Consider the following 230686-nt stretch of genomic DNA (forward strand, 5'->3'; position numbering starts at 1 on the left):
GGGCGAGGGTGGTCCCCCTTGGCGCTGCACTTTGACCTGTTCCGGCGTAATCGGCGGCGTATCGGCATGGCCGTACTGCTTGACCACGTAGTTGGCCAGCATGGCGATCTGGCCGTCATTCAGGTGGCCGGCAAAGCCGGGCATGAAAGTTTCTTCCCTGGCGCCGCGGCGTTGCACGCCATCCAGGATCACCATCAGCAGGTTGCCCGGATCGCGGGCGCCGACCACGCTGTTGTTGAACAGCGACGGGTAGTAGCCGTCGACCACCCCGCTGCCGCTGGCAGAATGGCAACTGGCGCAACTGCCGCTGAACAGTTCGGCGCCGCCGGAAGCATTGCTGCTAACCGACACCGTGGCAATCCCGCGGATCTCGGCATCGTCGTCGGCCGGCTGGCCCCAGGCATAGCGCGGCTTCTTGTCGGCTGCATCGTTGACTGCCGGCACGCTACGCAGATAGGTGACGATTGCCTTCAGGTCGTCATCGGTCAGATACTGCAAGCTATGCTCGATGGCTTCCGCCATGCCGCCGGCAGCCGAAGCCTTGCCTGGCGCTACCCCGGTTTTCAGGTACTGCACCAGTTCTTCGTCTTTCCAGCCGCCGACGCCGCTGACCGGATCGGGCGTGATGTTGAACGCGGTCCAGCCGCCCAGCTGGGCGCCGCCGAAGGAACGCTTGAGGTCCAGCCCCATGGTCAGATTGCGCGGCGTGTGGCATTCCTGGCAGTGCGCCAGGCCATTGACCAGATAATTGCCGCGGTTCCATTCCTGGCTCTTGGCGGCATCCGCCTTCAGTTCGCCCGGCGTGAAATTGAACAGGTTCCAGCCGGCCATCAGCCAGCGCTGGTTAAGCGGGAAGGGCAGTTTGTTTTCCGGCGTTTTTTGCTGTATCGGCGGCAAGCTGAACAGATAGGCCTTGATCGCCAGCACATCGTCGCGCGACAGCTTGGTGAAGGAGGCGTAAGGGAAGGCCGGGTAGAGGCGCTTGCCTTCATCGTCGACGCCTTCGTGCAGCGCGCGCACGAATTGCTCGTCGCTCCAGTCGCCGATGCCGGTTTCCTTGTCGGCCGTGATGTTCGGACCATAGATGGTGCCGAACGGGGTCGCCAGCGGATAGCCGCCGGCGAAGGGCTTGGCCGGATCGACCGTGTGGCAGGCGATGCAATCGGCGGCCTTGGCCAGGTATTCGCCGCGCTTGATCTGGTCGGCGTTCGGCGCAGCGGCGGCGCCTGCAGCGGCAAAAGCGCCATGCACCAGGCCGGCCGCCAGCGCCAGGCCGCCGCACCAGGCGGAAATTTGCGAGCGGGCCGTCATAGCACTGTCCTCAAGGTGTCGGCGATGCGCAGCGACAGGGCGGCGATCGTCAGCGTGCAGTTGACCGTGCCGGCGACCGGCATCACCGCGCTGCTGGCAATGAACAGGTTTTCGTGGTCATGCGAGCGGCAATGGGCGTCGACCACCGAATCGCGCGGATCGCCGCCCATGATGACGGCGCCCATGATGTGGTTGTTGGGCGCGAAATCGTCGTCGAACTTGACCTCGGTGCCGCCGAACATGGCGGCGATGCTGGCGTAGGTTTCATGCGTCAGCACGGCGCTCTTCTTCACATAATCGTCGATGGAATAAGTGATTTCCGGTTGCGGAATGCCGAGCGCATCGCGCTTCTCGCTGCTTGGCCGTATGCGATTTTCCGGATTCGGCAAGATGTCGTGGAAGCTGTTGATGTTGACCGTGCGCGCAGCGCGGCGGCGGATTTCCTGGTTCAGCTTGAGGCCGACCAGGCCGTCCTTCAGGGCGCTTTGGGCGGCGTGGTTGGTCTGCGCCATATTGTTCAGATGCAGTTTCTTGGCGGCGTATTCGGAACGGAAGGCGCCGTCGCGCATATCCACCATGGACGTCATTTCGATCGGTCCGCGTCCCGGCCACAAGTCTTCATTGGCGAGAAAGGTGACACCGGTGCCGGGATGGTCCATCAGGTTGCGGCCGACCTGGCCCGAACTGTTGCCGACGCCGTTCTTGTGCTTGTCGTCGGTCGAGATCAGCATCAGCTTGGGAATCTCGATGCCGTTCGCCGCCAGCACGAAATACTTGCCGGCGACCCGGTGCGTGACACCCTCCGGATCCTTGTAATGTACCGCGCTGATGCGCTCTTTGGCGTCCACTTCGATGCGATAGACCACGGCGTCGGGCAGCACCCTGGCGCCGGCTTTTTCTGCTTTCTCGACGTGGATGATGCCGCTGTACATGGCGGCGATCGGGCAGATCGGCATGCAGTTGTTGTTGCCGCAGCAGTTGGGCCGTTCGTCGTAAGCGCGGCTGTTGCGCGCCACCGGTTCCGACACCACCTTGTGGCCGTTGGCGTTGACCACGGCGCTGAAGCGCTGGTCGTTCCACGACAGCGGCAAATGATCCATCGGATAGGGCTGCTTGCGCGGCGAGCCGAGATCGGTGCCGTCGTTGGGGCCGGACACGCCGAGTTCGACTTCGGCGCGATAGTAATAAGGTTCCAGTTCGTCGTAGCTGATCGGCCAGTCGCGGCCGACGCCGTACAGCGTTTTCATGCGGAAGTCGTTGGGCAGAAAGCGCCAGGCGGCAGCGGCCCAGTGCCAGGTGGTGCCGCCGACGGCGCGGATGTATTGCGAGTTGTACTTGTGCGTGCCCTTGAGGATCAGGTAATTGTTTTCCGGCGTGTATTCGGGATGCGGCGCATATTTGGTGGACGGATAGGGCACCATGAAATCGTCTTTGCTGGGCGTATTGCGATAGTTTTCGACGATGCGCCAGCGCTCCAGCCGCGGCCCGGCTTCCAGCACCAGCACCGAAGCACCGGACGCTGCCAGCTGGTGCGCCACCAGGGCGCCGGCGACGCCGGAACCGACAACCACTACGTCTGCGGACAAGTTGTCAGCCATGGTCAAGCCCTCGCTTTCAATACTGCCGGCTGGGTCACCCAGTAGCCGGGAGCGGCACGGCAATAAGTCGGCACGACGACGGCATCGCGCACCTGGTCGAACATCAGCGCCTGCTCGAAAGCGATCACCTTGGCGCCGCCAGTCACTCCGCCATCGCCCACCACGCCCAGGTACCAGGCGCTGACGATCCGGTGCAGCACCAGCGACAACGCGCTATCGCTGCCGACTGCCGAAGCCAGGTTATCGACATCCTGGATCTTATGGTCCTGGCTGTATTGCCACAGCGCCGCCGCCTGCTTTTCAAATTCGATCGCCTGCGCGCTCAGCGCGCTGTAAATCCTGGCGCCGATGCGCGCGTTCAGTTTCGGCGTGGCGGTCAGCAATGCCGACAGGGCCATGAAATCGCTTTGCTGCTGGGTGTTGGCGCTGGCGGGAGGGGCGGCTGGAGTGCTACTCTGGGCTGAGGCTTGCTGCAGCCAGTGGGGGATGCTCATCATGGCGAAACTTGCACCGGCCAGCAACATGAGCTTGCGCCTGCCGGCGGTGAACCCGCCGGAAGCCTGGTCGATGGACTGCTTGCCTGATTGCTCGTCGGGTACTGGTGGACGTTGCTTCATATGGCTAGTCCTTTCTGCCTTGGGGTAGGCTGATTATACTCAGCTAAGCAAATCGATGTTGCGCCTTTCGGCTACCCTAGGAAAACGCGGCGCAGCGGCTACACTGGTAACATTTGATTTTTGCATGCGCGCTTTTTTTAAAGAATTTCAGATCATGAAACCCATCGCTCCCGGCACCGTCATTTTCCACCGCTTCCGCGGCTACGGCGTCATCACGTCGGTCAATCTGCTGACCGGCTGGGTCTCCGCGCGTTTCGGCAGCGAGATGCGGACCCTCGATCTGAACCTGTCGTCGGATGAATTGCAGCATGCGGATGGCGAAGCGATCCTGTTCCGCCACGCGCCGCCGGACCGCATGCCGCATGCGCGCCTGATGGCGCTGGTGCGCGAGCTGCATCGCGCCGGCTATCAGCGCCTGTACCTGTACAGCTGGCCCAAGCCGTCCGGCCTGCACTGGCGCTGGCATTTGTTTTGCGGCCGGCGCAGCTGGATGGAAAGGCCGCGGCGCGAAGGCTGGTACGGCTCCGGCGCCGACTACAACTTCAATCCGATCATGGGCTGGGGCGACCAGCCGGGCGCCAGCGTGCCCGAGCTGGCCAGCGCGCTGGCCCAGTTCGATCCGCACGGGCTGGCGCAGGCGCTCGGGCGCGACGAAGACCACAGCCACTGGTTTGCCAAGGTCTGCGACGCCTTGCTGCCCGATTACGCCTTCAGCCTGGGCTGGAGCGAGGGCCCGATGCCGAACAGCCTGCCGGTGATCCCGGTGCGCAAGAACCTGGCGGAATACAGCGGCCCGCCGCTGCCGTGGCCGCCCGGCTGGCAAGGCATGTGGCGCGACACCGCGCTGGCGATGCCGGCGGCCAGGCTGAACAAGCTGATCCTGCCTAACGGCGCCGACGACGACTAATCTGGCCGCAGCGCGTCCGGATTCAAGACATTCTTCGGCGTGCCCTTGGCGAACTCGACCACATTCTGGAACGCTGCGCGGAAGTACAGCTCATAGCTGTCCTTTTCCACATAGCCCAGATGCGGCGAAGCCAGCACGTTCTCCATCCGCAGCAGCGGCGAATCCGGCGCCAGCGGCTCGGTTTCATACACATCCAGCGCGGCATAGCCCGGCCGCCCTTGCTGCAAGGCGGGCAGCAGGGCGCCGTCCGTCACCAGTTCGGCGCGGCTGGTGTTGACGAAAATCGCGCTGGCTTTCATCTGCGCCAGGTCGGCGGCCTCGACGATGCCGCGGGTGGCGTCGTTCAGGCGCAGATGCAGCGTCAGTACATCCGCCTCGGCAAAGAATTGCTGTTTCGATTCCGCTGCCTGGTAACCATCCGCCAGCGCCGCGGCACGGCTGCCGTCGCGGCCCCAGACCAGCACCCGCATGCCGAAGGCCTTGCCGTAGCCGGCAACCATGCGGCCGATTTTTCCATAGCCCCAGACCGCAAGCGTGCGCCCCTTGAGCACGGTGCCGAGCACATTGTTTTGCGGCAGCGCCGAGACCGACTGCCATTGCCCTTCCTGCAAGTTGCTGACATAGCGCGGAATGCGGCGGCTGGCGGCCATGATCAGGGCCCAGGTCAGCTCGGCCGGCGCGGTCGGATCGCCGATGCCTTCGACGATCGCAATGCCGGCCGCGGTAGCGGCCTCGACATCGATATGGCCGCTGACCTTGCCGGTTTGCGAGATCAGTTTCAGCTTCGGCAATTTTTGCAGCAGGGCCTTGGAAAAACTGCTGCGTTCGCGTATCAATACCAGCGCCTCGAAATCGGCCAGGCGTATCGCCAGCTGGCCCAGGCCGCGGGCAGAATTGTTGAACACTTTGACCTCGTGGCCGTCCAACAGCTTGAAGCTGTCGAGATGGCGCACGCAATCCTGATAATCATCCAGTACGGCAATTTTCATAGCGGCTTTTCAATCAAAAACGGTGAAAAAACGGCTGCTGCGTAATAAAGCAACAGCATCCGGAAAATGGGAAATACCTTACTACAATAGTTGGTCATTTTCACTACAAATCGGGTGTACAATCGGCCGACTTTTCCGACCAAATGAACATAAAACAAACAACTTCAGCCTGCGGTGTGCGGCCTTTGCCAGCAGTAAAACCCGGTTGATGACGGTTGTCCAAGAGCTGACCATTATTTCATTTTTCGCCGCTCGCAGTGAGCGCAACAGCATTCCGCCAGCCGGCCATGTTCCGCGACTCCTTCCGCGACTCCCCCGGCGGGCAACAGCAGATTTCTTTATTGGTATTGGAGGTAAGTAGTCATGAATCAACCCCGTATGGGTGGCATCGCCACACTGAATGCGCCGGAGTATGTCAAACAGCAAAAGCTGATCAACTGGGTCGCTGAAATCGCGGCCCTGACCAAGCCGGAGCGCATCTACTGGTGCGACGGCTCGCAAGCCGAATACGACCGCCTGTGCAGCGAAATGGTGGCGGCCGGCACCATGAAAAAACTCAACCAGGAAAAACGTCCGAACAGCTACCTGGCGTGCTCCGATCCGTCCGACGTGGCGCGGGTGGAAGACCGCACCTTCATCTGCTCGGCGAACAAGGAAGACGCCGGCCCAACCAACAACTGGACCGATCCGGCGGAAATGCGCAACACCCTGCACGGCCTGTTCGACGGCTGCATGCAAGGCCGCACCATGTATGTGGTGCCGTTCTCGATGGGTCCGCTGGGTTCGCCGATTGCGCACATCGGCGTCGAACTATCCGACTCGCCTTACGTCGCGGTCAACATGCGCATCATGACGCGCATGGGCAAGGCGGTGTATGACGTGCTCGGCAGCGACGGCGACTTCGTGCCCTGCGTGCACAGCGTCGGCGCCCCGCTGGCGGCCGGCCAGAAAGACGTGGCCTGGCCATGCAACCCGACCAAGTACATCGTCCACTATCCGGAAACCCGCGAAATCTGGTCCTACGGTTCGGGCTACGGCGGCAACGCCCTGCTCGGCAAGAAGTGCTTCGCCTTGCGCATCGCTTCCACCATGGGCCGCGACCAGGGCTGGCTGGCGGAACACATGCTGATCCTCGGCGTTGAATCCCCCGCCGGCAAGAAGCATTACGTGGCGGCGGCTTTCCCGTCCGCCTGCGGCAAGACCAATTTCGCCATGCTGATTCCACCTGCCGGTTTCGAAGGCTGGAAAGTCACCACCATCGGCGACGACATCGCCTGGATCAAGCCGGGCGCCGACGGCCGCCTGTATGCGATCAATCCGGAAGCCGGCTATTTCGGCGTCGCTCCCGGCACCAACGACAAGACCAACCACAACTGCATGGCGTCGATGCGCGAAAACACCATCTTCACCAACGTCGCCCTGACCGACGACGGCGATGTCTGGTGGGAAGGCATGAGCAAGGAAGCGCCGGCGCATCTGATCGACTGGCAAGGCAAGGACTGGACGCCGGCGATCGCCAAGGAAACCGGCGCCAAGGCGGCCCATCCGAATGCCCGCTTTACCGTTGCCGCCATCCAGAATCCGGTGATCGACGCTGCCTGGGACGATCCTGCCGGCGTGCCGATCTCGGCCTTCATTTTCGGCGGCCGCCGCTCCACTACCGTGCCGCTGGTAACGGAGGCGCGCAACTGGGTCGAAGGCGTCTACATGGCTGCCACCATGGGTTCGGAAACCACCGCTGCTGCAGCGGGCCAGCAAGGCATCGTGCGGCGCGATCCGTTCGCCATGCTGCCGTTCATCGGCTACAACATGAGCGACTACTTCCAGCACTGGCTGACCCTGGGCGAGAAACTCGCAGCGCAAGACAAGGCCGAACTGCCTAAGATTTTCTGCGTCAACTGGTTCCGCACCGACGCCGATGGCAAGTTCGTCTGGCCTGGCTTCGGCGACAACATGCGCGTGCTGAAGTGGATGCTGGAACGGCTGGACGGCGCCAGTGCAGCCAGCGCCGGCGGCGTCGAACATCTGTTCGGCGTCACGCCGCGCTATGCCGACCTGAGCTGGGAAGGGCTGGACTTCAGCGAACAGCAGTTCAATACCATCACCGCGATCGACAAGGCTGCCTGGCAAGCCGAGACCGCGTTGCACACGGAACTGTTCGAGAAGCTGAAATACCATCTGCCGCAGCAGCTGGCCGATGTGAAGCAGGCGCTGGAAAAACGCCTGGCTGAATAAGACTGCCGTGCCGCAAAACAAAAACGCCCGCGATATGCGGGCGTTTTTTTATGCTTCATCCTGACTCGGTCGCGGCCAAAAAAATCCCCGCTGTCACATAGGCAGCAGGGCGAATCCTTCCATCGCAGGAAAGAGGAGACGTCAGAAAATCTAAAAACGGTACAGTACTGCCGGATGCGGCGTATTACAGGCCGTTCAGGCCCATCCAGGCCAGCACGCGGCTGACTTGTGCGCGCAGCCATTGCATGACTGCAAAAGTCGGGAAGCCGTCTTCGTCGTGGTAGATGTATTGGTGCATGGAAAACTCCTTATGGTTAATCGCGGCCAGCCAGCATGCGCAGTTCGGCGGCCAGGACAGGCTGGCTGACGGCCTGGTCGTTAGCCAGGCGGCGCATCAATTGCTGCCCTTTGAACTTACTGCGGGCTATCCGCTGTTCCAGCGATTTGCGCGGCTTGATCAATATCAAGGCGGCACGCAAGATCCCCATCCAAAGCGGTTTGAAAACCACCATCAAGGTCGCCAGTGCGCCCAATCCCAGCACCGGCCGGAGCGCGGCTGCAGCGGCTGCGAGCAGCGCCGAAGCATCGAACAGGGCCATTTCAGCGGGCAGAGCAAAAGCGAATAAAGACATACCGACTACTTTTCAATGATGTTGTTGCATTGCAGTATATTGATTGCGAGAGAAGCTTGCCAATTCTGATTTTGGATATCAGTTATGTGTTCGACGAATAATGGCCGGTTTCCAGAGAAAGCCTCTGCACCTTCATTGTCCGCCCGATGTGTGTAATATAAAGGCTGTGAAGGGAAATTCGATTTTTCTTAAATTTCCTCATGGCAACGATTTTATATATCAGACATAATCCAGCCTGATATGCAGCTTATGCGGCGATGCAATATTCTGGTGCATCTTAAATTCTGTCATTGCGCTTTCATATAACAGTTATAGAATCTGTGAATATTTCTTGCGGACCAAATAATTTCCGCGGCCCTGCCGGCCAAAAATTAACTAAAAACAATTAACCTTATATCCAGACATGAGTTTTTTAACGCTTGACTTGAACCTGCTGCGCGTCTTCGACGCTGTCATGACCGAGCAAAACCTGACGCGCGCGGCCAGCCGCCTGGCGATGACGCAGCCGGCGGTATCGAATGCCCTGAAGCGGCTGCGCGACACGCTCAACGATGAGCTGCTGATCCGCACCGCGCACGGCGTCAAGCCGACCCAGCACGCGGAGGAGCTATGGCCGGTGGTGCGGCGCGCCCTGACCGACCTGGAAACCGCGATCACGCCCGAAACCTTCGACGTTTCGCGCGCCCACACCACCTTCCAGATGGCGATGGCGGACGCCACCGCCGCGCTGTGGCTGCCCGCGCTGGTGCGCACCATCGAGCGCAATGCACCGCAAATGAACATCCGCATGGTGCCGCTGACCACCCGCGATCCGCGCCAGATGCTGCTGCGCGGCGATGTCGACCTGGCGGTCGGCTTTTTCCCCGGCGTAGCGGCGCAGCTGGCCGGCGGCCAGACCACCAGCGCTTCGCCGATACACCACGAGCGCCTGTACACCGGCGAATACGTGTGCGTGATGCACAAGAACCATCCGCTGGCGAGCCAGGTGCTGACGCTGGATAACTACTGCGCCTCGCATCACTTGCTGGTGAGTTTTTCCGGCCGCGCGCATGGCTTGATCGATGAAACCCTGGCGGCGATGGGGCGTGAGCGGCGCATCCTGCTGACCGTGAACCAGTTCTTCACCGCCGGCCGCGTGGTCGCCAGCTCCGATCTGCTGACCGTGCTGCCGCGCCACCTGATCGGCGCCACCGGCATGACCGACGTGCTGGTGGCGCGCGAGCTGCCGTTCCCGACGCCCGCCGTACACGTCGACATGCTGTGGCACGAACGCGATGCACGCAACCCGGCGCATAAATGGCTGCGCAGCCACCTGAGCGAAACCGCGCATGAGAAATTCAGCCTGATCGATCCCGAAGACGAAGATTAAGAAACAAGATGGTGGGCAGGTTTTTTGCCCACGCAGAACCATCGACGCGCATAGGTCGCGCGTGGGCACAAATGCCCACCCGGTTCAAGACGGCTTGACCGCCGTCTCGCGCTGGAACTGCGACAGTTGCCGGTACTGCTGCTCCAGCAGCTTCGGGATAGCGGCGTAGATCGGCCACAGGCGGCGATACAACGCCACGTTCTCCGGCTTGGGCAAATGCCGATGGGTAGCGCCCACCATGCCGCCGATCGCATCCAGCGTCTCGATTTTCCCAAGCGCATACAACCCCAGCACCGCCGCGCCGAGGCAGGACGATTCGACGCTTTCCGGCACCACCACTTCGCGCTCGAAAATATCCGCCATCATTTGCCGCCACAAGGCCGAACGGGCGAAGCCGCCGGTCGCCATCATGCGGGTGGTCGGCCCGATCAGGTCTTCCACCGCCGGCAGGATGCTGTACAGGCTGAAAATCACGCCTTCCAGCGCCGCCCGTATCATGTGCTCTTTTCCATGGTGCATCGCCAGCCCGATGTAGGAGCCGCGCGCATCGGCATTCCATAGCGGCGCCCGCTCGCCCGCCAGGTAGGGATGGAACAGCAAGCCCTCGGCGCCGGCCGGCACCGCCTCGGCGATCTTGGTGAGCGCCTCGTAGGCGTCGGTTCCGGCCTGCGTGGCGGCGGCCGACTCGGCAGTGGCCAGCTCATCGCGCACCCAGCGGAAAATGCTGCCGCCGTTATTGGTGGGGCCGCCCACCACCCAGTGCTTTGCCGTCAGCGCGTAGCAAAAGGTGCGGCCGGCCGGATCCGTCTTCGGCGAGTCGATCACGGTCCGCATCGCGCCCGAGGTGCCGATGGTGACCGCCACCTGGCCGGGACCGATGGCGTTGACGCCGAGATTGGACAAGACGCCATCGTTGGCGCCGATCACGAACGGCGTCGCCGGCGGCAGTCCCAGTTGCTGCGCCACCGCAGGCGCCAGGCCGCTCAGGTGGTGGGTAGTCGGCGCCAACGTCGACAACTGCGCCGGGCTGATGCCGAGCATGCTCAGCGCGCCTTGGTCCCAGTCCAGCTGCTGCAGGTTGAACATGCCGGTGGCCGAGGCGATCGAATGGTCGACCAGCCATGCGCCAAACAGGCGGTACAGCACGTATTCCTTCATGCCGACGAAACGCGCGGTGCGCGCAAACAATTCCGGCTGCTCGTGCCGCAGCCACATGATCTTGCACAGCGGCGACATCGGATGAATCGGCGTGCCGGTGCGCAGGTAGATCGCATGGCCGTCCAGCTCGTCGCGGATGCGGTTGGCCCAGGCGCCGGCGCGGTTGTCGGCCCAGGTGATGCTGTTGCTGAGCAGCTGGCCGTCCTGGTCCACTGCAATCACGCTGTGCATGGCGGCGCTGAAAGAGACCAGCGCGATCTGGCCGGGGTCGACGCGGCTGGCGCTGACAGCGTTGCGGATCGTGCTCAGCACCGCTTCATAGATCTGCAAGGGATCCTGCTCCGCCATGCCCGGCGTCGTGCACAGCAGCGGATATTCCACCGCGTGCTGCGCCACGATCTGCCCCTGGGTGGTGAACAGCACCGCCTTGGTGCTGGTGGTGCCGATATCTACGCCGAGCATGTATTCTGGCTGCTGCATGAACGTCCTCTTGATCGATGGATAGTGGCGGCGGAGCCGGCCTGACGCCGGCCTTCGCGCCCAATTGTAGTACTTGTGCGGCGCTGGCCGAAGGCAGCGATGATACATCATGTGTTAGCGCTAACATTGTCCCTCCGGGTAAATCCGCAAGAAGAGCGCCTGCGCGGGTAGTATCATTACTCCAAGGAAACGACAACAATGCATAACAATGTGACTCGGCTTGCGTGTAACATTGGACGCGCTGGTGAACAAACAAGATACACGGACAAGATCTGCGGACACCATTCGCAGGCCGGAGCCGTAGCCCGGCGCAGATCCAGCAGGCAGGCCCGCAGACAATAAACAAAAACCGCTGGCAATAAGCCAGGCGCACAGAGACCTTAACCTTCCCATCACCCATGAACAGCCCGGAATTCAAGCAACAACGCCATAGCCGCGCCAGCGGCAGAGTCACCATCGTGGACGTCGCGCGGCTGGCGCGCGTCAGTCCGATGACGGTATCGCGGGCGCTGAAGACGCCTGCCCTGGTGCAGCTGGAAGCGCGCGAACGGATTACTGCAGCGATCAAGCAGCTCGGCTACGTGCCGAACCAGGCGGCCAGCACGCTGGCCTCGGCCAAATCGCAGGTGATCGGCGTCATCGTGCCGTCGCTCAGCAACTCGGTATTCGTAGAGACCTTGACAGGGATTCGCGACAGCCTGAACCAGCACGGCTATAAATTCCTGATCGGCGAAAGCGGTTATTCCCCGGACAAGGAAAGCCAGCTGATCAGCACTTACCTGGCGCATGCGCCGGACGGCTTTTTGTTAAGCGGCATAGAACAGCAGGACGCGCTGCGCGAACAGCTGGCGGCGCACAATGTGCCGGCGGTGCGCATGTTCGACATCAACCCGCAAGGCAGCGAGATCGCGGTCGGCTTTTCGCATGAAGAAGCGGGCTACAGCATCGCCCGCCACCTGATCGAACGCGGCTACCGCCATCCCGGCTTCCTCGGCGCCCAGCTCGACCCGCGCATGATGAAACGGCGCCACGGCTATCGCCGCGCGCTGGCCGAAGCCGGCCTGGCAACCGATATCGAAGTACTGACGCCGGCGCCGTCGACGGTGGAACTCGGCACCAGGATGCTGGGCCAGATCCTGCAGCAGACGCCGGCATGCGACGCCGTATTCTGCTGCAACGACGACCTGGCGCTGGGCGTGCTGTTCGAATGCCAGCGCCGCGGCCTCTCGGTGCCCGGCCAGATGGCGATCGCCGGTTTCAACGATCTGCCCTGGTCGGCCCACGCCAATCCCGGCATCACCACCATCGTCACGCCGCGCTACGACATCGGCTTTACCGCGGCGCAGCTGCTGATCAAAATGCTCAAGCGCGAGCCGGTGGAAAAAGCCAGCGTCGATCTTGGTTTCAGGCTGGCGATACGCGCCAGTACCTGAAACCGAGGGCATTGCCGATCAATGCAAATCCGGCAAAGCCTTGGTGCGCTCAATCTGCACGGCCCGCAATTCCCTCGGATCGAGCGCCAGCAATGAGAGGATGGTCGGGGCAATCTGCGTAGTCTCGACATGATCGTCATTCGACTGGTGTGCGATGCCAGCGCCCCACACTACGATAGGCACATGCCTGTCCTGATGCGCGTTGCCGCCGGCCCAGACGACTCCTTGCTGGGCGATGCCGACCACATCGGGAACGCGTTCATCGCCGCGCTTGGTGCCGAATAGATCTTCAACCTCTTCACCCGCATAGATTTTTGTGACGCCGGCTTGCGTAAATGGTTTGGAGATGCTGTTGCCCAGCAAGCGATCACAACGCTTAATGCGATGGCGTATCGGCGCAGCACTTGCCAAGTGCCGGCTCAAGCCCATTAAACTTAATCCGCCACCTAGTGCCGCCTGAACCATTGTCGCCAGGCTATTGGCGCGTTTAGCATGGACCCCAGGGCATCCATCTTCCAGCAATTTCTGTATGATTCGTCTTGCATGCATGAGTCGCTTTTCTCTTTCGCAGTTTGGTCGCTACGTAGGAGAAAGCTAACAGCTCATGCATGCAACTGACAATCCAAAAATACTAGTTCTTTGATTTCTATCGATTATTTGTGGGGAAGGGTCAGTATCTGACCCTATTTACTCATTTATTCTTCAGCGATCTGCCCTGGTCGACCTAGGCCAATCCCGGCATCGCCATCATCGTCACGCCGCGTTACGACATCGGCTTAACCGCGCCGCACCCACCTCACCTTGCCCGCGGCAATCCCCAATGTACGGCGCTCTTCCCGGTAATCCATGGTGCCGGCAAACTGCTCGCCGTCGCGTTCGCCGATGCGCCAGACGCAGCCGGACAGCAGGGCCGTGGCTTCCTGTTCGGTCTTGCCGACCAGCGCATTGTCTTCCTGCTTGTCGGCAGCGCAGCCCGCTGCGGAGTCAGCTGCATGCGTTTCAGCTTGTGGCGATGCTTTCGGTTCATCCACGGCGGTACATCCTTGCAGGGCGGCGAAACATGCTGCCGCTAGTATCAGTCGGTTCATGGTCATTTTCAGCGTATCGGCAGCTTGGTGGTGTGCTTGACCTCTTCCATCACCGCATAGGTGTGCGTCTCGCGCACGCCCTTGAGCTGCAGCAGCGATTTGCCGAGGAATTCGCGGTAGGCGTTCATGTCCTTGACGCGCGCCTTGACCAGGTAATCGAAGCCGCCGGCCACCATATGGCACTCCAGCACCTCGGGAATGATCTGCACGCTCTGGCTGAAGGCTTCGAACACTTCCGGCGTGGTGCGGTCCAGCACGACTTCGATGAAGACCAGCAGGGCGACGTCCAGCAGCTGTGGATTGAGCTGGGCGGTGTAGTGCAGGATATAGCCGGCTTCCTGCAGTTTGCGCACGCGTTCCAGGCAGGCCGCGGGGGACAGGTTGACGCGGGCTGACAGGTCGACATTGCTGATGCGACCATCGTTTTGCAGTTCGGCCAGGATTTTCTTACTGATCTTGTCAAGCATGCACTATCTTCCGAAAAATTTTATTCGGTTAAATTTTCTCACCAATAACAAAATTTTGATAGCAGGCATTATTACCAGAATTAATCCATGCCGATGCCGCCTACAATCGAACAACTTGGCTTTCCTGGAAAGCTGACAGAGTCATTCAAAACAATGCTCCCCGGCAAACCGGGCGCAGGGCTGCGATGCCGGATTTCCCGTTCCCAGAAGCGCGGCGATCCCGCCATCGCGGCATGGCGCCGGCTTGCCCGCTGCCTGTTTGAAAACATAGCAAGTTGACAAAACAAATACCCTTACAGAGACAATCGCCATGCCGCCGCTACAGCCGTCATCCCAGCCGTCCAGCATTACCCCTTCCGCCATTCCCAGCACCGCCTTCGCCGCCTTCCACGCCGAGATGATGGCCGACGCCACGCCGTTGCGCGCCGCCATTACCGCCGCCTATCGCCGCGATGAAACGCTGGCCGTGCAGTGGCTGCTGGCCCAGGTGCAAACCAGCGCCGATTCCTATGCCGCCAGCCAGGCGCTGGCGCGCAAGCTGGTGCAGGCAGTGCGCGAAAAGCGTACGCGCGCCTCCGGCGTCGACGCCTTGATGCATGAATTTTCGTTGTCCTCGGAAGAGGGCGTGGCCCTGATGTGCCTGGCGGAAGCGCTGTTGCGCATTCCCGATCACCAGACTGCCGACCGCCTGATCGCCGACAAGATCAGCAAGGGCGACTGGCGCAGCCATCTGGGCGAATCGCCGTCGCTGTTCGTCAATGCCGCCACCTGGGGCTTGCTGATTACCGGCAAGCTGGTCAGCACCAGCAGCGAAAGCGGCCTCGGCTCGGCGCTGACCAAGCTGATCGGGCGCGGCGGCGAGCCGCTGATCCGCAAGGGTGTGGATGTCGCCATGCGCATGCTGGGCAACCAGTTCGTCACCGGCCAGACCATCGCCGAAGCCCTCAGCAACAGCCGCGACAATGAAAAGCGCGGCTACCGCTACTCTTACGACATGCTGGGCGAAGCGGCGCTGACCGAGGAAGACGCGGCTGCCTACTACCGTTCGTATGAAGATGCGATCCACGCCATCGGCAAGGCTTCGGCCGGACGCGGCATCAAGCAGGGTCCCGGCATTTCGGTGAAATTGTCGGCGCTGCATCCGCGCTATTCGCGCGCCCAGCGCCAGCGCACCATGCAGGAACTGCTGCCGCGCCTGAAGCAGCTGCTGGTGCTGGCCAAGCAATACGACATCGGCCTCAACATCGATGCGGAAGAAGCGGATCGCCTGGAACTGTCGCTGGACCTGATGGAAGCGCTCGCCTTCGATCCTGACCTGGCCGGTTTCGACGGCATCGGCTTCGTGGTGCAGGGCTACCAGAAGCGCTGTCCTTTCGTGATCGACTACCTGGTCGACCTGACGCGCCGCAGCGGCCGCAAATTCATGGTGCGATTGGTCAAGGGCGCCTATTGGGACTCCGAAATCAAGCGCGCCCAGGTCGACGGCTTGCCTGGCTTCCCGGTGTACACCCGCAAGGTTTATACGGACGTGTCCTACCTGGCCTGCGCACAAAAACTGCTGGCCGCAACCGACGTCATCTATCCGCAGTTTGCAACGCATAACGCGCACACGCTGGCCACCATCTACAGCTGGGCGAAGGAAAAGAACGTCACCGACTACGAATTCCAGTGCCTGCACGGCATGGGCGAAACGCTGTACGACCAGGTGGTCGGCAAGGACATGCTGGACAAGCCTTGCCGCATCTACGCACCGGTCGGTTCGCACCAGACCTTGCTGGCTTACCTGGTGCGGCGCTTGCTGGAAAACGGCGCCAACTCGTCCTTCGTCAACCAGATCGTCGATGAGAACGTCTCCATCGATTCGCTCATCGCCGATCCGCTGCAAGCCGCCCAGCAGCTGGGCGGCGAGCCGCACCCGCAGATTTCTTTGCCGCCGGCCATGTTCGGCGCCGAGCGCAAGAATTCGTCCGGCCTCGATCTCAGCAATGAAGAAGTGCTGCGCCAGATCGACAGCGCCTTCAAGATTTTCGGCCAGCAGCAATGGCATGCAACGCCGCTGCTGGGCGAGCTGCAAGCGTATAGCCAGGCCGCGCGTCCGGTGCTGAATCCGGCCAACCATCGCGATGTGGTCGGCAGCGTGATCGAAGCCAGCGTCGCCGATGTCGACAAGGCCCTGCATGCCGCCAGCGTCTACGCCATGGACTGGCAAACCCTGCCGCCGGCGGAACGCGCCGACAAGCTGGACCGCTCGGCGGCCCTGTTCGAAGAAAACCAGATGGAATTGATCGCGCTGGCCATCCGCGAGGCCGGTAAATCGCTGCCGAACGCGATCGCCGAAGTGCGCGAAGCGGTCGATTTCCTGCGCTACTATGCGGCGCAAATCCGCCATACCCAGAACACGCTGGCGCTCGGCCCGGTGGTCTGCATCAGCCCGTGGAATTTTCCGCTGGCGATTTTTGTCGGCGAAGTCAGCGCCGCGCTGGCGGCCGGCAATGTGGTGCTGGCCAAGCCGGCGGAACAGACGCCGCTGATCGCCGCGCGCGCAGTGCAGCTGATGCATGACGCCGGCGTGCCGCACGCGGCCTTGCAATTCCTGCCGGGGCAGGGCGACACCGTCGGCGCCACGCTGACCGCCGACCCGCGCGTCAAGGGCGTGATTTTCACCGGCTCGACCGAGGTCGCGCAGATCATCAACCGCACGCTGGCGAAGCGCTCGCTGGAAGAATCGGTCGACCTGCCGCTGATCGCCGAAACCGGCGGCCAGAATGCCTTGATCATGGACTCCAGCGCCTTGCCGGAGCAAGTAGTGCAAGACGTGCTGAACTCGGCCTTCGACAGCGCCGGCCAGCGCTGCTCGGCATTGCGCGTGCTGTGCCTGCAAAGCGATATCGCCGACCGCACCTTGCATATGCTGAAGGGCGCCATGCAGGAATTGCGGGTCGGCAGTCCGGACCGGCTGGTGACCGATATCGGCCCGGTGATCGATGCCGACGCCCAGGGTCAGTTGCTGGCGCATATTGAAAAGATGCGCGGCACGGCCAAGAATTTTTTCCAGCTGCCGCTGCCGCCGGAACAAGCCAACGGTACTTTCGTGGCGCCGACCCTGATCGAAATCGGCTCCATGTCGGAACTGAAACGCGAAGTGTTCGGACCGGTATTGCACGTGCTGCGCTACGCCCGCAATGAACTGCCGCAACTGATCGAAGCGATCAACGGCAGCGGCTACGGCCTGACGCTGGGGATCCATTCGCGCATCGACGAAACCATCGACTACATTGTCGGCCATGCGCATGTCGGCAATATCTATGTGAACCGCAATATCGTCGGCGCCGTGGTCGGCGTGCAGCCGTTTGGCGGCGAAGGAAAATCGGGCACCGGACCAAAAGCCGGCGGTCCCTTGTACCTGAAGCGGCTGCAACGCAATCCCGTGGTGTCGCTGGGTGCGCATACGATCCACGCGCCGAATGCCGACGCGGCGATCGATACGCCGGTGCTGCAAGCCTTGCTGGGCTGGGCCAAGACCCACGGCCATCAACGGATTGCCGCGCTGGGCGAGGAATACATGCACGCCAGCTGGCTCGGCACCTCGCTGGTGCTGCCAGGCCCGACCGGCGAACGCAACAGCCTGTCGTTTGCGCCGCGCGGCGCCATCCTGTGCAGCGCGGATAATGTCGGCGCCATGCTGAACCAGCTGGCGGCGGTATTCGCCACCGGCAACTCCCCGGTAGTGGAAGCGGCCGCGGCGGCGATGATTCCGGAAGGCTTGCCAAAAGCGGTGCACGCTGCCATCCGGGTAATCGACAAACTCGATGCCGACAGCAATAGCGCGCGCCTGCAGCTGGCGCTGGTGGATGGCGCCGGCACCTGGCGCCTGCGTCCCTTGCTGACGGCATTGAGCGAGAAATCCGGTGCGCTGGTGCCACTGCTGGAAACCTCCGAATATGCCTCGATTCCGCTATGGCGCCTGCTGGCTGAGCGCGCTGTTTGCGTCAATACCACTGCGGCGGGAGGCAATGCCAGCCTGATGACCTTGCAGGCTTGAATGATGTAATGCACGCCTGTCGCGTGGAATAAAAAAGCTGGCTGAACTTTTGTTCAGCCAGCTTTTTTTGGACGGCGGTTTCAGACGAGCTTATTTATGGTCGTCCGCGCGCTTGTCGGGGTGCAGATTGCCGCCGTCATGATGCGCCTCGTGGTTTTGCGGCGGCGGCGCCGGATGCGGCGCCTGCATCTGTGGTTGTGGCCGCGGTTCCGGTCTTGCCATCGGTTGTGGCTGCGGCTGTGGCTGAGGACGCGGTTCTGGCCGCGCCATCGGCTGCGGCTGCGGGCGCGGTTCCGGACGGTTGAATGCCGGCGCCGGAGCAGGAGCAGGGCGGTTCATTTCCTGATGCATCTGGCCGCCGTTAGGCCGGTTCTCGAACTGCTGAGGCGGCCGGTTTTGCACGTTTTGCGGCACAGGCACAGGCTGGGGCTGCGGCTTGGCCACTTCGGCCGGCCGGTTGAAATTCGGCCGCTGCGGATTGCCGCCGAAAGGATGCTGGTTCAGGTTCACGGGCGGCCTTTCGCCCTGAGGATTTTTCGGCATGACCGGCAGGTGATTCAAGGCATTTTGCTGCAGCTGGTTAGGCATCGGCCGACCGTTCTGTGCCGGCGGCTGGCCAAAGCCGGGACGCTGTGGCACTACGCCAGGCTGAACCTGATTCGGCGCCGGATGCACGAATCCAGGCTTTGCCAGCTGGTTGGCGCTGGCGGCAGCCGACGGTCCAGCTCCTGGCGGGACCTTGCCGAAATTCGGCTGCGTCATGTGGCTGAAATCCGGCTGTCCGTGGTTCGGCCTTGGCGCCGCAGCGAACGGCGCCGCATTCGGAGCAGGACGTGCTTGCTGCGGATTGCCCTGCGGGGCGAAATTCGGTCGGGCCGCGTCCGGTCGCGCCGCGTCAGGCCGGGCCGCGTCAGGCTGCACCACGTTAGGCTGCATTACATTAGGCCGCGCCGCACTGAAATTGGCAACGCCGCCCGGCTGGCCGGCCGGACCGCCATTGGGGAAACCCTGATTGTTCGCCTGGCCCGGACCGAAATTATTCCGGGTATTGTTGTTGATAACAGTGCTGTTGTTGTAGTTGTTGGTTACGCGGTTGATGATGGTAGTGGAGCGCGACACATAGGTATTGTTGTTGTACACCACCGCCGGCCGGTGCCAGTCGCCGTGATCGCGGTCGCCATCGCCGCGCCAGTTGCCCCCGCCGCCTTCGCCGCCCCAATGCACGCCCCAGGAATTCCAGCCCCAGTGCTGATGTTCGATCAGGGCGCCGACGGCAATCCCCACGCCGAAGGTCAGCACGCCGGCGGTGACGATTTCGCCGGGCGGATAGTAGGCCGGCGGCGGTTCATAGTAGTAGCCCGGATAAACCGGCAGCGGCTCGCCGTAGACCACGCCGGGATTGTAGGCCGGCACGTAAACCACGTCCGGCTCGGCCGGCTCGATCACGATGGTTTCCGGCGGTGGCGGAATCACTTCCGGTCCTTCATAGACAAGCGGTTCGTCGGGCGGCGGCGCATAGCCGCTAGGCGGCGCTGCCTGCACCCGCGGCGCCCTGGCGATCCGCTGCTGCTTGCTGTTTTTCAGATTGCCGCTGGCGGCGGCGCGCTGGCGCATCACCTGGATCGCGTTCATGACGTCGGTCGGATCGTTGACATAAGCGTCGCCGAGCGCCGAGGTCCAGGGAATATTGTGCGCCATCTGGTCCAGCACGCTCGGAAACTGCGTCAACCCCTTGACGCTGACGTCCCATGGCTGCTGGTTGGCGGCGTCCTGCAGCTGCGTGCCTTTCAGATTCTTGTTTTGCCCCAGCCAGTTGTCGGCGGCGGTGACTTGCTCAGGATAGCTGGATGCGGCCAGCACTTGCGCCACCAGCTTGTCCGGGAACAGGGCGATCGGCCCCACCAGCTGGTAAAGCTGATCGGCGGTCGGCGGCACATATGCTGGCGCGGCTGGCGCCTGCGGCGCGACCGGCGCGGCGACGGGTGCGCCGGCGTCCGTTTTTTTGTCGCAGCCGGCGAGCGACAGCAGCGCCACGCAGACAGAAGCGCCGAGCATTAACGACACCGGCTTGTTATTGTTAGTCATTTTTTACTCCAGACAACGGGAATGGGTTGTGTTTACAAGCTAGCACGTCGATTTGCATTAGCTACAGTGGATTACAAACTCTTGCATGTCTAACAAAGTGCACACCTGGACTTGCCAATGTCACAGGTTAACGCCTGCCGCGAGCATCCCGATGACAGCCGTCGCGCCAGGTGCACAATGACGGCTGTTGCCGGAAATTTTGCATTTGTTAAAGCACCGGCGGCGGGATCGGGTGGATACTTGTCGAATTAAACTTTTCAGCGGCGCCTAGCTCACACATCTATGACTACAACCAAATTTCGTCCGGCGAGACTTTTTTTATGGTCGTTGGCGGCGCTGGCGGGGCTGATTGCCGTATGCGCGGCGTTGCTGCTTACTTTCGACTGGAACCGCGCCAAGCCCTGGCTCAACCAGCGTGTCAGCGAGGCCGCCGGCCGGCCGTTTGCGATTCGCGGCGATCTGGCGCTGACCTGGCAAAAATCGCAGGGCGACCTGGATAGCTGGCGGCGCTGGGTGCCGTGGCCGCGCCTGAGCGCCAAAGACATTGTGCTGGATAATCCGGCGTGGGCCAAAACCGGGCCGCATATGGCGGAAATCGGCCAGCTGACGTTTTCGCTGAGTCCCTTGCCCTTGCTGGCGCACCGCATCGTGCTGCCGTCGCTGGAGCTGGACGCGCCGGTGCTGGCGCTGGAACGCAAGCCGGACGGCGACAACAACTGGACCTTCACATCAAGCGGACCGTCCGCCTGGCAGCTGGAATTGCAGAAGCTGGTGCTGGCCAAAGGCACTGTGCGTTTGCTGGATCCGGTCAGCAAGCTGGATATCAAGGCGGACATCGACAGCTTGCCCGCCACCAGCGCGGAAGGCTACGGCATCGGCTGGAAAGTCAGCGGCAGTTTCAACAAGGCGGCGGTCAGCGGCGACGGCAAGGCGGGCGCCGTGCTGTCTCTGCAAAACTCCAGCACGCCCTATCCGCTGCTGGCCAACGTTCGCGTCGGCAAGACAGCGATCGGCGTGCAAGGAACGCTGACCAAGCCTAGCGATCTGGCTGCGCTTGACCTGCGCCTGAAATTGTCGGGCGCGAGCATGTCCAACCTCTATCCGCTGACCGGCATCGTGCTGCCGGCGACGCCGCCGTTTTCCACCGAGGGCCGGCTGATCGGCAAGCTCAACAGCGCCGGCGGCGACTGGATTTACGACAAGTTCAGCGGCCGCGTCGGCTCCAGCGATTTGTCCGGCACGCTGGAATATATCGCGCAAAAGCCGCGCCCCCTGTTGAAAGGCACGCTGCTGTCCAACCAGCTCCGGCTGGCAGACCTGGCGCCGCTGATCGGCGCCGACTCCAACGCCAGCAAGGCCAACCGCGGCGATGGCGTGGCCCAGCCGGGCAACAAGGTGCTGCCGGTCGAGCAGTTCGATACCAGCCGCTGGGGCAGCATCGACGCCGACGTCAAGTTCACCGGGCGCAAGATCGTGCGCGACAAGGAATTGCCGATCCAGGACCTGGTCGCCGACCTGCGCCTGAAAGACAGCGTGCTGTCGCTGACGCCCCTGAATTTCGGCGTCGCCGGCGGCAATATGGTGTCCGACATCAAGCTGGACGGCAGCGGCAAGCTGATCAAGGCGGAAATGAAAATTTCTGCGCGCCACCTGAAGATCAAGCAGCTGTTTCCGACGTTTGAATCGGCCCAGGCCAGCCTCGGCGAGATCAACGGCGACGCTTCCCTGTCGGCGGTCGGCAATTCGGTCGCCAGCCTGCTGGGCAGTTCCAATGGTGAGCTCAAGACGCTGATCAATCAGGGCACCATCAGCAAATTCCTGCTGGAGGCCGCCGGCCTGAATATCGGCAATGTGGTCATCACCAAGCTGTTTGGCGACAAGCAGGTCAAGCTGAACTGCCTGGCCAGCGACTTTGCGGTGACCAAGGGCGTGATGGACGCGCGCACCTTTGTGATGGATACCGACGACGCGGTCATCAACGTCCAGGGCCAGATCAACCTGGCGCAGGAAACGCTGGCGCTGACGGTCAAGCCGGAAAGCAAGGGCATGCGGATTTTTTCGCTCAGGTCGCCTCTGCACGTCAATGGCAGCTTCAAGAACCCGGATGTCGGCGTGGACAAGGGAATCCTGGCGCTGAAGGCTGGCGGCGCGATTGCGCTCGGCGTGCTGGCGCCGGTGGCGGCGGTGATCCCTTTGATCAATGTCACCCCGGCGCAGGAGAACGATTGCGCCGCCTTGCTGGCACGGGCGAAACAAAAACCGGTGGCGCCGCCGCCGGGAAAAATTCTCAAGCAAGGCAAGACAAAGTAAGCCGGTCGCTTCGGGGATTCTGTAGGGTGGGCACATCGTGCCCACGCGTTACCTTGATAACTGATTCGCGCGACGCGAAAAGTGGATATGCGCGTGGAGTGAATCCACGCGTGGGCACGATGTGCCCACCCTACATCTGTATAGAACTGTAGATCTACAGAGCGATTCCCCGGTTTCAATCCAGGCCGTCGAACGCTGCGTCATCCGGTCCTACGTGGTGCGGCGAGCGCCAGCTGACGTCGCGCATCGAATGCTGCACCTGGTTCTCCACTCCCAATAAAGTTGCGAAGATCGCCATCCTGACTGGAATGCCATTGTCGGTCTGGCGGAATATCGCCAGGCGCGGGTCATGATTCAGATCGGTGCTGAGATCGTTGGCGCCGGGGCGGCCATCGCGCGGCAAGGGATGCATGACGATGGTGTCGGCGCCGCAGGCAGCGTTGATCAGGGCCTGGTTGATCTGGAAATCCGGCGTATAGCCCTCGATCGCCTCGTCGGCGAAACGTTCTTTCTGGATCCGGGTGGCGTACACGATGTCCGCGCCTCGCAAACCTTGCTGCAGCGAAGTCGATTGTTCCACCACGTGGCCGGCGCGGGCGATGCGCTCCAGGATGTGGGCCGGCATCTCCAGGGTCGGCGGCGCGATCAGGGTGAACCTGAGATTGCGGTACAGTGCCAGCAGCTTGATCAGCGAATGCACCGTGCGGCCGTACTTGAGATCGCCCGCCATGACGATATGGGCGCCGTCGATCAGTTTCCCCAGCCGCGAGAATTCGCGCTGGATCGTGTACAGGTCGAGAATCGCCTGGCTGGGATGCTCTCCCGGCCCGTCGCCGCCGTTGATCACCGGGATGTTGGTGGCGCGGGCGAATTCGTCGACTGCGCCCTGTTCGGGGTGCCGCACTACCAGGGCGTCGGCATAACCGCTGATGACGCGGCTGGTGTCGTAGATCGACTCGCCCTTGGTCATGGAAGAGAAGGTAAACCCGGTAGTGTCGCAAACCGATCCCCCCAGCCGGCAAAACGCCGCGCCAAAGCTGATACGCGTGCGCGTGCTGGCTTCAAAGAACAAATTGGCTAGTACGGCACCCTCGAGGATGCGCGAGACCTTCTGGCGCCTTGCAATGGGCTGCATGATGTCGGCAACGCGGAACAGCTCTTCCAGCGAATCGCGTGAAAACTGGTCCACCGATAGCAGCTGCGGCTTGCCGTTGTAGCCGATGCGTGTGTGTAGCGGGGCATTGGGATCAGGAATATATACGCTCTGCGTAAAGCCTTGGCTGGCTACGTTTCCGCCCAGGATTTCACTGACGAATTTCGTCACAATATCCGGCATCACCCTGTATTCACCGGATGTTTCCGGCAGGAGCCAGGTATCCAATGCACGCTTCCGGATGCCGATCCGCTCCGAAAAATTTTCCCGGGTGAGGTTCAGGCGGCGCATGGCGTCGCGCAAAAAAGTCTGCTGATCGAGCATTCGCTTCTCCAAATATACGCTTTGCGTACATTAATGCTTTCGATTCAGCTTGTCTAGAAAATTTTCTGAAAGCGATGCTGCCTGTCGTTTAAGCAGCCGGGAAATGCTGGGCAAACCGGCCCGGCCTTGCTCAAAAAGCATCGAAATCAGCGTATTTTTGCGATTTTGTGGATAAGGCTGTGGATATCCTGTTTTTGAATTGTGGATATCTGAACCGGTTTTCCACAGCGGCTTTTTTATCCAAGAATTATTCTGCCGCGATACACCGATTACCAAGCCTTTATCCAAGCTGTAAGTGCTTGAATGAATAGTCAAATTTTCGGTTATCCACAGAAAAGCATGGCGTTAACTACTACTACTATTTTTATATATAAACCTTTAAATATAAAACCGAAAAGCCTTTTCTTTTGAAGTTGCTTTTAAAAAATGAATTCACAAAATAAAGCTAGAAAAGCAACTTTTCTAAAAAAACTGCTTTTCTCGAGGTCTGCTTTTAATGGAAAAGGAAGAAAAAAATCTACACGGAAGGTAGAAATAGAAAGGATGAAAATTTGCAACTGTGGATAAGTCTTTGGATAACTACAGGAATCTAATGTGCATAAACGAAGCAGCTATTCACAACCCCATTTTTATCCAAGAAATGTTCTTTCCAGATACAAGGTTTACTCAGCGCTTATCCAAGTTGCAAGTGCTTGAATGAATAGTCAAATTTATAGTTATCCACAGAAAAGCAAGGCGTTAACTACTACTACTATTCATATATATAAACCTATAAATGTAAACACGAAGAGCGGTGAAATCCAAAAAAAGGGGATTTAACCCCTTTAAAAACAGCTTTCAGAAAGTCAGTTTCTCCAAATTGTTTCCAATATGGCAAACACAGCTGCAATCACCGGTTCGTCTTTACGTTTTTCCAGGGTAATAAACGATAGTTCAGTGGATAAATTGACCGTATCGGAAATCACCAGGCCATGCGCATGCGCTTCACGCAAGGCAATTGATTCTCTGACAAGAGAAAGTCCGACGCCTGATTTCACCAGATCCAGCATTGACGGTTCCTGGTCGACAAGAGCAACTTTATTCGGCGTAACTTTATATTGTGCAAACGTTTTGCTGAGTAAACGATGGTGTGCTGATTCCGGCGGCGTCCAGATCCAGGGCAATTTCGCCAGAGCCGGCCAATCTTTTCCGGAAACCCGGCTTTTCCACCCCGACGGTGCAAGCACGCAGTAAGTAAATTGTGTCAATGTGAGCCGGTGAAAACTCTTGTTCGGCGTACCGAGGTAGTAGCCGACATCGAGATGGCCGGACTTGATTTGCTGTAAAACATCGCCTGACATGCTGTGCTGCAACTGTGTAGAAAGCTGTGGATAACTTTCCACCAGGCGTTGCAGAAAGGCGCCGAGACGGATGAATTCCGGATCGAGAATCGTGCCGATCGCGAGTTTTCCACTGAGTATTTTTGAGTTGCCTGGATGCAAACTGGCGGCTTGCTGCCGCAGTTCAGACATGACGGCAATGGCACGTTCGGCAAAAGGCAGTAACTTGATGCCTTCGTCGGTCAACGCCATGCCACTGGGGATGCGGTTGAATAATTGCAGGTTCAAGCTGGCCTGCAGCGATTTGATTTGCAGGCTGACGGCCGGCTGGGTGACATGCAGCAATTCGGCTGCACGCGTCAGATTGCCTTCACGGGCGACCGTGACGAAGGCGCGAAGTTGGATGAGATCCATGTGCTTAAATTTTCATCATGAAGGTTTGGTTATTAGCGTTTCTTATAATGTTATTGATCATAACTCATTGGATTGTTGGCATGGCACACGATATTCTGGGCAAAAAATAATACAAAACAAATTCAACCTAGCCCCAATAAAAGGAATCCTTATGACTACCTCATCAAGCGCCAGCCCTTTGATCCAGCATTACATCAACGGCAAGGTGACGGAATCGTCCAGCGGCCGCCAGCAGGATGTGTTCAATCCTGCGACCGGCGCGGTTGCTGCAAAAGTCGTGCTGGGCAGCGTGGAAGAAGTTAACGCTGCGGTAGCGGCAGCGTCGGCGGCGGCGCCGGCCTGGGCGGAGACTGCGCCGCTGAAGCGCGCGCGGGTGATGTTCAAGTTCAAGGAGTTGATGGAGCAAAATCATGAGGCGCTGGCTGCAGCGATCACGCGCGAACACGGCAAGGTGCTGTCCGACGCCAGGGGAGAAGTCACGCGCGGCCTGGAGATTGTTGAATTCGCCTGCGGCGTTCCGCAGTTGCTGAAGACGCAGTTCACCGACAATATCGGCGGCGGCATCGATAACTGGAATCTGCGCCAGCCGCTTGGCGTGACCGCCGGCATCACGCCTTTCAATTTTCCGGTGATGGTGCCGCTGTGGATGGCGCCGATGGCGATTGCGACCGGCAATACCTTCATCCTGAAACCGTCGGAACGCGATCCTTCGCCGTCGCTGATGATGGCGGAGTTGTTCAAAAAGGCCGGCTTGCCGGATGGCGTGTTCAATGTGGTGCAGGGCGACAAGCTGGCGGTGGACACCTTGCTGCAGCATCCGGATGTAAAAGCGGTGTCGTTCGTCGGTTCGACGCCGATTGCAGAATATATCTATCAGGAAGGCGCCAAGCGCAAAGGCGCGTATCCATTGCGGGTGCAGGCGCTGGGCGGCGCCAAGAACCATCTGGTGGTGATGCCGGACGCGGATCTCGACCAGGCGGTAGATGCCTTGATGGGCGCGGCTTACGGTTCTGCCGGCGAGCGTTGCATGGCGATCTCGGTAGCGGTTGCGGTGGGCAATGTCGCCGACAAGCTGATCGAAGCGTTGATCCCGCGCGTGAAGGCTTTGAAGATCAAGAACGGCATGGAAGCCGATGCCGAAATGGGTCCGGTGGTCACGGCGGTGCACAAGGAAAAAATCGAGGGCTATATCGAGAGCGGCGTGGCTGCCGGCGCTAAGCTGCTGGTCGATGGCCGCGGCTTGAAAGTGGCTGGATTGGAAAGCGGATTCTTCCTCGGCGGATCCTTGTTCGACCAGGTGACGCCCGAGATGAAGATCTATCGGGAAGAAATTTTCGGACCGGTGTTGTGCATCGTGCGCGTGCCTGATTTCGCCGCCGCGGTGAATCTGATCAACGCCCATGAATTCGGCAACGGCGTGGCCTTGTTTACGTCGGACGGCAATACTGCGCGCGAGTTTTCGCGGCGCGTCGAGGTCGGCATGGTGGGCGTCAACGTGCCGATTCCGGTGCCGATGGCATGGCATTCCTTCGGCGGCTGGAAGCGTTCGCTGTTTGGCGATACGCATGCTTACGGCGAAGAAGGATTGCGATTCTATACGCGCTACAAATCGATCATGCAACGCTGGCCGCAAACGATTTCCAAGGGTGCGGAATTCACTATGCCGGTGGCGAAATAAATGGTGTAAATAATAATTTTTAATGAATCATATAAATAATATTATTGTTTATTTTGTGGCTGCAGACGGCGATGTTTTATCGCTGCCTGCAGCCATGACGGCATGAGCGGAAAAGATTTTTGCAACGATCAAAAAATAGAAAGAGACGCATGGAATCAGCAGGCAAGTACGACTACATCATCGTCGGTGCGGGGACCGCTGGCTGCGTGCTGGCGAATCGTTTGACACAGGATAGTTCGGTCAAGGTGCTGCTGATTGAAGCGGGTGCAAAAGACGATTACATCTGGATCCATATTCCAGTCGGCTATCTGTATTGCATCAATAATCCGCGCACCGACTGGCTGTACCGGACCGAGCCGGATGCCGGCCTGAATGGCCGCAGCCTGCTGTATCCGCGGGGGAAAGTGCTGGGCGGCAGCTCCTCCATCAACGGCATGATCTACATGCGCGGCCAGGCCCGCGATTATGACGAGTGGGCGCAGCTGAGCGGCGATGAATCGTGGCGCTGGGAGCATGTGCTGCCGCTGTTCAAGAAGAGCGAGGACCACTACAACGGCGCCAGCGAATTCCACGGCGCAGGCGGCGAATGGCGGGTGGAAAAGCAGCGCCTGTCATGGAAAATTCTGGATGCATTCCGCGATGCGGCGGCGGAAACCGGTATTCCTAAAACCGATGATTTCAACCGTGGCGATAATGAAGGTTGCGGCTATTTCGACGTCAATCAAAAGCGCGGCATCCGCTGGAATGCATCCAAGGCTTTCCTGCGTTCGGCGACCGCGCGCGGCAACCTGGAGATCATGACCGGTTGCCAGGTGAAGCGCTTGCTGCTTGAGCGCGGCGAGCAGGGACTGGTCTGCAAGGGCGTGGAATTTTCCGGCGGCGGCAAGCAGTGGAGCGCCGAGGCCGGCCGCGAAACCTTGCTGAGCGCGGGTGCTGTCGGTTCGCCGCAGATCTTGCAGATGTCCGGCATCGGCCCGGCCGCATTATTGCAGCAGCATCAGATCCCTGTGCTGCAGGATATGCCGGGCGTTGGCGAGAATCTGCAAGACCATTTGCAGATCCGCATGGCGTTCAAGGTCAGCGGCGTGCAGACCCTGAATACGATGAGCAGCAGCTGGCTTGGCAAGGCGAAGATCGGCATGCAATACCTGCTGACGCAAAGCGGTCCGATGTCGATGGCGCCTTCGCAGCTGGGGGCATTCGCCAAGTCCGACGCGGCGCAAGCTAGCGCCAATCTGGAGTATCACGTGCAGCCCTTGTCGCTGGAAAAATTCGGCGATCCTCTACACGATTTTCCAGCTTTTACAGCCAGTGTCTGCAACCTGCGGCCGAGCTCGCGCGGCCATGTGCGGATTGCTTCCGGCGATGCAGAAAGCGCGCCCAGGATCACCTTGAATTACCTGGCGACGGAAGAAGACCGCAAAGTTGCGGCGGCGTCGGTGCTGCTGACCCGCAAAATCGCCGCGGCGCCGGCTTTGCGGCCCTTTGCGCCTGAGGAATTCAAGCCCGGCTTGCAGTATCGTACCGAGGAGGATCTGATCAAGGCCGCCGGCGAAGTCGGCACCACGATCTTTCATCCGGTAGGAACCTGCAAAATGGGGCGTGCGGACGACCCGCTGGCGGTAGTCGACAGCAAGTTGCGGGTCAGGGGAGTGGGGGGCTTGCGCGTGGTCGACGCCTCCGTGATGCCGACCATTACTTCCGGCAATACCAATTCGCCGACCTTGATGATCGCCGAGATGGCGGCAAAATTCATCAGGGAAAGCCGCTCCTGATCTGTGGTTTATTGTGTGTTTTAAATTATTTTGTAAGACATAGCTGATTTTCTGCTCGGTTTTTGTATAGTATTTCTACGTATTGCCCCGTCAGAGCGGCACCGGTAGTATCCGTAAAAAAATATAAGGCTGATAAGGTGATTGCCATATCATCTATCAGCGCGGGATGTTCCGAATAAAGCAACATCAATGGGAGACCAGATGACCGACATCATCTTGGAGACAAAAAACCTGACCAAGGAGTTCAGGGGGTTTACGGCCGTCAATGGCGTCAACCTGCAGGTGGAACGTGGCCATATCCATGCCTTGATCGGCCCTAACGGCGCCGGCAAGACGACCTGCTTCAATCTGCTGACCAAATTCCTGATTCCTACTTCCGGCCAGATCCTTTTCAATGGCCGCGACATCACCCCCGATGCGCCGGCCCAGATCGCGCGCCAGGGCATTATCCGTTCCTTCCAAATATCGGCAGTGTTTCCGCACCTGAGCGTGATGGAGAACGTCCGTATCGGCCTGCAGCGCACGCTCGGCACCTCCTACCACTTCTGGAAAAGCGGCAAGTCGCTGGCGCAGCTGAACCAGCGCGCCATGGAGCTGCTAGCGGAAGTCGACCTGGCCGAGTTCGCCGATACCCTCACTGTCGACCTGCCATACGGCCGCAAGCGGGCGCTGGAAATCGCCACCACGCTGGGCATGGAGCCGGAGCTGATGCTGCTGGATGAACCGACCCAGGGCATGGGCCACGAAGACGTCGATCGCGTCACGGCGCTGATCAAGAAGGTGTCTGCCGGCCGCACTATCCTGATGGTGGAGCACAACATGAATGTGGTGTCCGGCATCTGCGACAAGATCAGCGTGCTGCAGCGCGGCGCCATGCTGGCCGAAGGCCGCTATGAAGAGGTATCGAAGAATCCGCTGGTGATGGAAGCCTATATGGGCACCACCACCGACGCACTGGTGGGAGCGCATTGATGTCTGCTGTTCATTCCTCATCGCCGGCCGCAGCGCCAGCCGCGCAGGGCGCCATCGCGCTCAGTATCGAGAACCTGCAAGCCTGGTACGGCGAATCGCACATCCTGCATAACGTCAACCTGAGCGTGCACAAGGGCGAGGTGGTGACGCTGCTGGGCCGCAACGGCGCCGGCCGCACTACCACCATGCGGGCGATCATGGGCCTCACCGGCGCGCGCAAGGGCTCGATCAAGATCGGCGGCGTCGAAACCATCGCGCTGCCGACCTACAAGATCGCCCACCATGGCGTTGGTTATTGCCCCGAAGAGCGGGGCATTTTTTCGTCCCTGTCGACGGAAGAAAACCTGCTGTTGCCGCCATCCTTGTCGAGCACGGAAAAGGGCATGTCGGTGGAAGAAATCTACGACATGTTCCCCAACCTGAAAGAGCGCAGGAACAGCCAGGGCACACGCCTCTCGGGCGGCGAGCAGCAGATGCTGGCGGTGGCGCGCATCCTGCGCACAGGCGCGCGGCTGCTGCTGCTGGACGAGATTTCCGAAGGCCTGGCGCCGGTGATCGTGCAGGCGCTGGCGCGCATGATCACGACCCTGAAAGCCAAGGGGTATACGATCGTGATGGTGGAGCAGAACTTCCGTTTCGCCGCGCCTTTAGCCGATCGTTTTTATGTGATGGAGCATGGCCAGATCGTCGAGTCTTTTGCCTCATCTCAGCTGGAAGAAAAAATGCCGGTGTTGAATGCTTTGCTAGGTGTGTAGGTCTGGGTAAGGGAGGTCCTGCGTGCAGCGTGCGGGATAACTGGTCGTTCAAAAATGGAGAAGAGACAATGAATATCAAATTAAAGACCTTGGCTGTTGCAGTGGGCGGCACAATCGCTTTCGGCGCGGCGCTGCCGGCGTCGGCGCAGATTTCAGGCGACGTGGTCAAGATCGGTTTCATCACCGACATGTCGAGCGTGTATTCGGACATCGACGGTCCTGGCGGCGCGGAAGCGATCAAGATGGCGATCGCCGACATGGGCGGCAGCATCAACGGCAAGAAGATCGAACTGATAGTGGCCGACCATCAGAACAAGGCGGACATTGCCTCGAGCAAGGCGCGCGAATGGTTCGACCAGCAAGGGCTGGACATGCTGATCGGCGGCACCAACTCCGGCACCGCGCTGGCGATGGCCAAGATTGCGGCGGAAAAGAAGAAGCCTTTCTTTGAAATCGGCGCCGGCAGCACCCGCCTGACCAATGAGGAATGCACGCCGTACACCGTGCACTATGCCTACGATACCTACGCGCTGGCGCACGGCACCGGATCGCAGGTGGTGAAACAGGGCGGCAAGAGCTGGTACTTCATCACCGCCGACTATGCCTTCGGCGCATCGCTGGAAAAAGACACCACCGCGGTGGTGAAGTCTTCCGGCGGCACGGTACTGGGCTCGGTCAAGCACCCGCTCAATGCCTCTGATTTCTCTTCGTTCATGCTGCAGGCGCAATCGTCCAAGGCCCAGATCATCGGCCTGGCCAACGCCGGCGGCGACCTGATCAATGCGGTCAAGGCGGCCAATGAATTCGGCGTCACCAAGAACGCCAAGCTGGCCGGCCTGCTGGTGTTCATCAACGATATCCATTCGCTGACCTTGAAGCAGACGCAGGGCATGTACCTGACCGACAGCTGGTACTGGGATCAGAATGCCGAATCGCGCGCCTGGGCCAAGCGTTATTTTGAAAAGATGAAAAAAGAACCTTCCAGCCTGCAGGCGGGGGACTACTCGGCGGCGATGCAATACCTGACTGCGGTCAAGGCGATCGGCAGCGACGACGGCGACAAGGTCATGGCGCAGCTGCGCAAGAGCAAGTTCAGCGACATGTATGCGAAGAACGGCTATCTGCGTCCCGACGGCCGCGTGGTGCACGACATGATGCTGTACCAGGTCAAGGCGCCGGCCGATTCGAAATATCCTTGGGACTATCTGAACAAGATCGAGACCATTCCGGGCGAGCAGGCTTTCACGCAGAAAGCCGAGAGCAAGTGCGCGTTGTGGAAGTGACGGCGCGCTGATTTTTTGAGCACTGTGCCTGGCCTAGCCAGTTCTATGCGCGCGTGGATCTTTGCGGAGATCCGCGCGCCCTTGCGCTGTTTGATTGTTCTTCACTCGCACGAGTGATTTTTAGATGATATTGCCATGGAAATTTTCGGCATTCCCTTGCAAGCCTTGATGAGCCAGCTGTTGCTGGGACTGGTCAACGGCTCCTTCTATGCGATGCTGTCGCTGGGCCTGGCGGTGATCTTCGGCCTGCTCAACGTGATCAACTTCGCGCACGGCGCGCTGTACATGATGGGCGCCTTCCTGGCCTGGATCGGGCTGACCTATTTCAACCTCAACTACTGGGTGATGCTGGCCCTGGCGCCGCTGCTGGTGGGCCTGTTCGGCGTCATCATCGAGAAGACCATGCTGCGCTGGCTGTACAAGCTGGATCACCTGTACGGCTTGCTGCTGACCTTCGGCATCACCTTGATGGTGGAGGGCATCTTCCGCTCGTTCTACGGCGTTTCAGGGCAGCCGTATTCGGTGCCTGATGCGCTGAGCGGCGCCACCGACCTCGGCTTCATGGTGCTGCCGAATTACCGCGCCTGGGTGGTGCTGGCCTCGCTGACGGTGTGCTTCGCCACCTGGTTCGTGATCGAGAAGACCAAGCTTGGCGCTTACCTGCGCGCCGGCACCGAGAACCCGAAACTGGTGGAAGCGTTCGGCGTCAACGTGCCGCTGATGGTGACCCTGACCTATGGCTTCGGCGTCGCTTTGGCGGCCTTTGCCGGGGTGCTGGCGGCGCCGGTGATCCAGGTCTCGCCACTGATGGGTTCCAACCTGATTATCGTCGTCTTCGCGGTTGTGGTGATCGGCGGCATGGGCTCCATCATGGGTTCCATCGTCACCGGCCTGGCGCTGGGCGTGATCGAGGGATTGACCCGGGTGTTCTATCCGGAAGCGTCGGCCACGGTGGTGTTTATCGTGATGGCGATCGTGCTGATGATCCGGCCTGCCGGCCTGTTCGGCAAAGAGAAATGAGAGACGGAGCACTCACAATGAATAAGAAAATTGGTTACGGCTTGCTGCTGGCCGCTGCGCTGGCGGCGCCGTTCGGCATCTATCCGGTGTTCCTGATGAAGGTCATCTGCTTCGCGCTGTTCGCCTGCGCCTTCAACCTGCTGATCGGCTTTACCGGATTGTTGTCGTTTGGACATGCCGCATTCTTCGGCGGCGCCGGCTATGTGACTGGCTACGCCTTGCAAACCTTGGGCTTGCCGACCGAGCTCGGACTGCTGGCCGGCACCGTCGCCGGTGCGCTGATCGGCCTGGTGATGGGCAGCCTGGCGATCCGGCGGCAGGGGATCTACTTCACCATGATCACCCTGGCGCTGGCGCAGATGCTGTATTTCGTGTGCCTGCAGATGCATTTCACCGGCGGCGAAGATGGCTTGCAGGGCGTGCCGCGCGGCCATTTGCTGGGCTTCATCGACCTCGGCAACGACCTCACCTTGTACTACGTGGTGCTGGCGATTGCGGTGGCCGGCTTCGCGCTGATCATGCGCACCGTCAGTTCTCCCTTCGGCCAGGTGCTGAAAGCGATCAAGGAAAACGAGCCGCGCGCCATTTCCCTGGGCTATGACGTCAGCCGCTACAAGCTGCTGGCCTTTGTGTTGTCGGCGGCATTGTCGGGCCTGGCCGGTTCCACCAAGACCCTGGTGCTGGGTTTTGAAACGCTGACCGATGTCCACTGGACCATGTCCGGACTGGTGGTGCTGATGACGTTGGTGGGCGGCCTGGGCACCATCATCGGGCCGATTGTCGGTGCGGTCATCATCATCATGCTGGAAAACAAGCTGGGCGATATCGGCAACTGGCTGGCCGGGGTGACGCATATCGAATGGTTTAGCGGACTGGGCGAATCGGTGACGATCGTCACCGGTTTCATCTTCGTCGTGTGCGTGCTGGCTTTCCGGCGCGGGATAGTCGGCGAGATTTCCGCGGCATTGGACAGGCGATCATCGTCCGGCAACGGTTGATTCTTATTGTTTAGTTTGCAGGTAGCGAACAGCCCGTACATAGCTTGTTTTGTGCGGGTTTTTCTTTGGGCAGCCGGCTTGATCCATTTGCCTAAATAATAGGCAGTCGATATCTTGTACGGCATGTTGCTTGTCTGAACTCATCTTGGCATGCCATGCGAGATGACGGAATTACTTGGATAGCTATGATGAAATAACATAGCCGTCGGGTAAGCCGGTGCAGCCGATGAGACGTAGAATTGCCTGTCTTTATTCCACCGGGCCATGTCCTCTGGCTGCTTTCCAATTTTTGCTTGTACATCCCATGCCTGAATTATTCCCTGATTTTCTTATCCTGGCGCTCGCCAGTTTCCTTGCCGGTTTGATTGATGCGGTAGTCGGAGGAGGGGGGCTGATCCAGATTCCCGCCTTGTTTGCGATGCTGCCGAATGCCGCACCTGCAACCATATTCGGCACCAACAAGTTGGCGGGTATCTTCGGTACTGGCGCCGCCGCCGCGAATTTTGCGCGGCGGGTGAAGATAGCTTGGAACTCCGCATTGCCGGCGGCGGGCGCAGCATTCCTGTTCGCTTTCCTTGGTGCTTATACGGTTACCCACATCCCGACCGAAGCGATCCGCAAGTCTTTGCCGTTTATCCTGCTGGCGGTCGCTATCTACACGGTGAAGAAGAAAGATTTCGGCAGCATTCACGCACCGCTGCATACAGGTTCCAAAGAAAAGCTGCTGGCGATGCTGATTGGCGGCGGTATCGGATTTTATGACGGTGTTTTCGGCCCTGGTACAGGTAGCTTCCTGATTTTCCTGTTTGTGCGATTTTTCGGCTTCGATTTCCTGGCGGCCTCTGCTGTGTCCAAGGTCATCAATGTTGCAACTAACCTGGCGGCCTTGCTGTGGTTTGGATACAGCGGACATATCATCTGGCAGCTTGGATTGATTATGGCTATCTGTAATGTGGGCGGTTCTTTGGTAGGCACCAGATTGGCGCTGAAACATGGAAGTGGTTTTGTCCGGAAGTTGTTCTTATTCGTGGTGTCGGTGTTGATTCTAAAAACTGGCTACGATGCTTTCCTAAAGTAAGACTGGGAATTTCTAATAAAGCGGCGATTGTTCCACGTGAAACAATCGCCGCTTTTGTTTTTACCGCGCAATATTCAAATGTTCCACGTGAAACATCTGTTGTATGTCCGGCATACGAATGTATGGCAGGGCTGCATGCTTTATAATCACCCCTCTGCTCACCGTTATTCATCGTCTCCAAGAGGCGCACTATGCTTTTTCCTACACATTTTGATGTAATTGTCGTTGGCGGCGGTCATGCCGGCACCGAAGCCGCGCTGGCGTCCGCCCGCATGGGCCAAAAAACGCTATTGTTGACACACAATATCGAGACACTGGGCCAGATGTCGTGTAACCCATCGATTGGTGGGATAGGCAAGGGCCATCTTGTGAAAGAAGTCGATGCCATGGGCGGTGCGATGGCAATCGCCACCGATGAAGCCGGTATCCAGTTCCGTATCCTGAATTCTTCCAAAGGTCCGGCGGTAAGGGCGACCCGGGCGCAAGCCGATCGTATCCTGTACAAGCAAGCCATCCGCTCGCGCCTGGAAAACCAGGAAAACCTTTGGCTGTTCCAGCAGGCTGTGGATGATCTGCTGGTGGAAGGCGACCGTGTGGTCGGCGCCGTGACCCAGGTCGGCATCCGGTTCCGCAGCCGGGCAGTGGTGCTGACCGCCGGTACTTTCCTGGACGGGAAGATCCACGTCGGGCTCAACAATTATTCCGCCGGCCGTGCCGGCGATCCGCCTGCGATTTCCCTGTCGGCGCGCCTGAAAGAATTGAAGCTGCCGCAAGGGCGTCTCAAGACCGGAACGCCGCCGCGCATCGACGGCCGCACCATTGACTTTTCAGTGATGGAGCAGCAACCGGGCGATCTCGATCCGGTGCCGGTGTTTTCGGTCATGGGCAATGCCGCCATGCATCCGCAGCAACTGTCATGCTGGATCACCCATACCAACCAGCAAACGCACGACATCATCCGTGCCGGTCTGGACCGCAGCCCGATGTACACCGGCGTCATCGAAGGAGTAGGGCCGCGTTACTGCCCGTCGATCGAAGACAAGATCCATCGTTTCGCCGGCAAGGATTCGCACCAGATCTTCCTGGAGCCGGAAGGCCTGACCACCAACGAGTTTTATCCCAATGGCATTTCGACAAGCCTGCCGTTCGACGTGCAGCTGGCGCTGGTGCACTCGATGCGGGGCCTGGAGAATGCGCACATCCTGCGTCCCGGCTACGCCATCGAATACGATTACTTCGATCCGCGCGGCCTGAAGGCTTCGCTGGAAACCAAGCAGATCCAGGGCTTGTACTTCGCCGGCCAGATCAACGGCACCACCGGTTACGAAGAAGCTGCTGCGCAGGGCATGCTGGCAGGCTTGAACGCTGCCTTGCAGACGCAGGAGCGCGATGCCTGGACGCCGCGTCGCGACGAAGCCTATCTGGGTGTGCTGGTCGATGACCTGATTACCCAGGGTGTGCAGGAACCGTATCGCATGTTCACCAGCCGCGCCGAATACCGCCTGAGCCTGCGCGAAGACAATGCCGACCTGCGCCTGACCGAAATCGGCCGCCAGCTTGGCTGTGTCGGCGATGTCCAATGGGCGCAGTTCGAGAAGAAGCGCGAAGCGGTCGCCGTCGAGATGGAGCGCCTGCGTTCCACGTGGGTAAATCCGCGCCTCGTCGCCGACGCCGAAGCCGAGCGCCTGCTGGGCAAGTCCATGGAGCGCGAATATGCGCTGGCCGACCTGCTGCGCCGGCCAAATGTTACTTATGATCAATTAATGACGCTGAAAGGCGTTGATGGCCAGGATCTTGGCGGTCCGGGCGTGCAGGACGACAGCGTCCGGGAACAGGTCGAAATCCAGGTCAAGTACGCCGGCTATATCGACCGCCAGGCGCGCGAAGTCGAGCGCCACGAGCACAACGAAAATCTGAAGCTGCCGGCCGACCTTGACTACATGGAAGTGCAAGCCCTGTCGATCGAAGTGCGTCAGAAGCTCAACCTGCACCGGCCGGAAACCTTCGGCCAGGCCTCGCGCATTTCCGGCGTCACGCCGGCGGCCTTGTCGCTGCTGCTGGTGCATCTGAAAAAAGGCATGAAGCGCCTGAATGCAGACGACCAGGCAGCCTGATAAAAACCGCATTGCATGAAAAACAACGACTGCCCAGGTAATTGCCGGGATAATCAAGGAGTGGCAGCATGAGTTCAACGCAGACCGCGTCGCTGGAAGCGAGCCTGCAGCAGGGTGCACAAACATTGGGCATTACGCTGGATCAGCAGCAGCAGCAGCAATTGCTGGCCTATCTGAATTTGCTGGCGAAATGGAACAAGGTCTATAACCTGACCTCGATCCGCGAACCGGCGCAGATGATGACCCATCATCTGCTGGATTCGCTGGCGGTGGTGCCGGCTTTTGCCGCGGCCGAAAATGTGCTGGATGTCGGCGCCGGCGGTGGTTTGCCGGGAATGATCCTGGCGATCTGGGCCGGCAAGGCCAAGCCGGCGATGCGGGTGTCGATGATCGACACCGTGCACAAGAAAACGGCATTCCTGACCCAGGTCAAAGCAGAATTGGGGCTGAACAACGTCAGCGTCCATACGGCCAGGGTAGAGCAACTGCAGGTAGCGCAGAAGTTCGACGTGATTACCTCGCGCGCTTTTGCTGAATTGGCCGATTTTATCAACTGGTCGGCGCATTTGCTGACAGATGACGGCCAATTCATCGCGCTCAAGGGCATCAAGCCGGATGAGGAAATCGCCCGCTTGCCGGCCGGCTGGCAAGTAACGGAAATCAGGCCGTTGGCGGTGCCGGGGCTGGATGCGGAACGGCATCTGATTTTTATCAAACGCAGCAAGTAACAACTGGAACGGATTTAATTGATATGAGCGCCTTTTTTCACATCCTCGGCATTACCGACGTCTGGCAGCTGATTGCAGCCACCGTGGTGTTTCTGGTCCTGCCCGGAGCAGGAACCTTTTGCATCCTGACCTGCGCCGGCAAGGCCGGCCTGCGCGGCGGCTTTGCCTCCGTGCTCGGCGTCATGCTGGGCGACGCGGTGCTGATGTTCCTGGCGGCAATCGGCGTGGCGGCATTGCTGACGGCCAACCCCTTGGTGTTCAAGGGCGTGCAGTATCTGGGCGCGGCCTACCTGGCTTTCCTCGGCTGCAAATTGCTGTTTGCCAGGCAGAAGGGCGGCGCCGGCACCGACAGCGATAGCGGCTTTGTCAGCGGCGGCAATTTCACCCGTGGTTTCCTGGTGACGCTGGTCAATCCGAAATCGATCATCTTTTACATGGCGTTCTTCCCCTTGTTCATCGATCCGGCGGCGCATCGCGGCAGCCTGACTTTCCTGGCCATGGCTGCAATCATTTCCAGTTGCACATTGATTTACGGTAGTCTGCTGGTACTGCTCGGGAATACTGCCGCCAAGCGCCTGGGACAAAATCGCCGTATCGCCGCATTCGCCTCCAGGGCCGCAGGGATGTTCCTGATCGGCTTTGGCATCAAGTTAACAACCAATTAAGACGACCAGACCACTACATGGCAAAAATATTTTGTGTCGCCAATCAAAAGGGCGGAGTCGGTAAAACCACCACCGCCGTGAACCTGGCCGCCGGCCTTGCGCAACTGAATCAGCGCGTACTGCTGGCCGATCTCGACCCGCAAGGCAACGCCACCATGGGCGCCGGGATCAACAAGGGCACATTGACGGCCTCGATTTATGAAGTGTTGCTGGGCATGTCGGATATCAAGTCGGTGCGCAAGACTTCGGAAACCGGCGGCTTCGATGTCTTGCCGGCGAATCGCGAACTGGCCGGCGCCGAAGTGGAAATGGTCGAGCTGGAGAATCGCGAGAAGCGCCTGAAGGATGCCTTCGCCACGGTTGCCGAGGAATACGACTTCATCCTGATCGACTGTCCGCCGGCCTTGTCGATGCTGACCCTGAACGGCCTGTGCGCGGCCAACGGCGTCATCATCCCGATGCAATGCGAGTACTACGCGCTGGAAGGCCTGTCGGACCTGGTCAACACCATCAAGAAGGTGCACGCCAACCTGAATCCCGACTTGAAGATCATCGGCCTGCTGCGCGTCATGTTCGATCCACGCATGACGCTATCGCAACAAGTGTCGGAAGAACTGGAAAAGCATTTTGGCGACAAGGTGTTCAAGACGGTGATCCCGCGCAACGTGCGGCTGGCGGAAGCGCCGTCGTACGGCATGCCGGGCGTGAGTTTCGATGCGGCTTCCAAGGGTGCGCAGGCGTATATCGCCTTTGGCGCCGAGATGGTGGAACGCATCAAGAGCATGTAGTTAGTTACAGCCAGTACATAGCTAATACAGCGGTAATACACGGTTAATACAGAAGTTATCCATGGGCTTAGTCACAGTTTATTCCCGGCTTGCCCACATAGTTGTCCACTGAGTTATCCACAGGCTGCCAGCGTGTAGTCAGTAATCTACGGTAGGAAAAGATGGTCACGAAAAAATCAAAGGGTCTGGGTCGCGGTCTCGAAGCCTTGCTGGGCGGATCGACAGATATCACTGAAGCGGTGCCGACAGTGGTCGGCGCGCCGTCGGTATTGGCGGTGACTGTCATGCAGGCCGGTAAATACCAGCCGCGTACCCGCATGGATGAAGGCGCATTGGCGGAGCTGGCGTCGTCGATCAAGGAGCAGGGCTTGCTGCAGCCGATCCTGGTGCGGCCGATCGCCTTGCACAACGGCGCCCAGCATTATGAAATCATCGCCGGCGAGCGCCGCTTCCGCGCTGCGCAAATGGCCGGCCTGATCGAGGTGCCGGTGCTGGTCAAGGATGTCGACGACCAGACCACGGCGGCGATGGCGCTGATCGAAAACATGCAGCGCGAAGACCTGAATCCGCTGGAAGAGGCGCAGGGCATCCATCGCCTCATCACCGATTTCAGTTTCACCCATGAGCAGGCGGCGGTGTCGGTAGGGCGCTCGCGCAGCGCGGTGTCCAACCTGCTGCGCCTGCTGAACCTGGCCAAGCCGGTGCAGACCATGCTGATGGCCGGCGATATCGACATGGGCCACGCGCGGGCGCTGCTGGCGGTCGATGCCGCCACCCAGATCACGCTGGCGAACCAGGTTGTGGCCAAGCGCATGTCGGTGCGCGATACCGAAAAGCTGGTGGTGCGCGCCACGACAGAAGCGGAAGCGGCGAACCGTCCAGCCAAGAACAAGGAAAAATCGCGCGACATCGCGCGGCTGGAAGAAGAGTTGTCGGATCTGCTGGCGACCCAGGTAACAATCAAGACGGCGGCAAAAAATCGCGGTCAGCTGATCATCGACTTTTCCGACCTGGATACGCTGGATGGTCTGATCACGCGTCTCAAAGGTGTGGAGTAAGTTACAAAGGAAGGCGGCGGTCGATAGCTGAGTAGCTGAGGGATTTTCTGGATTCACGAATTTGGTGCATCGTAGCAAATTCACGCAGCCGGCGGATGTCTGGATTGGTCCCAAAGACCCGTTACGCCGCAGCGATTGGATCCATCGCCGCCTGTTGTATAAGCTTATGATTCGGCAGCAAAAGTTTGACGAAAGCCGCGCCCAGCCTTTATAATCCTCGGGCTTCTAAATCAGCCGTGCACTGGCAATTGCGTGGTCGTTGCGTATAACCGCGCTGCATCATCACACTGCAACCGCGTTCTGTTAAGCGAGTCTTTTTCGCACATTATTGGGTCAGTATGCTGCGCATCGTGCTTATGCAATTTGTTACTACGGCCGTGCTGGCATGTATAGCAGGTTTACTAGCCGGCGTACCCGGATTCTGTTCCGCGCTTTTAGGTGGTGTGTGCTGCGCGGTTCCCAATGGACTGTTTGCTCTCCGTCTTTACATCAGCGCGCGCAAACCAGGTGGCGCCAACCCGATGTCTTTTTTCATCGGCGAGTTTGTCAAAATTGCTACAACGATTGCGCTGATTGGCGCGGTCGTATGGTTGTATCACGGTTTGAATTGGCCGGCATTTATCGTCAGCTTCATCGTGGTACTTAAAAGTTACATAATCTTACTTTTTAGACATCGATCATGACCGTAGCTCCAAGCGAAGCACTCACCCCCTCAGAATATATCGTCCATCACCTTGGACATTTCTCAACCGGCCATCAAACCAAGATCGTCGATTTTTCGATCATCAATATCGACACGATTTTCTGGTCGCTGTTCGCCGGCGTGATCGGCTGCCTGCTGATGTACGTCGCCGCGCGCAAAGCGACCGCCGGCGTGCCGGGCCGTTTCCAGGCTTTCGTTGAAATGGTGGTCGAGATGGTCGACGACCAGGCCAAGGGCATCGTCCACGGCGACCGCAGCTTCATCGCGCCGCTGGCGCTGACCGTGTTCATCTGGGTCGCCCTGATGAACTCGCTGGACTTCCTGCCGGTCGACATGTTCTCTTCCTTCTTCAAGTTTATCGGCCTGGACAGCGTGATTTCGCATCATCGCGTGGTCCCTACCGCCGACCTCAACGGCACCATGGGCATCGCCCTCGGCGTGCTGGTGCTGATGCTGTACTACAGCTTCAAGATCAAGGGTATCGGCGGTTTCCTGCACGAACTGGTGGCTGCGCCTTTCGGCATCTGGCTGGCGCCGGCCAACCTGCTGTTGAACGTGATTGAATTTGCGGCCAAGACCGTATCGCTGGCGATGCGGCTGTTCGGCAACATGTATGCCGGTGAACTGTTGTTCCTGCTGATCGCGCTGCTGGGTTCCACCGCCACTGCGTTCGGCTTTGTCGGCCACGTGGTTGCCGGTTCGATCTGGGCGATCTTCCATATCCTGATCGTGTTGTTGCAAGCGTTTATTTTCATGATGCTGACCCTGGTGTATATCGGCCAGGCACATGAGGCTCACTAAAAGCGGCACCTATCGGCAGCGGATGTGAATTTGTAGTTTTGGTTTGAGATCTGTTTTTTGTATTAATTTTTTGTATTAATTTTTGTATTCACTTAACTTTGAAGGAATTGTCATGACTGATCTGTCTTTTGTTGCTTTGGCTTGTGGTTTGATCATCGGTTTGGGCGCTATCGGTGCTTGTATCGGTATCGCGATCATGGGCGGTAAGTACCTGGAAGCATCGGCACGTCAACCAGAACTGATGAACACCCTGCAAACCAAGATGTTCCTGCTGGCTGGTCTGATCGACGCTGCGTTCCTGATCGGTGTTGGTATCGCCATGTTGTTCGCATTCGCAAATCCGTTCGTTCCTCACTAATTTAATCTAGCGTAACCGCATCGGCTGAAGTCGCTTCAGCCTACGTTATTCTTAGAAGGAACCACTATGAACCTAAATGCAACATTGTTTGCGCAGTTCGTAGTCTTCTTTATCCTCGCGTTGTTCACGATGAAATTCATCTGGCCGCCGTTGATAAAAGCGCTCGATGAGCGCGCCAAGAAGATTGCGGACGGCCTGGCAGCCGCTGATCGCGGCAAGGCAGATCTGGCAGCCGCTGAAAAGCGTGCTTCGGCAGAACTGGCAACCGCTCGCGACGAAGGTCAAAAGCGTATTGGCGAAGCTGAAAAGCGCGGCCAGCAAATCGTCGACGACGCCAAGAAAACGGCTGCCGAAGAAGCTGCTCGCATCATCGCCAACGCCAAGGCCGAAGCGGAACAGCAAATGACTAAAGCGCGCGAAGCTCTGCGTGGCGACGTTGCGACCCTCGCGGTCAAAGGCGCCGAACAGATCCTCAAGCGTGAAGTCGATTCTGCTGCTCATGCCGATTTGCTGAACCAACTGAAAACAGAGCTGTAATCATGGCAGAACTTGCAACGATTGCTCGCCCTTATGCAGAAGCGCTGTTCCGTGTAGCCAAATCGCAAGATCTGACAGCCTGGGCCAATCTGGTTTCGGAAATGGGACAAGTCGTGTCCCATCCTGAAGTCAAGGCGCTGGCGCAAAATCCTGCCGTCTCGCATCAGCAAGTCGCTGATACGTTTCTGGCGCTGTTGAAATCGCCGCAGTCGGCCAGTGCCGAAGTCAAGAACTTCGTCGCGACGCTGGTTGATAACGGCCGTTTGACGGCGTTGCCGGAAATCGCCGAGCAGTTTCAAGTGCTGAAGAACGCACAAGAAGGTGCTGCCGATGCTGAGATCACCAGTGCTTTTGAAATGACTGAAGCGCAGGTGAAGGATCTGATCGCCACGCTGGAAAAGAAATTCGGCCGCAAGCTGAACCCGTCGGTAACGGTGGATAACTCCCTGATCGGCGGTGTGCGCGTAGTAGTCGGTGACGAAGTGCTCGACACCTCGGTACGTGCCAAGCTGCAGGAATTGCACGCTGCCTTGGCTGCCTGAGGCCCCTGCGTATTTGCGTAACGAGCAACGAGAAAAATTTTAGGAGTTTATATGCAACTCAACGCGTCTGAAATCAGCGAACTGATCAAGAGCCGGATTCAAGGCCTTGGCGATACCGCTGAAATTCGCAATCAAGGCACGGTTATTTCCGTGTCCGACGGTATCTGCCGTATCCATGGTCTGTCTGACGTGATGCAAGGTGAGATGCTGGAATTCCCAGGCAATACCTTCGGCCTCGCGCTGAATCTCGAGCGCGACTCTGTCGGCGCCGTTATTCTGGGTGATTTCGAACACATTTCCGAAGGCGATACAGTCAAATGTACCGGCCGTATCCTGGAAGTGCCTATCGGTCCGGAACTGCGCGGCCGTGTAGTGAATGCACTGGGCCAGCCTATCGACGGCAAGGGTCCGGTCAACACCAAGCTGACAGCGCCGATTGAAAAGATCGCTCCAGGCGTTATTGCCCGTCAATCCGTTTCGCAGCCAATGCAGACCGGCATCAAGTCGATCGACTCGATGGTGCCTATCGGCCGCGGCCAGCGCGAACTGATCATCGGCGACCGCCAGACCGGCAAGACTGCTGTGGCGATTGATGCGATCATCAATCAAAAGGGCCAGGACGTGACATGTATCTATGTCGCTATCGGTCAAAAAGCATCGTCGATCAAGAACATCGTGCGCGCGCTGGAAGCACACGGCGCCATGGAATACACCATCGTTGTCGCCGCATCGGCTTCCGAGTCGGCTGCGATGCAATACCTGTCGGCCTACTCCGGCTGCGCCATGGGCGAATATTTCCGTGACCGCGGTGAAGATGCGCTAATCGTGTATGACGATCTGTCGAAGCAAGCTGTTGCATACCGTCAGGTATCGCTGCTGCTGCGCCGTCCACCAGGCCGTGAAGCTTATCCTGGCGACGTGTTCTACCTGCACAGCCGTTTGCTGGAACGCGCAGCACGCGTGAACGAAAAGTACGTCGAAGATTTCACCAAGGGTGAAGTCAAGGGCAAGACTGGTTCGCTGACTGCTTTGCCGATCATCGAAACCCAGGCTGGCGACGTTTCCGCTTTCGTTCCGACCAACGTGATTTCGATTACCGACGGTCAGATCTTCCTGGAAACTTCCTTGTTCAACGCCGGTATCCGTCCTGCGATCAACGCCGGTATTTCGGTGTCGCGCGTTGGCGGCGCCGCTCAGACCAAAGTCATCAAGAACCTGTCCGGCGGTATCCGTACCGACTTGGCGCAGTATCGTGAACTGGCTGCGTTTGCGCAGTTTGCTTCCGACCTCGACGAAGCGACCCGCAAGCAGCTGGACCGCGGTGCACGCGTGACCGAGCTGTTGAAGCAGGCGCAATACTCGCCGCTGTCGATCTCGCTGATGGCTGTGACTCTGTTCTCGGTCAACAAGGGTTTCCTGGACAGCATCGACGTCAAGCAAGTACTGCCGTTCGAAAGCGGTCTGCATAACTTCATGAAGACCAGCCACGCGCCTTTGCTGCAAAAGATCGAAGAAACCAAGCAACTCGATAAAGATGGCGAAGCTGCATTGTCCGCTGCCGTTGCTGATTTCAAAAAATCGTTCGTGGCTTAATTTAACTGGAGCACGGAATGGCTACAGGTAAAGAGATACGCAGCAAGATCAAGAGCGTAGAAAATACGAAGAAGATCACCAAGGCGATGGAAATGGTCGCCGCATCCAAAATGCGCAAGGCGCAGGACCGGATGCGTGCGGCACGTCCCTACAGTGACAAGATTCGTAATATCGCTTCTAACTTGTCGCAAGCCAATCCAGAGTACACGCACCCGTTCATGGTGAAGCAGGACAACTCCAAGAACGTTGGTTTCATCGTCGTCACCACGGACAAAGGTCTGTGCGGCGGCATGAACACCAACTCCTTGCGTTTGCTGACCGCGAAACTGCGTGAGCTGGAAGGACAAGGCAACAAGGTTCAGGCAGTAGCGATCGGCAACAAGGGTCTGGGTTTCCTCAACCGGATCGGCGCCAAGGTCGTTGCGCATGCCGTGCAACTGGGCGATACGCCGCACCTGGACAAGCTGATCGGGCCGGTCAAGGTGCTGCTCGACGCTTACCAGGAAGGTCGCCTGGACGCGGTTTATCTGGTGTACACCAAGTTCATCAACACGATGAAGCAAGAGCCGATGCTGCAGCAGTTGCTGCCGCTGTCGAGCGATCGTCTTGAGGCCGATAAAGAAGGTTCGCATTCCTGGGACTACATTTACGAGCCGGATGTGCAAAGCGTCATCGATGAATTGCTGGTGCGTTACGTGGAAGCGCTGATTTATCAGGCTGTCGCAGAAAACATGGCGTCCGAGCAGTCGGCGCGCATGGTGGCGATGAAGTCGGCCAGCGACAACGCGGGTAACGTGATCGGCGAACTGAAACTGGTCTACAACAAGACGCGTCAGGCTGCGATCACCAAGGAATTGTCCGAGATCGTCGCCGGTGCTGCTGCGGTGTAACGCAAACTGCGTTTAACAGAAATTAATTTTATATATTGAAGGAACGAAAATGGCTGATGGCAAAATCGTTCAGTGTATCGGCGCTGTGGTGGACGTTGAATTCCCACGTGACGCGATGCCTAAGATTTACGACGCCTTGAAGATGGATGGCTCGGAACTGACGCTGGAAGTACAACAACAGCTGGGTGACGGCGTAGTCCGCACCATTGCGCTGGGTACATCCGACGGTTTGCGCCGCGGCATGACAATCAAGAACACAGGCCAGCCAATCATGGTGCCGACCGGTAAAGCAACACTGGGCCGCATCATGGACGTGCTGGGCAACCCGATCGACGAATGCGGTCCGGTAAGCCACGAAACCACTGCCTCCATCCACCGCAAGGCTCCTGCGTACGACGAACTGTCGCCGTCGCAAGAACTGCTGGAAACCGGCATCAAGGTTATCGACCTGGTTTGCCCGTTCGCCAAGGGCGGTAAAGTTGGTCTGTTCGGTGGCGCGGGTGTGGGCAAGACCGTGAACATGATGGAACTGATCAACAACATCGCCAAGGCGCACAGCGGCTTGTCCGTGTTTGCCGGCGTCGGTGAGCGTACTCGTGAAGGTAACGACTTCTATCACGAAATGGCTGACGCTAAAGTGGTCGATCTGGAAAATCCGGAAAAATCCAAGGTAGCGATGGTGTACGGTCAGATGAATGAACCGCCAGGTAACCGTCTGCGCGTTGCGCTGACCGGCCTGACGATCGCTGAAGGCTTCCGTGACGAAGGTAAAGACGTGCTGTTCTTCGTCGATAACATCTACCGTTACACACTGGCCGGTACTGAAGTTTCCGCGCTGCTGGGCCGTATGCCTTCCGCCGTGGGTTACCAGCCTACACTGGCTTCGGAAATGGGCCAGCTGCAAGAACGTATCACCTCGACAAAAACCGGTTCGATCACATCGATCCAGGCCGTCTACGTTCCTGCGGATGACTTGACCGACCCGTCGCCTGCCACTACGTTTGCTCACTTGGACTCCACCGTTGTGTTGTCGCGTGATATCGCTTCGCTGGGTATCTATCCTGCGGTTGACCCGCTGGATTCGACATCGCGCCAGCTGGATCCGCAAGTGGTCGGCCAGGAGCACTACGAAACCGCCCGCGCCGTGCAAGGTATCCTGCAGCGCTACAAGGAATTGCGCGACATTATCGCGATTCTGGGTATGGACGAACTGGCTCCGGAAGACAAGCTGCTGGTCGCGCGTGCACGTAAGATGCAGCGTTTCCTGTCGCAGCCTTTCCACGTTGCTGAAGTGTTTACCGGTTCGCCAGGTAAATACGTTTCGCTGAAGGACACGATCAAGGGCTTCAAGATGATCGCCAGCGGCGAACTCGATCACCTGCCGGAACAAGCGTTCTACATGGTCGGCACGATCGAAGAAGCAATCGAAAAGGCCAAGAAGATCGGCTAAGCGGCATGCATCGGAGCTGCTGCAGCTGAGCGGCTCCGGCGCTTCCGGTTAGTGACTTCATGGACAACAAAGGGTTTAAGATGGCAAACACTATTCACGTAGACGTTGTTTCCGCGGAAGAGATGATCTTCTCCGGCGAAGCTGAATTCGTCGCGTTGCCGGGTGAGTCGGGCGAGCTGGGGATTTATCCTCGCCACACGCCGCTGATCACGCGCATCAAGCCGGGTGCCGTGCGCATCAAGGTGCCAGGCCAGGCAAACGACGAGTTCGTGTTCGTTGCCGGCGGTTTGCTGGAAGTGCAGCCGCACCACGTTACCGTGCTGGCCGACACCGCGATCCGCGGCGCCGACCTGGACGAAGCGAAGGCGAGCGAAGCCAAGCGTCGTGCTGAAGAAGCGCTGACCAACAAGGAATCCCTGATCGATTACGCAAAAGCGCAGTCCGAATTGTCGGCGGCGATTGCGCAGTTGGCGGCGATCCAGAAGTTGCGTCAAAAAGGGCGTTGATTTGCGCATTCACCGGTAATTCGGATGGCAATATGAAAAAGCAGCTTCGGCTGCTTTTTTGTTGCCTGTTCAGTTTGTTAGGGGCAGAGTGATGCTCTGGACAGCAGCAACGGACAAGTATCTATTTGACATCAATTGTCAAATTTTTAATGACATTGCCGTTGTTCTTCCACTATGATGTTTTGGCTTATCGCGACGCGCCGTACTGTAAGCGCACGCGGCCACAACAAGGAGGAATGCAATGAAATCCCGGCTATTACACATGGTGGCGGTCAGCCTGTTGGCAATTGGTCTCAGCGCTTGCGAAAAGCCGATTGACACTGCCCCCACCCCAAAAGTCTACAAGGTCGGCATGAACGCCGCCTTCGCGCCGTTCGGCTCGGTCGATACGGCTGGCAAGATCGTCGGTTTCGATGTCGATATCATGCAGGCGATTGCCGACCAGGCAGGGATCAAGATCGTCTGGGTGAATACGCCGTGGGAAGGCATCTTCACCACGCTGGCCAACGCCGATATCGACATCATCGCCTCGGCCGTGACGATTACCGATGAGCGCAAGCAAAGCATGATGTTTTCCGATCCGTATTTCGAGGCCAAGCAGGTGATCCTGGTGTCGCCCGGCAAGAAGATTGCCAGCCCCGACGATCTGAAGCAGGCCAATCGGGTCGGCGTCACCGCCGGCACCAGCGCCGACACCATCATGCAGAAAATGCTCGGCAAGAACAGTCATGCGATTGTCCGCTTCGAGAGCCTGCCGCTGCTGCTGAAGGAAGTCGACGATGGCGGTGTCGATGCGGCGGTCGGCGACAACGGCGCTGTCGCCAATCACATGAAGTACAACAAGGATAAAGGTTTCAAGCTGATCGACAGCGCGCAGTTCGAAAAAGAGTATTACGGGATTGCGGTGCGTCCCGGCGATGCCGACCTGCTGGCCAAGATCAATGCGGGATTGAAGGCGCTGCATGCGAATGGCGGCTACGACAAGATTTACGCTGCCTATTTCGCCAAATAACAGGAATCCGGTCCGGGCAGGCCGGGCAGGGGGCGCAAGCACCCTGCGATTCAGCAATACATCATGTTCTCGGGGTAAGATCACGAACAGCATCCCGCCACTGCCGGGATTTTCCTTTACGCCGACAGCCGGATCATTCCAACTCTCATGCCCATCACTTCCGCCCCACTTCCCAATCCTGCCAATCCCGTGATTGCCATCGTCGGCCTGTCCACCAAATCGGACCGTCCCAGTTTCGGCGTGGCGCGCTACATGCAGGAGCGCGGTTACCGGATCATCCCGGTCAATCCGATGCATGTTGGTACTCACATCCTCGGAGAGCATTGCTACGCCAATCTGTTCGACGCTGCGAAAGCATTGGCGGCGGATGGACAGAAGATCGATATCGTCAATTGTTTTCGCAAGGCCGAGGATATTCCACCGGTTGTCGGCGAAGCGATCATGATCGATGCCCGCTGCGTCTGGATGCAGCTCGGCATCGTCAACGAAGCGGCTGCCGCGAAGGCGCGCGCCAATGGCATGCAGGTGGTGATGGATCGCTGCCTGAAGATCGAACATGCGCTGGGCAACCTGCACGGCATTTTGTAAACGGCAAGCAGCTCGCTAAACAGCGGGAAGCGCGTTATTGATCGACAGGAGACAGCAATGAAAGCAAGCAAGCAGTTCCGTGCCGGCAAACAGACCAAGATCGTGGATGCCGCCGCTGACGAGAAACCGCTGTCCAGCGGCGACAAGATCAAGGACAAGGAACAAGTGGTCGCCATGGCGGCGGAAATCGCCGCGCTGCAGGAAATGCTGTACGCCGGCCAGCAGCACAAGGTATTGGTGGTATTGCAAGGCATAGACACCAGCGGCAAGGACGGCACCGTCAAAGGGGTGTTCAACCTGGTCAACCCGCAGGGCATACAGATCGCCGATTTCAAGGCGCCCAGCACCATCGAACGCGCCCACGACTATCTGTGGCGGGTGCATCAGCAAGTGCCGCGGCAGGGCGAGATCGTGGTCTTCAACCGCAGCCACTATGAGGATGTGCTGGTGACCATGGTGCATGACTGGATCGACGAGGCCGAATGCGAGCGCCGCTATGCACAGATTCGCGATTTCGAAAGAATGCTGGCGGAAACCGGCACCACCATCATCAAGTGCCTGTTGCATATTTCAAAAGACGAGCAGCGCGCCCGCCTGCAGGAACGCATCGACGATCCCGCCAAGCACTGGAAATTCGACATGCAGGACCTGGAAGAACGCAAAAGCTGGGACAAATATCAGGACTTGTTCGGCAAGGCGATCCGCGCCACCGATGCCGACCACGCGCCCTGGTATGTGATCCCGGCCAATTCCAAGACGCACCGCAACCTGGCGATCGCCAGCATCCTGCTGGAAACCCTGGCAGACCTGAAACTGAAACCGCCGGCCGCCAAGCCGGAATTAAAAGGTCTGAAGATCGAGTAATTCGGCGCAAGTAATTCTATAATTGCTTGCTGCTAAGCAAAAAGCATAAAAGCAGTTTTATCCCTGACGGGGTCTACCCAAGGAGACACGAAGTGCGCCGCTGGTTGCCGGAACTGATTGCATTACCGCTCTTGCCATGGCTGATCATTCAAGGCCGTCGCACGCGCCGTATCACGCCACGCCTGCCGGAAGCGATGGGACCGACCATCGGCCAGGCGCAGATCCCGACCGGCATCGGCCCCGAGCCGCAACAGCGGCCGCTGGCATTGCTGACGATCGGCGAATCGCCGGTGGCGGGGGTCGGCGTCGCCACCCATTACGAAGCCATCACCGGCCAGTTCGCCGCGGCGCTGTCGCTGCGCCTGCAGCGCACGGTAACCTGGCAGGCGGTCGGGCAGAACGGCGCCACCCTGAGCGATGCGCTCAAGACCATGCTGCCGCAGGTCGCTTCGCAACAGGTCGATATCGTGCTGATCGCCTTTGGCGTCAACGATACCACGGCGTTCCGCTCCTGCAAGCGCTATCGCGCGGAGCTGCTGCAACTGATGCGCGCTCTGCAAAGCCACCTGGCGCCGCGCCTGATCGTGATTTCCGGCATTCCGCCCATCCACGCTTTCCCGGCGCTGCCGGAACCCTTGCGCTATGTGCTTGGCTTGAAAGCCAAGGCGCTCGATGAAACCGTGGAACAATTGATTTTCAACCTGCCGGCCGATCTCAACCACATGCGTGTGACGCGGGTGCCGATGCTGATCGACATCAACGACCACGCCCTGATGGCGTCCGACGGCTTCCACCCCTCGGCCAGCGGTGTTTCCCTGTGGGCGCGCCAACTGGCTACCGCGGTGGCGGCGCATCTGAAATCCATCAAGAAAAGCAAAGCCGCCCAGAAGTCGGTCAGCAAGCAGGGCTAGCGCGGGCGGGCTGGCTGAAGACGGCCGGCGAATCTGCTAAGGTAAACGCTTAACCCGTCCGTCAATTGGTGCTTGCCATGCTGCTGCAAAATTTCTGGCTCTTCCTGCCCGCCTGCTTCGCCCTGAACATGGCCTTCGGTCCGAACAATGTGCTGTCGCTGTCGAATGGCGCGCGGGACGGCGTCAGCTGTTCGATCATCGCCGCCTTTGGCCGCCTGCTGGCTTTTGCGATCATGATCGCCATCGCCGGTCTTGGCATGGGAGCATTGCTGCTGGCGTCGGAGGCGCTGTTCACGGCCCTCAAGTTTGCCGGCGCGGCTTACCTGGTATGGCTGGGCATCAAGCTGTTTCGCTCCGGACCGGCGCAATTCTCGGCCAGCGCCGGCAATGCCGGGGCTGATGCCGAACCGGCTGCGGACAAGTTGCGCCGCCTGGCAAAACAGGAATTCCTGGTGGCGGCCGGCAATCCCAAGGCGATCCTGATTTTCACCGCGTTTTTCCCGCAGTTTGTCGACCGCTCAGCATATGCCGCCAGCTTCATCGTGCTTGGCGCCACCTTCCTGTTGCTGGAACTGGTGGCGATCGCCATCTACGCCATGCTAGGGGCCAGGCTCGGCGCCATGAGCGGCGGCGGCAGCCGCTTCCGCTGGCTCAACCGCGTCAGCGGCGCCATGATGGTCGGTTTCGGCCTGGCCCTGGCTTTCCTGCGGCGCCCCCAGAGTTAAGCGATGTGACTATTTCAGCCACTGGTTGAACACGCGGTCATAATCGCCGGTGGCCTTCAGCTGGTGCATCCAGGTATCGACGAATTCCTTGAACGGCACATCGCCGCGCGGCAGCATGAAAGCCTTTTCCGAGAACTGCAAGGGCTGCTCCGGATGGATCGCGCAGAGCTGCGGATGCAGCTTGGCCTGCCACAGGGTTTCGCTGGCGTCGGTCACCATGACATCCGCCTTGCCTTGCACGATCTGCTCGAAGATGGTGACATTGTCCGGATGCAGGATCAGCTGCGCCTGCTTGTAGTTGGCGCGGGCGAAGCGTTCATTGGTGCCGCCCGGATTGACGATGGCGCGCGTGCCGGGCTGGTCGATCGCCGCCAGCGACTGGAATTTGGCGGCATCGGCGCAGCGGGCGATGGCGGACTTGCCGTCCACCATGTGCGGCGCCGAAAACGAGACCAGCTTCTGCCGCTCCAGCGTCACCGAGACGCCGCCCATGGCGATATCGCACTTTTCCAGGAAGTCGCTGCTCAGCTTGCTCCAGCTGGTTTTGACAAAGCGCGCTTCCACCCCGAGCGCCTTGGCCAGCGACCTGGCGAGGTCGACATCGATGCCTTCGAAGCTGTTGTCGGCTTTCTGGAAGGTGAAGGGCTTGTAGTCGCCGGTCATGCAGACGCGCAGGTTGCCCGATTTGATGACTTCATCCAGCCGCGATTGGGCGATCTGGGCGGCTGCCGGCAAGGCTTGCACGCCGCAACCCAGCAACAAGCAAAACACTAGTTTCTTCATGAAATCTCCTGGTTGATGAATGACGGAATGTCGGTTTGACGGATGGCCTTTTACTTCCAATGGGCCTTGATGATCGCCGCCAGCTTGTCGAAGGCCGGCGCGATCTGTTCATTCGGCACGCAGGCATAACCCAGCAGCAAGCCGTTGCGCGCCGTCTCGCTGTTCATGTAATAGCGCGACAAAGGACGCGCCACAATGCCGGCGGCGCGCGCGGCGCGGCTGATCGCCAGGTCGTCGCATTGCGCCGGCAGGCCCAGCGCCAGGTGCAGGCCGGCTTCGCCGCCGGTGAGCGTGACGCCGTCGCCGAAATGGCGCTCGATGGCGGCCTGCAGCAATTGCAGCCGTTCCGCATACAGCAGGCGCATGCGCCGGATATGCGAAGCAAAATGGCCCTCGGTCATGAAGTCCGCCATGATCGCCTGCATGAAGACCTGGCTGCCGCGATACAGCTCGGAAACGCCGACGGCAAAGGCGTTCGCCAGCGCTTCCGGCACCACCATGAAGCCGATGCGCAGGCTGGGGAACATGGTCTTGCTGAAAGTGCCCATGTACAGCACGCGGCCGTCGGTATCCATGCCCTGCAGCGAAGCCAGCGGCCGGCTGCCGTAGCGGAACTCGCTGTCGTAGTCGTCCTCGATGATCCACACCTTGCGCTGCGCCGCATACTCCAGCAGCATGCGCCGCCGCGACAGGCTCATCACCATGCCCAGCGGATATTGATGCGACGGGGTGGCGCAAATGAAGCGCGGCGGCTGCCGCAGATTGGCCAGCCGCATGCGCATGCCCTCGGCGTCGACCGGAATCGCCACCGGCTTGATCCCCAGCGAGTTGAGCACGCTGCGGGTGCCCCAGTAGCAAGGTTCCTCGACCCAGGCGCTGTCGCCATGCTCGCCCAGCAGCTTGACCACGATATCGAGCGACTGATGGATGCCCGTGGTGATGATCACCTGGCTGGCGTTGCAGTTCACCGAGCGCGCCATGCGCAGGTATTCGGCGATGGCTTCGCGCAGCGGCAGGTAGCCGCCGGCGTCGCCGTAAGTCAGCAGGTCGGCGCGCGAACGGCGCCAGTGCTTGTTTTGCAGGCGGCTCCAGATCTTGTTCGGAAACAGCGTCACATCCGGCACGCCGGGCATGAAAGCGCCCCATTGCAGATCGCTGACGCCGGCCTCCTGTATCAGTTGCGCGCCGTGCGCCGACAGTTCCGACTGGCCGCTGGGATCGGTCAGCGGCGGCGTGTTGAGGCGGGTTTCGGGAATCTGGTCGGGCGTGGTGTCGGCGATGTAGGTGCCCGAGCCGGCGCGGGTTTCCAGATAGCCTTCGGCGATCAGCTGTTCGTAGGCATAGGTTACGGTGTTGCGCGAGATGCCGAGCTCACGGGCCAGGTCGCGCGATGACGGCAGCTGCATGGCGGATGGCAGCAGTTGCGACAGGATCGCCTCGCGGATGGCCTGGTAGATCTGCCGGTTGAGCGGCGCGCCGGCGGCGGCAGCCTTGGCGATGGCGCCGTCGGCTCCGCGCTCGATACGCATCAGCAAGAAATCGGTAAGCGAGGCGATGCGCAAAGTGGCTCCATTAGAAAACTGAAAGTGGCACTATATTATAGAGCCAGCCCGGCCTTAGTATGCATCAAAGCCTTTCACAAAAAACGCATATCTAAGACTAAGATCTAAGGAGCCAGCATGAAAAACGACGGATATCACGCAGCCGCAGCCATCGCTAGCGTCGGCGCCAAGCCGGCAGCCAGCAATGCCGAGTTGCATCAACGCAAGAATGCCGCGACACCGCGCGGCGTCGGCGTCATGTGCGATTTCTACGCCTCGCACGCGCTCAACGCCGAGATCTGGGATGTGGAAAACCGCCGCTTCATCGACTTCGCCGCCGGCATCGCCGTGCTGAACACCGGCCACCGCCATCCCAAGCTGATCGCCGCCATGCAGCAGCAGCTCGGCAAATTCACCCACACCGCGTATCAGATCGTGCCGTACGCCAGCTATATCGAACTGGCCGAGCGCATCAATGCCATCACGCCTGGCTCTCATGCCAAGAAGACCACTTTCTTTTCCACCGGCGCCGAAGCCGTGGAAAACGCCGTCAAGATCGCCCGCGCCGCTACCGGCCGCAGCGCCGTGATTGCATTTTCCGGCGCGTTCCACGGCCGCACCATGATGGGCATGGCGCTGACCGGCAAAGTGGTGCCGTACAAGGTCGGCTTCGGGCCGTTCCCGGCCGAGGTCTACCACGTGCCGTTCCCGATCGAACTGCATGGCGTCAGCATCGAACAGTCGCTGGCAGCCTTGCAATCGCTGTTCAAGGCCGATGTCGATCCCAAGCGCGTGGCCGCCATCATCCTCGAACCGGTGCAAGGCGAGGGCGGTTTCTACGCCGCGCCGCCGGCCTTCATGCAAGCCCTGCGCAAGCTGTGCGATGAACATGGCATCCTGCTGATCGTTGACGAAGTGCAAACCGGTTTCGCCCGCACCGGCAAATTGTTTGCAATAGAACATTCCGGCGTGATCCCGGACCTGATGACGATGGCCAAGAGCCTGGCCGGCGGCATGCCTCTCTCGGCGGTCTGCGGCAAGGCGGAGATCATGGACGCGGCGGCGCCCGGCGGCCTCGGCGGCACCTACGCCGGCAATCCGCTGGCGGTGGCGTCGGCGCTGGCGGTGCTGGAAGTGATCGAAGAAGAGCAGCTGGTCGAACGCGCCAATGTGCTGGGCGGCAAGCTGAAGCAGGTATTGGAAGGCTTGCGCGCAGAGATTCCGCAGATTGCCGATATCCGCGGCCTGGGGGCGATGGTGGCGGTGGAGTTCCTGCAGCCGGGCACGCGCCAGCCGGATGCCGAGTTCACCAGGAAGGTACAGGCCGAAGCCCTCAAAAACGGCTTGCTGTTGCTGAGCTGCGGGGTCTACAGTAATGCGATCCGCTTCTTGTTTCCGTTGACCATAGAGGATAAGTTGATGGATGAAGCGCTGGCCATCCTGAGCGCCGCGATGCGCACCGTTGCGGCTGCTTGACCCCTGGCAGGAGAACGAGTTGAAACAAGAAAATATCGCCCCTCACCTGGCCTCGCCGGCACAGGCCAGCCCGCCAGCCGCGCAGGATACGCTGGTGCAGTTCTCCGGCGTCAAGAAAACCTATGACGGCGAAAACCTGGTGGTCAAGAACCTCAACCTGGATATCCAGCGCGGCGAATTCCTGACCCTGCTGGGGCCGTCCGGTTCCGGCAAGACCACCTGCCTGATGATGCTGGCCGGCTTCGAGTTTCCCACCGGCGGCGAAATCCGCCTGGATGGCCAGCTGCTCAACAAGGTGCCGCCGCACAAGCGCAATATCGGCATGGTGTTCCAGAACTATGCGCTGTTTCCGCACATGACCGTGGCGCAGAACGTTGCCTACCCGCTGCGGGTGCGCAATATGAACGGCAGCGAGCGCGCCGACAAGGTCAAGAAGGCGCTGGACATGGTGCAGATGGGCAAATTCGGCGACCGCTATCCGGCCCAGCTGTCCGGCGGCCAGCAGCAGCGTATCGCGCTGGCGCGGGCGCTGGTGTTCGACCCCAAGCTGGTGCTGATGGATGAACCGCTGGGAGCGCTCGACAAGCAGCTGCGCGAGCACATGCAGCTGGAGCTGAAAGCCTTGCACAAGCGGCTCGGCGTCACCTTCGTCTACGTCACCCACGACCAGAGCGAAGCGCTGACCATGTCGGACCGCGTAGCCGTGTTCGACCAGGGCATCATCCAGCAGCTGGCGGTGGTCGACCGTCTTTACGAATATCCGGAAAACCTGTTCGTGGCCGGCTTCATCGGCGACAACAACCGCTTCCACGGCATCCTGAACGCGGCCGAAGGCAGCAACGGCAGCGTGCGCCTGCCGCATGGCGGCGTGCTGCACGGCGTCAACGCCAACCAGGCGGAAATCGGCCAGCCGGTGGTGGCCTGCATCCGGCCCGAACGCATCCATCTGCTGCCGCTGGCCAGCGCCACCGCCAATGCCTTCCCGGTGAATGTCAGCAGCCTGATCTATTTCGGCGATCACGTGCGGGTGCGCTGCGCGATTCCGCAGCAGGAAGATTGCTTCGTCAAACTGTCGCTGAACGATCCGGCGCTGGCGGGACTGAGCGAGGGTACGGTAGTTGCATTGGACATAGATCCCAAGCATCTGCGCATCTTCATTTGACGACGCTCAACATTTAATTCGGCAATTGTTTTTCAAACCACGAGGAGACGTGATGAAAGTGTTCTTAAAACCTGTACTGAGCAGCATGGTATTGGCGCTGGCCGCAATCGGCATGGCGCAAGCCGCAGCCCTGACTCTGGTCAACTTCGGGGGCGCCAACGGCGCTGCGCAGAAGGTTGCCTACATCGATCCCTACGCCAAGGCGAGCGGCGACAAGATCACGGTGGTCGAATTCAATGGCGAGCTGGCCAAGGTCAAGGCCATGGTCGAAGCCAAGAAAGTCAGCTGGGATGTGGTCGAGGTCGACGCCGGCGATATCGGCCGTGCCTGCGAAGAAGGCTTGCTGGAAAAAATCGACTTCAGCAAGATCGGCAACAAGGCCGATTTCAGCCCGGCCGCCATCCATGAATGCGGCGTCGGCGCTTTCGTCTGGTCCACCGTGCTGGCCTACGATGCCGACAAGCTGAAAGTCGCACCGAAGACCTGGGCCGATTTCTGGGATACCAAGAAATTTCCCGGCAAGCGCGCCATGAAGAAGGGCGCCGAGTACACGTTGGAATTCGCGCTGATGGCGGACGGCGTGGCGCCGAAAGATGTCTACAAATTGCTCGGCACCAAAGCCGGCGTCGATCGCGCTTTCAAGAAGCTGGATGAGCTGAAGCCGAATATCCAGTGGTGGGAAGCCGGCGCGCAGCCGCCGCAATTCCTGGTGGCCGGCGATGTGGTGATGTCGACGGCGTTCAACGGCCGCATCGACGCCGCCCAGCGCGAAGGCAAGAACCTGAAAGTCAGCTGGATCGGCAGCATCTACACGCTCGATTTCTGGGTGATTCCAAAAGGTACGCCGAACAAGGCCGATGCCGAGAAGTTCATCGCTTTCGCCAGCAAGCCGGATTCGCAAAAGGCCTACGCCAGCAATATTTCCTACGGCCCGGTGAACAACCAGGCGCTCAAGCTGCTGGATCCGAAAACGCTGGCCAATCTGCCGACTTCGCCGACCAACGCCAAGGATGCCTTGCAGCTGAGCCTGTCGTTCTGGACTGATCATGGCGAAGAACTGGAGCAGCGTTTCACCGCCTGGGCCGCCAAGTAAGTAACAGCAGCACAGGCATGACCGCAGACCGATCACAGGCAGTTTTTCTCTATGCGACGGTTTGCGGCCGTTCCTTGCATTCATCTTTTTGCTAAAGCCGGATCATCATGACTTCTATTGCATCCTCCGCCGGCGTCAACTCCATGCCGATGGCTCCGCCTGCGGCGCCGCAGAATTCGCAGCTCAAGCGCGAACTGCGGCAGGCCCAGTTTCGCAAGCGCGCGGCGGCGCTGGCGCTGATCGCGCCGCTGGCGATTTTCCTGCTGCTGACTTTTCTGGTGCCGATCGCCATGCTGCTCAAGCGCGCCGTGGAAAATCCGGAAATCGCCACGACGTTGCCGCATACCGTCGCGGCCCTGAGCAACTGGGACCGCAAGAGCGCGCCGCCGGATGCCGCCTATGCCGGACTGGCCGACGATTTGCTGCAAGCCAAGGAAAACAGCGCCGCCGGCTCACTCGCGCGCCGCCTCAATTCGGAAATCTCCGGCGCCCGTTCGATCATCATGAAAACCGCGCGCGCCTTGCCTTTGCTGGATGCGGACGGCAAGCCGCTGCCGTCGGGACAAATCAAGCAGGCGTTGATCGATATCGATGAACAATGGGCGCAGCTGCCGTACTGGCAGGTCATCGCCAAGAACGGCTCGGCGTATTCACCGTACTACCTGCTGGCGGCGCTGGACCTGAAGCAGGACGCGTTCGGCCATATTGAAAAGGCCGACGCCAGCGCTTCGGTGTACCAAAAGATTTTCGGCCGCACCTTCTGGATGGGGCTGGTCGCCACGCTGGCTTGCCTGGTGCTCGGCTATCCGCTGGCCTATTGGCTGTCGACCATGTCGGAACGACGCGCCAACCTGTTCATAATCCTGGTGCTGATCCCGTTCTGGACCTCGATCCTGGTGCGGGTGGCGGCCTGGATCGTGCTGCTGCAGTCGGAAGGACTGGTCAACAAGGCCTTGATGGCGACCGGCCTGACGCAGGCGCCGCTGGAGCTGCTGTTCAACCGCATCGGCGTCTATATCGCCATGACGCACATCCTGCTGCCGTTCATGATCCTGCCGCTGTACAGCGTGATGAAGGCGATCCCGCCGACCTATATGCGGGCCGCGGTGTCGCTCGGCAGCCATCCGTTCGCCGCGTTCTGGCGCGTGTATGTGCCGCAGACTTATCCCGGCATCGGCGCCGGCGCCTTGCTGGTGTTTATCCTCTCGGTCGGCTATTACATCACACCGGCCTTGCTGGGCGGGCCGAACGAACAGATGGTCAGCTATTACATCGCCTATTTCACCAATGTCACCATCAACTGGGGCATGGCTTGCGCGCTCGGCGCCTTGCTGTTTGCTGCGACGCTGGTGCTGTACGGCGTGTATCGCCGCTTCACCAAGAACGACGTCGCGATGGGGTAATCAGATGAAAATATTTCCGCAGTTCCCGCCCTATGTCTCTTTGACCGAACGCGTCTGGTTTTTCTTTTCGCGCGGCTTCAACCTGCTGGTGCTGCTGTTCCTGCTGCTGCCGATACTGGTGATCATTCCGCTGTCGTTCAGCGACAGCACTTTCCTGGTATATCCGATCCACGGTTTTTCCATGCGCTGGTATCAAAACCTGGTGCACTCGGATGAATGGGTCAGCGCTGCCAGGAACAGTTTCATCGTCGCGCCATTGGCGACTGTGCTGGCGACCATCCTCGGCACGCTGGCCGCGGTCGGCTTGAACAAGGCCGATTTCCGCGGCAAGGGTTTACTGATGGCGGTGCTGATCTCGCCCATGGTGGTGCCGGTAGTGGTGGTTGGCGTCGGCGTCTATCTGTTCTTTGCGCAGATCGGCTTGTCCGACAGCTATACCGGCCTGATACTGGCGCATGCCGCGCTGGGCGCGCCGTTCGTGGTGACGACGGTGCTGGCTACCCTGCAGGGTTTCAACCAGAATCTGGTGCGCGCCAGCCTCAGCCTGGGCGCCAATCCGCTCTCGACCTTCTTCCGCATTACCTTGCCGGTGATCGCGCCGGGTTTGATCTCCGGCGCCTTGTTTGCCTTCGCCACTTCGTTCGACGATGTGGTGGTAACCTTGTTTGTCGCCGGTCCCGGACAAGCCACGCTGCCGCGCCAGATGTTTACCGGCATCAAGGAAAACATCAGTCCGACCATCGCCGCGCTGGCTACCATCCTGATCGTGTTTTCGACCTGCCTGTTGCTGGTGCTGGAGTGGATACGCGGGCGCAACAAGGCGCTCGCCAAGATATAGCCTCTGGCCGTTGGCCACCGCTTTCCGGCCGGCATATCGCAGCCCGATACGCCGGTCTTCCCCGTTCATAGGAGTTACCTCGTGATGAAATTAAAAGATCCCTCATTGTTCCGCCAGCAAGCCTATGTGAATGGCGAATGGTGCAACGCCGATGGCGGCGCTACGCATGCGGTCACCAATCCGGCCACCGGCGAAACCATCGGCAGCGTGCCGCTGATGGGCGCCGCCGAGACCAGGCGCGCGATCGCCGCCGCCAATGAGGCCTGGCGCCTGTGGCGGCGCAAGACGGCCAAGGAACGCAGCATCATCCTGCGCAAATGGAACGACCTGATGCTGGCCAATCTGGACGACCTTGCGCTGATCATGACCACCGAGCAAGGCAAGCCGCTGGCCGAGTCGCGTGGTGAAATCGCCTACGCTGCCTCGTTCATCGAGTGGTTTGCGGAAGAGGGCAAGCGTGCCGGCGGCGACACTATTCCATCGCCGACTCCGGGCACGCGCATCGTGGTGGTGAAGGAACCGATCGGCGTGTGCGCGGCCATCACGCCGTGGAACTTCCCGGCAGCGATGATTACTCGCAAGGCCGGCCCTGCGCTGGCGGCCGGCTGCACCATGGTGCTCAAGCCGGCGGAGTCGACGCCGTTCTCGGCGCTGGCGCTGGCGGTGCTGGCCGAACGTGCCGGCATCCCGCCCGGCGTGTTCAGCGTGGTGACCGGCGCCGCGCGTGAAATCGGCGCGGAAATGACCGGCAATCCAATCGTGCGCAAGCTGACTTTCACCGGTTCCACCGGCGTCGGCCGACTGCTGATGGAACAGTGCGCCGCCACCGTCAAGAAACTGTCGCTGGAACTGGGCGGCAACGCGCCGTTCATCGTGTTTGACGACGCCGACCTGGATGCCGCGGTAGAAGGCGCGATGGCGTCCAAGTACCGCAACGCCGGACAAACCTGCGTCTGCGCCAATCGCCTGTACGTGCAGGACGGCGTCTACGATGCTTTCGCCGCCAAGCTGGTGGCTGCCGTAGCGCGGCTGAAAGTCGGCAACGGCCTGCAGGAAGGCGTCACCCAGGGCCCGCTGATCGACGAAAAGGCGGTGCTCAAGGTTGAGCAGCACATCGCCGATGCGCTGGCGAAAGGCGCGCGCCTGCTGGCCGGCGGCAAGCGCCATGCGCTCGGCCACAGCTTCTTCGAGCCGACCGTGCTGGCCGACGTGACGGCCGGCATGATGGTGGCGCGTGAGGAAACCTTCGGCCCGATGGCGCCGCTGTTTCGCTTCAAGACGGACGAGGAAGCGGTGGCGCTGGCCAACGATACCGAATTCGGACTCGCCAGCTATTTCTACTCGCGCGACATCGGCCGCATCTGGCGCGTTGCCGAAGGCCTGGAGAGCGGCATGGTGGGCATCAACACCGGTCTGATTTCCAATGAAGTCGCACCATTCGGGGGCGTCAAGCAATCCGGCCTGGGCCGCGAGGGATCGAAGTATGGGATAGAGGATTACCAGGTGATCAAATATTTATGCATGGGCGGTATCTGATCAGCAGCTGACAGACAGCAAGTGCACATTCGTCCGCGGTGATATCGACCAGGTGCGATCGCCGCAGATCCATTACGCCCGCTCGCGGGCAGTGCTTATTGCGTGAAAACAGATTGTTTTAAAAAGCAGTTTCATGCGTTCGGAAGATGTAAATGCTGTTCTGCACTATCAAATCAACATGGCATTTTTCAATCTGAAAATGCACCATAATGCAGCAGCCTGAAAAGCCCGCAAGCCAGTATTCATGCGGCTTTTCAGCCTGGCACCCCATGTATATTCCTGTATTTAAATATATCTTTCTGTATCCTGCGGGGCTGCGGATTTTTCCGATTTTTTTAAGATGAAACAAATTGTAAAAACGGGTAAGTAAATATTGCAGCATGGAAATTTAAGACTTATGCTGGGGCCGTAATTTGCAATTTCAGACAGGCGGAGAAACAGATTTTTTTGCAGCGACACTTACCCCACAAGCGTAATGCTGTCGTATCGATGGTCCTTAAAAGGGAATAGTGATGACCGGCATGACGTCTTTGGAACTGACAGTGTTTCTGCAGTCGCAATCCGAACATTCTCTGGATGCTTATCATCCGCTCTTCTTCCAGATTCCGGCACAGCTTGCGCGATCGCCAAAGATCACGCAGCGGCCGTCCCAATAACGAACTAGCAGTTCGTTAACACCGCGTCGCAAAAAAGCGGCGCAAATCAGACGCTAGGCATATCCACCGCAAGGCCGCTTTTTGCAAGCCGATGGTTTCGCACATCTGTCGTTTGTGCCTGCCCATGATTCCAGGCTGCAGGGAGGCTGCATCGCGCATGCATCGCAATCCGGGTGTATGGCGAGGTGCGCCCAAGCGTTGTCGCAAGCTGTTTCCACGTTGTTTCCATGTTGCTTACTTTAAGAGGAAGAAGAAGATGAAATCGAAGGCATCAGCAGCAAAAGCAGGGGACTTTGCGCTCCCGCGCGTTTCAGCACTGGCAGTGGCGCTCTCCCTGGCATGTATCGGCATGGCGGCGCAGGCCGCCACCGATACCTCAAGCTGGGTATCGACCAAGACCGAGGCGTTCCTGCCGCGGGTGCAGACGCACGACAGCAACGGCCTTGCCGTCACCGCCGACCAGATCGCGGTCGACATGGCGCAAGGTGAAGAGAAGAGCGTCACCGTCAGCCTGCAGCTGCGCAACAAGGCGCAGCTGGACAACTTCGTCAAAGAACTCTACACGCCAGGCAGTCCGGTGTTTCACAAGTTCCTGACGCCGGCGCAGTTCGCCGAGCAGTATTCGCCTACGCAGGCGCAAGTGGACGCCGTCACCGCGCACTTGAGCAAAGCCGGCTTCAAGAATATCAGCGTCAGTTCGAATCGCTTGCTGGTGAGCGCCGACGGCACCGCCGCCACCATCAAGCAGGCGTTCAACACTTCCCTGAAACGCTTTACGCATGAAGGCCGCGACGTGTACGCCAATGAAACGGCCGCCCAGGTGCCGCCGGAACTGGGGACCATCATCGGCTCGGTGCTGGGCCTGCAAAATGCGGCGATCCACCACGTGACGCACAGCGGCGTGCATGGCGCCCAAAAGAGCATCGTGCAAGCTGCCGCCGGCACGCAGACATCGCACACGCCGGTGCAATACCCGGGGATCTATAACGCCGTCACCACGCCGGCCGCTTCCAACGCGGTGGTCGGCACGATCTCCGAAGGCGACATGACGTACACCCTGAACGATTTCCAGACCTTCCTCAACAATAACCCGAGCTTGCCGAAACTGACGCCTACCGTGGTCTACGTCGGCGGCCAGACTTCCGACGAGTCCGGCGAAGTCGAATGGGCGCTGGACAGCCAGGTGATCTACGGCGCCGCGGGCGGCGTCAAGCAACTGATTTTCTACACTGCCACATCGATGCAAGATGCGCCGCTGAACGCTGCCTATAACGCTGCCGTGACCGCCAACGTCGCCAGCGTGGTCAACGTGTCGCTGGGCGAGTGCGAGGCTTCGGCCAAGGCTTCCGGCGCGCAAGCGGCGGATGACGCCGTGTTTGAACAAGGCGTAGCGCAAGGGATCACCTTCTCGGTCGCCTCCGGCGATGCCGGTCCTTACAACTGCGATACCGATTCGCAAGGCAATCCCGGCGTGGCGAACACTACCACCAAGAAAAAGACTTATGACGTCAGCGAGCCTGCCAGCTCGCCGTATGTGGTTGCGGTGGGCGGCACAGCGTTGTTCACGACTTCGGCCGGCGCCTATAACGGCCAGGCAGTGTGGAATGAAGGCACAGCGGCCACCGGCGTCGGCAGCGCCGTGCGTATCTGGTCTTCCGGCGGCGGCTTCAGCAAGTATGAGACCGCGCCAAGCTGGCAGACTGCAAGCATCGTCGGCAGCGGCCACACCACGCGTGGTCTGCCTGATATCGTATTCGATGCGGCCTCGGCCAGCGGCACCTACATCTACGTCACTGCCGCCAACAACGGCGGCACCTCGGCCGGCGTGGTCGGCGGCACCAGCATGGCGGCGCCGATGTTCGCCGGCTTCTGGTCGCGCCTGGAGTCGGCGCACGGCAATAACCTGGGCTTCCCTAGCTCGGCCTTGTACGCGGCGATTCCATCGAACGCGAATCTGGTGTTCCCTGTGACCAGCGCCACGGTGGACGGCGACGCTATCGAATACAACGGCTGGAGCGCAACGTATCCAGGGATGAAGGCCGCTGCATCCGGATGGAGCGCCGCGACAGGCTTCGGCAGCTTGAACGTCGATAACCTGAACGCCTACATCACGGCCAACCCGACAGTTTTCCCGGCCAAATAAGGGAAACGCCAGGCGGCCCTGCCGGGATCTGGCAGGGGCGGCAGGGCCGCGATCCGATGTCATCGCTTATGCGCTACAGCGTATAGCGCAGCAATAGCATCTTTATGGGTCAATGCCTCTCGGGCTTGCGAAAGCTGGGGAGGCATTTTTTTATTCCTGGCAGCGCCGCCTGCCGCCCGCTTTTTATCGCAAAAATCCAACACTTTTCACGTTCGCTGCCAGATTTCATCGCACAAATCTGGTAGCGCTAACACAAATAAACCGCGATTGCTATAATGTTGCTTCGCACCATGGTTCCCGGTGCGCGCCTTTGACTGCCGCGCAATTCCTGCAATTCGGCGGTTCCATTTCCGGACGATCATCATGCTGTCTTTGCCCCTATTTGCCCTTGCTGTTGCCGCTTTCGGCATCGGTACGACGGAGTTCGTCATCATGGGCCTGCTGCCCGACGTGGCGCGCGATCTGGGGGTGACCATTCCGGCGGCAGGGATGCTGGTGACCGGCTATGCGCTGGGCGTCACCATCGGCGCGCCCATCGTCGCCATCGCCACCGCCAACATGCCGCGCCGCACGGCGCTGCTGAGCCTGATCGGTCTGTTCATCATCGGCAACGTGCTGTGCGCCTTGTCGCCGAACTACGCGGTGCTGATGCTGGCGCGGGTGGTGACGGCGTTTTGCCACGGCGCGTTTTTCGGCATCGGCTCGGTGGTGGCGGCCGGCCTGGTGCCGCCGAACCGGCGCGCGCAGGCGATCGCCCTGATGTTCGCTGGCCTGACCCTGGCCAATGTGCTGGGCGTGCCGTTCGGCACCGCGCTCGGCCAGCAGCTGGGCTGGCGTTCGACCTTCTGGGCGGTGACGGTGATCGGCGTGCTGGCGGCGCTGGCGCTGGCACTGTGGCTGCCGAAGAAGATCGACATGCAAAAGACCAGCCTGCTGCAGGAATTCGCCGTGCTCAAGGACCGGCAAGTGGTGATGGTGCTGGCGATCAGCGCGCTGGCCTCGGCCAGCCTGTTTTCCGTATTCACCTACATCACGCCGATCCTGGAAGACGTCACCGGGCTGACCCCGCATGCGGTGACCCTGGTGCTGCTGGTGTTCGGCCTCGGCCTGACCGTGGGCAGCGCGCTCGGCGGCAAGCTGGCCGACTGGCGCCTGCTGCCGTCGCTGATCGGTTTCCTGGTGGCGCTGGCGCTGGTCCTGACGGTGTTTACCCTGACCATGCGCACGCCCTTGCCGGCAGTGGTCACGATTTTTGTCTGGGGCGTGCTGGCCTTTGCGATTGTGCCGCCGCTGCAGGTGCTGGTGGTGGAGCGCGCCAGCGCGGCGCCGAACCTGGCGTCGACCCTGAACCAGGGCGCCTTCAACCTGGGCAACGCCGGCGGCGCCTGGTTTGGCGGCATGGCGATCGGCGCCGGTTTCCAGCTGACCACCTTGCCCTATGTCGGCGTGGCGCTGGTAGCGCTGGCGCTCGGCCTGACCCTGTGGTCGGCATCGATAGAGCGCAACAGCGGCCTGGCGATGACGCCTAGCGAATAAGCAGGACAGCCTCGCCGCGTCTTTTTCCTTGTTTTTCTGATATTCTTCCAGACGGTTTCAACTGCCTGGCGCGCCGGGCTCCCTGCCGGCGGATAATCCCGCCGCGCCCCGAATCCCGGGGCGCAATTGATCGGATCACCGCTATACCGAATTTGCATTATTATTATTTTTTATCCATGGCTGCCATACGCCTTGCTGTCCGTTGGCGGCCGCGGTAAAGCGATCCTGGATAAAATGGTTTGCGCCAAAATCTTGCCTCAAAGCAAGAACGGCTGTAAATTTACTGATTCGAGCAAAGAAGGACCCAGTTCTCGCAGCGTATGCGCCGAGCCACGCCAGGCAGCCGTCATTGCATGGCATCGGCGCACTTTATAGCCTAAGCATTCATCCGGATCGTCGTCCATGTATTCGATACTGCCCGCAGTCGTTGCTTCGATCTTCCTGGCCTACGGCCTGTACGTGGTATGCACCAAGGGTTTCACGCGCATCGGCATCAGCTTCCTGGTGCTGTGCATTACCTCGGCATTCTGGCAAGGCACCTGGGCCTTCCTGTTTACCTTGCGCGATCCGCACATGGCGATGTTCGTGGTGAAGTTCGGCTACCTGCTGATCCTGTTCCTGCCGACCAGCCTCTACCATTTCCTCACCGAGATCTGCGAACGCACCACGGAGCGCAAGTACGTCTATGCCTCCTACGCTTTCGCCGCCGTCCTGGCGATTTTCCTGCTGGGATCGGATCTGCTGGTGTCCGGCTACTACCAGTATTTCTGGGGTTACTACCCAAAGGCCGGGCTGCTGCATCCGCTGCACGTGCTGCAAACGGTCATCGTGGTGAACCGCGGGCTGTACATCACCTACCGCGAGCAGCAGGTGGCCGAACTCGGCAAACGCATCAAGATGCGCCTGTGCATAGGCGCGATACTGATTTACTTCTTCGCCGCCGTCGATTACCTGTGCAACTACGGCATCGAATTCTATCCGCCCGGCGTCCTGTTCATCGCGGTCAGCCTGGGCGTCATGTCGGTCGCCATCGTCCGCCATCACCTGCTGGACCCGATGACCGTCGCCAGCACGGTCGGCCATGAAATGCGCACGCCGCTGACGTCGATCCGCATGCTGGCGAAGGGCATGGAGCAGTCCCTGCCGACCTTGCTGGAGGGCTACCGGCTGGCGGTGGAACACGGTCTGCTGGCGCCGTCGATCAGGCCGGATACGGTCAAGCAGCTGTCGAAGGCCACCAATTCGATTACACAGGAAGTCGACCGCACGACGGTGGTGATCGACATGATGCTGGCCTCGGCCAAGCTGGATCGCATCGATACTGACGCCTTTGCCAACTACTCGGTGGTGCAGCTGGTCGACGAGGCGCTGGAGCGCTATCCCTTCGAGAGGGGCGAGCGCGCCAAGATCTACCTGGCTGTCATGGAGGATTACGCATTCTTCGGTTCGGACCGGCTGTTCGTGTTTGTCCTGTTCAACCTGCTGAAGAATTCCCTGTACGCGCTGAAGGCGGCATCCAAGGGCGAGATCAGCATCTCGACCACGCGCGCGGGGAAATTCAATGTCCTCTGCTTTACCGACACCGGCGCCGGCATCGCCGCCAATGTCCTGCCGCATATTTTCGACGCCCACTATACGACCAAGAAGGGCGCCGGTTCCGGCATCGGACTGGCGTTCTGCCATCAGGTGATGGCGGTGTTCGGCGGCAGCATCCGCTGCGAATCGGCAGCCGGCGAATATACGCGCTTCACGCTGGAATTCCCGGCGGTTGCGGCGGTCGCGCAGGCCTAGCGTCGCGACACTAGGCCTGCAGGCCGCCCGGACGAACCGGACGGCCGCGCCCTCGGTCCTAGCTGGAGAGCAGTGCTACCGTTCTTGGGTTTTCATACTGCCGGATTTTTTCGAGGATGTGCTCCGGCAAGCGGCTGATCTTCTTGTCCTTGTTGGCGAAGACGATCTGCTGATGGCCGGTGGACACCAGTCTTCCTTCCACAAAAAATTGAAACAATAAGGAAAACGAGCATTGCTTGATGGCGGCCGTGCTGACTTCGCACTCCACCTTCTGGAAGGCAAAGGTCTCGTGGATATATTTCTGCTGTGCGTCCTTGGTGATGAATACGCCCAGCGGCGCCAGCATGTCGGCGGAAATGCATTCGAAGAACCAACGCTCGCGGCAGATGCCTTGCCATTCAAAGTAGCGGGCAAAGTAGATATTGCCGGTGGCGTTGGAATCCTTCAGGTAAATGTCAATCGAGTGCCGGAAGATCTTAGGTGAAAGGGGCGATGAGGCACCGTGGGAAAACATGGTCGATGTCATCCCGGCTTCTTGAAACAGCGATGTTTTTTGTAGCGTGGTAGTCATAGAAGCTCCATAAGTATCAAAACGTTCACAAATGAACAATGACCGCCTCCGACCATTCAGAGGGCAATCATTTCATTGTTAGTTTTTTTTTATCAGAGCCGCAACGAACGATATCGCTACCAGTCGCACCATATGCGACCGCGCCCGCGTATGGCTTACCAGTTGCGCAGGCCGAGGATTTTTTCACCCAGTTCGCTCAGCTGCGCCAGCGGATAGCGAGTTTTTTCCCATTCGCGCGGATCGCCGGGAAAGGCATAGCTGTCCGGCGGCGTGCGCTGGCGCCAGCTGTCGAGCCGCCATTGCCGCAAGTCGGTCTGCTCTTCGCGCGCCGGCGTGAACGCGATGTACTGCGCCAGCCGCACCTGGTCGGCCGATGTGTTCGGCCGGATGCCGTGCGCCAGCAGGCTGTTGAAGATCAGCAGGTCGCCGGCTTTCATCGGAATGAATTTCACTTCCCACGGTAGCGATGCCACTTCCGGACGCCAGGGATTGCGGTCCTTGGGCGCGCTCTTGCGCCATGCGCTGAAGTGCTGGAACAGCTCCGGGATGCATTGGAAGCCGCCGCCTTCCGGCGTGGTGTCGGACAGCGCCAGTACGCCCTGGACGTTGACCGGCAGCGGCTCGACCGAGGTATCGGCATCCCAGTGGATGAAGCCGCCGAAGCGGCGCGCGCCCTGGTTCGGCGTATTCAGGTTGGCGCGGTCTATGGTTACCCACAGGTCTTCGCGATCCCAGATGTCGACGAAGGCATCGACCACGCGCGGCGTCTGGCGATTGTCCCAGAAGGTCTGGTGGTGATAGGCCTCGACCATGCCGGAACCGTTCAGCTCGGTCATTTCATGATCGCGCAGCTGCGCCCGGTTCCAGGTCTCGGGCGCATGCGGATCGAGCTCCTGGAACTCCCACAGGAAATCGGCGGTGCGCTGCACCTGTGCGGCGCTGACGGCATTCCTGACGATCACATAGCCGTAGGTTTGCCAGTGATAGAAATCGGAGGCGGTCAGCACCCGCAGCGGCAGGGTTTTGCGGATGTCGCGCAGTTGCGCCTGGTCGGGATACAGCACGGACGGGTTGCTGAGGCGTTGTTCCGCTTGGGGCTGGTTCATGGAATCTCCGTATCGGTTTTATAGGGCGGGGCAGTTCGATTCTGCGCCCGCCCCCGGTGGGAGATTTCACCGCAAATGCCGCTTATTGATACTATTCTGATGTTATTGCTCAACTTAAGGTCAGTATGCGACCGCAATACGAACATCTCAGCCTGTCCCCCGGACAGTCCTGGCGGCTGCTGTGGCGTGAGCTGCCCGAACTGCCTTTCCTATGGCACTACCATCCGGAATTCGAACTGACCCTGACTTTGAACGCGCGCGGGCAGCGCTATGTCGGCGACCACCTGGCCGATTTCGCGGATGGCGACCTGATCTTGCTCGGTCCGAACCTGCCGCACACCTGGTCGGCCAGTGAACGCATTGCTCCCGAGCGGCAGATGCTGGCGGTGGTGGTGTGGTTTTCGAAGGACTGGCTGGTGCAGCTGCAAACCAGCCTGCCGGAACTGGCCGGGCTGCTGCAGCTGGGCAAGCGCGCCGACCGCGGCTTGCAGTTCTCGGCGGAGATAGCGGACGGCGCCAGGCCCCTGATGCTGCGCATGGAGAAACTAGCGCCGGCGCAGCGCTTGCCCTTGTTGCTGGAACTATTGCTGCTGCTGGCGCAAGATCAGCAGGCGCGGCCGCTGGCGTCGGTGGCGTCGGCTTCGATCGCGGTCGATGCGCAGCGCCAGCGCATGGGCAAGGTGCTGGATTACCTGCACGACAATTTCCAGACGGCGGTTCCGCTGGGGCTGCTGGCCGAAAGGGCAGCGCTCTCGGTGGGGGCGTTTCATCGCTTTTTCAAACGCCATACCCAGCTCACCGTGACCGCTTACCTGGCCCAGCTGAGAATCGGCAGCGCCTGCCAGCAACTGATCCAGACCGACAAGGCGATAGGCGTGATCGCGCAGGAAGCCGGCTACCGCAACCTGGCCCATTTCAACCGCCAGTTTCGCGCGGCCAAGGGTGTCAGTCCGCGCGATTTCAAGAAGAGATATCGATAAATACTGGCTTGAAGCGAGTGCCAGCGCTTACTTTATCGCGGCGAAATTATCAGCGGCGCGGCACGCCAGGCAGCACGCACAGCATCTCGTACGCCAGGTTGGCACCCAGCAAAGCGGTGGTGCCGAGCGGATCGTACGGCGGCGATACCTCCACCAGATCGGCGCCGACGATGTCCAGGCCCCAGGCGCCGCGGATGATTTCCAGCGCCTGCGGCACGGTCAGGCCGGCGATTTCCGGGGTGCCGGTGCCGGGCGCGTAAGCCGGATCGATGCCGTCGATATCGAAACTCAGGTACACCGGACCGCCGGCCACGCGGGCCCGCACTTCCTCCATCAGCGGCGCCAGCGACTTGTTCCAGCATTCTTCCACCTGCACCACCTTGAAACCCTGGTCGCGGCACCAGTCGAAATCTTCCGCTGTATAACCGGTGCCGCGCAAGCCGATCTGCACCACGCGCCGGCAATCCAGCAAGCCTTCTTCGACGGCGCGGCGGAATGGCGTGCCATGCGCAATCTTTTCGCCGAACATGGTGTCGTTGACATCGGCATGGGCATCGACATGGATCAGGCCGATCTTGCCGTATTTGCGATGCAGCGCGCGCAGGATGGGCAGCGCGATGGTATGGTCGCCGCCCAGCGAAATCGGACGGCAGCCGGAGGCGACGATGCCGTCGTAGGCATTTTCGATCAGCCGGATCGAATCGAGCAGGTTATACGGATTGATGGCGACGTCGCCCAGGTCGGCCACGCGCAAGGCATCGAAGGGCGCCGCCCGGGTCGCCATGTTGTAAGGCCGCAGCAGCACCGATTCGCTGCGGATCTGGCGCGGGCCGAAACGGGCGCCGGAGCGGTTCGAGGTGCCGAGGTCGAACGGCACGCCGACGAAGCCGGCGTCCAGTCCGGCGCTGCTGGCCACATGCGGCAAGCGCATCATGGTGGCGATGCCGCCGAAACGCGGCATGTCGTTGCCGCCTAGCGGCTGGTAAAGTGGGGTTTCCGACATGATGGTCTCCGGGGCGGGGAAGGGCGCGACGTTAGAAATGGCTTGTGACGGCTACTCTAGCGGCAAACCACTTTATTAAAAATCAGTGTAATGATGTGTTTACATTGATTACGATAGATGTATGATCGATCTGATCCCCGCCCCCTCCCGCCGCCAAGCATGCTCAACCAGCTATCCGATCTCGACCTGCGCCTGATCCGTGTTTTTCTGTCGGTGCTGGATGCCGGCGGCATTTCCGCCGCCCAGACCACGTTGAATGTCAGCCAGTCCACCATCAGCACCCAGCTGGCGACGCTGGAAACACGGCTCGGCTTTCGCCTGTGCGAGCGCGGCCGCGCCGGTTTCCGCCTGACCCCACGCGGCGAGCAGTTCGCGTTGAGCAGCCGCCGCCTGATCGAAAATATCGACCACTTTTGCCTGAATGCGCGGCAGATCGGCCGCAAGCTGGCCGGCAAGCTTCAACTGGGCCTGATCGGCCACGCCGCCATCAGCGCCAATGCCCGCCTGAGCCAGGCCATCGCCAGGTTCCGCGCCAGGGACGAGGCGGTGACCTTGTCGCTGGCGGTGCTGGCGCCGGGCCAGCTTGAGGAAGAAGTGATCAACGGCCGGCTCGATCTCGGCATCGGCTACTTCTGGCATCGTTTGCCGAACCTGGAATATGTGCCGCTGTATTCAGAGCATCAGGTAGCGTATTGCGCCGCCGGCCATCCGCTGTTCGGGCAGGCCGGCAAGCTGAGCCGGGCCGCGGTGGCCGAACACGACTGGGTCTGGCGCAGCTATCCCTTGCCGGAAGCCGATGGCGCGGACGGTGGTTTTGCGCCGGCGCGCGTGACTGCCCTGGCCGACAATATGGAAGCGGTCGCGGTGTTGCTGCTGTCGGGCCGGCATCTCGGTTTTCTGCCGGAGCATTTTGCCGCGCCGCTGGTGGAGCAGGGATTGCTGGCGCCGCTGCATCCCACGGTGCTGTGCTATGACGTCACCCTGCACATGGTGCTGCGGCGCCAGTCCAGCCGCGGCGAAGTGCTGCAAGCCTTCCTCGATGACCTGGTCGCGGCGCACCGGGCGGCGCGCAGCTTGACCGGCCCTGATACCGCTCATATGGCAAAGCGTTGCCGCAGCCGGGGCTTAGGATGAGATAATGGGCTGTTATCACACGCATTCATACTGCCTCATATGTCACAATTCGCCCCCCTGAAGAACGATACCTTCCTGCGCGCGCTGCTGCGCCAGCCGACCGAATACACGCCGCTGTGGCTGATGCGTCAGGCTGGCCGCTACCTGCCGGAATATCGCAAAACCCGCAGCCGCGCCGGGTCTTTCATGGGCCTGGCGACCAATCCCGATTACGCCACCGAAGTCACGCTGCAGCCGCTGGACCGCTTCCCGCTGGATGCCGCCATCCTGTTTTCCGACATCCTGACAGTGCCGGACGCCATGGGGCTGGGTTTGTATTTCGCCGACGGCGAAGGTCCCAAGTTCCAGCGCCCGCTGCGCGATGAAAAAGACGTCATGGCGCTGCAGGCGCCGGATCTGGCCAAGCTGGACTACGTTTTCAAGGCCGTTACGCAAATCCGCACTGAACTGGACGGCCGCGTGCCGCTGATCGGTTTTGCCGGCAGCCCCTGGACTCTGGCCTGCTATATGGTGGAAGGCGAGGGTTCGCGCGAGTTCCATACCGTCAAGACCATGCTGTACAACCGCCCGGACCTGATGCACCACGTGCTCAGCACCAACGCGGCGGCGGTGGCGGCCTATTTGAACGCGCAAATCGATGCCGGCGCGCAGGCCGTGATGATTTTCGATTCGTGGGGCGGGGCGCTGGCGGATGGCGCCTACCAGGAATTTTCGCTGGACTACATGCGCCAGGTGATGTCCCAGCTCAAGCGCGAGAAAGACGGCGTGCCGATTCCTGCGATCGTCTTTACCAAGGGCGGCGGCCTCTGGCTGGAAGAGATCGCCGACATCGGCGCCGATGCTGTCGGCCTCGACTGGAGCGTCAACCTGGCGCAAGCGCGCGCCCGCGTCGGCGACCGCGTCGCCCTGCAGGGCAATCTCGATCCAGCCGTGCTGTTTGCCAATCCTGAACAGATCCGCAGCGAAGTCAGCCGCTTGCTGAACGCCTATGGCACGCCGCAAGCCGGTCACGGCCACGTTTTCAACCTCGGCCACGGCATTTCGCAATTTACGCCGCCGGAATCGGTGGCGGTGATGGTCGATGCGGTCCACGAAATCAGCCACAAGCTGCGCGCATAGGATTGGCAAAGCGGGTTTTAGATTTCCTTGTGGAAAATTTTATTGTCACACAGCGTCACGCATAACACATTCAGTACGGCTGCGGATATCCATAGCCGCTAGTTATGCACAAAATAAATCTGCTGCACCACGGTAATTATTTATATCGATATTTTTATTTTGCAGATGGATTGTGTTTTGTAAGTATTTGATTTTTAAGGGTATATTTTCTGCTTTTAGTTTAGGCAATTTATTGAAACCCGCATCAAATATGAGGCTGCAGCCTGTCAAGAGCAGGTTACCCACAAAGTTATCCACAGACATTGTGGATAATTTGAAAAGCGCTTATGAAACCGATGCTTAGGGCGTTTCCTCATGTTTTACTTTAAGTGAAATCTCGGGAATTTGAAATCTTGATGATTTAGCCACAGTTGACGCGCCGCCAATTTTTCCGGAACAAAATGGGATGGATTCGACGAAAAAAGTCACATGATGGTGCACCGTGCCGGTTTCGCATGCCGGCATGAATGTTACCTTTTTGTGCTCCATTCTGGAACATTCAAAATTTAGTTATGCACATAATTTAGTTTCTGCAAGGCCATTTTTCAAATACGCCGGAAATTTTTCCTGTCCGTAGCGTATAAATTAAGTCTTTGATTTAAAAAGATATTAATTTTTATTTCAGTAATGGCAAAAGCCAGAATCAGATGTAAACACGCTGTTTTTGAATGTGTAGCTGACGTTGTCCACAAAGTTATCCACAGATAACGCGGGCACTTTCAAAAGCACTTATGAAACCGACAGTTAGCCTATTTCTTCGGGAATCACATTAAGTTCGTGAAACAAAGCATTCTTCAAATCGTCCTCGATACCCCCCTGGATAGCAGCTTCGATTATCTCTGGCAGGCCAGCGACGACAGCGAGCCTTTGCCGCAGGTCGGCCAGCTGGTGCAACTGTCGTTCGGCAGGCGCGAAGTGGTCGGCATGATTGTCGGCCTCAGCGACGAGAGCGACGTTCCTGTCGAAAAATTAAAAAATGTACAAGCCGTACGCCATCAGCTGCCGCCCTTGTCGGCGCAATGGCTGGCGCTGTGCCGCTTTGCCGCCGATTACTATCAGCGGCCGCTGGGCGAGGTGGCCTTGCCGGGCTTGCCGAAGAACTTGCGGGCGTTGAAGCCGGTTGCCCTGGACCGCGGATTGAAGAAATTGCAGCAGACCGGCAGCGCCCACGACGCCACGCCGATCGACGTGGCGCGCCTCAATCCGGCGCAGCAGCAGGCGGCCGACGCGATCGCCGGCGCCACCGGTTTTGCGCCGACCCTTTTATATGGCGTCACCGGCAGCGGCAAGACTGAGGTTTACCTGCAGGCGGCGGCGCAGATTCTGGCGCAGGGCGAGAACGGCGCCGACAACCTGTCGCAAATCCTGATCCTGGTGCCGGAAATTAACCTGACGCCGCAGCTGGAAGGGAATATCCGCGCCCGCTTTCCCGGCGTCACGGTGGCCACCCTGCACAGCGGCCTGGCCGAAGGCGAACGCATGCGCCACTGGCTGGCGGCGCACCTGGGACAGGCGCGCATCATCCTGGGCACTCGGCTGGCGGTGCTCGCTTCCTTGCCGCACTTGAAGCTCATCGTCATCGACGAGGAACACGATCCCTCCTACAAGCAGCAAGAAGGCTTGCGCTATTCGGCGCGCGATCTGGCGGTATGGCGCGCCCATCAGCTGAGTATCCCGATCGTGCTGGGCTCCGCCACGCCGTCGCTGGAAACCTGGCATCACGCGCAGTCCGGCCGCTACAAGAAACTGGAATTGCGCGAGCGCGCGGTCAAGGATGCGGTGTTGCCGAAGGTGCGCCGGATCGACATGGAGCGCGACAAACCCAGCGAAGGCCTGACCTCGACCCTGGTCAGCGCACTGAAGCAGAGGCTGGAGCGCGGCGAGCAGTCGCTGCTGTTCCTGAACCGGCGCGGCTATGCGCCGGTGATCGCCTGCGACGCCTGCGGCTGGGTCAGCAACTGCACCCGCTGCACTTCTTTCATGGTGCTGCACAAACCCGAGCATCGGCTGCGCTGCCATCACTGCAGCCTGGAGTTGCGCATCCCGAAATCCTGCCCGACCTGCGGCAACGTCGATCTGCAGCCGCTCGGCCGCGGCACGCAAAGACTGGAAGAAGGGCTGCAAGCCATGTTTCCGGAAGCGCGGGTGCTGCGCATCGATGCCGATTCGACCCGCCGCAAGGGCAGTGCGCAAGCCGCATTCGACAGCGTCCACAATGGCGAGGTGGATATCCTGATCGGCACCCAGATGGTGGCCAAGGGACATGACTTCAAAAACCTGACGCTGGTGGGCATCCTGAATCCCGATACAGCGCTGTTTTCCCACGACTACCGCGCCAGCGAACGGTTGTTTGCGCAGCTGATGCAGGTGGCCGGTCGCGCCGGCCGCGCCGCCCAGAAAGAGGGCGGCAGTCCCAGCGAAGTGCTGATCCAGACCCGTTATCCGCAGCACCCGCTGTATGCCGCCGTGATCGCCCACGACTACGATCACTTCGCCACATCCTTGCTGGAAGAGCGCGCGCAGGCCTGCCTGCCGCCTTATATCTATCAGGCTTTATTGCGTGCAGAAGCGAAAGAGCTGGAAACCGCGATTGAATTCCTGCAGCAGGCGGCCCATTGCATCGAGCACGAGGGCATCACCATGCATGATCCGATTCCGATGACCATGACCCGGGTCGCCAACGTCGACCGCGCGCAATTGCTGATCGAGTGCCCGTCGCGTCCCGGCCTGCAGGCTTTCCTGAGCGACTGGATGGCCGAACTGCGGCAGATCAAGACGCGCGCGAAGTGGTCTTTGGAAGTGGATCCGGTTGATATTTGACGCTGTGCTCCGGCACGGAACGGGAAAAAATCTTCACCACCGAATCCATGTGTGCGCGCATCGCCTTGCGCGCCGCCACCGGATCGCGCGCCTGCAGCGCTTCCAGGATCAGCTGGTGTTCATGCTCTGAACGGTTCGGCATGTCTTTCGAGGTGTACAGCGTTTGCAGGCGCTGGAACATCATGCCGTACTTGCGGCCCAGCAGATGGCTGACCAGCAGCAGATAGGCGGGGTTGCCGCTGGCTTCGGCGATGCGGATATGGAACAGGCGGTCGCCGGGATGGGTGTGCGAACCGTTGCGGTTGTCTTCGACATTGCGCGCATACGCTGCGGCTATGCTGCGCAGCTGCTCGTCAGTGGCGTTGACGGCGGCGAGGGCGGCGGTTTCCGGCTCAACCAGACGGCGCGCCTGCAGCAGCTTGAACGGCGGGATTTCATCGTCCAGCTCGTGGCTGATTTCCAGGTCGAGTTCTGGATCGATTTCCCAGCCGCTGCGGCGCGCGGCCTGCTGCAGCGCCGACGGCTTGGCTTCATCCTTGGCCGTGGCCTGCTCTTCAGGCGGCAGCACCATCACGCCGTTGCCGACCCGCACGCTGACAATCCCGATGACTTCCAGCGCAATCAAGGCCTCCCGCACGGAAGTGCGGCTGACGCCGAACTGCTTGGCCAGCTCCCGCTCGGGCGGCAGGTTGTCGCCGGGACCGTATTCGCCGCGGTCAATCATGTCGCGCAGCTGATCGGCGATTTGTTGATACAGGCGGCGGTTATGGATGACTTGTATGGGCATGGCAGCAATGAAAGATATTTTTCATATTGTGCCATGCCGGGGCCGCCGGCAGTCGAAACAGATGAGAGGGAAATCCGTCCGAGCAAGATAGACCGCGGGATTCAGGCGTTGCCGCCGGGATTTTTGGCGTGCTATTATTGGTCCAGCCAATAGACCTGTAAAAATGACATCTACCCAGGCTGGCGGCTCGTCGAACTGGGGCCTGAACTGTAAGGAGCTGCCGATATGCGCTACTGCCTGGCGCTGGATCTGCGAGACGATCCGGCTCTGATTCAAGAATACGAACAATATCATCGTGAGATCTGGCCCGAGATAGCTGCGCATCTGCGGCAGCAGGGCGTGCTCGCCATGGAGATCTATCGCCTCGGCACGCGGCTGGTGATGCTGATGGAAACCGACGACGCCGTCTACAGCGCAGAGCGGATGGCGCTTGCCGCCCGCGGCAATCCCAGGGTGCAGGAATGGGAAACCTTGATGTGGCGGTTCCAGGCTGCCACGCCATGGACCCCGGCGGGCGAAAAATGGACGCCGATGACGCAGATATTCGATCTCGGCCGGCAGCGCTGAACCCTTACGCCGTGGGCACCCGCCTGCCGCTTTCGGGCTCCGGCGGAAACCAGTCTTCCAGGCCTTCCGGCTGGACATTGTCGCCACTGACCGCGGCGCAGTAGCGGCCCAGCTCGATATCGTTGCGCAAACCCAGTTTTTTCATTGCTGATGCTTTTTGCAGGCTGACCGTCTTCACGCTTTTGCTGAGGCGCGTGGCGATATCGCGCAAACTGTTGCCCGCCACGTACAGGCGCAGCACCTCGGTCTCGCGCGGACTGGGGATCGGATATCTGGCTTGCTCCTCCATGCCGTTGCGCAGCAAGGCCTCAAACGAAGGGCCCACGTAAGGCGTGCTGTTACCCAGATGCCGGATGGTCTTGCCGATCTCGGGAATGGCGTCGCTCTTGTGCAGCAAGCCGTTCACGCCGCTATTGATGATCTGGTGCAGCACCACCGGAAAGTGATTCATGGTCAGCACTACCAGCCATGTATGCGGGTGGTGGCGCCGTATGTACGAGAGCAGGTGCAAGCCATCGCTGACGCGCGTCATCGGCATCGAAAACTCGGTGATGACCAGATCGCACGGGGTTGATTCAAGGCACTCGACCAGCGCATCGGCGCTGGAAACGCTGGCCACTACCCGGCAATCCGGCAAGTGATTCAGATAAACGCGCACCCCGGCGGTGAATACGGGGTGGTCGTCTGCAAGAATGATTTTCACAGTGTGTACTCCTTGGTAAAACCAAACCAGACTGGCCTGGTCCAGCAAGATCGGTATTCCGTAAATCCTAACAACTTGCGGTTGCTGGTTAAATATTAACTATTTTGCATTTAAGTTATCAATTCAACTGCACATTTAAGAAATTAGCATATATATTTAATAACATGTAAGCCGGATACTTTCTATTCCTTAACAATAAGTAAATCCCTAGCGCGCTACTTCAATCATTTACTCTCGGGAGGAACTCCATGATCAAAATCATCCTGGCCGACGATCACCCAGCCATTATTTCGGGTGTCCGGCAATATATCGACCTGACGCCTGGCTATGCGGTGGTGGCTACGGCGACCTCGACTGCGGAACTGTCGGCGCGGCTGCAAGATACGCCCTGCGACATGCTCATTTCCGAGTTTTCGCTGCCGAACAACCGGATCGGCGACGGCTATGCCCTGTTTAACCAGTTGAAGTGCGAATACCCGGCGATAGCGCTGATCGTGCTGACCACCATCGACATTCCGGCCGTGCTGTATCAGATTACGAATAGCGGCGTGAGCGGCGTGGTGCACAAGAGCGACGATATGAACGAGCTGGGGCGCGCTGTCGTGGAAGGCTCTTGCCGCGTCCCATACGTGAGCAAGGCGGCGCGGCTGCTGCTGAAGAAAGGCCCGAGCGGCAAAGCGCCGACCAGGCGCGAAGTCGAGGTGCTGAAGATGTACGTGGTCGGCAACAGTCTGCGGGAAATAGCCTCCCGCCTCCACAAGAGCGTCAAGACCGTGGGTTTGCAAAAAGCCTCGGCCATGAGAAAAATGGGCTTGCGCAACGATATCGAGCTGGGCCGTTACTCTTGCACGATGGGCCGCGTGAACCTGGAGCGGCGCTAGCTTTTTTGGCCGGGCGCTGGCGTTTCAAGACCTCTGGTCCTTGAAGCCGTTATACTTGAGGGATAACGGGCCAGCCTGGCCGACAGAAAGCAAGCTCCATGAACGGCATCAAATCAGAATCCAATTCCCCCGGGCAGCAAACGCCCAAACACGAAATTCGTCCCGGCCAATCGATAGAACTGCTCAAAGAGCTGCATATCCTGACGCGCGACGGCAAATTGAACCAGGACAGCCGCCGCAAGCTCAAGCAGGTATATCATCTATATCAATTCATTGAACCCTTGCTGCAGGAGATTCAGCGGGAACAAAGCGGCGTACAGCTGGTTGACCATGGGGCAGGCAAGTCCTACCTCGGATTCATTCTTTACGACCTGTTCTTCAAGACACTCAAGGACAATTCGCACATCTTCGGTATCGAGACGCGCGAAGAGCTGGTGAAGAAATCGCAGGAGCTGGCGCAGCGGCTGGAGTTTCCAGGCATGTCGTTCCTGAATTTGTCGGTGGCGGAATCGATAGAGTCCGCTTTGCTGCCGAACCGGATCGATGTCGTCACGGCATTGCATGCGTGCAATACCGCGACGGACGATGCGATCGAATTCGGCCTGAAGAAACAGGCACGCTTCATGGTGCTGGTGCCTTGCTGCCAGGCCGAAGTGGCTTCTGTGCTGAAAAAGAACAAGGGTAAGTCGCTGGGTAAGGATGCATTGACCGAAATCTGGCGCCATCCCTTGCACACCCGGGAATTCGGCAGCCAGGTCACTAATGTGCTGCGCTGTCTGCAGCTGGAAGCGCATGGCTATCAGGTCAGCGTAACCGAGCTGGTCGGCTGGGAGCATTCGATGAAGAATGAATTGATTATCGCCAATTACAAAAATCTGCCGCGCAAGCGACCGACCGAGCGTCTGCACGAAGTGCTGCACACGCTCGGGCTGGAAGAAATGCAGGAACGCTTTTTCACCAAGCACTGATTTTTTCTGCGAAAAAAAGCCCAGGAAAATCCAAACAATACCGAGTCTGCAACATCCGCCCGCGGCAAGCGGGCCGTCCATCATCACACCACTTAACCCAAGGAGAGTGACATGAGTAAGACGAGTGGCTCACATGCCGTTAAAGAATTCACCAAGGCGCCGTTGACCGAGGAAGGATTGACTGAAACGGTGCAGCGGATTACGGCAGGCACCGATGAATTCAGCGTATTGAACCATCCCGCGCGTGCCGCGCTGGTCGCCAAGGTGACTGAGCAATGGCAGCAGGAGTTCGTCAGCAGCTTCCATATCCCCGACGACCTTGCCAAGGCCGGCGAAGCCTATGCCGCCATCGAGCAGGGCGACAAATATCCAAGCCTGAGCGATGCTTCGCGCGAAGCGGTATTGAAACGCTTTGACGACCGCTACGGCGACGGCGGTCCGCGCCTATGGCCGGCCCTCAACGGCAAATAGAGCCTCAGCCTGGTCGAAGCCATGGAAACTGCGCTGCATGGCTTCCCAGCTGCCGCTGGCGCGCTGCGCGCCGGCGGCAAACAGCGCCCGCCGCGGGTGCGCCCGGCAGCGCCATCAGGCTGATCGGGCGGCGCAGCGCTGCTGATGCGCTGCAGCGCGACGACATCGGTCAACTCACGAATGAACACCGAATGTCGCGTACTGGCGCTTTTCGGACCTCGCCATTTTCATGATGATTGTCGTCATGTCCATGTCCGAAAACCGCTAGACAGTACAAAACTATGGCGCGATCATGCCGCCATGGAACTCGATCACGACACCTGCTACCGGGCGCTGGCCAGCCGCGACGCGCGCTTCGACGGCCGCTTCTTTGTCGCCGTCAAGACTACCGGCATCTATTGCCGGCCGATCTGCCCGGCGCGTACCGCCAAATCGGACAACGTCGTTTTTTTCCGCACTGCCGCCGCCGCCCAGGAAGCCGGCTTCCGCCCCTGCTTGCGCTGCCGGCCCGAAGCTGCGCCCGATTCCGGCGCCTGGCGCGGCGTTTCCAATACCGGGGTGTCGCACACCGTGGCGCGTGCGCTAGCATTGATAGAAATGGGAGCCCTTGATGACGCCGGCATGGACGCGCTGGCGGACCAGCTCGGCGTCGGTGAACGCCAGCTGCGCCGTCTGTTCGTGCAGCACGTAGGCGCCTCGCCGGCGACGGTAGCCCAGACCCGGCGCGTGCTGCTGGCCAAGCAGCTGATCCACGAAACCCGCATGCCGCTGACCGAAATCGCCTTCGCCGCCGGCTTCGGCAGCGTACGCCGCTTCAACGAAGTATTCCACGGCCTCTACCAACGTCCGCCCGGCGCCTTGCGGCGCAGCAGCCAGCCCGATCAATCGGCCGGGAAGCACGGCGAAGTCACGCTATTGCTGCGCTACCATCCGCCTTACGACTGGCCGGCCATGCTGGCGTTTTTACAGGCGCGCGCGATCACCGGCGTGGAACTGGTGGCCGACGGCTGCTATTCGCGCAGCATCAGCCTTGATGGCGCGCAGGGCACGGTACTGGTGCGGCAAGGCGCCGGCCACGCCTTGCAAGTCACCATCCGTTTCCCGCGCCTGGCATCGCTGGCGGCCATCATCGCCCGTCTGAGAAGAATGTTCGATCTCGCCGCCGACCCGCAAATCATCAACAGCCAGCTCGGTGAAGATCCACTGATGGCGCGGCTGACTGCCGCGCGGCCGGGGTTGCGCGTACCGGGCGCCTGGGATAGCTTTGAGCAGGCCATGCGTGCGGTGCTGGGACAGCAAATTACGGTCAGCGGCGCCATCAGGCTGGCCGGAAAGCTGACGGCGCAGCATGGTGTCGCGTTAAAGGAAACCTGTCCGGACCGCCCAGGGCTCACCCACGTATTCCCCCAGCCGGCGAGCGTGGCCGCAGCCGACCTGGCGGCGCTCGGCATGCCGAAATCGCGCGCAGCCACCTTGTCAGCCCTGGCCGCCGCGCTGGTGGCCGATCCGCAATTGCTGGACAGCCGCGCCAGCCTGGCCGAAGCCGTGCAGACATTGTGCGAATTGCCCGGCATCGGCGACTGGACCGCGCAATACTTCGCGCTGCGGCATCTGCGCGAACCGGATGCCTTCCCTGCGGCAGATGTGGCCCTGATGAATGCGATTGCGCTGCATGAAGGAGGAGCCAGGCCGAACGCCAAGGAGCTCAGCGCGCGGGCGGAAGCCTGGCGGCCATGGCGTGCTTACGCGGCGCAGCATCTTTGGACGTCCCTGGCCTGAACCGGCGCCAGCCGGCTGCCGCAGGAGCTGCACAAGCTGCCAAGTCCGTTTTTGCAAGAAGCGGCAACCGATCTTATTGATTGTGTACATGCTAAATATTGCCCAAATGCATTGTTTGGCATGATAAATTGGGCTCCAGCAACCCAATGCACGGCATTGGGCAGGATTCCATCACACATCAAGGAGCTGCCAATGAAGATCGCCGGTGTTTTCGTATTGACTCTTGCGCTAGCTGGTTGTGCAACGCATCAAACCGCATCGGATAGTCCGATGGCATTCAGGACCGAGAGCTGCAGGGCGATATCGGAACAGGAAGTTGCCGGACTCTTTGATCGCTGGAACCAATCGCTGCAGACAGGCGATCCCCATAAGGTGGTGGCCAATTACGCCGTGCGCTCCATCCTCCTGCCGACGGTTTCAAACAAGCCGCGGCTGACCCCGGCCGAGAAGGAGGATTATTTCCAGCACTTCCTTGAGAACCGTCCATCCGGGAAGATTGATTTTCGCTTCATTGAGCTAGGCTGCAATTCCGCCGTCGACGCCGGCTTGTACACGTTTACCTTCGGCAAAACCGGGGCAGTGGTCCAGGCCCGCTACACCTATACCTACCGATGGGACGGCGCTCAATGGCTCATTACCAGCCACCATTCATCCGCCATGCCGGAAAAGAATTAGGCGCGGGTCCCGGCCTTTGATAAATAAGCTTTGATCGGGCCGGACTTCCGGATGCGGACTGTTATTTCCGGCCTGGGCAATCGCCGGGGCAAACATTAACCGTAGAAAAAACTGATGCGGTCCGCACGCAATGAATCACTGAATCGGCTATCCGATGACCGTGTTGCGGTCTGCGGAAGAACGATCAAGTAACGGAAGCTATCACACCGCGCTGAGGTGGTCGCATAGAAATCACTCGTCTAACGATATTGAAGTGACGGGACATTGCATCGCGCATTTTCATGCGAACAGAATTTTCACTTAAACGTTTATCTGAAATTCCAGAGCCACCTTTTCAGGCAAGCACCGGCACGCGCAATCGCCTCCTCTCCCTGCATATTTTCTGCCGTGAAAGTCCGGCGATATTCTTCTCAATCCGGTCTCCCTTATGGCAATATGTGGGCGCAACATATTTTGTGAATGAGCTTCGTCACGATGCTGCCGATCAAGATATAGAGAGCACTTAGGTCAATTTATCGCAGTCAAAATATGACGCGTGCATCACCAACGTGTGGAGCGGTCTATGACGATCCAGCCAAGATTTTTCAATCAATATTTTTTTGATGAACACATTGATACTTTGGGTGTTCGATTATTGGGTTGCGGTCACTATAATCGCGCAATGTTCAAGGAGATTAATGCGCCACGCCGTCTAGGTTGCTATGGTTTGGTATTGCTGCTCGACGGCGAAGGCACTTTCGTCAGCGCCAGTGCCAGCGAAACGGCGCCATTGCAAGGTGGTGATGTTCTGCTGCTGTTTCCCGATGACTGGCATCTCTACAATCCGAGAGATAATGCCGAATGGCATGAGTATTGGTTTTTATTCGAAGGCGCGACAGTTGATGATATCTGCCGTCAGGGGCATTTTCAGAAAAATTTCCCCGTCATTCGACCTAACAATGTCGGTTTGCTGGAAAAAGAAGCGTCTACCTTGCTGTATAAAGCACACAATGGACATCACCAACAACTGCATGAAATCCCGCTTGGCTTATTGTCCTTGCTCGGACAGTTGAAAATATCTGGCGACCAGCCGCCGGAAGCCGATCTGGAAATCAATTTTTTGCTGGAGCAGATTCGCAGCGACCCTGCACGTGATTGGGATTTTCATCGGATCGCAGATCAGCATCATTGGAAGTACGACACGCTACGAAAAAAAATCACTGACGCGGTCGGTCTGCCGCCGCTGCGTTTCGTCAATACTTTGCGCATGCAATTGTCGTCGCAATACTTGCTGGATGGCGTCAGCGTGCAGCAAGCCGCGATCAACGTAGGCATCCAAGATGCCTATTACTACTCACGGCTGTTCAAATCCATCATGGGGACTTCCCCGAGCAATTTTTGTGATAACAAATGGTCCCGCGCGAGAGCGTATGACGCTACATAATGCCGAATTTCTCGAAGGCATCGACACAACTCATGCCGCCCTGAAGTGCGTGTAGAACTGCATTTTCCCCTTTCGATTTTTCGATGGCGGCAATGAACACGGCATGCTCGACCTTCTGCGGAACGATGACGACACCATCACGGTCGCCAAACACAATGTCGCCAGGGGTGATGTTAACATTGCCAAAGCGGATAGGTACGCGATAGTCGATGACTTTGCCTCGTGGCCCCTGGTCTTGTCCGTAGCTGCCGCCAGAAGCTACAGGAAAGCCTAGCCGCAGAATTTCCGCAGTGTCGCGCGAATAGCCATTTACTACCGCACCAGCCGCCTGGAGTTTCTGCGCGCGCGTACTCATCAAACCGCCCCACAATGCATATTCCCATGATGATCCGGAGCAAATATAGACTTCATCTTCGCGCAAACTGTCGAGCGCCGCGAACATTAATCCGAACGGTTGATTAATCTCTGCCGCATTGCCTTGATAACTGCCTCCCGGAGCGGAGTAGACGTCAGCTTCCAGTACCGGCATGGCGCGTCCGATGATGACCATATCGCTAGCAAGCACACGAATCTGCGGCGGCAGGAACTGATGCAAATACCCCAGCTGATCGAGAATGTCGCCTACCAGCGCTGGGAACAGTGTTTCTTTTGCGAGGGCAAACAGTTCTTTATCATTGTTCCAGCTATTCATGAATTTTCCTTTTGTTGATGTCAGACAAAATCATTGTTGTAGAGCATGGCCGTCATACCCGCATCAATGCGGATAGTCTGCCCGGTGATGAATCGGCTCAGGTCCGAAAGCAGAAATGCGGCCAGATAACCGCAGTCAATCGGCGCAATTTCGTGGGGCAGGCACTGCTGATTGCGCGAATGCTTGCCAACCCAGGCGACAGGGTCATCGGCCCAGGTTTTAATCAGCGCATAGTTCTGATCCGAATGGACATAACCTGGCGCAATGGCATTGACGCGGATGCCTTTGGCTCCGTACTCGACCGCCATGCCGCGTGAGAACGCTTCTATATTGCCCTTCGCGCCCGCATAGACCGCATACCGCGGCATTGTTGAATGTGCGTGTACCGACGAAATATTGACGATATTGCCGTCGCGTTCCGCTGCCAGGGCGCGCGTAATGAACAGCTTAGAGAGCCGCCATACCGCTGTGACATCAATGGCCGTCAGATTGGCCCATTCTTCCTCGCTCACCTCATGTGTCGTCTTGCTCAAGCCAATGCCGGCGTTATTTACCAAGCCATCGAGGTGGCATCCCTGCCCGTCTAGTTCAGAGAAAATATCCTCGCTTGTACGTTGCACCCTCAGATCGCCATAAACGAAATGTGCATTCGGAAAACGTTCCCGTACCGGCCCGGCATGGTGTTTATCAAGCACGTGGATGACGACGGTGGCATCTGCCTGGCTGATAGCGTCGCAGACGCCATAGCCAACGCCACTACCGCCACCGCCTGTCACCAGTATGGTTTTTCCTTTGAGCGATAACATCGATCTACTCCTAAAAAATATGAAATAGCGGCAGCATTTTTCCGCATGCGTTTTCTTTTTCTTTTTCTGTTCAGCCAATGTAGATGTCATTGCTCATCGAGTAAATGGACATATTGGTCTATTCCTAGACATTCTGGATTTTCGATTTGCGGCGCAACTGCGGTACGCCAAAATATCCATCCTGCTGTTTTCGTGCATTCACAGCTTCTGTACAAGTATCGGATGATGTAATCAGATCGATTTCATCATCAAGATTGCGGCGGTGCAAACTGTGCCGCACTGCCAGAGAGGTTCGTGTCCATGTCTGTACCGCTTAAAATCCGTTCGATGCGCTTTACCGAGGTTGTTGTTCGCGGCAAACCGGGAAGCATCAATTCCCCCCAGCTAGATAAACCTCTGCACAAATTGTCGATTGGCGGTCAGGCTGGATGGAGCAAGCAGTTCGATGAAGTTGAAAAACTGATTCTAGAAATGACGCTGGAGAATGGCGTGATCGGCCTTGGTGAATTTTATCGCGGCCATGATTGGGAAATTGTACGTAGCATTGCGGGCATGCTGATTGGCCGCAGCCTCGATGAGCTCCCTTTGCAGGCGCTGCCAATCGCCTTGTGTCGTGAATATGATGGTTTCGAATGCGCCATCTGGGATGCCTTTGCGCGTTCCTTCCAGTTGCGCGTGGTGGATTTGCTGGGTGGGCCTGTACAGAAAAAAATCAAGATCGGAGCCTGGACCGGACATCGTCTGCGAGATGAAATTGGCGGCATTGCAGCCAATTTCGCCAACCTTGGATTTACGTCGCTCAAGTTCAAATGCGATCTGGAGGACGACGTTGCTGCGTGGTGCGAGGAAGTGCGACACGCAGCACCGGATATACAGATCATCCTTGATCCCAATGAGCGTTGGGAAAACATGGCCAATGTCAAGCGCTTGCTGCCGCGCTTGCAGGCTGTCGGCAATGTTTTGTGCCTGGAAGATCCGCTGCCGCATTGGATGTTGAGCGAATATGCACGCTTGCGGCTGATGACGACCATACCGATATTTATGCACGTTTCACTACCTTACGTGAGCCACGGACAGCGCCCTCATGACGTGATCAATGCCATACAGCACGCGGCAATCGACGGATTTAATTTCAACGGCGGCCTCGCCGCCTTCCAACGCCTGGATCGTATTGCTGACACCGCCAGCTTGCCTTGCTGGCATGGTTCGGAACTTGATCTCGGTATTCTCGAAGCGATGTATCTGCACTCGATTGCAGCGGCACCATCATGTACTTTGCCATCGGATGTATTCGGTCAGCTGGTGCGGGAGCATGATCTGCTGACACAGCCATTGCGAATCGAAGCACCCTGGGCGCTTTTGCCTGAGGGGGCTGGCCTGGGTGTGGAGCTCGATCAGCATGCCTTGAAACACTATGCCTGCGGCACTTGGTTGCTGGAGGCGGCACGATGAACAATCCCTTTTCCATGCAAGATGATCAACGTCGAGCAATCTGGGAAATTCTGGTACGACGCGATGCCGATGCGTTCATCGCAAACGATTGGAGCATGACCGAACCGGATTTCGATCGTAATGATTTTTGCGCGATTGATGCCTGTGGCTCAGCCAATCCGGATAACTGGAAGTTGCTTTATGCGTCGCTGAATGCTTATCGCGATGAATGGCTACGTCAACGGGCTGAGTTTTCCATCGACGACTGCGTTCACGATCCGAAGCAGGAATTGCTGGCTGCGATGACCTTGTCCCATATTGAAATTATCGGCGATCGCGCCATCGCTCATAAAACGTTCAGTGGCGCAATCCACTTGCGCAAACACGCCAACATCCAGCTGCGCTGGAAGACCGTGTATCAATTGCGCAAATACGGTGATGACTGGAAGATCACCGGCTTTACCGGCTATCTTCCCAACGGAGATTCCGCTCCTGTCCAGGCGCGCCCAAAGCGGCTGATACAGCTGCCGGCCGAAGCCAGCCAGCACGTCACGGCCGGTCCTTATTCCCCGGCGTTGCAAGTGCGTTGCGGCCGCTTAATCGTGATTTCCGGACAGGCCGCAATCGACCATGCTGGCAACGTCGTCGGGGATGACATTGAAACCCAGACGGCGCTCACTCTGGACAATTGCCAGGCGCAGTTGCGAAGTGCCGGCGCTGCATTTTCCGATGTATTCAAAGTCAATGTTTACATGACCGATTTGAGCGACTGGCCGCGTTTCAATGCGGTGTATGCGCGACGTCTTCCTCAACCCTTTCCCGTGCGCACAGCAATCCAGACGGGACTATTGATGACGCTCAAAGTAGAAATTGAAATGTGGGCAATGCTGCCCGATTGAGGAGGCGATATGCGTTGGGAAAATTTTGTCAGCAAACGTTTGGCCGCCGTAGACAGGAATATTCCTGTACTGCTGGCTATTGGCGCGGTCGAACAACATGGAGCTCATCTGCCATTGGCAACCGACGCGTTGATTGCCACCCGTTTGTGCGAACAACTCGATGCGCGACTTGGAGAGCAGTTGCTGATTCTACCGGTGATGAGCGTTGGTTGCTCCGAACACCATATGGAATATTGCGGCACCTTGAGCCTACAGCATCAAAGTTTGATTGATAGCTGCACCGACACGATACAAAGCGTATTTCGCCATGGCTTTCGCAGTGTTTTTTTGTTGAATGCACACGGCGGCAATCAGGCGGTCTGTCAACTGCTGCTGGAGCAGATCGGACCACGCTGGCTCGACAGGAATATTGTCACCAGCAGTTGGTGGCGCATAGGCGGTGATGCCTTGGCGGCACTCAATGAATCTGGTTTAGGAGGCGTCGGTCATGCCTGCGAGTTTGAAACCTCTTTGATGTTGTATCTGGCACCGCAATTGGTCGATTCGAAAAGCATCGAAACCGGCGGAAACTTAAACAGACCGGAATGTCGCCTGCCAGCATGGGCCAGCGGCGACATGCTGCGCAGCGGAAAAGCTTCCATCTATCGAGATATTCGGGCGCAAACCGGAAACGGCGTGTTCGGCGCGCCTTTGTTCGCATCGGCAGAAAAGGGCGAAAAAATATTTGCCATTTTGATCGATGCGTTGAGCGACGTACTGATCGATATGCGGACTTTATAGCGTTTAAGCGTATCGATCAGCAGGAATTTCCATTTGAAAAGTTCTGAAGAGCAAAATTTCAGGAGGCAAAATGCTAAGAAATTATGATCGGTCAACAGTGTTGATCATCACGGTGGCAGCGATGGGCGGTTTGGTGTACGGCTATGACATCGGCATCATCAATGCGGCCATGCTTTACCTGCAAACGGATATTCCAATGAGCGCCGCGCAACTTGGCTGGATAGGATCGGCGGTTTTTGGCGGAGGCGCGTTCGCTATTTTTGTCACAGGCCCTTTAAGCGATATGTTTGGGCGGCGTCGGATGATGTTCGTCGGCTCTGCCATTTTTCTTGGAGGCGTGTTCGCCCTCTTTGTCGCGACAAGTTATTCGGTTTTGCTAAGCGGGCGATTGTTGCAAGGCTTGGGTGTCGGGGTGATGACCCTGGTCATCCCTCTTTATCTGGCTGAAATCACGCCACCGGTGATTCGCGGCAGAGGCATAGCGACATTTCAACTGATGCTGACTGCCGGTATCTTGTTTGCGGCCGCCGCCGGTTATTGGTTCGCGCAATCGGGAGGGGGGTGGCGCATCATGTTCGCTTCCTGCGCGTTGCCTTGCCTGCTGTTTGTCGTCGGCCTGATGCTCATTCCCGAAAGTCCTCGTTGGTTCATGCAAAAAAGGCAACCGGAACGTGCGCTCAAGGCATTGCAGGCAAGTCGTAGCGCAGAGGCGGCGGCAGAGGAATTTGCCAAGTTGAAGGCGCAACTTGACATGCCTTCCATGCAGCAGATCACAGGAGGCCGGTCATTGATGCAACTTTTTGAGCGTCGCTATCGCTTGCCGTTGCTGCTGGTATTGTCAGTAGCCGTGTTGAATCAATTGACCGGTATTGCACCGATACTTCAGTTCAGCGCCTTAATTTTAAAAGAGGCTGGTTCGGATACAAACACACTGGCCATCGCTGGCAGTATCTGGATCACCGTGATGAATCTGGTTGCGACCATCGTGGGCTTACTGCTGGTCGACCGAATTGGACGTCAGCCATTGCTGCGCATTGGAACAGGGGGCGCCGCCTTGAGTTTGCTCTGCGGGGCAAGCATTTTGTGGGGAATGGAAGCAGGCAACCTGAAAGCCTATATGGAGGCCTTCGCGGTTACCAGCTACATCGTATTTTTTGCGATTGGACCCGGAGTGGTGGTGTGGCTGGTCTTGTCTGAACTGTTGCCCAATGCGATACGGAGTTCCGGCATGGCCGTAGCCTTGACCTTGAACGCCTTCGCCGCATCCGGCATGTCGGGATTTTTTGTCTGGTCCGGCAGTACGTTAGGTTTCAGCGCCGCCTTACTGATATGTGCCGCATGTTGTTCGGTCTACTTCTTGCTGGCCTTCTTCTGGATACCGGAAACAAAAGGAAAAACTTTGGAGGAGATTGAGGCCAATTTCGAGCGGCGTCATGATGACGCAGTCCATTTGACGGCCCGTGGGTAGTATCGAACCGCACGCTGAAGGAAGAATAAGTCGTCAATTTTCCGCATTGCAGCATCATTGCGCGCGATTTCGACCAATGCGTCCTGCTCGCCGGACATATCAAGTTGGACGGCGAGCAAATAAAAAACGTCTGCTGAGCATCAATTTGAAATGAACTTTATGGTGCGGCTGGCTGGAATCGAACCAGCGACCCTTGGCTTCGGAGGCCAATACTCTATCCACTGAGCTACAGCCGCATAAGAGGAACGGTGAAGAGGCATGAAGGATACCGTTTTTCTGCGCGCGCGTCCATTTAAAGCAACTGTTGTTCGTTCCAAATAGTATTTATTGCGACTATAATCAAGGGTTTGGCGAGGGATCGTGGACTGTTCAGGCAGTTTGGACGGTTTTTTGGCGCGTATCCGGCTATGGCTTTGAAAATTGCACTGAGGGAATTATGAGCGACGCACAAAACGAAGAACATCAATCCGCGATCAAGACGCCTAAGCAACTGATCATTGCTGTTGCAGCCGGTTTTCTAGTACCTATCATCTGTATTGTGCTGCTGGTGCAATACGTTACCGCCGGCAAGAAAGTCGGCGCTGGTTCGGAAGGACAGACGCCGGAAGCGATTGCGGCCCGTATCCAGCCGGTCGCCGATGCCGGTTTCACCTTCAAGGACGTCAATGCGCCCAAGCAGCTGCTGTCCGGCGAAGAAGTCTTCAAGTCGACCTGCGCCGCCTGCCATGCAGCTGGCGTTGCCGGCGCTCCCAAGGTCGGCGATGTCGGCGCCTGGGGTCCGCGTCTGGCTGACGGCTACGACAAGGTAGTCGGCTACGCGCTGCACGGTTTGCGGGCGATGCCGGCCAAGGGCGGCAATCCGGATCTTGACGATATCGAAGTCGCGCGTGCGGTGGTCTACATGGCCAACCAGTCCGGCGGCAAGTTCAAGGAACCTGAAGTCCCGGCGGCGCCGGCCGCTGCTGCCGATGCGTCGGCAAGCACTGCCGCTACTGCCGCAGCCAGCGCTGCTTCGGAACCGGCCGCAAAGTAATTCTGAGTAGCCGGTCGTAAAAAAAACCAGTCGATGCATTGACTGGTTTTTTTTTGCCCAAAACTTCTGCTTGGATCAATAGGCTTGCGCCTGCGGCTGGCCCTGAGCAGGAGCCGGTTCGCGGACAAACAATTCAACACGGCGATTGATCGCGCGATTGGCGACCGTATCGTTGGCGACCAGAGGCTGGGTGGAGCCGAGGCCGTCCATGGTGATGCGGTTCGGCGCCACGCCGCGGCTGCTCAGGTAGCTGCTGACATTCTGCGCGCGCTGGCGTGACAGCGGGCCGTTGATGGCGTCCGTGCCGGTGTTATCCGTATGGCCGTAGACTTCCACCAGCGATGCCGGGTTCTGCACCAGCGTTGTCGCCAGCTGGTCCAGGATCGGACGCAGGGCTGGATTGAGGTCGGCGCGACCGGTAGCAAAGCCGGTATCGGCCGGAACGTTGACCTTCAGGCGGTTATCGGCAGTCTGCGTGACCTGGACATTGGTGCCGGCGGTAGCTCTTTCCATCGCCAGTTTCTGATCCTGCTGGTGCTTGCCCCAGATATTGCCGCCAACCGCGCCAATCGCAGCGCCGATCGCTGCACCGGCGGCTGTCCGCTTGGCGCCGCCAGGGCCGGCAATGCCGCCCACCAGGCCGCCCAGAACGGCGCCTGCGCCGGCACCATAAGCGGTCCCTTTTTGCGTTTCCGACATGTCGGCACAACCTGCAGTGGCCATGGTCACTGCCAGAACCAGGGCGCCTATCTTGAATTTATTCATGGTCTTTCCTCTCGAAGGTTGAGACAGCTTCAGCAAAAAACCGTGTCCCCGGCCGGGGGCTACGGCAATTCGTCATCCGTTGTTTCTTTACTATTTCTACTGCTGACAAAAACGGCGCCGCCGATCGCTGCGATCACGGCAGCACCGATTAAAAGGGGTTTGCGCGTGCTGCGCTTGGACAGCCACGATACGCCGGTCACCAGCAGCGGCAGCATGGCAGGGAGGTTGCTGCCCTTGAGGCTGCGGGACGTGCTGAACAGCGACGAAGCGATGCCGCTGGCACGGCCCAGCAGCACGGTGGCCAGCGATTTGGTGTTCAGGTTGGCGCGCACGATATCGCGCGAATGCAGCATCTCAGCGCGAAACTTCGCGCCTTCCGCCAGCAGCTTCTGCTTGCGCTCGGCGGGCGACAGATGATTATCCAGTCCTGCGTGTCGGCTCATGTCTGTTTTCCCGCTCAAAGTATGGCGTCGCGATCTTTGCGCAGCTCAGCCATGGTGACCGGCAGGCCGAGCCGGCCGTTGCGCAGTACGCTGCGTACATACAAGGCCGAGCCGAGCGCCAGCAGAGTGAAGAAGGCGCCCAGGATCACCAGTATCTTCCAGCCCATCGATTCCCACGCCAGCACTACCACCAGCGCGCTCCAGAACGCCAGCGCGAACCACAGCGCGACGATGCTGAGGGCGCACACCAGCAACAGTTTCAGCAGATGGGCGCCGATTTCGGAAAACTCCAGGGCGGCCAGCTCGATGCGGCTGATCACCAGCGCAAACATGTTCTTGGCGGTGCTGACCAGGCCGGACACCAGGCCCGGACTGCTGTGCTTGGCTTGTTGTGGGTTCATGCGTGCCTGACGGTTATGCTGCGTTTACTTGCGGGAAATTGCCAGTCCGACCAGCAAGCCGATGCCGGCGGAAATGGCGATTGCGCGCCATGGGTTTTCCTGGACATAGTCATCGGTGGTGGCCGCGAGATCCTTGCCGGCCTCGATCGCTGCTGCGTGCACGTCTTGTGCTTTAGATACAGCAGCGTCAAGTAGTTCCAAACCTTTTTGGCGCAGATCCTCGGCTTTTTCGCCGGTAGTGGCGGCGGCTTCGCGGAACAGCTCTTGCGCATCCTTGACCAGGCTACGGACATCGCTTCGGGTGGTTTTCAAAGTGGATCTATGCATTGTGAGACTCCTCGATTCGTGATTTTTTTCAGTATAGTCAATACAAGCCATGGCGGCTGCGGCCGAGCCAGCTTAAGCGATATCGCCGATGATACAGGCTACTGTGCCAGTCTGCCAACATGGTGTTTTTGTCCGCAAATGTGCACCGGATGGCGCCGGTTGCAGGCAATTTCCGGCCCGGCGGCATTGCTGGCGCACCCTGGTTATTGACGGTCGCGCAGTTCCGCAATCTTTTCGATATTGCCGATCTGGATCACGATCGGCCGCAGCGCGATGGTGGCCTGCGCCGGGCGCCAGGCAAACAGCCATTCGTGCTGGGCGGCGTCGCGCTTCGGCTTGGTAAACGTAGCGCCGAGCGGGCTCGGCTGACCGTAGCTGATGGCGGCGTCGATGCCGGCCCAGTTGGGCAGCAGGCGCTGGGCGGCGCGATGCACCAGTTCGCCGAACTGCTCAGTGTCGTGGATCACCAGGCAGCAGTCGGACGGCGCGAAGGCGTTGAACAGGCTGGCGTCGTCGCTGCTGCTCAGGCTCAGGGTCAGCAGTTGCGGCAGGGTCTTGGCGCCGGAACTGCGCGGATGGTGGAGATTGCTGATCTGCAGGCTTTCGGCCGGCGGCCGCAGGCGGAATTCGCCGAGCGTCAGGGAGCGTTCCAGCCATTGCCGCTCCGAATAGCGATAGAGTTTGGGAGGGCGTTGATAATCTGCGCTTAACATGATGACCTATCTTTACTTTTTTGCGTAACAGACGCGTTGCTTCGGCGTCTTGAAAACCTGCGGCAGCAGCGTTGTCGCTGCCGCATACGAATGCGATTGCAGATGGGGTTAAAGGTGAAACTCGCCGTTGGCTTCCGGCTGGTACGTCACGTCCAGGATGCGCAGCTGCAGCGGGCGGCCGCCCGGACCCTGCCAGGAAATCGACTGTCCCACCGACAGGCCGAGCAGGGCGCTGCCGACCGGCGCCAGGATCGATACCGCATTGGGCGGATTGGACGGACCGGGATAAGCCAGCGTCATGTCGTATTCGACCTTGCTGACATCGTCGATGAAACGCACGGCGGAATTCATGGTGATCAGGCCCGGCGGAATCTGTTCCGGATCCACCACCGTGGCGCGTTGCAGTTCCTGTTCCAGCGCATCGATGCCTGGCAGGTTGCGGTAGGCGGCCGATGCCAGCAGTTGTTCAATACGTTCCAGGTCGAAGCTGGAAATGGTGATTGGCGGCTTGATATCCATGACTGTGCGGTCTCGTAGAAAAAGGGGAGTAGGTGCGGACGCGGCGCGATGAAGAGTCGCGCGAGTGCTTCCTTGCGTCCTGGCTGGTAGCTCGATGGTAGGCGAGAAGTGCGCGCGAAGCAAGTTTCGCCGGCCGCGCCGGCGCCGGGGCGCGACCGCCAGCATGTACGGCGCGCTACTGGTCCATCTGCTGTTCGGCGACCGAGCGCAGCTGGAAGCGGCCGTCGTCGTTGAACAGCCAGCTTTCCGCGATCTCGACTTCGCCGCGGCGCAGGAATTTGCTGTCCGGTTTAGGGAAGGGCGCGGCGCGGCGCACCGCCGCCAGGGCGCTGGCCTCGGCCTTGCGGTCCTTGTTGCTGCGCAGGATTTCAGCGCGCAGCAGCTGGCCGTCGGCATTCACATAATATTTAATTACGATCACCGCGCGCAGCAGCGCCTGCGGCCGGCCGACATACACGTCGGTGGAGTTGACGGCGACGATTCTTTGCGCCAGTCCGCGCTTGTAGTCGTCCAGCGTGGTGGCGGTCGAGGTGGCGTTGGGCGTGGTGGCAGGCGCCGGCGGCGGCGCCTGCCCCGGTATCAGATTGCAGGCTGCCAGCAGGAGCGCCGCGCCACCGTACAAGCCTAGATTGATCCTGGCGTTCATCGCGCTCTCCTCGAACTGGACAGATTAAGACAAGCCGTAAACCATTTTAGGACGAGAGCGTGCGCCGGTCCAAATAAAAAAGCCATCGGCTGCTGCAGATGGCTTTTGAGCGACATGACGGATGACCGATCAGTTCAGCTTGATCAGTTTGCTGGTGGCGTTGACGGCTGCCGCCAGCTTGCCGATGTCGCGCAGTTCGGCCGGCGTGATGCCCAGTTTTTTCAGTTCGGCGATATGGCCGCTGACGCAGCCGCGGCATTTGCCGACGATCGATGCCGCCAGCGTGTAGATCTCGAAGTGCTTCTTGTCGACGCCGCCGTGGGTGGCATAGGCTTGCATGCGGATTTGCGGCGGCTGGGTTTTCAGTTCCGCGTCCTCGGCCAGATCCAGGTAGCTGTACCAGATATTGGTCATGCCCATGATGGCGGCCGCGGTCTTGGCGGCGGTGGCTTCCACTTCCGTGGTCAAACCCTGGAACGCTTTAACCAGTTGCGGACTGCCGGCCGAGATCGCTGCCGCAATGCCTGCGGCCGCCGCGACTTCAGGCGCCAGGCCAGACTTGTTCAAAGCGCCGTCCAGGGTGATCCAGACGTCCTTGGCATACGATGGGATGGCATCTCGTAGTTGAAGCATATCCATGGTTTCTCCTTAAATACTGAAATACGGAATTCAAATCGCGTCCGCGCGCGGGGCAGGCCGTCTGGGCCGACCCCGCTGCGGACGTTTGCTGCATTGCTGAATTGCTTGCTGTATCAAGCGGATCAGGCGCGTTGCGCCTGACCGGATCCGGATGGATTACAGGGTTTCGCCGCCAGGAGCGCGGTTGCAGGCGCACAGTTCGCCGGTTTGCAGAGCGTCCAGGACGCGCAGTGTTTCTTCCGGGTTGCGGCCGACGTCCAGGTTGTTGACGGTAACGTGCTGGATGACGTTTTGTGGGTCGATGATGAAAGTCGCGCGCAGTGCAACGCCGGCTTCATGACGGATGCCCAGCTGGTCGATCAGGCTGCCGGTAGTGTCGGCGAACTGCCAGTGACCCAGTTTGTTCAGGTCGGAGTGCTCACGACGCCATGCCAGCTTGACGAATTCATTGTCGGACGAGCCGCCCAGCAAGACTGCATCGCGGTCATCGAAGTCGCGTGCCAGCTTGTTGTAGGCAACGATTTCAGTCGGGCAGACGAATGTGAAATCCTTTGGGTAGAAGTACAGGACTTTCCATTTGCCAGGAAACGAAGTTTCGGTGATGGTTTCAAACGCCGACACGCCGCTTTCTTCAGGCAGGTTGAAGCCAGGCTTTACGCCGTCGACCTTGAATGGTGCGAGAGATTGTCCGATTGTTTTCAACGTGATTCCTTTCGATAGTAAAAGTTAATTATATACAATTTGTTGATAGCATTAATTGTATATTCCTATGAGGACGATAGGTCGTTGCTGCGGTGCAGGAAGAAACCGCGCCGTACGTAACGATCTGCGTCAGGGTGTTAAGCTGCGTAACTCGTCATGCCAGTTACAACAGTCGACGTGAATCCAGCGTTCCATTGTTCCAGAAAACCAATTCACGCGAAAGAATAGCAGAGTGCGCCGCACCGCGTGGCCGCCGGGCTGCGATTTTGCGGGCGGAATCCGCGGTGCTCACAGAGGGAAACACAGGGCCGCCAAAAACTTTTTAAACAATTTTTTGCGAAGCGCTGGTTTTTTTAAAAAAACCGTTGTACAATCTGCCCCCTTCAGGCGTAGTGACATACGCACCGAAAGATAGTCTGACTAAGTGTGCAATTTGGGTGCTTAGCTCAGTTGGTAGAGCGGCGCCCTTACAAGGCGTAGGTCGGGAGTTCGAGCCTCTCAGCACCCACCAAACAGATTATCTGGCGGCAATGAAGAGCAGTTTAGGAGTGGTAGTTCAGTTGGTTAGAATACCGGCCTGTCACGCCGGGGGTCGCGGGTTCGAGTCCCGTCCACTCCGCCAAGAATACAAATGCCCGCGCAAGCGGGCGTTTTTATTTGTACGTCCAATTTCATATTCCCGCTTGCGGGATATCGCGCTGAAATAAAAAGACGACCAGGTAGTCGTCTTTTTCATGCCTGCAAAATCTCCGGCCAGATTCTAGAACCGATCGCCGATAGTCCTGGTAATCGCCGTCCCCTCGGATTTCCGCAGCATCACCTTGCCATTGCGTATCACCAGCGTCTCCACGCTCTTGTCCCGGGTCTCGGCGACCCTGCCGATCGGTCCGATCGCCATGCTGACGTTGGTCGCCAGCTTCACCTCGGCGCTGCGCTTGTCCTTGCTGACCTCGATATGCTCGATGTAGACCTGGTAGTTGGTCGACATCATGCCGCCGGTGCGGGCCATGGCATCGAACATCTTGGTGTATTTGTCGCAGGTTTCCTGCTTGTCGGCGTTCTCCTGGATCCGTCCCTGGCTGCTCGAGTTGATCCCGCTGCGCGTAAAATCCTTGGTCAGCATGGCGCACAGTTCCTGGCCGCGGCCGTTCAGGACATGCTCGGTGGCGGTGTCGTAAAAGCGCGTGACGCTGGCTTCATCGAGAGTATTTTGACGATTCCAGTACCAACCGCCTATCCCGACAGCAACTAATAACAAAATAATGACTCTCATACTCCCCTGACCCCTTTTTTAACACGCAAGACATTCCACTGTGACGGTCCCATTTGCGCCGATCTGCTTCTACACCTTCGCCAGGATTGACAGATGCGGCTTAAATTTCCGATAAGCTATAGAATATCTGTTGTGCAACAATTTTGATACATTACTCATTCCCGCATTCGTGCGATGGCCAAAACATGGCATTATTGTTCCCCTTTAGGGCCATGTCCTGCATCCATTTCTCCCAAAAAAATGAATTGCTGTCTGTCATGCGTGGCTGCTTATTGCCAGTCGGGCTGAAGAAACCAGTGACAACCAAGGCGTTCAAAGGGAATTCGGGGACATGAAAGCGCAACGACGAAAAGAAATGAATGCGATGGCGTTAGGCATGCTCGGGCGAGTCGCCCTGAGCGGGCTGCTGGACGCCTTGCTGCTATCGGGATTTGTCCTTGCCGGCGTGATTGCTGCCGATATCGCGCTGTTCTACGGCGTGGCGGTGGTCTTGGTGACCCTGGTCTTCTATCTGCTGATCAGAGGCGGTTACCAGCGCCGTTCCAAGGATCCCGGCCTGACTTTCCCGCAAGTGGTGACGGCGCTGCTGATGCAGACCGGATTCTTGATCCTGGCGCCGCAGGTCGGCTATCTGTTCCTGATCAATTTCTTCGTGATCTATGCTTTCGGCGCGCTCGGCCTGAGCACCTTCTGGAATGCGGTGAGCTGGCTGATCGGCTCGCTCGCCCTGGTGCTGGCGTTCAGCGTGTCCGGCTCGCATTTGCGGTTCCCGGTGGCCAACAACCTGAGCCAGCTGCTGGTTTGCCTGTCCTTCATCATGACCCTGGGCCGCTGCATCTACCTGGCCAACATGATGAGCCGCATGCAGCGCAAGATCACCGAACAGAACCAGCAACTGGTGAAAGCCATGAAACGGGTGCAGGAACTGGCTACCCGCGACGAGCTGACCAATATCGAAAACCGCCGTTCGCTGATGGAAATCCTGGCGGTCGAGCAGAAACGCTTCCAGCGCGGCGGCACGCCGTTCTGCATCGCCATCCTCGATCTGGACGGCTTCAAGTCGGTGAATGACAATTTCGGCCACGCCGCCGGCGACATGGTGCTCAAGACCTTCGTCGAGATCGTGCGCAACGAGATGCGCCTGAGCGACCATTTCGCCCGCTACGGCGGCGACGAGTTCGTGCTGGTGCTGACCGGCACCACGGTGCAGGAAGGCGTGACGGCGCTCGACCGCATCTGCGCCGAGACGGAAATGTACGACTGGAGCAAGTTCGGCAAGGATATTATCCTGACGGCGTCGATCGGGATTACCGACTTCCGCCCCGGCGAGAGCATAGACGAAGCCTTCCAGCGCGCCGACATGGCCCTCTACGGCGCCAAGGCCGCCGGCCGCAACCGCGTCATGATCAGCCCGGATAGCTTTGAGTCTTCCGACGGCGGCACCACCATCCGGGCGTTTTAAGGATAGGCGCGCTGCTTCAGCCAACCTGAAGCAGCGCCATTGCCGCTAGCTGTAAGCCAAGCCTCAGACTGCCGGTTCGCCGCCCAGCGCAAACACCAGGTCGCCCAGCATCTTGCTGAGCTCGCCGGTCATCAGCATCATGTCGGAATCGAAACGTTCGTCGTCGTTCTTGCTGCTGGTGTCGTTGCTTTCCTTCAGAACGTCGAGCGGCGCGATGCGCTTGATCGCCAGCGATTCGGTCAGCACGAAGGAGATATGGTCGGCCCAGGTCATCGCCAGCCGCGTGCATTGCTTGCCGGAGGCGATATGGCGGCGGACGTCGTCGGCTTCGATGGTGTGGCGCACGTAGCGCACGGTGGCCTTGCTTTCGCCGGCGGCGCGCAGTTCGGTATCCTGGTCGACGGTAAAACCATGCGGCGCTTCGTCCGAGGCCAGCCAGTTGGTCATCGACGTCAGCGGCGAATGGGCCGTGCGCAGGCCGGAAATCTGCAGTTTGTCGACCGAACCCAGCAACAGCTTGAGGATTTCCTCGGCCTTGGTCGGGCTGGCCGCATCGATCACCAGCCAGCCGTTGACCGGATCGATCCAGACCCAGGTATTGCGCTGGATGCTGAAAGCGCGCGGCAGCAATTCGTCGGTAACCTGTTCCTTGAGATCTTTCAGCTGCTTGCGGCCAGGCGCATAGCCCTGCTGTTCTTCGATCTCGGCGGCGCGCGCCTTGGTCACCTGGTTGACCACGGTAGCCGGCAGCAGCTTCTTTTCCGTGCCCAGCAAAATCATCATCTGGCGGTTCACGCTATGCACCAGCATGCCGTTGTCGCGCGGCGACAGCCAGCCCTGGCTTTGCAGTTCCAGGCTGCTGCATTTGGCGAAAGCCTGCGGCGCCAGGAAGGCTTCCAGCTGTTCGGCCGAAATGGCCCATGGTGCGGGGATACGGAAGATCTGAAGATTTTTAAACCACATGGCATTCCAATAAAATAAAGCAATCGCAGACACGGCTGCCGCCCCATGGGTGGCAATGACGCGGTGTCGTATCGATTAATGGGTTAAACGGGAAGTTTCAAGCTGCAGTTGCCGGCAAGGCCCCGGCCTTGCCCTGCAAAGTCGGATTGACTGGGTATCAGATACCCATATTGGTCAGCGTATCGGCGATTTCGCGCAATACCGGCTCCAGGTGCGGATGTTTCACCGCCAGTCGCGCCGAAATGCCTTGGGCGCGCTTCACCAGTTCGGAGCGGATGCCGGTCGCCGGGGCCGCTGCCGGCGCCGTATCGGCGGATGTCAGCAGCTGTTGGATGTCGGTATCCAGGGTTTGCAGCAAAGTCTTCAATTCGCTGTCGACCGCGCCGTTGCTCTCGAGCGCGCTGCGCAGTTTTTCCAGCGATGTCTTGATGTTGTCTATGCTCATGGTTTACTCCAAAATTGGTTTCGCTGTGTCGCTTATCATCTCATGCCGCTCTCGGCTTCTGCAACAAAGCCTTCAAATTGGCCAGTCGGTTCTGCGGGGTGATCTGTTCGGCCTCGGTCGGCGGCGCGTCGCCCTCGTCCAGCTTCATTTCCTTGACGAAGCGGGAGATCTCGCAGACGACCGCTTCGCCGGCGCGCTTGCGCCGCTTGCACCAGCTGACATGCAGGCTGCGCTGGGCGCGCGTGATGCCGACATACATCAGCCGCCGCTCTTCTTCGATGCGGGCGGCGATGGTTTCCGGCGGCGCATCGGGATCGCCCTTGTGCGGCAGGATGCCCTCCTCGACGCCGATCAGGAACACATGTGGATATTCTAGTCCCTTGGACGCATGCAGGGTCGACATGCGCACCGCATCCGGCTCTTCGTCGCGGCCTTCCAGCATCGACATCAGCGCCACCATCTGCGTCAGTTCCAGCAGATTGCGCTCGTCGCCGGCGCCATCCTTGCCGCCGGTACCCTTTTCTTTCAGCCAGTTGGTGAAATCCAGCACGTTCTGCCATTTGCCCTGGGCCGCGCGGTCGTCGAAACTGTCGTACAGATAATGCTCGTAGTTGATTTCCTTCATCATGTCGTCCAGCACCGCGGCTGCATTCTCGCCGCTGCCGGCCGGGCCGACGCGGCTGGCGCGGGCTTCCAGCTGGTTGATGAAATGGCAGAACTCGCGCAGCGGATAGAGCTGGCGGTCGGTCAGCTTGGCTTCGATGCCGCCCTTGAACACCGCTTCGAACAGCGAACACTGCCACTGGCCGGCCACCGTGCCCAGCACTTCCAGCGTGGCCTGGCCGACGCCGCGCTTGGGCGTGGTGATGGCGCGGATGAAAGCCGGATCGTCGTCTTCGTTGGCGATCAGGCGCAGGTAGCTGATGATGTCCTTGATTTCGGCGCGGTCGAAAAAACTCTGGCCGCCTGACATCGTGTACGGGATGCGTTCGCGCCGCAGGGCTTTTTCAAAGGTGCGCGCCTGGTGGTTGCCGCGGTACAGGATGGCGTAATCGGAAAACTTGGCGCGCCGCTCGAAACGGTGCGCCGACAGCATGATCGCCACCTGCTCCGCTTCCTTCTCGTCATCCTCCATGCCCATCACCTTGATCGGATCGCCCAGCCCGTGTTCCGACCACAGCTTCTTGTCGAACAGCTTGGGATTGTTGCCGATCACCGCGTTGGCGGCTTGCAGGATGCGCGTGGACGAACGGTAATTCTGTTCCAGCTTGATCACTTTCAGATCGGGAAAATCGACCTGCAGGGTTTTCAGGTTTTCGATGGTGGCGCCGCGCCAGGCGTAGATCGCCTGGTCGTCGTCGCCCACCGCGGTGAACATCGGCTTCTTGCCGAGCCCGGTCACCAGCAGCTTGACCAGTTCGTACTGGCAGGTGTTGGTATCCTGATATTCATCGACCAGCAGATAACGCAGCCGCCGCTGCCATTTGTCGCGCACCGCTTCATTGCTGCGGAACAGTTCCACCGGCAGGCGGATCAGGTCGTCGAAATCGACCGCCTGATAGGCCGCCAGCGTCGCCACATAGCTGCGGTAGATGCGCGCCGACTGCGCTTCATCCTCGGTGACCGCCTGCTTGATGGCTTGCTCGGGATCGACCAGGCCGTTTTTCCACAACGACATGGCGGTCTGGATGCGGCGCACCAGTTGCTTGTCGGTGGTGATCGCCAGGTCTTGCACGATAGAAAAGCAATCGTCGCTGTCCATGATCGAAAAGCGGTCCTTCAGGCCCAGCTCCCGCGCTTCCTGGCGCAGGATCTTGACCCCCAGCGAGTGGAAGGTGCTGACGGTGATGTGCTTGGCCTGTTTCGGATCCTTCAGCAGCTTGGCGATACGCTCCTGCATTTCGGTCGCCGCCTTGTTGGTAAAGGTCAGCGCCGCGATATGCCTGGCGTCGTAGCCGCAATCCTCGATCAGGTGCTGGATCTTCTGCGTGATCACGCGCGTCTTGCCCGAACCGGCTCCGGCCAGCACCAGGCAGGGGCCGTCCAGATACTTGACGGCTTCCCGTTGGGGAGCGTTCAGACCGAAATTGGGGGTAGACGACATAGATGACAATACAGCGGCAGGCCGGAAGGAGCAAAGCGCTGTATTTTAACAGCGCGGGCGGCGCGGCAGACGCCGCATGAGTTTCTGTGCCGAATATGGGACAATCCCTCATCAACTATTTTGCCGGACATGCCATGAAATTCAGTCATCTGATCGAAATCAACGATCCTCTCAACCCGCTGATCGACACCCTGACGCGCGAACAGCTATGGCGCGGATTGGTGATGCGGGCCGAGCAGCCGCTGTTATTCGTTGAGCATCTGGACGACTGCCGCCTGTCGGACAAGTCGGTGCAGTCGGTCGCGCGCGAATTGCGTTACGGCAAAGTGATCGTCAAGGACCTGGTCAGCTACCTGCCGCTGCTGCAGGTGCGCTACCAGGTGCCGAAACAGCAAGATATCGCCGGCTCCAGCCTGATCATGACGATTGAAGAGCCGGAACAGGAAATGTTGTTCGTGCGCTTTGAATATGAAGACGACGCTGTCGAACGGCAGCCGGCGGCGCAGGCCGAGCAAGAGTTTTACGATGAATTCCGCCGTTCGGCCTACCAGGAAGCCGACATCGACACCATCCGCGTGATCCGCGAGCTGGCGGCCGAGGGCAAGCTAGGGTAACAATCGGCACTGCCCTGCTGCCTGGCGATCTATCTATGCCGGCCATGCCAGCCGTCAGCGGAAATTATTCTCCACCGCGAACTTGATCAGTTCCGCCTGCCCTTCGATCTCCAGCTTGCGCTTGATGTTCAGCCGGTGGGTCTCCACCGTGCGCACGCTCAAGTCCAGTTCGCGGGCGATCTGCTTGTTCGATTCGCCGTTGGCGATGTGCTGCAGCACCTGCCGTTCGCGCGCCGTCAGTAGCTGGCCGGGCGTCATCGGCCGCGCCAGCTTCTGCGCCAGCGCCGCGCTGTAATACATGCCGCCGGAAATCACGGTTTCTATCGCATGCACGATATCCTTGCCCGGCGCGTCCTTGAGCACATAGCCGCGGGCGCCGGCCTGCACCGATTGCATCAGGTATTCCGTCTTGTCGTGCATGCTCAGGATCAGCACCGCGATCTCCGGGAAGCTGGCGTGGAAACGCGCCGTCAGGTCGATGCCGTTGCCGCTGCTGTTGCAATTGCTGCGCAGGTTGATATCCATCAGGATCAGGTCGATAGGCTGTTCCTCGGCGTGCTGCAAGGCTTCTTCGGCGCTGCCCGCCTCGGCCACGATGGCGAAGCCCGGCACCGCTTCCAGGCGCGCGCGCAAGCCGTCGCGCACCAGCGGATGGTCGTCGACCAGCATGATTCGGGTAATTGGTTCAGGCATGGTCAGATATAAGAGGCATGGGGAATGGTTGCCAGCACACGGGTGCCCGCCGGCGATGAACTGATGCTGAGATGGCCGCCGACCGCTTCCAGCCGCTCGACCATGTTGCGCAAGCCGATGCCGCGCTTGGGGTTGCTGTCGATCTTGCCGACGTCGAAGCCGACGCCGTTGTCGTGCACGGCGAGCGAAACGGCCTGGCTGTCGCCCAGCAGCAGCACTTCGATCTGCGTCGCCTGCGAGTGGCGCGCGATGTTGGTCAAGGCTTCCTGGGCGATGCGGAACAGCACCGTATTGGCCACCGCCGGCAAGCCGTCGGTGTTGCCGCTGTGCTTGAAGGCGATCGGAATGCCGGCGTGTTCCAGCCATTCCTGGGCCAGGTGTTCGAGCGCCGCCGCCAGGCCGAGGTCATCCAGGATGGCCGGCCGCAAATCGTGGGAAATGCGGCGCACCTCGCCCAGCACGTCGTTCAGCTGGCTGGCGGTGCGCTCGAAATTGCTGCGCGCGGCCGCCGCCTGCTGCGGGCCGCGGTCGAGCTTGGCGATGCCGGCCTCGATCTGCAGCTTGATCGACACCAGCCACTGGCTGATGCCGTCGTGCAGATCGCGCGACAGCCGCGCGCGCTCCTCTTCCTGCGAGCGCACCACGCGCTGCGCCAGCACTTTCAGCTTGGCGTCGGCGACCCGGTGCTCGCTGATATTGAGCACCAGTCCGGAGGCTCCCACCACCAGCGCACTGAGGATCGCGATGCCCGCGATCCACCACATGGTGTTGCGGATATTGCCGGAAACCTGGGTATCGATCTTGCTGAGCGCGGCGTCGACGTCGTCCATATAAATGCCGGTGCCCAGCATCCAGCCCCAGTTGGGCAGCGCCACCACGTAGCCGAGCTTGGTCGCGACATGGTGGCTGGACGGCTTCTCCCACTGGTAGCGTTCAAAACCACCGCCGCTGCGGGCGCGTTCTATCAGATGCTGGATGGTGAGATTGCCGTCGGCGTCTTTCATGTCCCACAGGTCGCGCCCGACCAGTTCCGGCTGGCGCGGATGCATCAGGCTCTTGCCCTGCATGTCGTAGATGAAGAAATAACCGTCGTCGCCATAGGACAGCTTGGACAGGATGGCCATGGCCTCGTCCCGCGTGGCCTGGTCCTTGCGGCCGGAATCGTAGAGATGGGCGATCGACCAGGTGGCCAGCTCCACGTAGTGCTTCAGCTCGGCTTCCTTGCTGGCCAGGTAGGCGGCCTGGATGGTGGCGCGCTGCTGCTGGCCGAGCGCAATCGCCTGGTGCCGCACCGCCAGCGCGATCGCGCAGAGCGCCAGGATCAGCGGCACGATGGCGAGGAAGATGATTTTTTGCCGTAATTTCATGGCGCTACTTTACTCGGATTCGCAGCCGATTCCATCAAAAACCTCTGCTGCCGCGCCGCTGTGGCCAACACTGTCTACGTAGTACTACGCAGGTGCATTGCGTAGTACCTCTCTTGTTCTGGTGCCCCATATGCCAAATACTTTGGCAGCGGCCCTGTTGCTCGGCGAGTGCTTGCCGCGATCCAATAAAAACAATACTTCACAACATTCATTCCCGTCTGGGAGGAGAACAATGAATCGTCTATCTTCAAAGATGGGCTGGCTTGCGCTGGCCCTGCTCGGTGCATTCGCGTTTGGCTACATCGGCCTGCAGCGCGGCGAATCCATCAGCGCCATCTGGATCGTGATCGCCGCAGTCTGCGTCTATCTGATCGCCTACCGCTTCTACAGCCTCTATATTTCCGACAAGGTGCTGGGCCTGGACGCCACCCGCATGACGCCCGCCTACAAGTACAACGACGGGCTGGACTACGTGCCGACCAACAAGAATGTCTTGTTCGGTCACCATTTTGCGGCGATTGCCGGCGCCGGCCCGCTGGTCGGCCCGGTGCTGGCGGCGCAGATGGGCTACCTGCCCGGCATGCTGTGGATCTTGGCCGGGGTGGTGTTTGCCGGCGCCGTGCAGGATTTGATGGTGCTGTTCATCTCCACCCGGCGCGACGGCCGCTCGCTGGGCGACCTGATCAAGTCCGAGCTAGGCCCGGTGCCGGGCGTGATCGCCCTGTTCGGCACCTTCATGATCATGGTGATCATCCTGGCGGTGCTGGCGCTGATCGTGGTCAAGGCGTTGGCAGAGTCGCCCTGGGGCACGTTTACCGTGGCGGTGACGATTCCGATCGCGCTGTTCATGGGCGTCTACACCCGCTACATAAGACCGGGACGTATTGGTGAGATTTCCCTGATCGGCTTTGTGCTGCTGATGCTGGCGATCGTCGGCGGCCAGTATGTGCAGGAGCATCCTGTGCTGGGCGCGATGTTCACCTTCACCGGCAAGGAACTGACCTGGATGCTGATCGGCTACGGCTTCATCGCCTCGGTGCTGCCGGTCTGGCTGTTGCTGGCGCCGCGCGACTACCTGTCTACTTTCCTGAAGATCGGCACCATCGTCGGCCTGGCGCTGGGTATCGTATTCGTGGCGCCGGAACTGAAGATGCCTGCCTTCACGCAGTTCATGGACGGTTCCGGCCCGGTCTGGTCGGGCAGCCTGTTCCCCTTCCTCTTCATCACCATCGCTTGCGGCGCGGTCTCCGGCTTCCACGCGCTGATCGCTTCCGGCACCACGCCCAAGCTGCTGGAAAACGAACGCCATGCGCGCTTCATCGGCTACGGCGCGATGCTGATGGAATCGTTTGTCGCCATCATGGCGCTGATCGCGGCATCCTGCATCGAGCCGGGCGTGTACTTTGCGATGAACAGCCCTGCGGCATTGATCGGCACCACCGTCGATACGGCCGCGCATGCGGTATCGCAATGGGGCTTTTACGTGACGCCGGAAATGCTGGCCCAGGTGGCCAAGGATGTCGGCGAGCACAGCATCATCTCGCGCGCCGGCGGCGCGCCGACGCTGGCGGTCGGCATGGCCCACATCTTGTCCAGCATCGGCGGCGGCAAGGCGATGATGGCGTTCTGGTACCACTTCGCGATCCTGTTTGAAGCCCTGTTCATCCTCACCGCGGTGGATGCCGGCACGCGCGCCGGCCGCTTCATGCTGCAGGATCTGCTGGGCACTTTCGTACCCTCCATGCGCAAGATCGATTCGCTGCCGGCAAGCCTGATCGCCACCGCCTTGTGCGTGGCCGGCTGGGGCTACTTCCTCTACCAGGGCGTGGTCGATCCGCTGGGCGGCATCAATACCTTGTGGCCGCTGTTCGGCATTTCCAACCAGATGCTGGCAGGGATTGCGCTGATCCTGGCGACCTGCGTGCTGTTCAAGATGAAGCGCGACCGCTTTGCCTGGGTCACTATCGTGCCCACCGTCTGGATACTGGTCTGCACCCTGACCGCCGGCTGGCAAAAGATCTTCGATGCCAATCCGCGCGTCGGCTTCCTGACCCATGCCGGCAAGTACCAGGCGGCGCTGGCGGAAGGGAAATTGCTGGCGCCGGCCAAGTCGGTGGCGCAAATGCAGCAGATTATCTTCAATGACTACCTGGATGCAGGGCTGGCGGCGTTCTTCATCCTGGTGCTGCTGAGCATCCTCGGTTTCGGTATCAAGACCGTGCTGGCGGCGCGCGCAGCCAACAAGCCGAGCACCAGCGAAACGCCGTTTGAAGCGCTGCCTGCCAGCGCCATGCCCTCCACCTGAATATCAACCTGAAAGGCCGGCCATGCTGGAAGAACTGTCGAAAGCCGGACGCTATCTCGGGCAGACCATGCGGCTGATGGTGGGTTTGCCTGAGTACGGCACTTACGTGACGCACATGGAAAACACCCATCCGGGCGAACCGATGATGAGTTACGAAGAGTTTTTCAAGGAACGCCAGGAAGCACGCTACGGCGGCAACGGCCGGGTCGGGCGCTGCTGCTAATTTCGTGTAGGGTGGGCAGCGTTGCTGCCCACGCGTGACCGTAGATGCGTATAGGTCACGCGTGGGCACGCGTGCCCACCCTACGCCTTCAATTCAATTGGCCGTTATAGGCGCCCGACGCCGGCTGCGGACTGTAGTAAAGATTGACGATGCGCAGCAGGCGGCCGAGGAACATGCCGTTGAAGATGCCGTAGAGCGTACAGACAACGACGGTAAATGCAGTATCTTGCGCCAGCGCCGGATGCATGGCCAGCGTTACGCCCACCGCATATTTGGTCAGGAAAACCCCCATCATCAGCACCAATGGCAGCCAGCTGCCGCGCTGGAATACCACACCGCGTTCCGGATAGGCCATCACGCGATCTTTCCTGAACAAGCGCCAGGTCAGCGTCGCCGCGACGGCAGCCGCCAGCAGCCAGCACAGCATGGGCAGCGCCAGGATGCCAAACACGGTCGACACACCCTGCCAGGACAGCGCCAGCATCACCAGTGGAATGATTGCCAGTCTTTTGAGCGTTACTTCGCGGTCGACGCTGGCCAGGATGCCGCGATAAAGCAGGAACGCCAGCAGCGCCCATACCCAGAGTGGTGTGTGCGAAATGATTTGTGCAAGCATGTGGTTCTCCCGTTAAGTAAGTGATCTGCGGCGATTATCTGGTCGCCGCAGAGGCGGGAGAAGCGGAAAGCGACGAAATGCAGGAATACGTCGCGAATCGACAGCCGGCGGGGACGGCGTGCAGCCGCCCTGTCCCCTGCTCCGGCGCTAGCGGACTTCCGCCGAGTACTGGAAGCGTTCCGCCGGCACAAAGGAAGTACGCCATTCGACCGGTTCGCCGGCGTGATCCAGCATCAGCCGCTCGACGCAGATCGCCACGGTCTTGGTTTTCAGCTTGAACACCGAAGCGTTGGCGCGGTTCAGCGGTTTTGCGGTCAGATCATCGATGGCGCGCGAGACCAGTACATCGCATTCGCTCTCATAGACCGGGTACAGGGACGATGGAGAGTTGTTTTTCAGATATTTTTGCAGTTTCCTGAAGCGCGCCAGCGGCAGCCAGATATGTTCCGACAGCACGATTTCATCGTCCAGAGAACGGGTGCGGTGCAGATACAGCGCCTTGTCGCGCGGCTTGAGCTTGAGTTTGTCGGCCACTGCGGCGGGAGGTATGGCGCTTGTCATCGAACGGATCTCGGCAGTCGGCAGCTGATTTTTGGTTTTGCCAAGTTGCCGCACGAAACGCAGCATCGAGGAGCGTTCGGCAGCGCGCGCGACGAACGTCCCGCGTCCGCGCACACGATCGACGACGCCGTCGGTAACCAGCGCGTCCAGCACCTTGCGCATGGTGCCGACGGCAATTTCATATTCAGCGGCTAGTTTGTCTTCGGACGGCAGCGCTTCATCGGCGGCCCAGCTACGCAAAGCGATCCTTTGCAGCAAATCGTCACGGACTTGCAGATAGCGCGGCAGGCGCGGATCGGAGCTATTTTCTGGCGGGAGAGGCGTAATTTTTTTCGAGAGAGACGCGTTTTTTTTCAGGAGAGGCGTGTTTTTTTGCGAGAGAGACGCATTTTTTTTCGGCAGAGACGCGTTTTTTGCACTTTTTTTGATCAGCATTTACAACATTTCAAACTTGGAACGGGTCCGCAATTTACCAAGTTCCAGTTGTTTTTACAATACCTATGTGAATCTCTACTTCTATACAGAACCAGAGATTCACATAACGGTTCAGCCCTGGCTCAGCGCGACGCCCACCGGGCGCGGCTTGCGTTCGGCCAGCCACAACAGCACGATCGCCACCGCTGAATAAATCCAGTAGTCGACCGGCACGCCGCCCAGCCAGTGCTTGTGCCACGGCACGTCAACCGGATTGAAGCGCGCCAGCCCGTAAGCCGGGTTGAGCACGAACCAGAGCCAGTCTTCGCTGATCCAGAACACCATGATGGAAGCCATGATGCGGCTCTCGCCGCGCCAGTCCCAGCTGCCGTTGAACCAGATCGGATAGTGGAACATCAAGGCGATGAAAGGGAAGATCCAGGCGTGGTAGCCGGTCATGGCGCGCCCGCCCCAGAAGATGTCGAGCAGCCAGTGATGTTCGATGCGCCAGGTCGGCAGGTTGGCGGCCCAGCCGGCGGCGCCCTCGATCTGGATTTCGACATTGGCGAAAAAGAAGGCGGTCAGCACCGCCCAGAACAGCATGCCGAACACGCGGCGAAAAGGTGTGGAGGCAGTCATGGCGAGAGCGTAGTAAATGGAGAGTCGAGTTTGCTGAGCACGGTTTGCAGCACCGCGCGCGCTGCGCGCGGCTGGCCCAGTTCCAGGCTGCGCTGGCGCAGGCGTTGCAGCAGTTGCGGCTGCTGCAGCAATTGCTGGACCCGGTATTCCAGCGCGGTGAGGTCGATCGCCTTCAGCGCCGCGCCTTGTTCCAGCAGGTAGTCGGCGTTGCGTTCTTCCTGTCCCGGGATCGGCGAGTGGATGATCATCGGCACCCCCATCGCCAGGCATTCCGAGGTGGTCAGGCCGCCCGGCTTGGTGATCGCCAGGTCGGCGCAAGCCATCAATTCGTCGACCTGGCTGGTGAAGCCGAACGGAAACAGCCGGCCCGGATGCGCCGCCGCCAGCTGCTGCAGGTCGGCCAGCATGGCGGCATTCTTGCCGGCCAGCGCCACCAGCTGGAAATCGTCCGGCAGCGCCAGCAGCCGCTGCACGGTCTTGTCGAGATCGCCGATGCCGGCGCCGCCTGACATCATGAGGATGATCTTGCGCTGCGGATCGAGCCCGAACTGGCGCGCACATGATTCGCGCTCCAGGGTCCGGCCGAAGCCGGGCATGATCGGAATGCCGGTGACGTGCACCGCATCGGCCGCCAGCCCGCGCGTCCGCATGCGGTAGGCGATTTCCTCGGTGGCGGCGAAATAGCCTTGCATCAGCGGCTGCAGCCACATGCTGTGCAGGTCGAAATCCGTGACCTGCACCCACACCGGACAGACCACGCGCTGCTTGCCGATTTCGCGCGCCAGCAATTCGGCCGGCAGGAAATGGGTGCAGATGATGGCGTCCGGCGCTGCTGCCTGTATCGCCTTGCGCAAGGGACGAGTGCTGATGCGCTCGATCGCGCGCCGCAGTTTCTGCGTCGGCGAGCTGCTGAGCGCCTTGTCGCTCTTCTGATAGACATAGCCCCACAGCGCCGGATGGCGGTTCACCAGGTGCAGGTAGAAATCGGTATACACGGCGCGGAAGCCGGCAGGGACGAAATCCATCGCATCCAGGTGGATCGCTTCGGTGCCGGGGAATTCGGCGGCGGCATAGGCTCTGAGCGCCTCCGCGGCGCGCATGTGGCCGGCGCCGGCGGAAACGCTTAACAGCAATAGCTTGCGGGGGCGTGGTGGTTTGGCGGCGGCGCCCAGATAGGGCGCATGGTCTGGCTTATGAATGATGGGCTCCGGCGATGTGGTTTATTGCCGGTAAAGCAAAAGTGACTACTTTCAAGCATATTCCTTGCAATCTGTATTTTGACGGGGTCGCCGAGACGGGGTCGCCGAGACGGGGTCGCCGAGACTGGGCCACCGGGGTGGCCGATGACGTTGATGATAGGGATAAATCAACGCTGAGTAAAATGACATTTATGACAAACCATCCCTGCCTGCACCTGTTCCGGAAAGACGCACTATGCCTACCACCCGCAAGCCGCTAGACGGCTTGGCCATGAGCCTGATGTTAATTCTTTGCATGTGTTGGGGGTTGCAGCAGGTGGCGATCAAGGTGGCGGCGCCGAGCATCTCGCCGATCCTGCAGAACGGCCTGCGGTCGGCCGTCGCCGCGGTGCTGGTGAGCGGCCTGATGTGGTGGCGCGGCAGCAAATTCTCGCTCACCGACGGCAGCTTCTGGCCGGGCCTGGCGACCGGCCTGCTGTTCGCCGGCGAATTCCTGTGCGTCTCCATCGGCTTGAACTACACCACTGCATCGCACATGTCGGTCTTCGTTTACACCGCGCCGATTTTCACCGTGCTGGGCTTGCACTGGCTGGTGCCGGGCGAGCGTTTCGGCCTGACCCAGTGGCTGGGCGTGATCGCAGCGTTTGCCGGCATCGCAGTGGCGTTCGCCGGCGGCTTCGAAGCCGGCGCCGGTTTCAGCCGCATGCTGATCGGCGATGCGTTGGGCGTGCTGGCCGCGGTCTTCTGGGCTGCGACCACCGTCATGATCAAGCGCAGCGTCCTCACCAATGCCTCGCCCAGCATGACCCTGTGGTACCAGCTGGTGGTGGCGGCGCTGTCGCTGCCGCTGCTGGCGCTGGTTTCCGGCCAGACCGAGATCGCGCCGCTGAGCGGCATCATGTGGGTCAGCCTGGCGTTCCAGTCGCTGATCGTCGCCTTCGGCAGTTTCCTGGCCTGGTTCTGGATGCTGCGCCGTTATCTGGCTTCGCGGCTGACGGTGTTTTCATTCCTGACGCCGCTGTTCGGCGTCAGTTTCGGCGTGCTGCTGCTGGACGATCCGATCGGCTTGCCGTTCGTATTCGGCGCCGTCCTGGTGCTGAGCGGCATCGTGCTGGTGAACTGGCAGCGTAATTGAAGTTTGATACGAAATCAGGAGAAAAAATGGTCACTTGCTATCTGCGCTACATCATCGACGCCGGCAAACTCAAGGAGTTTGAACACTATGGAAAATTGTGGATCCCGCTGGTGGAAAAATTCGGCGGCACCCACCACGGCTATTTCCTGCCATCCGAGGGCGCAAACAACGTCGCCCTGGCCTTGTTTACCTTCCCCAGCCTCGCCGCCTATGAGCAGTACCGCATCAAGATGGCGGATGACGCAGAGTGCCAGGCCGCCTTCAAGTATGCGGAGCAGACCAAGTGCATCCTGAGCTACGAGAGAAGTTTCTTCCGGCCGGTATTCGAATAGGAATGTAAAGCTAAACGCCTCTATGCAGCCGGCTCAACAGTGCTGTTAACGGACCAATGGGCGGCGCTTGGAGCAGCCGGGGCATTCGTTTCCGGCGTGGCATGCGCATGTGTTGTTTTTGCAACTAGACAGACAGTTCCAAGCAATATTTGCTTATATGTTTGGTACTATCTTGTTCTCAATTATTCCCGTACGACAATATTTATCGGTAACGACAGGATCACGGCATGAGCAACATACTTCAAAGCCTGCAAAGCCTTATCAACGGCCGCCAGAACAAGCGCATCCTCCGTCTTTCCTTCCCGCACGACGACGGCCCGCACGCCCAGCTGCTGGTGAACAAGCTCAACGCCGTCGAAAGCCTGTCGCGCGATTTTGACTACACCGTGGAATTGCTCTCTGATGACGCCGAACTGGCCCTGAAGGATCTGCAAGGCAAGCTGTTCTGCGTGGAGCTGGTCCGTGCCGATGGCAGCCTGCGTTACTTCTCCGGCTACTGCTTCGAATTCCGTCTCTTGCGTACCGACGGGAATATCACCTTCTACCAAGCCAAGCTGGGACCCTGGACCCAATATCTGCGCCTGCGCAAGGACAACTACATCTTCCACGGCAAGACTCTGCGCGAACAGATCGACAGCATCTGCGCCGACTACGGCACCTTGCCCGACTGGGACTACCGCGTCAGCGGTACTGATCCCGTCATGACGGACGCCATCCAGTTCGACGAAAGCGACCATAACTACGTCCATCGGCGCCTGGAAGCTGCCGGCTTGCTGTACTACTACGAACACACGGACAAGGGCCACAAGCTCATCATCACCGATGACTCGACCCAGGCCGCCCCCATCGACGGCGGCGCAGAGATCCGCTTCCAGCGTCATGGCGGCGCGTTTGAGGAAGACGGCATCGGCGAGTTTTCTCCGGTGCGACAGATCGTGCCCGGTTCGGTGTCGCTGTCCGGTTTCAACTTCAAGAGCCCGGTGCCGATCAATGCCGGCGTGCCGACGCTGAACAAGCAGGGCAATGTGCTCGATGTCGAATCCTATGAATATGCCGGCGCTTACGGCGTCAAGGGTGTTCAGGATGCCGATAAGCTGTCGCGCCTGCGCATGGAAGAGATCGAAGCGGCGGGCAAGCACTTTGAAGCAGCCGGCAACAACCGCTACGTGCTGCCGGGACGCTGGTACCGCCTCACCGGCCATTTCTCTTCCAGCCCGTTTGCCAGCCATGAAGAAGCCGGCAAGAATGAATTCCTGATCATTGCCGTCCACCACATCGCCAGCAACAACTATCTGCAGCAAGCAGATCAAAAGGCCGAATACCGTAACGAATTGACCTGCCTGCGCAAGACCATCCCCTGGCGTCCTGGCCGCAACTTCCATAGCGTCACGACCAAGATCCTGTCGCCGCAAACCGTCACGGTAGTCGGTCCTTCCGGCCAGGGCAGCATCCACACCGACGAATACGGCCGCATCCGTGTCCAGTTCCACTGGGACCGCATCGGCAACAACGATGAACGCAGCTCCGCCTGGGTACGTGTCGCCAGTTCCTGGGCCGGCGGCGAGCTGGGCGCCAAATCGATTCCGCGGGTGGGCTCGGAATGCTTGGTCCAATGGCTAGACGGCAATCCCGACCGCCCCATCGTCACCGGCAGCGTCTACAACCAGCGCAACATGCCGCCCTGGAAGCTGGCGACCCAGCAGTCCTTGATGGGCTTCAGGAGCCGCGAACTGACGCCCAATGGCGGCAACCAGGCTGGCGGCAGGAGCAACCACCTGATCCTGGACGACACCAACGGCAAGATCCAGGCGCAGCTGAAAAGCGATCACCAGCATAGCCAGCTGAGTCTGGGCAGCATCACGCGGATTGAAGACAATGCCGGCCGCAAGGATGCGCGGGGCGAAGGCTGGGAACTGCGCACCGACGGCCACGGCGTGGCGCGTGCGGCCAAGGGGATGCTGATCACCACCGAGGCACGCAACAATGCGGCTGCGCATATCAAGGATATGGGGGAGACGGTAGGACGACTGACCGCAGCGCGTGATCAGCATGAGTCGCTGGCGGATGCGGCGCAGCAGGCTGGGGCGCAAGACAAGCAGGGGCAGCAGGCTGATGTCGCACAAATCCTGAAAGTACAGAATGATGCGATCAAGGGGCAGGGCGCAAGTGAGGAGGGGAGTTTCCCGGAACTGTCACAACCTCATCTGATTCTGGCTAGTCCTGCCGGCATCGAAACCACCACCAGCGGCAGCACCCATATCGCCAGTGACCAGAACACGGCCATCACGACCGGCAAGAGCTTGTCGATTGCCAGCGGAGACAGCCTGTTCGCCAGCATCCGTAATACCTTCCGTTTGTTTATCCATAAAGCCGGAATGAAAATGATTGCAGCGGCGGGCGACATCGATATACAGGCGCTGACCAACAATATTAACCTGCTGGCGAAACTCAACATCACCCAGACCGCGAATCGCATCACTATCGCTGCGAAGGAAGAGGTACTGATCAATGGCGGTGGTAGTTACGTCAAATTCAATGCGGGAGGTATTGAGCACGGCACTAATGGCGGGTATATAGCGCATGCCGCCAACCACAGTTTCCCGGGACAACGGAGCTTTGATGAACATCAAACTGATGCGCTCATCTCTCAACCTGGTCCGCACAGTCAGCGATTTGCATTTTCTGGCGCCGACGAAATTGCCGGGATCTTGGGATTTACCGGCTTATCCTATCGGATTGTGGATGAGACTGGTACTGCTCTCGCCAAGGGGGCAATTGGCGAGGACGGGCGTTTTCCTAGGCAAGATTTTGAAGAAGGGAAAAAACTGGCTTTGCATATTGGCGACGATAAATGGAAACTGTTTGATTCGTCACCGCCGAAAGCGGAGCCGGCTTCCGAACAGACAAATTCTGATATTGATATTGATGGTGATGTGGAGTCTCAGCACGAAGACGATCCTTATCTTGAAGCATTAACGGATGACGACGAAGGCATTCATCTCCCGGCAGACATAATCGGACACTATTTTAGTAACCCTGAGGGGGAAGCATGATTCGCAGTAAGCAACAGTTCGTACTGAAGATTTGCCTATTCATTCTGCTGCACTTTGTTGCTGGCTTAACCCAGAGTGCGTTGGCTAAAGACGTCTTTCCAATGAGCCAAGGCCTGCATGAGTGGCAGGTACCCACCGGTAAAGTTATTTTGATAGTGGGTACTTATCAAGATACGACGACCTTCAAGCGTAGTTATAGCTTTTATTTCCAGGCAAAGAACAGCACGGATTGGAATCAGGTTCCGATCTTGCGTAAACAAAATGATTTGCAGTTTGAATGGTCAAGTGCAAACGGTGGAGATGTAACCTTGGCTGACGGTATTGTCTCAGCGCAGGCAAGCGGAGTGTACTTTATCAGAGCGGATAAGAGAGCAGATAACGGCTGGTATGAAAAAGGAGAATCTGTCGTTACTTGGTTCAAGTTTTCAGAATCGGATAACGATCATCCAGACGATCCTCCCTATCTTCTAAAGCCCGTGTTTACAAGGCACTACTCCAAGGCGCTGAATTTAAGCGTCGAAGACATACTGAATAAAGAGTCCGCTCTGAAACCTGCGAAATAAAGGTTCGACATGAGTCAAGAATTTGTCAGCGCTAAATATACCTACGAACATCTAACAGTCGACTATGTTGCCGCCGATGGCAGTCATTTATTGCGTACAGGCGGCACTATTGCCTGGCGTTTTAATAATCCGGGAAATTTGCGGCCCGCGAAAACAGGCGTGGCGATTTATGGCGCCATTGGGGTTGGCAAAACGAAATCGAATGGCGAATTTTTAATTTTCGCGAGTTACGAAAAAGGACGAGCACAAAAGAAAGCCTTGCTTCGACGCAAATACAACGAGCGAACTATTTACACCATGCTGGCGGGGGTGGAAGACAAGAATGGGAATGTAACTCAAGGATATGCTCCCGCGAGCGATAACAACGACCCCGAAGTCTACGCCGAAGCCATTAGCAAACAAACGGGCCTTCCAACGACAAAAAAACTCAGCGACCTCACCGACGCTCAGCTCGACACTGTTCTTGATGCGATGGAGAAGCACGAAGGTTTTCACAACCAGCAGTCGACCAGAAAAGAGCAAGTGGTTAATACCACTACTGTAACTATTTCCGATGGTACAAAGCCTAAAGCAAATCTCCCGGTAAAAATCGATATTGGTGAAGCGAGCCACCATACGAAGACTGATGTTAAAGGCCAGTTACCCCTCATCGCACATATAGATATTGGAAAATCCGTCAGCATCTTTGTTGCTAGTGTTGAAGGGGAATGGGAGAAAATTCACAATTTTGTGATGTCGGACAAGTCGAACTCCTTTGTCCTATTCAACAATCTTCGAACGTTCACTGCTCCAACAGATTTAAAGGCAGTTAAAAGCAGTACATCGTCGAAGAGAACACCCGTACATTATGTGATTCAGCCAGGTGACACACTCAGTAAAATTGCAAAAATTTATAGAACCACAGCAGAAGAAATAAAGAAGGATAATCCCCAGATCAAGGATGAGAGGAAAATTTTCCCCTCGCAGGCTATTTCAATCTATGGGGCGGGTTCTCTGCAAACAAATTCAATCGAGAAGCAGTCGCGACCAAAATTGGAGCAACTCCCGAAAAAGAAAGCCGAGCACGTAGCTGAGCCAGCACATACTGCTACAGCGGTCGCACCAAAGGTTGAGGAAAAGAAGCCGCCTAAACCACCCGCCGAACAAGTAGAACTTGCACGCAGCAAGGACGGTAAAGGAGAGCCTATCGCGTTATTGCAACCTGATCAGCAGCGGGCGCCATGGATGGCGGTTGCAATTTCAGAAGCTAAGCGGTGGGCAGGAAAGACCGAAGATGTGATTACAGAAACTTCAAATTACCACGAGCTGATCGGCGTTAAATCTTTGACCTCGTTGAAGGGAACTGCGAACGCATGGTGTGCATCTTTTGTGAACTATTGTTTATCGACAGCTCACCCCAGCTATGCAAAGTGGAAGAATCCGCAACGTGCAAGAGGTGTGGCGGCGGATTCCAATTTTGTCGAAATTAAGACCCCTATTTTTGGAGCAATCGCGCTAATTGGTACGCATCATGCCACGCTGGTATATGCCAAATCAGGACATGATTTTATTTGTTTGGGTGGTAATCAGTCTGATCAAATTAATTTTTCACCTTTTCATAAAGGGGTTCGATTCTTTGTTCCTGTTGCATATCAAGAATTTGCAAAAAAAGACATAGAAAAGGCCAATACTTTGTCAGAGCATTCAGCTGAAGAATTAAACAAAGAATTTGGTATTAAGGTGAAAAGTAAAAAAGGAAATGCTACAAGATAAGAGAGTTAACTATGAAGAAAAATATACCGCAAATCGTAGCGCCCCTAGTTTTCCTTGCTTCCGTAATTTGCAGCAATGCTTTTTCCGCAGAAATAGCGACATCGAAAATTGATGAAAAATCTCTCGTTGACGCGCATATTTCCCTGAAGGGAAACCTGGTTTCTGCGGTTGGTGTACAAGACAAAATTGGTCAACACATATTGGTTTTGACAAAAAAAGTGGGACCGTCGAAAACAGAGAAAAATCTCGCTAGAAACGAACGCATTGATTTGCAGGCTGTTTTTTATGTAAAAGAGAACTCAAATTGGAATGAAGAATGGGCTATTACAGATTTTGTTGATTGTCCTGGCCTGGATTCTAGCGCGTCCTTTTTCTCAAAGAATGTGACGGTCACAGACTTAAACAATGATGGAATCGCTGAAATTACCGTGCCGTATAAGACGTTTTGTGGCGGGGGAATTGATCCTAGCACCATCAAAGTCATTATGCGGAAAGGAAAGGAAAAGTACGCGATCAGAGGCGAGTCTCAAATTGTCATTGAAGGCCAAGAGCCTTACGGCGGTGAAAAAAATTATGATAAGTCTTTGCTATTGCCCGAGAATTTAGTTTTTAAAAAACATCTGGATACAGTGTGGAACAAGATCTATATTGAGCGTCATTAAGATCTGGGAGAAGGTCGTTGATGGCGAAATTCGGAGTTTGATGATGCTGATAATCGAGTGATTTGATACAAATTGTTTCTCCCTCAAACGCATATGAGCACTGGTAAAAGTCTGTCCATAGCCAGCGGCGACAGCCTGTTCGCTGGTATTCGTCAAACCTTCAGGCTGTTTGTTCAAAAAATGATCGCGGTGGCTGGTTATTTTCAGCTGTAAGCATTGAGCAACAACATTATCCAACTCCCCTCATGCTGGTCAGCCGATGGACATTAAAAAAATCTTGCCGACTGTTTTAACAATCCTCTCATGCTCATCGTTCGCAAGCGATATAGGAGAGGGTTTCGTTCAGAGAAATACAGAGGGCGGAACGTATCTGCATACAACTCAAACGATCAAAAAAAATGAAAAGATCATGGTCCAATATCCAAAAGAGAATGGGGATATTGACTGTTGCAAGATAACGTCCTCCGATGGGGAGCTATTGCCGCAGGGTGAAGTTACCGATGAGTTGAATGGAAGGGATGTACACGTTTACAAACTGAAGCTGCGCTATGCGAAGCCTTTTGTCGGAATCGCGATAATTGGAGCGGGTGCTTCTGTTGCGGAAACCGCCACCGGATTGGAGATTAAAAATCGAAACACATCTGTTAAAACGTGTTTGAGCCAAGAAGGTGTGCATCTATTCTCGACAAAGACAGGTAATCTGAAAACGCATCTATATTTACCGCTTGGTTACGATGTGGAAAGTGACCTGCGTGACCGAGACAAGGACGAATTCAATAAAATGAAAAAGGGCCAGATCACGGAGCATTCATGGAAATATTCAGGAGTTTGCAATGCAGATCATGTCATCGGCAACTAAGCTGCTAAGCCTGCTTCTAGCAGCGACGTTACTTGTCGGTGACGTTCATGCTACACCTGCGGCTAGCGTACAAATGCTGGAAAATCTTAGGGCAAATTTTAAGACCGCGGTTAATCCCGTTAAATATGTTTTTGTTGATGCCGACGGAAAAAATAAAACCAGCGATCGCCCTGGGAAAATTTATATATTAGATATTACGGCTAAAGAGCCAACCCATTTTATTTATTCATCCGAAATAGATCGTTTGTTTAAGGATCATTTTGAGGTAATGATAGACGACGAGTCTCTCATCTCTACACCAAAGAGCAATTACATTGTTTTAACGATGTCGAGGCCGCATGAATTCAATCCAAAATCAGTTCACTGCGCCGCTGGCATGGGTGAAGACCGGGCTTATCTTATCTCGATAACAGGCAGCGATATCAAAGTGCTGAATCGGAATTTTTTCAATTGTGCGGGCTCTTACAGGATGATCCATGATGGTGGCCAACTAGGTTACGAAATCAGGGATTACCATAAAGGTTCAGATCAAGCTCAGTCCGTGCTGTATATCCTACAAGATGGGCAATTGGTAAGGAAAGAAAATGGTCTTTACAAGGAAAAGGCGCAATGACCGTTCTTACAGAGCTTGATTACGACAGCACGCTTGACGATTTGGTGAGAGCGGTGCTTTATTCTTTTGCTATGAACGACTACGATGGTGAGGACTCGGTCGCTCTGAGGAGCATTGCTGCGTCTGATATTTTTGATGGAGTCAAGACTGAAGTGGTGAATGAAGCACTTGCCACTATTCAGCAGGCGGGCTTGATTTCGTGGAATGATGAGCAAATTGGGCGAATCGGTTTGACAGTAGTTGGTTTTGCTAAATTTCAATTGGTCCGCAACGATTTTTTTGATGACGATGAAAACGAAATGCTGAGAAATCGCATTGCTACTATCGACGTTTCCGATCTTCAAAAATCGCAGACGTACCTGTCAATTAAGAGGAAATTTTCTGGCCTTGCTGCGTTATCCGGCCAAATTTGTCCCGAGTCGGGTCGGTGGCAAGCTCAACGGTTGTCTAATAGAACGATCGTGATTGAACTGGGTGAATTTTTACCATATCCAGAGTTTGATGAGGCTGGCAACCAGATCATCTGGCATAAGCTGCTTACCTAACAATTGTTTCTGCTGACGATGATGCCGACCAAATGAAGATTGGAATTTGTTTATTGGTTGTTATTACATTCAGCTATGGTATAGCCAGAGCTGATGTTCAATTAGAAACCGCTTGTTATGTGTATGTACCACATGATAGTTCCAGTAAGCCTATCAAATTTGCGTTACGCACATATGTCGACAAAGATCTAAAAAAAGAGATTGGTGCTTTCGTTCAATACAATGCGTCAAAAGAAACTGTCCCTCTCGTACTTACAAAATACGTCAGTACCGATACGGGCTCCCCTGATTTAGGTAATTACGAAATTTCCAGAGTTGAAATCGTCGATAAAAAAATAACGGGCGAGTATGTATTTATTCAATCGGGTGCTGGTAATACCCAAGGAAAGTACGTGGTGTATACGAAATCTAAAACAGGAAAACAAATCACATTTATGTACACGGGCGATAATGACGCTGCCTGTAAAATCGTGAACTGAGTGCCCAAAAATTAGAATTCGTCTTGGGTAGTCTCCGCAATTTGACGATTGAATGCCATGCGCCTACGATCCAGGATTTATAAATCATGCCTTATCTCGTTTCTATTTTTATGCCTAAATTCGCATGCTCAAATAGCTGACGGAGGCGTGACTTATGTTTTGGTTGATTTAACAGGGGTTGCGTTTGATGCAATCTAAGCTGATCAAGAAAAAGGCATGTTTTTTCGCCGCACAGTTAAAGGTGGGAGTTCCAGTAATTTCCGCTTGCCCGAATTTGATCGCATGATAAAGCAGCATAACTTCACTTACCAATTGCTTGACGACTCTCTAATTTCAACGCAGGAAGGAGATTATTTCGTACTTGAATCAATGCGGTCAATTGCATCTAATCCGGAAGAAGACGTCGACTATAGAAAGCACCCACAATGGTGGACATATAGGTGTGCGCACGCTGTACATCTGACATATCTGGTTGGCGTGGTGAAGGAAAAAATAAAAATAATTAAAAACAATTTCACGCAATGTACATCGGAGTCCCGGGTGTTTAAGAGCAATGGGCAGATTGGCTATGAGGTCAAGGATTACAGCAAAGGTGGAGATCAGCCTCAATCCGTGCTGTATCTTTTAAAAGACGGAAAATTCATACGCAAAGAAAATGGCCCGTACAAGGAAGAACCACAATAACGGTTCTCATTGAACTTGATCTGTCGGTTAGCTGCAGGTCAGTACAAATAAAAATGCGGATGAACGGCACAAACCGTTCATCCGCATTTTTTCAGGGCTCAAGCGCATCGAGCCCGTCATGCAACGCTCTAGACTCTCAAGCCTTGAAAGTACCTTCCGAAACCAGCGCCTGCAAAGGCAAACGCGGGCTAGGTTCTTCCTTGGAACGCAGGCCTTCCGGCAGCATGGCCTTGTCGCCGATCTTGCCGATGGCTACCGCTGCTTCGATGGCGAAGTTGGCTGGAACGCCCAGTTCGATGCGTGTCTTTTCCTTGTCGAAACCGGCCATGCCATGCGCATGCCAGCCGGACAGGCTGGCTTGCAGCGCCAGGTAGCCCCAGGCTGAACCGGCGTCGAAGGAGTGGGTTGGGGCCGGCCGTTCTTCGCTGCTGCCCGGCGGCGCGAAGGTGGTTTTCGACAGTACGATCACCAGCGCCGCGGCGTTTTCGGCCCAGCTGCGGTTGAATTCGTTGAGCAGGCCCAGCAGGCGGGTCCAGTGTGGGGTGCCGCGGCGGGCGAAGACGAAGCGCCATGGCTGCGAATTGTAGGACGACGGCGCCCAGCGCGCGGCTTCCAGGATGGTCAGCAATTCTTGCTCGGACATCTCGTCATTGGCGTAGGCGCGCGGCGACCAGCGGCTGAGGAATTGCGGGTGGGCCGGGTGATCGGCGACGCGTGGCGTGGACTGGGTCATAAGGTTTCCTGTTGTGAACTAGATAATGGATGCAAAGACGAAAATTCGCTGTGGCCGGATCCAGCCTGGCCAAGACGCCGCATCTTAGCAGCAGTTTTTGATGCTTGCAGAGGCTGCCTGAGTTTATGGCATCGCTTCGACGTACCGGGCAAGCAGGGTGAAGATTGCTGCGCCAAGCCGGTATAATCGGAAATAACCAAGACTGGCCGGGCGTTGTCCAAGTGACAGCAAACCCGGCAGGCTTTCGCATAATCCCGTGCGGCGCCCGTGTTCCTGCGCCGCATCTTTGTTCTACTGACTGTCAATCCTATGCTAGCACCACAAAAACAACAGATCATCGACCTTTTCAACGCTGCCTTGCAGCCTGTCATCGCCGGCAGCGAGCTGACGCCGACCGTGACGCTGGAGCGCCCGCGCGATCCCTCGCATGGCGATGTCGCCTGCAATATCGCCATGCAGCTGGCCAAGCCCTTGAAAAAAAATCCGCGTGAACTGGCCCAGACCCTGGTGGCGGCAGTCATGGCCGGCGCTGCCGGCAAGGGTTTGATCGAAGCGGCTGAAATCGCCGGTCCCGGCTTCATCAACCTGCGCCTGACCGCCGCCGCCAAGCAGCAAGTAGTCCACACCGTCTTGCAGCAAGGCGCGGAATTCGGCAAGAGCCAGCTCGGCGCCGGTAAAAAAGTGCTGGTCGAGTTTGTCTCGGCCAATCCGACCGGCCCGCTGCACGTCGGCCACGGCCGCCAGGGCGCGCTGGGCGACGCTTTGTCTGCATTGTTCGAAGTGCAAGGTTTCGACGTCACCCGCGAGTTTTACTATAACGACGCCGGCGTCCAGATCGCCACCCTGGCGACTTCGGTGCAGGCGCGCGCCAACGGCTTTAAGCCGGGCGACGCCGAATGGCCGGAAAGCGCCTACAACGGCGACTACATCGCCGACATCGCCCAGGATTTCCTGGCGCGCAAGACCGTGGCGGCCAGCGATGGCGAGCCGGCTGCCGCCAGCGGCGACGTCAACGATATCGAATCGATCCGCAAGTTTGCCGTGGCCTACCTGCGCCGCGAGCAGGACCTGGACTTGCTGGCCTTCGGCGTCAAGTTCGACAACTACTACCTGGAATCCTCGCTGTACAAGGACGGCAAGGTCAACGCCGCCGTCGAGGCCTTGATCGCCGCCGGCGTCACCTATGAGCTGGACGACGCCTTGTGGCTGCGCACCACCGATTACGGCGACGACAAGGACCGCGTGATGCGCAAGAAGGATGGCACTTACACCTACTTCGTGCCGGACGTCGCCTATCACATCGTCAAATGGCAGCGCGGCTTCGGCAAGGTCATCAATATCCAGGGCAGCGACCACCACGGCACGATCGCGCGCGTACGCGCCGGCCTGCAGGCGGTCAACATGGGCATTCCGCAGGGCTATCCGGATTACATCCTGCACAAGATGGTGACCGTGATGAAGAACGGCGAGGAAGTGAAAATTTCCAAGCGCGCCGGTTCCTATGTCACCGTGCGCGACCTGATCGAATGGTCGTCCGGCGAAGACGGCGCTGAAACTGCCGGCGCGCCGCGCGACCTGACCCGCGGCCGCGACGCCGTGCGCTTCTTCCTGATCTCGCGCAAGGCCGATACCGAATTTGTGTTCGACGTCGACCTGGCGCTGGCCAAGTCCGACGAAAACCCGGTGTATTACGTGCAGTACGCGCACGCCCGCATCTGCTCGGTGCTGGCGCAATGGACCGGCGACGAGGCCAGCCTGAGCAGCATCGACCTCAGCCCGCTGACCGCGCCGCGCGAAGCCAGCCTGCTGGCCAAGCTGGCCGAATATCCGGACATGCTGCAGCATGCGCTGGAAGAGCTGGGGCCGCACCAGGTGGCGTTCTATCTGCGCGATTTGGCGGGCGAGCTGCATAGCTACTACAATGCGGAGCGGGTTTTGGTCGACGACGAGGCGCTCAAGCTGGCGCGCCTGGCCCTGATGCACGCCACCCGCCAGGTGCTGCGCAACGGCCTGGCGCTGATCGGCGTATCGGCTCCCGCACGCATGTGATTTGAATCTACAATAGGCGACTCGGTCTGAGCTTGTGTCCGGTCCGGCGTTGACGCCGGCGGCACAGTCGGACGGAGACGTTCTGTAACCAGTATGTCATTGGGGAAGTATGAGCAAATTTATCAACAAGCAAGCTGGCGGTACTTTACTGGGCCTGATTTTCGGCCTGATCATCGGCCTGGCGATCGCCGTCGTGGTGGCGATCATGATCACCAAGACGCCGACGCCGTTCACCAACAAGACAGCCAAGGCCGACAAACCGCCGGAAGCCATCACGGCGCCGGCTACGCCAGCCGCACCGGCTGCCGGCGGCGACCAGCTGCCGGATCCGAACAAGGCGCTGTACGGCAACCAGAGCGCGGCCAAGGAAGCAGCCAAGGCATTCACGCCGCCGGCCACGCCAGCGGTGCCGCCAACCGACAACACGCCGGCGGCCGTCAACCAGGCTGCCGAGAAGAAGCTCGATGCACTGGTGGCCAAGTCCCAGCAGGACAAGCCGGCCCCGGTGGTCGATAAATCGACTGCCGACAAGGCCAAGAAGGTCGCCGGCGACATCGCCGAAGCCAAGACCAAGGCCGCCGCCGCGGACGACAACTGGATCTATTTCCTGCAGGTCGGCGCTTTCCGTGAACAGAATGAAGCTGAAAGCGCCAAGGCCAGGCTGGCGCTGATGGGTTTCGAGGCCAAAATCAGCGAGCGCCAGGCCGATACCGGTTCCCTGTACCGGGTACGGGTCGGACCATTCAATCAGCTGGAAACAATGAACCGGATTCGCGGGAAGTTGTCAGATAACGGCGTTAATGCGGCTGTGGTGCGGGCTGCGAAATAAAGAGCTGGTTTGTCATCGTCATCAATGTTTTGTCTAATCGGTTGAAGGCAGAGCGACTCCAGCGGAATCGTCTCTGCCTCACAATTTAATAATAAGGATATTTCATGCGTTTTTTCCAAAAAGCCCTGGCAGTCGCTGGTCTTAGCCTGAGTCTCGGCCTGGTTGCCGTCAGCGCCGGCGCATCGCCGGCCAATCCGGTTGCCGGCACCGACTACAAAGTTCTCGACAATCCGCAGCCGACCGATAGCGGCCTCGGCAAGAAAGTGGAAGTGACGGAATTCTTCGGTTACTTCTGCCCGCATTGCAATGCGCTCGAGCCGACGCTGGAAGACTGGATCGCCAAGCAAGGCGACAAGATTTCCTTCAAGCGTGTGCCGGTCGATTTCGGCGATCCGAATGGCGATCCGAAGAAATCGCCTTACGTAACGCAGAAAAAGCTGTACTACACGCTGGAAGCGATGGGCAAGCTGCCTGAGATGCACAAGAAAGTCTTCAACGCCATCCACGTGCAGCGCCAGAACCTGAACAACGACGCAGCCGTCGCCGATTTCGCCGCCAAGAGCGGCCTCGACAAAGCCAAGTTCATGGACGTCTACAATTCCTTCGCGGTGCAGACCAAGGTGACCCGCGCCACTCAGTTGCAGACCGCCTACAAGGTCGACGGCGTGCCGATGCTGGTGGTTGACGGCCGCTTCGTCACCTCGCCGTCGATTGTCGGCGCAACGCCTGGCGCCGGCGAGACCGAAGCAGCCTTGTTCAAGACCACCCTGCAAGTGATGGACAGCCTGGTGGCCAAGGCCGCGGCTACCAAGAAGTAATCAGCGGTCCGGCCCTGATGTGGCCAGCCGGCAGCAGTTGTTGAAAAGTCCGCCTCTCGCAAGAGGGCGGGCTTTTTTATCGAGGTTTTATCGCATCACTCCGAGATTGGTCGTTTTCATGAAACGTGTATTCATCACCGGCGCATCCAGCGGCATCGGCGCCGCCTTGGCGCAATACTATGCAGGGCAGGGCGCGGCGCTGGGGCTGGCGGCGCGGCGCCAGCCGGTGCTGGAACAGCTGCTGGCCGGCCTGCCGCATCCGGAGCGGCATCGGCTGTACGCGCTGGATGTCAACGATCATGCAGCCCTGAGCGCGGCGGCGGCGGACTTCATCGCTGCCGGCAATGGCGTCGACGTGGTGATCGCCAGCGCCGGCATTTCGCAGGGCACGCTGACCGAACATGCGGAAGACCAGGAGGTGTTCAACCAGGTGTTCGCCACCAATGTGCTGGCCACGGTGGCGACCTTTACGCCATTCATCGCCAGCATGAAGCGCCAGGCCCGGGAAGGCCAGCGCGATCTGCGCCTGGTCGGGGTCGGCAGCGTCGCCGGCATCCGCGGCTTGCCGGGCGCCGGCGCCTATAGCGGCTCGAAGGCGGCGCTGATCAGTTATTGCGAATCGCTGCGGGTGGAGTTGCGCGCCAGCGGCATCAAGGTGGTCACCATCGTCCCCGGCTATATCGATACGCCGATGACCCAGGTCAACGAATATGCGATGCCGTTCCTGATGCCGGCCGAGCGCTTTGCCGCCAAGACCGGCGCGGCGGTGGCGCGCGGCAGCAGCTACCAGGTGATTCCGTGGCAGATGGGCGTGGTGGCCAAGCTGTTGCGGCTGTTGCCCAACTGGCTATACGATCTGGTGTTTTCCAAGGCGCCGCACAAGGCGCGCAAAGGTATGGACTAATTCGCGGACTGATTTACGGACTGACCCATGGACTTTCATAGTTTCTTCTTATTTGTGCTGACCGAGCTGGCGCTGTCGGCCTCGCCGGGACCGGCGGTGATGCTGGTGGTGGCCTATGGCATTACCGCCGGCTGGAAAAAATCGATCTTCGCGACGCTGGGGATACTGACCGCCAATGCAATCTATTTCACCATCTCGGCAACCGGCCTGGGCGCCTTGATTGTCGCCTCGCATACCTTGTTTACCGTGGTGAAGTGGCTGGGTGTGGCTTATCTGGCCTATCTCGGCCTGTCCGCCATCTTCGGCCGGCCGTCGCCGATTACCGCTTCCAGGCTGGACGGCAGAGATTCATCCGGCTGGAAGATCTGGCTCAGCGGCCTGACCCTGCAGCTGGCCAATCCCAAGGCGCTGATCTTTTTCATCGCCATCCTGCCGCAGTTCCTGAACCCGGCCGCGAATGTGCCGCTGCAAATGATCTGGCTGGCAGCCGGTTCGATGATCCCGGAATTTTTTATCCTGCTCGGCTATGCCATGCTGGCGGGACGGATGCAGAACATCGCTACCCGCCCGAGCTTTGCGCGGATTACCGACCGCATCGCCGGCAGCCTGATGCTGGCGGTGGCGATGATCGTTGCGGCGATACAGCAATAACCGGCGCTTGCCGCCAGGATCGTTCGATTCTCAACTGGCGCTGAAGCGGTAAACCTGGTCCGCATCCAGCCGCCGTTTCAGCACGCCGTCGAACCACAGCTTGTGCAGATGCGCCAAGGCCTCGCCCAGCGCGAACGTCATCTGATGGGCGTCGAGCGGCCGGCGGAACATGATGGGGACGATGTCGCTGGCCGACCGCGGTGCTGTTGTGCAAGCACTCACTACCTCTGCCAGCCTGTCCCGATGGTGCTGCTGTAATTGATCGATACGAATCTGCAAACCGCGGAACGGCTTCCCGTGCGACGGCAGCACCAGCGTTGCGGTCGGCAGGCCACGGTATTTTTCCAGCGAATCCATGTACTGCTGGACTGGGTTGGATTCCGGTTCGATGGCAAACACGGAGACATTGGTGGAAATCCGCGGCAGCACCATGTCGCCGGAAACCAGCAATTCCAGGTCACTGCAGTACAGCGAAACATGCTCCGGCGCGTGGCCGAAACCGGTGATCACCTGCCATTGATGCTGGCCGATGCGCAAGCTTTGGCGGTCGGCCAGGCGGTGGTAGGCGTGCGGCACCGACGGCACTATGGACGGATAATAGGATTTGCGCTGGGACACCTTGGCGACGACTTCGGGATCGCACATGCCGTGCCGCTGGAAATGCGGCAAGGCAGCGCTGCCGTCGGCGCCGGGCAGGGCAGCCGACATGATGCGCGCTGAAAAATATTCGCCGCCGCTCATCCACAAGGGCGCTTGCCAGCGCGTGCACAGCCAGTCGGCTAGGCCGACGTGGTCAGGATGGCAATGGGTCACCAGCACCCGCAGCACCGGCAGGCCGCGCAATTCCTTGCTAAAAATCTCTTCCCAGGCGGCGCGCGTGGCGTCGCTGGCAATCCCGCAATCGATGATGGTCCAGCCATGGCGCACGCCGTCTTCGGTCTCGACGCTGTCTTCCAGCAGCCACAGATTGATGTGATCCAGGGCGAACGGCAAGCCCATGCGCAGCCAGCGCACGCCGGGCGCGACTTCCAGGGTGGCGCCGCTGGCCGGCAGCGTGTCGCCGAAGGCATAGCTGAGCTGGGCTTCGAGTGGGTTCATGGGGATTTCTTTCTGTTTTGGCAATGCGTAAAGTGTTATGGAAGCTGACCCAGGAAACAGGGGAAATCAATAAGTTACCAGTGGACGCGCCATACATATCGGGATTATTTGTCGCAGAAGATGAGATTTCTTATGGCTTCGCCATAGAAAGTGAAATTTTCTGTATATCTCGTTATTGTAGAGTTTTCATATGATTTGACGTCAATTTTCGGCGACGGTCTATCTGCCTTGGTGCAGATTTGTTCTTCAAAAAGCTTTACTGCATATTCTAAGTCGCGGCTCAACGAGCGAGTTGCGCCGAGGCCAGTCGACCGGATGGAAGCTGCGGTACTTGCAGCCCGGCTCTATTTTTAAACGCGATCATTTGGTGAGGGGATTACCCCTTGACCGCATCCCTCGCTTCGTCCCAGCTGTTGTAAGCAGCGCGGACTGACTTTTGCAATGCAAAGTCAGTCAGGTATCTGCACGCCCATTTACTCTTGATAACGGTTTTTATCAAGCGGAAAAAGGTGCCATGAGACTATAGAAAATAGTTGCTACACGTAAATATTTGTATATATTTAAATAGTTTCTAACCCATAATTATTTTTAATGCCTATCTGTCATCACGTTTGCAGTTCGCTGGCCTGAATGAAACATAAACTCATTTAGAAGCCCCTTAACCATGTTTCTCCCTCATTACGGAGCAGTCGGTGAACAACTCAAATTTCCTCCGGGACGGATCTGGAAATCTGTCTGCCACGCGTCTGGCCCTTCTGCTCTGGGTTAGCCGGAGTTGATGGATGCATCGTGCATCTCAGTAATGGCAGCACCCAGTTGCAATACTCGCAGACCAGTTTGATTCACTTGTCGTTTAAAGATCAATTGCTGCCTTTCCTGCACATCGACGCCAATCCCCAGGTCAAGGCTTAGTAACACCGTTACCGCGATTCACGTACACAGAGGAGATCGATCATGATGAATACGGCCACTACAATGCCGAGGCTCACTCCGGCGGAAAAAGCGTTGGTTCACAAATTCAATACGAACCCTGACTGGACTCACGATATCTTGTTGGCCAAGCTAAAGACGTTGTTGCAGGTGGCGATCAAGGTCGAATTGTCGACCATTCCGATTTACCTCTATAGCTATTATTCGCTCGACCGGACGTTCGGCAGCGCGAATCCGCCGTCGGAGACCAATTATTCTGCGGCGGCATTGTTCGCCAATCAGGCGGGCGGGCGCATCATGAGCGTTGCGGTCGAAGAAATGCTGCATATGTCGCTGTCGAGCAATATTCTGTATTCGGTGGGGGGAGGTCCGCAGCTCTACCTGAATGCCCCCGGCAGTTATCCGACAAACTTGCTCGATCACGCCACAGATGGCCCCGATGGCAATCCCCTCCTGATACCGTTGGCGCCATTCTCATTCGCGCAGCTCTGGCAATTTTTGGAGATCGAGTATCCCGAAACCTCCGACGCCATTCCCGAGGATGACAATTGGCAGACGCTGGGGCAGGTATACGCCTACATTCGCTGTCTGATCGCGTGCGATAAATTGGTCGATGCTGATTTCAAGCATGGCGCCCGCGCGCAACAGATTCAGCCGAGCAATTACTCCTCCGGCAATATCGACGCCGTCTTTCCCGCCGCAAACTTCAATGCGTCCAACCCTCCTGCACAAGCGGGCTCGGCGGCAAGCCAGGCACAGTATGCCAATGCCTCGGACAGTCACGCCGGTCGCGCCGAGCTCTTGACGATTCAAGACAAGAAGAGCGCCCTGCACGCCATCGATACCGTGACTGAACAAGGAGAAGGCAGCAACAGCACGCAGTGGGACGATTCGAAAAAAATGGAACTGTCGCACTACTACAAATTCCTCACCCTGCAATCGCAATTGCAGGGCTACCCCTCGGCTTCGCAGCCGCTGGCCGCACAGCCGGCCCCCCCAGCGGCGACGGCGATGCAGTTTTCGGCGAGCGATCTGTCCGCCGTTGTCTTCAATTTCCCGAGCAATCCCAGGACGGCGGACTACCCAACCTCCCTTCTGGCCAAGAACCCCAATTTCCCTGCCAACCCGCAGGACATCTCGAATTTTTGCAATGGCCTGTTCCAGTACATGTTGATATTGAGCGAGACCACTTTTCTGGTGCCTAGCCAGGAACAGAAGCGCTATTTCAACCAGGCGCTGCACCTCTCCATGATCTGGATTCTCGATAAGCTGGTCCAGCAAATGGCGAAGTTGTCGATCGATGGCGGTCAGTTCGCCGGAAAGCATTTTGCACCGACGTTCGAGAATTACAATTTAGGCGCCCGCGACCAGGCGTATGCAAATTTGGTCGCGCTCGGCAACAAGATGGCTATCAGCAGTCCCGGTTTCGCTTGGTTGCCCCAAGACTACATTACCAACAGTAAGGGCGTGTCCCTGCCGGACGTGAGCAGCTATTGGTCAAACGCGACACCCAGCACCCTGTCGAAGAACAACCCCTACGCCAATGTTCCCAAGTTTCCGGCCAATCCGCCGGCGGGCGCCTTCGACCCCCACACGTGCATGGGGCTCAATAGCTGTAAGGGCCAGGATCGATTTGGCCCGGCGGGACACCTGAATCAGCACGGCCAAATGGTGCAAAACGCTTGCGCCGGACAAGGTTATTGCTCCAGCACGGCCGACCATTCCTGTCGTGTGTTGAACAATTGCAGATATCAAGGCGGTTGCGGCCTTTATGGAGACGCCGAAGAACAGAATAACCCCGGTGGCAACGCCTGCCGGTCGCTGGGTTCCTGTGCGACGCCGATCAACGCAGAACGCTTCAGCACCGACGGCCCGAACCAAGGACAGGGCGTATGGTTGCGCGCGCGCCAAGTGTTCCTGGAAAAACGTTGGCCGGCGATCGCCAGGGCGCGTGAGCTTGACCCCACCAAATTGCCGGGTCCGCCGCACCCGGAACTGTTTGCCAATGGACCGACCTTTGCCTGGTTCTCGGAGAGTGGCGTCGGCGTGACGGCATGTGGTTCCAGTGGCATGAGCGGAGCGGGTAGTTGCGCGGCATAGCCACACAAGCGGCGAAGGCGGAAGACGCCGGCGCGTTGTCGTCCATGCCGGGACTTGGTCTAGGTCTCGGACTACGCAACGTCCACTTCGACCACATCCTCACGGAGTGGCCGAAGGTCGACTGGTTCGAGGCCATCTCGGAAAATTTCATGGATTCTGGCGGACGACCGCGCGCCGTCCTGCGTCGGATCGCCGAACGCTATCCGATCGCGCTGCACGGCGTGTCGCTGTCGATAGGCAGCACCGATCCGCTCAACCGATCCTATCTCGCGCGCCTGCGCCAACTGGCCGACGAAGTGTCGCCGCGCTGGGTCAGCGACCACTTGTGCTGGAGCGGCATGCAAGGCATCAACAGCCACGACCTGCTGCCGCTGCCTTTGAACGAGGACACGCTGGCGCACGTCATTGCGCGCGTGGCCCAGGCGCAGGAGTTGCTGGGCCGCCCCCTGGTTCTGGAAAATCCCAGTACCTATATGCGCTTCCGCGACTCGCGCATCGACGAGCCCGCGTTTCTCGGCGAACTGTGCCGCGCCACGGGTTGCTGGCTGCTGCTCGACGTCAACAACGTCTACGTCAGCTGCTTCAATGCCGGCGCCGACCCATGGGACTACCTGGAGCGCTTTCCCTTCAAGCGCGTCGTGCAACTGCACCTGGCCGGCCATCAGCATTGCGGCACGCACATCGTCGACACCCACGACAGGCCGGTCTGCGACGCCGTATGGCAGCTGTTTCGCGCGGCTTGGCAGCGCAGCGGCGGTGCCGCCACTCTGCTCGAATGGGACGGCGACGTTCCGCCGTTCGAGCGTGTGCAAGCGGAACTGATGCTGGCGCAAAAGGTGCTCCAAGGCGACACCCCCACCTCGACCATGCCGCCCTCGCGGCCGCAATCCGACGCCGCGGAGGCCCTGTCTACGCCGGTGGATTTTCTCGTGCCCAGGATGATGGGCAGTAGCGTACTGTACCCGCCATGACCCCAGCTCCGGACCGCCTGCAGCGGCTGCAGCACTGGATGCTCGATGCGCTGATTGCCCCCGGTGGTGTGGACGAGGCCGCCATCGCCGCCGCCGTCTTGCCAGGCCCCAAGCTTTCGGCCTCGGGCTGCCTGGCGATCTATCAGCGCAGCTACATTCAGCGCCTGCGGACATGTCTGAAAGAGCAGTTTCCCGCAAGCTGCCATGCGATCGGGGCGCAGCTGTTCGCCGATTTCGCCGACGAGTACCTGCGCGACTGCCCGTCCGAAAGCCATACGCTGTACGAACTGGGCAAGCGCTTCCCGCAATGGATCGAAGACAACCGCCCGGATCGCGGCGAGCCGGCCGAACGGCGCGAGACCTGGATCGACTTCATGGTCGACCTGGCCGGGTACGAACGCGAGCTATACCGCCTGTTCGACGCGCCCGGCCATGAAGGGAAACCGTGGCCGGACACAACGGCCGATGACGAGGCGCTGGTCCTCCAGCCCTGTCTGGCCCTGGTCCGGCATGGCTACCCGGTCGCTTGGTACTACCACGAGGTGCGCGCGGAACGATCGCCGCCGTTTCCCGCCGCCCGGCCCTCCAATGCCGTGATCTTGCGCCGCGATTTCCTGACCCACACTTACCCCATCACATCCCAGCACCATCGTTTTCTCTCGCTGCTGCAGCAGACGATGCACGTGCCGACTGCCCTGGAGCAGGTTGCCGCCGAAACCGGGCGCGACTTGGAAGAAATCAAACGCTCGTGGCGCGATCAGGTGCGCGGCCCCTGGCTGGAAGCGGGATTCTTCATCGAACGGTGGACGATGGATGCGTCACATTCGGTGGTCTGATAATGCCGGTCCCCCGCGCGGAGGAGGACCGGGTTGCCGCGTCAACTGCCCTTCACCTTGGTCAAGGTGTTGGCCGTCACGTGCGGGAAGGAAACGGTCTTACCGTTGATCGGAATCTGCAGCGTGATGGTCTGGCTGTATTGCAGCTGCGTGTAATTGCCGCTGCCGTCGAACGATTCGAGCCAATAGTTGAAATCATAGCGGCTAACGTTCGCATGCTGCTGCTCGTAGCCGATGTTGGTGACCGCGCCAGTGCCGTTGGCCGTGCTCATGCTCAAGTGCAGGAAGTTGGTGCAAGGCCGCAGTAGGAGCGCATTGACCAGCACCTGGTTCGGATTGGCGGTCAGGCCGGGTTGCGGATTGGTCACCGGATCATCCACCGTATACTGCACGGTGGGAATGCCTTGGGGCAAGGGCGAGACCGACGGGATCAGCGGCACGCCGGGTCCTGCATTGGCTTGGCTATATGCGCCCAAGGCCAGGATGGAATTGCCATGGGGTACCGACACCTGCTTGACCAGATTGTATTGCTGGGTGGGGGCGACGCTATTCTTCACGACCTGATTGCCCAAGCCGTAGCGGTCGCCGTTGCCGTAAGGGCCGAGCGGCTGGGTGGAATCCAGCAGCAATAGCAGCGAACCGTTTTCGGCGTGGATCAGCGCATCCTTGTTCGGCCCTTCGGCGAAATACACGCGCTGCTCGTAGAACAGCGCATAAGCTACCTGCTGGCCGATTCCGCCGCGATTGGGCGCATTGCCGTGGATCGCGGTGAAGGTCAGTTCCTCATAGTAAGTGAAGTTCTTGAGAATGTAGCCGGTCGGCGAGCTTGGATCGACTTGGGGCAGGGGCATTACGTTGTAGGAAAACGGCGCTTGCGGGCCGCCCTGGTTCGAGCCGCCCAGATTCTGGTTGGTCCACGTGCCGATCAGCTGGCTCAGCCCACCGAGCTGGCCGGCAGGTACGGCGGGAGAAATCTGCGCTGGATCGTGGGCGAGCGGAGTGCCGGTGTCCGGCGGTGTGTTCGTCGGATAGATGAATACGTTCACGTTTCCTCGGTTGTCCTCCAAGCCGGCGCCGTATTGGCCGGTGAGATCGTCGTTGATGCACAGATCAAGCGCTCCGCCCGCTGCCGAAATGATCGTGTAAGGCCCGTTGCCGATCAGGAAAGGCGCCCCGCCGTTGAGGCGCCCGACCAGCGCACCCATTTGCACGCCCGTAATCGGATAGTTGGTCTGATTCGTCGGAACCAGCAAGTCGGGGCAGCCCGCTGCATCATATGGCTTGCCGCCATTGGTATCCGGATCCGCTGTCCACAAGCCGTTCTGGTAAACGATCATGACCTCCACGAAGGGCGGTATCGTCACGCCCGTGCTCTGCCATGGCTGGTTAGACAGAATCGTGAAGGCTTCGCTCTGGATGCTTGGTGCACCTGCTTGTAATTCTGCGGTCGTCATGCGAGTCTCCCAGTATTAAGCGTGAGCAATCAAATGCTTGCATACTGGCATGCTTGTTTAGTTATATCTACCTGTCATTCTTTACAGGGCGGCGACAAGCACTCCCTGTTTCTACATTTCGGGGGGTGGACAAAATTGGCCGGATTAGCGCTACGTCAGCGCTTTTGTACCCTTCAAAGAGTAAATATCGCTTATTGCAGCTTCGCTCCCACTGGGCCAATTACGTGGCGGTTTTTGCAACTATGTGCACACTGCCCAATTTCGAAGGTCGCGTAATACTCGATGACGGCATCCGGGCAGTGTTGCACGGATGCAAAACTGCATGCGGTAGCCTGGTGATTGCTGTCGGCAATGTGTGCATTTCGAGAGAGCGCAGTAGCGTATAGATCAATGGCATAGACCAGTCTCATTGATCCCGGCAAAAATCTCACCTTCTATGGCAGTCATCCCAACTTCTACGTCACTTTAGGACGCCAGTAGTTTTTCGGTGTTTTCATTTTCCGCCAGCGCGCCTACAATGTGCTTTACGTTAACGTTAACTGCCATTGTACCTAAACCAGCATTTTTGTTCCCTGATGACTCTCTGACCATGCCGACCTACACCATCACCGAACTGGCGCGCGAATTCGATATTACCCCGCGGGCGATCCGTTTCTATGAGGATCAGGGCTTGCTGAGTCCGAAACGGGATGGCGCCGGCGGCCGCAACCGGGTGTATGCCGGGCGCGAGCGCACCCGCCTGAAACTGACCCTGCGCGGCAAGCGCCTGGGCCTGACCTTGTCGGAAATCAAGAGCTTGGTCGACATGTACGATTCGCCCAAGGATTCGGCGCCGCAGCTGGAATTGTTCCTGCAGGTGCTGGCCCGTCATCGCGAACACCTGGAGCAGCAGCGCGAAGACATCGAAGTCACGCTGGAAGAAATCACCGCCCATGAGGATGAATGCCGGCGCTTGCTGGATAGCGGCCAGCTGAGCGATCACGCTGTGCTGGCGGCTGCCGGCCACAAGGACTGAAACTGCTGTTCAATCATCACCACCGATTCCCGATTACACAACTCGCAAGAATAACGAAGGAGACAACATGATCCATTTACCAGGTTTGACGTTCGATCACGGCGAAGACATCGACGCTTTGCGCAGCGCTATCCAGGAATTCGCCGCCGTGGAAATCGCCCCGCGCGCCGCCGAAATCGACCGCAGCGACCAATTTCCCATGGACCTGTGGAAGAAAATGGGCGACCTCGGCCTGCTCGGCATCACCGCGGAGGAAGAATACGGCGGCAGCGGCATGGGCTACCTGGCGCACATCATCGCGATGGAAGAAATCTCGCGCGCTTCCGCCTCGGTAGGCTTGTCCTACGGCGCTCACTCGAACCTGTGCGTGAACCAGATCAAGCGCAACGGCAGCCCCGAGCAAAAAGCCAAATACCTGCCGAAACTGATCTCCGGCGAGCATGTCGGCGCTTTGGCGATGTCCGAGCCGAACGCCGGCTCCGATGTCGTCAGCATGAAGCTGCGCGCCGAACTCAAGGGCGACCGCTATATCCTCAACGGCAGCAAGATGTGGATCACCAACGGCCCCGACGCCGATGTGCTGGTGGTGTACGCCAAGACCGACCTGGAAGCCGGCTCGCGCGGCATGACCGCTTTCCTGATCGAAAAGAGTTTCAAGGGCTTCAGCGTCGCGCAAAAGCTGGACAAGCTCGGCATGCGCGGTTCGCACACCGGCGAGCTGGTGTTCCAGGATTGCGAAGTGCCGGCCGAAAACGTGATGGGCGGCCTCGGCAAGGGCGTCAACGTCCTCATGTCCGGCCTGGATTACGAGCGCACCGTTCTGTCCGGCGGCCCGCTTGGTATCATGCAGGCGTGCCTGGATGTGGTGCTCCCTTACGTGCATGACCGCAAGCAGTTCGGCCAGTCCATCGGCGAATTCCAGCTGATGCAGGGCAAGCTGGCCGATATGTATTCGACCATGATGGCTTGCAAAGCCTATGTATACGCGGTGGGCCAGGCCTGCGACCGCGCCAAGACGCCGGCCGCGGCCCGTGCCCTGCGCAAGGATGCCGCCGGCGCGATCCTGTATTCGGCCGAAAAAGCCACCTGGATGGCAGGCGAAGCGATCCAGGCGTTGGGCGGCAACGGCTACATCAATGAATATCCGGTGGGACGCCTGTGGCGCGACGCCAAGCTGTATGAAATCGGCGCCGGCACCAGCGAAATCCGCCGCATGCTGATTGGCCGGGAGTTGTTTGCAGAGACTTGCTAACAGGTTACAGGCAGTTGAGCGCCACAGGGATTGCAGCCGGCTGCTGCAAACGGTTTTGCAATCCCGTTGATTGATGGCACAATTGAAAAAAAGGCAACAGCGTCAAGAACATGACTTCACTGCATATTCACACCGCATTACTGCGACATCCGCAACTTTCCGTCGCACTCGATAAGCAGGTGTTGCTGAAGATGGAAAACACGCAGCCGGCAGGCTCCTTCAAGCTGCGCGGCATCGGCCTGCTATGCCAGCGCGCGGTAGCGGCCGGCGCCAGCCACCTGGTCTGCCCGTCCGGCGGCAATGCCGGCTTCGCCGCTGCTTTCGCCGGCGCTGCGCTCGGCATCAAGACCACCATCGTCGTCCCTGAAAGCACCGCCGCCTCGGTCTGCCAGCGCATCCGCGACATCGGCGCCGAGGTGATCGTGCACGGCGCGGTCTGGGACGAAGCCAACCAGCTGGCGCTGCAGCTGTGCGAGCAGCCCGGCAGCGTCTACATCCCGCCTTTCGACCATCCCGATATCTGGGACGGCAACGCCACCATGATCGACGAAGCGGTGCAGCAGGCGCGCGAGCAGGGCGTCGACTTCGATGTCGTCATCTGCTCAGTGGGCGGCGGCGGCCTGATGAGCGGCGTGCTGAGCGGCCTGCATCGCAACGGCCTGGCGCACATCCCGCTGATTGCAGCGGAAACCGATGGCGCCGCCTCGCTCAACGCTGCAGTACGCGCGGGCGAACTGGTGAGCCTGCCGGCGATCACTTCGATTGCCTCCACCCTGGCCGCCAAGCGCGTGGCCGCCGAATGTTTCGCCTGGACCCGGCGCCATGAAGTCCACAGCGTGGTGGTCAGCGATGCCCAGGCAGTTTCCGCGGCGCTGCAGTTCGCCGACCAGATGCGCACCCTGGTGGAACCGGCTTGCGGCGCGGCGCTGGCGGTGGCGTATGAGAATCTGCCGGTGCTGGCGCCTTACCAGCGGCCGCTGATCGTGGTGTGCGGCGGCATCGGCGTCAGCTTGGCTATGCTGGCTGGCTGGAAGGAACGGTTCTCGCTGTGATCACGTCTGGAAATTTTCCGAAATTATTGTCGTCGCAGATCGCTTTCGATACTGCGCGCATGATTTTGGACGGTTTCGACAAGCATTACCGTTTGTTCCGCGCGGCCAGCGTGCTGGCCAAGCAGCATTTTGAAGAGGCCGACTGGAAAACCGCCCAGCTGGCCGCGCGCGAACGCATCGGCTTCTACGATGCGCGGGTGCGCGAATGCGTGCAGGCGCTGGAAGACGAATACGACCAGGGCGACCTGACCGACGAAGTCTGGCGCGAGGTAAAGCTGCACTATATCGGCATGCTGACTTATCACAAGCAGCCGGAGCTGGCGGAAACCTTCTTCAATTCGGTCTGCTGCAACATCCTGCATCGCACCTATTTCCACAACGATTTCATCTTCGTGCGGCCGGCGGTGTCGACCGAATACATCGACACCGACGAAGCGCTGCCGACCTACCGCGTGTATTACCCGGCCAAGGACGGCCTGCACTATACGCTCAAGCGTTTAATTACCAATTTGCAGCTGCAGCGGCCGTTCGCCGACCTCGACCGCGACGTCACGCTGGCTGAAGAGCGCATCCGCCAGGCCTTCGGCGACACGCCGCTGGAGCCGAATCACCAGATCCAGGTCTTGTCGAACGCGTTCTATCGCAACAAGGGCGCTTACGTGGTCGGCAAGATGATCAACGGCCCGCGCGAATATCCCTTCGTCGTGCCGATCCTGCACGACCGCGACGGCAAGCTGGTGCTGGATGCGGTGCTGTTCGACAGCAAGATCCTGACCATCCTGTTTTCCTTCACGCGCGCCTATTTCATGGTCGACATGGAAGTACCGTCAGCCTACGTGCAGTTCCTGCGCAGCCTGCTGCCGAACAAGCCGCGCAGCGAGATCTACACCATCCTGGGTTTGCAAAAGCTGGGCAAGGCGCTGTTTTACCGCGATTTCCTGCGCCATTTGCGGCATTCTTCGGACAATTTCGAAATCGCTCCCGGCATCCGCGGGTTGGTGATGGTGGTGTTCGCCCTGCCATCGTTTCCCTACGTGTTCAAGGTCATCAAGGATTTCTTCCCGGCGCCCAAGGAAACCACCAACGCCCTGGTCAAGGAAAAATACCTGCTGGTCAAGCACCATGACCGCGTCGGCCGCATGGCCGATACCCTGGAATACTCCAGCGTGGCCTTCCCGCGCGCCCGTTTCGCCGACGAATTGCTGGCCGAGCTGAAGCAGGTGGCGCCCTCCGTGGTGGAGGAAGACGGCGATGAGATCATCATCAAGCACTTGTATATAGAGCGGCGCATGGTGCCGCTGAATATCTACCTCAGCAACGCCGAGCAGAACGACGACCAGGCGGCGCTGGAACATGGCATCACCGAATACGGCAATGCCATCAAGGAACTGGTCGCGGCGAATATCTTTCCGGGCGACATGCTGTACAAAAATTTTGGCGTGACGCGTCACAACCGTGTCGTGTTTTACGACTATGATGAGATTGAATACATTACCGACTGCAATTTCCGCGTGATTCCGCAGCCGCGCAATGAAGAAGATGAAATGTCGGCCGAACCCTGGTATTCCATCGCCAAAAACGATGTCTTTCCTGAGCAGTTCGGGGTATTTCTTCTCGGAAACCCAAACGTGAAGAAGTACTTTATCAAGCATCATGCCGATTTGCTAACCCAGCAATATTGGCAACAACGCAAGCAGCATATACAGGAAGGGCATTTCGACGATGTCTTTCCTTATCCGCAGGAATGCCGTTTCACCTATAAACCCGTTAGCCAGTCAGCACAAGCAGCAACACAGACATCGTAGTCAATCGCATTATTTTTAACCAACCAGGCAGCAAGGCCGTAAGCGGACAACGCGGATCAAAGTGGCAGCCGCAGCGGCCGACAAGTTGTCGTAATCTGGAGAAGCAACATGAATGACCCAATCGTTATCGTCGGTGCAGCACGTACTCCAATGGGTGCGTTTCAGGGTGATTTTGCGGCGTTGACCGCCACTGATCTGGGCGCCGTGGCGATCAAGGCCGCGGTAGAGCGCGCCGGCCTGAAGCCGGAACAAGTCGACGCCGTGTTGTTCGGCAATGTGCTGCAAGCGGGCCAGGGCCAGGCGCCGGCGCGCCAGGCCACCATCAAGGCCGGCCTGCCGGTCGGCACCAATGCCGCCACCATCTCCAAGGTATGCGGTTCAGCCATGCAAGCCACCATGTTCGGTGTCGATTCCCTGCTGGCAGGGACTAACGAAGTCGTGGTCGCGGGCGGCATGGAATCGATGACCAATGCGCCTTACCTGATCCCGAAAGCACGCGGCGGCTACCGCATCGGCCACGGCATGATTTTCGACCACATGATGCTGGATGGCCTGGAAGATGCCTATTCCAAGGGCGAAACCGGCGGCGGCCGATCGATGGGTACTTTCGGCGAAGAATGCGCCGCCAAATACCATTTCAGCCGCGCCGACCAGGACGCCTTTGCCATCGCGTCGGTGCAGCGCGCGCAGGCCGCTACCGCCGACGGCTCCTTCAAATGGGAAATCGCGCCGGTCACCGTCACCAGCCGTGCCGGCGAAGTGGTGATCGACAAGGACGAAGGCCCGCAAAAAGCCAAAGTCGACAAGATCCCTTCGCTGCGCGCAGCGTTCAAGAAAGACGGCACCATTACTGCCGCCTCCTCGTCTTCGATCAACGACGGCGCCGCGGCGCTGGTGCTGATGCGCGAATCGACCGCCAAGAAACTCGGCTGCACGCCGATTGCCCGCATCCTCGGCCACGCCAGCCACTCGCAGGAACCGGAATGGTTCACCACCGCACCGGTCGGCGCAATTGAAAAGCTGTACAAGAAGGTCGGCTGGAAGAACAGCGACGTCGATCTGTATGAAGTCAATGAAGCGTTCGCCGTGGTGCCCATGGCCGCCATGAAAGAGCACGACATCCCGCACGACAAGATCAACGTCCACGGCGGCGCTTGCGCCCTCGGCCATCCTATCGGCGCTTCCGGCGCGCGCATCATCGTCACGCTGCTGGGCGCGCTGAAGGCCAAGGGCCTCAAGCGCGGCGTGGCGTCGCTGTGCATCGGCGGCGGCGAAGGCACGGCAATTGCCGTTGAACTTGTCTGATAGTTCGCGCACGCAGGATGTAGTTCACGCAGCACCGTAGCAAGCAGCAAAAGATCAGCGTTTTTCCGTGGCATTGCCGCGGATTCACGCTGATCTTTGCTATTTGACTTCATGAATTGCGATTTAGACAAGGTAACAAACATGGCTGCAGCAATAGATTTCTACTTCGATTTTTCGTCTCCCTACGGCTACTTCGCTGCCACCCGCATCGATGCGCTGGCGGCCAAGTACAAGCGCGATGTCGAATGGCATCCGATCCTGCTCGGGCCGGTGTTCAAGACCACCGGTTCAGTGCCCTTGCCGCAGGTGCCGATCAAGGGCGATTACTCGTTCCACGATTTCGAGCGCAGCGCGCGTTTCCACGGCATTCCCTACAGCCGCCCGAGCGCTTTTCCGATCTCGACCCAGGCGGCGGCGCGCGCCGTGCTGTGGGTGCGCGGCAAGCAGGGCGAGGACAAGGCCAGCAAATTCGCCAAGCAAATTTACCAGGCGTATTTTGTCGACGGCATCAATATCGGCGAACCGATGCACCTGCTGGAAGTCGGCCATCGCAGCGGCATCGACACCACCGGCCTGATGGATGGCATCAACAGCCTGCCGATCAAGAACCAGCTGAAAGCCGAAGTCGACCTGGCCATGGCGCGCGGCGTGTTCGGCTCGCCATTCGTGATCGTCGACGGCGAAGCGTTCTGGGGTTTCGACCGTTTCGATCAGCTCGAAGCATTCATGCGGGATGGCAAGATTTGACGGCTGCAATCGTAGACTGCCCTTGCGGCAGCGGCAAATACGCGCAATGCTGCGGCCGCTATCACGCGGGCAAGGAAGTGGCGCCGACGGCGCTGGCGCTGATGCGCTCGCGCTATAGCGCCTATGTGATGGATGACGGCGCCTATCTGCAGGCGACCTGGCATGCCAGCACCCGGCCGCAGGAGCCGGTGGCGGCGGAAGCCGGCTTGAAATGGCTGGGGTTGGATGTGCGCAAGCACGAGGCGGCGGGCAACAGCGCAACGGTTGAATTTGTGGCGCGCTACAAGATCGATGGCCGCGCCCATCGCCTGCACGAGGTCAGCCGCTTTGTGCGTGAGCCTGATGCGGCGGGCGTATCGCGCTGGTTTTATGTCGATGGCAGTTTTCCCGAGAAATAATAAAACAAGCCCGGGAAATATAAGCAAGGCAAACAGGAGACAAGATCATGACGCAATTAAATTCCAGCATAGCTCGCGGCAGCCAGGATACGCCGCTGATCGAGCAGACCATAGGCGCATTTTTCGACGGCATGGCCGCGCAGGTTCCAGACAACGATGCGCTGGTGTCGCGCCATCAGAACATCCGCTTCAGCTACCGCCAGCTGCGGCACGAGGCGCGGCGCCTGGCCAGCGCCATGCTCAAGCTCGGCCTGCAGCCGGGCGACCGCATCGGCATCTGGTCGCACAACAATGCCGAGTGGCTGCTGACGCAGCTGGCGACCGCCTATGCCGGCATCGTCCTGGTGAATATCAATCCCGCCTACCGCGTCAGCGAGCTGGAATATGCGCTCAACAATGTCGGCTGCAAGGCATTGATCTCGATGACCAGCTTCAAGACCAGCGACTACCTGGAAATGATACGCACCGTGGCGCCGGAACTGGCGACGTCTCAAGCGGGCGGCTTGCAGGCCGCGCGCCTGCCGACCCTGAAAACCGTGATCCAGCTCGGCAGCGAAGCCGTGCCCGGCATGCTGCGTTTCGCCGACCTGATCGCCGGCGGCGATGCGGCCGATCCGCGGCTGGCCGAGATCGGCAGCAGCTTGCGCGCCACCGATCCGATCAATATCCAGTTCACCAGCGGCACCACCGGTTTTCCCAAGGGCGCGACGCTGACTCACCGCAATATCCTGAACAACGGCTTTTTCATCGGCGAAGCGATGAAGCTGACTGCGGCCGACCGCCTGTGCATCCCGGTGCCGCTGTATCACTGCTTCGGCATGGTGCTGGGCAATTTGGCCTGCCTGACGCACGGCGCCACCATCGTCTATCCGAATGATGGTTTTGAGCCGCTCGCGGTGCTGCAGGCAGTGCAGGAAGAGCGCTGCACCGGCTTGCACGGCGTGCCGACCATGTTCATCGCCGAGCTCGACCATCCGCGCTTTGCCGAATTCGACCTGTCGACCTTGCGCACCGGGATCATGGCCGGCTCGCCCTGTCCGATCGAAGTGATGAAACGCGTGGTGCGCGACATGCACCTGGCGCAGATCACGATTGCCTACGGCATGACGGAAACCAGCCCGGTCAGCTGCCAGAGCATGACCGACACGCCGCTGGAGAAGCGGGTGTCGACGGTCGGCACGGTGCAGCCGCATCTGCAGGTGAAAATCATCGATCCGGAATCCGGCGCCATCATGCCTATCGGCAGTTCCGGCGAACTGTGCACGCACGGCTATTCGGTGATGCACGGCTACTGGGGCGATGCTGACAAAACGCGTGAAGCGATCGACGCCGAAGGCTGGATGCATACCGGCGACCTGGCGGTGATGGATGCGGAAGGCTACGTCAACATCGTTGGCCGCATGAAGGACATGGTGATACGCGGCGGCGAGAATATCTACCCGCGCGAGATAGAAGAGTTTCTGTACCGCCACCCGGCTGTGCAAGACGTGCAGGTGGTCGGCGTGCCGGACCCGAAATATGGCGAGGAATTGTGCGCCTGGATCATCCTGCGTCCCGGCCAGAGTGCGGACGAACAAGCCATACGCGATTTTTGCCAGGGCCAGATCGCTTACTACAAGGTGCCGCGCTACATCCGCTTCGTCGCGGCTTTCCCGATGACCGTCACCGGCAAGATACAGAAATTCAAGATCCGCGAAGCGATGAAGGACGAGCTGCACCTGAACGACGTCCGCACCGCCTGAGCACCGTATTCCACGACAACATCAGAGACATCAGATCTATAAAAGGACATTGCAATGCCCCAGTTAGAAAGCAAGCTGAATCCACGCAGCGAAGAATTCCAGCAAAACGCCAGCGCCCTCAACCTGCTGGTCGACGACCTGCGCCAGAAAGTCGCGCAGATCGCTGAAGGCGGCGGCGAGGCGGCGCGCAGCAAGCATGTGGCGCGCGGCAAATTGCTGCCGCGCGACCGGGTGCAGATGCTGCTCGATCCCGGCACGCCCTTCATGGAGTTTTCCCAGCTTGCCGCCTACCACGTCTACAAGGACAAGGACGGCAGCGACGCCGCGCCGGCCGCCGGCGTGATCACCGGCATCGGTCGCATCGCCGGCCAGGAATGCGTGGTGGTCTGCAATGACGCCACGGTCAAGGGCGGCACCTACTATCCGCTCAGCGTCAAGAAGCACCTGCGGGCGCAGGAAATCGCCGAGCAGAACAATCTGCCTTGCATCTACCTGGTCGACAGCGGCGGCGCCAACCTGCCCAACCAGGACGAAGTCTTCCCCGACCGCGACCACTTCGGCCGCATCTTCTACAACCAGGCCAACCTGTCGGCCAAGGGCATTCCGCAGATCGCCGTGGTGATGGGCTCGTGCACCGCCGGCGGCGCCTATGTGCCGGCGATGAGCGACGAATCGATCATCGTCAAGAACCAGGGCACGATTTTCCTGGCCGGACCGCCGCTGGTGAAAGCCGCCACCGGTGAAGTCGTCAGCGCCGAAGACCTGGGCGGCGGCGACGTCCATACCCGTCTGTCCGGCGTGGCCGATCATCTGGCGCAGAACGATATGCACGCATTGTCGCTGGCGCGCACCATCGTCTCCAACCTGAACCGGCAAAAGCCGCAAGGCCCGCTGCTGCGCCCGGTGGTGGAGCCGAAATATCCGGCGCACGAACTGTACGGCGTAATTCCGGTCGACACCCGCAAGCCTTTCGATGTGCGAGAAGTGATCGCGCGCGTGGTCGACGGCAGCGAATTCGACGAATTCAAGGCGCGCTACGGCACCACGCTGATCTGCGGCTTCGCCCACATCTACGGCATGCCGGTCGGCATCATCGCCAACAACGGCATCCTGTTTTCCGAAGCCGCCCTGAAGGGCACGCACTTCATCGAACTCTGCTCGCAGCGCAAGATTCCGCTGGTGTTCCTGCAAAACATCACCGGCTTCATGGTCGGCCGCCGCTACGAAAATGAAGGCATCGCCCGCAACGGCGCCAAGATGGTGACCGCGGTGGCGACCACTTCGGTGCCGAAGCTGACCGTGATCATCGGCGGCAGCTTCGGCGCCGGCAACTACGGCATGTGCGGCCGGGCCTATTCGCCGCGCTTCCTGTGGATGTGGCCTAACGCCCGCATTTCAGTGATGGGCGGCGAGCAGGCCGCCGGCGTGCTGGCGACCGTCAAGCGCGATGGCATCGAAGGCAAGGGCGGCAGCTGGAGCGCTGAGGAAGAAGAGGCATTCAAGAAGCCGATCCGCGACCAGTACGAGCACCAGGGCCATCCGTATTACGCTTCAGCGCGCCTGTGGGACGACGGCGTGATCGATCCGGCCGATACGCGCCGGGTATTGGGCCTGGGTTTGAGCGCCGCTTTGAATGCGCCGATTGCCGATACCAAATTCGGCGTGTTCCGGATGTAAGCGGCTGGCGCATAAACAGGGATAAGAAAATAAAAATGTTCACATTCACAAACAGGCGTCATGTCATTTTGAGCTGCGTGCTTGCCGCCCTCTGCTGGCAAGGCATGGCGCAAGCCCGCAATACCAGGCTGGTGCTGCCGGTCGGCCCAGTGGTCTCGCCGAAGACGGCGCAGCAGGCGCCGGCGGCTGAAGGCAGTGCGGCGGTCAGCGGCGGCGATATGGCCTTCGTCTTCGGTTCCGCCATACCGGAAGGCATGATTATGTTGCCGGGCGAGATCCAGCCTGGCTTCAAGAACGGCTACGAAGACGATATCGTCTGCAACAAGGCACTGAAACAAGCGCTGGTCTACCTGGCCGGCCGCGCTCCGCAGGGCGAATGACAGGCAAACGATTGAATGATCATGAATAAATCCATACGCTCACATAGCCAGCGGACCGCGTCTTTTGCCGCGGTTTGCGCGAGCCTATGCCTGTGCGTCTGGTTTAGCCATGCTTCGGCACAGCCGCTGGCGCAGGATTTGAATGAAACCGTCACCAAGCTGCCGGTGACGGTCAAGAATTTCTACGGCCGCAGCGTCAGCGGCGACGTCATCGTCACGCAATTCAAGCCGGCCGGCGCCGGGCCGTTCCCGCTGGCGATCATCAGTCACGGCCGCAGCGCTACCGACCGCTCCAAGCCGCCGCGTTTCCGCTATACGCAGCAGGTGCGTTTCTTCACCGAGCGCGGCTTTGCCGTGTTCGTGCCGACCCGGCTAGGCTATGGCGATACCGGCGTCGAGCCCGATCCTGAGGAAAGCGGCGGCTGCAACCAGAAAGACTATGCGCCGATGGCCGCGGCAGCCAGTGCGGAAGTGCTGGCTGTGCTCGACTACGCCAGGCGCCAGCCTTACGTCAAGCCCGAGCGCGTGCTGCTGGTCGGTCAATCGGTAGGCGGTTATACCACCACCGCGACTGCTGCCCGCATGCCGCCGGGCCTGGTGGCGGCGATCAATTTTGCCGGCGGCGCCGGCGGCGACCCGGACAAGCATCCCGGCGTGCCTTGCCAGGGAAGCAAGCTGGAGAGCATGTATGCCGAATTCGGCAAGACCAGCAAGGCGCCGATGCTGTGGGTCTACACCGAAAACGACTTGTTCTTCGGGCCGCAATACAGCCAGCAGTGGCATGCGGCCTTCACCAAGGCCGGCGGCCAGGCCGAATACAAATTGCTGCCGCCGTTTGGCAAGAACGGGCATTTCCTGTTTTCTTCCGGGACCAAGGTCTGGGCGCCGGTGGTGGCCGCCTTCCTGGACCGGGTAGGGTTTGCCGCGGAGCCGGCGAGTAAATGATGCAGAGTTATTTTGCCGTGCCGGCTGCTTGCGATGCAGGTCCGGAACGCGCTTTTATTTATTGGGCTGGAGTGATTCGGCCAACGGAGATCAAACAGTGACTTATCAGACTTTAGCGGTACAACAGGCGGGGCAGGTTGCCACCATCGTGCTCAACCGGCCGGAAGTGCGTAATGCCTTCAATGAAACCATGATTGCCGAGATTACCCACGCCTTCCTGGAACTGGGGCGCAGCGAGCAGGTGCGGGCGATCGTGCTGGCGGCCGACGGTCCGGCATTCTGCGCCGGCGGCGATCTCAACTGGATGAAGGCGATGGCGGATTACACGCCGGAGCAGAACCGCGCCGACGCGGCACAGCTGGCAAGCATGCTGCGCACCATTTACCAATGTTCCAAGCCGGTAATCGCTCGTGTGCAAGGCGACTGCTACGCCGGCGGCCTCGGGCTGGTTGCCGCCTGCGATATCGTGGTGGCGGTCGAAGCGGCGCAGTTTTGCCTGTCGGAAGTGAAAATCGGCTTGATCCCGGCCACCATTTCTCCTTATGTCATCAAGTCCATCGGCGAGTCGGCCGCGCGCCGCTACTTTATTACCGCCGAACGCTTCTCCGCCGAGACCGCCCAGCGGCTCGGCCTGGTGCATGAAGTCAGCCCGGCGGAAAAACTCGATGACAGCGTCAACCTGCTGCTCAAGGCCTTGCTGGCGGCAAGTCCGAATGCGGTCAGCGAAGCCAAGCGCCTGGTGCGCGGGATTGCCGGGCAGCCGCTGAGCGAAACCATGATCGCCGACACGGTCGAAGAGATTGCGAAAATCCGTGCTTCCACTGAAGGGCGGGAGGGCGTGCGCGCCTTCCTGGAGAAGCGTAAACCGTCCTGGCTGCAGTGATTGCGGCGCAATCACATACAATCTCGTCCTTGCAGCTGCGATTTTGCCGAATCAAGTGCTGAAAAAGAGAGTAAATGCGATAACAAATGATTAACGAAGCTTTTTTGCAAGATCCCTATCCCGCCTATCACGCCCTGCGTGCCGAGGGCGCGCTGCATTGGAGCCCCGAATTCTGCGGCGGCGCCTGGCTGCTGACCGGCCACGCCGATGTCGCCAGCGTGCTGCGCGATCCGCGCTTCTCGGTGCGGCGTGCCGGCGGCTGGGCCAACAGCAGCGGGCCGGAAGCGCTGACCGAGCTGCGCGAATTCAAGCGCATCTTTTCGCGCTCGCTGCTGTTCGTCGACGCCCCGCAGCACACCCGCCTGCGGCAGGTGATGAATGCCGGCTTCAAGCCGGCGGCATTGCAAGAACTGGCGCCGCAGATACAAACCATTGTCGACCGTTTGCTGGATGAGGTATTGGCAAAAGCTGCCGCTACGCCATCGGGGCAGTTTGCGCAATTTGCTCAGTTTGCTCAGTTTGCTCAGTTCGATTTCATGCGCGATTTCGCCCGTCCGCTGCCAGCCCTGGTAATCGCCAGCATGCTCGGCATCGCCGCCGAAGACCGCAGCGAGTTCGTCGCCTGGTCCGACGATATCGCGGCCTTCATCGGCAGCCCGACGCCGACCCTGGAGATTGCCCGCGCCGCCCAGGTCAGCCTGATTGCAATGAACGAGTATTTCCGCCAGCTGCTGCCGCAACGGCGCGCGGCCCTGGGCGACGACCTGATGAGCCAGCTGATCCGCGCGGAAGCGACGGGCGGCATCGTCACCACCAAGGAATTGCTGGCGCAATGCTGCACCCTGCTGTTCGCCGGCCATGAAACCACCCGCAACCTGCTCGGCAACGGCATGCTGGCGCTGCTGCAGCATCCGCAGCAATGGCAAGCCCTGCAAGCCGATCCGGCGCTGCTGCCGTCGGCGCTGAAGGAATTGCTGCGTTTCGACAGCCCGGTGCAATACACCGGCCGCCGCCTCAAGGTCGACGTCGAGATGCATGGCAAGGTAATGAAAAAGGGCGACCTGGTGATTCCGCTGATCGGCGCCGCCAACCGCGATCCGGCCAAGTTCAGCGAGCCGGACCGGCTCGACATCCAGCGCAACGAGGGCGCCCATCTGTCCTTCGGCTACGGCCCGCATGTCTGTATCGGCGCCACGCTGACCTACCTGGAAGCGGAAATCGCCATGCGCAGCGTGATGCAGCGCCTGCCGCAGTTGCGGCTGGCCGGCGCCACGCAGTCGTGGGGCGGGAATGCCGTCTACCGCAGCCTGAACGCCTTGCCCTTGCAATTCGCTCATCCAGCGCGGTTGGCAAGCGCACTGGCAGTGGAAGCCGACTATGCCTGAGCTGCTGAAGCAGATCCGCGCCCAGCTGGATGCGCTGCAAGAGCAAAAGCTGCTGCGCAAGCGCCGCGTCGTCGAGGGCCCGCAAGGACCCTTGCTGGAGGTCGACGGCCGCCAGTACCTGGCTTTCTGCAATAACGATTATCTCGGCCTGGCCAATCATCCCGCCCTGCATGCGGCGGCACAAGCGGGGTTGGACAAGTACGGCGTCGGCGCCAGCGCCTCGGCGCTGATCAGCGGCCATACCAGCGTGGTGGAAGAGCTGGAGCAGACGCTGGCCGATTTCGTCGGCATGCCGCGCGCGCTGCATTTCTCCACTGGCTACATGGCCAATATGGGAACCATTCCGGCGCTGGTCGGCGCCGGCGACGTCGTGTTTTCGGACCGGCTGAACCACGCTTGCCTGATCGACGGCGCCCGTCTGTCCGGCGCCCAGTTCCGTGTTTATCCGCACAACGACGTAGCGCGACTGGAACAGCTGCTGGCAAAGAGCACGCATCCGCGCAAGCTGGTGGTCACCGACGCCATTTTCAGCATGGACGGCGACATCGCACCGCTGCCCGAGCTGCTGGCCCTGTGCGAGAAATACGATGCCTGGCTGCTGGTCGACGACGCCCACGGCTTCGGCGTGCTGGGGCCGCAAGGGCGCGGCAGCGTCGCCCATTTCGGCCTGAAGTCGCAACGCATCCTGTACATGGGGACGCTGGGCAAGGCAGCCGGCGTGGCTGGCGCCTTTGTCGCCGGCGATGCCACCCTGATCGAATGGCTGCTGCAGCGCGCCCGCACTTATATCTTCACGACCGCCAGTCCGCCGCTGCTGGCCAGCGCCTTGCTGGCGGCAGTCCGGCTGATGCAGACGGAAGATTGGCGGCAGCAGCATCTGCAGCAGCTGATCGCGCGCTTGCGCAACGGCCTGGCCAGCTTGCCATGGCCTTTGCTGCCGTCGGCAACGGCGGTGCAAGCCATGATTGTGCGAGACAACCAGCTGGCGCTGGACCTGATGGAAGGCTTGCGCGAGCAGGGCATCTGGGTGCCGGCGATCCGGCCGCCCACCGTGCCGAAAGATACGGCGCGCCTGCGCATCTCGCTGTCGGCGGCGCACAGCAACGAACAAGTAGATCAACTGATCAGCGCATTGCATGCGCTGGCAGAGCAGCATGCCGGCGTTGACGCGGGCGGCATGGCAAGGAGCATCGTTGAATAAAAACATATCCGCGCCCAAGTCCGGCCTGGTCCAGCGCAGCCTGGCCAGCGTCTGGCATCCGTGCACGCAAATGCAGCATCATGAATCGGTGCCGCTGATCCCGGTCAGCCGCGGCCGCGGCGCCTGGCTTTACGACACCGACGGCAAGCGCTACCTGGATGCGATCAGTTCCTGGTGGGTCAATCTGTTCGGCCATGCCAATCCGCGCATCAATGCCGCCCTGAAGGACCAGCTCGACCAGCTGGAACATGCGATGCTGGCCGGCTTTACCCATGAACCGGTGGTGCAGCTGTCGGAACAGCTGGCGGCGCGCACCGGCCATGTGCTGGGGCATTGCTTCTATGCCTCGGACGGCGCTTCGGCGGTCGAGATTGCGCTGAAGATGAGTTTCCACGCCTGGCGTAATGCCGGCTACGGCGACAAGCAGGAATTTGTCTGCCTCAAGGGCAGCTACCACGGCGAAACCATCGGCGCGCTGGCAGTCACCGACGTGCCGCTTTTCCGCGATGCCTACGGCCCCTTGCTGCGGCAGGCGCACGTGGTGGCCTCGCCCGATGCGCGTGCTGCGCGTGACGGCGAAAGCGCCGCCGAGGTCGCCCATCGCGCCGCCGCGGTGCTGGAAAAGCTGCTGCAGCAACGCTCCAGCCACATCGCCGCCGTCATCATCGAGCCGCTGGTGCAATGCGCCACCGGCATGGCGATGCACGATCCGGGTTATCTGCGCGAGCTGCGCGCCTTGTGCGACCGCTATAAAGTGCATCTGATCTTTGACGAGATCGCAGTCGGCTGCGGCCGCACCGGCACTTTCTTTGCCTCCGAGCAGGCAGCGCTGCCGGATGAAGCGCCGATCTGGCCGGACTTCCTCTGCCTGTCGAAAGGCATCAGCGGCGGCTACCTGCCCTTGTCGCTGGTGATGACGCGCGATGAAATCTATCAGGCCTTCTACGACAGCGACGTCGCGCGCGGCTTCCTGCATTCGCACTCCTATACCGGCAACCCGCTGGCTTGCCGCGCCGCCCTGGCGACGCTGGCAATCTTTGAGGAAGACGATGTGCTCAACGCCAACCGCCTGCGCGCGCAAAAGATCACCGCGGCGCTGGCGCCTTTGGCGCAGCATCCGAAAGTAAAGCACTTCCGCCAGCGCGGCATGATCTGGGCCTTCGACGCGGTGATCGACAGCAAGGCGCATGCAGCCACATTTTCGCGGCGCTTTTTCAGCAGCGCGGTGGAACATGAATTGCTGATGCGGCCGATCGGCAAGACCGTCTACCTGATGCCGCCGTATATCCTGGACGATGAAGAAATCGCCCTGCTGGGTGCACGCACCGCAGCCGTTTTTGAAAGCGTGATCGGTCATGAGTAACGTCGCCAGCAAACAAGCAAAAGCCGCCTGGTTCATCGCCGGCACCGATACCGAAATCGGCAAGACGCTGATCGCCAGCGCCATGCTGCATGCGCTGACAAAAGCCGGCGTGCGCAGCGCCGGCATGAAGCCGGTGGCGGCCGGCGCCGCATTGCGCGACGGCGTCTGGCATAACGACGATGCCGATATCCTGGCGGCGGAAGCCAGCGTGGCGTTGCCGCAGGAACTGACCACGCCGTTTCTGCTGCAGCAGCCGACCGCGCCGCACATCGCCGCGGCGCAAGAGAACCGGACCATCGAGGTATCCCACATTCTGTCGTGTTACCGACAGCTGGCAGAGCAGGCCGATGCGCTGGTGGTCGAAGGCGTCGGCGGATTCCGCGTGCCGCTCAACGACCGCGAAGACACCGCCGACCTGGCGCGGCAGCTTGGCTTGCCGGTGGTGCTGGTGGTCGGCTTGCGGCTGGGCTGCATCAACCACGCCATGCTGACGGTGGAAGCGATCGCCGCGCGCGGCTTGCGTCTGGCCGGCTGGGTCGCCAACACGGCCGATGTTCACATGCTGAACGGCGACGCCAATATCGCCGCGCTCAGCAGCCGCATTGATGCGCCGTTGCTGGGCCACGTGCCGCGCATGGATGCCTTGCCGGCCAAGGCGCTGACCGCGGCAGCGGCCAGCCATCTGAATTTTTCCAGTTTGCCGGGGTGGCCTGAGCCACCCGGCAATCGCTCTTTTTAAGTCAGTTGGGGACAGAGTAATTCGCCACGCTGCGGTGGCTCTTAAACTCTGTCCCGCAATTAATATTAAACTCAATACAAAGGAAGTCTGATCATGTCATCGCAACCAATTACACTGCATCCAGCCGCCAAGCCTATGGTGTTCCCTGAAGATGCCAAATGGCCGGTAGAGAAAGTGCTGGAACTGTTCAACCTGCCGTTCAACGAACTGATGTTCAAGGCGCAGCAGACGCATCGCGAGAATTTCGATCCGAACGAAGTCGAACTGGCGACGCTGCTGTCGATCAAGACCGGCGGCTGTCCGGAAGACTGCGGCTACTGTCCGCAGGCGGCGCGCTACGACACCGGCGTCACCGCGCAAAAGATCCTGCCGCTGGACACCGTGCTGGAAGCGGCGCGCCAGGCCAAGGCCCACGGCGCCACCCGTTTCTGCATGGGCGCGGCATGGCGCGAGCCGAAGGACCGCGACCTGGAAAAGGTCGAAGAAATGGTGCGTGAAGTGAAAGCTCTCGGCCTGGAAACCTGCGCCACGCTGGGCATGCTGGGCGAAGGCCAGGCTGAACGCCTGAAGGGCGCCGGCCTCGATTACTACAATCACAATCTGGATACCGCGCCGGAAATCTACGGCGACATCATCACCACCCGCGACTATCAGAACCGCTTGGACACGCTCGACAGCGTACGCGGCGCCGGCATCAAGGTCTGCTGCGGCGGCATCGTCGGCATGGGCGAATCGCGCCTGCAGCGCGCCGGCCTGGTGGCGCAGCTGGCCAATCTGGAACCGTATCCGGAATCGGTGCCGGTGAATAACCTGGTGCAGGTGGAAGGCACGCCTTTACACGGCATCGACCCGATCGACCTGTTCGAATTCGTGCGCACCGTGGCGGTAGCGCGCATCACCATGCCGAAAGCACGGGTGCGCCTGTCGGCCGGCCGTCGTCAGATGGGCGAGGCGATCCAGTCGCTGTGCTTCCTGGCCGGCGCCAACTCGATTTTCTACGGCGACAAGCTGCTCACCACCGGCAATCCGGAAGTGGAAGAAGACCGCGCCTTGCTGGAGAAACTCGGCATGCATTCGCGCTCCTCGGCGTTCGACGCGCGCTGCGAAGTCACCGCTGACGCCGCCGCCAACAACACCCAGAAACAATAAATATAAAGGGGGAGACCGCATGTTTACCAAAATCCTGATCGCCAACCGCGGCGAGATCGCCTGCCGCGTGGCAGCCACCGCACGGCGCATGGGCATCAAGACCGTGGCCGTATATTCCGACGCCGACGCCGGCGCCAAGCATGTCGCGGTATGCGACGAAGCGGTGCTGATCGGCCCGGCCGCGGCCAAGGAAAGCTATCTGCGCGCCGACAAGATCATCGAAGTGGCTTTGGCCACCGGTGCGCAGGCGATTCATCCGGGCTACGGCTTCCTGTCCGAGAACGCACAGTTTGCGCAAGCCTGCGCCAAGGCCGGCCTGGTGTTCATCGGCCCGCCGGCCAGCGCGATCTCAGCCATGGGCTCGAAATCGGCCGCCAAGGCCTTGATGGAAAAAGCCAAGGTGCCGCTGGTGCCTGGCTATCACGGCGACAACCAGGATGCGGAATTCCTGCAGAGCGAAGCCGACAAGATCACCTATCCGGTGCTGCTCAAGGCCAGCGCCGGCGGCGGCGGCAAGGGCATGCGCATCGTCGAGCAAAGCGCCGATTTCAAGGCGGCGCTGGCTTCCTGCAAGCGCGAAGCGATCAACAGCTTCGGCGACGACAAGGTGCTGGTGGAACGTTACCTGACCCGTCCGCGCCATATCGAGATCCAGGTGTTTGCCGATACTCAGGGCGATTGCGTCTACCTGTTCGAGCGCGACTGCTCGGTGCAGCGGCGCCATCAAAAGGTCCTGGAAGAAGCGCCGGCGCCGGGCATGACGGCGGAACGCCGGCGCGCCATGGGCGAAGCCGCGGTGGCAGCCGCCAAGGCGGTCGGCTATGTCGGCGCCGGCACGGTCGAGTTCATCGCCAACCAGGACGGTTCTTTCTATTTCATGGAAATGAACACGCGCTTGCAGGTCGAACATCCGGTGACGGAAATGATCACCGGCCTCGATCTGGTCGAATGGCAGTTACGGGTAGCCTCCGGCCAGCCGCTGCCGCTGAAACAGGATCAGCTGAAACTCAGCGGCCACGCGCTGGAAGCGCGCATCTACGCGGAAAATCCGGACAAGGGCTTCCTGCCGTCGATCGGCACCCTGCGCCATCTGCGCACGCCGGCAGCAAGCGCATTTGAGGTCAGCCAATCCGCCACGAGTATCGTGCGCATCGATTCCGGCGTGCGCGAGGGCGACGCCATTTCGCCGTTCTACGACCCGATGATCGCCAAGCTGATCGTCTGGGGCGCGGACCGGCAGCAGGCGCTGGCGGCGATGACGACTGCGCTGGCGCAATACCAGATCGTCGGCCTCGCCAGCAACGTCAAATTCCTGCAGCGCTTGATCGAGAGCGAGGCATTTTCGCAAGCGGACCTGGATACCGGCCTGATCGAACGCCATCACGACGCGCTGTTTCCGGCTGCTGCGCCAGTGGCGATCGAAATACTGGCGCTGGCGGCGGCATCGCTGCTGCTGTCGGAACGCAATGCCGTCAAGAACGCCGGCAGCGATCCCTGGACCAGCACCGACGGCTGGCGCCTGAACAGCAACCTGCAGCGCCGGCTCGCCTTCACCGACGGCGACCAGCCCGAAGCGCTGGACGTCATGTATGAAGGCAGCCGCTGGCTGTTGCACCATGCGCAGCTGCAGGGCGAGAGTTTCCGCCAGATGACTGTGCTGCATCAAACCGGCAACGAGATTGAAATCAGCCTCGGCGACCGCACCGTGGCCGGCACCGTGGTGCGTGAAGGCGAACAGTTCCACGTGTTCTACGCTGGCAGCCAGCACACGCTGGGCTATCTCGATCCGCTGCTGCACGCCGGCGACGCCGAAGCCGAAGGCGGCCGCCTCACCGCGCCGATGCCGGGCAAGATCGTCGCGCTACTGGTGACCCAGGGCGAACAGGTGAAAAAAGGCGCACCATTGCTGATCATGGAAGCAATGAAAATGGAGCACACCATCGCCGCCCCCGCCGATGGACTGGTCGAAGAACTGCTGTACGCAGTAGGCGACCAGGTCAGCGAATCGGCGCAGCTGCTGGCCTTCAAACCGGCATAAGCAGTCAATTGGGGTCAGAGTTTTTTTACGACAGTCTCATCGTCGTAAATTACACTCCCCGTGCGGCTCTGACCCCAATTGACGGCCTACGGAGCAAGAACCGCCGCATTCGCTTTATACAGGCAAGACAGCAAGAGGACAAAACAGTGAAACTCCTGTGTTACGTACCCCCAGGCAGCGATTTCGAAACCTGGATCGCCGACTTCGGCAAAGCCCTGCCGCAAGCCGACATCCGCTTCTGGCAGGAAGGCGACAACGCCCCCGCCGATTACGCCCTGGTGTGGCGTCCGCCGGCAGCGATGCTGCAAGGACGCCACGATCTGAAGGCGATATTCAACCTTGGCGCCGGCGTCGACGCCATCCTGAAACTGGGCGACGCGCTGCCGGCCGGCGTGCCGCTGATCCGCATCGAAGACGGCGGCATGGCGGTCCAGATGGCCAGCTATGTCACGCATGCCGTGCTCGGCTATTTCGGCCGCTACGATGTTTACCGGCAACAGGCTGCGCGCCGTGAATGGCAGCCGTTGCCGGAGCCTGACAAGCGCGCATTCAGCATCGGCATCCTTGGCCTCGGCGTGCTCGGCTCGCGCATCGCCGCGGCATTGCATCATTTTGAGTTTCCCCTGAATGGCTGGAGCCGTACACCCAAGGATTTGCCGGGCGTGCGCAATTTTGTCGGCGACGACGCGCTCGACGATTTCCTGCGGGCGTCGCGGGTGCTGGTCTGCATCCTGCCGTTGACTGACGCCACGCGCGGCATCGTTAACCGGGAAAACCTGCAGAAACTGCAGAAGGGCGAAGAGGGCGCATACTTGATCAATGTTGCCCGCGGCGGCCATGTGATCGAGGCGGATCTGCTGGCGCTGATCGAGGAAGGCCAGGTCGCCGCGGCAACGCTGGACGTGTTCGAGCAGGAGCCGCTGGCGCCCGACCATCCGTTCTGGCAAGAGCCGCGCATCAGCATTACCCCGCATATCTCGGCCATCACGGTGGACGAGGATTCGGTGCGGCAGATCAGCGACAAGATACGGCTGCTGGAACAAGGCAAAGCGGTGAGCGGCATCATCGATCGCCACAACGGCTACTGATAAGCAAAACAGGAGGCAGGCAATGACATTCCCCAGCAAAGTGAAAATCGTTGAAGTCGGTCCGCGCGACGGCTTGCAGAACGAAAAGGAAACCATCCCGGCCGATGTGAAAATCGCGCTGGTCGACCAGCTCACCAAGGCCGGCTTCGTCAACATTGAAGCGGCGTCATTCGTGTCGCCGAAATGGGTGCCGCAGATGGCTACTTCGGCTGAAGTGATGGCGGCCATCCAGCGCAAGCCGGGCGTGATCTATTCCGCCCTGGTGCCGAACATGAAAGGCCTGGAAGCGGCGCTGGCCGCCGGCGCCGACGAGATGGTGATCTTCGGCGCGGCGTCCGAGGCTTTCTCGCAAAAGAATATCAACTGTTCGATCGCGGAATCGATAGAACGCTTCCGCGATGTCGCCAGGCTCGCCAAGCAGGAAGGCAAGCGCCTGCGCGGCAGCATCAGCTGCGTGTTCGGCTGCCCGTATCAAGGCGAAGTCGGGATCGATTCGGTGGTCGATGTGCTGCATCGGCTGCGCGACCTCGGCTGCGACGAAATCGATATTGCCGACACCATCGGCGTCGCCACGCCCAACAAAGTCCACAGCGTGATGCAAAGACTGGTGCAGGAATTCCCTATCGAGCGCCTGTCCGGCCATTTCCACGATACCTACGGCCAGGCGCTGGCGAATATCTACGCCAGCCTGGAAGTCGGCATTTCGATCTACCATTCTTCCGTCGCCGGTCTCGGCGGCTGTCCGTACGCCAAGGGCGCGACCGGCAACGTGGCGTCGGAAGATGTGCTGTACCTGATGCAGGGACTGGGCATAGCAACCGGCATCGACCTGGATGCGGTGGTCGATGCCGGCCAGTTCATTTCACGCCACCTGGGACGCAAGTCGGCCAGCCATGCAGGCAATGCGATTGCAGCCAAGCGCGCCGGCTGAATGCTGACGGGACATAAGGCATAATCTCTCCTGCCAGCTTTGCTCATCAACAGAAAACGGAACAGCCATGAAACATACTCTGATCAAAACCGCCTTCCTTACCGTACTGGCTCTGGGCGCACTGAGCGCATGCAGCAAGCATGAAGACGCACCGGCCGCCAGCGCGGCGGTGAAAGAATATGTGGTGGGCACCGGCGCCACCTATGCGCCGTTCGAGTACGAAAACGAGCAAAAGGAGCTGGTGGGTTTCGATATCGACGTGCTGAAGGCGATCGCGGAAAAAGAAGGCTTCAAGGTCAAGTTCATCAATACCCCCTTCGACGGCATCTTCACCGCGCTGGCGCAGGGTGACCGCGACATCATCGCTTCCGGCCTGACGATCACCGAGAAGCGCAAGCTGACTGTCGATTTCTCCGATCCCTATTTCGAAGCCGGCCAGGTGATCGTGGTGCCGAACGATTCCAAGATCCAGAAAATTACCGACCTCAAGCCGCTCAAGGTCGGCGTCCTGCAAGGCTCTACCGGCGATGAAATGATGCAGAAGCTGGCGGGCGACAACAATGCAAACATCAAGCGTTTTGAATCCACCCCGCTGGCCATGAAAGAGCTGGAAACCGGCGGCGTCAGCGCGGTCATCGCTGACAAGGGCGCGGTGGTGCACTACCTGTCCAACAACCAGGTCAAGGGCATCCGCATGGTGACCGACGATAATTTCCCGAAAGAGTATTTCGGCATCGCGGTGCAAAAGGGGAATGCCGCATTGCTGGGGAAAATCAATCATGGCCTGGCAGCCATCAAGGCTGACGGCAGCTACGACAAGCTGCACGCCCAGTATTTTGACGCTGCCAAGTAGGACGCTGATCGCATGGAAAAATTACCGGAAAGCGCGCAGCGCGTTGCTGATCTGCTGACAACCATCGGGCATGACAGGCCGGTCGTGATGCTGCCTGCAACCGGCAAGACTTCCGCCGAAGCCGCCGCCGGCCTGGGCTGCAGCGTGGCCGAGATCGCCAAGTCCATCGTGTTCCGGCGCCTGGCCGACGACGCTGCCGTGATGGTGGTCGCCAGCGGCAGCAATCGCGTCGATGAAGCCAAGGTTGCCGCCATTGTCGGGCCGCTGGGCAAGGCTGATGCGCGCTTTGTCAAGGAACGCATCGGCTACGCCATCGGCGGCGTCTGCCCTATCGGCCACGTCGGCAAGACGCTGATGCTGATCGACCAGGACCTGCTGCAGCTGGACAGCGTCTGGGCGGCTGCCGGACATCCCCATGCCGTCTTCAACCTGACGCCGCGGCAGCTGGTGAACATGACTGCGGCGCCGGTGGCGGATATCGCGCAGCGGACCTGACGGCCGGCGCCTCAGGCCGTTCCCGCATCAGTCGCCTGGTGCGATTTTCAACGCCGCAGTCTGATACCAGTCGATCTTGCGGGTGACGATCATGATCACCGCCAGGATCACGAACAGCATCAGGGAGCCGAGCAAGAGCGCGTTGTCTTCCGAGATCAGCAAGCCGTATAGCGCGCCATACAGCAGCGTCAGCATCGCGCCGAAGCCAAGCGCGCGGAGAAAGCTGCGCAGTACCTGGGTCAGGTAGAAAGTCAGCAAGCCGATGCAGGCGCCGCTGGCGACCAGGTAAGCGATCCAGAAAGCAATGTGTTCGGACAGGCTGACCAGCAGCAGGAAGAATATCGCCAGTCCCAGTCCGACCAGCAGGTACTGGATCGGGTGGATCGGCAACTGCTTGATGGTTTCGAAAATGAAAAAGCCGACGAAAGTGAGCAGCACAAACAGCAAGCCGTACTTGGTGGCGCGGTCTGCTTGCGAATAGATGTTGACCGGCTCCGCCAGCTGTACTTCCAGGCTTTCTATGACAGCCTTGCCGTCGCTGCCGGTGCGCAGTTCGCGTTGAGCGCTGGAGGCCAGCGAAGACACGTCCCAGACAGCATGGAAACCCTTGTCGGAGATGCTGCGCTCGCGCGGCAGGAAACTGCCGCCGAATTGCGGATGCGGCCAGCTGGATGCCAGTTCGATCCGGTTGTGGTCGGCAACAGGCGTGATCGCCAGGGTTTCCGTGCCGGCCAAGCTCATGTCGAGCGCAAAGTCCAGGCTGCCGTTGTCGCTCATGGCAGCAGGCGCCAGGCTTGCATGCATGCCTTTGCCGAAACTGCCGGCGCCTTGCTCCAGCGGTAAGGCTTGCGTCCCCACTTTGATTGAAGGCGAGCCGACCAGGCCGCGTACATCGCTGACGCCGATCGCCATATAAGGCGGCAACAGGGTTATCTGGTCGGAAACCAGCTTGGCGGGCGACGGCAATTGATAGTCGATGCTGCCGCTGGCGTGGCTCTGCAATTCATATACATGCACTTTGTGCAAGCCGCGGTAGCGTTCGCCTGGCAATAGCTTGCCCTGTATTTGCAGGTTCTTCGGAAAGAAGCGATATTCGCGTTCCTCGGTACGGCTGCTGTAGCTTTTCTTGCCGTTGGTGTCCTGGCCGACCAGTTCGTCGATCTTGATTTTGTACGGCACCACCAGCACCGGCCCGGTAATGGTCTGGCCGCTGGCATAGCTGGCGGCGATCGAGGCGATCGCCTCCTGGCGGTGCTGCTGGCGGTCTTGCACGGTGTCGCGGATCAGGCCCAGCGGGATCAGGATCAGCAGGGTCAATACAATAATCGCCAGCAGTTTGAGTAGCAAAGGTCGGTTCATGGTCTCTCTCGTTGGGGTCTGGGTGACGGTGAGTCACGTTGATTTCCAGTGTACGGAGAGCGTGTGAATCGATGACGGCGGCTGTGCGAGGCCGCTGCGGCGTGAATGTGAAGCGAGCGTGAAGCAGATCCAGGCGGGATCAGGCCGGCGTGGTGGGCAAGCTCAGCTGCGCCTCGGCGCCGCCTTCGCTGCAATTGCGCAAGCTGACCTTGCCATGGTGCAGTTCTGCCACTTGCTGCACAAAACACAGGCCGAGGCCGGTGCTTTTTTCGTTGCTGCCTGGCCGCGGCAGGGAATAAAAACGTTCAAATACGCGCGCCAGCGCATAGGCAGGTATGCCAGGGCCGCTGTCGTGCACCGACAGCTTGACGGTGCCGGGCTGCGAGAAATCGCTCTTGATAACGATCACGCTGTCCGGCGGCGAGAAATCGATGGCGTTGTCCAGCAGGTTGATCAGCGCCTGGCGCAATAGAAAAACTTCGCCGCGGATTTTCGGCTGCAGCGCCGACGCCGGCGGATAGATGTCCCTGCGCACGCTGACGCCGGCGCGCTGCAGGCGCGGTTCCAGCAGGTTGATCACTTCGTCCAGCAGCTCGTCGAGATCGATGGCGACGACGTTTTCCAAGGTTTGCCGGTGTTCGATCGCCGCCAGCGCCAGCATTTTCTCTATCAGTTCCGCCAGCCGCTGCGACTGGCTGCGGATATTGTGGGCGAAGCGGCGGCGCTGGGCGGTGGGCAGGTTTTCATCGAGCAGTTCGGCTGCGCCCTGGATCGCCGCCAGCGGACTTTTCATTTCATGGGTCAGGCTGTGGATGTAGTGTTCGACATACTGCTTGCCTTCCAGCTTTTGCCGCATCGATTCCAGCGCCTGGCCCAGCTCGACGATTTCACTGGCGCCCTTGGCCGGCGGCTGCACCCGTTCGCCGGCTGTCACCGCGCGGGCGTAGCGCTGCAGGGCGCCTAGCGAGCGGCTGATCCACAAGGTCACCGCGAGCCCGACCGCCAGCGACAGGAACAGCAGCAGGGCGCCCCAGCGCAGGATGGTCCTCTCGCTTTGCGAGATCGCCGGCTGCAAGGTGTTGTTGGGCTTGGCCACGGTCAGCACGCCGATCATCTTGCCGTCGTCGATGATCGGCGCCGCCACGTGCATCACGGTGCTGCGTTCGTCGCTGTCGACATCGCGCGTGGAACGCACGCCATAGCTGCCTTGCAAGGTCAGGTAGACATCGTTGCGGCGCGAATAGTCCTGGCCGACGGCGCGGCCGGTGGAATCGAACAGCACGATGCCCTTGAGATCGGTCACATAGATGCGGTAGTCCAGCGTGGTTTTGCGGAAGCTCCAGATCTTGGCGTCGACGCCGCGGTGCGCATATTCGCGCACGCGGCTGGCGAAATTGCCGTCGGCGATATGGTTCTGCTTCATGTCGTCGGCCGCCAGCTCGGCCAGGATGTTGGCGGTGTCGACCAAGGTGTCTTCCATCGCCTGCCGCACCGCTGGCTTGACCTCCGCCAGGAACACGCGCTGGATAAAGACCCCGGCCAGGCCGACGATCAGGAAATAGCCCAGCAGGATGCGGATGCCGAGCTTCATGGCGGTGCCAGTTCCAGCGAATAGCCGAGGCCGCGATGGGTGTGGATAGGATCGGCCGCGGGCGCCACGGCCTTGAGCTTGATGCGCAAGGTCTTGACGTGGGTGTCGACGGTGCGGTCGGTGCTGTCCGGCGCGTCATGCCAGATCGAGTCCATCAGCTGGTTGCGGCTGAAGATGCCGCCCGGCCGGCTCAGCAGCATCTTCAGCAGCAGGTATTCATAGCGCGTCAGCTGCAGGGCCTGGCCGGCGTAGCGTATGCGCATGCCGAGCGTATCCATCTCGAAAGCGCCCAGCGTGACGATGGCGGCGGTGCTGTTCTCCGCCGCCGGCGCGTGGCCCAGGCGGCGCAGGACGACGCGGATGCGCGCCGCCAGCTCGCGCGGCGAGAAAGGCTTGACCATGTAATCGTCGGCGCCGATTTCCAAGCCGATCAGGCGGTCGATTTCGCTGCCGCGCGCAGTCAGGAAAATCACCGGCAGCGAGGAAAACTTGCGCAGTTCGCGGCAGACATCGAAGCCGCTCATGTCGGGCAGGCCGACGTCCAGCACCGCCAGGTCGAACTGGCCGCTGCGCGCCTGTTGCAAGGCGGCGCTGCCGAGCAGGCAATGATGGACCTGGAATCCTTCGCTGCCGAGCGCGTAGATCACCGCGTCGGCAATCGCGCTTTCGTCTTCGGCCAGTAAAATGTTCAGCATGCGTTGGGAGTCATGGAAGGAGGGATGTCGCTTATTATATGGATAAGTGTCGTAATCGCCAGCATAAGCAGTATAAAAAGCATAATCAGAGACATCGTGAAAAACCAGCAAACCAAGTTCGTCATTGCGCCTGCCGACGCCGGCGCGGACGACAGCGCCTCGCCCTGCATCAACGTCTGCGTGATGAACCCGGAAACCGCCTTGTGCGACGGCTGCCAACGCACACTGGATGAAATCGCCCAGTGGGGCAGCGCCAGCGCGCTGCAAAAGCGCGCCATCTGGCAGCTGATCCGGCAACGGCGCGCGCCATGAGCGCGATCTCCCTGCCGCCGACCATGCGCGTGCTGGAACGCGGCTGGCTGTCATCCAACAACATCCTGTTCCTCGGCGGCGCGCAGACCGCGCTGGTGGACAGCGGCTATCTTACGCATGCGCCGCAGACCCTGGCGCTGGTGGCGCACGGCCTGCAAGGGCGGCCGCTGGACCGTTTGCTCAACACGCACCTGCATTCGGACCATTGCGGCGGCAACGCCGCCCTGCAGCAGGTTTATGGCTGCCGGACGTCGATTCCCGCCGGCCAGGCCGAGCAGGTGCGGCGCTGGGATCGGGACGCGCTGAGCTACAGCGGCACCGGCCAGCAATGCGCACCGTTCACCTTCGACGATACCCTGCAGGCCGGCGACTGGCTGACCCTGGGCGACCTGCAATGGCAGGTGCTGGCGGCGGCCGGGCACGATCCGCATTCCCTGGTTTTTTATTGCCCGCAGCACGGCATCTTGATTTCCGCCGATGCCTTGTGGGAAAACGGTTTTGGCGTGATCTTCCCGGAACTGGATGGCGAATCGGGCTTTGCCGAGGCGCAGGCGACCCTGGAGCTGATTGCTTCGCTCGACGTGCGTCTGGTGATTCCCGGCCACGGCAGCCCCTTTACCGGCGTCGGCGCCGCGCTGGAGACGGCGTTTGCGCGGCTTGCCTATCTGGCCGCCGATCCACAGCGCAATGCCGGTAATGCGATCAAGGTCTTGCTCAAGTTCCTGCTGCTGGAACGGCAACAGATCAGGTTGACCGAGGTGGAGCAGATGCTGACCAGCCTGCCGCTGGTTGAGGCCGCCAACCGCCGCTATCTGCGGCGCAGCGGCGCCGACCTCGCCGAATGGACGGTGGCCCAGCTGCTGCGTGCGGAGGCGGCGGAAGTGCGCGGCGGTTACTTGTTAAACCGCTAATGAGCGTTGTGCCAATATCGGACCGGGTTAGCCGGTAGCCTGGTTTAGAGGACAAAATCTAGCACGATCGTACTTTTTATTCTGGGCTTCCCCCTATAATCAATCATTCAATTCCCAATTCAATGAGGTCGTTATGGCACTGCCAGCTGCGTTGCAAAACCTGAGCCTTCCCGTCATCGGCTCGCCGATGTTCATCGCCAGCGGCCCGGCCCTGGTGGCCGCCCAGTGCAAGGCGGGCATCGTCGGTTCCTTCCCCGCTCTCAACGCCCGGCCGGCGGAATTGCTGGATGTCTGGCTGACCGACCTGCAAGCGGAACTGGCGGCCTACCAGGCCGAGCATCCCGACGCCAAGATCGGCCCGATCGCGGTCAACCAGATCGTCCATCAATCGAACGACCGCCTGGCGCACGACGTCGCGGTATGCGTCAAGCATAAGGTCCCTATCATCATCTCCAGCCTGCGCGCGCCGCCGCCGGAAATGATGGATGCGATCCACAGCTATGGCGGCATCGTGCTGCACGACGTGATCTCGATCCGCCACGCGCAAAAGGCGCTGGAAGCCGGCGTCGACGGCCTGATCCTGGTGGCGGCCGGCGCCGGCGGCCATGCCGGACCGCTGTCGCCGTTTGCGCTGGTGGGCGAAGTGCGCAAATTCTTCAAGGGTCCGATCGCCTTGTCGGGCGCGATCGCCACCGGCGATGCGATCCTGGCGGCGCAGGCCATGGGCGCCGACTTTGCCTATATCGGTTCGCGCTGGCTGGCGACCAAGGAAGCGCATGTCGACGATGCCTATCGCCAGGCCATCGTCGAGTCGACAGCGGCGGATGTGGTGTACACCAATCTGTTCACCGGCGTGCACGGCAACTACCTGAAGAAATCGATCGTCAACGCCGGCCTCGATCCGGACAACCTGCCGGAAGCGGACAAATCGAAGATGAATTTCGGTTCCGGCGGCACCGGCGCCAAGGCCTGGCGCGATATCTGGGGCGCTGGCCAGGGCGTCGGCCTGATGGACGACGTGCCGAGCGTGGCGCAGATGGTGGATCGTTTGCAGACGGAATATCAGGCAGCGCGCAAGCGCCTGGCGCTGTAAGCTTTATTGAGGACGGATCAGGCCGAGCTGCCTGATCCGATTGCAGTAATCGCTTCAGGTCGTCAGGAGCACCTGGCCGTCCGTCACCGAAATATGCGCCAGCGTGGGATCCTTCTCATGCACTGCAATCGCATTCAATCCCGCCGGAAACACGCGATAGCCCAGTTCCTTGAGGAAGGCTTCAATCGCCGCCGGGTCCGACTTGAGGACTTCGATGCACATGACCGGGCGATGTTTTTCCATGGTGGCGCGGGCGCCGCGCAGCACGTCCAGTTCCATCCCTTCGACATCCAGTTTCACCAGGTCCAGGCGCTCCAGTTTCAAGGAATCCAGGCTGACCATCGGCACCGCCGCGCCGGCGCCGGCATCGTAGGAAATCTGCTGGCCGATGAATTCAGTGTTCGCTCGCTGGCGCAGCTCCAGGCTGCCAAAGCTGGCGGCCTTGAAGTAATCCGGCTGCGGCACCGTCAGTTCGCCGCATTGCTCGCCCAGCGCCGACAGCTTCACCCGCGCGTTCAGGCAATTGTTGATGGCGACATTGCCGGCCAGGGCGTAGAACATCACTTCCTGCGCTTCAAAGGCCAGCACTCGGCCCCAGCCATGCATGTGGCGCGCCCATTCGATGGTATGCACGCCGATATTGGCGCCGCCGTCGATGGCAAACACGCCGTCGCCGAAATGACGGCGCCGGCAATTGAGCAAGGCCAGCGCAAAATCTATCTCGCTGGCGTCGAAACTGGAATTGCTAAGTATCTGATAGCCCACCCCGTAGCCGTTATTTTCATTGACGCCGTGATGATCGTTGCGGTTCACGATCATGCTGCCATGATTGGATGCGGCCAGGACAAAAGCGATGGGGCGAAGTGGGAAAGACATGGCGGGCAATCCTTTAGGTGGAATTACATGGTCATTCGATCGTACTGATCCAGTCGGACAAAATCTGCAGCAGCTGGCGCGGTTTTTCCAGCGGCGTCATATGCCCGCAGTTCTCGATCAGCGCCATGCGCGCCGTGGCGATCTGCTCCAGCATCTGCCGTGACTCGGCGACGCTGCTGAGCTGGTCGTTGCTGCTGGCGACGATCAGCGTCGGGCAATGAATTTTATGCAGTTCGGCATAACCGTCGCTGCGCAGGGCCGACAGCTGGCGGATGAAGACTTCCTTGCCGTTGCGCAGCGCCATCGCCTGCAGCCGCTCCAGCAGCACGCGGTCATGCGCCAGGTCGGGATGCAGCGAAGACGCCAGGGCGCGGCTGGTGAGGCCCTTGAACGGCACTTGCCTGGCCAGTTCCAGCTGCACCTTGTTGCCGGCGATCTCGCGCGGGTCCTGCTGCCGCGCCGAAGTGTTCAGCAGCGCCAGCGCAATCACCCGCTCCGGCGCCTGCTGCATGATGGCCTGGGCCACGTAGCCGCCCATGGAAAAGCCGATCAGGACGAAACGCGGCGGCGCCTGCCGCAGCACGCGCGCCGCCATGGCGCTGATCGAATCGTCCTGGCCGAGATCGCCGAAGTGCAGCTGCCCCAGCTGCTGCAGGCCTTCGCGCATGTCGTCCCACAGCGTTTGATCCAGCATGAAGCCGGGCAGCAGCAACAGCTGCCGTTGCTCATTGTTATTTACCGATGAAGCCATTATTTCTTGACCACTTCCTGTTCCACGATCATGTCGAGCGTCCACTTGATCGAGCTGGCATCGGCCGGAGGATTGGCCACCGGCTCTTCCAGGATTCGCAGGCGGTAGGCGATGCCGGGCTCGAAATTGAAGCCGGCGATATTGCCGTACCAGAGCTGCCACGGATCTTCCTTGCGTTCACGGATCTGCAGGCAGCTGGTGCGCATCACGCCGGCGCTGCACGGCGCTTTTTGCGAAGCGACGTAGACGAATTTGATCTTGGCGGCGGCACTTGGCTTTTCGCGCTGATAGAAACTGAGGGTCTGGCCGTCCACGGTTTTCATTTCCAGCACCGGGCCGCTGATCTTGTAGTTGTTGACGGCTTGCAGCTTGTCGAGGAAATCGGCTTCGAACTGCATCGCCGGCGGCGCGCAAGCCATGCGCGTGGTCACCGCTTCGACAATGGTCAACTGGCCGGCGGCGCGCACCGAGTAGGGTGCGGAAAACTGGTTGCAGCCGGCGCGGCCGCTGACTCTGCCCTTGCCATCCTGCATGTCGAAATTGAGGATCACCGGTTCGCCATTGTCGCCATGCGGGACGGTGTGGCCGGTCCAGCCGGTCAATTCCCAGCGCGCGGCGGACAGCGCCGGATCGTTGCCGGCCACCGGCGCCGGCGCCGTACCGGCGCAAGCGGCCAGGGTAAAGCCGACGGCGGCGCTGACGGCCAGGCCGCGCAGTACGGAGCGCGGCAGTGAAGAAATTGGGGCAAGCGTCATTGGGACTCCTGTTTGAAGGTGGGCCAGGGCACATTCTAGCCCAGTGCGGTCTATTCGAGCCATTTGGCGCGGCTCGCCGCCAGCGCTACCGCCGCGCATAGCACACCCACCAGCGACAGCGCCATCGTCAGTCCGAAGCCATGCGCAATGAAGCCGATGGCAGGAGGGCCGATCAGGCCGCCGGTATAACCCATGGTGGTGACGCCCGCCAGCGCCGTCGGGCCATGGCGGCCGGCGGCGCTGAAGATGAACGGAAACACGGTGGCGACGCCGACCCCGGTCAGCGCGAAGCCGGCGATGGCGAGCGGGATTGCGCCGGCGACCAGCGCAATCAGCATGCCGATGCCGGCCGCCAGCGCGCCGCCGGCGACGATGCGGCGGGCGCCGAACGCTTCTTTCAGCTTGTCGCCCACCAGCCTGGTCAGCAGCATCATGCCGGCGAAGCAGGCGAAAGCCAGCGGCGCCACGCCGTCGCTGGCCAGCAGCCGGTCCTTCATGTAGACGCCGCTCCAGTCGGCCACCGAACCTTCGACGATGGCGCCGCCAAAGGCGACCACGCCGAGCGCGATCAAGGGGCCGTGCGGCAGGGCGAAGTGCTTTTTGCCGGCGATGTATTGCGGCCGGTCGTTGGGTAGGGCGCGATAGCAATGGCGTAGCGGGATCAATGCGCAACAGGCAATCACGGCAAAGTGCAACAAGGGCCCGACGCCGAGGCCGGCGATGGCGCTGCCCAGCAAGGCGCCGGACAGCGTGCCGACGCAGAACCAGGCATGCAACTGCGACATGATTGAACGGCCGGCGATCTTTTCCGCCTCGGCGCCGAGGGCGTTGATGGCGACATTGAAGCAGCTGGAGCACACTCCGAGGCACAGCATGACCAGCATCAGCAGCGGCAGGTTGGGCGCTAGCGCCAGGCAGGGAATGGTGAGCAGCAGGGCCACGCCGGCATACCAGCAGCCGCGGCGGGCGCCGTAGTGGCCGATCAGCCAGGCCGCCAGCGGAAACGAACTGACCGCGCCGACGCCGCCGCCCAGCAGGAACAGGCTGAGGCCGGCCGGATCCAGCTGCAAATGGTCGCGCAGCGCCGGGATGCGCGAGACCCAGCTGGCGTAGATCACGCCCAGCAGCAGGAACAGCAGAGGCAGCGCTGCCCGGCGTATGCGCGGGTTGGCGGCATTGGCGGCACTGGATGAAGCGGCAGGGTTGGACATTGGGTGAAGGAAAAGTGACGGCCGGTGCGGATTCAAGCCGTGCAGATAGCGGAATCAGCGCGGCCGGCGGTACCGGCGCAGCCGCGCTGGGGCAGGGTCAGAAATCGGCCGGCAATGCCTGCAGGTGAAGCTGCAAGGCATCCAGCAAAGCCTGGCAAGCTTCATCCGTGCCGACCGTGATGCGCAGGAACTGGGCGATGCGGGCGCTGCTGAAGTGGCGCACGATGATGCCGTCGCCGCGCAGGCTGGCAGCCAGCTTGGCGGCGTCATGGCGCGGATGGCGCGCAAACACGAAATTGGCGGCCGACGGCAGCACCTCGAAGCCGAGCGCCGCCAGTCCCGCCACCATGTGCTCGCGGCTGGCCATGACGGCGCGCCGGGTCTTGTCGAAATGCGCCTGGTCCTTGATGGCGGCGGTGGCGCCGGCGATCGCCATGCGGTCCAGCGGATAGGAATTGAAGCTGTTCTTGACCCGGTTCAGCGCCGTGATCAGGTCCGGATGGCCGATCGCAAAGCCGACCCGCAAGCCGGCCAGCGAGCGCGACTTCGACAAGGTCTGCACCACCAGCAGGTTAGGATAGCGCGCCACCAGGGGAATCGCGCTGTCGCCGCCGAAATCGACATAGGCCTCATCGACGATCACCACGCAGTCGGGCTGCCCGGCCACCAGCCGCTCGACTTCGGCCAGCGGCAGCAGGCAGCCGGTAGGCGCATTCGGATTCGGGAAAATGACGCCGCCGGCGGCGACACCCAGGTAATCGTCGACGCGCAGGCTGAAATCCGCCGCCAGCGGCACCGTGCGGTGCGCCACTTCGTACAAGCCGCAATAGGTCGGGTAAAAACTGTAGCTGATGTCCGGGAACAGGATCGGCTCTGCATGCTGCAGCAGGGCCTGGAAGGCGTGCGCCAGCACTTCGTCGGAGCCGTTGCCGACGAACACGTGGGCGCTGGTGATGCCGTGCGCGGCGTTCTGCTCGGCCAGCGCCCGCTTCAGCAGCTCGGCCTCGGGATCGGGATACAGGCGCAGGCTGTCGCCCGCCTCGGCGGCGATCGCGGCCAGCGCCAGCGGCGACGGTCCATAGGGATTCTCGTTGGTGTTGAGCTTGATCAGCTTGCTCAGCTTGGGTTGTTCGCCGGGGGTGTAAGGCGTCAGGCGGCTGACGATGGGACTCCAGAATTTGCTCATATTGTGCTGATGCGATGACTAGGTGCGGTGGCTAAAGAAGATAGGTAAGAGAGCTGCTGCCATGCCGTTCAAACGTGGCGAATCAGCCATATGGTAGCAAACCGGTGCATCTGCGGCTGGCTTTAGCGCAGATACGGCGCTTCCTGTTGCTCGTCGGCATCGCTCGCACTGCCGCCGACCACATCCACCAAGGCCTGGAACAGGCGCGGCGGGTCTTCGGCAATGCGATGGCAGACGTACAGGAACCACTCTCTGCCATAGACAATGTACTGGCGGGTGGCGTAGCCAAGCTCGCGCATCTGGCCGGATTGCGCCGCGCCCAGGCCAAGCAGGGTTTCAAACTCGATGTGCGTGGTCGCCAGTCCCTGCGACTGGATGAAGGCATGCGCTGCTTCCAGTTGCTGGCGGTCGTGGGTGGCAATCGAGCAGGCATGGCCGCTGGCCAGCAGCGTTTGCGCATGCTGGCGATAAGCGGCGTTCAGGCCCTCGCTTACGCGCGGCCAGGCCAGCGGCTCCGGCTCGTCATAAGCGCCTTTGACCAGCCGGATCTTGCCGGGCCGCTGCAAAACGCTCTGGATATCGGCGCCGGTGCGCAGCATGCGCGCTTGCAGGGTGATGCCGACGTGGTCGAACCGGCGGCACAGCTCGGCATGGGCAGCCAGGATGGCATCGGTGCGTTCGGAGCCTTCCATGCTGATCATGACTTCGCGGCCGATGGCGCGCGCGGCCACGGCAATCCTGGCTGCATTGGCGATTCCCAGCGCCGGATCCAGCGCCAGCCCGATATGCGAGAGATCGAGCGAAATGGTGCAGTCCAGGTCATGCGCCCGTATCGCCTCGACCAGTTCCAGGAAATGCGTGGTCTCGATGGCGGCCTTGGCCTCGTCGCGCGTGCTTTCGCCCATATAGTCGGCGCTGGCGGCATGGCCCTGCGCATTGACCTGGCGGATCGTTCGCAGGCATTCGGGCAGCGTGCTGCCGCCGATGTAGCGCTCGGCGGCGCGCTTGAAAATGCCGGACAGGAGCGGATCATTTTCCACCCGCTCCTTGAGTTTTTCATCGCGTGCGATCTTGCGCAGGGCATCTGCCGCCAGCAAGGGCAGTTGCCCGGATGTGGATTGGCTGCCAAAAGAACTTGTCGGTGTCACCATTGCGTCGTTTCCTTGCGGTCTGATTGTGGAATAGATGATGGAATAAGCGCTGCCGCCCGAGTATAGAGGAAAGGCTTTGCAAGCGAATGCCGCGGCCGCCGGGGCGCCTTTGCGCGAGTGCCTGAAGCCGGGCAAAGGCGTTGTTGCACAGTCAACTGGTAACATAGAGGGCTGAATCTGCGGACCCGGTTCGCGCTTTTCCTTACATGCAACAGGAGCTGCCCTTGAATATATTAGCCGTCAATCAACTCGCAACGCTCTGGAATTTCCTTCTTGAGTCCTCCCTGCACTACGGCCTGAATGCCGTGCTGGCCATTTTCACGCTGGCGGTCGGCTGGTGGCTGTCCTCGCGCTTCGCCAATGCGCTCGACCGCGTCATGAGCCGCGCCAGCCTTGACGCCACCCTGCGGCCGGTGCTGCGCAGCGTGTTGCTGTGGGTAGTGCGGCTGGTGACGCTGGTCGCGGTGCTGGGCCAGTTCGGGGTGCAGACCGCGAGCATCGTCGCCATCCTCGGCGCCGCCGGCCTGGCTATCGGCCTGGCCTTGCAGGGGACCCTGCAAAACATCGCGGCCGGCATGATGCTGCTGTTCCTGCGGCCGTTCCAGGTGGGCGAATACATCTCCAACGGCAGCATCGAAGGCACGGTCGATGAAATCGGCCTGTTTGCCACCAAGCTGACCAAGGCCGACGGCATCTGCCTGTTCGTGCCCAACAATCAGCTCTGGAACAGTGCACTGACCAATTTCAGCCGCAACAATACGCGCCGTATCGATATGCCGGTCGGCATCAGCTACAAGGACAATCCGGCCGCGGCGATCCAGGCGCTGCAGAAACTGCTGCTGGCGGATGAACGGATCCTGGCGACACCGGCGCCGCTGGTGGTGGTCACCGACCATGCCGAGAGCGCGGTGATGCTGAACATGCGCGCCTGGACCACCACCTCCGAATACTGGGCGGTGCGCTGGTCGCTGGCGCAAAACTTGCAAGCTGCGTTGGCGTCGGCGAACTGTTCGATTCCGTTTCCTACCCGCAAATTGCTTATGATGCAGGGCGCTGAATCCGGTACGGCAACATAGGGGAAACCGGGCAGGCGTTGACCGGCATTTCTTTTTGATAATAAAATCGCACGCCTGCAAGCTTGACTTCGGCGAGGTCTATAACGATTATGCATAAACCTATGCGTAGTCGGCATGGGTTGACTGTCCGCTTTCCGTTACAGTTTCGCTGCGCGACGGCGCATTTGCAGAATGTAGAACTGTCGCGTGACCGCTGCCTGATCTGTTTCCAGCCTAGGCTGTGGTCCACAACTATTAACAAAATCAGGAGATTTATGTCTACCCGCAAACTTACACTGCGCAGTTTCCACTCTTACGCACTGATGATGTTCGGCGCTTTATTGCTGTCGACTTCCGTGGCGCAGGCGCAAGACCAGGCCAAACTGCCTAACGTCGTGATCCTGGCGACCGGCGGCACCATCGCCGGCACCGGCGCCGACAGCACCACCACCGTGGGCTATACCTCGGCCACCGTAGGCGTGGAAAAGCTGATCGCAGCGGTTCCTGAGCTGAAAAAGGTCGCCAACGTCAAGGGCGAACAAGTATTCCAGATCGCCAGCGAAAGCATGACCAACGACCACTGGCTGAAGCTGGCCAAGCGCGTCAATGCGCTGCTGGCGCAACCGGATGTGGACGGCATCGTCATCACCCACGGCACCGACACCATCGAAGAAACCGCTTACTTCCTCGACCTTACCGTCAAAAGCCGCAAGCCGGTGGTAGTCGTCGGCGCCATGCGTCCATCGACCGCGATCTCGGCCGACGGCCCGATCAACCTGTACAACGCGGTCCTGCTGGCCGGCAGCAAGGATGCGATCGGCAAGGGCGTGCTGGTGTCGCTGAACGACCAGATCAATTCCGCGCGTGAAGTGAGCAAGACCAATACGTCGACCACCGATACCTTCAAGTCGACCGAACTCGGCATGCTGGGCTACATCCAGAGCAACAAGGCTTACTTCTATCGCCAGTCGACCCGCAAGAATACGGTCGATACCGAGTTCGACATCAGCAAGCTGGACGTGCTGCCGCAGGTTGACATCATCTACGGCTACGCCAACATGACCCGCGCCGCACTCGATGCGCAAGTTGCTTCGGGCGCCAAGGGCATCATCCAGGCCGGCGTCGGCGACGGCAGCATCGCGGCGCAAATGAAAACGCCTTTGATGGAAGCGCGTAAGAAAGGCGTGATCATCGTCCGCGCCAGCCGCGTCGGCCAGGGCATCGTCGCCCGTAACGGCGAAGCCAACGACGACGAACTGGACTTCGTGGTGGCCGATACGCTCAATGCGCAAAAGGCCCGCATCCTGCTGATGCTGGCCTTGACCAAGACCAAGGACACCAAGGAAATCCAGCGCATGTTCTACACTTATTGATCAGAAGTGCCTGATCCGGGCAGCAAAAAAGCCAGCTGAATCATCAGCTGGTTTTTTTTTATTGCGGGCATGGCCTGGCGGCATCCGGAAGGTCTCCGGAACAACGATGCTAAGATAGCGGCCGCACAGGCGATAACCGCATCTCTGCCCATGGCAGAGATCAGAAACAGAGGCCGCAATTGAACATCCGCAAAGAATTTATTATCTTTGGCATTGTCGGAACGCTGGGATTTCTGGTGGATGCAGGCGTACTGTATCTGCTCAAGGGCAGCCTGGGTTTGTACTGGGCGCGCGTGCCTTCTTTCTTTTGCGCCGTGACGGCGACCTGGCTGCTGAACCGCCAGTTTACTTTTCGCAGCCGCGTCTCCGGCGTCTCGATCTTCCAGGAATATGCAAAGTACTTCAGCCTGATGCTGGGCGGCGGCGCGGTCAATTACCTGGTCTATGCGATAGCGGTATCGCTGCTTCCCGCCGTGGCTTACCGCCCGCTGGCAAGCGTGGCGCTGGGAAGCATCGCGGGCATGTTCATCAACTATTTCTTTGCGCGCTATTTTGTCTTCCGCAGGAAATTGGGATAACTTTCCTGGCTACCCTTCACGGCGCTCCGACCGCGACAGCCAGCGCAGCTCGAATTCAAGACGCTGCTGATGCGCCACCGAATCCAGGATCAGGCCGATGCCCAGCGCCATCACCGAGGCAATGCACAGGCCGGTCGCCAGGATGGCGAGCGGGACGTGATAAATGTAGCGATATTGAATCCAGTCGTCGAACACCGGCACCCCGGCGGTAAAGCCGGATATTAGAAAAATGATGCTGAGCGCGCTGAAGAACGCCAGCGGCCGGTAATAGCGGAAAATCTGGGCGATCGCAAACAGCACCCGCGTGCCGTCGGACAAGGTGTTGAGCTTGGACACGCTGCCGCTCGGCCTGTCTTTGTAGGCAACCGGTATTTCGACAATCCGCAGGCGCTTGTGCAGGGCATGCAGGGTCATGTCGGTTTCGATCTGGAAGCCTTCGGCCAGCACCGGGTAAGTCTTGACAAAGTCGCGGCTGAAGACGCGGTAGCCGCTCATGATATCGACCAGCTTGGCGCGGAACAGGCGGTTCACCATCCATTGCACCAGGCCGTTGCCGAAACCGTGGAATGAGCGCTGGTTTTCACGCGCATAATCGCCGCCAGACTGGCGGTCGCCCACCACCATGTCGGCCCGGCTTTCGATGACCGGCGCCATCAGTTCCCGGGCCTGGTGCGCGGGGTAGGTCAGATCGGCATCGGCCAGCACGTAGATGTCGGCGTCGATTTCGATGAACGCGCGCCTGAGTGCGCTGCCCTTGCCTTGGCGGGTTTCGTTCACGACCCGGCCCGGGCATGCCAGTTCGCGCAATACCTGCTCGGCGAATTCACGCGTGCGGTCGCTGGAATTATTGTTGACCACGTAGATGGCCGCTTCCGGCAGGGCGGCGTGAAATGCCCTGACCGTATCCGCGATGGTCAGTTCTTCGTTATAGGCCGGCAGGACAACGGCGATGCTCTGTTTCGATACGGCTGCGTTTGACATACATCTCCACTTATTGTGTCCTCCTCCGTCGTTGCGGAGTCGGTGTTCATTTTATCTTGGCATTGGATCGGATCGACGCTGTGTCAGGAATTGCCGGACCATCAATCCTGCGGCAATCAGCAGCGTCAGCAATGATAAGCACAAGCCGTAGCGAAAGGTCGGCGAAGAGAAGCGCAATTCCACCTTGTGCCTGCCTGCCGGAATCGCCACTGCCTTGCCCAGCAGCTGGGCGCTGAATACGTATGTCGGCTGGCCGTCGATGGTGGCGCGCCAGCCGGGGTAATTGGCGTCTGCGAGGAACAGCCAGCCCGCTTCTGCGGCATCCACATCGACCGCATAAAAGGTTGGCTGCCTGGCCAGCACCTTGAAACGGATCGCGTCCGGCTTGTTGCCGGCGCTCGACAGGGGCGGCAGCGTCTGTCCTTTGGCCGCTTCGATGATCAATTCCGGCTGGCGCGGCGTTTGCAGCAACTGCAGCGCCTCGTCGTCCGAGCGCACCGGATGATAGCGGGTAAAGGTCTGGAACAGCGGCTGCGCAGCCGTGTTTTCCATGATCCACATATCCAGGCGCTCGTCGTGAACCGCCACCTGGAAGCCCGGCGCAGTCAATTGCCGGTCGGCGGAAATGAAACGGACGCCGAGCAGATCGATGGCGCGCTGGCCAGGCCCTGTTTTGGTGCGGCCCTCCATTTCATCTTCAAACACCGGGATCAGCAAAGCCCGGCCGCGCAAGGGCAAGGCCAGCGCACCGTCTTCCGACGGCGTATCCCAGCGCAAATTGCTGAGCGCGGCATTCGAAGACAATGCGCGTTCCGCATTGCTGTCCAGGCCCGCGACGTGAGAGTTGCGCAAGGCATAGGATACAGCCAGGCTATGGTTGATAAACTTTGTGTCCTGGATCGGATACCGCTGCGCCAATGCCGTCAGGGTTGCCGGCTGTTGCAGCAGAGAGATATCGCCGAAATGGATCAGGTGCAGGCGTAGCGCAAAGCACTCCAGCGCCAGCAGCAAAAACATCAGCAAGGGGATGCGGCCAGCCTTGCCGCCGGCAATCAGGATGAGGCTGGCAATGCATGCCGCGGCGGCGATGGCCAGATGCTGCCACGGTGTCGTCCTGTCGAAACTGACGGCGATCAGGATGCTCCAGACCGTCGCGTAGATTGCCGCAAGGACCCATGCACGCCTGTTACGCCGCCACGTTGCGGCGGCCGGCCGCGCATAACTGCCCAGGCCGTCGATGGCGAAGGCCGCCAGGACGGCAATCCCGACGGCGGCAACTTCCAGATAGGACTGCGTGGTTCTGAAGAAATGCAAGCCGGGCACCAGATGCCAGTCGTACACGATGCGGAACAGGGGCGATGTCTTGCCCGTGCCAAGCTGGATCAATATGAACACCGCAAGCAAATATCCTTTTGCGCGCCATGAGGATTTGAACAGCGGGAACAGCGACGCCAGCATGCAGACCAGCAAGCTGCCCACGCCGGGAATCTGGTCGAGCTTATCGCGCGCGAGCGCCAGCTGGTCGGGGGCATATAGCAATCCGCGCAGTATCGCCATCGGCAAGAACTCATAATACAGACCCACTCCTGCGCTGCGGTGCGATAAAGATACGAGTTCAAGCAGAGGTAGCAATTGCACTGCGGAGAGCCCAAGGAACAGCAATGCCGCAAGCATTGCCGTTGTCGTCAGCTGACGTCGCCGGGCTTGCCAAAATTTTTTGCCGTCTGCGCAAAACGGCATGGGCGCCAAAGAAAATACCGCGTACAGCACAGTCGCGTGCAACAGCTGGGGATAGCCTGCCAGGATCATCATCGTCGCCGCCATCGCCAGCAGCACCGCATGTTTGACAACCGGTTTCTTCAGCCAGGCTTCCGTCGCTGCCAGTGTCCAGGGAACCCAGGCCAGCGTGCCGGAAATCGTCAGATTATTCTGCTCCAGCAGCCAGGCCGTGGAAAAGGCCAGCGCCAGCGCGGCAAAGCCGGCCGACCAGACGCTGCGCTCCAGGATCCGGCACAGCACAAAGACGCCGCTGGCGGCTATCAGCATGCATGCCAGATGGAAGATATTGGTGCCGATGACCGGCGGCAGCAGCCAGGCCAGTAGGATATTGAGCGGATTGGCAAAACCGCCTTGTCCTTCCGCAAACAGCGGGTGGCCGCCGTAGACCTTGTCGGTCCATAGCGGCGTAGCGCCGCCATGCAGGAAGCGGGAGTGGAAATCGAACAGCGGCAAGCCGTGGATGATAGAGTCGCCGTGAATCAGGCTCTTGCCGCCTATCAGCGTGGGCCACCAGAAAACCAGGGTTAACAAGAGCAGGACGAAAAAAACCAGGAGGGATTTTTTATTATTTGTCATATTGCGGGAACGATACTGGGACTCTTGAGCTAGTCATTTGCTGGAAATTCACGCCTTTGATGACGACGCCAAATCATCAGTTTCGATAGCAATCGGCCATGAATTCTATCCCAATAGCAATTTCACGAAGTGGGAATATTGGGCAAATCCGGCAAACTAGAGTAAGGGATCGGTATATGCAGCAAGGCATTCAAGGGTGCCCGCTCTTCTCTTGGAGCAAAAAACACGCCATTTCATTTTTCCGAACAATCAATATTTTCTTGAGAGGGAATTTCAAGAGACGTTAATATTGCATAATGCAAATTAATGCACATCTTCCACTCTTAACCAGCGCTTAGCCATGTCCGAAGAATTCGAAGTCCCCAGCCCGCACGAACACCACCTGGAACATGTCACCGAGCACGCCCACGGCAGCGGCGACAATTTCGCCGGCAAGATCGCCGTGATGACCGCCATCATGGCGACCGTCGGCGCCATGTTCAGCTATCAGGCCGGTTCTACCGAAAGCGAAGCGGCGATGAACAAGAACAACGCCGCCATCAAGAAAACCGAAGCGTCCAATCAATGGAACTACTACCAGGCGAAATCCAGCCGGCAGAACCTGGCCGAACTGGCGACCCATATTCCGGGTGTCGATGCGGCGCACTACGCAGCCGAGGCGGCGCGCTACAAGGGCGAAAAAGAAGTGGTGCAAAAGAAGGCGCAGGAGCTGGAAGAAGAGGCCAGCGCCTGGGATGAGAAGTCGGAGCAGGTCTTGCACCAGCATCACCGCTGGGCGCAGGCGATGACGGCGATCCAGATCGCCATTTCGCTGGCGGCGATCACGCTGCTGACGCGCAAGGAGTGGCTGAAGAAGGTGGCTTACGGCGCGGGAGGCGTCAGCGTGGTGCTGGGCATCCTGGCCTGGCAGCATATTTAAGCTTAGGTGCTGCAGATAGCAAAAGGGGAAGCACACCGTGCTTCCCCTTTTTGTTTTACATCTATCAGCGCGTTACAGGCTTGTAGCGGATGCGCTTAGGCTTGGCGCCTTCTTCACCCAGGCGCTTGCGCTTGTCGGCTTCGTATTCCTGGTAGTTACCGTCGAAGAACGATACCTGCGATTCGCCTTCGAAGGCCAGGATGTGCGTGGCGATACGGTCCAGGAACCAGCGGTCATGGCTGATCACCATCACGCTGCCGGCGAATTCCAGCAAGGCGTCTTCCAGCGCGCGCAGGGTTTCCACGTCAAGGTCGTTGGACGGTTCATCCAGCAGCAGCACGTTGCCGCCCTGTAGCAGGGTCTTGGCCAGGTGCAGGCGGCCGCGTTCGCCGCCGGACAGGTTGCCGACGATCTTTTGCTGGTCGCCGCCCTTGAAGTTGAAGCGTCCCAGATAGGCGCGCGACGGCATTTCAAAGCGGCCGACGGTGAGGATGTCGGCGCCGCCGGAGACGTCTTCGAACACGGTTTTCTGGTCCGCCAGCGAGTCGCGCGACTGGTCGACGATGGAGACGCGGGCGGTGGTGCCGATCGCTACTTCGCCGCTGTCCGGCTGTTCCTTGCCGGTGATCATCTTGAACAGGGTCGATTTACCGGCGCCGTTCGGGCCGATGATGCCGACGATGGCGCCGGCAGGGATGCGGAAGCTGAGGTTGTCGATCAGCATGCGGTCGCCGAACGATTTCGACACATTCTTGAATTCGATCACTTCATTGCCCAGGCGCTCAGCGACCGGGATGAAGATTTCCTGGGTCTCGTTGCGTTTCTGGTATTCGTGTTCGCTCAGTTCATTGAAGCGCGCCAGACGCGCCTTGCTCTTGGCCTGGCGGCCCTTCGGATTCTGCCGTACCCATTCCAGTTCCTTGGCGATGGTTTTCTGCCGTGAGGACTCTGTCGCTTCTTCCTGCTTCAGGCGGTCGCCCTTCTGTTCCAGCCAGGAGCTGTAGTTGCCCTTCCACGGGATGCCGTGGCCGCGGTCCAGTTCCAGGATCCATTCGGCGGCGTTGTCGAGGAAGTAGCGGTCATGGGTGATGCCGACCACGGTGCCAGGGAAGCGTTGCAGGAACTGTTCCAGCCATTCGACCGATTCGGCGTCCAGATGGTTGGTCGGCTCGTCCAGCAGCAGCATGTCGGGTTTCGACAGCAGCAAGCGGCACAGCGCCACGCGGCGCTTTTCGCCACCGGAGAGGATGCCGATCTTGGCGTCCCATGGCGGCAGGCGCAGGGCGTCAGCCGCCATTTCCAGCTGCAGGTCGAGATTGCCGTCGCCGGCGGTGGCGAGGATGTCTTCCAGGCGCGCCTGTTCGGCTGCCAGCGCGTCGAAGTCGGCATTTTCGTCCGCGTAGGCGGCGTATACAGCATCCAGCTTGGCTTGCGCTTCAAACGCTTCACCCAGTCCGCCTTCGACGGCCTGGCGCACGGTCTGTTCCGGATCGAGCTGCGGTTCCTGCGGCAGGTAGCCGATGTTCAGGCCCGGCATGGGCACTGCTTCGCCCTGGATATCCTTGTCGATGCCGGCCATGATTTTCAGCAGGGTGGACTTGCCGGAACCGTTCAGGCCCAGCACGCCGATCTTGGCGCCGGGGAAGAACGACAGCGAAATATCTTTCAGGATCTGGCGTTTGGGCGGCACGATCTTGCCGACCTTGTTCATTGTGTAGACGTATTGGGCCATGAGGAGCAGTGATAATAAAAAATAATGCGGTGAATAGAGCGGCTCGCACCAGCGAACCGGAACTGGCAAGAATAACCTATGCGCGCCGGGTTGACGAGTTGTTAAGCCCAGTCCTTCAGGCCGATGCGCCTGGGCGTATTTTAAACGTTCGCCATAGTCCCTCGGCCGAATACAGCGCCAAAGCGCACCAGATGACGATAAAACCGTTGAGGCGGTCGCCATCCAGCTGTTCGCCGTACAGCGAGACGCCGAACAGCAATTGCAGCGAAGGCGTGATGTATTGCAGCACGCCGACCAGCGACAAGGGAATGCGGCGGGCGCCGGCGGCGAACATCAGCAAGGGAATCGAGGTGATCGGTCCGGCCGCCGCCAGCAGCCATTTGGTGGAGGTCGAAGCGCTGCTGAAGGTGTTGTGATCCTGTACCGAGGTATACGCCAGGAAGGCCAGCGCCAGCGGCAGCACCAGCGCGGTTTCCAGCGCCAGGCCGGGCAGCGCGCCGAGGCTGGCGGTCTTGCGCAGCAAGCCGTAGCCGCCGAAGGTGACGGCCAGCGTCAAGGCGATCCAGGGCGGATGGCCGGCTTGCCAGGTCAGCCACAGCACGGCGCCGGCGGCGATGGCGATCGCCAGCCATTGCAGCGGCCGCGGCCGTTCGTGCAGGAACACCAGGCCGAGCGCGACGCTGACCATCGGGTTGATGAAATAACCCAGGCTGGCTTCGACGATGTGATTATTGTTGACCGCCCAGATATAGGTGGTCCAGTTGGCGGTCAGCAGCAGGGCGCTGGCGACGAAGCCGCCGATCACGCGCGGCTGGCGCAGCATCGGTCCGACCCAGGCCCACTGCTTGCGCACGGTCAGCACGATCATCAAGAACAGGAAAGACCAGAGGACGCGGTGGGCGACGATATCGACCGGCGGAACCTCCGCTTCCAGCGCCTTGAAATAAATCGGGAACAGGCCCCACAGGACGTAGGAGGCGATGGCGTAGAGCATTCCTGCTTGCATGGTGTGATCGATCTAGAGTGAGGGGCGGCGTCGGAATTGTTTTATTGGCGGCTGTCTGTGACGCGCTGCGGGCGGACGGCATATGGCATTTTACGCAATATTGGGCAGGCGCATGGCTGCAACGCCGCCTCTGACCGATAAAGCCGCTTCAGATTGCCGCCAGCTCCTGGAAATAAAACATGGTCGACCCCAGTTCCGGCGGCGCCTGGTAAGGGCTGATGCGGGTGCGCCGGAACGGCACCGCATGGGCAAACGCCGGGCCGTCGTAGACGAAGGTATGGAACTCGCCGTTCTCGCCGCAGGCATCGACGCCGGCCGGCAGATCGGCCAGGAAGGCGGCGTCGAATTCGCGGCCGCAGAATTCCTGCGGCAGGTAATTGCCGTTGATGCAGACCACCACCGCCTTGAAACCGAGCGCCAGGAATTCATCGACCAGCTGCCGGCGCGGCTGCAGCCACAAGGGCAGGCAAGCTTGCAGGCCGGCCTGCGCGCAGACCTTTTCTTCCCACTCGCGATGCGCCTGCAGGTCGATATCGCCGAACACCGCATGGCGCACGCCGTCGCCGTGGGCCGCGCGCAAGGCGGCGACGAATTTTTCTTCATACTGCTGCCAGCTGGCGCTGTAAAACGCCAGCGGCACACCGAGCGCATCGGCCTGGGCCTGCAGCAAGGCCGGCGGCACGCCATGCGAACGGGCGCGCCGGCCGCTTTCATCGAGCGCGGTGATCAGGCGATCGATCTGCATCCCGCTCTGGCGCGCACGCCACAGCGCCAGGCAGGAATCCTTGCCGCCGCTCCATGAGACCAGCGCGCTGCCGGCCTGTGCTGTGGCGGCGCTGTTCATGCGATGCGGTAGTTGGCGCAATCGATCGCTGGAAGCTTTGCTTCCCGCATCTTGAAGTAAATCGGGTACAGAGCTTTCAGGAGCTTGGCAGTGCTGGCATGGTGGGGGATTGCTGCTTGCATGGCGCGGGTCTATGTAAAGTGAAGGAGTGGCAGGCGCCGTGTATTTTTACTATTCGTCTTGTGCGCGTTCAGGCAGCAAGCAGCATTTTACGCAATAAGCGATGGAGCAGAGGCGCAGGGCAAAGATAAGACAGGAGGCGGGTCTCGCAATTACTGGAAATAGCACGCTGCCGAGCGTGCCCAGGACGGCGGCCGGCAGGCAGGGATGACGTTTGCGCAAATTCTTGCACATGAGCATTAAAAGAACTTGACGGGGCTGATTGGAGTCCCTAATATCTAAAGCAGGTTAGTAAGAATGAAGACGGCGCTGGATGATGACATTCTCAGCGATCATCATTGAGGGATAAATAATCACGGACACTTAGAAAGTCCTTTTTTTTAAAGCGTTGCTAACACGTGTTAGTAAACAAGATCCGGGCCAGGAACCATGAGTAACGTAACTAGCAACCAGGTGGCAAAGCTTGCCGGCGTATCGCGCACGACGGTTTCCTTCGTTCTCAACGACGTGCCCGGCATGGGCATCAGCCAGGAGACGCGCGAGCGCGTGTTGACCGCCGCCAGGCAGCTCGGCTACGTAGCAAACGCCATCGCCCGTTCGCTGGCCAGCGGCGCAACCAGGACGGTCGCACTCGTCATGCCGCATCGCGACCACATCAACATCGACATCGACGCTTACCTGCCGCGATTCCTGGCCGGCATCAACCTGACATGCCATGCCGGCGGATACAAAGTGCTGTTTGAGCCGGTTGAAGAAAGCAGCCGGCCAGGCGCATTTGCGGACCTGGTCGACAGCCGGCGCGTCGATGGGCTGATCGTTCTCAATCCGCGCGGCATCGACGATGCCTATCTGTGCGAACTGGCCGGCAATGCGTTCCCGCTGGTGGTGTTCGGTTCGAATCTGTCTGCCCGCCAGGGCGTCTGCAGCATTGATGCCGATAACCGTGACGCCGCTCGCCGCGCCACCAGTCATCTGCTGGCGCTCGGGCACCGGCAGATTGCCCATCTCGGTTATGCGTCGGACGAAAATCACATTCCGCGCGAACGCCTGCGCGGCTTCCACGACGCCATGCAGGCGCATGGCGCGGACATCAACCCCGCATGGATCGCGTATGGCAACTACAGCGCGCAAAGCGGGTATGACGCCATGCGCGGCATGCTGTCGCGGGCGCCGGGCATGACAGCGCTGTTTGCGGGCAATGACACGATCGCATTCGGCGCGATGGCAGCGCTGCGTGATGCCGGCTTGCGGATTCCGGAAGATGTCGCGGTCGTCGGCTATGACGATATTCCGCTGGCCGCCTTTGCGGCTCCGCCACTGACAACGATGCGCACGGAACCATTCAAGGACGGCAGCGATGCGGCCGCCATTTTGCTGCAGGCTATCGCCGGCGAACCGCTGGACAAGGCCTGCGTGCGGGACGCCGCGCCTTTGATTGTGCGGCGCTCTTGCGGCAGCGGCATGGATTGACGCGCACTGCCGTGCGGCTCACGGCAGTTCGCACAAGCGCATTTTCTCAACCAGGCACCAAAGTCATCTCGATGAGGGTGGATCAGGCAAGGTGACCCGCAACCGTATCTCGTAACCGCATTACCTCCACTGCATCAGCTGTGTTCCACGCTTATTTATAAGATTTTCCCTCAAAAAAAGGAGACGGAATAATGAACAAAGGCTTAACGACGTTGAAGAAAAACCGTACTGCAGGAGCTGATCGCCGCGCCATGGCGAAAGCGGAATCGCAGCGGCAACGCAGTATGGGATTGCAGAAAAAAGGCTTGTTGACTGCCCTGGCGATCAGCAGTCTCTTGTGCGGAGGCGGCGCCGTCGCCCAGGAGTTGACAGCGAGTTCCAGCAGCGTCGGATCGGGTTTGGCAACCGGTTTCAACCAGGCGGTGGCAGAAGCGCGCTCGCTGGATTTCACGAATGCGAATTACCCGCATTTTGTGGCGCTGGGATGGCCGAGCACGGATGCCAGGTGCAGTCAGTCGACGCTGCAGCCAGGGTACCTGGCCTCGATTCCCAATCGATGCGCCTACTATTCGAGAGATTATGTGCATCATGCAAGCGGGGCTTATTTTCTCGGGATGTATGAGCAGAACTACCAGATGGCCGACCATTTCGTCACGCTCTATCATACTGACATCATCAATGCGCCGTACTGGGCGATTGGCGCCAACGGCAAGCAGTATGAGCAGAACGACGAATCGCCGGCGCCATTCGAGATCGGCGAAAACATCGCGAACATGTATCGCCTCACCGCCGACCAGCGGTATCTGGGCGCCGATTTCACGAACTACATCAATAACATCAACAACAATTTTTCCAACACTGAGAACAACAAGTATATAAACGCCGATGGTTTCAGGATGGCGCGGCTGGATCATGGCGAGGCCGCGACCTACAACGAATTCGTCGGCAACGCCGGAGTGCCGTCGAATACGGCTATCGTCATTGGCGGCGACATGGCGGCGAGCGAGATTGCCTACTATAGGAACGTATCGAACTACCCGGCCTTGAAAGCGGCCAGCGACGCCACGAATATGGCGGGCAAGTTCAACACGCTGTCGTCGAATTTCAATTCGCACTGGAGCAACGTCAACGGCGCCGGCCATTTTGCGGTCGCGCTCACCGGAGTGGCAGGCACAGCCTATTCAAGCGCGAATTACAGCACTCTGAGCTACTACGACCATTATGCCGAGGAGCCGAATCTGTTCCCCTTGTATAAAGGGATCATCACAGACGCCGTCAGCCTGGCCGCGCAGGCGAACTACGTCGACAGCAACGCTGAAAGCCTCTATCAAGCCAGATTCAAGCAGGATCCGAACCGCGGCCTCGACTCGCCCGGCGTCGAATCGCATACCTATCTGCCTACCGCCTTCTATAACGCGAATATGCCGGACACCGCGTGGAAGTGGCTGACCAGATTGGCTGCACGGCAGGTGTTTGAGAATGGCAACGCTTATCCCGAGGTCAGCTTTGCGTTGATATCGGACGTCATCACAAAAGTGCTCGGAGTCGATTTCGATGCGCCCAACAACAAGCTGGTCACGCTTGCCAACAATCTTCCGTCCGCATTCAAGAACGGGGACTACATCAAGGTCAGCAATATCCCGATTCATACCAGCAACTACACCGTGCATGTAGGAGTTACCCAGGCGCTGGATGCCGCCACCGGCTGGCCGGCCATCACGCTGGATTACGCGAAGGATCCGTCGGCGCAGCAAGACGGCACCGGGCTGTATTGGCTCCCGCGTTTCAAATTGAATTACGGCAGCCACTGCAATGTGCTCACTACCTACGCCAACAATTCCACGCAGGCCAATACCTACAACCTGGTCTGGGACGGCAGCAGCCGGACCTATACCTGCAACGGCGACAAGGGCGGCATCTATCTGTACCCCAACGATCCCAACTATACCGTGACCAGAATGCTGGTGACTGCCAGCCAGTAACTGGAAGCGCATTACCGAAGAAATCCGATAAGGCCTTTGGGCGCTGGCGCCGTGGCAAATGCTTGCCCTGGCGCTGGCGCCGCCTCTGGCCAGCTATCGATAATGACATGCGCTCAACGCGCAGCGCACCAGGCAGCACCTGAGGAGACAAAATAATGGCAAGCATCACCCTGAAGGGCGTGTCCAAAGCCTATGGCAAGCACGAGCCGGTCGTTCGCAATGTGGACCTGCACATTGCGCAAGGAGAGTTCTGCGTATTCGTGGGCGCTTCCGGCTGCGGCAAATCCACCTTGCTGCGGATGATCGCCGGCCTCGAAGAAATCGGCAGCGGCGAGCTGCTGATCGACGATCGTCTGATGAATGATGTACCGGCAGCGCGGCGCGGCGTGGCGATGGTGTTCCAGAGTTACGCCTTGTTTCCGCACATGACGGTGTACGAAAACATGGCGTTCGGCTTGACGCTGGCGAAGGTCGACAAAGCTGTGGTGCGTGGAAAAGTCGTCAGCGCCGCCCGCATTTTGCAGCTGGAGCATCTGCTGGCACGGCTTCCCAAGGCGCTGTCCGGCGGCCAGCGCCAGCGTGTCGCAATCGGCCGCGCGATCGTGCGTGAACCGGGCGTGTTTTTGTTCGACGAACCGCTGTCCAACCTGGATGCGGTATTGCGGGTGCAGACACGCTACGAGATTGCCAAGATACATCGCGAAATCGGCAAGGCATCCACCGTCTATGTCACGCACGATCAGGTCGAGGCGATGACCCTGGCCGACCGCATCGTGCTGCTGAACTCGGGCGGTGCGCTGGCGCAGTCCGGCAGCATCGCCCAATGCGGCGCTCCGCTTGAACTTTACCATCGCCCCAAAAATCTGTTTGTGGCCGGCTTTATCGGTTCTCCCAAAATGAACTTCTCCTCCGCCAGGCTGATCGCCGCCAGCGAAAGGCTGGCGCAGGTGCAGCTCGCCACCGGAGAAATTCTGGAGGCGCAGGTAGATGCCCGCCGTTTGCCGACAGGCGCGCCATTGACGCTTGGCATTCGCCCTGAAGACGCCAGCGCCGGCAACGGCACGCAGCACCTGGTGCGCGAAGTGCAATGGCAGGAGCGGCTGGGCGATGCAACTTATCTGTACCTGCGCAGCGGCGACGAACAAGCGCCCTGGATCGTCAAGGTGCCTGGCAACACGCATGCGGTTCCCGGGCAGCGGATCCCGTTGTCGTTGCCGCGCTCCGCCATGCACATCTTCGATGCCCAGGGAGAGGCACTGCCGCGCTGCGTTGAGGCTGCCGACATACTGGTTCCGCTCGCGGCATAGCAAGACGCCGCTGGTCCGGGCGAATGAAGGTGGAAGGGGAGACTTTCCAAAAAACTGCGTCGAAATGACGCGATGATTCGAAAAATAAAAAGGAGACTGTAATGAAAGCACGTTCAACATTGCCGGCAAAAATCTTGCCTCTGCTGTTTTCGGCGATTGCCTTGTCCGCGAACGCGGGCACGCTGGTCATCAATTCCGATGCATCCGATCCTGCCGCCAAGGCCGCGCTGGATGCCATCATCAAAGGCTTCAAAGCTGAAAACTCGGATGTCGAGGTGAAACTCAACACCTTCGATCATGAGGGCTACAAAACCTCGATCCGCAACTTCCTCACAGCCAATCCGCCGGATGTGGTCAACTGGTATCCGGGGCATCGCATGGCGCCTTTCGTCGATGCCGGCCTGTTCGAAGACGTCTCTGACCTGTGGACCAGGCAAGGCCTGGACGAAGCGCTCAAGCCAGCTGTTGCGGCGATGACCATCAACGGCAAGAAATGGGGCATCCCCTATCTGTATTACCAATGGGGCATCTACTATCGCAAGGACATTTTTGCGAAGCTGAACATTGCCGCGCCCAAGACCTGGAAGGAGCTGCTCGCTGCCAGCGCCAAGCTCAAGCAGAACGGCGTCACGCCGTTCGCCATCGGCACCAAGCAGACCTGGACCACGGCTGCCTGGTTCGACTATCTCGATTTGCGCACCAACGGCTATCAATTCCATATGGATCTCACCAACGGCAAGGTGCCTTATACCGACAAGCGCGTGAGCGCTGTGTTCGATCGCTGGGACGAGCTGGTCAAGCCTGGCTATTTCTTGCCGAACCACGCTTCCTATACCTGGGAAGAGGCGGTGCCGGCCATGGTCAAAGGCGAGGCCGCCATGTACCTCATGGGTAATTTCGCGGTGGCCCCGATGAAAGCTGCCGGACTGACCGAAAGCACCCTGGGTTTCATGCAATTCCCAGCTATCACGCCGGGCCTGGCGCTGGCGGAAGAAGCGCCGATCGAATCGGTGCATATTCCCGCGCAGGCGAAGAACAAGGCAGATGCGCGGCGCCTGTTGACGTACATGTCGCGTCCCGACGTGCAGACCAGGGTCAGCCAGATACTGGAAGAGTTGCCGGTCAATGTCAAAGCCAGCGAGCCGGCCGATCCTTATCTGAAAGCCGGTTTCGACCTGCTGAAGAATACCAGCGACCTTTCGCAGTATTACGACCGCGACGCGCCGGCGGAAATGGCCAAGGCCGGCATGGACGGATTTCAGCACTACATGCTGAAACCGGAGTCTCGCCAGAAGATATTGGAACGCCTCGAGCAGGTGCGCCAAAGCGTCTACAAATAAGAACTTCGCCGGCTTGCCGCGGCGGCCGCTTCGCAGCCTGCGGAGCGGCGGCTGACAGCTCTCAAGCTTTGTCCGAGCGTGATCCAGGTATTTTCTTGAACCGGTTCTTAGGAAATTTTTTATGTTGACAGCAACGCAAAGAAACCCTGCAGCGGTGATAGCCACACCCGCAGCCGGGATATCTTTCTGGCAGCGCCACCAGCGGATGATCGCGCCGTGGCTTTTCCTCGCGCCGGCGCTGATCTTGTTTGCCTTGTACGTGATTGCGCCGATTTTCCAGACCATCTCGCTCAGCCTGTATGCCTGGGATGGCTTGAGCCCGGCCCGCTATATCGGCTTGCATAACTATGCCGAACTCTATGACGACCCGGATTTCTGGCTCTCGTTAAGGAACAACCTGATCTGGCTGTTCGGCTTCCTGCTGGCGATCCCTGCCGGCCTCCTGATGGCGCTGTTTCTGAATCAGGCCGTGTTCGGAATCCGCCTGGTCAAGGCACTGTTCTTCTTTCCGTTTGTCATTTCGCAGGTGGTAATCGGGCTGGTGTTCAGCTGGTTCTACGATCCCAGCAACGGCTTGCTGTTCCATGTCCTGCACTTCTTCGGCATCTCGCCGGTCGCGGTGCTGTCGGACGACAGGCTGGTCACCTACGGCATTGTCGCGGCCGGCCTGTATCCGCAAATTGCCTACTGCATGATTCTCTATCTGACCGGCCTCAACAATCTGCGGGCCGACCTGATCGAGGCGGCGCGGCTGGAAGGCGCCAACGGCTGGCAGATGCTGGTGAAGGTGATCCTGCCGCAATTGCGGGCTGCCACTTTCATTGCGGTAGTGGTCACGATCGTCGGCGCCTTGCGCAGCTTCGACATGGTTTCCATCATGACCCAGGGCGGCCCGTACGGCTCGTCTCGCGTCCTTGCCTATTACATGTATGAGGAGGCGCTGAGCGAATACGGTTATCGCATGGGCTACGGCGCGGCTATCGCCACGGTGCTGTTCCTGATCATGCTGGTCTATATCAGCATGGTGCTGGTCCGGATATACAAGCAGGAAAAGGAACATAGCTGATGTTTCCTACACCAATCGATCAAAGCAGGCAGTCGCTGCAGTGGCTGTACCGGGTGTGCCTGGTGCTGGCGCTGGCGCTCTGGCTGCTGCCCCTGATCGCCGTTGCGTTGACCTCGGTGCGCGGCCCGGCGGATATCAATATGGGAAATTACTGGGGATGGCCGAGCCAATGGCAGATAGCCGAGAACTATCGGGCGGTGTTCAGCAACACGCCGCTGATCCGCTATATCTTCAACAGCATCCTGATCACGGTACCGGTTGTCGCCGGCGCGGTTGCGCTGAGCTGCCTGTCCGGATTCGCCCTGGGAATCTATCGTTTCCGCCTGAACCTGCTGGTGTTTTTTCTGTTCGTTGGCGGTAATTTCGTGCCGTTTCAAATCCTGATGGTGCCGGTGCGCGACCTGAGCCTGCGGCTGGGCTTGTATGACTCGATACTCGGCCTGGTGCTGTTCCATACCGCTTTCCAGGCCGGATTTTGCACTTTCTTCATGCGCAATTTCATTCGGGAACTGCCTTACGAACTGATTGACGCCGCACGTATTGAAGGCGCTTCCGAATTCGAGGTTTTCTGGAAAATCGTGCTGCCGTTGGTAAGGCCGGCAATTGCCGCCGTATCGGTGCTGATTTTCACCTTCGTGTGGAACGATTATTTCTGGGCGACGGTACTGATACAAGGCGACCACGCCATGCCGGTGACGGCTGGACTGAAGTCCCTCAACGGCCAGTGGGTCGCGCAATGGAATCTGGTTTCGGCAGGCTCGATCATCGCGGCGCTGCCGCCGGTACTGGTCTTTTTTCTCATGCAAAAGCACTTCATCGCCGGTTTGACGATGGGCGCAACCAAAGGATAGGCGAAGGTAGCAAGAATGACTGAATCACAATACATGCACCTGACTGGCCGCGACCTGAGCATGGTGCTGGAGCGGGTGGCCGGCGCCGCTCCCGCCTGGCGTCACTTCGGATCAAGGCGCCAGGTCGGCGCGGATGCGTGGACGGCGGCGAACGCGCGGCCGCATCCGCCGACACTGCTGGATAACGATCCAGCCTTGAGCGTGCTGCCAACGCATGGCTTCGGCTGGTTCAATCAGCCGGCACTGGCCGGGAGCCGGCCCGGCAGCATGGGCGACCTTGACTGGGCCCAGAGTTTCGTTCTCGATCAGGTGGATCAAGGACAGCATTCATTGCAGCTCGGCCTGAGCGACCAGACGGCGCAGCTTGGCCTTGTCGTCAGCTACGCCTTGGATCCCGGCAGCGACGTTGTCAGCATCTGGAGCGAACTGGAAAACCGCGGCGCCACGCCGTTCCGGCTTGACTGGCTGGCTGCCGCCTGTGTGCCGCTGCCGCCGGAGGCCGACCAGGTGCTGGGCTTTTCCGGACGCTGGACGCTGGAGTTCCAGGAAATGCGCGAGACGCTCGGGATTGCTGCCTGGCGCCGCGACAGCCGGCGCGGACGCACTTCTCACGATGCCTTCCCCGGCGTGATTGTCGGCAGCGGATTGGCCGACGATGCGGGCTGGACGCTCGGCGCGCATCTGGGCTGGAGCGGCAACCATACCGTGCTGATCGAACCGCTTAACGATGGCCGCCGCCAGCTGCAGATGGGGGAATGGCTGGCAGCGGGCGAGGTGTTGCTGGGTCCGGGCGAGCGCTATCGGACACCGACTGCCTATCTCTCTTTCAGCGCACTGGGGTTGAATGGCCTTAGCGCCAACTTTCACCGTTTCGTGCGGCAACGCGTGCTGAGCTGGCCGGGGCAGCGCATGGCGCCCAGGCCGGTGCATCTGAATACCTGGGAAGCCGTGTATTGCGATCACGATCTGGATGGCCTGAAAGCGTTGGCCAGTGCCGGAGCTGAAGTCGGCGTCGAACGTTTCGTGCTGGATGACGGCTGGTTCCAGCGCCGCGACAGCGACAGGGCCGGGCTTGGCGACTGGTGGCCGGATGCGCGTAAATATCCGCAGGGGTTGAAGCCGCTCATCGATCATGTGCGCAAGCTCGGCATGCAGTTCGGTTTGTGGGTCGAGCCGGAAATGGTCAATCCCGACAGCGACCTGTTCCGCGCCCATCCGGATTGGGCGCTGCAGCTGGAGGGGCGCGCGTTGGTGACGGGCCGCAACCAGCTGGTGCTTGACTTCGCCAATGCGCAAGTGACGGAATATATTTTTGGCAAGCTTGACGGCCTGCTGCGGACTTATCCGATCGCCTATCTGAAATGGGACATGAACCGAGATCTGGCTGCCGCCGGGCACCATGGCCGCGCCGCGTATCACCGTCAGGTGCAGGCGCTTTACCGCTTGCTGGGCGACCTGCGCCGCGCCCATCCGGCGGTCGAGATCGAAAGCTGCGCGTCCGGCGGCGGGCGCGCCGACTACGGCTTGCTGGCGCATACGCACCGGATCTGGACCAGCGACTGCAATGACGCCCTGGCGCGTATCGATATCCAGCGCGGTTTCCTGCGCTTCTTCCCGCCCGAGGTGATGGGTGCGCACATAGGGCCGGCGGTTTCCCACACCACGGGCCGGCGGCATGGCATGGCGTTTCGCGCCGCGGTCGCGATGTTTGGCCATCTCGGGCTGGAACTGGATGTCAGGACGCTGGATGCGGCTGAAAAGGCCGAGCTTTGCCACTGGATTTCTCTGTACAAGGAGTGGCGCGGCCTGGCGCACGGCGGCAGCTTGCGGCAGGGCGGGGCGGATGGCGCCCTGTCGTGGCTGCAGGTTACCGCTGCCGATCAGAGCGCCGCCCTGTGCGCCGTTTACCGGCGCTGCGAAGACGTCACGCGCTACATGGCGCCGTTACATCTTGCCGGCCTTGACCCGGACCGCAGCTATCGCCTGCGTGCATTCGACGTGCCGCATGCGCCGCACTACACGCGCCAGACTGAACTCTTGCAGGCCTTGACGGATGGCCAGCTGATACTGTCCGGCGCTACATTGCGCGACTTCGGATTGCCGCTGCCGCCGCTGCCGCCGGAGTCGGCGATCGTCATCGGGATCAGCGCTGTGTAACCGCAGGTGCAGGTCTTGCCGGATCTCCACGGCTTGAGGCAACGCCGCAATTACGGCCGTTGCCTCTTTTTTTTTTGCGGATGAGATTCATGCAGCGATGCCTTGTTCAGGCATGGGGCTTTCCGTGCAACAGACGCTGATGCTCCGGCCGCGCCACGAAGCGGTGCAACAGCAAGCCGCCGACGCCGCAGATCGCCATCACCACCATCAGCGGCAATGCCGTGCCGTCATGCCACAGGCTCATGCTGATGCCGGAAGTGATGCCGAGCGCGAACTGCAGGGTGCCCATCAGCGCCGACGCCACGCCGGCCTGCTTGCCCTGCTGCGACAAGGCGATGGCGGATGCATTGGGGCTGATGAAGCCGTAGCTGGCGAGGAAGCCGAAGAAGCCGATCAGCAGCACCGGCAGGCTGTTGACGCCGCAGGCCACCAGCAGCGCCACGCTCAGGCTGAGCATGGCGGGTATCCACAGCGCGCGGCCGAGGATGGTGTCGAGCGAGTAGCGGCCGACCAGGCGGGCGTTGACCTGCGATGCGGCGATCAGGCCGAAGGCATTGGTGCCGAAGACGAAGCCGAAATGTTCGGGCTTGATGCCGTGCAGTTCGATCAGCACGAAGGAAGAACCGGTGATGTAGGCAAACATGCCGCCCTGGATCAGGCCGCCGACCAGGCTATAGGCGACGAACTGGCGGTCCAGCAGCAGCCGGCCGTATTGCTTCAGGGTGCGCCCCAGATGCAGCGGCTCGGCCTTGTGGCGGTCCAGCGTTTCCTGCATAGTGTAGTGGATCGCCAGCAGGCAGAACAGGCCGAAGCCGGCCAGGCCGCCGAAAATCACGCGCCAGCCCCACAGCTTGAGCACGGCGCCGCCGATCAGCGGCGCCAGGATAGGCGCCAGGCCCATCACCAGCATCATCAGCGAGAACGCCCTGGCGGCGCCGGTGGTGCCGAGACGGTCGCGGATCACGGCGCGGCCGATCACCATGCCGGCGCAGCCGCCCAGGCCTTGCAGGAAACGGAACAGTATCAGCGCCGTCACGTCCTGCGACACCATGCAAGCCAGCGAACCCAGCAGGTACAGCGACATGCCGACATACAGCGGCGGCTTGCGGCCGAAGCGGTCGCTCAATGGTCCGTAGAACATCTGGCCGACCGCCAGCCCGACCAGGAAAGCGGCCAAGGTCAGCTGCACCAGGTTGCTGCCGACCCCGAACTGCTGCGCGATGGTAGGGAAGCTCGGCAGATACATGTCGATGGAGAGCGAGCCGATGGCGGTCAATGCGCCAAGCAATAAGAGCCAGCCCGGGAGCAATCTCTCCGGTGCTGAAGTTGCGGTTGTGTTTGTCATGGAATGCTTAGGGTTGCGCCAGTTGCCGGCGCCGGGTTAAATATTTGAAGCGGGTGGAATGCGCTGGCAGGAACTGCCGGGCGGTTGCGAAAAAATGCTTTATGCGCGCAAGCGAATGCTTATGTTACAGGAAGCTCGGGATTTCTGCCGGCCGCTCTCCGGCGTAAGGCGCGGGCGGCTGTTTTTCGCAGCCGCCCGCGAATAGCGTTTTACGCTGCCAGAAAATCCAGCAGCGTCATGGCGATTACCTTGGTGGCCTTGCGCAAGTCATCCAGCGCCAGGTTTTCATCGGCTTGCTTGGCGTTGGATTCCATCAGGGTGCGGGGACCGGCGCCGTACAGCACGACCGGAATGCCATGCTCGCCGTACAGCCTGGCGTCGGTGTAGAGCGCAGAACCATTGGCCGGGATCGCTTCGCCCAGCACCGCCAGCGCATTCGCCTGCACGCTGGCCAGCAGCTTTTCGTGGCCCGGCAGGGGACGCAATGCGCGCGCCAGCAGCAGGCGCTTGATCTCGACGCGGATGCCGGGCAAGCCGTCGACCGCGGCTGCGATCATGGCCCGCACCTCGGCTTCGACCGCGACCGGATCTTCTTCCGGAATCATACGGCGATCCATCTTCAGCACCACTTTGCCCGGCACTACATTGGTGTTGGTGCCGCCGTCGATGCGGCCGACGATCATGGTGGGATGGGTGATGCCGGGAATTGCCGAGCTGATTTTTTTCAGCTCGGGCAATTTGGCGTAGATCGCCTGCAGCACCTTGGTGGCGGCCTGCAAGGCGTCGTGGCCGGTTTCCGGCATCGAACCGTGGGTAGCCTTGCCATGCACCGTGACTTCAAATTGCAGGCAGGCGTTATGGGCAGTGACGACGTTGTAGCTGAAGCCGGGGCCGATCACCAGGTCCGGCTTGGTCAACCGGTTTTCGAGCAGCCAGGCAGGGCCGAGCAGACCGCCGAATTCTTCGTCGTAGGTGAAGTGCAGTTCCAGCGTGCCCTTGAGCGGCACGCCCAGCGCTTCCAGCGCCCGCACCGCAAAAATGTAGGTGGCGAAATCGCCCTTGGACACGGTGGTGGCGCGGCCGTAGATGCGGCCGTTTTCGATCTCGCCGCCATACGGCTGCTTGCTCCAGCCTTCGCCCGGCGGCACCACGTCGCCGTGGGCGTTCAGCGCCAGCGTCGGACCGTCGCCTGCATATTTGCGGCGGACGATCAGGTTGGTGATGCTCTCCATGCCGTAATCCTTGACCGTGGCCGCCGGCACCGGGTGCTTCTCGGCCTGCCAGCCCCAGGCCGTCATCAATTCAGCTACCGCATCGGCGTGCGGCGCGTTGTTGCCGGGCGGAGTGTCGGTGGGGATGCGGACGATCTTTTGCAGGAACCCGACTTCTTCATCGAAGTGGCTGTCGATCCAGCTGGCGAGCTGTGCGGATAACGCTGTTTTAGTCATGGCGGCGGCGGGGAGAGTTGCAGAAGTACTTGATTCTACGACGTTGGCGCCATGAGAGGGAAAACGTAGGGTGAGCACGGGTGCCCGCCCTACAAGCCGCCGATGTATTCCCGGTGATAGCGGCGCCCGAGGTCGGTCAGTATTTCATAGCCGATGCTGCCGGCCAGCCGCGCCACGTCGTCCACCGCGCGATGCGGACCGATCAGCTCCACGGTAGCGCCAGCCTGCACGCGCTCGGCGGCGATGCCGGTGACATCGATGGTGATCGAATCCATGGAGACCGTGCCCACCATCGGCGCCGGCTGGCCGTCGATGAAGGCGATGCCGCGGTTGCTCATGCTGCGCAGCCAACCGTCGGCATAGCCGACGCCGACGGTGGCGATTTGCCGTTCTTCGGTGGCGCTATAGCTGATGCCGTAGCCGACGTGGTCGCCGCGCTGGATGGTGCGGCTCTGGATGATGCGGCCGTGCAGCGCCACGACCGGCTGCAAAGGGTTGGCGGCGCCGGCCACCGGCGCGATGCCGTACAGCGCCGCGCCAGGACGCACCAGGTCGAACTGATAGTCGGGGCCGAGAAAGATGCCGGAAGAATTGGCCAGGCTGGCGGCGACCTGCAGCAGGCGCTGGCGCCAGGTCTTGAAGCGCGCCAGCTGGCTGGCGTTCATTTCATGGCCCTGATGTTCGGCGCAGGCCAGGTGGCTCATCAGGAACAGCGGCGGGATGCTTTTCATGAAGGCCGGATTGGCCAGCCAGGCTTCCGCTTCGGCGGCCGGCAAGCCCATGCGCGACATGCCGGTATCGACCTGGAAAATGGCCGGCAGCGGCCGCTGCAGGGTTTGCGCCAGCGCATGCCAGGCTGCGATCTGCTGCAGGCTGTTGAGCACCGGCGTCAGGCCGTGGGCGATCAGTTCGCGCTCGGTGCCGGGCGGCGCGCCATGCAGGACGAAAATCTCGGCGGTGGCGGGCAGGTGCGGACGCAGTGCGATGCCTTCATCCAGATGCGCCACGAAGAAGTGGCGGCAGCCTTCCGCCGCCAGCGCCGGCCCCACTTTGTCGGCGCCGAGGCCGTAGGCATTGGCCTTGACGGCGGCGGCGCAGGCGGCCTTGCCGGCCTGCTGCCTGAGCAGGCGGTAGTTGCTGCGTACCGCATCCAGGTTGACTGTGAGGATTGCGCCGGCGTGTGCTGCTTGTGGGTTCATCGGGTTTCGCTCAAAAACAGGGGGGATCACATTTCACATTTGCTGCACGCCGGCCGCAGGCGTTTCAGGCATAGGCAGGATGCACCGCTTGCCCGAAGTCCTTGCTGTAGCGGCCGACTGCCAGGTCATCCGCAGCGATCGCCGGCCGCTTGCCGGAAATCAGGTCCGACAGCAGCTGCGCCGAGCCGCAGGACATGGTCCAGCCTAGCGTGCCGTGGCCGGTATTGAGGAACAGGTTGCGGATATGGGTGGCGCCGACGATCGGGGTGCCGTCCGGCGTCATCGGCCGCAAGCCGGTCCAGAAGCTGGCGGCGGCGGTATTGCCGGCGCCCGGGAACAGGTCGTTGACCACCATCTCCAGCGTGGCGCGGCGTTTCGGCTTGAGCGTCTTGTTGAAGCCGACGATCTCGGCCATGCCGCCGACCCGGATGCGGTCGTCGAAACGGGTGATGGCGATCTTGTAGGTTTCGTCGAGAATGGTGGAGACCGGCGCCGCTTCGGCATCGACAATCGGCACCGTGATCGAATAGCCTTTCAGCGGATACACAGGGATGTCCACCAGCGAACCGAGGAAGCCGGTGGAGTAGGCGCCCAGCGCCACCACATAGCTGTCCGCCTGCAGGTGCTCGGAGCCGCACTGGACGCCGGCGATTTCGCCGTTGGACAAGGTCAGCGCATCGATCTGCACGTTGTAGCGGAAGCGCACGCCCAGGTCCTCGGCCATCTGCGCCAGCTTGGTGGTGAACATCTGGCAATCGCCGGTTTCATCGTTGGGCAGGCGCAAGGCGCCGCTCAGCTTGTGCTTGACCGCTTCCAGCGCCGGTTCGGCCTGCGCCAGCTGGTCCGGCGTCAGCAGTTCGAACGGCACGCCGGTTTCTTTCAATACTTCGATATCCTTGGCGGCGTCGTCCAGCTGCTGCTGGCTGCGGAACACCTGCATGGTGCCGAGCTGCCGGCCTTCATAGGCGATGTTGGTATCGGCGCGCAAGACCTTGAAGCAGTCGCGGCTGTATTCCGCCAGGCGCACCATGCGCTCCTTGTTCACGGCGTAGCGGGCCGAGCTGCAGTTGCGCAGCATCTGCCACATCCAGCGCAGCTGGAACAGGGTGCCGTCGGGAGTGATGGAGAGCGGCGCATGTTCCTGCAGCATCCACTTCAGGGCCTTCAGCGGGATGCCGGGCGCGGCCCACGGCGAGGCATAGCCGGGCGAGATCTGGCCGGCGTTGGCGAAGCTGGTTTCCTGTGCCGGTCCCGGCAAGCGGTCGATCACGGTCACTTCATGCCCGGCGCGCGCCAGGTAATAAGCACTGGTGACGCCTACCACGCCGCTGCCAAGGATAAGTACTCGCATCTTGAATCTCCGTAACGCCTGTGCGTATCTTACTGCGCGCTGGAAATCCGGTGCGCCGACGATACGGAATGCGTGGTGTTGAATTGTTTTTGATTTGCAGTAATAAGCGCTATGCTATTAGCAATTTCCCAGCATTTGTTACTGTATAAATTGACAAATTCAGTAATTGGTACTAAAAATTCAAGAAAAACCGTCATGAGAATCTACAAGGAATCCAACCGCGCCCTCGACAAGCTGGACCGCCACATCCTGCGCCTGCTGCAGCAGGACGGCCGCATGTCGATGAAGGACTTGGGCGAGCAGGTCGGGCTGTCGATCACGCCCTGCATCGAACGGGTCAAGCGCATGGAGCGCGACGGCGTCATCGACGGCTATTACGCGCGCATCAACCCGGCCGCGGTCGGCGCCAAGCTGCTGGTGTTTGTCGAGATTACGCTGAACCAGAAATCGGCCAACGCCTTCGAGCAGTTCCGCCGCGAAGTGCTGCGCATTCCGGAAGTGCTGGAATGCCATCTGGTGTCCGGCGATTTCGATTACCTGATCAAGGCCCGCATCCGGGAAATGGCGGAGTACCGCAAGCTGCTGGGCGACATGCTGCTGCAGCTGCCGGGGGCGGCGCAGTCCAAGAGCTATGTGGTGATGGAGGAGATCAAGGAGACGCTGGCGTTGTCGATGGAAAGCAAGTAAGTTCTGTTTCCTGGCTTTTTATCGCAAACAGGCAATCAAATAATAATTTCAGCGGAGACCGCAATTGAAAATACTCGCTTTGATCGCGGCGGCTGCGCCGTTCTTCTGTGCTGCCGCCTTCGCCCAGGTACAGCCGTCGGAATCCAATCTTGCTACCGTCTTCGTCGGGGTTAACCTGTTGCCGATGGATAGCGACCGCGTCGTGCGCAATCAGAATGTGCTGGTGGCGCACGGTAAAATTGTCGCGATTGGCGCTAGCGTGCCGGTTCCAACGGAAGCACGCATCGTCGATGGCCACGGCACCAGCTTTCTGTCGCCCGGACTGGCCGACATGCATGTGCATTCGGACAGCAGCGGCGACATGAAGGTTTACCTGGCCAACGGCGTCACCAGCGTGCTGAACATGGGAGAAGCCTCGAATGCCTTCAACGCCCAGTTGCGGCCCAAGATCAACCGCGGCAAGGTCGCGGGGCCGCATGTGTATGCAGGCTTCCTGATCGACGGTTCACCGCTCTACGGCCACTTCGTGGTGGCGACGCCGGAGCAGGCGCGCGCCATCGTCGGCCTGGCGAAGACCAACGGCTATGACTTCATCAAGGTCTACAACAATCTGTCGCCGGACAGTTTCGAGGCGCTCATGGATGAGGCCCGCAGCCAGCACATGGCTGTCGTCGGCCACGGCGTGACCCAGGTCGGCCTGGAGCGGCAGCTTGACGCCGGCCAGCTCATGGTGGCCCATTCAGAAGAATTTTTCTACACCACCTTCTCCCATCCCGACCAGGCCGACAGCGTTCCCAGCCTTGATGAAATTCCGGCAGCGATCGCCTTCGTCAAGCGCAACCACGCTTTTGTGACCGCCGACCTGAATACTTATGCCACCATTGCCCGCCAATGGGGCAAGCCGGCCGTGCTGGAGCGTTATCTGCACATGCCGGAAACGCGTTACCTGGAGCCTGGCCGGCGCCTTGCCTGGCGCGAAGAAGGTTATAGCCAGCGCCAGGGCAATCTGGACGGCAGGGTTGAGTTCCTGAAGCGCTTCATCAAGAAGATGTCGGAAGCCGATGTCGCCCTGATTGTCGGCACCGATGCGCCGACCATTCCAGGCCTGGCGCCTGGCTTTTCATTGCACGATGACCTGCAAGCCCTTGAAGAAGCAGGCCTCAGCCGTTATCAGGTGTTGTCCGCGGCGACGCGTACGGCCGGCGAATTCATCCAGCGTTCGGTACCCGGCGCCGAGCCGTTCGGCACGATCAAGGTGGGCAGCCGCGCTGACTTGATTTTGTCGGCAAAAAATCCGCTGGACGATCTTGCTACGCTGCGCACTCCGCTGGGCGTCATGGCCAATGGCAACTGGCATCCCGAACCCGAGCTGCGCGCGCTGCTGGAGCAGGTCGCCGGCAGGTATGACAGCATCGTCAGGCCTTAGGTAAAAAAGAGGCGGGCGTTATGCTCGCCTTGCTGTCTTGCACAAACCTTCCAAGCTTTACATGCGGCCATCCCGAAAATCCTGGATCGCCTGCTCCACCTGCTCGCGGGTATTCATCACGAACGGCCCCCACTGCGCAATCGGCTCATTCAGCGGCCGCCCGGCGATCAGCAGGAAACGGCTGTTGCTTTCTGCCTGCAGGCTGACGCCGGCGGCGTCGGCGGCATTGCTCAGGATCGCCATGCGGCCTGCCGGCGCGCTGCGGCTGTCTTCGCCGATGCGCAGTCCGCCTTCGTATACATACAGGAAGGCATTGTGGCTGGCCGGGATCGGCAGATCCAGCTGCTGGCCTGCTTCCAGCTGCACGTCCAGGTAGAGCGGCTCGGTATGCGGTCTTTGCACTGCGCCGGCGGTGCCGAAAGCTTCGCCGGCAATCACCTTCACCTTGACGCCGGGCTGCGGCGATACCTGCGGAATCTGCTCCGCCTGGAGGTCGCGATAGCTGGGCGCGATCATCTTGTCGCCCGAGGCCAGGTTGAGCCACAGCTGGAAGCCGCTCATCAGGCCGTCTTCCTGTTCCGGCAGTTCCGAATGCACCAGTCCGCTGCCGGCGGTCATCCACTGTACGCCGCCGGGCCGCAGCAAACCTTCGTTGCCGGCATTGTCGCGATGGCGCATGCGGCCGGCCAGCATGTAGGTGACGGTTTCAAAGCCGCGGTGCGGGTGGTCGGGAAAGCCGGCCAGGTAGTCTTCCGGCTTGTCCGAGTGGAAATTGTCCAGCATCAGGAACGGATCCAGCCGGCGCTGCAGGTCATTGGTCAAGACCCGCACCAGGCTGACACCCGCGCCATCCTGGGTGTTGATGCCGGTGACCAGGCGTTCGAGTTGGCGATTGAATTTCATGATGTGCTCCGTTCCTTGATGATTGATCTGCAGCTTATTTTTTCGACTTGCCGTCATCCGTTGCAGCCAGCATCAGCAGCGCGCCGATGATCGAGATGTTTTTCAGGAAATTGTTCATCTGGTTTTGCACATTGGCCGGATCGGCTTCCCAGAAGCGGTGCGCGGTCAGGGTTGCCGCCACAGTGAACAGCGCCACGATGATGGCGACCGGCCGCACGTTCCAGCCGGCCATGATGGCCAGGCCGCCGCCGACTTCGACCACGATGGTGGCGGCGACGGCGAAGGTCGCCAGCGGCACGCCGAGGCTGGCCATGTAGCCGGCCACGCCGGAAAAGGCGGTGATCTTCAGGATCCCGGAAATCAAAAACAGCGAAGCCAGCAGGACGCGGCCGATGCGGTACAGGGTTGGCGAAGTTTGCATGATGTGTCCAATCTATAAGTAGATGTAAAACTGGGTTATGAGACCGAGGTAAGCAAGCGTTTGCTGGCGCCACCGGTTATCGGCTACTGATTGCAGCGAACGAAACCATCTTAATCCTCTTGAGTTCTGCAAGATATTGCTTATCTTGCGATAATCTATATCTAATTATCAGATAGTGTTGGACGCCATGAATATCGAGAGACTGTCGCTGGATCAACTGCGGGTATTCGCCCAGGTCGCCGACAGCGGCAGCTTCCTGGCGGCGGCGCGCGCCCTGGGCCGGGCGCAGTCGGCGGTCAGCTACGCCATCGGCACGCTGGAAAACCAGCTCGGCGTGCCCTTGTTCGACCGCGCCAGCTACCGGCCGCAGCTGACTGCCGCCGGCATCGAACTGTTGCGCGATGCGCGCCAGGTACTGGGCCAGGTCGACGCCATGCAAGCGCGCGCGGCTGCCTATTCGCAAGGGCAGGAGCTGGAGATTACCCTGGCGTTCGACGTCTTTTTCCCGACCACGGCGCTGGTAGCCTTGCTGGCGGATTTTCGCGCGGCTTTTCCCGGCGTCACGGTGCGCCTGGAGATTGAAGCGCTGGGCGCCGTCGCCGAGCGCGTGATCGACGGCGAGGCGATGCTGGGCGTGCTCGGCACCTTGCCGATCGTGCCGCCCCATCTGCTGCACGTCAGCTTGCCGAGCGTGCTGCTGGTCGGCGTGGTGTCGCCGGCCCATGCGCTGGCGCAGATCAAGGGCCGCATTCCCGGCCATGTGCTGGAGCGGCAGGTTCAGCTGGTGCTGAGCGACCGCAGCGCGCTCACCGCCAACCAGGATTTCTCGGTGCATTCTTCGCTGGCCTGGCGCATGAGCGATCTCGGCACCAAGCACGCCTTGCTGCGCGCCGGCATGGGCTGGGGCTATATGCCGCGCCATGTCATCGCCGACGACCTGGCCAGCGGCCGGCTGGTGACCATCGTCACGGCGGCTCATCCGCCCGAGGGCGCGGCGCTGCCGATGCAATGCGTGTACCGGCCGGATCGCCAGGCCGGCCCGGCGCTGGCCTGGTGGCTGGATGCGCTGGCCAGGCTGAGGACTTTCGATCCGGCCTGAACGCCGCTGCGTCTCGCCGATGAATCCCGGTTGCGCCGGACCGCATGGTCCGGCACAATGGCGCAGCAGTAGGAGATGGCATGCCTCCCCGAACCGCTGCCAATGCAGCTGATGATGCCTGCAAGTTCCTGGATGGGATTTGCAGGCGCACGCGTTTTGATTGACCTTGCCCTGCCATTCAGGTTTGAGTTCTTCAAATCTTCTGTTTCTCCTGATGATGAAAAAAACAAAATATCCCGAACAGCTGCTGATGCTGGCGTATCTCGCGCGCTGGCTGATCCTGGCATCCTTGGTGGGCGCGCTGGCCGGCCTGGCGTCGGCGCTGCTGCTGCTGTCGCTGGAATGGGCTACCGATACCCGCAACGCCCATCGCTGGCTGCTGTGGCTGCTGCCGCTGGCCGGCTTTGCCGTGGGCCTGGTCTATCACTTCCTCGGTAAGTCGGTGGAGGGCGGCAACAACCTGCTGATCGATGAAATCCACGACCCCAAGCGCATCGTGCCGAAACGCATGGCGCCGCTGATTTTCCTGGGCACCGTGACGACCCACCTGTTCGGCGGCTCCGCCGGCCGCGAGGGCACCGCGGTGCAGATGGGCGGCGCCCTGGCCGATGTGCTGACCCGCATTGCGCGCCTCGGACCGGAGGAACGGCGTATCCTGCTGATGGCCGGCATCAGCGCCGGCTTTGCCTCGGTATTCGGGACGCCGTTGGCCGGCGCCATCTTCGGCCTGGAAGTGCTGGCCATCGGCCGCCTGCGCTACGACGCCATCCTGCCCTGCTTCATCGCCGCCATCATCAGCGACCAGATCCCGGCCTTGCTGGGCGTGCACCACACCCACTATGCGATTCCCTTTGTGCCGCATTTCGGCCTCGGCATCTTCTCCGCCACGCTGCTGGCGGGGATCGTGTTCGGCCTGGTCGGCATGCTGTTCGCGCAGGCGACGCATGGCTTGTCGCGCCTGTTCAAGCGTCTGATCAAGTTTGCGCCCTTGCGGCCGTTTGCCGGCGGTGTTGCGGTGTTGTTGCTGGCGATGTTGCCGGCCACAGACAAGTATTTGGGACTGGGAATTCCGACGATCGTCGAGGCGTTCGAGAAGCCGCTGCCGCTATACGACTTTGGCGGCAAGATCCTGTTCACGGTGGTGACGCTGGCGTCCGGCTTCAAGGGCGGCGAGGTGACGCCGCTGTTCTATATCGGCGCTACGCTGGGCAATGCGCTGGCGCAGATCTTGGCTATGCCGGTTCCGCTGCTGGCCGGGCTGGGGTTTGTGGCGGTGTTTGCGGGAGCGGCCAATACGCCGATCGCCTCGACCGTCATGGCGATCGAACTGTTCGGACCGGAAATCGGCGTGCTGGCGGGGATCGCCTGCGTGGTCAGCTATCTGTTTTCCGGCCACAGCGGCATTTATCATGCGCAGCGCCTGGGCCAGGCCAAGCGGCATGCGCCGGATGAACGCAGAGCCGATCCGGGGCGCGAATAAAGAGGCCGCTCAGCCGAACTTGCGCACTGCATCCAGCGCCAGGCCGGCGCCGATGCTGCCGAACAGATCGCCTTCCACGGCTTTTGCCGACGGCACCAGGGCCGCGATCTTGTGGCGCAGCAGCTGCACGCCGCTGGAGCCGCCGGTGAAGAACACCGTATCGACCTGGGCTGGCGTCACGCCGGCATCGCGCAGCAGGTTGGTGACGGTGTCCTCGACGCTGGCGACCAGATGGGTGATGCTGGCGTTGAACTGTTCGCGCGTCAGGTTCAGGGCCTGGCCGGGGGCGATGCGGTCCAGGCTGAGCTGCACCGTCTCGGCATCGGACAGGCCGATCTTGCCCTGTTCCACCTGCAACGCCAGCCAGTGGCCGGCGCGCTGTTCGACCAGGTCGAGCAGGCGGCCGAACTTCTCGCGCTCGACGGTTTCGCGATGCACGTCCTTCAGCTGCAGCCAGGCCTTGCGGGTATAGATCTGGTTGATGGTGTGCCAGGTCGCCAGGTTGAAGTAATAGCTGGACGGCACTTCGCTATTGTTTTGCAGGCGGCTGCCCAGCCCCAGCATCGGCATCACGCTCGACAGGCTCAGGTATTTATCGAAATCGGTGCCGCCGATATGGACGCCGCCGGTGGCCAGGATATCGTCGCGCCGCTCACTGTTGGCGGCGCGCTGCGGCGACAGGCGCACCAGCGAAAAGTCCGAGGTGCCGCCGCCGATGTCGGCGATCAGCACCAGTTCTTCGCGCTGGATGGTGGATTCATAGTCGAAGGCGGCGGCGATCGGCTCGTATTGGAAATCGATATGCTGGAAGCCGACCGAACGGGCGATTTCCGCCAGCGTGTCTTGCGCGCGCTGGTCCGCCGTCGGGTTGTCGTCGACGAAGAATACCGGACGGCCCAGCACCACGCTCTGGAATTCCCTGTCGGCGGCGCTTTCCGCACGTTGTTTCAGTTCAGCGATGAAATGGGTCAGCAAGGCGCGGAACGGCAGCGCGCGGCCGCCGACTTCGGTCTGGGCATCGATCAGGCTGGAGCCGAGCAGGCTCTTGAGGGAGCGCATCAGGCGCCCTTCGTAACCGGTCAGGTAGGCGCCCAGCGCGGCGCGGCCGAAACTGAAGGCGTCGTCTTCCGCATTGAAGAAAACCACCGAAGGCAGGGTGACCTTGCCGTCTTCCAGCGGCAGCAAGGCCTTGTGTCCGGGCCGGCTCCAGCCGACCGTGGAATTAGACGTGCCGAAATCCACACCACAAGCATTTGACATCGCCGTACCTCGTACACAAAATTGGCCGGCAATGGTATACCAAACGTATGGGCTATGCAGCGGAAATGCCGCAGCTGTTGGAAATTTGCAAATCGCCAGGCGCTTAAGTTGGTTAAAGGCAATGTTACCAGCGCGAGAAGTGTTCCTCGGTCACGCCCACCAGGTGTGCCACCGGGCGCGGCGCGGCATCGGGTTCCGGCTTGACCCAGCCGCTGAAACTGCCGATCGGCTGGATATAGCGGGTGGCGGCGATCAGCAGGTTCTTGTTTTCACTGCGCGCGCCCTCCGGCATGAATTGCAGGTCGAGCAAGCCATCGTCGGTATAGATATGCCAGGGCGCCAGCGGCGTCGCCGCATCGTACTCGAAACGCGCTTGGCCGAGCGCATGCAGCCGGCCGTCCAGCCACAGCACGTTTTCCTGCTGGCCGAAATAGCCTGCCTGCAGGTTGAAGCCGATATCCAGGCCGTGGGCCGACGCCCAGCGCCATTCGGTATCGCGCGCCAGCAAGCCGTTGGAATAGTCGAAACTGGCGATGCCATCCTGCAGATCGAAACGCTGTCCGCCTACGCGCACCTCGCCGCTGAGCGGCATGCCGGGCGATTTCTGGGTCGCATGCACCGAACCGTTGACGATCGGCCCTACCGCCAGCAGCAGCGGCGCGGCGCGGCTGTCGTCGAATTCGGCTTCGATGCAAAATTGCGCGCTGTGCAGGCTCAGGCGATGCTTGCCGCCATGCGCGGCGGGCGGCGGCTGATAGCTGACGCGGTGGCCGAAGCAGTTGAAGCGGCTGGCGCCGTCCGGCCGCTCGCTGACCCGGGCGCTCAGGCCGGGTATGCCGTCCTGCGAAAAGCCGGCGATCTGCTTGCCTTGCAGGCGGTCGAAGACGTAGGCGAAGGCGGTATTGGTCCAGCCGACGTCGACAATCGCGATGCCGCAGAACAGCTGCGGGGTCGACAACGCCACGTATTGCCAGCGCTTGTGGTGGAAGCGCCGCCACAGGCCGTTGCGGGCAAAGGGCGCGGCCAGCATCGACCAGTCGATGGCGCCGGTGCGGCCGGCATAGCGGCCCATGCGCGGCTGGCCGGCTTCATCGATGACGTTGGCAGGGGCGGCGGGCAGGTTTTGCATGGCAATCTCAGGTTGCATTGTGGAAATGGATGTTACGGATACCTTGGCGTCCTGTCTACTGTCTAAGCTACCTGCTGGCAGGCTTGAGCCTTTACAATGGCGAGTTAGGCAAATTGGCCGGCGCGCCGTCTACAGCGGCCAGCGCCAATATCGCGATATATTCGTTTTTTTGCAACTTTTGCAGGCAATCCGATTGTTTTTTGAACCAGATCGACTAAATTTCTTCAGGCCCCTGGCCGGCAAGCACCGCGGCGTGGTGGTGGCCTGCGTGCGCGCGCTGTACGAGCGGCTGCACGGGCCAAGCGCCGACTACGGCCAGAACCTGACGCGCGACGGCTTGCGCGACCTGCTGCTGCCGGTGGTGCAGCAAGCGCGCCAGATCCTGCCGCAGCTGGATGAGGCCACCGCCGAACTGGCCGACGACGATCTGATCCCGGCCGGCGCCGACGACCAGCAGAGCAGCAGCGCGCTGCTGCGCACCTTGCTCAGGGACGGCTGGCTGGAAACCTTCGGCGACCGCGCCGGCCTAGTCACCGCCTATCGCTTCACCCGCGCCGGCAAGCTGTTTGCCGAGGCCTTCTGGGCCATAGATCGGCGCAGCGCCCGCACCCGCCAGCGCAATGTGCGCAGCTGCCGCAATGCGCTCAACGCGGCGCTGCGCAATGTCGATGCCTACGATCTGATCGATGCCTACGACTATGCCGAAAAAGTCATCAGCGATTTATCCGAGGGCGTCGACTACTTCCAGGAACTGGTGCGGCGCCTGATGCTGGAGGCATCGCAAACGCCATGGGACGGTTTCATGGAATTCCTCGACCGTTTCGAAAAGGAATTCAAGAAGCAGCTGACCGCCGACAGCATCGAGCGCCACCGCCAGGCCATCCGCGACGTGATTGCGCGCCTGCACAGCCTGGAACACGATAAGGCGCGGGCGCTGGAAGAGCAGCTCAACGATATCGCGCGCTGGGCCAGCCAGGAACGGCAGGGACCGTCGACGCTGGACTGGATGCTGGACCGCATCGAAGAAATGGTGGAAGCCGCTTGCACCACCAAGCATCCGGAGCTGATCAAGGCGATGAGCGTCTACATGCAGCGCGCCGCCAGCATCGTGCAGCAAGCCCTGATGCTGCGCGGCGGCCACACCCGCCAGGCCTACAGCGTGGCCATCGGCAAGATCGCCAAGCTGAGCGGCGCTGGCAATGCTCAGGACGCCTTGCTGGAACGGCTGGGCGCGGCAATTGCTCCTGCCGAAATCCGCTTGCTGGATCCGGCGTCCTTCAAACTGCGCAGCGCCTCGCAGCGGCGCAAGGCGCTGACCGTCACCGCGCAGCCCAAGGTGACGCGCGACGCCCGCCTGGCGGCCGCCATGTACCGCGCCGAAGCCGATGCCTTTGCCCTCTCCAACGACGATATCGTGCACCGCATCCGCGCCGAACTGCGCCTGCGCGACCGCCCGATCCGCCTGTCGACCCTGCCGGCGGCGACCACCACCGACGTCCTCAACAACATGCAAATCGTGGAAGCCGTGCGCGGTGCGCGCGATGAACGGCTCACCGTGCAGAAATTGCCGAGCAAGCTCTGGAACGAGTTTTATGCCGGCGACGATTACCAGATCGAGATGAAACATGACCCTGATTGAAGCATTGCAAGAGCAGCTGGCGCTGCACAACCTGCCGCTGGAACGTTTCCGCGAAATCGTCGGCCGCCTGTTTGCCGCCGGCATCGTGATCCGTGAAGAAGACGGCGTCGAGCAGCGCCTGTACGACGATGCGCGCCGCATCGAAGCCTGCCTGCACGATTATTTCCAGCTCGCCGGTTTCCGTCTTGAACACAATCTGAAGGGCGAGTTTTTCCGCCTGTATGCGCCCGGCGCCGAAGTGCCAGGCATGCCGGAAGACGGCCTGGAGCCGGTGCCAGGATTGCGCGCTCGGCTGTCGCCGGATTTCGTCGCCGCCGCGCTGGCGCTGCGCTTCCAGTACCAGCAAGGCTTGTCGGAGGGCGGCAACCGCCTCACCGATGCGGGCGAAGTACTGACCCGCTTCGAAGAACTGTCGGCGACCCTGCAGACGCAATTGAAACGGGCGCTGCCGCCCACCAATGTCGAACGCCAGCGTTTGCTCAACGATCTGAAGCGCCATCGCCTGATCCGCCTGGCCGCCAATTTCTCGATGGATGACGAAGACGCGCTGCTGGCGATCCGGCCGACCATCCTCGGCATCATCAGCGACGACATGCTGGAAGCAGCGCTGGAATCCGAACCGCTGCCGCTCGGTGCTGCGAGCGACGATGAACAGGCCAGCGTGCCAGCAGTGATGGAAGAGCAAGAAGAAAGCATTGAAGGAAACATCGAATGAAGCTGGACAAACTGATCCTGGTGAACTGGGGAGCGCTGCGCTCGCAGGAATACCCGATGGGCAACATGACCTTGCTGACCGGTCCGACCGGTTCCGGCAAATCGACCATGCTGGATGCCCTGCAAACCGTGATGACCGCGGTCTACCAGAATATCTTCAGCTACAACCCGGGACAGGACGAGACCACCCAGGGTGCGCGCAACGGCAAGACCAAGCGCAGCCTGTGGTCCTACGTGGTCGGCGCCGAGGATAACCTGTTCGCCCGACCTAACGGCGCGCACGGCTATGTCGCCGCGGTGTTCAAGCCGAGCGAAGGCGAGGAGGGCCGCGAGTTCACCGCCCTGGTGGCCGCTTCGGCACGCGTCGACGGCGCCGGCGAGCGGCGCCAGGCGGTGTCGGAACGGCTGGCGCTGCTGATCATCGATGGCGTCGCCCTGCAGCTGGGCGACCTGACTTCGACCGAGATCGATGGCGGCATGGCGGTGGTGGCGGTGGAAAAGATCGAACGTCATCTGTCGGGCAAATACCACGGCGTCACCAACTTCCGCGACAGCAAGCGCGAATACCTGTGCCAGCTGTACGGCCGCTTCCGCGGCCAGAAAACCGTCTCCTTCGCCGAAGCCGAAAGCGCGGCGCGCGCCTGGAGCCAGTCGATCGCGCACAAGCCTATCGGCAGCGTTGACGACCTGGTCAAGCACCAGATCCTGGAACTCGACACTACCCAGCTGGGACAGCGCATAGGCCAGATCAGCAAGCTGATGCGCCAGGTCAACGAGCTGCGCAAGGAGGGTGAGCGCCTGAGCGACAACGTCAAGCGCCTGGAACTGCTGGGCAAGGCTGTCGGCGACACCGCGCGCGCGCACCAGGCCGCCAGCCAGTCGCAGCTGCTGGCGTCGTCGCTGGCCTTGCGCGAAGACCAGCGCCAGCTGGAAGCAGCAACGTCTGCGATCGAGGGTTTGCAAGCATTGATCGATGACGAAACCGAGAGCGCCGACAAGCTGGAGCAGGACCGCAACGCCAAGAATCGCAGCCTGACGCAGATCCATGCGCAGATGATGGGAATCCCCGCCGCCGAGCAGAAGACCCGCATCCAGAACCAGATCGAACAATGCGACGGCAAGATCAAGGCGGTCTTCAATGCGCTGCTGCATAACGCGCAGACGGCGCAGCAGCTCGATAGCGCTGCGCGCAACGTCGCCGGCATGCAGATCCCACCGGAGCAAAAGGAAATTGCCGACGCCGCCCGCCAAGTGGTGCTGGCGCTGGCGGCTGCGGGTACGCTGGAGATATCCACGCATCTGCGCAGCATCGGCGAACTGGCCAAGGCCGAGCAGGTTGACGTGCTGAAATCGCTGATGCTGGTCAGCGGCTTTGAAGGCGTCGACGCCGCGCTGGTGAAATTGCACGGCGCGCTGGCCGGCACTGAAAAGAGCTTTGTCTCGGCCCTGCACACGCAGATCGCGCAGTTGCGCGCCAGCGAACACGAAGCTTTGCGCCGTGAAAAAGACGCCGCTTCGCGCAAGGCCAACCTGGCCGAAGGCGGCGCCGATTATCCTGCGCATATCCGCCACGCGTTGAAGGAATTCCGCGCCGAACTCGGCGCCGCCCGCGCCCAGGTGCTGTGCGACCTGGTCGAACCGGCCTCGGCCGAATGGCAGGCGGCGATTGAAGGCTATCTCGGCGGCGCCCGTTTCAACCTGGTGGTGGACCAGGCCTGGGAAGGCAAGGCGATCGACTTCGTGCGCCAGAAAAAATTGCGCGCCAACGTGATCCAAGGCAGCTTCTGCCTGAAGAACCTGAAAATCGAAAGAACGCCGAGCGATTCGATCATCCACGAACTCAGCACCGAGCATCCGATCGCCCACGCCTACCTGCACGACCAGTTCGGCCAGGTGGTCAAGGTGGCCGATACCGAAGCGCTGCGCCACACTTCGCGCGGCCTGACCAAGGATGGCAAGGGCAGCGGTTCGCGCACCATGTTCACCACCGACACTGACATGCTGGTGTTCGGCCAGGAAGCCAAGCGCCTCGCCAAGCAGCGCGCCGAGCAGGAGCATGCGCAGGCCGAGCAGGAACTGACCCAGATCCGCGCCCAGCTGCGCGAGCTGCAAGGCGCGCTGGCGCTGATGGGGCAGTTGCAATGTCCTTCGTTCGCCGCCATCGACGAATTGGAAAACCTGGTGCGGCAGCTGGATGCCGCGCGCCAGGACATGAGCCGGCTCGACCTGACCCAAGTCAGCAAGCTGGAAGACGAAGCGCAGGCGCTGGGTCTCGAAATCGCCGCGCTCGAAGCGCGCAAGACCGCATGCAGCAAGAATATCGGCGGCCACGAAAAAGCCATCCAGGGACATCAGGCGTCGATTACCCGCCTGAATGTCGGCCTTGGCGGCAAGCAGACCCGGGTCGACGCCGACACCGAACGCCTGCGCGAGCTGTGCATCGTCAATGGCAGCCTGTCTTTCACTGCCGTGACCGACGAAGTGGCCGGCTGGGTCAACGACGGCAGCTATTCGCAGACACAGGCAGCGAACAATGTCGGCAAGCAGACGGCGCTCAGCTGGCAGCTGTACGGCGATGCCCGCAATGCGCTGGGCGAGTACCACGCCCACGCCCGCATCGACGAACGCTTTGACGTCGCCCAGGGCGAGGACCTGCGCGACGGCGATTTCACGCCGCTGTACGCCATGATGGTGACCCTGCAGGAACGCGCCCGCGCCCAGCTGACGCGGCAGAAGGACATCGGCCTGATCAAGAACCTGGAGCAGCTGCGCACTGCCGAATCCTCGTTCAACGATGTCTTCACCAAGCAGTTCTGCTACGAGATCAGGAATGCCGTCGACACCGGCGTGCGCACCCTGAAAACACTCAATATTGAACTCAATAAATTGAAATTTGGCACCGATAAATTCCGTATCGATTGGTCCGAATGGATACCTGAATTTAAAGCCTATTACGACTTTTTCTGTGCGACGTCAGAAATGTCGGATACACAGGAGGCAGGGAATTTGTTTGTCGATCCGATCCTGAGTGCTGAAAATTGTCTGGTGCGCGATCGACTGGTGCAGTTGCTGTTATCCGACGATGAAGAGAAGGCCGTCAAGGAATTGCAGCGCGTGGCTGATTACCGGAACTATCGGCGCTACGAAATTTATAAGGAATCAGATACGGGCTCGCATGTCCGTTTGTCTGAATGGGGTACGGGTTCTGGGGGGCAGTTGGAGACTCCTGCCTACATCATTCATGCAGCAGTGGTTACCAATCGCCTCAAACGATTTGAGAAAGGCAATAGCCTGCATTTGCTGGTCAACGACGAGTCGTTCGCCAAGATGGATGAGGGACGTGCGCGCGATGTCCTCAAGTTCCTGCGAGACAATCTTGGTATGCAAATAATCTGCGCCATGCCAACTAAGCATGCCGGCGCTATCAAGCCGGAGTTTTCACGGGAGTGGAGTTTTAGTCGTACGGTTGCAGACGGCAACGGCGAGGTAGGTTTCGTCTCCGAGTCGGACGAACGTGAGTTGCGCTCGGATAAGTTGCGTGAGTTATGGGAATTGCGACGCGCAGAAGTACGAGAGCAAGCGCAAATAAATTTTGAAGCCACGGAGCAGGCATCCGCATGAGCGCGCCGCTCTGGTTAACTTTGCCACCGATGCAACAGTTGTTGAATGCACTGGTTGATCGCCTTGATGCAGAGGAGAGAAATGGGAAATCGAGTGCCCGTGACTTCAACTTGAACAAAAAAACCTGGCCTGCGTTCTATGATGCAGCACTGGAAACGGATAGAGAGAATCTTTGGTTCTATCTTGAGCAATTGGTAAAGGGGGGCTGGTTCAAGATTAGACCGAAATCGCGCAAATCGAAATCTCCGCTGGTGACTTACGGAGATGAACCCTATTTGGTTGACTTGAATGTTCAGCTATTGCGTGACGCCACAGGCCGCTCGGAGCGAAGGCGCAGCGTAAGCGAGCAGTGGCGCAGTGCGGTGTATCAGCACTTGCAAGTGTCGGACGATATAAAACAGGCGGTATGCAGATATTGCATTGAAATTCCAGGGGAAACCGCAGATGTAGTGGTCGAACGATTGAACGGTATATTTGAGTTGGCGGCAGAGCCGTTGTGGCTGCGAGAGGTTTCCGCCAAATTGTTCTGGAAATCTTCCAAGATACTCGATGATCGGCAAGAAATGATCGCGACTATCCTTGGACTGGAAGAGTGTCCGTTTTTGCCTATGCCAGTCCAATTGCAAGTATTTTTACCGCGTCAGGGCTACACAGGTGTTCTTTTCATTGAAAATCAAACTACATTTGAGCAGGCATGGAGATCGAACGATAATCGATTTTCTGAGTTGGCTTTGGTTTTTGCCGCTGGCTTTCGGGCTAGCGCAAAGGGCCTGCGAACGCGTGCGCGGAGTTCATTATATTTCTCCGATGAGGGGGATGACTCTGGCGCAGCTAAAGACAGATTTAAGAGTTGGTTCTATCAGGACAGCCTTATGCCGAGCTGGTTTTGGGGGGATCTGGATTATGAGGGTATGCGAATTTTGCGGACGTTGAGAAATTCGTTCCCGGATCTGGAAAGTTGGCCGATAGGTTATGCAACAATGCATGACGCTTTGGTGAGCGGTGATGGTCATTTTCCAGAAATGGCTGGCAAGGATTTGCAGAAGAAAATTGATTGCACAGGTTGCTCATATGCCGATAGCGTCCTTCTACCTAGCTTGCATAAATTCCAAAAATTTGTCGATCAGGAAATGGTAGGAAGTAGCTAGCAATCTCATTTGAATGACGTAAATCGTAATTTGAACTAAAAAATATATTATCTAAGATTACCTTATGCCAGCATGGCGGAGTCTAGCTCCCGTGGCTTGATGTACGATGAGATTTTTGTAAGCTCGGGCGAGCATGGCAACGAAAATTCTAAAGCTTGCAGCATTCTCAGATGGCGTTCATGGCGGTAATCCCGCCGGTGTCTGGATAGATCATGTTTTGCCGGAGGCGGCGGCGATGCAAGCCATTGCCGCCGAAGTCGGATTTTCGGAAACAGTGTTCGCCGCACCGGACGGCGATGGCTGGCGCATGCGCTATTTTTCACCTGAATCGGAAGTGCCGTTTTGCGGACACGCGACCATCGCCCTGGGCGCCGCGCTCGCCTTGGAGCATGGCGACGGCTTGTTTCATCTGGCCTCGAACGAGCCTTCAAAGGTTTTAAGGGGGAACGATGGCATGTTTGTTACCTCTTTATGGTGAAAACAAAATGCGATCAAGGTTGGCTTCAAACCAATCACGCCTTGTTAAGGGAAATTGAAGCACTTTTGTTTCGATCATGGGCATACTTTCACTTTCGGTATAGACAGCATTTTCGTAGATAATTTTGTCATTTTCGTATGCAATTTTGTTGTTCTTGACATCATTATCAATGGTAAAAGCTCTCTGCCCTAGTAGTACATTATCTTTTGAATAAACTCGTAACCAAACATTATAGTGGTGCTCTCCCCCGCCGCCCGAGCACCTTTCCACATCGTATTTTTGACCTAGAAAAACATTCTCCTGTCTTGGGCAGGCTTGGGGTTCAGTGTTAAATCTGATGTATAGGTAGCCTAGAAATAACAAAAAAAATAGAAAGGCTAGAACTTTCAAAATGCGTCGGACTACTGACATACTTCCCCCATGTCCAACTCAATGGGAGTGTCTAGACGGACGAGCTGCAAGTCTGAAAAAATCAGAAAGTCACCACCTCGTCCTTTCTTGTCGCGCCACTCTCGGTAATCGCGGTTACGAATGGGGTAAAAAATATCTTTACCCAACAGTTTACCCACTAGATCAATGGGAAGCGATGGATAGGGGGCATTGCCTAGTTCAATGGATTGATCCCATACGCTATCTTTTTTATGTTCTTTGAGATCGATGATTTTTTTCATTCCCCAGCTTGCCGCCGCCGCATCGGGCAAAATAACGACACCCGTTTTGTTCCAATGCCCTAGGTATTGTGAGGCTTTGCCTTTGTCGTAAAACGAATAGCTGTCCTTTGCATACACGTAAATATGTGTGACCTTAATTTTTGAATGAACGCAATGCACCGTGCCGCGTGGTGTGTTGTAACGGTTGTATTGGTCACGGGTAATGTGTGCTTTGGCCACCGCGGCATAAAACGCAAAGTTGGCTAACGAGGCTGTCACGTCACTCATGCCTATATTTCGCCCATAGTCGCGCACTGTTTTATAGTTCAGCGGTAACAAGGTATCAAACATGCTGACATCCGAACGCTGAAACTGAAACCACTCGTGCAGCATTTGGTAGTCGTTTTTGCAATGGGCCAATGCCTCAAATTGACCAGCAAATAACCTATTCTCGTTAAGCAAATGTGTTCTAAATTTTTTCTTTATTATTTCGCTTGCCCTGTCTGTCTGCAAAGTTTTTAACAATGTTTGATAACGTGAATCGATGGCTGGAAATTTGCGCAACCAGGTTAATTTCACTGTGTCTGTGTCAATCATGTCTGAGGCGTAGCGCCCTTCAACATCATCACCATTATCGTCTTTTATATAGGCTTGGTAAGCCCGCCCATCAAGCCATCGCTGTGAAAATTTCATGCCCACAGTAAACCCCTCTGCTTTCATGGCCTGGGGAATGTCGTATAAATCAAAGAGTTTGATTTCTTTTATTTTGTCTTTTTGTTTTTCTTCTTTGGGTTTGGATTCGGATAATGCCCATATCAGCAATTCTACTAACGGCTCTTTTGGCGGCGGCTTGGGTGCGGGTGGTGGTGTGGGCTGACTTACTTTAGGTGTGGTAGTTGGACTGGTAAATTTATCACTGGGGAGCGGTGGCGGGGATTTGTCCATCTGCAAACAAATCCAGTCAAGTTTGACGGGTGTACAGCCCTGAGCGTTATCAAAAAATTTCCACTCTTTGACGATGGAAAAAGTACTCTTAAAGTCGTTTTTTGCATACGGTATTTTTTCGTCTGCCATTTGAATATTCCTTCGGTCAAGGTAGCGTCTAAAGGGTAGCTCTTTGACCACCCGCGAAATTGCCTGCCCGTCACTACCCGTTTGACGGTAAGCTCTTTGAATTCGAGCGTGTATGCCTGTTTGGTATTTTTTTCATTTCTGTTGCTTCCAAAGTGACGTTATTTTACGTCGCCTGTGGAAGACCAAATCTCAGGGGAAGCTCATTCTGTGCGGGAAGTGGCTGAAAACCTGCCCGATATTGCACTGATCTCGGCTCATCTGATTAACTGATTCTTCGGCCTTTGGAGTTAGACGCATGGCGATTCCCGCTCATCCTTCCCTGGTGGTTTATGCCGGCATTGCCGCGCTGGTGGTCTGGCGCCTGTACTCGCGCACCCGGCGCATGATCGGGCGCCAGAAAATGTCGGCTCGGCGGACCTGGATCCGCATAATTTTTTTCAGCTTCCTGATGGTGATGCTGCTGCTGGGAACGGCGTTGCACCCCATGCATGCGGCGGCTCTGCTCGGTGGCGCTGCGGCTGGCGCAGCCCTGGGCTGGTATGGCATCAGGCTGACCCGGTTTGAGCAGACGCCGGAGGGCTTGTTTTATACCCCCAGCCTTCATCTGGGGATAGCGCTGTCGGCGCTGTTCATCGGCCGCCTTGTTTATCGCGGCGTGTTGCTATATTCAGCATCGGCGTCGAATACCTTTTCATCGGCCGAATTTTCCGGCAGCCCGCTGACTTTGCTGATCTTCGGCATCCTGGCCGGCTACTACGTCGCCTATGCGATCGGCTTGCTGCTGTGGCGCCGTCGCGTCGGATCGTCCGGCCCGCGGACGATATCCGGAGCGGAAGTGCCGTAATGGCCTTTTCTGCAAGATGTGCCCTGGGTTATGCTGTCCGCTGCAACAGTCCAGCCAACTAAGCGAAAGGAAATCCCTTGCCTGCCCACCTTCCTGCATTCAACATGCTGCGCCGTAGCGCTTGCGCCTTGCTGCTTGGCGCTGCCCTGACAACCGCCGCCAGCGCTGCGCCGCGCGCGGAAAATCATTGCCTGAGCGAGTGCAAGCCGCGCATCGGCATCGTCTCGGCGTTCGGCGCCGAGGCCGATATCCTGCTGGAGCAGACGCAGAAAAAGCGCGACTGGAAAATCAACGGCAACCGGTTTACCACCGGCGAGCTGCGCGGCAATCCGGTGGTGATCGTGCTGAGCGGCGTCAGCTTGGTCAACGCCACCATGGTGACGCAGCTGATGATGGATCATTTCCATGTCGAGCGTTTGCTGATGAGCGGCATTGCCGGCGGCGTCAATCCGGCCAGCCATGTCGGCGACGTGATCGTGCCGGAGAGCTGGGCGATGCCGATGGAGGTCTACTGGAACGGCGACGGCAGCGTGCCGGCACCCTGCGGCGCGGCCGGCGATGTCAGCTGCCTGGGCGTCAAGCTGGCCAGCGAGAACGGCAAGCCGCGGCCGGATTTCAAATTCAATACGCCAAACGGCCAGGTCAGCAGCGGCCTGTTCATGCGCGACAATTTCGTGATGAATGCCAGCAATGCGCCGCAGGGAGAATTCCGTTTCGATTTCCAGGCCGATCCTGAAATGCTGGCGCTGGCGCGTCAGCTCAAGCCGGCGCTGGCGAAGTGCGGGCCGAAGAATCCCTCCTTGTGCGTCAGCATCCAGCCTGAGCTGCGGGTAGGCGGGCGCGGCGTTTCCGGCAGCGCCTTCCTGGCTAATCCGGGATACCGCACTTATCTCTACGACAATCTGCAGGCGCAGGTGGTGGATATGGAAACCGCTGCATTCGCACAGGTGGCTTACGCCAACCGCGTGCCTTTCATCGCCTTCCGCAGTTTGTCCGACCTGGCTGGCGGCAATGATTTCAAGGATGTCGGCGCCTTCTTCGGCAGCGGCCTGGCGGAGACCAACGAGGCCAGCGTGACGCTGGCCTTCCTGGAAGCGTGGAGCCGCCGCAACCGCCGCTGACCGGTGTCCAACCGATACGCCAAAGTTATTTCAAGGAGGCCAGTTTCTGCTCCAGGGCTTTGGCGTCGAGCGCGCTGCCGGTGCGGCTGCCGTCGGTGAAATACACAGTGGGGGTGCCGACGATGCGTAGCTTCTTGCCTAAGGCCAGCACCTTGTCGTTGGGCGTCGGACAGGCCGGCGCGGCCGCCGCTGCGGCTTTGCCGTTCGTCATCCAGTCGTTCCAGGCCTTGCTGCGGTCTGCCGAGCACCAGATATCGCGCGACTTCACTGCTGAATCGTCGGACAGGATATTGAGCAGGAAAGTGTAGACCGTCACATTGTCGATTTCTTGCAGAGTCTTGTGCAGGTTCTTGCAGTAGGGGCAGTTCGGATCTTCGAAGATCGCCAGCACCCGCTTGCCATTGCCCTTGACGGTCTTGACCGCCGCATCGAGCGGCAGGTCGGCGAAATTGATCGCCGCCAGCTGGTCCACTCTTTCCTTGGTCAAATCCTTGTAGGTATGGCTGTCGATGACTTTGCCGACCACGATGTAGTCGGCGTTTTCATCGGTGTAGAAGATGTCGCCGTTGGTGCGCACTTCATACAGTCCGCCATAGGGGGTCTTGCTCACCGAATCGACCTTGATGCCGACACCCATGCGCGGCTCGATCAGTTTCTTGATGCGGGCTTCCTGCGCGGTCTCGGCGCTGGCGCCGGTGGCTGCCAGGGCAAGCAGCAGGAGCAGGGTTTTTTTGAGGCGGGTCATGGCGTTTCCATTGATAAAAATAGAGACAGAACGAGACAGGTTTCAGCGTCAGATCTTTTTCTTGGCGTCGATGCCGGACAGGTCTACACCCGGCACTTTCTTGTTCAGCGCATCGGCTGGCGCGGCGTAACGGGTCGCCAGTTTCCAGTCGCCCTCGACCTGTTTCCAGGTATCGACGACAAATATGTTCTTTGCCAGCGGATCGGAGGCGGCAACATCCAGCGACCAGAGGAAGCTGACGACCATCAGGCTGCCATACTCATGCACCGCCATCTGTTGCACCTGCGATGCGAACGGCGCTTGCTTCAGGGTGCTGGCGATCCATTCCGCGCGCGGCGTCGGCGTGCCGGGGGCGGCGGCGGTGCGCAGTTCGTAGTTGTCGGCGAGGCGTTTATCGATGATGCCGTTATTGCGTTGCTGGACAGCGTCGTTCAGTTCGTTTTCCAGGGTGCTGAAAATCTGCACAGTGCGGGTGACGGTCGGTATGGTTCTCTGGACCGGGGCCGGAGCAGCGGCTTGCTGGGCGAAACCGGATAGCGGGTGTGCCAGCAGCAGCGCCAGCAGGAGAGGAATTTTTTTCATGGCATGGACTCGGCGATTGAATGGGAAAGACCAACTGAAGCTCCGCCGCGGAGCGCTCCGCGGCGGAATTCCATGTTACATCACGGCCGTCTTGCCATCACGGATAGTGCTGGGCGCAAGCCTGGCTTGGCAGCAGGGTCCAGTTCTGCTGAATCAGATACTTCATGGTGCCGAAGGTCTGGTTGTAGGCAGCGCCGTTGGAGGCGGTCGATGTGGCGCCGAAATTCCATGCGCATTTGTCGCCGTTTTCCATGCCGTTGGACAGCGCGTACCAGGCGTTGCCGTCCGGATCGGTAGTCGTTTCTTCGAGTTCATGCGAAATGATGCTGGCCATCGCATCCGCGCCCGGCGTGTTGTTCGGGCTTGGCGTATTGGCGCCGCACGAGCTGGCGCACTGGGTTTCAGGATTGCCGATGAAGGCGTACTTGATATCCTGGCCATTGATCGTGGCGTTGGTGTGCCAGCCGCAATACTGGGTGCAGAAACCCGAAGTGGCAGTGGTGTTCTTGTCGGTCAGCACGAAGTAGACGCCGTTCGCATCCAGCGGCAGCGCGCCGGAATTGATCTTGTTGGCGACGATGGTCTCGATGTTCGCATCGGACAGCTGGGTGCCGAGCGAACCGCTGTCGGTAGTGGTGCCGGCGTAGTTGACGACGTTCTGCACATGCGTGCCGGCCTTATTGGTGTAAGTGGTGTTGATGTTGAAATAAGGTGAACCGCCGATGTGGTTGCCGAGGTTGGTCAGCACGTTTTGCGAAGCGCTGTCCCAGGTGCCGTACCAGATGTAGTAGACGTTCTTTGGTCCGGTCATCACAGGGCCGCCCTGGTCGGTCAGGTTGGCAGTGCGCTGAGCCCTCAGGGTCGCCACTTTTTGCTTGTGCGTTTGCACGTCCAGGTCGAGTTCGCCCCAGCCCTTGCCGGTTGGCTTGTAGACCGAGTCGCCGGATCCCTTGACTGCGCCTGCAAGTGCAACACTGGCATACGCACAAGACAGCGCCAGCACGACTAATTTGCGATTCAATTTCATTGCATCTCTCCATAGTTGATGTGAATTGACATAGCCGGACGTCCGATCGGGAGCGTCCGGTGACCGCAACTGGAGCGAGATGGCATCTCGCTTCAGAATCGACGCACGGGCGGGCCGCCACCTGCCATGGCGAAACGACGGGTGCGTCTAAGACAACCCGTGCGTTCGTGTGGAACGCCAGGGTTGAAATTCGGTAAAGCGAAGGAAGCGAGAAGCTAGGAGCGCCGAGGCGGGGCGGGAGGTCTTGATGCGGCTTGAAGGGCGTACGGCTGGAAACGAATGAAGCTGAGCATCATGTTATTCCTCCTGTTGTACTGCCATGTGTAGTCGCCGCATTGTGGTGCGCGCTACAGCATTTATATGATGGCCAGGGTTGACCATGGGGAAGGAGTGTACCTCCCGATTTTCATCGGCTGCAATGTATTTAATTGTTACATGGAAACAAAATTGTAACGAGATGCTACAGAGTGATACAGCTGTCCAGCCATTGCATGCGAATGATTATTTGTTAAAAAAAATGACAGCGAGGCTGTCATTTTTTTTTGATGAAACCGCTCAGGTTTTCTGCATTTATTTGAACATCAAGCGGATCGAATCCCAGGCGCGGCCGAAAATGGTGGCCTGGCCGACGCTCTCCAGCGCCACCACCGGAAACTCGGCAATCGTCTTGCCGTCGGCGTTGACCTTGACCGTGCCAACCTTGGCGTTCTGCTGGATCGGCGCGATCAGCGGGTCGGTGCGTTCCAGCACGGGCTTGATCTTGTCGGCGATGCCCTTCGGCACGGTCACGTAGACATCGTGCGTGAATCCGATCTTGACCAGGTTCTTGGCGCCTTTCCAGACTTGCGGCGTGTCGATGGCCGTGTCCTTGGCGTACAGCTTGACCGCGTCAAAGTTCTGGTAGCCCCAGTTCAGCAGCTTTTGCGCTTCCTGGGTGCGGGTGCCGTCGGAGTTGGTGCCGATCACGACAGTCAGCAGGCGGCGGTCGCCGCCGGCGTTCGGACGCTTGGCGCTGGCGATGATGGAATAGCCGGCGCTGCTGGTGTGGCCGGTCTTCATGCCGTCGACGGTCGGATCGCTCCACAGCAGGCGGTTGCGGTTAGGCTGGGTGATCTTGTTGTAGGTGTACTTCTTGGTCGAGTCGATCTTGTAGAACTCGGGGAAATCGACGATCACGTGCGCTGCCAGCGTGGCCAGGTCGCGTGCGGTGGAGTAGGTGTCGGCGCTTGGCAAGCCGTGCGGATTGCCGAAGTGAGTGTTCTTCATGCCCATGCGCTCGGCTTCGTGGTTCATCAGCGCGACGAAGGAATCTTCAGTGCCGGCCACGGCTTCCGCCAGCGCAACCGCGGCGTCGTTGCCCGATACCACCATCAGGCCGTACAGCAGGTCATTGATCGATACTGGCGTCGCCGGATCGATAAACATTTTCGAGCTGCTCGGGTCGACTTTCCAGGCGCGCACCGAGACGGTCACCATCTGGTCGAGGCTGATCTTCTTGGTCTTGAGGGCGTCGAAGACCACGTAGGCGGTCATGATCTTGGCCAGCGAGGCCGGCTCGATGCGCATGTCAGGATCTTGCGAGGCGATCACCTGGTTGCTGGTGGTGTCCAGCAGCAGCCATGATTTTGCCGCCACTGTCGGCGACGGCAGGGTCTGGGCAAAGGCAACGGATATGGAGAGGACAGTTGCAGCGAGCGCCGCGAATATTTTTTTCATGGAATATCGAGTAATGAAATCAGCGCCAGCAAACCTGCATCGATGATGACAAGGAGCAACTTTGTTGGCGTGAATGGGTTGAAAAACGGGTTGAAAAACGCCCAAGCGGAGACGGTGAGCAAACAACCGCAAACAAACGTGCCGACAGAATTATAGCGCTACCGCCGATCTGATCGGCTTAACAACAATTCCGGCACGTTGAATCGGTGCCGGAATCGCCGTCAAGCGCGGCCTTTCAGCGATGCCACATTTCGACCATGAGATTCTTGATATGTTGCAAGCGCCGGTGAAAAAAATGATCGGCGCCGGGAATCACGATCACCGGGATGTCTTGCGGGCGCGCCCATTCGAACACCCAGCTCAGCGGAATGGTCTCGTCCAGTTCGCCGTGGATCAGGATGCTGTTGGCCGGCACGGTCGGCAGCGGCCACTTGCCGGCGGCGGTGCCGACCAGCACCAGCCGTTCGGCCGGCGTGCCGGCATCGATGAGCCGCTGCTGCAATTGCGACTGCACGAAGGTGCCGAAGGAGAAACCGCCCAGCGCCAGCGGCAGTTCGGGATACTGCCGGCGCATGTGGGCCAGCAGCAGCGCCATGTCGTCGGTCTCGCCGCGTCCTTCGTCGTGCGCGCTTTCGGATTTGCCGACGCCGCGGAAATTCATGCGCACCGTGACATAGCCGAGCGCCAGGAAGCCGCGCGCCAGCGTATGCACCACCTTGTTGTCCATGGTGCCGCCGAACAGCGGATGGGGATGCGCCACCAGCGCCAGGCCGCGCGGCTCTGGAAAAGTTGCGGCGTCAGGCAGGTCGAGCGCGCATTCAAGCTGGCCGACGGCGCCGGCGATGAAGAAGGATAAGGTTTGGGCGTTCATTGGATGGATTTGATTCAGTGAGGCTGTTTTGCCATCGTGAGTAGTTGATTTGTATTTCTTGTTTAGAGGTAGGGTGGGCAGGCTTTTGTGCCCACGCGGATAGCGCTACAGCGTGGGCACAAAAGCGTGCCCACCCTACACACTGCTTAAATTTTGAGACGTTCGACGATCTTGCCGCCGACGATATGGACGTCGATGATTTCGTCGATGTCTTCATTGTCGACGTAGGTATACCAGACGCCTTGCGGATAAATCACCAGCGCCGGTCCTTCTTCGCAGCGCTCCAGGCAGCCGGCCTTGTTGATGCGCACCTTGCCGTCGCCGGCCAGGCCGAGCTGCTTGATGCGTTTCTTTGCATGTTCCTGGGCTGCCTGCGCGCCACTGTTGGCGCAGCAGACCCGCTCGCCGGGGGCGCGCTGGTTGAGGCAGAAGAAGACGTGGTGTTCGTAAAAGGGTTTGTCGCTCATGGTGTGGAAATGGTGTCGAAATGGTGGGTTGCGCGCTGCAAGCAGGAAGCAGGAATCATACACCCGCCGGGACTTTGTTTCCTGGCGGCCGGGCAGGTGCGGCCGCTACCTGGAATCGCGCTGCTGCTTGTTGGCGCGCCGCTTGTGCATCGGATGAAACAGGAACCACAGCGTGCAAAACGGCCACAGCAGGGCCAGGAACTGGGCGACGCCGTTGAAGTTGAGGAATTTGCCTTGGGTCCAGGTCTGCAGGGTTTCGGTGTAATACGGATTGTCCGGCATGACATTGACCAGCAGCAGCGTGATGATCAGGGTCAGCGCCGCCAGCCGGCGTTGCGCCCGTTGCGGCGCGTAGGCCAGGCCGCTCAGCATGAGGCCGCCGATCAGCAAGCCGCCGAAGGAGCCGGGGGTGAGCCAGACCAGGGCGTTATCCGGGGCAAACAGCAGCGCTGTCGCCAGTGTCTTGGCCATCAGGGCCAGGAATACCAGCAGCAGGCTGAGCGGCAGCTTCGGCGCCTGCTGGCGCAGCAGGATCAGGAAGGTCAGGGCGGCGCCGGTCAGGCCGCAGGCGGTGATGATGGTTTCGGTCAGCCAGTACTGGTCGGCGCTGAACTGGAAATCGTTGGTGATCCAGCCTTGCAGATCGACCGGCTGTTCCAGTAGGTCGGATAGCCAGGTGGAGAGCATCGAGGTGACCTGGCCGAAGCCGAACAGGTGGCTGAGCGGATAGATTTGCGCCAGCGGCCACAAGGCGACCACCACCATGCCCTGGCTGGCTTCGCGGTTGAACCAGCGCTCGCGCAGCTGCAGCAGGCGGCTGTCAGGCCCGAAGCGCGGCCGCAGGATGGCCCCCAGCACCGCGCCGAGCAGGGCGCCGATGCTGTTCGTCATCAGGTCCAGGTTGGAGGCGACCCGGGTCGGCAGGAAGGTCTGCACCGCTTCCATGCTGGCGGAGATGAGCACGCCGGCCACGCTGGCCAGCAACACCGCCCAGTACGGCGACCAGCGGCGCGAGCGCGGCAGCGACAAGACCATCAGCATGCCCAGCGGCAGGTAGCCGGCGACATTGGTCCAGACATCGAATACGGTCCAGTAGTGCGGCAGCGGCGCGCGCAGGTAGGCGAAGGCGGTCAGCCCGAGATCGCGCCAGCCGGCAAACGGATACCAGCTGGCATAGATGATCAGCAGCAGGTAGATCAGCAGGCTGACGCGGGCAAACGATGAGGCCGCCGACGAACGCGGCGCCGCGGTTTCTGGTGCGAGTGTTTGCGACATTATCTTTTCGGCGCCACCGTCGCCAGCCAGGCCATCATGTCGCCGATCACGGCGTCGTTGGCGCTGACAAAAGCGCGCGCTGCGCCGGCGGCGTCAGCGCTCGGGGTTTCGGCGCGGCTGCTGAAACTCTTTTGCGCCAGCAGCACGCGGCCATTGAACAGCGAAGCGCGCACCTGCAATAACGCTACGCTGTGCGAGGGCGTATCGAAGGTTTGCGTGAAGTCGTCCATGTCGATGCGCAGCAGGGGTACGTTGAGCGCGGCATCCGACATCGCCAGCACGGCGCCGCCCGCCTGCGCCATGCGCGCTTTCAGGCGTTGCTGGAACAGCTGCGCCGGCGGCATGGTCCAGCGGCTGGTGGCGTAGGGGCGCGGCTGCTGTTCGTTGGCATAGGCCAGGCGGAAGAACATCATGTTGTTGTCCAGCCAGGCGGGCGTATTGACGTCGGCCACGCTGATGGCGGACAAGGCCGGCACGGCGCTCGCGGCAGCGCTCGGCAGCAGGCCGAGATCGTACTGGGTCGGTGCGTCAACCTTGCTGGCGCAACCGGCAACCAGAGCCAGCGCTGCGAGGGCCGACAGGATTCGTGGGATGGTCATGGCTTACCTTTAGATTGTTATTTGGCAGGTGCGACAAAGCCCGCTTCACCAGGGCCGGGCGGCAGGCCTTTGCTGCCGAACAGAATGCTTTGCGGCTGCTGGTTGAAATGGTCCAGGGTCTGGTTCAGCGTCCGCATCGAGGTGCGCGCATCATTGGTCAGCGTATTGAAGCGCGGCAGCGTCTCGTATTCCACGCCGCTGGCGACCGAGCCGATGTTCTGCACCGCGCCGCCCAGCTGGCTGACCGCGCCGTCCGGTCCTTGCAGGCTGGCGGTCAGGCTGTTCAGGTTCTTGCTGAGCACGCTCATGTTGTTCGACAGCGCGGTGACGGATGCCAGCGCCTGGTTCAGCTCGCCGGTCAGGGCCGGCAGCTGGCGGATGGTCGGCTCCAGTTTCCGCGGGATGCCTCGGTATTCATCGGCGGTCTGGCTGACATCGCTGAAGGCCTTGACCATGGTTTTCTGGTTTTCCGGGTCCAACAGGTCGTTGAGTTTGCTGATCATCTCGTCGGCGCGCGACAGGATGATCGCGCCCTTGCTCTGCAGGTTGTCGAACAGGCTGGGGCGCAGCTCGATGCGCGCCAGCTGCTGCTTGCTGCTGGCCAGCTTGAGCGGCTTGCTGCCGTCGTCGTCCAGCTGGATATAGGCGATCCCTGTCACGCCCTGGTAGCCCAGGGTCGCGAAGGTGGATTGCGTCACCGGCGTGTCCGGATTGATCTTGATCTTGATCAGGATCTGGCCGGGAAACTTGGGATCGAAGGTGATCGCATCGACCTTGCCGGCGTCCAGCCCGCGGTAGCGCACATCGGCTTGCGGGTTGAGGCCGGGCACCGACAGCTTGGTGGCGATCTCATAAGGCACCCGTTCGACGCGGTCGCTGTTGAACCACATGACGCCGATGATCGCCGCGATCAGCAAGATCACGGTGAACAGGCCGGCGATCAGGGCATGTGCTTTGTTTTCCATGGTGTTTCCTATCTATGCCGCCAGCAGCCGCTTAGCCGCAGGTTTCATGTTCATAGCGGTTGGCTGTGAGAAAAAATGTTTCGATAAAGGGATGGCGCACTTTCATGACGCGTTCCGGCGTGTCGTAGGCGATCACGTGCTTGTCCGCCAGCACTGCGATCTTGGTCGACAGCGCCAGCAGCGGTTCCAGGTCGTGGGTGATCATCACCACGGTCAGGCTCATGTCCTTGTGCAGCGACCGTATCAGTTCGATAAACGCGGCCGATGAAGCGGGATCAAGTCCGGCGGTCGGTTCGTCCAGGAACAGCAGTTCCGGCTCCAGCGCCAGCGCGCGCGCCAGCGCCACCCGCTTGATCATGCCGCCGGACAGGTCGGACGGCATCTTCAGCGCATGCTCGGGGCCGATGCCGGCCATCTGCAGCTTGAGCAGGGCGGCGTCGCGGATCAGCCTGTCGGGCAGGGCGCGCAGCTCGCGCATCGGCAGCGCGACGTTGTCCAGCACCGTCAGCGCGGAAAACAGCGCGCCTTGCTGGAACAGCATGCCCCAGCGGTTTTGCAGCGCATACATCTGTTCGACATCGGCCTGGCTGATATCGGTGCCGAAGACGCTGACCTTGCCCTTGGTGGGGCGGTTGAGGCCGAGGATCTGCCGCACCAGCGTGGTCTTGCCGGAGCCCGAACCGCCCACCAGGCCGACGATTTCGCCGGCGGCGACGCGCAGGTCGAGGTCCTGGTGAATCACCGCCGGGCCGAACTGGGTCCACAGCTTGTCGATTTCGATAATCGGCTGGGTGCTTGGTTGCGTGTTATCCATCAAAACCCCACGCCGCTGAAAATGATGGCGAAGATGGCGTCGGCGACGATCACGATGGTGATCGCGGTCACCACCGAAGTAGTGGTGCCATGGCCCAGGCTTTCGGTATTCGGCTCGATGCGCAGGCCGAAATAGCAGGCCACCATCGCAATCAGGCCGCCGAATACCGCGCCTTTGCCGAGACCGATCAGATAATTCGGCAGCGGCACCGCGTTCGGCAGCTGCTGCAGGAAATAGGTCGGCGACAGGCCCAGCTGCAATTGCGCCGCCGTCATCCCGCCCAGCAAGGCGATGGCGTCGGTCCAGATCACCAGCAGGGGCATCGCCACCAGCAAGGCCAACACACGCGGCAGGATCAGACGGAAGCCGTGCGGCAGGCCCATCACCAGCATCGCGTCCAGTTCTTCCGTGACTCGCATCACGCCCAGCTGGGCCGTGATCGCCGAGCCCGAGCGGCCGGCCACCAGGATCGCTGCTAATAGCGGCCCGAGTTCGCGGATGATGCTCATGCCGAGGATGTTGACCAGGTAGATGTCGCCGCCGAAGGTATGCAGCTGCTGCGCCGACAGGAAAGACAGCACCACGCCGATCAGAAAGCCGACCAGCGCGGTGATGCCGAGCGCCTGGTAGCCGACATGATAGATATTGGCGGAAATTTCTTTCCAGGGGGCGCGCTGCGGCACCTGCAGCATGCGCAGGAAATCCAGCACCAGCTGTCCCAGCAAGGTGATGAAGCCGGCCACGTGGCTGAGCGTGTCGCTGCCCATGTCGTAGATGGCGTTGAACAGGCGCCGCCGCGGCGGCTTGGGCGGCAGCTGGAGGGGGCCGGCATCGGCCAGGCGCTGGAAGAAGTCGCGGTGCTGCGGCGCCACCGTCAGTTGCTGCGGCCGCTGCTTGCCCCAGGCATTCCACAGCAGCTGGGCGCCGATATGGTCGAGCGTGCCGACTTGCGACAGATCCCAGCGCAGCGCGGCCGATTGCCGGCGCAGGCTTTTCAGCTTGGCCTGGATGGCCTGGATCACGCCGGGCCGGGTCAGAGCGTGCACCTGCCAGTTGCCGCGCGCGGCAACCAAGCTGCCATCTGTGATATCGAGAACGGGCGTAGAGGAATCTGGATTCGGCATCGCACCAGTTTAAGGGAGAATTGTCCTTAGCACTATTGCAGTAGGGATAAAACTTGTAGGGAATGTGTAATAGGAAGGGCAAGTTGTCTGATATGAAATGAAACTGCCGGCAGAAAGCGGTCGCCGCCATCTTTTCCATAGCTGGAACGTGCGTTGCAGACCGCATTTCGCTGTAACACCCGCTACAATGCGCGGCATGACTGTACAAACTATTGCATCAATTTCTTCTGCCGGCCATTTGTCGGCCGCACGCATCGCTGCCTTTGCCGGTCATCACGCCGAGCATTGCCAGATCGAGGTGGTGGCCGAGACCGGTTCCACCAATGCCGATCTGCTGGCGCGGGTTGCCGGCGTCGGCGGCAGGCAGCGCGGGCTGAGCAGCGCCACCTTGCTGGCGGCGGAAACCCAGACCGCCGGCCGCGGCCGCGCCGGCCGTGCCTGGTTGACGGCGCCGGCGGCGGCGCTGACGTTTTCGCTGGCCTGGCCGTTCGCCGCGCCGCTGCACGCGCTGGTCGGCCTGCCGCTGGCGGTGGGGGTGGCGATTGCCGAGACGCTGGCCGATTTCGGCGTCGCGGTGCAGCTGAAATGGCCTAACGATGTGCTGCAGGGCGGCCGCAAGCTGGCCGGCATCCTGATCGAAACCGCGACCGCGCCCGACCAGCAGGTGTGGGCGGTGATCGGCATCGGCATCAATCTCAGCGTGCCGGAGCCGCTGCAGGAGCAGATCGGCCAGCGCGCCGCCAGCCTGCCGGCTGCGGCCGCGCAGGACCGCGATCTGCTGCTGGCGTCTTTATTGAGCGCGCTGGCGCAAAGCATGCGGCAATTCGAAAGCCTGGGCTTGCCTGTCTTCGTCGAGCGCTGGAACCGGCTGCATGCGTTTGCCGGCCAACAAGTGCAGATCCTGGACCAGGGCAAGGTGCTGCACGAAGGGCGCGCGCTCGGCATCGACCAGATCGGCCGCCTGATGCTGCAGCCGGACGGCGGCGCCAGTCCGCTTGCGGTCATGGCCGGCGATATTTCATTGCGTGCGAAGGAAGGCTGAGCCATGGCCATGTTATTGATCGATGTCGGCAATACCCGCATCAAATGGGCGCTGGCGGCAGCCGGTGCGGCGCCGGGCGTCTGGCTGGAGAGCGGCTCGGCGGCGCTGTCGGAGCTGTCCATGCTGAGCGAACGCTGGCGCAAGCAGTCGGTGGCGCGCATCCTGATATCGAATGTGGCTGGCGAACACATGCAGGAACGCCTGCAGACCATGCTGGAGATTGTGTTCGGCGCCGCCTTGCGCCTCAACTGGTTTGCCTCGCCGCCGCAGCTGGCGGGCTTGCGCAACGGCTATCGCGATCCGGCCCAGCTCGGCTGCGACCGTTTCGCCGCGGCGCTGGGGGCGCAGCAGCTGTTTCCGCGGGAGACCTTGCTGGTCGCCACCTGCGGCACGGCGACCACGATCGACGCCGTTACGGCCGACGGCGTGTTCAGCGGCGGCATGATCCTGCCGG

General features: G+C 59.8%; 210 protein-coding genes, 3 tRNA genes, 2 pseudogenes and 1 riboswitch (2 of these 216 only partly in view). Of the genes and pseudogenes, 134 read left to right on the forward strand and 81 right to left on the reverse strand.

All coding sequences use genetic code 11. From position 1 onward, the window contains the following. The 3 genes in view from AC07V8_RS11290 to AC07V8_RS11300 are tightly spaced (at most 2 nt apart) and all read right to left on the reverse strand, a layout consistent with a single transcriptional unit that may run on beyond the window. Positions 1–1311, reverse strand: partial view of a c-type cytochrome gene (locus AC07V8_RS11290; protein WP_494678446.1) — the 5' portion only. 102 nt of this gene lie to the left of the window's left edge; the window shows 1311 of its 1413 coding nt (coding positions 1–1311); its start codon is at positions 1309–1311; its stop codon lies off the left edge, out of view. Beyond that, positions 1308–2909: a GMC family oxidoreductase gene (locus AC07V8_RS11295; protein WP_494678445.1), complete on the reverse strand. Its 1602-nt coding sequence runs from the start codon at positions 2907–2909 to the stop codon at positions 1308–1310. Before AC07V8_RS11295 ends, AC07V8_RS11290 begins: the two co-directional genes overlap by 4 nt. Positions 2910–2911: 2 nt before the next feature. Further along, positions 2912–3526, reverse strand: a complete 615-nt coding sequence (locus tag AC07V8_RS11300; RefSeq protein WP_494678444.1) for a sorbitol dehydrogenase family protein — start codon at positions 3524–3526, stop codon at positions 2912–2914. Between the two features lie 154 nt (positions 3527–3680). Here AC07V8_RS11300 and AC07V8_RS11305 point away from each other — a divergent pair, with 154 nt between their 5' ends. Then, a complete protein-coding gene (locus AC07V8_RS11305; protein ID WP_494678443.1) occupies positions 3681–4433 on the forward strand; it encodes an L-asparaginase in 753 nt (250 codons plus the stop codon). Here the strand turns inward: AC07V8_RS11305 and AC07V8_RS11310 are convergent. Next, positions 4430–5422, reverse strand: a complete 993-nt coding sequence (locus AC07V8_RS11310) for a D-2-hydroxyacid dehydrogenase family protein (RefSeq protein ID WP_494678442.1) — start codon at positions 5420–5422, stop codon at positions 4430–4432. The genes AC07V8_RS11305 and AC07V8_RS11310 overlap by 4 nt on opposite strands. A gap of 22 nt (positions 5423–5444) precedes the next feature. Here AC07V8_RS11310 and AC07V8_RS11315 point away from each other — a divergent pair, with 22 nt between their 5' ends. Together AC07V8_RS11315 and AC07V8_RS11320 are read left to right on the forward strand one after the other, a co-directional pair. After that, positions 5445–5783 (forward strand): hypothetical protein, encoded by a 339-nt coding sequence (locus tag AC07V8_RS11315; RefSeq protein WP_494678441.1) that lies wholly within the window; start codon positions 5445–5447, stop codon positions 5781–5783. 2 nt (positions 5784–5785) lie between these two features. After that, positions 5786–7657: a phosphoenolpyruvate carboxykinase (GTP) gene (locus tag AC07V8_RS11320; protein ID WP_494678440.1), complete on the forward strand. Its 1872-nt coding sequence runs from the start codon at positions 5786–5788 to the stop codon at positions 7655–7657. Positions 7658–7971: 314 nt separating this feature from the next. On the opposite strand, the gene AC07V8_RS11325 is transcribed toward AC07V8_RS11320, so the two are convergent. Next, positions 7972–8289, reverse strand: a complete 318-nt coding sequence (locus tag AC07V8_RS11325) for a hypothetical protein (RefSeq protein ID WP_494678439.1) — start codon at positions 8287–8289, stop codon at positions 7972–7974. Between the two features lie 403 nt (positions 8290–8692). Between AC07V8_RS11325 and AC07V8_RS11330 the strand changes: the two genes are divergently transcribed. Further along, the gene (locus AC07V8_RS11330; protein ID WP_494678438.1) at positions 8693–9658 is read left to right on the forward strand and encodes a LysR family transcriptional regulator; all 966 of its coding nucleotides are present in this window, start codon (positions 8693–8695) and stop codon (positions 9656–9658) included. Between the two features lie 84 nt (positions 9659–9742). Here AC07V8_RS11330 and gntK read toward each other — a convergent pair whose 3' ends face one another. Next, the gene (gene gntK / locus AC07V8_RS11335; RefSeq protein WP_494678437.1) at positions 9743–11296 is read right to left on the reverse strand and encodes a gluconokinase; all 1554 of its coding nucleotides are present in this window, start codon (positions 11294–11296) and stop codon (positions 9743–9745) included. Positions 11297–11694: 398 nt separating this feature from the next. Here gntK and gntR point away from each other — a divergent pair, with 398 nt between their 5' ends. Next, entirely contained in the window at positions 11695–12729 is a 1035-nt protein-coding gene (gene gntR, locus AC07V8_RS11340; protein ID WP_494678436.1) for an HTH-type transcriptional regulator GntR, read from the forward strand. 18 nt (positions 12730–12747) lie between these two features. Here gntR and AC07V8_RS11345 read toward each other — a convergent pair whose 3' ends face one another. The 3 genes from AC07V8_RS11345 to AC07V8_RS11355 form a co-directional block, all read right to left on the reverse strand. Further along, positions 12748–13140 carry a hypothetical protein gene (locus AC07V8_RS11345; RefSeq protein ID WP_494678435.1) on the reverse strand — a complete coding sequence of 131 codons (393 nt, stop codon included), beginning with the start codon at positions 13138–13140 and terminating at the stop codon, positions 12748–12750. Positions 13141–13505: 365 nt separating this feature from the next. Further along, a complete protein-coding gene (locus tag AC07V8_RS11350) occupies positions 13506–13817 on the reverse strand; it encodes a hypothetical protein (protein ID WP_494678434.1) in 312 nt (103 codons plus the stop codon). A gap of 8 nt (positions 13818–13825) precedes the next feature. Continuing rightward, the gene (locus AC07V8_RS11355; RefSeq protein WP_014008389.1) at positions 13826–14284 is read right to left on the reverse strand and encodes an Lrp/AsnC ligand binding domain-containing protein; all 459 of its coding nucleotides are present in this window, start codon (positions 14282–14284) and stop codon (positions 13826–13828) included. 292 nt (positions 14285–14576) lie between these two features. Between AC07V8_RS11355 and putA the strand changes: the two are divergent. Further along, positions 14577–18326: pseudogene (gene putA / locus AC07V8_RS11360) on the forward strand (trifunctional transcriptional regulator/proline dehydrogenase/L-glutamate gamma-semialdehyde dehydrogenase); the annotation flags it as partial. Positions 18327–18416: 90 nt separating this feature from the next. On the opposite strand, the gene AC07V8_RS11365 reads toward putA, so the two are convergent. Next, entirely contained in the window at positions 18417–20411 is a 1995-nt protein-coding gene (locus AC07V8_RS11365; RefSeq protein ID WP_494678433.1) for a DUF3300 domain-containing protein, read from the reverse strand. A gap of 282 nt (positions 20412–20693) precedes the next feature. Here AC07V8_RS11365 and AC07V8_RS11370 point away from each other — a divergent pair, with 282 nt between their 5' ends. After that, a complete protein-coding gene (locus tag AC07V8_RS11370; RefSeq protein ID WP_494678432.1) occupies positions 20694–22721 on the forward strand; it encodes an AsmA family protein in 2028 nt (675 codons plus the stop codon). Between the two features lie 175 nt (positions 22722–22896). Here AC07V8_RS11370 and AC07V8_RS11375 read toward each other — a convergent pair whose 3' ends face one another. The 3 genes from AC07V8_RS11375 to AC07V8_RS11385 form a co-directional block, all read right to left on the reverse strand. After that, entirely contained in the window at positions 22897–24198 is a 1302-nt protein-coding gene (locus AC07V8_RS11375) for an aspartate carbamoyltransferase (protein WP_494678431.1), read from the reverse strand. 30 nt (positions 24199–24228) lie between these two features. After that, positions 24229–24513 (reverse strand): hypothetical protein, encoded by a 285-nt coding sequence (locus AC07V8_RS11380; RefSeq protein ID WP_494678430.1) that lies wholly within the window; start codon positions 24511–24513, stop codon positions 24229–24231. Positions 24514–25043: 530 nt separating this feature from the next. Continuing rightward, entirely contained in the window at positions 25044–25931 is an 888-nt protein-coding gene (locus tag AC07V8_RS11385) for a LysR family transcriptional regulator (RefSeq protein WP_494678429.1), read from the reverse strand. Positions 25932–26082: 151 nt separating this feature from the next. Here AC07V8_RS11385 and AC07V8_RS11390 point away from each other — a divergent pair, with 151 nt between their 5' ends. The 27 genes from AC07V8_RS11390 to AC07V8_RS11520 all read left to right on the forward strand — a co-directional run bounded on the left by AC07V8_RS11390 (position 26083) and on the right by AC07V8_RS11520 (position 52323). After that, positions 26083–27609: a CoA-acylating methylmalonate-semialdehyde dehydrogenase gene (locus AC07V8_RS11390; protein WP_494678428.1), complete on the forward strand. Its 1527-nt coding sequence runs from the start codon at positions 26083–26085 to the stop codon at positions 27607–27609. A 149-nt stretch (positions 27610–27758) separates the two neighbouring features. Next, positions 27759–29384: a GMC family oxidoreductase gene (locus tag AC07V8_RS11395; RefSeq protein WP_494678427.1), complete on the forward strand. Its 1626-nt coding sequence runs from the start codon at positions 27759–27761 to the stop codon at positions 29382–29384. Positions 29385–29585: 201 nt separating this feature from the next. Then, entirely contained in the window at positions 29586–30356 is a 771-nt protein-coding gene (locus tag AC07V8_RS11400) for an ABC transporter ATP-binding protein (RefSeq protein ID WP_494678426.1), read from the forward strand. Continuing rightward, positions 30356–31111: an ABC transporter ATP-binding protein gene (locus tag AC07V8_RS11405; protein WP_098494654.1), complete on the forward strand. Its 756-nt coding sequence runs from the start codon at positions 30356–30358 to the stop codon at positions 31109–31111. The genes AC07V8_RS11400 and AC07V8_RS11405 overlap by 1 nt, the downstream gene beginning before the upstream one ends. Before the next feature lie 74 nt (positions 31112–31185). After that, positions 31186–32394 carry an ABC transporter substrate-binding protein gene (locus tag AC07V8_RS11410; RefSeq protein WP_494678504.1) on the forward strand — a complete coding sequence of 403 codons (1209 nt, stop codon included), beginning with the start codon at positions 31186–31188 and terminating at the stop codon, positions 32392–32394. Positions 32395–32529: 135 nt separating this feature from the next. Continuing rightward, positions 32530–33414 (forward strand): branched-chain amino acid ABC transporter permease, encoded by an 885-nt coding sequence (locus AC07V8_RS11415; RefSeq protein WP_098494653.1) that lies wholly within the window; start codon positions 32530–32532, stop codon positions 33412–33414. Positions 33415–33431: 17 nt separating this feature from the next. Next, on the forward strand, positions 33432–34412 hold the full coding sequence (locus AC07V8_RS11420; RefSeq protein ID WP_494678425.1) for a branched-chain amino acid ABC transporter permease: 981 nt from the start codon (positions 33432–33434) through the stop codon (positions 34410–34412). A gap of 304 nt (positions 34413–34716) precedes the next feature. Beyond that, entirely contained in the window at positions 34717–35490 is a 774-nt protein-coding gene (locus AC07V8_RS11425; protein ID WP_494678424.1) for a sulfite exporter TauE/SafE family protein, read from the forward strand. Between the two features lie 191 nt (positions 35491–35681). After that, entirely contained in the window at positions 35682–37604 is a 1923-nt protein-coding gene (gene mnmG, locus AC07V8_RS11430) for a tRNA uridine-5-carboxymethylaminomethyl(34) synthesis enzyme MnmG (RefSeq protein WP_494678423.1), read from the forward strand. 68 nt (positions 37605–37672) lie between these two features. Further along, positions 37673–38332 (forward strand): 16S rRNA (guanine(527)-N(7))-methyltransferase RsmG, encoded by a 660-nt coding sequence (gene rsmG / locus AC07V8_RS11435; RefSeq protein ID WP_494678422.1) that lies wholly within the window; start codon positions 37673–37675, stop codon positions 38330–38332. Positions 38333–38355: 23 nt separating this feature from the next. Next, positions 38356–38997 carry a leucine efflux protein LeuE gene (gene leuE / locus AC07V8_RS11440; protein ID WP_494678421.1) on the forward strand — a complete coding sequence of 214 codons (642 nt, stop codon included), beginning with the start codon at positions 38356–38358 and terminating at the stop codon, positions 38995–38997. A 17-nt stretch (positions 38998–39014) separates the two neighbouring features. Continuing rightward, entirely contained in the window at positions 39015–39785 is a 771-nt protein-coding gene (locus AC07V8_RS11445; RefSeq protein ID WP_098494648.1) for a ParA family protein, read from the forward strand. A gap of 161 nt (positions 39786–39946) precedes the next feature. Beyond that, the gene (locus AC07V8_RS11450) at positions 39947–40843 is read left to right on the forward strand and encodes a ParB/RepB/Spo0J family partition protein (protein WP_494678420.1); all 897 of its coding nucleotides are present in this window, start codon (positions 39947–39949) and stop codon (positions 40841–40843) included. Between the two features lie 338 nt (positions 40844–41181). Further along, entirely contained in the window at positions 41182–41526 is a 345-nt protein-coding gene (locus tag AC07V8_RS11455) for an ATP synthase subunit I (protein ID WP_211442637.1), read from the forward strand. Beyond that, on the forward strand, positions 41523–42347 hold the full coding sequence (gene atpB, locus AC07V8_RS11460) for a F0F1 ATP synthase subunit A (protein WP_494678419.1): 825 nt from the start codon (positions 41523–41525) through the stop codon (positions 42345–42347). Before AC07V8_RS11455 ends, atpB begins: the two co-directional genes overlap by 4 nt. A 112-nt stretch (positions 42348–42459) precedes the next feature. Continuing rightward, entirely contained in the window at positions 42460–42705 is a 246-nt protein-coding gene (atpE, locus tag AC07V8_RS11465) for a F0F1 ATP synthase subunit C (protein WP_054265477.1), read from the forward strand. Between the two features lie 66 nt (positions 42706–42771). Further along, entirely contained in the window at positions 42772–43242 is a 471-nt protein-coding gene (locus AC07V8_RS11470; RefSeq protein ID WP_494678418.1) for a F0F1 ATP synthase subunit B, read from the forward strand. A gap of 2 nt (positions 43243–43244) precedes the next feature. Beyond that, on the forward strand, positions 43245–43784 hold the full coding sequence (locus AC07V8_RS11475; protein WP_494678417.1) for a F0F1 ATP synthase subunit delta: 540 nt from the start codon (positions 43245–43247) through the stop codon (positions 43782–43784). A gap of 51 nt (positions 43785–43835) precedes the next feature. Then, positions 43836–45377 (forward strand): F0F1 ATP synthase subunit alpha, encoded by a 1542-nt coding sequence (atpA, locus tag AC07V8_RS11480; protein WP_494678416.1) that lies wholly within the window; start codon positions 43836–43838, stop codon positions 45375–45377. Between the two features lie 17 nt (positions 45378–45394). After that, entirely contained in the window at positions 45395–46267 is an 873-nt protein-coding gene (atpG, locus tag AC07V8_RS11485) for a F0F1 ATP synthase subunit gamma (RefSeq protein WP_014008364.1), read from the forward strand. Positions 46268–46316: 49 nt separating this feature from the next. Then, on the forward strand, positions 46317–47717 hold the full coding sequence (gene atpD / locus AC07V8_RS11490) for a F0F1 ATP synthase subunit beta (RefSeq protein WP_014008363.1): 1401 nt from the start codon (positions 46317–46319) through the stop codon (positions 47715–47717). A gap of 80 nt (positions 47718–47797) precedes the next feature. After that, positions 47798–48223, forward strand: coding sequence for a F0F1 ATP synthase subunit epsilon (locus tag AC07V8_RS11495; protein ID WP_211470943.1), 426 nt, complete (start codon positions 47798–47800; stop codon positions 48221–48223). Positions 48224–48464: 241 nt separating this feature from the next. After that, on the forward strand, positions 48465–49235 hold the full coding sequence (locus tag AC07V8_RS11500) for a basic amino acid ABC transporter substrate-binding protein (RefSeq protein WP_494678415.1): 771 nt from the start codon (positions 48465–48467) through the stop codon (positions 49233–49235). A 147-nt stretch (positions 49236–49382) separates the two neighbouring features. Next, positions 49383–49823 (forward strand): CoA-binding protein, encoded by a 441-nt coding sequence (locus AC07V8_RS11505; RefSeq protein WP_494678414.1) that lies wholly within the window; start codon positions 49383–49385, stop codon positions 49821–49823. Positions 49824–49880: 57 nt separating this feature from the next. Further along, on the forward strand, positions 49881–50687 hold the full coding sequence (locus AC07V8_RS11510) for a PPK2 family polyphosphate kinase (protein ID WP_494678413.1): 807 nt from the start codon (positions 49881–49883) through the stop codon (positions 50685–50687). 92 nt (positions 50688–50779) lie between these two features. After that, positions 50780–51598, forward strand: a complete 819-nt coding sequence (locus AC07V8_RS11515; RefSeq protein ID WP_494678412.1) for an SGNH/GDSL hydrolase family protein — start codon at positions 50780–50782, stop codon at positions 51596–51598. A gap of 77 nt (positions 51599–51675) precedes the next feature. Continuing rightward, positions 51676–52323, forward strand: coding sequence for a LysE family translocator (locus AC07V8_RS11520; RefSeq protein ID WP_494678411.1), 648 nt, complete (start codon positions 51676–51678; stop codon positions 52321–52323). 9 nt (positions 52324–52332) lie between these two features. On the opposite strand, the gene AC07V8_RS11525 is transcribed toward AC07V8_RS11520, so the two are convergent. Both AC07V8_RS11525 and pdxR read right to left on the reverse strand, forming a co-directional pair. Further along, a complete protein-coding gene (locus AC07V8_RS11525) occupies positions 52333–53106 on the reverse strand; it encodes a transporter substrate-binding domain-containing protein (protein ID WP_494678410.1) in 774 nt (257 codons plus the stop codon). A 50-nt stretch (positions 53107–53156) separates the two neighbouring features. Then, positions 53157–54668 carry a MocR-like pyridoxine biosynthesis transcription factor PdxR gene (gene pdxR / locus AC07V8_RS11530; protein WP_494678409.1) on the reverse strand — a complete coding sequence of 504 codons (1512 nt, stop codon included), beginning with the start codon at positions 54666–54668 and terminating at the stop codon, positions 53157–53159. Positions 54669–54785: 117 nt separating this feature from the next. Between pdxR and gabT the strand changes: the two genes are divergently transcribed. The 9 genes from gabT (at position 54786) to AC07V8_RS11575 (ending at position 68281) form a co-directional block, all read left to right on the forward strand. Further along, positions 54786–56123, forward strand: coding sequence for a 4-aminobutyrate--2-oxoglutarate transaminase (gabT, locus tag AC07V8_RS11535; protein WP_494678408.1), 1338 nt, complete (start codon positions 54786–54788; stop codon positions 56121–56123). A 34-nt stretch (positions 56124–56157) separates the two neighbouring features. After that, positions 56158–57285 carry an ABC transporter ATP-binding protein gene (locus AC07V8_RS11540; RefSeq protein ID WP_494678503.1) on the forward strand — a complete coding sequence of 376 codons (1128 nt, stop codon included), beginning with the start codon at positions 56158–56160 and terminating at the stop codon, positions 57283–57285. 52 nt (positions 57286–57337) lie between these two features. Continuing rightward, positions 57338–58378, forward strand: coding sequence for an ABC transporter substrate-binding protein (locus AC07V8_RS11545; protein ID WP_494678407.1), 1041 nt, complete (start codon positions 57338–57340; stop codon positions 58376–58378). A gap of 107 nt (positions 58379–58485) precedes the next feature. Continuing rightward, the gene (locus AC07V8_RS11550; RefSeq protein ID WP_494678406.1) at positions 58486–59781 is read left to right on the forward strand and encodes an ABC transporter permease; all 1296 of its coding nucleotides are present in this window, start codon (positions 58486–58488) and stop codon (positions 59779–59781) included. Between the two features lie 4 nt (positions 59782–59785). Beyond that, on the forward strand, positions 59786–60619 hold the full coding sequence (locus AC07V8_RS11555; protein WP_494678405.1) for an ABC transporter permease: 834 nt from the start codon (positions 59786–59788) through the stop codon (positions 60617–60619). Between the two features lie 81 nt (positions 60620–60700). Continuing rightward, the gene (gabD, locus tag AC07V8_RS11560; RefSeq protein ID WP_494678404.1) at positions 60701–62155 is read left to right on the forward strand and encodes an NADP-dependent succinate-semialdehyde dehydrogenase; all 1455 of its coding nucleotides are present in this window, start codon (positions 60701–60703) and stop codon (positions 62153–62155) included. 912 nt (positions 62156–63067) lie between these two features. Continuing rightward, positions 63068–64954, forward strand: coding sequence for a S53 family peptidase (locus AC07V8_RS11565; protein WP_494678403.1), 1887 nt, complete (start codon positions 63068–63070; stop codon positions 64952–64954). 366 nt (positions 64955–65320) lie between these two features. Beyond that, on the forward strand, positions 65321–66490 hold the full coding sequence (locus AC07V8_RS11570) for an MFS transporter (RefSeq protein WP_494678502.1): 1170 nt from the start codon (positions 65321–65323) through the stop codon (positions 66488–66490). A 402-nt stretch (positions 66491–66892) separates the two neighbouring features. Beyond that, positions 66893–68281 carry a sensor histidine kinase gene (locus tag AC07V8_RS11575; RefSeq protein WP_494678402.1) on the forward strand — a complete coding sequence of 463 codons (1389 nt, stop codon included), beginning with the start codon at positions 66893–66895 and terminating at the stop codon, positions 68279–68281. 58 nt (positions 68282–68339) lie between these two features. On the opposite strand, the gene AC07V8_RS11580 is transcribed toward AC07V8_RS11575, so the two are convergent. Next, a complete protein-coding gene (locus AC07V8_RS11580; protein WP_494678501.1) occupies positions 68340–68807 on the reverse strand; it encodes an acyl-CoA thioesterase in 468 nt (155 codons plus the stop codon). Between the two features lie 200 nt (positions 68808–69007). Then, the gene (locus AC07V8_RS11585; protein ID WP_494678401.1) at positions 69008–69958 is read right to left on the reverse strand and encodes a phytanoyl-CoA dioxygenase family protein; all 951 of its coding nucleotides are present in this window, start codon (positions 69956–69958) and stop codon (positions 69008–69010) included. Between the two features lie 125 nt (positions 69959–70083). Between AC07V8_RS11585 and AC07V8_RS11590 the strand changes: the two genes are divergently transcribed. Continuing rightward, positions 70084–70938: a cupin domain-containing protein gene (locus tag AC07V8_RS11590; protein ID WP_494678400.1), complete on the forward strand. Its 855-nt coding sequence runs from the start codon at positions 70084–70086 to the stop codon at positions 70936–70938. A 49-nt stretch (positions 70939–70987) separates the two neighbouring features. On the opposite strand, the gene speB is transcribed toward AC07V8_RS11590, so the two are convergent. Then, entirely contained in the window at positions 70988–71941 is a 954-nt protein-coding gene (gene speB, locus AC07V8_RS11595) for an agmatinase (protein ID WP_494678399.1), read from the reverse strand. A gap of 159 nt (positions 71942–72100) precedes the next feature. Between speB and AC07V8_RS11600 the strand changes: the two genes are divergently transcribed. Beyond that, entirely contained in the window at positions 72101–73075 is a 975-nt protein-coding gene (locus tag AC07V8_RS11600) for a LysR family transcriptional regulator (protein WP_494678398.1), read from the forward strand. 39 nt (positions 73076–73114) lie between these two features. Continuing rightward, the gene (hemE, locus tag AC07V8_RS11605; protein ID WP_494678397.1) at positions 73115–74194 is read left to right on the forward strand and encodes a uroporphyrinogen decarboxylase; all 1080 of its coding nucleotides are present in this window, start codon (positions 73115–73117) and stop codon (positions 74192–74194) included. A 102-nt stretch (positions 74195–74296) separates the two neighbouring features. Here the strand turns inward: hemE and AC07V8_RS11610 are convergent, their stop codons facing one another. Continuing rightward, positions 74297–74479, reverse strand: a complete 183-nt coding sequence (locus AC07V8_RS11610) for a hypothetical protein (RefSeq protein ID WP_494678396.1) — start codon at positions 74477–74479, stop codon at positions 74297–74299. Positions 74480–75010: 531 nt separating this feature from the next. Here AC07V8_RS11610 and AC07V8_RS11615 point away from each other — a divergent pair. Then, positions 75011–77053, forward strand: coding sequence for a primosomal protein N' (locus tag AC07V8_RS11615; protein WP_494678395.1), 2043 nt, complete (start codon positions 75011–75013; stop codon positions 77051–77053). Here the strand turns inward: AC07V8_RS11615 and AC07V8_RS11620 are convergent. Further along, positions 77004–77840, reverse strand: coding sequence for a FadR/GntR family transcriptional regulator (locus AC07V8_RS11620; RefSeq protein WP_494678394.1), 837 nt, complete (start codon positions 77838–77840; stop codon positions 77004–77006). The genes AC07V8_RS11615 and AC07V8_RS11620 overlap by 50 nt on opposite strands. Before the next feature lie 225 nt (positions 77841–78065). Here AC07V8_RS11620 and AC07V8_RS11625 point away from each other — a divergent pair, with 225 nt between their 5' ends. After that, complete coding sequence (locus AC07V8_RS11625) at positions 78066–78407, forward strand: L-rhamnose mutarotase (protein WP_494678393.1); 342 nt, start codon at positions 78066–78068, stop codon at positions 78405–78407. Positions 78408–78411: 4 nt separating this feature from the next. Here the strand turns inward: AC07V8_RS11625 and AC07V8_RS11630 are convergent, their stop codons facing one another. Next, complete coding sequence (locus AC07V8_RS11630; protein WP_494678392.1) at positions 78412–79110, reverse strand: response regulator; 699 nt, start codon at positions 79108–79110, stop codon at positions 78412–78414. A 248-nt stretch (positions 79111–79358) separates the two neighbouring features. Here AC07V8_RS11630 and AC07V8_RS11635 point away from each other — a divergent pair, with 248 nt between their 5' ends. The 6 genes from AC07V8_RS11635 (at position 79359) to AC07V8_RS11660 (ending at position 85307) form a co-directional block, all read left to right on the forward strand. After that, positions 79359–79991, forward strand: coding sequence for a response regulator (locus tag AC07V8_RS11635; RefSeq protein ID WP_494678391.1), 633 nt, complete (start codon positions 79359–79361; stop codon positions 79989–79991). Between the two features lie 98 nt (positions 79992–80089). Continuing rightward, the gene (locus AC07V8_RS11640) at positions 80090–80959 is read left to right on the forward strand and encodes a class I SAM-dependent methyltransferase (RefSeq protein ID WP_494678390.1); all 870 of its coding nucleotides are present in this window, start codon (positions 80090–80092) and stop codon (positions 80957–80959) included. 111 nt (positions 80960–81070) lie between these two features. Then, the gene (locus tag AC07V8_RS11645) at positions 81071–81430 is read left to right on the forward strand and encodes a hypothetical protein (RefSeq protein ID WP_494678389.1); all 360 of its coding nucleotides are present in this window, start codon (positions 81071–81073) and stop codon (positions 81428–81430) included. A 300-nt stretch (positions 81431–81730) separates the two neighbouring features. Then, positions 81731–83209: a DNA-3-methyladenine glycosylase 2 family protein gene (locus tag AC07V8_RS11650; RefSeq protein ID WP_494678388.1), complete on the forward strand. Its 1479-nt coding sequence runs from the start codon at positions 81731–81733 to the stop codon at positions 83207–83209. A gap of 192 nt (positions 83210–83401) precedes the next feature. After that, positions 83402–83884 carry a DUF4440 domain-containing protein gene (locus tag AC07V8_RS11655; protein WP_494678387.1) on the forward strand — a complete coding sequence of 161 codons (483 nt, stop codon included), beginning with the start codon at positions 83402–83404 and terminating at the stop codon, positions 83882–83884. A gap of 562 nt (positions 83885–84446) precedes the next feature. Beyond that, positions 84447–85307, forward strand: a complete 861-nt coding sequence (locus AC07V8_RS11660; RefSeq protein ID WP_494678386.1) for a helix-turn-helix transcriptional regulator — start codon at positions 84447–84449, stop codon at positions 85305–85307. Here AC07V8_RS11660 and AC07V8_RS11665 read toward each other — a convergent pair. Both AC07V8_RS11665 and AC07V8_RS11670 read right to left on the reverse strand, forming a co-directional pair. Then, positions 85300–85998, reverse strand: a complete 699-nt coding sequence (locus AC07V8_RS11665; protein ID WP_494678385.1) for an RraA family protein — start codon at positions 85996–85998, stop codon at positions 85300–85302. The genes AC07V8_RS11660 and AC07V8_RS11665 overlap by 8 nt on opposite strands. 20 nt (positions 85999–86018) lie before the next feature. Continuing rightward, positions 86019–86894: an SDR family NAD(P)-dependent oxidoreductase gene (locus AC07V8_RS11670; RefSeq protein WP_494678384.1), complete on the reverse strand. Its 876-nt coding sequence runs from the start codon at positions 86892–86894 to the stop codon at positions 86019–86021. Between the two features lie 210 nt (positions 86895–87104). Here AC07V8_RS11670 and AC07V8_RS11675 point away from each other — a divergent pair, with 210 nt between their 5' ends. From AC07V8_RS11675 to AC07V8_RS11690, 4 genes are all read left to right on the forward strand, one after another. Next, complete coding sequence (locus tag AC07V8_RS11675) at positions 87105–88256, forward strand: mandelate racemase/muconate lactonizing enzyme family protein (protein ID WP_494678383.1); 1152 nt, start codon at positions 87105–87107, stop codon at positions 88254–88256. Next, positions 88253–89134 carry a RidA family protein gene (locus tag AC07V8_RS11680; RefSeq protein ID WP_494678382.1) on the forward strand — a complete coding sequence of 294 codons (882 nt, stop codon included), beginning with the start codon at positions 88253–88255 and terminating at the stop codon, positions 89132–89134. The genes AC07V8_RS11675 and AC07V8_RS11680 overlap by 4 nt, the downstream gene beginning before the upstream one ends. A 9-nt stretch (positions 89135–89143) precedes the next feature. Beyond that, positions 89144–89914, forward strand: a complete 771-nt coding sequence (locus AC07V8_RS11685; protein ID WP_494678381.1) for a creatininase family protein — start codon at positions 89144–89146, stop codon at positions 89912–89914. Between the two features lie 70 nt (positions 89915–89984). Further along, positions 89985–91382: a sugar porter family MFS transporter gene (locus AC07V8_RS11690; RefSeq protein ID WP_494678380.1), complete on the forward strand. Its 1398-nt coding sequence runs from the start codon at positions 89985–89987 to the stop codon at positions 91380–91382. Positions 91383–91542: 160 nt separating this feature from the next. Here the strand turns inward: AC07V8_RS11690 and AC07V8_RS11695 are convergent. After that, positions 91543–91618 (reverse strand) — tRNA-Arg (locus AC07V8_RS11695). A gap of 200 nt (positions 91619–91818) precedes the next feature. Between AC07V8_RS11695 and AC07V8_RS11700 the strand changes: the two genes are divergently transcribed. Next, on the forward strand, positions 91819–92415 hold the full coding sequence (locus tag AC07V8_RS11700) for a c-type cytochrome (protein ID WP_494678379.1): 597 nt from the start codon (positions 91819–91821) through the stop codon (positions 92413–92415). A 75-nt stretch (positions 92416–92490) separates the two neighbouring features. Here the strand turns inward: AC07V8_RS11700 and AC07V8_RS11705 are convergent, their stop codons facing one another. The 9 genes from AC07V8_RS11705 to AC07V8_RS11745 all read right to left on the reverse strand — a co-directional run bounded on the left by AC07V8_RS11705 (position 92491) and on the right by AC07V8_RS11745 (position 97570). Beyond that, positions 92491–93180: a YiaD family glycine zipper/OmpA-like lipoprotein gene (locus AC07V8_RS11705; protein ID WP_211442600.1), complete on the reverse strand. Its 690-nt coding sequence runs from the start codon at positions 93178–93180 to the stop codon at positions 92491–92493. A gap of 59 nt (positions 93181–93239) precedes the next feature. Further along, complete coding sequence (locus AC07V8_RS11710) at positions 93240–93623, reverse strand: hypothetical protein (RefSeq protein WP_494678378.1); 384 nt, start codon at positions 93621–93623, stop codon at positions 93240–93242. A gap of 14 nt (positions 93624–93637) precedes the next feature. Further along, positions 93638–94024: a phage holin family protein gene (locus AC07V8_RS11715; protein WP_211442598.1), complete on the reverse strand. Its 387-nt coding sequence runs from the start codon at positions 94022–94024 to the stop codon at positions 93638–93640. Positions 94025–94048: 24 nt separating this feature from the next. Further along, positions 94049–94351: an ElaB/YgaM/YqjD family protein gene (locus tag AC07V8_RS11720; protein ID WP_494678377.1), complete on the reverse strand. Its 303-nt coding sequence runs from the start codon at positions 94349–94351 to the stop codon at positions 94049–94051. Between the two features lie 203 nt (positions 94352–94554). After that, positions 94555–95064: a hypothetical protein gene (locus AC07V8_RS11725; RefSeq protein ID WP_494678376.1), complete on the reverse strand. Its 510-nt coding sequence runs from the start codon at positions 95062–95064 to the stop codon at positions 94555–94557. Positions 95065–95172: 108 nt separating this feature from the next. Then, positions 95173–95583, reverse strand: a complete 411-nt coding sequence (rnk, locus tag AC07V8_RS11730) for a nucleoside diphosphate kinase regulator (protein ID WP_494678375.1) — start codon at positions 95581–95583, stop codon at positions 95173–95175. 175 nt (positions 95584–95758) lie between these two features. After that, positions 95759–96229, reverse strand: coding sequence for an energy transducer TonB family protein (locus tag AC07V8_RS11735; protein WP_494678374.1), 471 nt, complete (start codon positions 96227–96229; stop codon positions 95759–95761). A gap of 129 nt (positions 96230–96358) precedes the next feature. Continuing rightward, a complete protein-coding gene (locus AC07V8_RS11740) occupies positions 96359–96868 on the reverse strand; it encodes a carboxymuconolactone decarboxylase family protein (RefSeq protein WP_494678373.1) in 510 nt (169 codons plus the stop codon). 156 nt (positions 96869–97024) lie between these two features. Continuing rightward, entirely contained in the window at positions 97025–97570 is a 546-nt protein-coding gene (locus tag AC07V8_RS11745) for a peroxiredoxin (protein WP_494678372.1), read from the reverse strand. 435 nt (positions 97571–98005) lie between these two features. On the opposite strand from AC07V8_RS11745, the gene AC07V8_RS11750 reads away from it, so the two are divergent. Both AC07V8_RS11750 and AC07V8_RS11755 read left to right on the forward strand, forming a co-directional pair. Beyond that, positions 98006–98081, forward strand: a tRNA-Val gene (locus AC07V8_RS11750). A 34-nt stretch (positions 98082–98115) separates the two neighbouring features. Then, positions 98116–98192 (forward strand) — tRNA-Asp (locus AC07V8_RS11755). A gap of 138 nt (positions 98193–98330) precedes the next feature. Here AC07V8_RS11755 and AC07V8_RS11760 read toward each other — a convergent pair. Beyond that, positions 98331–98843 carry a hypothetical protein gene (locus AC07V8_RS11760; protein WP_494678371.1) on the reverse strand — a complete coding sequence of 171 codons (513 nt, stop codon included), beginning with the start codon at positions 98841–98843 and terminating at the stop codon, positions 98331–98333. 331 nt (positions 98844–99174) lie between these two features. On the opposite strand from AC07V8_RS11760, the gene AC07V8_RS11765 reads away from it, so the two are divergent. Continuing rightward, positions 99175–100305, forward strand: coding sequence for a GGDEF domain-containing protein (locus tag AC07V8_RS11765; protein WP_494678370.1), 1131 nt, complete (start codon positions 99175–99177; stop codon positions 100303–100305). Positions 100306–100368: 63 nt separating this feature from the next. On the opposite strand, the gene AC07V8_RS11770 is transcribed toward AC07V8_RS11765, so the two are convergent. The 3 genes from AC07V8_RS11770 to AC07V8_RS11780 form a co-directional block, all read right to left on the reverse strand. After that, a complete protein-coding gene (locus AC07V8_RS11770; RefSeq protein WP_494678369.1) occupies positions 100369–101268 on the reverse strand; it encodes a recombination-associated protein RdgC in 900 nt (299 codons plus the stop codon). Positions 101269–101425: 157 nt separating this feature from the next. Further along, positions 101426–101713 carry a DUF4404 family protein gene (locus tag AC07V8_RS11775; protein WP_494678368.1) on the reverse strand — a complete coding sequence of 96 codons (288 nt, stop codon included), beginning with the start codon at positions 101711–101713 and terminating at the stop codon, positions 101426–101428. Between the two features lie 40 nt (positions 101714–101753). Continuing rightward, complete coding sequence (locus AC07V8_RS11780; RefSeq protein ID WP_211442588.1) at positions 101754–103817, reverse strand: UvrD-helicase domain-containing protein; 2064 nt, start codon at positions 103815–103817, stop codon at positions 101754–101756. Positions 103818–103951: 134 nt separating this feature from the next. Here AC07V8_RS11780 and AC07V8_RS11785 point away from each other — a divergent pair, with 134 nt between their 5' ends. After that, positions 103952–104431 carry an SRPBCC family protein gene (locus AC07V8_RS11785; protein WP_494678367.1) on the forward strand — a complete coding sequence of 160 codons (480 nt, stop codon included), beginning with the start codon at positions 103952–103954 and terminating at the stop codon, positions 104429–104431. Positions 104432–104485: 54 nt separating this feature from the next. Here AC07V8_RS11785 and AC07V8_RS11790 read toward each other — a convergent pair whose 3' ends face one another. Next, positions 104486–105124: a response regulator gene (locus AC07V8_RS11790; protein ID WP_494678366.1), complete on the reverse strand. Its 639-nt coding sequence runs from the start codon at positions 105122–105124 to the stop codon at positions 104486–104488. Positions 105125–105126: 2 nt separating this feature from the next. Further along, positions 105127–106491, reverse strand: a complete 1365-nt coding sequence (locus tag AC07V8_RS11795; RefSeq protein WP_494678365.1) for a cache domain-containing protein — start codon at positions 106489–106491, stop codon at positions 105127–105129. A gap of 232 nt (positions 106492–106723) precedes the next feature. Between AC07V8_RS11795 and AC07V8_RS11800 the strand changes: the two genes are divergently transcribed. Continuing rightward, complete coding sequence (locus tag AC07V8_RS11800; RefSeq protein WP_494678364.1) at positions 106724–108796, forward strand: carbon starvation CstA family protein; 2073 nt, start codon at positions 106724–106726, stop codon at positions 108794–108796. A 22-nt stretch (positions 108797–108818) separates the two neighbouring features. Then, complete coding sequence (locus tag AC07V8_RS11805; RefSeq protein WP_041742732.1) at positions 108819–109019, forward strand: YbdD/YjiX family protein; 201 nt, start codon at positions 108819–108821, stop codon at positions 109017–109019. A gap of 88 nt (positions 109020–109107) precedes the next feature. Here AC07V8_RS11805 and AC07V8_RS11810 read toward each other — a convergent pair whose 3' ends face one another. The 4 genes from AC07V8_RS11810 to AC07V8_RS11825 all read right to left on the reverse strand — a co-directional run bounded on the left by AC07V8_RS11810 (position 109108) and on the right by AC07V8_RS11825 (position 112349). Then, positions 109108–109635, reverse strand: coding sequence for a DUF6622 family protein (locus AC07V8_RS11810; protein WP_494678363.1), 528 nt, complete (start codon positions 109633–109635; stop codon positions 109108–109110). Positions 109636–109782: 147 nt separating this feature from the next. Then, a complete protein-coding gene (locus AC07V8_RS11815) occupies positions 109783–110631 on the reverse strand; it encodes a GntR family transcriptional regulator (protein WP_494678362.1) in 849 nt (282 codons plus the stop codon). A gap of 111 nt (positions 110632–110742) precedes the next feature. After that, entirely contained in the window at positions 110743–111249 is a 507-nt protein-coding gene (locus AC07V8_RS11820; RefSeq protein ID WP_494678361.1) for a hypothetical protein, read from the reverse strand. After that, positions 111246–112349, reverse strand: coding sequence for an MGDG synthase family glycosyltransferase (locus AC07V8_RS11825; protein WP_494678500.1), 1104 nt, complete (start codon positions 112347–112349; stop codon positions 111246–111248). Before AC07V8_RS11825 ends, AC07V8_RS11820 begins: the two co-directional genes overlap by 4 nt. Positions 112350–112683: 334 nt before the next feature. Between AC07V8_RS11825 and AC07V8_RS11830 the strand changes: the two genes are divergently transcribed. From AC07V8_RS11830 to AC07V8_RS11880, 11 genes are all read left to right on the forward strand, one after another. Next, on the forward strand, positions 112684–113583 hold the full coding sequence (locus tag AC07V8_RS11830; RefSeq protein WP_494678360.1) for a DMT family transporter: 900 nt from the start codon (positions 112684–112686) through the stop codon (positions 113581–113583). Between the two features lie 26 nt (positions 113584–113609). After that, complete coding sequence (locus AC07V8_RS11835; RefSeq protein WP_494678359.1) at positions 113610–113915, forward strand: NIPSNAP family protein; 306 nt, start codon at positions 113610–113612, stop codon at positions 113913–113915. A gap of 227 nt (positions 113916–114142) precedes the next feature. Further along, positions 114143–116968: a type VI secretion system Vgr family protein gene (locus AC07V8_RS11840; protein WP_494678358.1), complete on the forward strand. Its 2826-nt coding sequence runs from the start codon at positions 114143–114145 to the stop codon at positions 116966–116968. Next, positions 116965–117531, forward strand: a complete 567-nt coding sequence (locus tag AC07V8_RS11845) for a hypothetical protein (RefSeq protein WP_494678357.1) — start codon at positions 116965–116967, stop codon at positions 117529–117531. Before AC07V8_RS11840 ends, AC07V8_RS11845 begins: the two co-directional genes overlap by 4 nt. Before the next feature lie 9 nt (positions 117532–117540). Then, positions 117541–119283 (forward strand): C40 family peptidase, encoded by a 1743-nt coding sequence (locus AC07V8_RS11850; protein WP_494678356.1) that lies wholly within the window; start codon positions 117541–117543, stop codon positions 119281–119283. A gap of 11 nt (positions 119284–119294) precedes the next feature. Beyond that, on the forward strand, positions 119295–119945 hold the full coding sequence (locus AC07V8_RS11855) for a M949_RS01915 family surface polysaccharide biosynthesis protein (RefSeq protein WP_494678355.1): 651 nt from the start codon (positions 119295–119297) through the stop codon (positions 119943–119945). A 259-nt stretch (positions 119946–120204) separates the two neighbouring features. Next, the gene (locus AC07V8_RS11860) at positions 120205–120804 is read left to right on the forward strand and encodes a hypothetical protein (protein WP_494678354.1); all 600 of its coding nucleotides are present in this window, start codon (positions 120205–120207) and stop codon (positions 120802–120804) included. Then, positions 120779–121417 carry a hypothetical protein gene (locus tag AC07V8_RS11865; RefSeq protein ID WP_494678353.1) on the forward strand — a complete coding sequence of 213 codons (639 nt, stop codon included), beginning with the start codon at positions 120779–120781 and terminating at the stop codon, positions 121415–121417. Before AC07V8_RS11860 ends, AC07V8_RS11865 begins: the two co-directional genes overlap by 26 nt. Next, the gene (locus tag AC07V8_RS11870; protein WP_494678352.1) at positions 121414–121962 is read left to right on the forward strand and encodes a hypothetical protein; all 549 of its coding nucleotides are present in this window, start codon (positions 121414–121416) and stop codon (positions 121960–121962) included. The genes AC07V8_RS11865 and AC07V8_RS11870 overlap by 4 nt, the downstream gene beginning before the upstream one ends. 32 nt (positions 121963–121994) lie before the next feature. Continuing rightward, positions 121995–122441: a hypothetical protein gene (locus AC07V8_RS11875; RefSeq protein ID WP_494678351.1), complete on the forward strand. Its 447-nt coding sequence runs from the start codon at positions 121995–121997 to the stop codon at positions 122439–122441. Between the two features lie 216 nt (positions 122442–122657). Then, positions 122658–123125 carry a hypothetical protein gene (locus AC07V8_RS11880; protein ID WP_494678350.1) on the forward strand — a complete coding sequence of 156 codons (468 nt, stop codon included), beginning with the start codon at positions 122658–122660 and terminating at the stop codon, positions 123123–123125. Positions 123126–123261: 136 nt separating this feature from the next. On the opposite strand, the gene AC07V8_RS11885 is transcribed toward AC07V8_RS11880, so the two are convergent. Next, positions 123262–123858 carry a nitroreductase family protein gene (locus AC07V8_RS11885; RefSeq protein ID WP_494678349.1) on the reverse strand — a complete coding sequence of 199 codons (597 nt, stop codon included), beginning with the start codon at positions 123856–123858 and terminating at the stop codon, positions 123262–123264. A 309-nt stretch (positions 123859–124167) separates the two neighbouring features. On the opposite strand from AC07V8_RS11885, the gene argS reads away from it, so the two are divergent. The 5 genes from argS to AC07V8_RS11910 all read left to right on the forward strand — a co-directional run bounded on the left by argS (position 124168) and on the right by AC07V8_RS11910 (position 129109). Further along, positions 124168–125907, forward strand: a complete 1740-nt coding sequence (gene argS, locus AC07V8_RS11890) for an arginine--tRNA ligase (protein WP_494678348.1) — start codon at positions 124168–124170, stop codon at positions 125905–125907. Between the two features lie 109 nt (positions 125908–126016). Then, positions 126017–126736: an SPOR domain-containing protein gene (locus tag AC07V8_RS11895; protein WP_494678347.1), complete on the forward strand. Its 720-nt coding sequence runs from the start codon at positions 126017–126019 to the stop codon at positions 126734–126736. A 104-nt stretch (positions 126737–126840) separates the two neighbouring features. After that, positions 126841–127554, forward strand: a complete 714-nt coding sequence (locus tag AC07V8_RS11900; protein WP_494678346.1) for a thiol:disulfide interchange protein DsbA/DsbL — start codon at positions 126841–126843, stop codon at positions 127552–127554. Positions 127555–127672: 118 nt separating this feature from the next. After that, the gene (locus tag AC07V8_RS11905; RefSeq protein ID WP_494678345.1) at positions 127673–128458 is read left to right on the forward strand and encodes an SDR family oxidoreductase; all 786 of its coding nucleotides are present in this window, start codon (positions 127673–127675) and stop codon (positions 128456–128458) included. A 27-nt stretch (positions 128459–128485) separates the two neighbouring features. Beyond that, positions 128486–129109, forward strand: coding sequence for a LysE family translocator (locus AC07V8_RS11910; protein WP_494678344.1), 624 nt, complete (start codon positions 128486–128488; stop codon positions 129107–129109). 30 nt (positions 129110–129139) lie between these two features. Here the strand turns inward: AC07V8_RS11910 and AC07V8_RS11915 are convergent, their stop codons facing one another. Beyond that, the gene (locus AC07V8_RS11915; RefSeq protein ID WP_494678343.1) at positions 129140–130207 is read right to left on the reverse strand and encodes an MBL fold metallo-hydrolase; all 1068 of its coding nucleotides are present in this window, start codon (positions 130205–130207) and stop codon (positions 129140–129142) included. Between the two features lie 789 nt (positions 130208–130996). Here AC07V8_RS11915 and AC07V8_RS11920 point away from each other — a divergent pair. Genes AC07V8_RS11920 through AC07V8_RS11935 form a run of 4 tightly spaced genes read left to right on the forward strand, consistent with a single transcriptional unit; the run spans position 130997 to position 135044 of the window. Beyond that, positions 130997–131119 carry a hypothetical protein gene (locus tag AC07V8_RS11920; protein WP_494678342.1) on the forward strand — a complete coding sequence of 41 codons (123 nt, stop codon included), beginning with the start codon at positions 130997–130999 and terminating at the stop codon, positions 131117–131119. A 42-nt stretch (positions 131120–131161) separates the two neighbouring features. Further along, the gene (locus AC07V8_RS11925) at positions 131162–133237 is read left to right on the forward strand and encodes a ferritin-like domain-containing protein (protein ID WP_494678341.1); all 2076 of its coding nucleotides are present in this window, start codon (positions 131162–131164) and stop codon (positions 133235–133237) included. Then, positions 133225–134208, forward strand: coding sequence for an MNIO family bufferin maturase (gene bufB / locus AC07V8_RS11930; protein ID WP_494678340.1), 984 nt, complete (start codon positions 133225–133227; stop codon positions 134206–134208). The genes AC07V8_RS11925 and bufB overlap by 13 nt, the downstream gene beginning before the upstream one ends. Then, positions 134205–135044 (forward strand): HvfC/BufC family peptide modification chaperone, encoded by an 840-nt coding sequence (locus tag AC07V8_RS11935; protein WP_494678339.1) that lies wholly within the window; start codon positions 134205–134207, stop codon positions 135042–135044. Before bufB ends, AC07V8_RS11935 begins: the two co-directional genes overlap by 4 nt. Positions 135045–135085: 41 nt before the next feature. Here the strand turns inward: AC07V8_RS11935 and AC07V8_RS11940 are convergent, their stop codons facing one another. Beyond that, positions 135086–136498 carry a heme-binding protein gene (locus AC07V8_RS11940; protein ID WP_494678338.1) on the reverse strand — a complete coding sequence of 471 codons (1413 nt, stop codon included), beginning with the start codon at positions 136496–136498 and terminating at the stop codon, positions 135086–135088. Between the two features lie 589 nt (positions 136499–137087). Between AC07V8_RS11940 and AC07V8_RS11945 the strand changes: the two genes are divergently transcribed. From AC07V8_RS11945 to AC07V8_RS12050, 22 genes are all read left to right on the forward strand, one after another. Further along, positions 137088–137513 carry a MerR family transcriptional regulator gene (locus AC07V8_RS11945; protein ID WP_211442797.1) on the forward strand — a complete coding sequence of 142 codons (426 nt, stop codon included), beginning with the start codon at positions 137088–137090 and terminating at the stop codon, positions 137511–137513. A 67-nt stretch (positions 137514–137580) separates the two neighbouring features. Next, positions 137581–138765 carry an isovaleryl-CoA dehydrogenase gene (locus AC07V8_RS11950; RefSeq protein ID WP_494678337.1) on the forward strand — a complete coding sequence of 395 codons (1185 nt, stop codon included), beginning with the start codon at positions 137581–137583 and terminating at the stop codon, positions 138763–138765. A gap of 110 nt (positions 138766–138875) precedes the next feature. Then, complete coding sequence (locus tag AC07V8_RS11955) at positions 138876–139817, forward strand: pyridoxal-phosphate dependent enzyme (RefSeq protein WP_494678336.1); 942 nt, start codon at positions 138876–138878, stop codon at positions 139815–139817. Then, entirely contained in the window at positions 139817–141622 is a 1806-nt protein-coding gene (gene aceK, locus AC07V8_RS11960; protein WP_494678499.1) for a bifunctional isocitrate dehydrogenase kinase/phosphatase, read from the forward strand. The genes AC07V8_RS11955 and aceK overlap by 1 nt, the downstream gene beginning before the upstream one ends. Before the next feature lie 108 nt (positions 141623–141730). Then, entirely contained in the window at positions 141731–142927 is a 1197-nt protein-coding gene (locus AC07V8_RS11965) for an acetyl-CoA C-acetyltransferase (protein WP_494678335.1), read from the forward strand. Positions 142928–143068: 141 nt separating this feature from the next. Next, positions 143069–143674, forward strand: coding sequence for a 2-hydroxychromene-2-carboxylate isomerase (locus AC07V8_RS11970; protein WP_494678334.1), 606 nt, complete (start codon positions 143069–143071; stop codon positions 143672–143674). Continuing rightward, complete coding sequence (locus tag AC07V8_RS11975; protein ID WP_494678333.1) at positions 143671–144072, forward strand: YchJ family protein; 402 nt, start codon at positions 143671–143673, stop codon at positions 144070–144072. Before AC07V8_RS11970 ends, AC07V8_RS11975 begins: the two co-directional genes overlap by 4 nt. A 47-nt stretch (positions 144073–144119) precedes the next feature. Then, positions 144120–145814: an AMP-binding protein gene (locus AC07V8_RS11980; RefSeq protein ID WP_494678332.1), complete on the forward strand. Its 1695-nt coding sequence runs from the start codon at positions 144120–144122 to the stop codon at positions 145812–145814. 54 nt (positions 145815–145868) lie between these two features. Further along, a complete protein-coding gene (locus AC07V8_RS11985; RefSeq protein WP_211471044.1) occupies positions 145869–147491 on the forward strand; it encodes a carboxyl transferase domain-containing protein in 1623 nt (540 codons plus the stop codon). 35 nt (positions 147492–147526) lie between these two features. Continuing rightward, entirely contained in the window at positions 147527–147871 is a 345-nt protein-coding gene (locus AC07V8_RS11990) for a hypothetical protein (protein WP_494678331.1), read from the forward strand. 21 nt (positions 147872–147892) lie between these two features. Then, positions 147893–148816, forward strand: a complete 924-nt coding sequence (locus AC07V8_RS11995) for an alpha/beta hydrolase family protein (RefSeq protein ID WP_494678330.1) — start codon at positions 147893–147895, stop codon at positions 148814–148816. Positions 148817–148913: 97 nt separating this feature from the next. Beyond that, a complete protein-coding gene (locus AC07V8_RS12000; protein ID WP_494678329.1) occupies positions 148914–149699 on the forward strand; it encodes an enoyl-CoA hydratase/isomerase family protein in 786 nt (261 codons plus the stop codon). An 86-nt stretch (positions 149700–149785) separates the two neighbouring features. After that, positions 149786–151084, forward strand: a complete 1299-nt coding sequence (locus tag AC07V8_RS12005; protein ID WP_494678328.1) for a cytochrome P450 — start codon at positions 149786–149788, stop codon at positions 151082–151084. Continuing rightward, positions 151077–152285 carry an 8-amino-7-oxononanoate synthase gene (gene bioF, locus AC07V8_RS12010; protein WP_494678327.1) on the forward strand — a complete coding sequence of 403 codons (1209 nt, stop codon included), beginning with the start codon at positions 151077–151079 and terminating at the stop codon, positions 152283–152285. Before AC07V8_RS12005 ends, bioF begins: the two co-directional genes overlap by 8 nt. Then, positions 152278–153648, forward strand: coding sequence for an adenosylmethionine--8-amino-7-oxononanoate transaminase (bioA, locus tag AC07V8_RS12015; RefSeq protein ID WP_494678326.1), 1371 nt, complete (start codon positions 152278–152280; stop codon positions 153646–153648). Before bioF ends, bioA begins: the two co-directional genes overlap by 8 nt. Beyond that, positions 153641–154387, forward strand: coding sequence for a dethiobiotin synthase (gene bioD / locus AC07V8_RS12020; RefSeq protein ID WP_494678325.1), 747 nt, complete (start codon positions 153641–153643; stop codon positions 154385–154387). Before bioA ends, bioD begins: the two co-directional genes overlap by 8 nt. A gap of 93 nt (positions 154388–154480) precedes the next feature. Next, positions 154481–155536 (forward strand): biotin synthase BioB, encoded by a 1056-nt coding sequence (gene bioB / locus AC07V8_RS12025; protein ID WP_494678324.1) that lies wholly within the window; start codon positions 154481–154483, stop codon positions 155534–155536. A gap of 19 nt (positions 155537–155555) precedes the next feature. Continuing rightward, entirely contained in the window at positions 155556–157574 is a 2019-nt protein-coding gene (locus tag AC07V8_RS12030) for an acetyl/propionyl/methylcrotonyl-CoA carboxylase subunit alpha (RefSeq protein WP_494678323.1), read from the forward strand. Between the two features lie 146 nt (positions 157575–157720). Further along, a complete protein-coding gene (locus AC07V8_RS12035) occupies positions 157721–158662 on the forward strand; it encodes a 2-hydroxyacid dehydrogenase (RefSeq protein WP_494678322.1) in 942 nt (313 codons plus the stop codon). 22 nt (positions 158663–158684) lie between these two features. Continuing rightward, complete coding sequence (locus tag AC07V8_RS12040) at positions 158685–159593, forward strand: hydroxymethylglutaryl-CoA lyase (protein WP_494678321.1); 909 nt, start codon at positions 158685–158687, stop codon at positions 159591–159593. Positions 159594–159660: 67 nt separating this feature from the next. Further along, positions 159661–160446, forward strand: a complete 786-nt coding sequence (locus AC07V8_RS12045) for a basic amino acid ABC transporter substrate-binding protein (protein ID WP_494678320.1) — start codon at positions 159661–159663, stop codon at positions 160444–160446. Between the two features lie 12 nt (positions 160447–160458). Continuing rightward, positions 160459–160941: a YbaK/EbsC family protein gene (locus tag AC07V8_RS12050; protein ID WP_494678319.1), complete on the forward strand. Its 483-nt coding sequence runs from the start codon at positions 160459–160461 to the stop codon at positions 160939–160941. A 27-nt stretch (positions 160942–160968) separates the two neighbouring features. Here AC07V8_RS12050 and creD read toward each other — a convergent pair whose 3' ends face one another. The 3 genes from creD to creB all read right to left on the reverse strand — a co-directional run bounded on the left by creD (position 160969) and on the right by creB (position 164586). Then, complete coding sequence (gene creD / locus AC07V8_RS12055) at positions 160969–162300, reverse strand: cell envelope integrity protein CreD (RefSeq protein WP_494678318.1); 1332 nt, start codon at positions 162298–162300, stop codon at positions 160969–160971. 139 nt (positions 162301–162439) lie between these two features. Beyond that, positions 162440–163891, reverse strand: coding sequence for a two-component system sensor histidine kinase CreC (creC, locus tag AC07V8_RS12060; RefSeq protein ID WP_494678317.1), 1452 nt, complete (start codon positions 163889–163891; stop codon positions 162440–162442). Next, positions 163888–164586 carry a two-component system response regulator CreB gene (gene creB / locus AC07V8_RS12065; protein WP_494678316.1) on the reverse strand — a complete coding sequence of 233 codons (699 nt, stop codon included), beginning with the start codon at positions 164584–164586 and terminating at the stop codon, positions 163888–163890. The genes creC and creB overlap by 4 nt, the downstream gene beginning before the upstream one ends. Before the next feature lie 96 nt (positions 164587–164682). On the opposite strand from creB, the gene AC07V8_RS12070 reads away from it, so the two are divergent. From AC07V8_RS12070 to AC07V8_RS12080, 3 genes are all read left to right on the forward strand, one after another. After that, positions 164683–164898: a DUF1289 domain-containing protein gene (locus AC07V8_RS12070; RefSeq protein WP_494678315.1), complete on the forward strand. Its 216-nt coding sequence runs from the start codon at positions 164683–164685 to the stop codon at positions 164896–164898. Next, positions 164895–165809: an MBL fold metallo-hydrolase gene (locus AC07V8_RS12075; RefSeq protein WP_494678314.1), complete on the forward strand. Its 915-nt coding sequence runs from the start codon at positions 164895–164897 to the stop codon at positions 165807–165809. The genes AC07V8_RS12070 and AC07V8_RS12075 overlap by 4 nt, the downstream gene beginning before the upstream one ends. A gap of 133 nt (positions 165810–165942) precedes the next feature. Continuing rightward, positions 165943–166902 (forward strand): NAD(P)H-dependent flavin oxidoreductase, encoded by a 960-nt coding sequence (locus tag AC07V8_RS12080; protein WP_494678313.1) that lies wholly within the window; start codon positions 165943–165945, stop codon positions 166900–166902. Between the two features lie 54 nt (positions 166903–166956). Here AC07V8_RS12080 and AC07V8_RS12085 read toward each other — a convergent pair whose 3' ends face one another. The 6 genes from AC07V8_RS12085 to AC07V8_RS12110 all read right to left on the reverse strand — a co-directional run bounded on the left by AC07V8_RS12085 (position 166957) and on the right by AC07V8_RS12110 (position 172832). Further along, complete coding sequence (locus AC07V8_RS12085; RefSeq protein ID WP_494678312.1) at positions 166957–167778, reverse strand: FkbM family methyltransferase; 822 nt, start codon at positions 167776–167778, stop codon at positions 166957–166959. A 31-nt stretch (positions 167779–167809) separates the two neighbouring features. Further along, positions 167810–168529, reverse strand: a complete 720-nt coding sequence (locus tag AC07V8_RS12090) for an alpha/beta fold hydrolase (RefSeq protein WP_494678311.1) — start codon at positions 168527–168529, stop codon at positions 167810–167812. Then, positions 168529–169284: a DUF4377 domain-containing protein gene (locus AC07V8_RS12095; RefSeq protein WP_494678310.1), complete on the reverse strand. Its 756-nt coding sequence runs from the start codon at positions 169282–169284 to the stop codon at positions 168529–168531. Before AC07V8_RS12095 ends, AC07V8_RS12090 begins: the two co-directional genes overlap by 1 nt. A 50-nt stretch (positions 169285–169334) precedes the next feature. Beyond that, positions 169335–170495 (reverse strand): MFS transporter, encoded by a 1161-nt coding sequence (locus AC07V8_RS12100; RefSeq protein ID WP_494678309.1) that lies wholly within the window; start codon positions 170493–170495, stop codon positions 169335–169337. Positions 170496–170592: 97 nt separating this feature from the next. Beyond that, positions 170593–171681 carry a histidinol-phosphate transaminase gene (gene hisC, locus AC07V8_RS12105; RefSeq protein ID WP_494678308.1) on the reverse strand — a complete coding sequence of 363 codons (1089 nt, stop codon included), beginning with the start codon at positions 171679–171681 and terminating at the stop codon, positions 170593–170595. 122 nt (positions 171682–171803) lie between these two features. Next, complete coding sequence (locus AC07V8_RS12110; protein WP_494678307.1) at positions 171804–172832, reverse strand: proline dehydrogenase family protein; 1029 nt, start codon at positions 172830–172832, stop codon at positions 171804–171806. Between the two features lie 224 nt (positions 172833–173056). On the opposite strand from AC07V8_RS12110, the gene AC07V8_RS12115 reads away from it, so the two are divergent. The 3 genes from AC07V8_RS12115 to AC07V8_RS12125 all read left to right on the forward strand — a co-directional run bounded on the left by AC07V8_RS12115 (position 173057) and on the right by AC07V8_RS12125 (position 175838). Then, the gene (locus AC07V8_RS12115; RefSeq protein ID WP_494678306.1) at positions 173057–173908 is read left to right on the forward strand and encodes a mechanosensitive ion channel family protein; all 852 of its coding nucleotides are present in this window, start codon (positions 173057–173059) and stop codon (positions 173906–173908) included. Between the two features lie 302 nt (positions 173909–174210). Further along, the gene (locus tag AC07V8_RS12120; protein WP_494678498.1) at positions 174211–175260 is read left to right on the forward strand and encodes a type II asparaginase; all 1050 of its coding nucleotides are present in this window, start codon (positions 174211–174213) and stop codon (positions 175258–175260) included. Between the two features lie 179 nt (positions 175261–175439). Next, positions 175440–175838, forward strand: coding sequence for a GtrA family protein (locus AC07V8_RS12125; protein WP_494678305.1), 399 nt, complete (start codon positions 175440–175442; stop codon positions 175836–175838). 9 nt (positions 175839–175847) lie between these two features. Here AC07V8_RS12125 and AC07V8_RS12130 read toward each other — a convergent pair whose 3' ends face one another. After that, on the reverse strand, positions 175848–176819 hold the full coding sequence (locus AC07V8_RS12130) for a glycosyltransferase family 2 protein (RefSeq protein WP_494678304.1): 972 nt from the start codon (positions 176817–176819) through the stop codon (positions 175848–175850). A 51-nt stretch (positions 176820–176870) separates the two neighbouring features. Continuing rightward, positions 176871–179174: a putative glycosyltransferase family protein gene (locus AC07V8_RS12135; RefSeq protein ID WP_494678303.1), complete on the reverse strand. Its 2304-nt coding sequence runs from the start codon at positions 179172–179174 to the stop codon at positions 176871–176873. Positions 179175–179514: 340 nt separating this feature from the next. Between AC07V8_RS12135 and AC07V8_RS12140 the strand changes: the two genes are divergently transcribed. Next, the gene (locus AC07V8_RS12140; protein WP_494678302.1) at positions 179515–180093 is read left to right on the forward strand and encodes a DUF4337 domain-containing protein; all 579 of its coding nucleotides are present in this window, start codon (positions 179515–179517) and stop codon (positions 180091–180093) included. Positions 180094–180157: 64 nt separating this feature from the next. On the opposite strand, the gene ettA is transcribed toward AC07V8_RS12140, so the two are convergent. The 3 genes from ettA to AC07V8_RS12155 form a co-directional block, all read right to left on the reverse strand. Next, the gene (ettA, locus tag AC07V8_RS12145; RefSeq protein WP_211442529.1) at positions 180158–181825 is read right to left on the reverse strand and encodes an energy-dependent translational throttle protein EttA; all 1668 of its coding nucleotides are present in this window, start codon (positions 181823–181825) and stop codon (positions 180158–180160) included. Between the two features lie 115 nt (positions 181826–181940). Continuing rightward, positions 181941–182831 (reverse strand): EamA family transporter RarD, encoded by an 891-nt coding sequence (rarD, locus tag AC07V8_RS12150; protein ID WP_494678301.1) that lies wholly within the window; start codon positions 182829–182831, stop codon positions 181941–181943. A 148-nt stretch (positions 182832–182979) separates the two neighbouring features. After that, complete coding sequence (locus tag AC07V8_RS12155) at positions 182980–183675, reverse strand: Dph6-related ATP pyrophosphatase (protein ID WP_494678300.1); 696 nt, start codon at positions 183673–183675, stop codon at positions 182980–182982. 549 nt (positions 183676–184224) lie between these two features. Between AC07V8_RS12155 and AC07V8_RS12160 the strand changes: the two genes are divergently transcribed. The 7 genes from AC07V8_RS12160 (at position 184225) to AC07V8_RS12190 (ending at position 193968) form a co-directional block, all read left to right on the forward strand. Next, positions 184225–185265: a LacI family DNA-binding transcriptional regulator gene (locus AC07V8_RS12160; protein ID WP_494678299.1), complete on the forward strand. Its 1041-nt coding sequence runs from the start codon at positions 184225–184227 to the stop codon at positions 185263–185265. 191 nt (positions 185266–185456) lie between these two features. Further along, positions 185457–187247, forward strand: a complete 1791-nt coding sequence (locus tag AC07V8_RS12165) for a hypothetical protein (protein WP_494678298.1) — start codon at positions 185457–185459, stop codon at positions 187245–187247. 155 nt (positions 187248–187402) lie between these two features. Next, positions 187403–188554 (forward strand): ABC transporter ATP-binding protein, encoded by a 1152-nt coding sequence (locus tag AC07V8_RS12170; RefSeq protein ID WP_494678297.1) that lies wholly within the window; start codon positions 187403–187405, stop codon positions 188552–188554. 101 nt (positions 188555–188655) lie between these two features. Then, positions 188656–189894, forward strand: coding sequence for an ABC transporter substrate-binding protein (locus AC07V8_RS12175; protein WP_494678296.1), 1239 nt, complete (start codon positions 188656–188658; stop codon positions 189892–189894). Positions 189895–190099: 205 nt separating this feature from the next. Further along, positions 190100–190960 carry a carbohydrate ABC transporter permease gene (locus AC07V8_RS12180; protein ID WP_494678497.1) on the forward strand — a complete coding sequence of 287 codons (861 nt, stop codon included), beginning with the start codon at positions 190100–190102 and terminating at the stop codon, positions 190958–190960. Further along, positions 190960–191811, forward strand: a complete 852-nt coding sequence (locus AC07V8_RS12185; protein WP_494678295.1) for a carbohydrate ABC transporter permease — start codon at positions 190960–190962, stop codon at positions 191809–191811. The genes AC07V8_RS12180 and AC07V8_RS12185 overlap by 1 nt, the downstream gene beginning before the upstream one ends. 15 nt (positions 191812–191826) lie before the next feature. After that, positions 191827–193968: an alpha-galactosidase gene (locus AC07V8_RS12190; protein WP_494678294.1), complete on the forward strand. Its 2142-nt coding sequence runs from the start codon at positions 191827–191829 to the stop codon at positions 193966–193968. 106 nt (positions 193969–194074) lie between these two features. Here the strand turns inward: AC07V8_RS12190 and AC07V8_RS12195 are convergent, their stop codons facing one another. The 4 genes from AC07V8_RS12195 to AC07V8_RS12210 all read right to left on the reverse strand — a co-directional run bounded on the left by AC07V8_RS12195 (position 194075) and on the right by AC07V8_RS12210 (position 199395). Next, positions 194075–195313: a Bcr/CflA family multidrug efflux MFS transporter gene (locus tag AC07V8_RS12195; protein ID WP_494678293.1), complete on the reverse strand. Its 1239-nt coding sequence runs from the start codon at positions 195311–195313 to the stop codon at positions 194075–194077. 209 nt (positions 195314–195522) lie between these two features. Further along, positions 195523–196761: an ArgE/DapE family deacylase gene (locus AC07V8_RS12200; protein ID WP_494678292.1), complete on the reverse strand. Its 1239-nt coding sequence runs from the start codon at positions 196759–196761 to the stop codon at positions 195523–195525. Between the two features lie 89 nt (positions 196762–196850). Then, positions 196851–197960 carry an alanine racemase gene (gene alr, locus AC07V8_RS12205; RefSeq protein WP_494678291.1) on the reverse strand — a complete coding sequence of 370 codons (1110 nt, stop codon included), beginning with the start codon at positions 197958–197960 and terminating at the stop codon, positions 196851–196853. A gap of 64 nt (positions 197961–198024) precedes the next feature. Next, entirely contained in the window at positions 198025–199395 is a 1371-nt protein-coding gene (locus AC07V8_RS12210) for a D-amino acid dehydrogenase (protein WP_494721466.1), read from the reverse strand. Between the two features lie 111 nt (positions 199396–199506). On the opposite strand from AC07V8_RS12210, the gene AC07V8_RS12215 reads away from it, so the two are divergent. Both AC07V8_RS12215 and AC07V8_RS12220 read left to right on the forward strand, forming a co-directional pair. Then, positions 199507–199998, forward strand: coding sequence for an Lrp/AsnC ligand binding domain-containing protein (locus AC07V8_RS12215; protein ID WP_348091369.1), 492 nt, complete (start codon positions 199507–199509; stop codon positions 199996–199998). A gap of 64 nt (positions 199999–200062) precedes the next feature. Then, entirely contained in the window at positions 200063–201424 is a 1362-nt protein-coding gene (locus AC07V8_RS12220) for an amidohydrolase family protein (protein ID WP_494678290.1), read from the forward strand. A 57-nt stretch (positions 201425–201481) separates the two neighbouring features. Here the strand turns inward: AC07V8_RS12220 and AC07V8_RS12225 are convergent, their stop codons facing one another. Both AC07V8_RS12225 and AC07V8_RS12230 read right to left on the reverse strand, forming a co-directional pair. Then, entirely contained in the window at positions 201482–202327 is an 846-nt protein-coding gene (locus AC07V8_RS12225; RefSeq protein ID WP_494678289.1) for a pirin family protein, read from the reverse strand. Positions 202328–202361: 34 nt separating this feature from the next. Then, entirely contained in the window at positions 202362–202748 is a 387-nt protein-coding gene (locus tag AC07V8_RS12230; protein ID WP_494678288.1) for a DoxX family protein, read from the reverse strand. 187 nt (positions 202749–202935) lie between these two features. On the opposite strand from AC07V8_RS12230, the gene AC07V8_RS12235 reads away from it, so the two are divergent. Continuing rightward, a complete protein-coding gene (locus AC07V8_RS12235) occupies positions 202936–203847 on the forward strand; it encodes a LysR family transcriptional regulator (RefSeq protein ID WP_494678287.1) in 912 nt (303 codons plus the stop codon). Positions 203848–203909: 62 nt separating this feature from the next. After that, a riboswitch (Fluoride riboswitch) is annotated at positions 203910–203975 on the forward strand. Between the two features lie 89 nt (positions 203976–204064). Beyond that, the gene (locus tag AC07V8_RS12240; RefSeq protein WP_494678495.1) at positions 204065–205327 is read left to right on the forward strand and encodes a voltage-gated chloride channel family protein; all 1263 of its coding nucleotides are present in this window, start codon (positions 204065–204067) and stop codon (positions 205325–205327) included. Positions 205328–205336: 9 nt separating this feature from the next. Here the strand turns inward: AC07V8_RS12240 and AC07V8_RS12245 are convergent, their stop codons facing one another. Further along, positions 205337–206587, reverse strand: a complete 1251-nt coding sequence (locus tag AC07V8_RS12245) for an Hsp70 family protein (RefSeq protein ID WP_494678286.1) — start codon at positions 206585–206587, stop codon at positions 205337–205339. A gap of 124 nt (positions 206588–206711) precedes the next feature. Further along, complete coding sequence (locus tag AC07V8_RS12250) at positions 206712–207716, reverse strand: DUF2804 domain-containing protein (RefSeq protein WP_494678285.1); 1005 nt, start codon at positions 207714–207716, stop codon at positions 206712–206714. 193 nt (positions 207717–207909) lie between these two features. On the opposite strand from AC07V8_RS12250, the gene AC07V8_RS12255 reads away from it, so the two are divergent. The 5 genes and pseudogenes from AC07V8_RS12255 to AC07V8_RS12275 form a co-directional block, all read left to right on the forward strand. Then, positions 207910–209355, forward strand: a complete 1446-nt coding sequence (locus tag AC07V8_RS12255) for a Wadjet anti-phage system protein JetA family protein (RefSeq protein WP_494678284.1) — start codon at positions 207910–207912, stop codon at positions 209353–209355. Beyond that, a complete protein-coding gene (locus AC07V8_RS12260) occupies positions 209342–210070 on the forward strand; it encodes a DUF4194 domain-containing protein (protein WP_494678283.1) in 729 nt (242 codons plus the stop codon). Before AC07V8_RS12255 ends, AC07V8_RS12260 begins: the two co-directional genes overlap by 14 nt. After that, positions 210067–213690, forward strand: a complete 3624-nt coding sequence (locus AC07V8_RS12265; protein WP_494678282.1) for an ATP-binding protein — start codon at positions 210067–210069, stop codon at positions 213688–213690. Before AC07V8_RS12260 ends, AC07V8_RS12265 begins: the two co-directional genes overlap by 4 nt. Then, positions 213687–214838 carry a Wadjet anti-phage system protein JetD domain-containing protein gene (locus tag AC07V8_RS12270; protein ID WP_494678281.1) on the forward strand — a complete coding sequence of 384 codons (1152 nt, stop codon included), beginning with the start codon at positions 213687–213689 and terminating at the stop codon, positions 214836–214838. The genes AC07V8_RS12265 and AC07V8_RS12270 overlap by 4 nt, the downstream gene beginning before the upstream one ends. Positions 214839–214971: 133 nt before the next feature. Continuing rightward, positions 214972–215283, forward strand: a pseudogene (locus AC07V8_RS12275) (PhzF family phenazine biosynthesis protein); the annotation flags it as partial. Between the two features lie 24 nt (positions 215284–215307). Here the strand turns inward: AC07V8_RS12275 and AC07V8_RS12280 are convergent. Together AC07V8_RS12280 and AC07V8_RS12285 are read right to left on the reverse strand one after the other, a co-directional pair. Continuing rightward, entirely contained in the window at positions 215308–215727 is a 420-nt protein-coding gene (locus AC07V8_RS12280; RefSeq protein WP_494678280.1) for a hypothetical protein, read from the reverse strand. Beyond that, positions 215718–217040, reverse strand: a complete 1323-nt coding sequence (locus AC07V8_RS12285) for a DUF6402 family protein (RefSeq protein WP_494678279.1) — start codon at positions 217038–217040, stop codon at positions 215718–215720. Before AC07V8_RS12285 ends, AC07V8_RS12280 begins: the two co-directional genes overlap by 10 nt. A gap of 295 nt (positions 217041–217335) precedes the next feature. Between AC07V8_RS12285 and AC07V8_RS12290 the strand changes: the two genes are divergently transcribed. Continuing rightward, positions 217336–217884: a CcdC protein domain-containing protein gene (locus AC07V8_RS12290; protein WP_494678278.1), complete on the forward strand. Its 549-nt coding sequence runs from the start codon at positions 217336–217338 to the stop codon at positions 217882–217884. Positions 217885–217961: 77 nt separating this feature from the next. Further along, the gene (locus AC07V8_RS12295) at positions 217962–219005 is read left to right on the forward strand and encodes a 5'-methylthioadenosine/S-adenosylhomocysteine nucleosidase (protein WP_494678277.1); all 1044 of its coding nucleotides are present in this window, start codon (positions 217962–217964) and stop codon (positions 219003–219005) included. Between the two features lie 25 nt (positions 219006–219030). Here AC07V8_RS12295 and AC07V8_RS12300 read toward each other — a convergent pair whose 3' ends face one another. The 11 genes from AC07V8_RS12300 to AC07V8_RS12350 form a co-directional block, all read right to left on the reverse strand. Then, complete coding sequence (locus AC07V8_RS12300; protein ID WP_494678276.1) at positions 219031–219750, reverse strand: DsbC family protein; 720 nt, start codon at positions 219748–219750, stop codon at positions 219031–219033. A 48-nt stretch (positions 219751–219798) separates the two neighbouring features. Then, a complete protein-coding gene (locus AC07V8_RS12305) occupies positions 219799–220332 on the reverse strand; it encodes a nuclear transport factor 2 family protein (RefSeq protein ID WP_494678275.1) in 534 nt (177 codons plus the stop codon). Between the two features lie 97 nt (positions 220333–220429). Continuing rightward, entirely contained in the window at positions 220430–221359 is a 930-nt protein-coding gene (locus AC07V8_RS12310; RefSeq protein WP_494678274.1) for a hypothetical protein, read from the reverse strand. Between the two features lie 570 nt (positions 221360–221929). Then, entirely contained in the window at positions 221930–223075 is a 1146-nt protein-coding gene (locus tag AC07V8_RS12315) for a D-alanyl-D-alanine carboxypeptidase family protein (RefSeq protein ID WP_494678273.1), read from the reverse strand. 235 nt (positions 223076–223310) lie between these two features. Then, a complete protein-coding gene (locus AC07V8_RS12320; protein WP_494678272.1) occupies positions 223311–223946 on the reverse strand; it encodes an alpha/beta hydrolase in 636 nt (211 codons plus the stop codon). Between the two features lie 146 nt (positions 223947–224092). After that, the gene (locus AC07V8_RS12325) at positions 224093–224413 is read right to left on the reverse strand and encodes a (2Fe-2S) ferredoxin domain-containing protein (RefSeq protein ID WP_211442499.1); all 321 of its coding nucleotides are present in this window, start codon (positions 224411–224413) and stop codon (positions 224093–224095) included. Between the two features lie 105 nt (positions 224414–224518). Continuing rightward, positions 224519–225688, reverse strand: coding sequence for a VanZ family protein (locus AC07V8_RS12330; protein ID WP_494678271.1), 1170 nt, complete (start codon positions 225686–225688; stop codon positions 224519–224521). Next, positions 225688–226287: an ABC-type transport auxiliary lipoprotein family protein gene (locus AC07V8_RS12335; protein ID WP_494678270.1), complete on the reverse strand. Its 600-nt coding sequence runs from the start codon at positions 226285–226287 to the stop codon at positions 225688–225690. Before AC07V8_RS12335 ends, AC07V8_RS12330 begins: the two co-directional genes overlap by 1 nt. Positions 226288–226304: 17 nt before the next feature. Beyond that, a complete protein-coding gene (locus AC07V8_RS12340) occupies positions 226305–227252 on the reverse strand; it encodes an MlaD family protein (protein ID WP_494678269.1) in 948 nt (315 codons plus the stop codon). Between the two features lie 31 nt (positions 227253–227283). Next, positions 227284–228066 (reverse strand): ABC transporter ATP-binding protein, encoded by a 783-nt coding sequence (locus AC07V8_RS12345; protein ID WP_494678268.1) that lies wholly within the window; start codon positions 228064–228066, stop codon positions 227284–227286. After that, positions 228066–229190 carry an MlaE family ABC transporter permease gene (locus tag AC07V8_RS12350; RefSeq protein WP_494678267.1) on the reverse strand — a complete coding sequence of 375 codons (1125 nt, stop codon included), beginning with the start codon at positions 229188–229190 and terminating at the stop codon, positions 228066–228068. The genes AC07V8_RS12345 and AC07V8_RS12350 overlap by 1 nt, the downstream gene beginning before the upstream one ends. 196 nt (positions 229191–229386) lie before the next feature. Here AC07V8_RS12350 and AC07V8_RS12355 point away from each other — a divergent pair, with 196 nt between their 5' ends. Both AC07V8_RS12355 and AC07V8_RS12360 read left to right on the forward strand, forming a co-directional pair. Further along, positions 229387–230232, forward strand: coding sequence for a biotin--[acetyl-CoA-carboxylase] ligase (locus tag AC07V8_RS12355; RefSeq protein ID WP_494721465.1), 846 nt, complete (start codon positions 229387–229389; stop codon positions 230230–230232). Between the two features lie 3 nt (positions 230233–230235). After that, positions 230236–230686, forward strand: the 5' portion of a protein-coding gene (locus tag AC07V8_RS12360) for a type III pantothenate kinase (protein ID WP_494681191.1). It continues 311 nt past the right edge of the window; the window shows 451 of its 762 coding nt (coding positions 1–451); it begins with the start codon at positions 230236–230238; the stop codon falls past the right edge of the window.

The organism is Collimonas sp. GW821-FHT02H07, assembly GCF_059421505.1.

What these genes read in the sequence shown, in the direction of transcription:
- AC07V8_RS12270 (WP_494678281.1), top strand. Translation starts at nt 213,687, where the DNA reads ATGAGCGCGCCGCTCTGGTTAACTTTGCCACCGATGCAACAGTTGTTG.
- AC07V8_RS11675 (WP_494678383.1), top strand. Translation starts at nt 87,105, where the DNA reads ATGTCTGTACCGCTTAAAATCCGTTCGATGCGCTTTACCGAGGTTGTT.
- AC07V8_RS11555 (WP_494678405.1), top strand. Translation starts at nt 59,786, where the DNA reads ATGAAAATATTTCCGCAGTTCCCGCCCTATGTCTCTTTGACCGAACGC.
- atpB (WP_494678419.1), top strand. Translation starts at nt 41,523, where the DNA reads ATGACCGTAGCTCCAAGCGAAGCACTCACCCCCTCAGAATATATCGTC.
- AC07V8_RS11830 (WP_494678360.1), top strand. Translation starts at nt 112,684, where the DNA reads ATGCCTACCACCCGCAAGCCGCTAGACGGCTTGGCCATGAGCCTGATG.
- AC07V8_RS11330 (WP_494678438.1), top strand. Translation starts at nt 8,693, where the DNA reads ATGAGTTTTTTAACGCTTGACTTGAACCTGCTGCGCGTCTTCGACGCT.
- AC07V8_RS12340 (WP_494678269.1), bottom strand. Translation starts at nt 227,252, where the DNA reads ATGGAAAACAAAGCACATGCCCTGATCGCCGGCCTGTTCACCGTGATC.
- AC07V8_RS11475 (WP_494678417.1), top strand. Translation starts at nt 43,245, where the DNA reads ATGGCAGAACTTGCAACGATTGCTCGCCCTTATGCAGAAGCGCTGTTC.
- AC07V8_RS12240 (WP_494678495.1), top strand. Translation starts at nt 204,065, where the DNA reads ATGAAAAAAACAAAATATCCCGAACAGCTGCTGATGCTGGCGTATCTC.
- AC07V8_RS11680 (WP_494678382.1), top strand. Translation starts at nt 88,253, where the DNA reads ATGAACAATCCCTTTTCCATGCAAGATGATCAACGTCGAGCAATCTGG.
- AC07V8_RS11320 (WP_494678440.1), top strand. Translation starts at nt 5,786, where the DNA reads ATGAATCAACCCCGTATGGGTGGCATCGCCACACTGAATGCGCCGGAG.
- AC07V8_RS11705 (WP_211442600.1), bottom strand. Translation starts at nt 93,180, where the DNA reads ATGAATAAATTCAAGATAGGCGCCCTGGTTCTGGCAGTGACCATGGCC.
- AC07V8_RS11505 (WP_494678414.1), top strand. Translation starts at nt 49,383, where the DNA reads ATGCCCATCACTTCCGCCCCACTTCCCAATCCTGCCAATCCCGTGATT.
- AC07V8_RS11645 (WP_494678389.1), top strand. Translation starts at nt 81,071, where the DNA reads ATGAGTAAGACGAGTGGCTCACATGCCGTTAAAGAATTCACCAAGGCG.
- creD (WP_494678318.1), bottom strand. Translation starts at nt 162,300, where the DNA reads ATGAACCGACCTTTGCTACTCAAACTGCTGGCGATTATTGTATTGACC.
- AC07V8_RS11470 (WP_494678418.1), top strand. Translation starts at nt 42,772, where the DNA reads ATGAACCTAAATGCAACATTGTTTGCGCAGTTCGTAGTCTTCTTTATC.
- AC07V8_RS11660 (WP_494678386.1), top strand. Translation starts at nt 84,447, where the DNA reads ATGACGATCCAGCCAAGATTTTTCAATCAATATTTTTTTGATGAACAC.
- AC07V8_RS12085 (WP_494678312.1), bottom strand. Translation starts at nt 167,778, where the DNA reads ATGTCTTTCCCACTTCGCCCCATCGCTTTTGTCCTGGCCGCATCCAAT.
- AC07V8_RS11945 (WP_211442797.1), top strand. Translation starts at nt 137,088, where the DNA reads ATGCCGACCTACACCATCACCGAACTGGCGCGCGAATTCGATATTACC.
- AC07V8_RS11875 (WP_494678351.1), top strand. Translation starts at nt 121,995, where the DNA reads ATGAAGATTGGAATTTGTTTATTGGTTGTTATTACATTCAGCTATGGT.
- AC07V8_RS12335 (WP_494678270.1), bottom strand. Translation starts at nt 226,287, where the DNA reads ATGACCATCCCACGAATCCTGTCGGCCCTCGCAGCGCTGGCTCTGGTT.
- AC07V8_RS12345 (WP_494678268.1), bottom strand. Translation starts at nt 228,066, where the DNA reads ATGGATAACACGCAACCAAGCACCCAGCCGATTATCGAAATCGACAAG.
- AC07V8_RS11910 (WP_494678344.1), top strand. Translation starts at nt 128,486, where the DNA reads ATGGACTTTCATAGTTTCTTCTTATTTGTGCTGACCGAGCTGGCGCTG.
- AC07V8_RS12200 (WP_494678292.1), bottom strand. Translation starts at nt 196,761, where the DNA reads ATGACTAAAACAGCGTTATCCGCACAGCTCGCCAGCTGGATCGACAGC.
- AC07V8_RS11925 (WP_494678341.1), top strand. Translation starts at nt 131,162, where the DNA reads ATGATGAATACGGCCACTACAATGCCGAGGCTCACTCCGGCGGAAAAA.
- AC07V8_RS11600 (WP_494678398.1), top strand. Translation starts at nt 72,101, where the DNA reads ATGCTCAACCAGCTATCCGATCTCGACCTGCGCCTGATCCGTGTTTTT.
- AC07V8_RS11885 (WP_494678349.1), bottom strand. Translation starts at nt 123,858, where the DNA reads ATGACCCAGTCCACGCCACGCGTCGCCGATCACCCGGCCCACCCGCAA.
- AC07V8_RS11770 (WP_494678369.1), bottom strand. Translation starts at nt 101,268, where the DNA reads ATGTGGTTTAAAAATCTTCAGATCTTCCGTATCCCCGCACCATGGGCC.
- AC07V8_RS11640 (WP_494678390.1), top strand. Translation starts at nt 80,090, where the DNA reads ATGAACGGCATCAAATCAGAATCCAATTCCCCCGGGCAGCAAACGCCC.
- AC07V8_RS11775 (WP_494678368.1), bottom strand. Translation starts at nt 101,713, where the DNA reads ATGAGCATAGACAACATCAAGACATCGCTGGAAAAACTGCGCAGCGCG.
- AC07V8_RS12285 (WP_494678279.1), bottom strand. Translation starts at nt 217,040, where the DNA reads ATGGCAGACGAAAAAATACCGTATGCAAAAAACGACTTTAAGAGTACT.
- AC07V8_RS12315 (WP_494678273.1), bottom strand. Translation starts at nt 223,075, where the DNA reads ATGAAAAAAATATTCGCGGCGCTCGCTGCAACTGTCCTCTCCATATCC.
- AC07V8_RS12170 (WP_494678297.1), top strand. Translation starts at nt 187,403, where the DNA reads ATGGCAAGCATCACCCTGAAGGGCGTGTCCAAAGCCTATGGCAAGCAC.
- AC07V8_RS11810 (WP_494678363.1), bottom strand. Translation starts at nt 109,635, where the DNA reads ATGCTTGCACAAATCATTTCGCACACACCACTCTGGGTATGGGCGCTG.
- creC (WP_494678317.1), bottom strand. Translation starts at nt 163,891, where the DNA reads ATGAAGCTCGGCATCCGCATCCTGCTGGGCTATTTCCTGATCGTCGGC.
- AC07V8_RS11740 (WP_494678373.1), bottom strand. Translation starts at nt 96,868, where the DNA reads ATGGATATGCTTCAACTACGAGATGCCATCCCATCGTATGCCAAGGAC.
- AC07V8_RS11855 (WP_494678355.1), top strand. Translation starts at nt 119,295, where the DNA reads ATGAAGAAAAATATACCGCAAATCGTAGCGCCCCTAGTTTTCCTTGCT.
- AC07V8_RS12190 (WP_494678294.1), top strand. Translation starts at nt 191,827, where the DNA reads ATGACTGAATCACAATACATGCACCTGACTGGCCGCGACCTGAGCATG.
- AC07V8_RS11550 (WP_494678406.1), top strand. Translation starts at nt 58,486, where the DNA reads ATGACTTCTATTGCATCCTCCGCCGGCGTCAACTCCATGCCGATGGCT.
- atpA (WP_494678416.1), top strand. Translation starts at nt 43,836, where the DNA reads ATGCAACTCAACGCGTCTGAAATCAGCGAACTGATCAAGAGCCGGATT.
- AC07V8_RS12320 (WP_494678272.1), bottom strand. Translation starts at nt 223,946, where the DNA reads ATGAACGCCCAAACCTTATCCTTCTTCATCGCCGGCGCCGTCGGCCAG.
- AC07V8_RS11820 (WP_494678361.1), bottom strand. Translation starts at nt 111,249, where the DNA reads ATGACTGCCTCCACACCTTTTCGCCGCGTGTTCGGCATGCTGTTCTGG.
- AC07V8_RS12245 (WP_494678286.1), bottom strand. Translation starts at nt 206,587, where the DNA reads ATGTCAAATGCTTGTGGTGTGGATTTCGGCACGTCTAATTCCACGGTC.
- AC07V8_RS11940 (WP_494678338.1), bottom strand. Translation starts at nt 136,498, where the DNA reads ATGACGACCGCAGAATTACAAGCAGGTGCACCAAGCATCCAGAGCGAA.
- AC07V8_RS11405 (WP_098494654.1), top strand. Translation starts at nt 30,356, where the DNA reads ATGTCTGCTGTTCATTCCTCATCGCCGGCCGCAGCGCCAGCCGCGCAG.
- rarD (WP_494678301.1), bottom strand. Translation starts at nt 182,831, where the DNA reads ATGCAAGCAGGAATGCTCTACGCCATCGCCTCCTACGTCCTGTGGGGC.
- AC07V8_RS12155 (WP_494678300.1), bottom strand. Translation starts at nt 183,675, where the DNA reads ATGAACAGCGCCGCCACAGCACAGGCCGGCAGCGCGCTGGTCTCATGG.
- AC07V8_RS11375 (WP_494678431.1), bottom strand. Translation starts at nt 24,198, where the DNA reads ATGCTCGATCAGCAGACTTTTTTGCGCGACGCCATGCGCCGCCTGAAC.
- AC07V8_RS11295 (WP_494678445.1), bottom strand. Translation starts at nt 2,909, where the DNA reads ATGGCTGACAACTTGTCCGCAGACGTAGTGGTTGTCGGTTCCGGCGTC.
- AC07V8_RS11300 (WP_494678444.1), bottom strand. Translation starts at nt 3,526, where the DNA reads ATGAAGCAACGTCCACCAGTACCCGACGAGCAATCAGGCAAGCAGTCC.
- gntK (WP_494678437.1), bottom strand. Translation starts at nt 11,296, where the DNA reads ATGCAGCAGCCAGAATACATGCTCGGCGTAGATATCGGCACCACCAGC.
- hisC (WP_494678308.1), bottom strand. Translation starts at nt 171,681, where the DNA reads ATGAGCAAATTCTGGAGTCCCATCGTCAGCCGCCTGACGCCTTACACC.
- AC07V8_RS11665 (WP_494678385.1), bottom strand. Translation starts at nt 85,998, where the DNA reads ATGAATAGCTGGAACAATGATAAAGAACTGTTTGCCCTCGCAAAAGAA.
- gabT (WP_494678408.1), top strand. Translation starts at nt 54,786, where the DNA reads ATGAAAAACGACGGATATCACGCAGCCGCAGCCATCGCTAGCGTCGGC.
- AC07V8_RS11905 (WP_494678345.1), top strand. Translation starts at nt 127,673, where the DNA reads ATGAAACGTGTATTCATCACCGGCGCATCCAGCGGCATCGGCGCCGCC.
- AC07V8_RS11305 (WP_494678443.1), top strand. Translation starts at nt 3,681, where the DNA reads ATGAAACCCATCGCTCCCGGCACCGTCATTTTCCACCGCTTCCGCGGC.
- AC07V8_RS12325 (WP_211442499.1), bottom strand. Translation starts at nt 224,413, where the DNA reads ATGAGCGACAAACCCTTTTACGAACACCACGTCTTCTTCTGCCTCAAC.
- AC07V8_RS11835 (WP_494678359.1), top strand. Translation starts at nt 113,610, where the DNA reads ATGGTCACTTGCTATCTGCGCTACATCATCGACGCCGGCAAACTCAAG.
- AC07V8_RS12080 (WP_494678313.1), top strand. Translation starts at nt 165,943, where the DNA reads ATGGCACTGCCAGCTGCGTTGCAAAACCTGAGCCTTCCCGTCATCGGC.
- ettA (WP_211442529.1), bottom strand. Translation starts at nt 181,825, where the DNA reads ATGGCCCAATACGTCTACACAATGAACAAGGTCGGCAAGATCGTGCCG.
- creB (WP_494678316.1), bottom strand. Translation starts at nt 164,586, where the DNA reads ATGCTGAACATTTTACTGGCCGAAGACGAAAGCGCGATTGCCGACGCG.
- AC07V8_RS11670 (WP_494678384.1), bottom strand. Translation starts at nt 86,894, where the DNA reads ATGACATCTACATTGGCTGAACAGAAAAAGAAAAAGAAAACGCATGCG.
- AC07V8_RS11865 (WP_494678353.1), top strand. Translation starts at nt 120,779, where the DNA reads ATGCAGATCATGTCATCGGCAACTAAGCTGCTAAGCCTGCTTCTAGCA.
- AC07V8_RS11510 (WP_494678413.1), top strand. Translation starts at nt 49,881, where the DNA reads ATGAAAGCAAGCAAGCAGTTCCGTGCCGGCAAACAGACCAAGATCGTG.
- AC07V8_RS11800 (WP_494678364.1), top strand. Translation starts at nt 106,724, where the DNA reads ATGAATCGTCTATCTTCAAAGATGGGCTGGCTTGCGCTGGCCCTGCTC.
- AC07V8_RS11935 (WP_494678339.1), top strand. Translation starts at nt 134,205, where the DNA reads ATGACCCCAGCTCCGGACCGCCTGCAGCGGCTGCAGCACTGGATGCTC.
- AC07V8_RS11970 (WP_494678334.1), top strand. Translation starts at nt 143,069, where the DNA reads ATGGCTGCAGCAATAGATTTCTACTTCGATTTTTCGTCTCCCTACGGC.
- AC07V8_RS11565 (WP_494678403.1), top strand. Translation starts at nt 63,068, where the DNA reads ATGAAATCGAAGGCATCAGCAGCAAAAGCAGGGGACTTTGCGCTCCCG.
- AC07V8_RS12175 (WP_494678296.1), top strand. Translation starts at nt 188,656, where the DNA reads ATGAAAGCACGTTCAACATTGCCGGCAAAAATCTTGCCTCTGCTGTTT.
- AC07V8_RS11765 (WP_494678370.1), top strand. Translation starts at nt 99,175, where the DNA reads ATGAAAGCGCAACGACGAAAAGAAATGAATGCGATGGCGTTAGGCATG.
- AC07V8_RS11720 (WP_494678377.1), bottom strand. Translation starts at nt 94,351, where the DNA reads ATGCATAGATCCACTTTGAAAACCACCCGAAGCGATGTCCGTAGCCTG.
- AC07V8_RS11585 (WP_494678401.1), bottom strand. Translation starts at nt 69,958, where the DNA reads ATGAACCAGCCCCAAGCGGAACAACGCCTCAGCAACCCGTCCGTGCTG.
- AC07V8_RS12260 (WP_494678283.1), top strand. Translation starts at nt 209,342, where the DNA reads ATGACCCTGATTGAAGCATTGCAAGAGCAGCTGGCGCTGCACAACCTG.
- AC07V8_RS12310 (WP_494678274.1), bottom strand. Translation starts at nt 221,359, where the DNA reads ATGAAATTGAATCGCAAATTAGTCGTGCTGGCGCTGTCTTGTGCGTAT.
- AC07V8_RS11895 (WP_494678347.1), top strand. Translation starts at nt 126,017, where the DNA reads ATGAGCAAATTTATCAACAAGCAAGCTGGCGGTACTTTACTGGGCCTG.
- AC07V8_RS12215 (WP_348091369.1), top strand. Translation starts at nt 199,507, where the DNA reads ATGAGAATCTACAAGGAATCCAACCGCGCCCTCGACAAGCTGGACCGC.
- AC07V8_RS11965 (WP_494678335.1), top strand. Translation starts at nt 141,731, where the DNA reads ATGAATGACCCAATCGTTATCGTCGGTGCAGCACGTACTCCAATGGGT.
- AC07V8_RS11545 (WP_494678407.1), top strand. Translation starts at nt 57,338, where the DNA reads ATGAAAGTGTTCTTAAAACCTGTACTGAGCAGCATGGTATTGGCGCTG.
- AC07V8_RS11500 (WP_494678415.1), top strand. Translation starts at nt 48,465, where the DNA reads ATGAAATCCCGGCTATTACACATGGTGGCGGTCAGCCTGTTGGCAATT.
- alr (WP_494678291.1), bottom strand. Translation starts at nt 197,960, where the DNA reads ATGAACCCACAAGCAGCACACGCCGGCGCAATCCTCACAGTCAACCTG.
- AC07V8_RS11815 (WP_494678362.1), bottom strand. Translation starts at nt 110,631, where the DNA reads ATGCTGATCAAAAAAAGTGCAAAAAACGCGTCTCTGCCGAAAAAAAAT.
- AC07V8_RS11850 (WP_494678356.1), top strand. Translation starts at nt 117,541, where the DNA reads ATGAGTCAAGAATTTGTCAGCGCTAAATATACCTACGAACATCTAACA.
- AC07V8_RS11385 (WP_494678429.1), bottom strand. Translation starts at nt 25,931, where the DNA reads ATGGATCTCATCCAACTTCGCGCCTTCGTCACGGTCGCCCGTGAAGGC.
- rnk (WP_494678375.1), bottom strand. Translation starts at nt 95,583, where the DNA reads ATGGATATCAAGCCGCCAATCACCATTTCCAGCTTCGACCTGGAACGT.
- AC07V8_RS11900 (WP_494678346.1), top strand. Translation starts at nt 126,841, where the DNA reads ATGCGTTTTTTCCAAAAAGCCCTGGCAGTCGCTGGTCTTAGCCTGAGT.
- AC07V8_RS12265 (WP_494678282.1), top strand. Translation starts at nt 210,067, where the DNA reads ATGAAGCTGGACAAACTGATCCTGGTGAACTGGGGAGCGCTGCGCTCG.
- AC07V8_RS11395 (WP_494678427.1), top strand. Translation starts at nt 27,759, where the DNA reads ATGGAATCAGCAGGCAAGTACGACTACATCATCGTCGGTGCGGGGACC.
- AC07V8_RS12140 (WP_494678302.1), top strand. Translation starts at nt 179,515, where the DNA reads ATGTCCGAAGAATTCGAAGTCCCCAGCCCGCACGAACACCACCTGGAA.
- AC07V8_RS11725 (WP_494678376.1), bottom strand. Translation starts at nt 95,064, where the DNA reads ATGTTAAGCGCAGATTATCAACGCCCTCCCAAACTCTATCGCTATTCG.
- atpE (WP_054265477.1), top strand. Translation starts at nt 42,460, where the DNA reads ATGACTGATCTGTCTTTTGTTGCTTTGGCTTGTGGTTTGATCATCGGT.
- AC07V8_RS12355 (WP_494721465.1), top strand. Translation starts at nt 229,387, where the DNA reads ATGACTGTACAAACTATTGCATCAATTTCTTCTGCCGGCCATTTGTCG.
- AC07V8_RS12305 (WP_494678275.1), bottom strand. Translation starts at nt 220,332, where the DNA reads ATGAAAAAAATTCCTCTCCTGCTGGCGCTGCTGCTGGCACACCCGCTA.
- AC07V8_RS12290 (WP_494678278.1), top strand. Translation starts at nt 217,336, where the DNA reads ATGGCGATTCCCGCTCATCCTTCCCTGGTGGTTTATGCCGGCATTGCC.
- AC07V8_RS12120 (WP_494678498.1), top strand. Translation starts at nt 174,211, where the DNA reads ATGATGTTCGGCGCTTTATTGCTGTCGACTTCCGTGGCGCAGGCGCAA.
- AC07V8_RS12330 (WP_494678271.1), bottom strand. Translation starts at nt 225,688, where the DNA reads ATGTCGCAAACACTCGCACCAGAAACCGCGGCGCCGCGTTCGTCGGCG.
- AC07V8_RS11655 (WP_494678387.1), top strand. Translation starts at nt 83,402, where the DNA reads ATGAAGATCGCCGGTGTTTTCGTATTGACTCTTGCGCTAGCTGGTTGT.
- AC07V8_RS11370 (WP_494678432.1), top strand. Translation starts at nt 20,694, where the DNA reads ATGACTACAACCAAATTTCGTCCGGCGAGACTTTTTTTATGGTCGTTG.
- AC07V8_RS12040 (WP_494678321.1), top strand. Translation starts at nt 158,685, where the DNA reads ATGACATTCCCCAGCAAAGTGAAAATCGTTGAAGTCGGTCCGCGCGAC.
- AC07V8_RS11450 (WP_494678420.1), top strand. Translation starts at nt 39,947, where the DNA reads ATGGTCACGAAAAAATCAAAGGGTCTGGGTCGCGGTCTCGAAGCCTTG.
- AC07V8_RS11760 (WP_494678371.1), bottom strand. Translation starts at nt 98,843, where the DNA reads ATGAGAGTCATTATTTTGTTATTAGTTGCTGTCGGGATAGGCGGTTGG.
- AC07V8_RS12030 (WP_494678323.1), top strand. Translation starts at nt 155,556, where the DNA reads ATGTTTACCAAAATCCTGATCGCCAACCGCGGCGAGATCGCCTGCCGC.
- AC07V8_RS11735 (WP_494678374.1), bottom strand. Translation starts at nt 96,229, where the DNA reads ATGAACGCCAGGATCAATCTAGGCTTGTACGGTGGCGCGGCGCTCCTG.
- AC07V8_RS11635 (WP_494678391.1), top strand. Translation starts at nt 79,359, where the DNA reads ATGATCAAAATCATCCTGGCCGACGATCACCCAGCCATTATTTCGGGT.
- AC07V8_RS12005 (WP_494678328.1), top strand. Translation starts at nt 149,786, where the DNA reads ATGATTAACGAAGCTTTTTTGCAAGATCCCTATCCCGCCTATCACGCC.
- AC07V8_RS12235 (WP_494678287.1), top strand. Translation starts at nt 202,936, where the DNA reads ATGAATATCGAGAGACTGTCGCTGGATCAACTGCGGGTATTCGCCCAG.
- AC07V8_RS11710 (WP_494678378.1), bottom strand. Translation starts at nt 93,623, where the DNA reads ATGAGCCGACACGCAGGACTGGATAATCATCTGTCGCCCGCCGAGCGC.
- AC07V8_RS11715 (WP_211442598.1), bottom strand. Translation starts at nt 94,024, where the DNA reads ATGAACCCACAACAAGCCAAGCACAGCAGTCCGGGCCTGGTGTCCGGC.
- AC07V8_RS11785 (WP_494678367.1), top strand. Translation starts at nt 103,952, where the DNA reads ATGAAATTCAGTCATCTGATCGAAATCAACGATCCTCTCAACCCGCTG.
- bioD (WP_494678325.1), top strand. Translation starts at nt 153,641, where the DNA reads ATGAGTAACGTCGCCAGCAAACAAGCAAAAGCCGCCTGGTTCATCGCC.
- AC07V8_RS12045 (WP_494678320.1), top strand. Translation starts at nt 159,661, where the DNA reads ATGAAACATACTCTGATCAAAACCGCCTTCCTTACCGTACTGGCTCTG.
- bioB (WP_494678324.1), top strand. Translation starts at nt 154,481, where the DNA reads ATGTCATCGCAACCAATTACACTGCATCCAGCCGCCAAGCCTATGGTG.
- AC07V8_RS11580 (WP_494678501.1), bottom strand. Translation starts at nt 68,807, where the DNA reads ATGACATCGACCATGTTTTCCCACGGTGCCTCATCGCCCCTTTCACCT.
- AC07V8_RS11995 (WP_494678330.1), top strand. Translation starts at nt 147,893, where the DNA reads ATGAATAAATCCATACGCTCACATAGCCAGCGGACCGCGTCTTTTGCC.
- AC07V8_RS12250 (WP_494678285.1), bottom strand. Translation starts at nt 207,716, where the DNA reads ATGCAAAACCTGCCCGCCGCCCCTGCCAACGTCATCGATGAAGCCGGC.
- AC07V8_RS11780 (WP_211442588.1), bottom strand. Translation starts at nt 103,817, where the DNA reads ATGTCGTCTACCCCCAATTTCGGTCTGAACGCTCCCCAACGGGAAGCC.
- AC07V8_RS11310 (WP_494678442.1), bottom strand. Translation starts at nt 5,422, where the DNA reads ATGAAAATTGCCGTACTGGATGATTATCAGGATTGCGTGCGCCATCTC.
- hemE (WP_494678397.1), top strand. Translation starts at nt 73,115, where the DNA reads ATGTCACAATTCGCCCCCCTGAAGAACGATACCTTCCTGCGCGCGCTG.
- AC07V8_RS12165 (WP_494678298.1), top strand. Translation starts at nt 185,457, where the DNA reads ATGAACAAAGGCTTAACGACGTTGAAGAAAAACCGTACTGCAGGAGCT.
- AC07V8_RS11805 (WP_041742732.1), top strand. Translation starts at nt 108,819, where the DNA reads ATGCTGGAAGAACTGTCGAAAGCCGGACGCTATCTCGGGCAGACCATG.
- AC07V8_RS11790 (WP_494678366.1), bottom strand. Translation starts at nt 105,124, where the DNA reads ATGCCTGAACCAATTACCCGAATCATGCTGGTCGACGACCATCCGCTG.
- AC07V8_RS11980 (WP_494678332.1), top strand. Translation starts at nt 144,120, where the DNA reads ATGACGCAATTAAATTCCAGCATAGCTCGCGGCAGCCAGGATACGCCG.
- AC07V8_RS11575 (WP_494678402.1), top strand. Translation starts at nt 66,893, where the DNA reads ATGTATTCGATACTGCCCGCAGTCGTTGCTTCGATCTTCCTGGCCTAC.
- AC07V8_RS11325 (WP_494678439.1), bottom strand. Translation starts at nt 8,289, where the DNA reads ATGTCTTTATTCGCTTTTGCTCTGCCCGCTGAAATGGCCCTGTTCGAT.
- AC07V8_RS11525 (WP_494678410.1), bottom strand. Translation starts at nt 53,106, where the DNA reads ATGAAGAAACTAGTGTTTTGCTTGTTGCTGGGTTGCGGCGTGCAAGCC.
- AC07V8_RS11455 (WP_211442637.1), top strand. Translation starts at nt 41,182, where the DNA reads ATGCTGCGCATCGTGCTTATGCAATTTGTTACTACGGCCGTGCTGGCA.
- AC07V8_RS12300 (WP_494678276.1), bottom strand. Translation starts at nt 219,750, where the DNA reads ATGACCCGCCTCAAAAAAACCCTGCTCCTGCTGCTTGCCCTGGCAGCC.
- mnmG (WP_494678423.1), top strand. Translation starts at nt 35,682, where the DNA reads ATGCTTTTTCCTACACATTTTGATGTAATTGTCGTTGGCGGCGGTCAT.
- AC07V8_RS11495 (WP_211470943.1), top strand. Translation starts at nt 47,798, where the DNA reads ATGGCAAACACTATTCACGTAGACGTTGTTTCCGCGGAAGAGATGATC.
- AC07V8_RS11685 (WP_494678381.1), top strand. Translation starts at nt 89,144, where the DNA reads ATGCGTTGGGAAAATTTTGTCAGCAAACGTTTGGCCGCCGTAGACAGG.
- AC07V8_RS12350 (WP_494678267.1), bottom strand. Translation starts at nt 229,190, where the DNA reads ATGCCGAATCCAGATTCCTCTACGCCCGTTCTCGATATCACAGATGGC.
- AC07V8_RS11840 (WP_494678358.1), top strand. Translation starts at nt 114,143, where the DNA reads ATGAGCAACATACTTCAAAGCCTGCAAAGCCTTATCAACGGCCGCCAG.
- AC07V8_RS11845 (WP_494678357.1), top strand. Translation starts at nt 116,965, where the DNA reads ATGATTCGCAGTAAGCAACAGTTCGTACTGAAGATTTGCCTATTCATT.
- AC07V8_RS11520 (WP_494678411.1), top strand. Translation starts at nt 51,676, where the DNA reads ATGCTGCTGCAAAATTTCTGGCTCTTCCTGCCCGCCTGCTTCGCCCTG.
- AC07V8_RS11425 (WP_494678424.1), top strand. Translation starts at nt 34,717, where the DNA reads ATGCCTGAATTATTCCCTGATTTTCTTATCCTGGCGCTCGCCAGTTTC.
- AC07V8_RS11915 (WP_494678343.1), bottom strand. Translation starts at nt 130,207, where the DNA reads ATGAACCCACTCGAAGCCCAGCTCAGCTATGCCTTCGGCGACACGCTG.
- AC07V8_RS11620 (WP_494678394.1), bottom strand. Translation starts at nt 77,840, where the DNA reads ATGCCCATACAAGTCATCCATAACCGCCGCCTGTATCAACAAATCGCC.
- AC07V8_RS12225 (WP_494678289.1), bottom strand. Translation starts at nt 202,327, where the DNA reads ATGAAATTCAATCGCCAACTCGAACGCCTGGTCACCGGCATCAACACC.
- AC07V8_RS11350 (WP_494678434.1), bottom strand. Translation starts at nt 13,817, where the DNA reads ATGAACCGACTGATACTAGCGGCAGCATGTTTCGCCGCCCTGCAAGGA.
- AC07V8_RS12135 (WP_494678303.1), bottom strand. Translation starts at nt 179,174, where the DNA reads ATGACAAATAATAAAAAATCCCTCCTGGTTTTTTTCGTCCTGCTCTTG.
- AC07V8_RS11825 (WP_494678500.1), bottom strand. Translation starts at nt 112,349, where the DNA reads ATGCGCGCCGCGGAGGCGCTCAGAGCCTATGCCGCCGCCGAATTCCCC.
- AC07V8_RS11955 (WP_494678336.1), top strand. Translation starts at nt 138,876, where the DNA reads ATGACTTCACTGCATATTCACACCGCATTACTGCGACATCCGCAACTT.
- AC07V8_RS11985 (WP_211471044.1), top strand. Translation starts at nt 145,869, where the DNA reads ATGCCCCAGTTAGAAAGCAAGCTGAATCCACGCAGCGAAGAATTCCAG.
- AC07V8_RS11950 (WP_494678337.1), top strand. Translation starts at nt 137,581, where the DNA reads ATGATCCATTTACCAGGTTTGACGTTCGATCACGGCGAAGACATCGAC.
- AC07V8_RS12090 (WP_494678311.1), bottom strand. Translation starts at nt 168,529, where the DNA reads ATGGCTTCATCGGTAAATAACAATGAGCAACGGCAGCTGTTGCTGCTG.
- argS (WP_494678348.1), top strand. Translation starts at nt 124,168, where the DNA reads ATGCTAGCACCACAAAAACAACAGATCATCGACCTTTTCAACGCTGCC.
- AC07V8_RS11445 (WP_098494648.1), top strand. Translation starts at nt 39,015, where the DNA reads ATGGCAAAAATATTTTGTGTCGCCAATCAAAAGGGCGGAGTCGGTAAA.
- AC07V8_RS12280 (WP_494678280.1), bottom strand. Translation starts at nt 215,727, where the DNA reads ATGTCAGTAGTCCGACGCATTTTGAAAGTTCTAGCCTTTCTATTTTTT.
- AC07V8_RS12100 (WP_494678309.1), bottom strand. Translation starts at nt 170,495, where the DNA reads ATGTCCAACCCTGCCGCTTCATCCAGTGCCGCCAATGCCGCCAACCCG.
- AC07V8_RS12130 (WP_494678304.1), bottom strand. Translation starts at nt 176,819, where the DNA reads ATGTCAAACGCAGCCGTATCGAAACAGAGCATCGCCGTTGTCCTGCCG.
- AC07V8_RS12180 (WP_494678497.1), top strand. Translation starts at nt 190,100, where the DNA reads ATGATCGCGCCGTGGCTTTTCCTCGCGCCGGCGCTGATCTTGTTTGCC.
- leuE (WP_494678421.1), top strand. Translation starts at nt 38,356, where the DNA reads ATGAGCGCCTTTTTTCACATCCTCGGCATTACCGACGTCTGGCAGCTG.
- AC07V8_RS11860 (WP_494678354.1), top strand. Translation starts at nt 120,205, where the DNA reads ATGGACATTAAAAAAATCTTGCCGACTGTTTTAACAATCCTCTCATGC.
- AC07V8_RS11590 (WP_494678400.1), top strand. Translation starts at nt 70,084, where the DNA reads ATGCGACCGCAATACGAACATCTCAGCCTGTCCCCCGGACAGTCCTGG.
- AC07V8_RS12230 (WP_494678288.1), bottom strand. Translation starts at nt 202,748, where the DNA reads ATGCAAACTTCGCCAACCCTGTACCGCATCGGCCGCGTCCTGCTGGCT.
- AC07V8_RS11365 (WP_494678433.1), bottom strand. Translation starts at nt 20,411, where the DNA reads ATGACTAACAATAACAAGCCGGTGTCGTTAATGCTCGGCGCTTCTGTC.
- AC07V8_RS11795 (WP_494678365.1), bottom strand. Translation starts at nt 106,491, where the DNA reads ATGAAATTACGGCAAAAAATCATCTTCCTCGCCATCGTGCCGCTGATC.
- AC07V8_RS11625 (WP_494678393.1), top strand. Translation starts at nt 78,066, where the DNA reads ATGCGCTACTGCCTGGCGCTGGATCTGCGAGACGATCCGGCTCTGATT.
- AC07V8_RS12095 (WP_494678310.1), bottom strand. Translation starts at nt 169,284, where the DNA reads ATGACGCTTGCCCCAATTTCTTCACTGCCGCGCTCCGTACTGCGCGGC.
- AC07V8_RS11990 (WP_494678331.1), top strand. Translation starts at nt 147,527, where the DNA reads ATGTTCACATTCACAAACAGGCGTCATGTCATTTTGAGCTGCGTGCTT.
- AC07V8_RS12195 (WP_494678293.1), bottom strand. Translation starts at nt 195,313, where the DNA reads ATGACAAACACAACCGCAACTTCAGCACCGGAGAGATTGCTCCCGGGC.
- atpD (WP_014008363.1), top strand. Translation starts at nt 46,317, where the DNA reads ATGGCTGATGGCAAAATCGTTCAGTGTATCGGCGCTGTGGTGGACGTT.
- AC07V8_RS11390 (WP_494678428.1), top strand. Translation starts at nt 26,083, where the DNA reads ATGACTACCTCATCAAGCGCCAGCCCTTTGATCCAGCATTACATCAAC.
- AC07V8_RS11400 (WP_494678426.1), top strand. Translation starts at nt 29,586, where the DNA reads ATGACCGACATCATCTTGGAGACAAAAAACCTGACCAAGGAGTTCAGG.
- AC07V8_RS12185 (WP_494678295.1), top strand. Translation starts at nt 190,960, where the DNA reads ATGTTTCCTACACCAATCGATCAAAGCAGGCAGTCGCTGCAGTGGCTG.
- AC07V8_RS12110 (WP_494678307.1), bottom strand. Translation starts at nt 172,832, where the DNA reads ATGGTGACACCGACAAGTTCTTTTGGCAGCCAATCCACATCCGGGCAA.
- gntR (WP_494678436.1), top strand. Translation starts at nt 11,695, where the DNA reads ATGAACAGCCCGGAATTCAAGCAACAACGCCATAGCCGCGCCAGCGGC.
- speB (WP_494678399.1), bottom strand. Translation starts at nt 71,941, where the DNA reads ATGTCGGAAACCCCACTTTACCAGCCGCTAGGCGGCAACGACATGCCG.
- AC07V8_RS11880 (WP_494678350.1), top strand. Translation starts at nt 122,658, where the DNA reads ATGTTTTTTCGCCGCACAGTTAAAGGTGGGAGTTCCAGTAATTTCCGC.
- AC07V8_RS11415 (WP_098494653.1), top strand. Translation starts at nt 32,530, where the DNA reads ATGGAAATTTTCGGCATTCCCTTGCAAGCCTTGATGAGCCAGCTGTTG.
- AC07V8_RS11870 (WP_494678352.1), top strand. Translation starts at nt 121,414, where the DNA reads ATGACCGTTCTTACAGAGCTTGATTACGACAGCACGCTTGACGATTTG.
- AC07V8_RS12050 (WP_494678319.1), top strand. Translation starts at nt 160,459, where the DNA reads ATGGAAAAATTACCGGAAAGCGCGCAGCGCGTTGCTGATCTGCTGACA.
- AC07V8_RS12160 (WP_494678299.1), top strand. Translation starts at nt 184,225, where the DNA reads ATGAGTAACGTAACTAGCAACCAGGTGGCAAAGCTTGCCGGCGTATCG.
- AC07V8_RS11690 (WP_494678380.1), top strand. Translation starts at nt 89,985, where the DNA reads ATGCTAAGAAATTATGATCGGTCAACAGTGTTGATCATCACGGTGGCA.
- AC07V8_RS12075 (WP_494678314.1), top strand. Translation starts at nt 164,895, where the DNA reads ATGAGCGCGATCTCCCTGCCGCCGACCATGCGCGTGCTGGAACGCGGC.
- AC07V8_RS11650 (WP_494678388.1), top strand. Translation starts at nt 81,731, where the DNA reads ATGGAACTCGATCACGACACCTGCTACCGGGCGCTGGCCAGCCGCGAC.
- AC07V8_RS11355 (WP_014008389.1), bottom strand. Translation starts at nt 14,284, where the DNA reads ATGCTTGACAAGATCAGTAAGAAAATCCTGGCCGAACTGCAAAACGAT.
- AC07V8_RS11700 (WP_494678379.1), top strand. Translation starts at nt 91,819, where the DNA reads ATGAGCGACGCACAAAACGAAGAACATCAATCCGCGATCAAGACGCCT.
- rsmG (WP_494678422.1), top strand. Translation starts at nt 37,673, where the DNA reads ATGAGTTCAACGCAGACCGCGTCGCTGGAAGCGAGCCTGCAGCAGGGT.
- bioF (WP_494678327.1), top strand. Translation starts at nt 151,077, where the DNA reads ATGCCTGAGCTGCTGAAGCAGATCCGCGCCCAGCTGGATGCGCTGCAA.
- AC07V8_RS11420 (WP_494678425.1), top strand. Translation starts at nt 33,432, where the DNA reads ATGAATAAGAAAATTGGTTACGGCTTGCTGCTGGCCGCTGCGCTGGCG.
- atpG (WP_014008364.1), top strand. Translation starts at nt 45,395, where the DNA reads ATGGCTACAGGTAAAGAGATACGCAGCAAGATCAAGAGCGTAGAAAAT.